Genomic DNA, 228,735 nt, shown 5'->3' on the forward strand with positions numbered 1-228,735 from the left:
GTCGGCGGGGCCAGACCCGCCGCCCGCGCGGCGACCACCACCCGGGAGCGGGACCAGTCGAGGCCCGCGTCGTCCCGTACGCCCAGGTCGGCCCGTAGGTCCGCCTCGCCGATCGAGATGCCGCGCAGGGACGGGTGGGCGGTGGCCACGGCGTGCGCCCGTTCGATGCCGAGGGCCGTCTCCAGCAGCGCGTACAGGGGGAGCGTCCCGCCGCGGGCGGACACGGCCCGCCGCGCGGCCCCTGTGACGTCGGCGGGGGAGGACACCTTGGGCAACCGGAGGCCGGCCAGTCCCGGGGCCGGGGCGACGGCGGCGAGGTCGGCCTCGCCCCAGGGACCGGTCAGGGCGTTGAGGCGGACGTGGACCGGGAGCGGCTGCGGGTCGCGCAGTAACTCGGCGGTGGCGGCACGGGCGTACGCCTTGCGGTCGGGGGCGACCGCGTCCTCCAGGTCGATCACCACCACGTCGGCCCCGCAGCCGAGGGCCTTCGCCACCACCCGCGGCCGGTCACCGGGGGCGTAGAGCCAGGTCAGCGGGGCTTTCGCCGGTGTCTCCGGCACGGCCCCGGGCACCGTCCCCGTCACAGTGCGCCCTCCGCGCGCAGCGCCGTCAGCTCGGCCGGGGTGAGCCCCAGCTCGGTCAGGACCTCGTCGGTGTCCGCGCCGTGCGGGCGGCCCGCCCAGCGGATCGCGCCGGGGGTGTGGGAGAGCCGGAAGAGGACGTTCTGCATGCGCAGCGGGCCCAGCTCCGGATCGTCGACCGTGGTGATGGTGTTCAGGGCCTGGTACTGCGGGTCGGTCATCACGTCCCGTACGTCCTGGACGGGGGCCACCGCGGCCTCGGCCTTCTCGAAGGCCGCGAGCACGTCGGTGCGGGTGCGGCGGGCGATCCATCCGCCCACGGCCTCGTCCAGCGTGTCCGCGTGCCGGGCCCGGCCGGCGCCGGTGGCGAACCACGGTTCGCCGATCAGTTCGGGCCGTCCCACCAGCCGCATCACCCGCTCGGCGACCGACTGGGCCGAGGTGGAGACGGCGACCCAGGTGCCGTCGGCGGTGAGGTAGGTGCCGCGCGGGGCGTTGTTCTGGGAGCGGTTCCCGGTGCGGGGCTGGACATGGCCCAGCTGGTCGTACCAGGTCGGCTGCGGGCCGAGCGCGGTGAGGATCGGTTCGATGAGGGCCATGTCGACGACCTGGCCCTCGCCGGTGCGCTCGCGCCCGGCGAGCGCGGTCAGAACCGCGTACGCCGTGGTCAGGCCCGCGATGGAGTCGGCCAGTCCGAACGGCGGCAGCGTCGGGGGCGCGTCCGGTTCACCGGTGATGGCGGCGAAGCCGCTCATCGCCTCGGCGAGGGTGCCGAAGCCGGGGCGATGGGCGTACGGGCCGAACTGGCCGAATCCGGTGACCCGGGCCAGGACCAGCCGGGGGTTGGCGGCGGACAGTTCGGGCCAGCCCAGGTCCCACTTCTCCAGGGTGCCCGGCCGGAAGTTCTCGATGATCACGTCGGCGGTCCCGGCGAGGCGCAGCAGGGTCGCCCGGCCGCCGGCCGTGGACAGATCGAGGGTGATGGTCCGTTTGTTGCGGCCGAGCAGCTTCCACCACAGCCCCACGCCGTTCTTCGACGGTCCGTGGCCGCGGGAGGGGTCCGGTTTCCTCGGGTGCTCGACCTTGACGACCTCGGCGCCGAAGTCGCCGAGCAGGGTCGCGGCGAGGGGCCCGGCGAAGAGGGTGGCGAGGTCCAGGACGCGCAGGCCGGTCAGCGGAGGGCCGGCGGTGGGGGCGGGGGCGGTGGGCCGGGTCATGGGCGGGAGGCCTCCAGGTGGGTCAGACGGGCCAGGGTGTCGAAGCCGATGCCGTCGAAGGTGCCGACGGAGGTGGCCAGCCGGTTCTTCAGCGGGGCCGTCCAGCGTTCGGGGAGCGCGGCGGGGGAGCCGGCGAGGAGGGCGGCGATGCCGCCGACGGTCGCGCCGGCCGAGTCCGTGTCGAGTCCCCCCGAGACGGTGCGGCAGATCGCGCCGGTGAAGTCGCCGTCCGCGTGGGTGAGGGCGGCGGCGATCAGCGCGGTGTTGGGCACGGCGTGCACCCAGTGGACGTCCGCGTGCCGGGCGTGGATCGCGTCGACGACGTCCGCGAAGTCGTCGTGCTCGTGCGCCAGTCGCACGGCGTGGCGCACGGCGCGGGCGAGCCGGGAGCGGGGCGGTACGACGGCGAGACCGGCCCGCAGACAGGCATGGACGTCCTGGCCGCTGCCGCTGCCGGTGGCGCCCGGTTCCGCGGCGGCGGTGGCGATGGCGGCCGCGGCGAACATCGCGGCGTAGACGCCGTTGGCGGTGTGGGTGAGGATCGCGTCGCGATGGGCCTGTTCCGCCGCGCCCGCCGGGTCCCCCGGGTTGGTCCAGCCGTGCACGTCGGCGCGGATCAGGGCGCCGATCCACTCGCGGAACGGATTGCGGTGCCGGGCGGTGCGCGGGGGCTCCAGGCCGCTCAGGAGGTTGCGGTAGGCGATGCGTTCGGCGGTGAAGGCGCGGCCCGCCGGGAGTTCGTCCAGCCAGAGCCGGGCCACGTCCGCGGTGGTGAAGTTCCTGCCGTACCGCTGGAGCAGCAGCAGGTTGAGGAGCGGGTAGTCGAGGTCGTCGTCCTCGGGCATGCCGTCGATGTTCTCGGCGAGGGACGTGGCCGCGGAACGACGGTTCCAGGGGTACCGGGCGGCCAGTTCCCCGGGGACTCCGCGGGCGGTGAAGTAGCCGTTCAGGGGCCAGTTCCCGGTGGCCCGGGCGAGCAGGCGGATGCCGTCGAGGGGGAGCTTCTCCACGGGCTTGCCGAGCAGGCAGCCGACGGCCCGGCCGAGCCAGGCGGCTTCGAGGCGGCCGGTACGGCGGTGGTCCGCGTCGGTGTGGTCGGCGTCGGCGTGGCCGGGGGCCGGTGGACGGGTGCCGGCGGGGGAGGGCCAGTCGGGGCACAGGGACTTGATCGCGGCGAGGTCCGTCGGCTCGTCGTCCGCCAGGCCGCTGGGCAGGTCGGCCAGTTCGTCCAGGAGGTCCCCGGCCAGCAGCCTGAGGTAGCGGGAGGCCGGGCGCGGGGAGGCGCCGGCGCGGAGCGGGGCCTCGGGGCCGCCCGCCGCGCGCCAGCGGGCCGCGACGGCCGAGGGCGCCCTGCCGTCCTGGGCCGCCTGGCGCAGCTCGTGGCCGATCAGGTCCTCCGGCTGGACCCAGGTCAGTCGGAGCACGCCGGGCCTCCCAACTCGGCGAACGCCTGTTCGTGCGCCCGGCGTCGGGACACGTCGCGTGCGAAGACCTCGCAGGTCACCGCGGTCAGCGCGGCCGCGGGTGCCCAGAGGTCGAGACGGCTGGCGTCCGCCACGGTCTTCGCCCAGTCCTCGGGGACCGGTGAGCCGAGGGCGCCGGTCACCGCCCCGGCCATCGTGGCGATGGAGTCGCAGTCCCGGCCGTAGTTGACCGCGCCCAGCACCGCCTGCCGGAAGTCGCCGCGGGCCACCACCACCATGCCCAGCGCGACGGGGAGTTCCTCGACGGCGTGCAGCCGGGACGGCCGGCGGGCGCCCAGCGAGGGGGAGCGGTAGTCGGGGCCCACGGTGTCGTACGGGGCCACCGCCTCCCGCAACGGGCGCAGCGCGGACTCGAAGTCCGGGTGCCGGGACGCCTCTTCGCAGACCCGTTCGATCGCCTCGCGGGTGCCGTCCTTCGCCAGCGACAGACACGCGTCGACGACCGAGTCCGCACTCGCCCCCGGCGCGCACGCCGCCGCCACGGCCGCGGCGAGCACCCCCGCCGCCTCCCGGCCGTACGACCACTGGTGGGCCCCCGCGACGTCCAGCGCCTCGGCGTACGCGCCCGCCGGGTTGGCCGCGTTGACCAGGCCGACGGGGGCCATGTACATCGCGGCACCGCAGTTGACGATGTTGCCGGAGCCCGCCTCGCGCGGGTCGACGTGGCCGTAGTGGATCCGGGTCACCAGCCACTTCTCCGCGAGGAAGATCCGCTGGAGCGGGAGCGCCTCCGCCTCCAGTTCCGGGATCCAGCGCGGGGTGCCCATCAGGTCCGGCACCAGGTGGTCGGCGACGGCATGGGCGTCCAGATGGTCCCGGACCCGCGCGTACACCCGGACCAGGGCGTGCGTCATGAGGGTGTCGTCGGTGACGTGTCCGTCGCCCTTGTGGTACGGGGCGATGGGCCGGGCGGTGCGCCAGGCGTCGCCGTTCCAGGGGCCGACGACACCGTGGACGCGGCCACCGTGGCGTTCGGTGATCTGCTCGGGGGAGTATCCCTCGACGGGGCCGCCGAGCGCGTCGCCGACGGCGGCTCCCACCAGCGCGCCGGTGATCCGCTCGTCCAGGGGCGCGCTGTGGCCCCGCTTCTCGTCCTCTGTGGGCGTCATGTCCGAATCATCCCTCTGGTGGGGGTGGTTGCGCGGCTTCCAGGAGTCCGGCGAGTTCCACCAGGTCGGTGCCGGTGAGCCGGGGGAGCGCGCAGCCGGAGAGGGTGCGGCAGCTCTCCCGCCACGAGGCGGGGATCGCCGCGCCGCCGCCCAGCGCGCCGGTCAGGGCGCCGACGAGGGCGGGGGCGGAGTCCGCGACCCGGGACAGGCAGGCCGCGGCGGGGACCGCCTCCGCGATCCGGCCGCGGGCGGCGGTGGCGAGGGCGAGAGCGACGGGGACGGTTTCGGCGGCGGCGACACCGTAGCTGTAGACGTGGTCGACGATCTGGTGCTCCAGGAGCGGTACGAGGGCGAAGGCGCCGTCGGTGTCCGCGGCGAGCCGCAGGGCGTGCCGGGCGTTGCGGCCGATCTCCGTCTCCTCGGGCAGCTCGGCGACCGCGGCGGCCACACACGCCGCCACGTCCGCTCCGGCCAGCGCGAGGGCGACGGCGGCGGCCATCGCGCGGGCGCCGTGCACCCCGTCGCCGTCCTGGGTGTAGCGGGCGTCGAACTCGGCGAGTGCCGCGGCGCGTGCGGGGTCGCCGGCGTGGGCGACGGCCAGGACGCAGGCCCGTACGCAGGCCGCGTCGTCGAAGTAGTGCGGGTTGTCGTGGCCGGTGGCGGGCGGCCGCAGACCGGTGGCGAGGTTGCCGAGCCCGGCCCGTACGGAGATACGGGCGCGCAGGGGCAGCACGGCCGACTCGATCTCGGGGGCGCGGGCGGCCGCCGCGGCGACCTCACCGGCCGCGACGTTCCAGGTCAGGTCGATGGCGGCCCGGGTACGGCGTTCCCGGCTCAGATCCCCCAGGGCGCTGTCGTGGCCGGCCAGCAGGACCGCCTCGGCCGCGAACGCCGCCCACTCGGCGTCGTCGGAGGGGCCGAGCCGCAGGGGCTCCGGGGGCTGGTTGAGGGCGATCGGTACGGGGAGGGTGGTGGTCGCGTTCTGCTCGGCGAAGGCGTCCAGCTCCCGGGTGAGCCGCCGGGTCCACTCGGGCATCCGGGCGGCCCGGTGCCGTGCGGCGGGCCAGCCGGCGGCGTCACCGGCGGCGAGGCCGAGCAGCAGGCCCTCGGTGCGCGCCCGCGGCGGCGGGGCGGGGGGCACGGCCCCGGTCCCGCCTTCGGTCCGGTGCTCCCCGCCCGCTTCGCGCGTGCGGGTCCCGTGGCCGGAGGCGGGCGGCTCCTGGGAGGCTCCCTTCCCCTCGACGGCCGAGGACGGCGCTGTGGCTGCGGCTGCGGGTGGGGCCGGGGTGGTGACGGTGGACGGGGCCGGAGCCGGGGCGGGGGGCGGGGTCATGTCGGGGCCTCCGTGTCGTTGTCCGCTGCCAGGACGAAAGTGCCTGGTGTGAGCAGGTCCGCGATGTCCAGGACGTGGTGGCCGGCCATCGCGGGGAGGCAGCTGCCGCGGGCCGGGCCGATGGCTGCGGCCCAGGCCTCCGGGATCGCGTGGACACCCCGGGTCGCCCCCGCGAGGGCGCCCGCCACGGCCGCCGTGGTGTCGGCGTCGCGGCCCATGTTGACGGCCGTCAGCACCGCTTGTTCGAAGTCGCCGTCCGCCGCCGCGTACGCGCCGAAGGCGAGGGCGACGGCTTCGGGGGCCAGGTCGGTCCAGGGGTAGCCGCCGACCACGACGGCGGAGCGGACCGCGCGTTCGCCCAGGTGGGCGGCGGTGACGGCGCGGCGCAGGGAACGGGCGGTCCAGGAGTCCTCCGGCACCAGGGCCAGTGCGGCGGCGACGACCGTGACCACCGGTGCTCCCGCCATCGCCGCCGCCACGCCCGCCGCGACCGCCTGGCCGCCGTAGATGCCCTCGCCGTCGTGGCTGACCGAGCCGTCGACGGCCGCCAGCCGGGCCGCCTCGGCGGGACGGCCGGCCGCGAAGACGCCGTGCGGTGCCGCCCGCATCGCCAGCCCGTCGCTCCAGGGGTGGCGGTGCTGGGCGGAGAGGGGGGCGGCCAGTCCCCGGCGGAGGTTCTCCAGGGTGCCGCGTTCGCTGAAGCCCGCGCCGCGGAAGGGCCCCTCACAGCGGTCCGCGATCCACTCGTGCCAGGCCGCCCCCACCTGCTCCGGGGTGAGCGCGGAGCCGTGCCGGGCCAGCAGCAGGCCGGTGAGGATCGCGTACTCGGTGTCGTCCGTGCCCGCGGGGTGTTCCGCGACGTACCCGGTGATACGGCCCCACCGGGCGCGGATCTCGGAGGGCCGCATGTTCTCGGCCGGGGCGCCCAGCGCGTCGCCGACGGCCAGGCCGAGCAGCGCGCCGCGGGCCCGTTCGCGGCGCCCGGCGGAGTCCTCGGGCGCCGGGGCGGAGGGGATGCAGGCGATCGCTGCCATACGCGGCTCTCCTCTCAGGGGCGCCCCGAGAGGTGCGAAGCCCTTTGCGGAACTGTCCCCGGTGAGGTGTCCGGCGCAGCCTCACAGGCCTCAGCGTCACCCGGTCGGCATCTGCGCGGCCCTCCGCACGGAGCTGCGGAATCCGCGAAACCGCAGGTTAGCCCAGCCTTTCCTTGCTGGTGGAGGGGAATCAAGGAGGGTATCTTGGGCATTGTAAAAAAGTAGAACGTGTCTAAAACTGCGTCTGTTCACAGACGCGTGTGAACTCCCTGGGGGACCGCATGGCGATCATCGATACCGAGGCGACGCTGCACGAGGCGCACCGCGACAACCACACCCACCGTGACGTGAACGGCGGCTGGCTGCGCCCCGCCGTGTTCGGCGCGATGGACGGGCTGGTCTCCAACCTCGCGTTGATCACCGGCGTCGCCGGCGGCTCGGTCGGTCAGCAGACCATCGTCATCACCGGCCTCGCGGGCCTGGCGGCCGGCGCCTTCTCCATGGCCGCCGGCGAGTACACCTCCGTCGCCTCCCAGCGCGACCTCGTCGAGGCCGAACTGGAGGTCGAGCGGCGCGAACTGCGCAAGCACCCCCAGGACGAGGAGGCCGAACTCGCCGGCCTCTACGAGTCCCGCGGTGTCGAGCCGGAACTCGCCCGTGAGGTGGCCCGGCAGCTGTCGAAGGACCCCGAGCAGGCGCTGGAGATCCACGCCCGCGAGGAACTGGGGATCGACCCCGGCGGCCTGCCCTCGCCCACCGTGGCCGCCGTCTCCAGCTTCGGCGCCTTCGCACTGGGCGCGCTGCTGCCCGTACTGCCCTATCTGCTCGGCGCGGGCAGCCTGTGGCCGGCCGTGCTGGTGGCCCTGCTGGGACTCTTCCTGTGCGGCGCGCTGGTGGCCAAGGTGACCGCGCGGACCTGGTGGTTCAGCGGGCTGCGGCAGCTCGCCCTCGGCGGCGCGGCGGCCGGCGTGACCTACGCCCTGGGCGCGCTGTTCGGCACCGCCATCGGCTGACCCGGCTCCACCCGGCCCGGACGGACGATCCGGTTCGGTTCGGACGGCCCGGTCGGACCACGCGGCTCGCGTGGTCCGACCGGGCCGTCCGGCGATCCGGCCCCGCTTTCGCGCGACGGACCGCACAAGTAGCCGTTACTCGTTGGTTTCGACCGTGTGACGACGGGGCATGAGCGGAAAGCGCTACGGGTAACGAAGCCCGTGACACACGTGCGAGGAGGGGCGGAACCGCCCTCTTCCCGCCTTCGGACCGGCGGACACCGATCTGCCCGCCCCGGTCCCCACAGCCTCCGCCGTCAGGTACGGAACCCCGCCGTGACCTGCAAAGCATCCGCACAATGGAGCGAAATATCCCGCTTTCCGGGACCTCATCCATCGTGTAATCTGCACGAAATTTCGCAGCCACGCAGAGGGCCAACGTCGTCCCTCGGCACTCACCACATGCCACATGACGACGACGAGGAGAGCCGATGCGTATGCCGCGTCAGCCGTGCCAGCATTCCGCGCAAGGCCAGAACCGGTCCTCCATGGACGCACGCCCCGCCCCCCAGGGCCTGTACGACCCCCGCGACGAACACGACGCCTGCGGCGTGGGCTTCGTCGCCGCCCTCACCGGCGAGGCCTCCCACACCCTGGTGGAACAGGCACTCACCGTCCTGCGCAACCTGGAGCACCGCGGCGCCACCGGCTCCGAGCCCGACTCCGGCGACGGCGCGGGCATCCTCTCCCAGGTCCCGGACGCCTTCTTCCGCGAGGTGGCCGGATTCGAACTGCCCGAGGCCGGCGCCTACGCCGTCGGCACCGCCTTCCTCCCCCTCGAGACGGCCGACGAGGCCGCCGCCCGCATCGAGGAGATCGCCCGCGACGAGGGCCTGACCGTCCTCGGCTGGCGCGACGTGCCCGTCGCACCCGAGCTGCTCGGCGCCACCGCCCGCTCCACGATGCCCGCCTTCCGCCAGATCTTCGTCACGGACCACACGTCGACCGGCATCGACCTCGACCGCACCGCCTTCGTACTGCGCAAGCGCGCCGAGCGCGAGGCCGACGTCTACTTCCCGTCGCTGTCCGCGCGGACCATCGTCTACAAGGGCATGCTCACCACCGGCCAGCTGGAGCCCTTCTTCCCGGACCTGTCGGACCGCCGCTTCGGCTCCGCGATCGCGCTCGTGCACTCCCGGTTCTCCACGAACACCTTCCCGTCGTGGCCGCTCGCGCACCCCTACCGCTTCGTCGCCCACAACGGCGAGATCAACACCGTCAAGGGCAACCGCAACTGGATGCGCGCCCGCGAGTCCCAGCTGGTCTCCGGTCTGTTCGGTCCCGAGAAGGACCTCGAGCGCATCTTCCCGGTGTGCACCCCCGACGCCTCCGACTCCGCCTCCTTCGACGAGGTCCTCGAACTGCTGCACCTCGGCGGGCGCTCGCTGCCGCACTCCGTGCTGATGATGATCCCGGAGGCGTGGGAGAACCACGCGTCGATGAACTCCAAGGACGCGGCCCGACGCGCCTTCTACCAGTACCACTCCACGATGATGGAGCCCTGGGACGGCCCCGCCTGCGTCACCTTCACCGACGGCACCCAGGTCGGCGCCGTACTCGACCGCAACGGCCTGCGCCCCGGCCGCTACTGGGTCACCGACGACGGCCTGGTCGTCCTCGGCTCCGAGGTCGGCGTCCTCGACATCGACCCGGCGAAGGTCGTCCGCAAGGGCCGCCTGCAGCCCGGCCGCATGTTCCTGGTGGACACCGCCGAGCACCGCGTCATCGAGGACGACGAGATCAAGGCCGCCCTCGCCGCAGAGCACCCCTACGCCCAGTGGCTGGAAGCCGGCGAGATCGAACTGTCCGACCTGCCCGAGCGCGAGCACATCGTGCACACCCACGCCTCGGTCACCCGACGCCAGCAGACCTTCGGCTACACCGAGGAGGAACTGCGCGTCCTGCTCGCCCCGATGGCCAGGACCGGCGCCGAACCGATCGGCTCCATGGGCACCGACTCCCCGATCGCCGCGCTCTCCGAGCGCCCCCGGCTGCTCTTCGACTACTTCACCCAGCTGTTCGCGCAGGTCACCAACCCGCCGCTGGACGCGATCCGCGAAGAACTGGTCACCTCCCTGCGCAGCTCCCTGGGCCCCCAGGGCAACCTGCTCGAGCCGACGGCCGCGTCCTGCCGCTCCGTGGTCCTGCCCTTCCCGGTCATCGACAACGACGAGCTGGCCAAGCTCATCCACGTCAACGCCGACGGCGACCTGCCCGGCTTCAAGGCCGCCACCCTCTCCGGCCTCTACCGGGTCTCCGGCGGCGGCGACACCCTCGCCGCCCGCATCGAGGAGATCTGCGCCGAGGCCGACGCCGCCATCGGCAACGGCGCCCGCCTGATCGTCCTGTCCGACCGGCACTCCGACGCCGAGCACGCGCCCATCCCGTCGCTGCTGCTCACCGCGGCCGTCCACCACCACCTCATCCGCACCAGACAGCGCACCCGGGTGGGCCTCCTCGTCGAGGCCGGCGACGTCCGCGAGGTCCACCACGTGGCCCTCCTCATCGGCTTCGGCGCCGCCGCCGTCAACCCCTACCTGGCGATGGAGTCCGTCGAGGACCTCGTCCGCGCCGGCACCTTCCTGCAAGCCGTCGACGGCGAGCCCGAGAAGGCCATCCGCAACCTCATCCACGCCCTCGGCAAGGGCGTCCTGAAGGTCATGTCCAAGATGGGCATCTCCACCGTCGCCTCCTACCGCGGCGCCCAGGTCTTCGAAGCCGTCGGCCTCGACGAGCAGTTCGTCGAGAAGTACTTCCACGGCACCGCCACCAAGATCGGCGGTATCGGCATCGACGTCGTCGCCCAGGAGGTCGCCGCCCGCCACGCCAAGGCGTACCCCGCCTCCGGCATCGCCCCCGCCCACCGCGCCCTCGACATCGGCGGCGAGTACCAGTGGCGACGCGAGGGCGAACCGCACCTGTTCGACCCGGAGACCGTCTTCCGCCTCCAGCACTCCACCCGCTCCGGCCGCTACGACGTCTTCAAGCAGTACACCCACCGCGTCAACGAGCAGTCCGAACGCCTGATGACACTGCGCGGCCTGTTCGGCCTCACCTCCGGCCGAAAGCCGATCCCCCTCGACGAGGTCGAGCCGGCCTCCGAGATCGTCAAGAGGTTCTCCACCGGCGCCATGTCGTACGGCTCCATCTCCCAGGAGGCGCACGAGACCCTCGCCATCGCCATGAACCAGCTCGGCGGCAAGTCCAACACCGGAGAGGGCGGCGAGGACCCCGAGCGCCTGTACGACCCGGCCCGCCGCTCCGCCATCAAGCAGGTCGCCTCCGGCCGCTTCGGCGTGACCTCCGAATACCTGGTCAACGCCGACGACATCCAGATCAAGATGGCCCAGGGCGCCAAGCCCGGCGAAGGCGGCCAGCTGCCCGGCCACAAGGTCTACCCGTGGATCGCGAAGACCCGGCACTCGACACCCGGCGTGGGCCTCATCTCCCCGCCGCCGCACCACGACATCTACTCCATCGAGGACCTCGCCCAGCTCATCCACGACCTGAAGAACGCCAACCCCCGGGCGCGCATCCACGTCAAACTGGTCTCCGAGGTCGGCGTCGGCACCGTCGCCGCGGGCGTCTCCAAGGCCCACGCCGACGTCGTGCTCATCTCCGGTCACGACGGCGGCACCGGCGCCTCCCCGCTGACCTCCCTCAAGCACGCCGGCGGCCCCTGGGAACTCGGCCTCGCCGAAACCCAGCAGACACTCCTGCTCAACGGCCTGCGCGACCGGATCGTCGTCCAGACCGACGGCCAGCTCAAGACCGGCCGCGACGTCGTCGTCGCCGCCCTCCTCGGCGCCGAGGAGTTCGGCTTCGCCACCGCACCCCTGGTCGTCTCCGGCTGCGTCATGATGCGCGTCTGCCACCTGGACACCTGCCCCGTCGGCATCGCCACCCAGAACCCGGTCCTGCGCGACCGCTTCACCGGCCAGGCCGAGCACGTCGTGAACTTCTTCCGGTTCATCGCCGAAGAGGTCCGCGAACTCCTCGCCGAACTCGGCTTCCGCTCCCTCGAGGAAGCCGTCGGCCACGCCGAGGTCCTCGACGTGACCCGCGCCGTCGACCACTGGAAGGCGCAGGGCCTGGAACTGACCCCGCTGCTCCACGTCCCGGACCTGCCCGACGGCGCCGTCCGCCACCAGGCCGTCCCCCAGGACCACGGACTGGCGAAGGCCCTCGACAACGAGCTGATCAAGCTCGCCGCCGACGCGCTCGCCGCCGACGGCGCCCCCGACGCCCAGCCGGTCCGCGCCCAGGTCGCCATCCGCAACATCAACCGCACCGTCGGCACCATGCTCGGCCACGAGGTGACGAAGAAGTTCGGCGGCGCCGGCCTGCCCGACGACACCATCGACATCACCTTCACCGGCTCCGCCGGCCAGTCCTTCGGCGCCTTCGTCCCCCGCGGCATCACCCTGCGCCTGGAGGGCGACGCCAACGACTACGTCGGCAAGGGCCTCTCCGGCGGCCGCCTCGTCATCCGCCCCGACCGCGGCGCCGACCACCTCGCCGAGTACAGCGTCATCGCCGGCAACACCCTCGCCTACGGCGCCACCGGCGGCGAGATGTTCCTGCGCGGCAAGGTCGGCGAACGGTTCTGCGTGCGCAACTCCGGCGCGCTGGTCGTCTCCGAGGGCGTGGGCGACCACGGCTGCGAGTACATGACCGGCGGTCACGCGGTCGTCCTCGGCGAGACCGGCCGCAACTTCGCGGCCGGCATGTCCGGCGGCGTCGCCTACGTCATCGACCTCGACCGGGACGACGTCAACGCCGGCAACCTGGACGCCGTCCACGAACCCGACGACACCGACCGCGCCTGGCTGCACGACGTGGTGCGCCGCCACCAGGAGGAGACGGGCTCCACCGTCGCCGCCCGGCTGCTCGCCGAGTGGGACACCGCGGCCGGGCGCTTCAGCAAGATCACCCCCCGTACGTACCAGGCAGTGCTCGCCGCCAAGGACGCCGCCGAGCGAGCCGGACTCTCCGAGTCCGACACCCACCGGAAGATGATGGAGGCGGCGACCCATGGCTGACCCGAAGGGCTTCCTGAACCACGGACGCGAGGTCGCCACCTCCCGCCCGGTCACCGAACGCGTCAAGGACTGGAACGAGGTCCACGTCCCCGGCTCCCTGCTGCCGATCATCAGCAAGCAGGCCGGCCGCTGCATGGACTGCGGCATCCCGTTCTGCCACAACGGCTGCCCGCTGGGCAACCTCATCCCCGAGTGGAACGACTACGCCTACCGCGGAGACTGGCAGGCGGCCTCCGAGCGCCTGCACGCCACCAACAACTTCCCGGAGTTCACCGGCCGCCTGTGCCCCGCCCCGTGCGAATCGGCGTGCGTCCTGGGCATCAACCAGCCGCCCGTCACCATCAAGAACGTCGAGGTCTCGATCATCGACAAGGCGTGGGAGGCCGGCGACGTCGCCCCGCGCATCCCCGAACGCCACTCCGGCCACACCGTAGCGGTCGTCGGCTCCGGCCCCGCCGGCCTGGCCGCCGCCCAGCAGCTGACCCGGGCCGGCCACACCGTCGCCGTCTACGAACGGGCCGACCGCATCGGCGGCCTCCTGCGCTACGGCATCCCCGAGTTCAAGATGGAGAAGCGGCACATCAACCGCCGTATCGAGCAGATGCGCGCGGAAGGCACCAAGTTCCGCACCGGCATCGAGATCGGCCGCGACCTGCCGGCCACCGCACTGCGCAAGCGGTACGACGCCGTCGTCCTCGCCGTCGGCGCGACCACCCCGCGCGACCTGCCCGTACCGGGCCGCGAACTGGGCGGCATCCACCAGGCCATGGAATACCTGCCGCTGGCCAACAAGGTGCAGGAAGGCGACTACGTCACCCCGCCGATCTCCGCCGAGGGCAAGCACGTCGTCGTCATCGGCGGCGGCGACACCGGCGCCGACTGCGTGGGCACCGCCCACCGCCAGGGCGCCGCCTCCGTCACCCAGCTGGAGATCATGCCCCGCCCGGGCGAGGAACGGAACCCGCTCTCCCAGCCGTGGCCGACCTTCCCCCTGCTCTACAAGGTCACCTCCGCCCACGAGGAGGGCGGCGAGCGGACCTACTCCGTCGCCACCACCCACTTCGAGGGCGACGCCGACGGCAACGTGCAGTGGCTGCACCTGACCGAGGTCGAGTTCGTCGACGGCAAGCTCACCCACAAGCCCGGCACCGAGCGGGCGATCCCCGCCCAGCTGGTCACCCTCGCCATGGGCTTCACCGGCACCGACCGGGACAACGGCCTCGTCGACCAGTTCGGCCTGGACCTCGACGAACGCGGTAACATCGCCCGCGACGCCGACTTCCGGACCAGCGTGCCGGGTGTCTTCGTCGCCGGCGACGCCGGCCGCGGCCAGTCGCTGATCGTGTGGGCGATCGCCGAGGGCCGCTCCGCCGCGCGCGGTTGCGACCGCCACCTCACCGGCGCGAGCGACCTGCCCGCACCGATCCGCCCCACCGACCGCTCACTGGCGGTGTGACGGTGTGCCCCGCCCACCACCCGGTGGCGGACCGCACCGCACAAGGGACCTGACGGGTCCCCCACAGAGGTCCCGTACAACGGCGTACGGAACACCAGGTGGCGTCTGCCCGCCGTCCCCGACCGGACGAAACCGGGCAGGCGCCGCCGCATCCCGCTCGGGGAATCCCGCTCAGGGAATACGGAAGGTGCTCCCGTTGACCTGCCACGTCAGCGGCGTCGCCAGCTCCAGGTTCCCCTCCCGCAGGAACCGGCGCTGCACGGTGTCCACCCGGGACGTGTCGGCGCCCGGCTTGCGCGCGAGCATGGCCGCGCGGCGCACATCGAGGAACGCCTCCAGGAACGCCTCCTCACCACCGCCCTGCCCCGGCGTCCTCGCCTTGCGCACGGCCTGCTCCCGCAGGCCGTAGAAGCCCTCGGGGCCGGTGTCGGGACCACGCCGGACCATCGCGTCGTAGTACACGAACTGGCCGAGCGTGCCGAGACCGTCCAGCTTGGCCATGCGCACCGCCGGATCGAAGTAGACCCGGTCGCGCTCGGCCTCCTGGGCCGCGCGGAAAGCGGGCTTCTCCGACTCCGCCCGCCATGCCTGTGTGAAACCCGGGTCCAGACCCTCGTGCGAGTCCGTGCCGTCCACCTCACGCAGCGCGGGCAGGAACTCCGCCAGCCCGTTGTCCGGGTGGTCCTTCGTGTAGCCCTCCACGAGGGCGAGCAGGTCGTGGGTGCCGGTGGTGAAGCCGATGATCCCGGCCGTGTAGCCGACACCGTCCCCGGCGTCCTCGACGGCGCCGAAGGTCTCACGCCAGCGCAGCGTCGAGTTCTCGGCGCTCGCCACGAGCTGCTGGGCGAGCTCCTTCTTCGCCGGGTCGGCCAGGCCCGGCGGCCGGCTCGCCACCAGCGCGTCGTCCTCGGCCGACTCCGAACCGGCACGCTCCGCGGCCTGCTCACGCGCGTTCGGCGAGGCGGACACGGCCGGACCGCGGCCGGCGGCCGCACCGTCCGAGCCGCCGGGCATCACCATGTACACGGCCGTCGCCACCACCGGCACGGCCGCGATCAGCAGCGCAGGACGCCTCACCGGAACACACCTCCACCCGTCAGATCCGCCACCTTGACCGCCGCCAGGACGACGAACAGCGCCAACACCACCAGACACGCACCCACCTGCACCCACGCACGATGCCTGCCCCTGGGCGCATGGACGAAGACCGCCGCCACCGCACCGCCCGCCAGCAGCCCGCCCAGGTGCCCCTCCCACGACGTGAACACCGCGGAGACCACCAGCCACAGCAGCAGCCCCGCCATGAACCGGTTGACCGCGCTCATGTCGGCACCGATCCGACGCGCCACCACGTAGTACGCGGCCCCCAGCCCGAAGATCGCCCCGGACGCCCCGACCACCATGTCCAGCGGCGCGAGCAGCAGCACCAGCACCGAACCGCCCAGCGCCGACAGCAGATACAGGGCGAGATGGTGGACACGGCCCAGCATCGGCTCGACGGCCCGGCCCAGGTTCCACAGCACCACCATGTTCATCACGATGTGCAGGATGCCGAACGTCCCCCCGGTCGGCGGCAGATGCAGGAACGCGCCGGTCAGCAGCCGGTACCACTCCCCGCCCACCACACCCTCCGGACGGAAGACCCCGAAGTGCCCGCCCTCGACCCACACGTAGTGTTCGCCGTCCGGCCCGACCAGCCCCGCACCCAGCATCGCGAACCGGTCCACGACCCCCGGCAGCGCCACCTCCGCCAGATAGGCCAGCACATTGACGACGATCAGCGCGTACGTCACCACCGGCACCGCCGAGACGCGGCCACCCGCCACGGTGCGGGCCTGCCGCATCGACCGCACACCCTCCTTCACGCACTCGGGACACTGGTGGCCCACGGCCGCCTCCCGCATGCAGTCCGGACAGATGTACCGCTCACAGCGCACACAGCTGACGTGGCACTCCACCTTGGGATGGCGGTAACAGGTGGTGACGGTGGACTCGGAATCCACGAGCCGGCTCCTTGCGGGGGACGGGACGGACGAGCCGGCGAGGACCGCGGCGCACAGAAAGTATCGAACACCGGTGCAGTCGGGCGGAAGCGGGGTCGAAGCACCCGGGCCGCGTACCACGACCCACCCCGGGGAGCCGTAGACACCCACCCCGGACACCCACCCCTACGTGTCGCACTCCAGCACCGTCCGGCACAACCCGCACCGCACCCGCACCCGCCCCCGCACCGCGACCCTGATCCGCTGATGACAGGTAGGACACGGAAACGACACCCGCAACGCCCCCTCACCGTCACCACCGGACGTGAAGCTGTACGGCACACCCCCCGGAACCGACGGGACCGCCGCAAGAGCCTGCCGCCGGTCCCGCGCGTACCGCCGACGCCCCACCCAGCCGGCCGCCGTCAACGGCGGCTGCTGTCCGTCCCGCCGCGCCAGCTCCATCCCCCTCACATACGCCGCATAAGCCTGCGCACTGGTGAACCACACCGACGGATCCTCACCGAACACCAGCGACCGCTTCGCCAGCACATACCCGAACTCCTCCGGCGTGAGATACCCCAGCTTCTGCGACGACACCCCGTCCTCCCGGAACGCGTCCAGCAGCAGCCACCCCGCCCCCAGATACGTCGCCGCCGTGTCCGTCAGGATCTCGTTGTCCCGCGTACCGGGGAACGACAACCCCAGACGATGCAGATACACATGCATCACCTCATGCGCCAGCGCCGCCCCGATATCCCGCCGATGCGTCCGGAACCGGTCATTCAGCTCCACGAAATACTCCGGACCGGCCGCAAGCTCCACATTCGCCGCATGCCGCATCTCACGAAAACCGACGATCAACCGCGCATCCGGCAACCGATAGTGCCGCACCAGCTCCCGCGCCACCCGCTGCGCCCCCAGATGAAGATCATCCAGATCGCCGAACGCCACATCCACCGGAGCCACACTGGTCGAGAACGACCGCACCGTGTCGTACGACAGACGCCGGTACACCGCCGTGACGGCCGACCGCACCGTCTCCAGATGCGGAAAGCCATGCTCCACCGGCCCGTCGTTCGCCACGCCTCACCCCCAAGACGCCAGAAACCGGTTCCACCCTACGGCCCCGCCCCGACAACCGCCCCCGACCGTCCACACCCCGAACACCACACCCCCCGCCCACCACCGCCCCGTAGGCTGCCACCCCATGACCACCAGCAACACCGGTACCGGAGACATCGACCCCGCAGTCCGCGAGGAACTCACCCGGTTGCGCGACAGCATCGACAACATCGACGCCGCCGTCGTCCACATGCTCGCCGAACGCTTCAAATGCACCCAGCAGGTCGGCCGCCTCAAAGCCCGCCACCACCTGCCACCCGCCGACCCCACCCGCGAAAGCCGGCAGATCACCCGACTGCGCACCCTCGCCGAGAACGCCAAACTCGACCCGGCCTTCGCCGAGAAATTCCTCAACTTCATCATCGCCGAGGTCATCCGCCACCACGAACACATCGCCGACACCACCACCAAAAACACCCCCGGCGACTCCACACCCCCCACCGACTGACACCCCCGAAAACCCGCAGAGGCGCGCATCGGGGAGCCCCGACAACACCGGGCATACGCCGCGTACCGATCCGCCTCTGTGCCACACCACCGACATCGGGCAGCATGGCCTGCATGTCCGTACTGACGCGCGACGAAGCGCACAACCGAGCACAGCTCCTCGACGTCCACCGCTACACGATCGAACTCGATCTCACCACCGGTGACGACACCTTCGACTCCCGCACCCAGATCCGCTTCACCGTCCTCACCGACCAGGACGACACGGACACCTTCGTCGAAGTCAAGCCCGCCGAGCTGCGCTCCGTCACCCTCGACGGACACCCCCTCGACCCCGACACCCTCCACGGCAACCGACTGCCGCTCAAGGGCCTCACCCCCGGCGAACACGAACTCCACGTCGACGCCACCATGCACTACTCCCGCACCGGCGAAGGCATGCACCGCTTCACCGACCCCGCCGACGGCGAGACCTACGTCTACACCCAACTCTTCATGGACGACGTCCAACGCGTCTTCGCCGCCTTCGACCAACCCGACCTCAAAGCCGTCTTCGAGATGACCGTCACCGCCCCCCACCACTGGACCGTCCTCGCCAACGGCATCACCCGACACCTCGGCCAAGGCCGCTGGAAAGCAGCCCCCACCCCCCTCATCTCCACCTACCTCGTCGCCGTCGCCGCAGGCCCCTGGCACACCGTCCGCACCGAACACCGCGGCCTGCCCTTCGCCCTCCACTGCCGCCGCTCCCTCGCCCCCCACCTCGACACCGACGCCGACGAACTCCTCGACATCACCCGCGCCTGCTTCGACCGCTACCACGAAAAATTCCAGGAACCCTACCCCTTCGACTCCTACGACCAGGCATTCGTCCCCGAATTCAACGCCGGCGCCATGGAAAACCCCGGACTCGTCACCTTCCGCGACGAATTCGTCTTCCGCTCCGCCGTCACCGACACCCAACGCCAGACCCGCGCCATGGTCATCGCCCACGAAATGGCCCACATGTGGTTCGGCGACCTCGTCACTCTCACCTGGTGGGACGACATCTGGCTCAACGAGTCCTTCGCCGAATACATGGGCTACCAGACCACCGCCGAAGCCACCCGCTTCGCCGACACCTGGACCGACTTCGGCATCACCCGCAAACCCTGGGGCTACGACGCCGACCAACGCCCCTCCACCCACCCCGTCGCCCCCGAAAACGTCCAGGACACCGCCTCCGCCCTCCTCAACTTCGACGGCATCTCCTACGCCAAGGGCGCCTCCGCACTACGCCAACTCGTCGCCTGGCTCGGCGAGAAGGACTTCCTCGCCGGCATCAACACCCACATCGACCGGCACAAATTCGCCAACGCCACCCTCGCCGACTTCATCGACTCCCTCGCCTCCGCCACCGACCGCGACGTCCACGCCTGGGCCGACGCCTGGCTCCGCACCACCGGCGTCGACACCCTCACCCCCCACCTCCACACCGACAACGGACACCGGCACCTCACCGTCCGCCGCGCGGACGACGACAGCCGCCCCCACCGCATCACCCTCGGCCTCTACGACCACGACCTCGACGACACCCGCGGCCTCACCCTCCGCACCCGCCTGGAAGCCGACCTCCCCTCCCACGGCGACACCACCCTCAGCGCCCCGGGCCCACGCCCCGCCCTCCTCGTCCTCAACGACGGCGACCTCACCTACGCCAAGATCCGCTTCGACGACCACTCCTTCCGGACCATCCGCACCCACCTGTCCGGACTGCCCGACCCCCTCACCCGCGCCGTCGTCTGGAACGCCCTGCGCGACGCCGTCCGCGACGGCGACCTCCCCGCCGCCACCTACCTCGACATCGCCCGCACCCACCTCCCGCACGAAACCGACCCCGCCCTCGTCCAGGGCGCCCTCACCTTCGCCACCACCCACATCGCCGGCCGCTACACCACCCCCGAACAACGACCCGCCGCCCTCACCACCCTCACCGACCTGTGCCGCGACCTCATCCGCCGCACCGAGGACGGCGACCACCCCGACCTGCGCCTCATCGCCGTACGCCACCGCATCGACACCGCCGCCCACCCCGACACCATCGCCGCCTGGCTTGCCGACGGCACCGTCCCCGGCGGCCCCGAACTCGACCCCGAACTCCGCTGGCGCATCCTCACCCGCCTCGCCGTCCTCGACGCCACCGACGAAGCCGCCATCGCCGCCGAACTCGCCCACGACCCCAGCGCCACCGGCCAGGAAGGCGCCGCCCGCTGCCGCGCCGCACTGCCCCACGAAGACACCAAGGCCCGCGCCTGGGACGCCATGTTCCACACCGACGACCTGTCCAACTACCTCTTCACCGCCACTGCCCAGGGCTTCTGGCAACCCGAACAGGCCGACCTCGTACGCCCCTACGTCGCCCGCTACTACAAGGACGCCGTCGCCCTCGCCGCCCGCCGCGGCCCCGCCATCGCCGAAGCCGCCGGCCACTGGGCCTTCCCCGTCCACGCCGTCGACCCCGAAACCCTCCGCCTCGGCGAGAAATGCCTCCGCAAGGCCGACCCGACCCCCGCCCTCCGCCGCAAACTCGTCGACCAGCTCGACGACCTGGCCCGAGCACTGCGCGTACGCCAGGCATAACCCGCGAACGACACGGACGCTTTGCCGTCGGGGGCGCCGCACCGCACGGAACCCCCGACCATGCGAACTCATGACCGGCATACGACCAACATATGACTGACCTACGACCGGCTTATGAGTAGCAGTCATGAATGCTCATACGAGCATCCGGTCGCACAATTCAACCCTTGCCCATAAGCATTCATGAGCAGTCCGCCGAACGGACACATACGACCTCATCGCTACCCATCGGTAAGCCCTAGGCTCACACCATGCGCCGAGCAAAAATCGTCTGCACGCTGGGGCCCGCCACCGACACATACGACCAGATCAAACACCTGGTCGACGCCGGAATGGACGTCGCCCGACTCAACCTCAGCCACGGCACCCACGCCGAGCACGAGGAGCGCTACCACCGCGTACGAAAGGCCGCCGACGAAACCGGCCGCAGCGTCGGCCTCCTCGCCGACCTCCAAGGCCCGAAAATCAGACTCGGCCACTTCACCGAAGGCCCCGTACTCCTCGAACGCGGCGACACCTTCACCATCACCGTCGAAGACGGCGCCCAAGGCGACCGCCACAGCAGCGGCACCACCCACGCCGGCCTCGCAGACGACGTCACCCCCGGCGAACGCATCCTCATCGACGACGGCAGAGTCACCCTCGAAGTCACCGGCGTCGACGGCCCCCGCGTCCGCACCACCGTCATCGAAGGCGGCATGGTCTCCGACCACAAAGGCCTCAACCTCCCCGGCGTCGCCGTCTCCGTCCCCGCCCTCTCCAAAAAAGACGAAGACGACCTCCGCTGGGCCCTGCGCACCGGATTCGACGTCATCGCCCTCTCCTTCGTACGCAGCGGACGCGACATCAAGGACGTCCACCGCATCATGGAGGAAGAAGGCCGCCGGCTCCCCGTCATCGCCAAAATCGAAAAACCCCAGGCCGTCGAGAACATCGACGACATCGTGGCCGCCTTCGACGCCGTGATGATCGCCCGCGGAGACCTCGGCGTCGAAATGCCACTCGAACAAGTCCCCATCGTTCAAAAACGCGCCATCAAACTCGCCAAACGCAATGCCAAACCGGTCATCGTCGCCACCCAAATGCTCGACTCGATGATCGACAACGCCCGCCCCACCCGCGCCGAAGCCTCCGACGTCGCCAACGCCGTCCTCGACGGCGCCGACGCCGTCATGCTCTCCGGCGAGACCAGCGTCGGCAAACACGCCATCCGCACCGTCCGCACCATGGCCCGCATCATCGAAGCAGCAGAGGAGGACCTCCTCGCCAAAGGCCTCCCACCCCTCACCGAACGCAACAAACCCCGCACCCAGGGCGGCGCCGTGGCCCGCGCGGCAGCGGAAATCGGCGACTTCCTCGACGCCAGGTTCCTCGTCGCCTTCACCCAGTCCGGCGACACCGCCCGACGCCTCTCCCGCTACCGCTCACCCATCCCCCTCCTCGCCTTCACCACCGACCCCGCCACCCGCTCCCGGCTCAGCCTCACCTGGGGCGTCGAAACCTTCCTCGGCCCCCACGTCGACACCACCGACGCCATGGTCGACCAGGTCGACGAGCTCCTCCTGCGGTACGCCCGCTGCGAGAAGGGCGACACGGTCGTCATCACGGCCGGCTCCCCTCCGGGAGTCCCCGGCACGACCAACCTCGTCCGCGTCCACCACATCGGCGAGGACGACACCCTCAAGTAGCCTCACCGGGGCCCCGGTTCAGTACTTGGGCCCCACATGACGGTCCATGAGGGCGACGGAGGCCTTCTTGGCGACGGAGATGTTGAAGGGGGCACCGCCCCGGGTGCAGTGCGTCCACTCGACACCGAGCCGGTCCAGGGCATCGGTGTACAGCCTCCGGATGTCGTCCGACTTGTTGGTGAAGAAGTACCGGGGGTACTCGTAGCGCTTCCGCTCACCGCCGACCACCCGGGTGGTCCAGTTGGTGATCCGGCACCCGTCGGAGTGAACGAGACCGCGGACGAACTCCCACGGGTGAGCGTCGACGACGGCCCGCTGCCAGGGCTCGAGGACGATCAGGCGCTCGTGCTTCTTGCCCGGGCCGTGCTGGGGGAAGAGTTGTGGCCAGTAGGGGGAGTAGCTGGTGACTGCCACACAGCCCTGCTTCGGCTGGACGTAGATGCCGATGCCGGGGCGGACTCGGCAAATGGCTTCACGGCACTGTTCGATCAACCCTGGCCACGCGTCCGCGCAGGCGATCCGCAGGTAGTAGCCGGAACGCGGGTGCGCGCTGATGCAGCCATCGCCGAGGTAGAGGCCCAGAAGATAGGTGTAGGCGTACTCATCGGCAGGTGGCCCTGGGGCGGGAGACGTCATTCGAGGCAGGGGCTCCAGGCGGTGCTGCCAGGACCTGATCGCGGCGCGCGAGATGCCTGTCTCGTGGCTCACCGAGTTGAGACTGCGGCCCTGGGCCACCAGGGCGAGTGCTTGCTTGCGAGTGCTGAGGTCGTACATGTGCACACCGTGCGCCAATGACCGCAGTGACACGCAATAAAAGGCGGACGTTCACGCGAACGTGGACACTGACCCGGGAGCGTAATCTTGGAAACGAAGGAAAAGTGCCCCGGGTGGGATTCGAACCCACACTGTCGGTGGTTTGAGCACCGCTTCTCTAACCAGTTGGAATACCGGGGCCTATGAAACGAAGGTTGGCGGTCACCCGCCGTGCCCCCACCTTACCGCAGCTGGGTACGCTCTTGTCAGCAGTACCGGTCTGCCCCGCACCAAGGAGCCCCCACGTGAGCGTCCCCGAGTTGCCCCAGCCAGTAGACGCGTCCGACGACGACAAGTCGCACGTGCCTCCGATGACGACGCGCGTCGTCATCGCCGAGGACGAGGCGCTGATCCGGCTCGATCTCAAGGAGATGCTGGAGGAGGAGGGGTACACCGTCGTCGGTGAGGCCGGTGACGGTGAGCGGGCGGTGGAGCTGGCGCGGGAGCACCGGCCGGATCTGGTGATCCTCGATGTGAAGATGCCGAAGCTGGACGGTATCTCGGCGGCGGAGAAGATCGCCGAGGAGAGTATCGCGCCGGTGTTGATGCTGACGGCGTTCTCGCAGCGTGATCTGGTGGAGCGGGCGCGGGACGCGGGGGCGATGGCGTATCTGGTGAAGCCGTTCTCGAAGAGTGATGTGGTGCCGGCGATCGAGATGGCGGTGTCGCGGTTCACGGAGTTGCGGGAGCTGGAGCGTGAGGTCGCGGATCTGAGTCTGCGGCTGGAGACGCGGAAGCTGGTGGACCGGGCGAAGTCGGTGTTGCAGACGGTGTACGGGCTGTCGGAGCCGGCGGCGTTCCGGTGGATCCAGAAGACGTCGATGGATCGGCGGATGTCGATGCAGCAGGTGGCGCAGGCGGTCATCGACGACGCGGCGGAGAAGAAGGCGGCGAAGGGTTAGAGGTGGGTATGGGTGAGGCCCGCGTTCCCTGGTGGGGGCGCGGGCCTCGGGGTTTTCCGGGGTGGGTGGGGGTCAGTCGACGCCGAGGTAGGCCTTGCGGACGGATTCGTCGTGGAGGAGGTTCTGTCCGGTTCCGGAGAGGACGATGTTGCCGACTTCCATGACGTGGCCGTGGTCGGCGAGGGAGAGGGCGGCCTGGGCGTTCTGTTCGACGAGCAGGATGGTGGTGCCCTGGGCCTTGAGTTCGGCGATGGTGGCCATGATTTTCTGCATCATGATCGGTGAGAGGCCCATGGAGGGTTCGTCGAGCATGAGGAGTTTGGGCTGGGACATGAGTGCCCTGCCCATGGCGAGCATTTGTTGTTCTCCGCCGGAGAGGGTGCCTGCGGCCTGCTTGCGGCGTTCTCCGAGGATGGGGAAGAGGTCGTAGGAGCGTTGGATGTCCTTCTCGATGCCTGCCTTGTCGTTGCGGAGGAAGGCGCCGAGGCGGAGGTTGTCCTCGATGGACATGCGGGGGAAGATGTGCCGGCCTTCGGGGGAGTGGGCGAGGCCGAGGGCGACGATGTCGTGCGCCGGGGTTTTCTTGAGTGATTTGCCGTTGAACTTGATCTGGCCGCCGACCGGCTTGAGGAGGCCGGAGAGGGTGCGCAGGGTGGTGGTTTTGCCGGCGCCGTTGGTGCCGATGAGGGTGACGACTTCGCCGGCTTCGACCTTGAAGGAGATCCCCTTGACGGCTTGGATCTTGCCGTAGGCGACTTTGAGGTCTTCGACTTCGAGGAGTGCGGTCATCGGTCGTTCTCCTTGCCGGGCGCGGCGTCCGTGGTGGCCTCGGCGGCATCGGCGTCTGTCGTGGTTTCGGCCGCTGTCCCGGCCTCTGCCTCGGCCTGGGTCTCGGCCTGCGTCTCGGCCTGTGCTTCGGCTCTCTCGACCTCGGCGATCTCCTCCTCGCCGGGCGCTCCTTCGAAGGGCTCGCCGAGGTAGGCGGCGATGACGCGTTCGTCCTGCTGGACGGTGGCGCTGTCGCCTTCGATGAGCTTTTCGCCCTGGACGAGTACGGCGACGCGGTCGCAGAGGTTCATGATGAACCGCATGTCGTGCTCGATGACGAGGATGGCGATGCCCATGTCCCGGATGGCGAAGATCAGTTCTTCGGTGGCGCGGGTTTCCTGCGGGTTCATGCCGGCGGTGGGCTCGTCGAGGAGCAGCAGGCCGGGTTCGCTGGCCAGGGCGCGGGCGATCTCGAGTTTGCGCTGTTCGCCGTAGGGCAGATTGCGTGAGAGGTGGTCGGCCTTGTGGGCGAGGCCGACGAACTCGAGGAGTTCCATGGCGCGTTCGCGGGAGGCGGCTTCGGCCTTGTGGAAGCCGGGGCCGCGCAGCAGGGCGGACCAGAGTCCTTCCTTGGTGCGGGTGTGCCGGCCGACGAGCACGTTTTCCAGGACCGTCATGTTGGCGAACAGGCGGATGTTCTGGAAGGTGCGGGCGATGCCGGCCGCGGTGACCTTGAAGGACTTGGGCGGCAGGACCTTGTCCTTGTAGCGGACTTCGCCCTCGGTGGGGATGTAGAGGCCGGTCAGGCAGTTGAAGAAGGTGGTCTTGCCGGCACCGTTGGGGCCGATGAGTCCGACGATCTCGCCGCTGTTGACGGTGAGGTCGACTCCGCGTACGGCGGTGAGGCCGCCGAAGCGCATGGTGACGCCCCGTGCGTCGAGGACGGTCTCGCGGGGGGCGGTCGCGTCGGGCGTGGCGCCCTGGGTGGTGGTGTCGGTTGTCATGGGTCAGACCCCTGCCTTGCTGAGGGCTGCGGGCGCTTCCGTGTTCTCGTGGAACTCGAGCTGGCGGCGCCGGTTGGGGATGAGGCCCTCCGGGCGGAAGCGCATGAGCAGGACGAGTGCGAGACCGAAGGCCAGGAGTTGGTAGTCGCCGAGGAACTGGAGCTTGGCCGGGATGAGGTAGAGCAGGGCTGCGCCGACGAGCGGGCCGCTGATGGTGCCCATGCCGCCGAGGACGACCGCGGCGAGCAGGAAGGCAGAGTTGGGCGGGACGACGTGGGCGAACATGTACTGCTCGGGGGTCACGGTGTAGGTGACGTGGGCCTGGACGGCGCCGGCGAGGCCGGCCAGGGTGGCGCCGAGGGCGAAGGCGACGAGCTTGACGCGGAAGCCGTTGATGCCCATGGCGCGTGCGGCGGTCTCGTCCTCGCGGACGGCGATCCAGGCGCGGCCGATGCGGGAGTCGCTGCTGCGCCGGAAGACGATCACGACGACCAGTGTGATGAGCAGCATCAGCAGGAAGTAGTTGGCGAAGCGGCCGATGGTGAATCCGAGGAGGGTGTGTTCCTGGCCGAAGTCGAAGCCGAGGATGTTCAGGTTCGGGATGGAGGAGATGCCGGCGGAGCCGTTGGTGATGTCGGGTCCGGAGGTGCCGTCGGTGTTGAGGACGGCGATGCGGAAGATCTCACCGAAGCCGAGGGTGACGATGGCGAGGTAGTCGCCGCGCAGCCGCAGGGTGGGGGCGCCGATGAGGACGCCGAAGATCATGGAGACCAGGGCGCCGAGCAGTGCCGAGGCCCAGAACGGCATCTGGATGTGCAGGGGTGAGGAGGGTGAGCCGGAGACCAGGGCGGCGGTGTAGGCGCCGACGCCGAGGAAGGCGACGTATCCGAGGTCGAGGAGGCCGGCGAGGCCGACGACGATGTTCAGGCCGAGTGCGACGGTGGCGAAGATCAGGATGTAGACGCCGATGGTGGCGTACTGGTCGTCGGACTGGGTGAAGGGGAAGGCGGCGGCGGCGACGAAGGCGCCGATCATGGTGATGTTGCGGTGCTTGGAGGTGATCGCCGAGATGCGGGCCACCAGTCCGGCCTTGAGGAGTGCGGTGAAGCAGAGGCCGACGGTGATGAGGAAGCCGATGAAGAGTTCGTCGTACGCGGTGCCGATGCCGTAGGTGAAGACGGTGAGGCCGATGGCCATGGCCGCGATGATGATGAGGATCTCGGCGTAGGAGGGGAGTTTGCCGAGGGGGCGGATGGTGCCGGTGGCGAAGGCTGCCTGCAGTTGCCTCTTGCCGTGGGCTGTTGTGTGCTTGAACTGGTTCCAGCCGCTGTCCTCGGGGTCGATGGGGTCGGGGTCGGGGCGCTCGAAGGGGAGGGCCAGGGCGCCGAGGAGGGCGGTGAGGCTGGCGGCGGCGGCGAGGTAGCCGCCGGGTTCCAGGTTGACGACGCCGCCGAGTTTCACGCTGATGGCGAGCACCGTGTACCAGGTGGTGCCGAAGGCGGCGAGGGCCGCGAGTTTGATGGCCGCGTCGGCGCCGGCGGGGGTGGCCCAGCCGAGGCCCTTGACGCTGTAGGAGGAGAGGGCGAAGAGGGCGGTCAGGGCTCCGCCGATGAGGACGAGTACCTGGAGGCCGCCGGGGTAGCCATAGACGGTGAGGTCGCCGGGGAAGGCGGAGGTCCAGGTCCAGGCGAGGAAGGCGGAGGCGACGGTCAGGAGGGCGCCGCCGGTGGCCAGGGCGCGGCCGATGTGTTCCGGGAGGGGGATGAGCCCGGTGGGTGCGCTGCCGGTGGTGGGGGCGTTGGGGGTTTCGGGTGCGGTGATCTGTGTGGTCATCGGTGTCACGCCCTGTCCGCGACGCGCTCGCCGAGCAGGCCCTGTGGCCGGAACAGCAGCACGAGGATGAGGAGTACGAACGCCCAGACGTCGGCCCAGGACTGGCTGCCGAACTGGTGCATGCCGGGGATGTCGGAGATGTAGGCGGTGGCGAGGGTTTCGGCGACGCCGAGGACGAGGCCGCCGATCATGGCGCCGTAGATGTTGCCGATGCCGCCGAGGACTGCCGCGGTGAAGGCCTTGAGGCCGAGGATGAAGCCCATGCGGAATTCGATCTGGCCGTACTTGAGGCCGTAGGCGACACCGCCGACGGCGGCGAAGGTGGCGCCGAGGGCGAAGGCGACCACGATGATGCGGTCGGTGTTGACGCCCATGAGCTTGGCGGTGTCGGGGTCCTGGGCGGTGGCCTGCATGCCGCGTCCCGTACGGGTCTTCATGACGAAGTAGCCGAGGATGGCCATGCTGATCGGGGCGGCGCAGAAGACGAAGATGTCACCGGTCTGGATGGTGACGCTGCCGATCTCGAAGGGGCCTCCGTCGATCTGCGGGAAGGTGCGGGCGGACTTGGCTTCCGGGTACCAGGCCCACACCGCCTGCTGCAGGGCGAGGGAGAGACCGATGGCGGTGATCAGGGGCGCCAGGCGTGGGCCGCCGCGCAGGGGGCGGTAGGCGAACCGTTCCGCCCCCATGGCGACGAGGACGGCGACGATGATGGCGCCGAGGAGCATGAGCGGCAGCGCGATCCACATGGACGTGCCGTTCGGAAGTACCCACAGGTAGACCGAGAGTGCGCCGAAGGCGCCGGTCATGAAGATCTCGCCGTGGGCGAAGTTGATGAGCTGGACGATGCCGTAGACCATTGTGTAGCCGATGGCGACCAGCCCGTACATGGATCCCAGTAGCAGGCCGTTGACCAGCTGCTGCGGCAGTTCGTTCACCGCATGTCCTCCGAGACTTTCGGATGTTCGACGGATGCGAGCACGCGCGGGGCGCCAGTGGAACAGCGCCCCGCGCGGCTGGTTGAGTGGTAGGGCTCGGTCAGCCCGTGAAGGTACCGGACTTGACGGGCACGAAGGCTCCGTCCTCGACCTTGTAGACGGTGAGCTGCTTGTTGGTGGCGTCACCGAACTCGTCGAAGGAGACCTGGCCGGTCACTCCGTCGAAGGAGACGTTCTGCATGGCCTCGGTGACCTTGGCGCGGGCGTCGGAGGGCAGCTTGCCGCCGTTGTCCTCGACGACCTTCTTGACGGCCTCGATGATGGCCCAGGCGGAGTCGTAGGAGTAGCCGCCGTAGGCCGAGTACTCGTCCTTGTAGCCGGCGTCCTTGTAGTCGGCCACGAACTTCTTGGCGGAGTCGAGTTCCTCGACCGGGGCGCCGACGGAGGTGGCGAGGTCGCCGGTGCTGTCGGGGCCGGCCAGTTTGACGAAGTCGGCGTCGTTGATGCCGTCGCCGCCGACGAGCGGGATCTTGGCGCCGGCGGCCTTGATCTGCTTGCTGAGCGGGCCGGCCTGCGGGTACTCGCCGCCGTAGTAGACGACGTCCGCGCCGGACTTCTTCACCTTGGTGGCGACCGCGGAGAAGTCCTTGGTGTCGGGGTTGATGTGCTCGGTGCCGACGACCTTGCCGCCGAGCTTCTTGAACTCCTCGGTGAAGGTGCCGGCGAGGCCCGCGCCGTAGGTCTTCTTGTCGTCGATGACGAAGACCTTCTTCTTCTTGGCGTCGTTGTAGACGTACTGCGCGGCGAACGGGCCCTGGACGGCGTCCGTGGTCGAGGTGCGGAAGTAGGCCTTGTACTGGCGCACCTTCTTGGTCTGCCAGTCGGGGCCCTGGCTGAGGGAGGGGCCGGTGTTGGCGGGGGAGACCTGGACGAGCTTCGCGTCGTCGAAGACCTTCTGCATGGACTCGGAGACGGAGGTGTTGAGGGGGCCGACGGCGCCGAGGACGGTCTTGTCGGCGACGAGTTTGACGGCGTTCTGCTGGCCCGAGGAGGGCTGTGCCTGGTCGTCGAGGGCCACGATCTTGAAGGTGACGCCCTTGACGAAGTTCTGCTTGTTGGCAGTCTTGGCGGCCAGGTCGGCGGAGTTCTTGATGCCGAGCCCCAGTGCGGACAGGTCGCCGGTCAGCGGGGCGTCGACGCCGATGGTGACGGTGGTGGTGCCGCCGTTGCCGGAGTCCGGTCCCTCGTCTCCGCCTCGTGAGCCGCAGGCGGTGAGGGTGAGCGCTCCCGCTGACAGCGCGGCGGTGATGGCGATGAGCGAACGTTGACGCACGATCCAGTCCTTTCCCCTGACGGGCGTTTCCCGGTGGAAACGGCCGAGTCGAGCGCTGGGCCGAAGTGACAATCAGGCGGCGCGGTGACTGGCCGTGACTCTAAGCGGGTGTGGGGAATGCGGAGGAGGGTCTGGCCAAGGCTGTGACTCTCTTGTTATGACACGACGTATTGCAGAGCGGTATTCCGTGGGGGGTACGGCGGAATTACATCCGTTTTGCGCTGTCCGGATCATGAGAAACCGCAGGACCGGACGGGAGGAGTTCAGGTGTGTCAGGGGTTTTGGTGATTACCTGAAATCGTTGCTGCAGGCGACCTGTCGGGCTTGGGGGGAGATCCTGTGCGGGGCGGGGGCCGCAGGTGGGGCCGTGGGTCCGTATCGCACGCGTATTACGTAGAGTTACGCCCGGAAGGGCTGTCCGGCGCCCCGGCGATTCTTCGCATTCCGTGGCGTGCGGGGTGATGGTGATCTTGTGTACGGGGCCTGATTTTGTCCGGAAAGGGGCGCCCGGATCGGGGGTCGGGGCGGGTGTCGCGGGTGGCTGGAAATGTATGGATGACGGCGACGGAATAGCTGTATTCTGCACGGAGTTTGGCGGTGAGTCCGGAATTCCGTTTACCCCCTCCCGGGCTTGTGGCCTGCGGTTTCAGGGGGGTGATAGCGGTCACTTCGGGCGGGAACGGCGGGGGTGCTCCACGGCGTGCGGTGCGGGCCGGAAGGTGCGGGGGGAGAGGTGGAACGGCCGAGTCACTGGTCCCGTCGCGAGGTTCCGCGGGGCGAGGCCGGTCAATGCCGGTGCACTTCGGCCGGTTTGTTCGCGCGGCGCCGCTCGGCGCGGGACTCGCTCGGCTGACGGCGGGTCAGGTCGCGGGTGGCCGGTCGGCCTTGGGGTTCACCGGCGGGACGCGCGACGGCCACGGCGTCGCAGGATGCCGTCACGGGCCGCAGTCGGCGGCCGGGACGGCCGCCCGGAGCGGCACCGCGGTGGGCAGGGGCCGAAGGCCCGCACGGCGGGCCGGGAGGCGCCTTTCGCTTCATGTCCCGAACGGTGGAGCGCCCGCCCGCCACCGGCTGCCCGCCACCCGTGGCGGGCGGCGGTGCGGGCCGTGGCGGTGCCGGGAAACGGGTGCGGGGGCGGCCGCACGGCCGCCCCCGCACCCTCACGCGCCGGTCAGCCGGTGGCGCCGGCCGCCCGCTCGGCGTCGCCCGGGTTCACGTCCCGCAGCAGACAGGTCAGGCGCGCGGTGCACAGCCGCCTGTCGGCCTCGTCGCTGATGACGATCTCGTACGTCGCCGTGGACCGCCCCCGGTGCACCGGGGTGGCGACGCCGGTGACCAGGCCGGAGCGGGCGCCCCGGTGGTGGGTGCAGTTGAGGTCGACGCCCACGGCGATCCTGGTGGCACCGCCGTGCAGCATCGACCCCACCGAGCCCAGGGTCTCGGCCAGTACGGCGGAGGCGCCGCCGTGCAGCAGCCCGTAGGGCTGGGTGTTGCCCTCCACCGGCATCGTCCCGACGACCCGCTCGGCCGAGGCCTCCAGGATCTGCACGCCCATGCGCGTACCGAGATGGCCCGCGGAGAAGAGTGCCTGCAGATCCACGCCGAGCGCGGTGTACTCGTCGATGACCTCTTGCGGGAACTTCACGTGCTGCTGCTCTCCCATGGGGCCCGGCTCCGTTCGTCGTGATCACTGCGGCATACGGCACTGCGGCACCGCCAGGGCCGCGGCGGTGGCCACTGAGCAAACGCTCAGTCGGCCGCCGATTGTTCCAGACGGACCACGACGGACTTGCTGGCCGGGGTGTTGCTGGTGTCCGCGGTCGCGTCCAGCGGCACCAGGACGTTGGTCTCCGGGTAGTACGCGGCGGCGCAGCCGCGGGCCGTCGGGTAGTGCACCACGCGGAAACCGGGCGCCCGGCGTTCCTCGATGATGTCGCGGTCGTCGCGGTCGTCGCGGTCGTCGCCGTTCCCGCTGCCCTTCCACTCGCTGACCAGGTCGACGTACGAGCCGTCCGCGAGCCCCAGTTCCCGCGCGTCCTGCGGGTTGACGAACACCACGCGGCGGCCGTTCTTGATGCCCCGGTAGCGGTCGTCCAGGCCGTAGATCGTGGTGTTGTACTGGTCGTGCGAGCGCAGTGTCTGCAGCAGCAGCCGCCCCTCGGGCAGTTCGGGGTACTCCACCGGCGCGGCGGTGAAGTTGGCCTTGCCGGTGGCGGTGGGGAAGCGCCGTTCGTCGCGCGGGGCGTGGGGGAGGGCGAACCCTCCGGGGTGCGCCACGCGCGCGTTGAAGTCCTCGAAGCCGGGGATCACGCGCGCGATGCGGTCGCGGATCGTCGCGTAGTCCTTCTCGAACTCCTCCCAGGGGACCTTGCTGTCCGCGCCGAGGACCCGGCGGGCCAGCCGGCACACGATGGCCGGTTCGGACAGCAGCTGCCCGCTCGCCGGTTCGAGGCGGCCGCGGGAGGCGTGCACCATGCCCATGGAGTCCTCGACCGTCACGAACTGCTCGCCACCGTCCTGCAGGTCGCGTTCGGTGCGGCCCAGGGTCGGCAGGATCAGGGCGCGCGCACCGGTGACGGCGTGCGAGCGGTTCAGCTTGGTCGACACGTGCACGGTCAGCCGGGCCCGGCGCATCGCGGCCTCGGTGACCTCCGTGTCGGGGGAGGCGGCGACGAAGTTGCCGCCCATGGCGAAGAACACCTTCGCCTTCCCGTCGCGCAGCGCGCGGATGGCCCGTACGACGTCGTAGCCGTGCTCGCGCGGGGGCGTGAAGCCGAACTCCTTCTCCAGGGCGTCCAGGAACTCCGGTGCGGGCCGTTCGAAGATGCCCATGGTGCGGTCGCCCTGGACGTTGGAGTGGCCGCGCACCGGGCAGACGCCCGCGCCGGGGCGGCCGATGTTGCCGCGCAGCAGCAGGAAGTTGACGATCTCGCGGATCATGGGAACGGAGTGCTTGTGCTGGGTGAGGCCCATCGCCCAGCACACGATGACGCGCTTCGACGCGAGGACCATGCGCAGGCACTGCTCGATGTCGTCGCGGGTGAGGCCGGTCGCGGCGAGTGTCGCGTCCCAGTCGGCGGCGCGGGCGGCCTCGGCGAACTCCTCGTAGCCGTGCGTGTGTTCGCGGACGAAGTCCTCGTCGACGGCGCCGGGCGTGTCGACGATCAGCTTGTTGAGGATGCGGAAGAGGGCCTGGTCGCCGCCGAGGCGGATCTGCAGGAACAGGTCGGTCAGGGCGGTGCCGGTGGCGAGGCCCTTGGGGGTCTGCGGGTTCTTGAAGCGCTCCAGGCCCGCCTCGGGCAGCGGGTTGACGGTGATGATCCGCGCGCCGTTCGCCTTGGCCTTCTCCAGGGCGGACAGCATGCGGGGGTGGTTGGTGCCGGGGTTCTGTCCGGCGACGATGATCAGGTCGGACTTGTAGAGGTCCTCCAGCAGGACGCTGCCCTTGCCGACGCCGATCGTCTCGGACAGGGCGGAGCCGGAGGACTCGTGGCACAGGTTCGAGCAGTCGGGCAGGTTGTTGGTGCCGAGTTCGCGCGCGAAGAGCTGGTAGAGGAAGGCGGCCTCGTTGCTGGTGCGTCCGGAGGTGTAGAAGAGGGCCTCGTCGGGGGAGCCGAGGGCGGTGATCTCCTCGGCGACGATGTCGAAGGCGCGCTCCCAGGTGACGGGCTCGTAGCGGTCGCCGCCCTCGGGGAGGTACACGGGGCGGGTCAGGCGGCCCTGCTGGCCCAGCCAGTAGCCGCTGCGGCCGGCCAGGTCGGCGACGGGGTGCGCGGCGAAGAACTCGGGAGTGACCCGGCGCAGGGTGGCCTCCTCGGCCACGGCCTTCGCGCCGTTCTCGCAGAACTCCGCGGTGTGCCGGTGCTCCGGCTCGGGCCAGGCGCAGCCCGGACAGTCGAAGCCGTCCTTCTGGTTGACGTCGAGCAGGGTCAGCGCCGTCCGCTTCAGGCCCATCTGCCGGTGCGCCATGCGCAGGCTGTGGCCGATCGCCGTGAGGCCCGCGGCCGCGCGTTTCGGCTCGGTGACCTGCGGCGCGTCCTGGACCGGATCACCCTTGGGCGGTTTGGTGGCCATCGCGCACTCCTCTTCGCGTACACGTGTGACGTACGCCTCCGATCCTCGCACGCGGCGGTGACGGCGACGGGGGCCGGGCGGAGGCCGGAGGATTCGGGGCCGGTGCGGGTGGTCCCGGTGCCGGGGGGCGTCCCGGGGTACGGGGGCGGGGCCGAGTGTCAGTGGCGCGTGGCAGGATCGGGGGCGTGGCAGAGACAGCAGCGAAGAAGACCGACCAGACCTCCGGCGAGGCCCGTCCGCGACTGATGCTCATGGACGGGCACTCGCTGGCCTACCGCGCGTTCTTCGCGCTGCCCGTGGAGAACTTCACGACCGCGACGGGCCAGCCGACGAACGCGATCTACGGTTTCGCGTCGATGCTGGCGAACACGCTGCGCGACGAGGCGCCCACCCACTTCGCGGTGGCCTTCGACGTCTCCCGCAAGACCTGGCGGTCGGCGGAGTTCCCCGAGTACAAGGCGAACCGCTCCAAGACACCGGACGAGTTCAAGGGACAGGTCGAGCTGATCGGTGAGCTGCTCGACGCGATGAGCGCCCCGCGCTTCGCCGTCGAGGGCTTCGAGGCGGACGACGTCATCGCCACGCTCGCCACCCGGGCCGAGGCCGAGGGCTTCGACGTGCTGATCGTCACCGGCGACCGGGACTCCTTCCAGCTGGTCTCCGAGCACACCACGGTGCTGTACCCGACCAAGGGTGTCTCCGAGCTGACCCGGTTCACCCCGGAGAAGGTGGTCGAGAAGTACGGGCTGACGCCCGCGCAGTACCCGGACTTCGCGGCGCTGCGCGGCGACCCGTCCGACAACCTGCCCGGCATTCCCGGCGTCGGTGAGAAGACGGCGGCGAAGTGGATCAACCAGTTCGGTTCCTTCGCGGACCTCGTCGAGCGGGTCGACGAGGTCAAGGGCAAGGTCGGGCAGAATCTGCGCGACCACCTGGAGTCGGTCAAGCTCAACCGCCGCCTCACCGAGCTGGAGCGGCAGGTCGAGCTGGGCAGGGACGTCACCGACCTGGAGCGGACCGCCTACGACCGCAAGGCCGTCGCGATGGTCCTGGACACCCTGGAGATCAGGAACCCGTCGCTGCGCGAGCGGCTCTTCGCCGTCGACCCCGGTGCGCAGGAGCCCGAGGCGGCCCCGGTCGTCGCGGACGGGGTGGAGCTGGACGGCACCGTCCTGGGCGCGGGCGAGCTGGCCGGCTGGCTCGCCGAGCACGGCACCGCGCCCCTCGGCGTCGCCACGGTCGACACCTGGGCGCTGGGGGCCGGCTCGGTCGCCGAGGTCGCCCTGGCGGCGGCCGCGGGGCCGGCCGCCTGGTTCGACCCGGCCGAGCTGGACGAGGGCGACGAGCGGGCGTTCGCCGCATGGCTCGCCGACGCGGAGCGGTCCAAGGTGTTCCACAACGCCAAGGGCGCGATGCGGGTCTTCGCCGAGCACGGCTGGAGCATCCGGGGCGTCTCCATGGACACCGCGCTCGCCGCCTACCTGGTCAAGCCGGGCCGCCGCTCCTTCGACCTGGACGCGCTGTCCCTGGAGTACCTGCACCGCGAGCTGGAGCCCGCCGCCGCGGCCGACGGCCAGCTGGCCTTCGGCGCGGACGACACCGCCGAGGCCGAGGCGCTGATGGTGCAGGCCCGCGCGGTCCTCGACCTGGGCGAGGCCTTCGAGGACCGTCTGACGGAGGTGGGCGCCGCGGATCTGCTGCGGGACGTGGAGCTGCCGACGTCCGTCCTGCTGGCCCGCATGGAGCGGCACGGCATCGCGGCGGACCGGACCCACTTCGAGGGCATGGAGCAGATGTTCGCGGGCGCCGTGCAGCAGGCCGTGCAGGAAGCGCACGCGGCGGCGGGACACGAGTTCAACCTGGGCTCGCCCAAGCAGCTCCAGGAGGTCCTCTTCGGTGAACTCGGCCTGCCGAAGACGAAGAAGACCAAGACCGGGTACACCACCGACGCCGACGCCCTGGCCTGGCTGGCGGGCCGGACCGACAACGAACTGCCGGTGATCATGCTCCGGCACCGTGAGCAGGCGAAGCTGCGCGTCACCGTCGAGGGGCTGATCAAGACCATCGCCGCGGACGGCCGCATCCACACCACGTTCAACCAGACGGTCGCCGCCACCGGCCGCCTGTCGTCGACCGACCCGAACCTGCAGAACATCCCGGTCCGTACCGACGAGGGCCGCGCGATCCGTCGCGGGTTCGTCGTCGGGGAAGGCTTCGAGTCGCTGATGACGGCGGACTACAGCCAGATCGAACTGCGGGTGATGGCGCACCTCTCCGAGGACGCCGGACTCATCGAGGCGTTCACCTCCGGCGAGGACCTGCACACCACCGCCGCCGCGCAGGTGTTCGCGGTCGAGCAGTCCGCGGTCGACGCGGAGATGCGCCGCAAGATCAAGGCGATGTCGTACGGCCTCGCGTACGGGCTGTCCGCCTTCGGCCTCTCCCAGCAGCTGAACATCGAGGCGGCCGAGGCCCGCGCCCTGATGGACGCGTACTTCGAGCGGTTCGGCGGGGTGCGGGACTACCTGCGCCGCGTGGTCGACGAGGCTCGGGCGACGGGTTACACGGCGACCCTCTTCGGCCGCCGGCGCTACCTGCCCGACCTCAACAGCGACAACCGCCAGCGCCGCGAGGCGGCCGAGCGGATGGCGCTGAACGCGCCGATCCAGGGCACGGCGGCGGACATCGTCAAGATCGCCATGCTGAACGTGGACCGGGCGCTGCGCGAGGCGGACCTCACGTCCCGGATGCTCCTCCAGGTCCACGACGAAATCGTCCTGGAGATCGCCCCCGGCGAGCGCCCGGCCGCGGAAGAGCTGATCCGCCGGGAGATGGCCGCCGCGGTCCGGCTCCGCGTCCCCCTGGGTGTCTCGATCGGCGCGGGCCCGGACTGGGAGTCGGCGGCGCACTAGCCCTGCCGGGCGGAGTCGGCGGGCCGTGCCGGAGGGCGCCCGATGGCGTCCTCCGGCACGACCCCGTCCTCGGCTTCGTCCTCGGCTTCGTCCCCTGAGGGGTCTCACCCGCGTGGACCTCGCGGGCAGGCCGTCGCGGGGGCCGGGCGCCAGGATGCGGGGCATGGGTATACGCATGCTTCACCGCAGAGCGGGGCCCCCGCCGACCGACGCCGACGGACCCACCCTCGAGGCGTTCTCGCCGGTTCCGGTCTTCGCGGCCACCGCAAGTACCGCCCGTACTCCCGCCCCCCTGACGACCGCGTTGCGCCGCGTCGGCCGATGGTGCACCGGCCGCGGGGCCGCCGCACCGTCCGCCCCGTCGCCCGGTGCCGGCGAGCCGCCCCCGTGGCGGCTGTGGGCCGAGCTGACCCGCAGCTATCTGGCGCTCACCCTCACCCTGCTGCCCCGCCCCCGCCCCGTCCGTACCGTCACCGTGTTCGTGGCGGCCGGGGAGCCCCTCAGCGTGCGGCCGTACGGCTCGGCCGCCCCGTACCGGCGTCATCGGGGTCCCCGGTGACCGGGGCCGGACGCAGCGCCCTGACCGCCACGGCGTACAGCGGCAGCGCGGTCACGAGCCCGGCGCCCGCCCCGAAACACACCGTGGGAATCAGCTCCCAGGGCTTCGCGGTCGCACCCCAGTAGTCCCACCACCGCGCGGCCCGATGCACGGCCCCCACCAGCGCACAGCCGCCGAGCAGCGCGGCGGCCCCCCACCGGTCGGCAGCGGACAGCGTCGCCACCCCCGCCGGCGCGGACCGGGGCGCCGCCCGCTTCAGCGCCCGTGCCAGGAACACGACGATCACCACCGCGGCCACCGCCGAACCGCCGTACTGCAGATACCAGTACAGCGGTGAGCCCGCGATCTCCCGTCCCAGGACGGGAAAGACCCGCATCCCCCACCGGTCGAGGTGCGTGAAGGCGTCCCACACCACATGCGTCAGCGCACCGAGCACGGCCGAGACGTACCAGCGCGCCACCAGGGAGGCCCGCACCCGCGCGGGCGGCGTGCCGCAGCGCAGCAGGGCGGACGTCCGCCCCTGCCAGGGCCGCGGCAGCAGCGCCACGAGCGGTTCGCGGATCAGGAGCCACAGACCCACCAGCGCCCAGGCGATGCACACATCCACGGTCAGGACGCCCGGGAACGAGTGGGTGAAGTCCCCGAACTCCATCGCTCCGGACAGGACACTGGCCGCGTAGTAGGTCAGGTCCGGGGCGAGACTGCCCGCCACGAGAACGGCCGGCACCAGGGGGCCCCGGCCGGTCCCGTCGGTTCGTACGGCGGGCAGGACCGCCGCCGCATGGCTCAACGTGAAGGGCAACTCGGCTCCTCGGAGGGCTCGTTGACCGGGCCGGTCGGTCCCGGTGCTCGGCGGACCACAGTATGAGCGACACCGCAGTCCGTACCCGTGCGGGGACGAGTGTGGCCAACCGGCGAATACCGGGCATGAACGGGTGTGCGGGCAAAGGATGTTGCCGTAGGGTCGCGGGAGTCGCCGTGTCAGGTGCAACCGGCGGGCGGGCTGGATCGTCACAACCGGGCGGGCGTGACAGATGACGACGGATGCTCCGGCGTCCGCGGGGAGGGGTTCACTCTATGGCGGCGCATTTCGGCAGGAGGCTGCGCAAGGGAGCGGCAACCACCGCCGTGGCGGCGGCCGCGGTGGCGGCCCTGTCCGCGTCCCAGGCCCCGGGCGCGACGATCGGCGACCCGGGCGGGCGGGCCGCGCCGGACGCCACCTCGGCGCCCGGCGAAAGCACCGACGACCCCGGCGCGACCGGCAACTCGCCCTACTACACGGACCTTCCGCCGCTCAACAGCCCCAACCCCGCCCCGTCCGCGAGCACCGACCCGCTCACGCCGGGCGCTTCCGAGGCGGGCATACCCGCGACCGTCCTCGACGCCTACAAGAAGGCCGAGGCGGCGCTGCGCGAGTCCAAGCCCGGCTGCAACCTGCCCTGGCAACTGCTCGCCGCCATCGGCAAGGTGGAGTCCGGCCAGGCCCGCGGCGGGCGCGTCGACGCCGACGGCACCACCCTCTCCCCGATCATCGGCCCGCAGCTCGACGGCAACGGCTTCGCGCTCATCCGGGACACCGACAACGGCGAGTACGACGGCAACAGTGCCTACGACAACGCCGTCGGCCCCATGCAGTTCATCCCGTCCACCTGGAAATGGGCGGGCCGCGACGGCAACGGCGACGGCCGCAAGGACCCCAACAACATCTACGACGCCGCCCTGGCGGCCGGTCACTACCTGTGCCGCTTCGGCTGGGACCTGTCCGACCGGGCGGACCTCGACAAGGCGATCCTCAGCTACAACCCTTCGAGGGACTACCTGAACACCGTCCTGTCGTGGCTGGAGTACTACCGCAAGGGCACGCACGAGATCCCGGACGGCACCGGCACCCTGCCCGGCGACCGCAGCGACGACCGCACCACGAGTCCCTCCCCGTCATCGCCGTCATCCCCGTCATCGCCCTCTTCGCCGTCGGCGCCGTCTACGGCGCCGGGCACCACCCCGGCGGCCCCGGGCACGTCACCGAAGCCCAGCCCCAGCCCCGACACGCCGGGCGGCGGCAGCAGCAGCCCCGGCCCCAAGCCGCCGGCCTCCTCCCCGGGCACGCCGAGCACACCGCCGGGCACGACACAGCCCCCGACGGCACCGCCGCCCAGCAGGCCCCCCACGCCCACCGACACGGTGGACCACCTGGAGAACGCCGGCACGGGCAGGCTCACCGCGCGGGCGGGCGACGCGTTCACCGAGAGGATCCGCGCCCGCGCGGAGACGGGCGAAGGCAAGGCCGTCGCGAAGGTGCGGATCCGCTTCACCGTCCTCGGCGACACCGACACCACCTTCACCGGCGGCGAGAGCGTGGCCACCGTCGTCACCGACAGTGCCGGCGTCGCCGTGGCGCCCGCGCTCCGGGCGGGCGAGAAGACGGGCGACGTCACCGTCCGCGCCACCGTCGTCGGCCGCATCGTCCCGGGCCTCGACTACCGGGCCACCGTCACCGAGCGCACCGCCGACACCGTCGTGCGCACCGGTGACGAGGCACTGACCTGCACCCCGGGCGGCGAGTTCGCCCACCGGGTCGAGGTACGGGCCACCCACGACGGCGCCCCGGCCGGCAAGGTCGCGGCCACCGCCACGCTGATCACGTCGGCCGACGACCCGGCCGTCAACGACGAGGGCCCCTACTTCAAGGACGACGACGGCAAGGCCGTCCGCACCCTGAACGGCCTGGAGACGGACGAGGACGGTCTCCTGACGCTGCCGCAGCTCTACGCGGACGACACCACCGGCACCTTCCTGCTCCGTGTCACCACCGCGGGCGGCGCGACCCTCACGGTCGAACTGACGGTGGCCGCCGCCGGGACGGCGTCGCCCGGCCCCACCAGCGGCTCATAGGAGCAGGGTCACCGCCTGAGCCGTGCGTTGGTGTGCCGGGTCGGTTCGGCGGCAGCCGGGTCCTCGGGCCACGGATGCCGGGGGTAACGGCCGCGCAGTTCGGCCCGTACGCCCTTGTATCCGTCCTTCCAGAAGGAGGCGAGGTCGGAGGTGACGGCGGCGGGCCGCCCGGCCGGGGAGAGCAGATGCACCAGCAGGGGCACCCCGGCCACCCGCGGCGTCTCCTGGAGCCCGAACATCTCCTGGAGTTTCACCGCGAGCACCGGCTGCCCGGCGTCGGAGTAGTCGATCCGGATCGCGGACCCACTGGGGACGGTGATCCGTTCGGGGGCCAGTTCGTCCAGCCGGGCGGCCTGCCCGGACGCCCACGGCAGCAGCCGGCCGAGGGCCTGGCCGGCGTCGATCCGCGCCAGGTCGGCCCGGCGCCGGGCGCGGCTCAGCTCGGGCTCCAGCCACTCCGCCACGCGCGCGTGGAGCGCGTCGTCGGACACAGCGGGCCAGGGGTCGCCGAGCCGGCCGTGCAGAAAGGCCAGCCGCTGCCGCAGCACGGATGCTCCCGCCGGCCACCGCAGCAGCCCGAACCCCTCCCGCCGCAGCCCGTCCAGCAGTGCGGCCCGCACGAGGGCGGGCTCCGCGTCGGCGCGGGGCCGTACCGCCAGCTCCACCGCCCCCAGCCGCTCGACCCGGCGGGCGACGACATCGCCGTCGGCCCAGTGCACCTCCTCGCGCGTCTCCAGCAGGGGCCCGGCCGCCCACCGCGCGGTCTCCTCGTCGACGACCGCGCCGAGCCGCACGCGCGCGTGCCCCCGCCCCACCGGCCGGTCGGCGGCGGCGACCGCGATCCAGGGAGCCCCCCGCAGCCCGGTGCCCCCGCCGGCCTCGGCCCGCGTCCCGGACACCATCAGATACGAACCGCCCTGCGCGCAGGCGATCCACTCGGGAAAGGCGAGCGCGGCCACCAGCCCGACCCGGGCACCCTCCCCGCCCTCCCGGCTGTCCCCGCCCACCGCGCCCGTCGGCGCGGGTGGCGCGGGAGGCGCGGCGTGGACGGCTTCCGGGGAGACCTCCGAGGAGACCTCCGAGACGAGCGACCGCAGCCGGCGCGCCTCCGTCCGCCACCGCTGCGCATAGGCGTCGTCCCCGCGCCGCACGGCACGCAGGGCATCGGCGAGATCGTCCCCGTAGCCGCGCGGTGCCTCCTCGCCGATCAGCGCGACCACTTCGGCGGCGAGCGCGCGGCCCACGGCCGGTGCCGCGTCCAGCAGCGCCCGCCCCAGCCGGGGATGCAGGCCCAGCCGGGCCAGCCGCGTGCCCCGTTCCGTGGCCCGCCCGTCGGCGCCGACGGCCCCGATCGCCGTCAGGACGGCCCCGGCCGCCGCCATCGCCCCGCGCGGGGGCGGATCGAGCAGCGCGAGCCCGGAGGCGTCCGGATCGCCCCAGCAGGCCGCCTGCAGCGCGAACGCCGTCAGATCGGCCACCTCGATCTCGGGGGCGGGGAACCGGGGCAGCCGCGCGTCCTCGGCCTCCGCCCAGCACCGGTACACCGTGCCCGGTGCCTCACGTCCGGCCCGCCCCGCCCGCTGCCTGCCCGCCGCCTGCGAGGCCCGTACCGTCGTCAGCGCGCTCAGCCCGCGCGCGTGGTCGACGCGGGGCTCACGCGCGAGTCCCGCGTCCACGACCACCCGGACCCCCGGAACCGTCAGCGACGACTCCGCCACCGAGGTCGCCAGCACCACCCGGCGCCGCCGCCCGGGTGCCAGCACCGCGTCCTGCACCGCGGCCGGCGCCCGCCCGTGGACCTGGAGCACCTCGACCTCCCCGAGGCGTCCGGGTTGCCCCAGCTGCGCGGCGACCCGGGCGATCTCGCCCACGCCGGGCAGGAACACCAGGACGTCACCGTCCCGTTCGGCCAGCGCCCGCCGCACCACCGACGCCACATGCGTCAGCAGCGCCGGATCGACCCGCATGCCGTGCGGCGGCCGCACCGGCCGCGCGGGAGGGGCCCACACCACCTCCACCGGATGGGCCGTGCCGTGCGCCTCGACCACGGGCGCGTCGCCCAGCAGCCGCGCCCAGCCCGCCGCGTCGGTCGTCGCCGACGCGGCCACCAGGCGCAGCTCCGGCCGCAGGGTCTCGCGCACGTCCCACAGGAACGCCGCCGCCGTGTCCGCGTCCAGATGCCGCTCGTGGCACTCGTCGAGCACCACCGCGTCCACCCCGGTCAGTTCCTGGTCCCGCTGCAGCCGCTGCAGGAGCACGCCGGTCGTGACGACCTCCACGCGCGTGCGGCGCCCGGCCACCCGCTCCCCGCGCACCGTGAACCCCACGGACCCGCCGGCCTGCTCGCCCAGCAGCCAGGCCATCCGCCGGGCCGCCGCCCGCGCCGCGATCCGCCGGGGCTCGGCGACCACCACCCGCCGCGCGGGACCGCCACCGACCAGCCCGGCCAGCACCAGCGGCACGAGGGTCGTCTTGCCGGTGCCGGGCGGTGCGACGAGAACGGCGGTGCCGTGCGTCTCCAGGGCGTCGGTCAGCGCGGGAAGGGCCTCGCGCACCGGGAGGGCGTCGAGCGCGTCGTGACGGACCACGCACTCAGTCCCGTACGCACACGAAGATCGCCGTGCCCGGGATCAGCCGGCCGCGCAGCGGGGACCAGCCGCCCCACTCGGAGGTGTTCCACTCCGGCCACCGGGGCTCCACCAGGTCCACCAGACGAAAGCCCGAGGCGGTGATGTCGCGGACGCGGTCGCCCAGCGTCCTGTGGTGCTCGACGTACACCGCGCGGCCCTGCTCGTCCTGTTCGACGTAGGGCGTGCGGTCGAAGTAGGAACCGGAGACGCTCAGCCCCTCCGGGCCGGGCTCGTCCGGGAACGCCCAGCGGATCGGATGCGTGACGGAGAAGACGAACCGGCCCCCGGGCCGCAGCACCCGGCGCACCTCGCGCAGCACCAGCCGCGGGTCGGCGACGAAGGGCAGCGCCCCGTACGCCGAGCAGGCCAGGTCGAAGGAGCCGTCCGCGAACGGCAGGGCGCCCGCGTCGGCGCACACCAGCGGGAACGGGCCCCCGATGCGCAGCGCGTGCTGCAACTGCCGGTGCGAGATGTCCAGGGCCACCGGGCGCGCGCCCTGCGCGGCCAGCCAGCGTGAGCACTGGGCCGCGCCGGCGCCGAGCTCCAGGACGTCGCGGTCCTTCAGGTCCTCCGGCGGGCCGAGCAGCTCGGCCTCCACCTCGTCCAGCCCCTCGGGGCACCACACGAAGCGGTCGTCGCCGAGGAACGTGCCGTGCTCGGTCTGGTACTCGTCCGCGTTGCGGTCCCACCAGCCCCGGTTGGCGCGGGAGCTCTCGGTGACGTCGGCGTTCCGTCGGGTCGCCTCGGGTTCGGACGCTTCGGGCTCTTGGATGATCGGCTCCATCGTCGTACTCTTCCGTCAAGTTGCCCCGGCTGTCGCCACAGGGGGCGCGCGAGGGGTCCTGCCTGGCGCGGGTCTTGTGTGGCCTCGAGGCGGCGTCTGACGTGCGGCGCTACCCCCAGAAGGGGGAATTGTGCCGGTTATGCGGCGATCCGCCCCGGGTGGGGGGCTTCGCGCATTGACCCTGCCCGGCTGCCCCCGTATGCTACAAGTTGCGCTGCGAGCCTGCGCACCTCAGACGTAGCAGGCTGCGCTCGCATCTGTTGTATGTCCCCTCGGTTCTCGAGGCGCCACCGGGATGCCCGGTGTTCGGAACGGCGCTTCTTTTGCTGTCCGGCTTCTGCAGAGCGAAACAGGCTCCGGCGTAGCAGTACCTACGACTCACTGTCCGTACCGGAGCCCTTTCCCACATGACGAGCAGCACCGAGACCACCGCCACCACCCCGCAGGTTGCGGTCAACGACATCGGTAACGAGGAAGCCTTCCTCGCCGCGATCGACGAGACGATCAAGTACTTCAACGACGGCGACATCGTCGACGGCGTCATCGTGAAGGTCGACCGGGACGAGGTCCTGCTCGACATCGGTTACAAGACCGAAGGTGTCATCCCGAGCCGCGAACTCTCGATCAAGCACGACGTCGACCCCAACGAGGTCGTCGCCGTCGGTGACGAGATCGAAGCCCTTGTTCTCCAGAAGGAGGACAAGGAAGGCCGCCTGATCCTCTCGAAGAAGCGCGCCCAGTACGAGCGTGCTTGGGGCACCATCGAGAAGATCAAGGAAGAGGACGGCATCGTCACCGGTACCGTCATCGAGGTCGTCAAGGGTGGTCTCATCCTCGACATCGGCCTCCGCGGCTTCCTCCCGGCCTCCCTGGTCGAGATGCGCCGCGTCCGCGACCTCCAGCCCTATGTGGGCAAGGAGCTCGAGGCGAAGATCATCGAGCTGGACAAGAACCGCAACAACGTGGTCCTGTCCCGCCGTGCCTGGCTGGAGCAGACCCAGTCCGAGGTCCGCCAGACGTTCCTCACCACCCTCCAGAAGGGTCAGGTCCGTTCCGGCGTCGTCTCCTCGATCGTCAACTTCGGTGCCTTCGTGGACCTGGGTGGCGTCGACGGCCTGGTGCACGTCTCCGAGCTGTCCTGGAAGCACATCGACCACCCCTCCGAGGTCGTCGAGGTCGGTCAGGAAGTCACCGTCGAGGTGCTCGACGTCGACATGGACCGCGAGCGTGTCTCCCTGTCGCTGAAGGCGACCCAGGAAGACCCGTGGCAGCAGTTCGCCCGCACCCACCAGATCGGCCAGGTCGTGCCCGGCAAGGTCACGAAGCTGGTTCCGTTCGGTGCGTTCGTCCGCGTGGACGAGGGCATCGAGGGTCTGGTCCACATCTCCGAGCTGGCCGAGCGCCACGTGGAGATCCCGGAGCAGGTCGTCCAGGTCAACGACGAGATCTTCGTCAAGGTCATCGACATCGACCTCGAGCGCCGTCGCATCAGCCTCTCGCTGAAGCAGGCCAACGAGGCCTTCGGTGCCGACCCGACGGCGGTCGAGTTCGACCCGACCCTGTACGGCATGGCCGCGTCCTACGACGACCAGGGCAACTACATCTACCCCGAGGGCTTCGACCCCGAGACCAACGACTGGCTCGAGGGCTACGAGACCCAGCGCGAGGCGTGGGAGACCCAGTACGCCGAGGCGCAGTCCCGCTTCGAGCAGCACCAGGCGCAGGTCATCAAGTCCCGCGAGGCGGACGAGAAGGCCGCTGCCGAGGGTGTCGACACCGCGGGTGCGGCTCCGGCCGCGTCCGGTGGTGGCGGCTCGTACTCCTCCGAGGGCCCGGACAACTCCGGTGCGCTGGCCTCGGACGAGGCGCTGGCCGCGCTGCGCGAGAAGCTGGCCGGCGGCCAGAGCTGACCTCCGGTCGCTGAGTTCTAGCCGGTAACTGAGGGGCCGCACCTTTCGAGGTGCGGCCCCTCAGTGCTGCGCTGCGGGGGCGGGCGCCGTCCGCGGGCCGAGGGGGGATCGTCGCGTCCGCGCGGCGGAGCCGCGTGCCGACACGGCCCCGCGCGCCTCGGGGAGTTGTCCTCATCCGGGAATGCCGGTGCCGCGCGTCACGTTGTCCACTAGGAACACGAGGAGGAGCGGTCACGGTGCTTGATCCGCAGGGTTTGTACGCATGGGAGCCGAAGGGGCTGGCCGTCGTCGACATGGCGCTCGCCCAGGAATCGGCCGGACTTGTCATGCTCTACCACTTCGACGGGTACATCGACGCGGGCGAGACCGGCGACCAGATCGCCGAGCGGCTGCTCGACTCGCTGCCCCACCAGGCGGTCGCCCGGTTCGACCACGACCGGCTCATCGACTACCGGGCCCGGCGCCCGCTGCTGACCTTCACCCGCGACCGCTGGACCGACTACGAGGTGCCCGCCCTCGAGGTGCGGCTGGTCCAGGACGCCACCGGGGCGCCGTTCCTGCTGCTGTCCGGGCCCGAACCGGACGTCGAGTGGGAGAGGTTCGCCGCCGCGGTGCAGCAGATCGTGGAGCGGCTCGGCGTCCGCCTCTCGGTGAACTTCCACGGCATCCCGATGGGTGTCCCGCACACGCGGCCGGTGGGTATCACCCCGCACGGCAACCGCACCGACCTCGTCCCCGGCCACACCGGCCCCTTCGAGGAGGCGCAGGTGCCCGGCAGTGCCGAGGGCCTCGTCGAGTACCGGCTCATGCAGGCCGGACACGACGTGCTGGGCGTCGCCGCGCACGTGCCGCACTACATCGCCCGCTCCTCCTACCCGGACGCGGCGCTGACCGCCCTGGAGGCCATCACGGCCGCGACCGGCCTGGTCCTGCCGGGTGTGGCGCACTCCCTGCGCACCGACGCCCACCGTACGCAGACCGAGATCGACCGCCAGGTCCGGGAGGGCGACGAGGAGCTCACGGCCCTCATCCAGGGCCTTGAGCACCAGTACGACGCCGCCGCGGGCGCCGAGACCAGGGGCAACATGCTCGCCGAGCCGGTGGAGATCCCGTCGGCGGACGAGATCGGGCTCGAGTTCGAGCGGTTCCTCGCGGAGCGCGAGGGCGACAACTGAGACAGGGCCGCCACCGTCGCCGTCGGTGGCAGGCCCTAAGCTTCGGGTCATGCTGACGGTGGGCCTGACCGGCGGGATCGGAGCCGGCAAGAGCGAGGTGTCGCGGCTGCTCGTCGAGTGCGGGGCCGTACTGATCGACGCGGACCGCATCGCGCGCGAGGTCGTCGCGCCGGGGACACCCGGACTCGCGGCGGTCGTGGAGTCCTTCGGCGAGGGCGTACTCGCCGAGGACGGCAGCCTGGACCGGCCGGGACTGGGATCGATCGTCTTCGCCGACCCGGAGAAGCTCGCCGTCCTCAACTCGATCGTCCACCCCCTGGTGGGTGCCCGTTCCCGCGAGCTGGAGGAGGCCGCCGCCGAGGACGCCGTCGTCGTCCACGACGTGCCCCTGCTCACGGAGAACGGCCTCGCCTCCCGCTACGACCTCGTGATCGTGGTCGACGCGAGCGCCGAGACCCAGCTCGACCGTCTCACGGGCCGCCGCGGCATGAGCGAGCAGGACGCACGCGCGCGGATGGCGGCCCAGGCGACGCGCGAGCAGCGCCGGGAGATCGCGGACCTCGTCATCGACAACGACGTCCCCCTGGAGGAGCTGGCGCGGCGGGTGAAGGACGTGTGGGCCGAACTCGTCCGCAGGGAGCGGGCGGCCCGCCGGCCCGCGCGGGAATAGGTGCCCCCGCCCGGGGCGTTGAACCGGTTCGACGAGGGAAGGATGCGGCTGTGCCCGAGCTCAGTGGTTCGACCGGACGTACGCCGGAGACCCATGTCATCGACTTCCGTGCCGCCGAGCAGCTGCTCGCCTCGCGGGACCCGCGGGGCGCGGTGAAGCTGCTCGACGGGGTCATCGACGCGTACCCGGAGAACACCGCGGCGCGGTTGCTGCGCGCGCGTGCCTTCTTCGCGGCGGCCCAGCTGAGGCCGGCCGAACTCGAGTTCTCCATCGTCCTGGAGCGCGAGCCGGACAACGCCTTCGCGCACTTCGCGCTCGCCCGCACCTACCAGCGGCAGAGCCGCCCCGCTCCGGCCAGGCGCCACTTCCGGCTGGCCGCCGCGCTGGACCCGAACCCGGAGTACCTGAAGGCCGCGAGCTTCGACACCTGAGCGGGGCCGCCCGCACCGCCCCCGTTCACACGGTCACCACGGGCCCCTGGGCGGCTCGTACGGGGGGACGTCACGGCCCGGCTGGTAGTGCGGCCCCTGACGGAGGCGCCGGACGACCACGACCAGATCGATCGTGACGATCAGCCACAGCACCCCGCACAGGAGTGCCCAGCCCGGGTGGCCGGAGAGCATGAACGCCACCGTCCCGGCGATCGTCCACACCTCGCCCCACACGCTCAGCCAGAGCCGCGCGCGCAGCGCACTGCGTGCAGTCACCGGCTCACTGCCTGTACGCATCTCGTCACCACCACTCCCGACTTCACCGTACGCCAGGACGGCGAGGCACGGCCTCTCCACTCGTTCGAGTGAACCGGGGGAGGATTCGAGTGAACCGGGGGAGGAGGGGAACGGGCTTGCGGATCCGGTCCGTTGGACGGACATGGAGCCGAAAACGTGTGACGGACGTGAGGGGTGCGAGGGGACGGGCCCCGGGGCGATCACCCCGGACGGCTGCGCGGGCGGTCCCGCTCAGGGGCGCGGCGCCGTGCCGCCGGGGGCGCCGGGACCTCCCAGGCCTCGCAGGCGTTCCAGTTCGCGGCGATCGCGCTTGGTCGGGCGGCCCGCGCCGCGGTCCCGGACACCGGCGGGGGCGACGGCGTCGCGGGGCGGAGGCGGCGGGGAGTTGTCGATGTAGCACTGGACGGCCACCGGGGCGCCCACCCGCTTGCGGATCAGCCGCTTGACGACGACGACCCGCTCCCGGCCCTCGTGCCGCAGCCGCACCTCGTCACCGACGCGCAGGGAGTGCGCGGGCTTCACCCGCTCGCCGTTCACCCGCACATGGCCGCCCCGGCAGGCGGTGGAGGCGAGGGAGCGCGTCTTGAGCAGGCGCACGGACCAGATCCAGCTGTCGGTGCGGACGGTCTCGCCGGCCTGCGGTCCGGCAGCCTCGGCAGCGGCCACAGCGGCGGCGGTCTTCGGGTCCTCGGAAGCCATGCTCCCGACCTTAGCCGTCCGGGACGGCCGGGCGGGAAGTGATTTCGCCGGAGCCCGAGATTCCAAAGAAAGTTTTGCAAAAACTCTTTTTGAATGTTGAGGAATCGGCCTACGCTCGCCGCATGGTCAACGACGGGCAGAGGCGAGTACTGGACCCCGAGCGGGACACCGCCGCGCTGAAGGCGCTCACGCACCCGTTGCGGATCCGGCTGCTCGGGCTGCTGCGGCAGGACGGGCCAGCCACCGCCAGCGAACTGGCCGAGCGGACGGGGGAGTCGTCGGCGTCAGCCAGCTACCACCTGAGGGTGCTGGCGAAGTACGAGTTCATCGCCGAGGCCGAACACCGCGACGGACGGGAACGGCGCTGGCGGGCCGTGCACACTCTCACCTCCTGGAGTAACGAGGCGATGGAGTCCTCGGCGGCGGGCCGCGCCTACGTCGGCATGGCGCGGCGGCGGCAGATCGAGCACCTGGAGGTGTCCCTCGTCCGGCACGAGGCCGACCTCGCCGCCGGGCGACTGGGGCAGGAGTGGGTCGAGCCGTCCGGGATCGGCGACCTGATGCCCCGGCTCACCCCCGAGTCGCTCGCCGAACTGTGGGACGTCGTCGACGGCAAGCTGGCCGAACTCACCGCACGCGACGCCGACGACCCCCGCGCCGCACGGGTCGTGCTCGTCACCGCCGGGCTGCCCCTCGCACCCCTTGCCGATGCGCCCGCCGATCCGACTGTCTCAGCGTCCGCCGATGCGCCCGCCGACCCCGAGGGAACGTCGTGAGTGCCGAGTCGCCGGAGATCCGGACGGCCCGGCGCCGCTACGTCACCGTCTGCGCGCTGTTCTGGCTGCCCCCGGGCCTGACGATGGCCCCGCTGGTGCTGCTGTTCACCGAGCGGGGCATGGCCCTCGCCGCGATCGCGGGGTTCTACGCCGCTCACTCCCTCACCGTGGCCGCGTTGGAACTGCCCACCGGGGGACTCTCCGACGTCCTCGGGCGGCGCCCCGTCCTGGCCGTGGCGGGCGGGCTCAACGCGATCGCGCTGCTGATCCATGCCCTCGGCACCACCGTCTGGGCCCTCACCCTCGGCATGGCCCTGATGGGTACCGCCCGCGCACTGGCCAGCGGTCCGGCGGAAGCCTGGTACGTGGACATCGTCCAAGCGTCCGCCGGCCCCGACGCCGACCTGCGCACCGGCCTTGCGCGCGGCAGTTCCGCGACCTCCGCAGCGCTCGCCGCCGGCCTTCTGCTCGGCGGGGCCCTACCCTGGCTGCTGGGCCGGGGCCCCGACCTCGGCGCACGCCTGGCCGAGGCGACGTCCCGGGCGGTACTGCCCCTGTCCGTCCCCGTACTACTGGGTGCGGCGGTCGAGATCGTCTTCGCCTGCTACGTCCTGACCGCCCTGCGCGAGCCACCCCGGCCGCCAGCCACTGCGCGCTCGGTGCTGCGTGGCATCCCGGGCGCCGCCCTGGACGGAGTGCGCCTGGGCGGCAGGGATGCCCTGGTCCGCCGGATCCTGCTCAGCGCCGCCGCGGCGGGCAGCGCCCTGGCCGCGATCGAACTGCTCATGCCGGGGCGGGCCGTGACGCTGACCGGCGCCTCCGAGTCCGGAGCCATGCTGTTCGCCGTGCTCGCCTTCGGGGGGTTCGTCTGCGCGGGTGTCGGCAGCCACCTCGCACCCTTCACTGCCCGGGTCACCGGCAGCGGAGCGCGGGCGGTGCTGGCCGGCCTCGGCACGAGTGCGACGGGGCTAGCGCTGCTCGGTGTGACCGCCACCTTCTCCCATCCCCTCGCCACCGGCTTCGTCGTGGTCGGCTTCGGACTGGTCTACCTCGGGTTCGGCGTGGCGGGCCCGAACGAGAACGACCTGCTGCACCAGCGCGTCTCCAGTACCGGCCGGGCCACCGCGCTGTCCGTCCAGTCCCTCGCCCAGCAGTCGGTCGGCGCGCTCACCGGCGTGGCCGTGGGAGCCATGAGCCCCGGGCCGCTGCCCTGGCTGCTGACGGCGGCCATGCTGCTCGCGGGAACTCTCCTGTGGCTGCGCGAGCCCGACCGGCCCGCCGTGACGACGGCGGCGCGCAGCGCCACCCAGTCGGTGCCGTGAGCCCGCGGGCGGCGGTCCGTCCTACCGTGGAGCCGTGACTCCACCCACCGTTAAAGCGGCGGGCTTCCTGCGTCGGTGGCTATGCCGCCGTGCAGAGGGCCAGCCCGGCCCTGTCGAGTACGTTCGTGGCGCCGACATGGTCCGCGTTCGCGGTGAATCCGCACGCCGTGCACTGGAACAGTGCTTGGGTGACGCGGTTCTCCTTGGCACAGTGCCCACATTCGGGGCAGGTACGGGAGGTGTTGGTGGGGTCCACGGCGATGACGGTCCGACCGGCGCTTTCAGCCTTGCTGGCGAGGATCGCGAGGAACACCCCCCAACCCGCATCAAGGATCGATCGGTTGAGACCCGCCTTCGCGGCCCGCTGGTTCGGGAGGAACACACTGGGCTGTTCGGGGTCGGGCTTGGGTTTGGGGGCCTTGACCATTCCAGCGGTGTTCAGCCGCTCGTGGACGATGACGTCGTTGCCGTGGATGAGATCGTTTGCGATCTTGTGGGCGTGGTCGAGGCGCTGGCGGCGGATTTTCGCGTGGATCTTCGCCACCTTGCGGGCGGCGGCGCGGTGCTTCTTCGTGCGCTGCTTCGTTCGCTTCGGGAATGTCGCGAGGTGCCGCTGCGCTTGGGCCAGTTCGTCGGCCGCTGCTCCGAGGAAGCGAGGGTTGGGGACGTGTCCGCCGTCGCTGGTGGTGAGGAAGTGTGTGACGCCCATGTCGATCCCGACGACCGCGCCGGTGCTGGGAAGCAGTTCGGCGGGGACGTTGTCGCAGGCGAGTACGGCGTACCAGCGTTTGCCCTCACGTTTGACCGTGACGGTCTTGACCCGACCCTGCACCTCGCGGTGCTGGTGGACACGGATGTGCCCGACGCCTTGGATACGGAGACGGGTCTGCGCGTCCTTCGGCGTCGAGTTCCATCGGCAGCCGTCGCCGTCTTTCGGGAAGGTGACGGTGTCGAAGTGCCCGCCACCCTTGAAACGCGGGTATCCGGGCGTCCGGCCAGCCTTCACACGACGGAAGAACGCCTGGAAGGCCTTGTCCAGGCGACGCAGGGTGGCCTGCTGGGAGGAGAACGACCAACGCCCCTGACGCTCGGGGTCGAAGGCGCGGATCTCCTTGAGCTGCGCGGACTGCTGCCCGTACCCGATGTCTGTCTTCGACGAGTGCCGGTAGGCGTCCCGCCGTTCCTGGAGCGCGCCGTTGTACAGGGAGCAGTGGTCCCGCAGCATCTCGCCGAGCGCAGCTTCCTGCTTCTTCGTGGGACGCAGGAGGAATTTGTACGCGCGGATCACGCCTGGCGCCTCCGCTCCAGGCGCAAGGCGTCGGCCAGGAGGACACACGCAGCGGCATTGATCGAGATGCCCGCCCGGTGGGCGTACTCCTCGACCTGCCGCTTCAGCTCCGGGGGGACACGCAGGTTCAGCGACTCCCGGACATCTCCTCTAGCCACAACCAAAATGCTACCACTTTTGACGGAGGATCATGTTAGCGACCCGTCGCTGCGCCACTCCGTGGCCCGGCGAAGGATTCGATTCCCCCACCGGCTAAAGCCGGTGGTTCCCTCGAAAGGACACTGATGGACCCCAGCGGCCTGCCCGGCCCACCCGACACCCAAGACCTCCCGGGCCTTCTCGACCTCGACCGGCGCATCGCCGGCTGTCGCGCCTGCCCGCGGCTGGTGGACTGGCGGGAGGAGGTCGCCCGTACCAAGCGCGCCGCGTTCGCCGACTGCACGTACTGGGGCCGGCCGGTGCCGGGATTCGGGCCGCCGGACGCCCGGCTGCTGATCGTCGGACTGGCACCCGCCGCGCACGGCGGAAACCGCACCGGCCGGATGTTCACCGGGGACCGCTCCGGCGACGTGCTGTACGAGGCGCTGTACGACGTCGGACTCGCCTCGCAGCCGACCTCCACGCACGCCGGGGACGGCCTGGAACTGTACGGCGTACGCATCACCGCACCCGTGCACTGCGCCCCGCCCGCGAACAAGCCGACCCCCGGGGAACGGGACACCTGCCGGCCCTGGCTGGTCCAGGAACTGCATTTGCTGCGGCCGACGCTGCGGGCCGCGCTCGTCCTCGGCGCCTTCGGCTGGCAGGCCGCGTTGCCCGCGTTCACCGAGGCGGGCTGGACCGTGCCCCGCCCCCGCCCGGCCTTCGCCCACGGCACCCACGTCATGCTCCCCGCCCCGGACGGCGACGGCCTGCACCTGTACGGCTGCTTCCACGTGAGCCAGCGCAACACCTTCACCGGCAGACTCACCCCCGACATGCTCCGGGAGGTGCTGCACGCGGCAGCCGGGGCGGCGGGGCTGCCCACGCGGAAACAGAGATGAGTTCGCGCGGCACGGCCCGCTAGGGTGCCGCGATGGGCTTGTATCCGGAGATCGAACCGTACGACCACGGCATGCTCGACGTCGGCGACGGCAACCGCGTGTACTGGGAGACCTGCGGGAACCCGCACGGCAAGCCCGCGCTGGTGCTGCACGGCGGACCGGGAAGCGGTGCGAGCCCCACCCTCCGGCGCTACTTCGACCCGGCCGCGTACCGCATCGTGCTGCTCGACCAGCGCGGCGCCGGACGTTCGACCCCGCACGCCGCCGACCCCGCCACCGACATGAGCGTCAACACGACCGCACACCTCATGGCCGACCTGGAGCGGCTGCGCGCTCACCTGGGCGTCGAGCGGTGGCTGGTGTGGGGCGCGTCCTGGGGATCGGTCCTGGGACTGCGGTACGCACAGACGCACCCCGAGGTGGTGTCCGAGCTGGTGCTGACGGCAGTGGCCACCGGCTCGAACCCCGAAGTGGCCCTGCTGACCCGAGGACTGGGAAAAATCTTCCCGGAGGCCTTCGCCCGCTTCCTCGCCGAACTGCCCGCCGACGAGCGCGACGGCAACCCGGCCGCCGCCTACAGCAGGCTGCTGGAGTCCCCCGACCCGGAAGTGAGGGAACGGGCCGCACGGGCCTGGACCGACTGGGAGACGGCGACGATCCCCGCCCCGCCCGGCTCGGTCGCCCGGTTCGAGGACCCGGAGTTCCGCATGGGCTTCGCCCGCACCGTCACCCACTACTGGGGCCGTGACCACTTCCTGGGCGAGGGCAACGACGAGGGCGTGGTCCTCCGCGACGCGCACCTGCTGAAGGGCATCCCCGGCGCCCTGGTCCAGGGAAGCCTCGACTTCGGCAACCTCCTCGGCACCGTCTGGCGCCTCCACCGCGCCTGGCCGGACAGCGACCTGGTGATCGTGGACGAGGCCGGGCACGACGCCGGACCGACCGGGAACGACGCACTGGTGGCGGCGACCGACCGGTACGCACGCCCCCACGGCTGACGGTCCGCCCTACGGCCGCCACACGTACCGCACATCCGGCTCCCGCTCCTCGTTCCCGCCGCCGTCCGTCCACTCCACGGCCTCGAAGCCGTGCCGCTGGTAGAAGCGGTGCGCGGGCGCGTTGACCTGGAAGGTCCACAGGTAAAGGCCCCGCGGGCTGCGCTCCTTGGCCAGCGCGACGAAACGGTCACCGATTCCGCGCCCGTGCCACTCGAGGGCGAGGTACAACTGCGCCAGTTCCTCGCCCTCCAGCACCATCACCCCGACGACACCGCCACCACCCTCCGCTTCCGTCTCCGCCACCCATGTCTCGTGCAGCGGCACGAGGACGTGACGGAAGTAGCCGTACACCTCGTCGTCGGTCCGCGGCCGGACCACGCTCGGCAGCGCGGCGGCGAAGGACCGCAGCCAGACGCCGGCCGCGGCGTCGGCGTCTTCGGGTGAAACGGCTCGGCGCAGCACCATGGTCCGCTCGTCGGCCATCAGGAGACCGCCGCCGCCGTCGTGTCCGGGACGACGGCCGTCGCGGTGATCTCGACGAGCTGCCCGGGGTAGCCGAGGCAGGCCACACCGATCAGGGTCGACGAGTGGGGCCCGGCGCTCAGCCCGGACGCCTCCACCACGTCCCACACGGCGGAGAGCACCGCGGGCTCGGCACTCACCGCATACACGTCCGTGGCGACGACATGCTCCAAGCCGCTGCCCACCGCTCGCAGCTGCTTCTCGAGGTTGGCGATCACCTGCCGGGCCTGCCGCACCGGATCCCCTTCGCCGACCAGTTTCCCGTCCGCGTCCAGCGGAACGGACCCGGCGAGGAACGCCAGCCTGGTGCCCGCCTCCACGACGGAGACGTGGGAGTAGGCGGGCGGGGGGAACAACGTGGGGACGGTGACGCGCCGGATCACGTGGACTCCGATCTCAGAAGGGCGGACAACTCCTCGATCCTGTGCGCCCCGGCGCACCACCGCATCCAATTTTCGGTCGCCCCTCCTCGGCCACCCCCGTACCCTGCGTGTCGGCCACTCCGCGCACCGATGCCCGTCAGGAGCCCCGCAGTGCCCCCCTCTCTCCCCGAGCAGGCATTCCTCGACCGCACCGCCGACCGGCTCGCCGCCCTTCCCGGCGTCCGGGCAGTCACCCTCGGCGGATCACGTGCCCAGGGCACCGAACGGCCGGACAGTGACTGGGACTTGGCGGTCTACTACCGGGGAGCCTTCGACCCGGACGACCTGCGCGCGATCGGCTGGGAAGGCGAGGTCTCCGAGATCGGCGGCTGGGGTGGCGGCGTCTTCAACGGCGGCGCCTGGCTGACCGTCGACGGGCGCCGCGTCGACGTCCACTACCGCGACCTCGACGTCGTCAAGCACGAGCTGACCGAGGCGGAACACGGCCGTTTCCGCGTCGAGCCGCTGATGTTCCACCTCGCCGGCATCCCGACGTACCTGCTCGTCGCGGAGCTTGCGATCAACAGAACGTTGCGCGGCGACCTCCCCCGCCCCGCCGCCTACCCGCGGGCCCTGCGCGAGAGCGCCCCGCCCCGTTGGTACGGCATGGCCACCGCCATCCTCGCCTACGCCAAGGCCGGCCACGCACCCAAGGGCGCCCTCACCCAGGTCGCCGGGAGCATCGCCGTCGCCGCGACCCAGACCGCGCACGCGGTGATGGCGGCGCGCGGGGAGTGGGTCACCAACGAGAAGGGGCTGATCCACCGGGCGGGGCTGAGCGAAGCCGACGCCCTGCTGGAGTCGCTGACGGCAAGCCCGGACGATCTCGTGCACGCGGTCACGGCCGCCGAAACGCTGTTCTGTCGGGCCGTGGAGACAGCCCGGCGGCGATCCGGCTGAGTGTCAGCGGTGTCAGCCGGCGAGGCGCGCGCCGCGCGGGGGCGAGGTGAACTGCATCGCGAACGTGCGGGTCGGCCAAGCGTGACGCGCTGACCGGCGGTGGCTGTACGTGGCCGATGCGGGGCTTGTACGCGGGGTGAGCCGTGACGGGGCCGCTGCGGGGCGGGTTGGTTGCGTACGCGACGACGGTGCGGGGTGTTCGGCGGTGAGTATGTACGGGAGGTGCCGGGCGTGGAAGAACAGCGACAGCAGGTGGACGGCCAGGAGCAGGAGGCCAGCGCGGGCATCCTGCACGTCTTCGGACGGCAGTTGAAGCTGTGCAGGGAGCGGGCGGGGCTGGATCGGGCGGAGTTGGGGAGCAGGGCGGGGTACTCCGCGTCGACCATCGCCAGCTTCGAGCAGGGGAGGCGGATCCCGCCGCCCAAGTTCATCGACAACGCGGATGAACTGCTCGACGCGGGTGGGTTGTTGAAGGCGGGGAAGGAGGAGGTGGCTCGGGCGCAGTATCCGGCGTTCTTTCGGGATGCGGCGCGGTTGGAGGGCGAGGCGGTTGAGATTCACCTGTACGACACTCACCTGGTCAACGGGCTGCTGCAGACGGAGGAGTACGCGCGGGCGGTCTTCGCCATGTGGCAGCCGCTTCTGGACGAGGCGATCATCGAGCAGCGTGTCGCCGCACGACTGGCACGACAGGAGATCTTCACTCGGCGCCCCGCGCCACACCTCAGCTTCGTGATCGAGGAGACTGTCCTGCTCCGCCCGATTGGCGGCAAGGCTGCCTGGCGGGGCCAGTTGGAGCACCTGATGCTGATCGCGGAGAAGCGCAACGTGGTGATCCAGGTGATGCCGCTCTCTCGTCAGGAACACGCGGGACTGGCTGGACCGTTCACCTTGATGGAGACCAGGGATGAGCGGAGGATCGCCTACACGGAAGTGCAGGGTGACAGCCGTGTCCACACAGAGCGTCGGAAGGTACGAGGTCTTGAGCGCACATACGGGATCCTCCGCGCTCAGGCCCTCACTCCGACAGACTCGCTTGCGTTGATCGAGAAGCTGCTGGGAGAGAGATGAGCGGGGACAAGACCAGGCCTGACGTCGATGACTTGGCGTGGTTCAAGAGCAGTTACAGCGCTGGCGATGGTGGCCAGTGCGTTGAGGTAGCCGCCGGGAGCGGTGTCGTGCGCGTACGCGACTCGAAGGACGAGGCGAGTGCCCTGGTCAGCCTTACACCAGGTGCATGGGCGGAGTTCGTCGGATTCGCCGCCCGGCACACCGCGTAGAGCGAAGAACACCTCGGTGCCCCGTGACCGCTGACCTGAGGCATGGGGCACCGGCGTACCCACGAGGACTGCGACGGCGACCGGCGGCCGGCCGCGATCTCGGCAGCCGTAGCCCACGGGAGGGAGGAACGACCCCGGTCCCGCGGACATCCCGCGGAACAAGCGCGTCGCGGACCGTGTTCCTTCGAGAGCACCCTTTTCGCTCGCATTGGTCACATCCCGGAAACGAGACTGTCCCCTTCCCTCCGACCATCCCGTTTACGGTGGACATCGCGTCCCCAGCCCGGTCACCGTCGCCCGCGAGCCCGCCCCGCCCCCGACGAGACGACTGGAGCACCGTGTCCCGCACCACGCCCGCCGTACCCCTCTGGCTCGCCCACGCCCTGCGGGCCCAGCGCGGACCGGTCCCGTGGAGCGCGGTCACGCGGGGAGTACTGGGCGGCGGGCCCCTGCTGGTCGCCGCCCTCCTCGCCGGGCACCCCACCCTCGGCGTCGTCGCCGCCATCGGCGCCATGTTCGCCGGGATCAACGACCTGCCGGGCAGCCGACGCGCCTCCGTCAGCCGGATCGGAGTGCCCGCGCTCGCCGGGGCGGCCGGGCTCCTCGTCGGGACGTACGCGGGGGACCACCTCCCGGCCGTACCGCTGACCCTGGCCCTGACAGGGTGCGGGCTGGTCGCCGGCGCGGTCAGCGCGCTGAGTCCCACCGGCTCCGCCGCCGGGATCCAGTTGCTCGTCGGGGCCGCCGTCGGCGCCGGAATGCCCCTGCCCGAACCAGGAGGGCAGCGGGCGCTCGCCTTCCTCGCCGGAGCCGCGTGGCTGCTCCTGCTGCGGCTGGCGCTGCCCGCTTGGGGGTCCCTCGCGGGAGACTTCCGGTTCGACGGCGAGCGGCATGCCGTGGCCGGCGTGTACGAGGCCGTCGCCGCGCTGCTCGACGCCGCCGGCTCACCCGCCGCCACCGCGCGGCGTGCCGCACTCACCGCCGCCCTCGACCACGCGCAGGACGCGCTCGCCGGACCCCGGCTGCGGCGGTACGCCGGTTCCGCGGCCGAACGGCGACTGCACGCCCAGTACGCCGCCGCGCTGCCGCTGGCGGAGGCCGCGACCGCGCTGGCCTGGGCGGGGGAGGCCGTACCGGCTCGTGCGTCCGAAGGGCCCCGGCGGCTCGCCGTCGCCGTACGCGACGGTGAGCCCAGCGGGCCGCTGCCCGCACCCTCCCGGTCCGTCCCCGCGCTGCGCGCCCTCGACGACGCCCTCCTGCGCGCCGCCGTGGCCTTCGACCGGGCCGACGGCGGCGACCTGCACACGCGCCGCCGGTCCCGCGCCGCTCTCACCCGTACCCTCCTCGGCCCCCGGGGACAGGAGTACGGCCTGCGGGTCGCCCTCTGCTTCGGCGTGAGCGTCGCCGTCGCCCAGGCCCTGTACCACGCCCGCTGGGACGGGCAGCACACGTACTGGTACTGGCTGCCCGTCACCGCCGTCTTCCTCGTCAAGCCCGACCTCGGACCGCTCGCCTCGCGGGTGCTGAACCGGGCTGCCGGAACCGTGCTCGGGGCGCTCCTGTTCGCCGGGTCCGCCGCCGTGCTGCCCCGGCCGGAAGGACTCATCGCGCTGGTGGCGGTCAGCGGGGCGCTCATCCCGGTCGCCGCCCGGCACTTCGCCGCGCAGACCACCGTCATCACCGTGCTCGTGCTCGCCCTGGTGATGGTGGGCGGTGAACCGCAGGCCTCCGTGGCACGGATCGGCGAGACGCTGCTGGCCTGTGTCATCGTGCTCGTCGTCGGGCACCTGCCGATGCCCGTGCGGCGCGGCGGCGCCATCCGGGTCCGGCTCACGGAAGCGGGGGAGGCCGCGCACGCGTACCTCGCCCATGTGCTGGACGGGTCCGGCGACCGCGCGGCCCGCTGGGTCCTGCGCCGTGAGGCCTACCGCGCCCTCGCCGAGGCCCGCGGCGCCATCGCGCTCGCCTCCGCGGAGCTGCCCGCGCTCGCCCGGCACGCCGACGGCGCGGACGAGTTCGCCGCCCTCCTCGAACGGCTCGTCGACACCACCACCGCCTGCGCCGTCCACCTCGACGACACGGGACGGCTCGACACCCGTCACGCCGAGCAGCTCGCCGAACTCCGGGACGCCCTCGACCGGCGCCGCGAGCGTGTCGGGGTCCGGCTGCCGGAGCTGCCCGCCGCCGGGCGAGCCGATGACGGGGTGCGGTCCGTGCGGCCGTGAGCGGCCGGTGCCCCCGGAGCACCCGGTGCACCCGCGCTCGCACGACCGGTGCGAAAGATCTCGGGACCGGGCGGGCGGGTTCCGATGAGTTCCGGGGGCGTCGTCGGTCATCTCTTGCAACGGGACCGTTGTACAGGAGGAACCATGTCGCTTCCGGAGATCGTCTCGCGTGCCGACTGGCGCGCGGCGCGCGAGGGACTGCTGGTCAAGGAGAAGGTCGTCACCCGCGCGCGGGACGCGCTCAACGCCGAGCGGCGTCGGCTGCCGATGGTCGGGATCGACCGGGAGTACGTTTTCGAGGGTGGTGACGGGAAGGCCTCGCTGCTCGATCTCTTCGAGGGGCGGCGGCAGCTCGTCGTGTACCACTTCATGTTCGCGCCGGAGTGGGACGCCGGGTGCCGCAGCTGCTCCGCTTTCCTGGACCAGATCGGGCACCTCGCCCATCTGAAGGCCCGCGACACCGCCTTCGCGGCCGTCTCCCGGGCGCCGTACCGGAAGATCCTGCCGTTCAAGGCGCGGATGGGCTGGACGCTGCCCTGGTACTCCTCCTTCCCCGGCGACTTCGACGAGGATTTCGAGGTCACGCTCGAGCGTGCGGGAGAGCTGGTCGAACGGCCCGGTCTCAGCTGCTTCCTGCGGGACGGGGACCGGGTCTTCCACACCTACTCGACCTATGGGCGCGGCCTCGACGGGATCGGCTCGACCACCACCCTGCTGGACCTGACGGCACTCGGCCGGCAGGAGGAGTGGGAGGAGCCCAGGGGGCGGGCGTCGGCTTTCGGCGCCCCGGCGGGCAGCGAGCGGATCCGCTATCACGACGAGTACGACGATTAGGTCTCAGTAGTGTCACCGGGCGAGGCGTTCTACCTGCCGCCGGCGTTTGACTCCAGGAGTGCGACGCCGAACGGGAGGCAGCAGGTGAACGGGCGAACGGTGATCGAACGCTTTCCCGCGGGCGGGCCGCGGGGGTCCTGGCCGGCGGAGGAGTTCGCGCGGGAGCGGCGTCTGGAGGGTCTGCCCGCCGAGGTCGTCATGGACCTCGCGACCGACATGTTCCTGGTGGTGGTCCGCAGCGGCGACGGCGGCGCCCAGGCGGCCGGGTGAGGCCCGGTGCCTAGGCGGTGACCGGGCGGGACCAGCTCGGGGTGGTGTCCGTCAGGCGGCACACCGCCAGGTAGAGCGGTATCGGCGGGGTGTAGGGAAGCGTGCAGTCGGGGCGGTGGATCAGGTCGGGCAGGCGCGTGGCGTCCGGTACGAGGGCGCCGGTGTCGTAGCGCGCGGGGGCGGGCCACTCCAGGGCGTAGTCGGAATCGGACGGAACCAGCCACCACCAGTGCGCCTCGTCGGCGTACACGCACCCCACCCGGGGCAGCCGGGGCAGCACCAGTGGTCCGAAGCGGGCCGGTACCGCCACCGCGTCGCAGCCCATCGGCGCCGTCATCCCCTCGGGGACGGGCAGCCGCCGGGGCGGTACGGCCGGTGTGTGCCGTCCGCGCTGGAGGCGGACCAGCGTGTTCAGACTCATGGTGCGGGCACCTGTCACACCCGTCCTCCGTCGCGGCCGTGCCGGCGCGTGGGGACGTACCCGCGCTGATGTGTGTGCGGGGCCGCCGTCGACAGCGCGGCTGTCGCGGACCTCGGGGCCACGGCGGCGTGGTGCCGCTGCTGGGCCTCCTCGCCGTCCGGGCCGTCGTCCGATCCGCCGGCGGGGTCCGGCTTGGGCCGCTCGCCCCAGCCGAGGTCGTTGTGCGGCTCGTCGGGAGGGCGCGCCAGGTCCGTCCTGCGGGGCAGCTCGGCCCAGACCAGCAGCCCGGGACCGTGTTCGTGGGCACCCCAGGCGTGGCACACGGCGTCGACGAGGAGCAGGCCCCTGCCGTGCTCGTCCTCCGGCTGCTGCCGGGTGTTCGCCCGGGGCTGGTCGGGGCCGCAGCCCTCGTCCCGCACGGCTATGCGCACCAGGTCGTCGCCGTCGTGCAGCTCGCAGACTATGTGGCTGCTGGCCGTGTGCACGATGGCGTTGGTGACGAGCTCGGAGACGACCAGGGCCGCCGTGTCGCAGGTGTCCTCGCTGACCGCCCAGCCGGTCAGCCGGGCCCTCGTCAGGCGTCTGGCCTGCGCGGGGGAACCCGGATGAGCGGCCAGTTCGAAACGGAACCGGCGCCGGGCAGCAGCCCCTGCGGCGTCGGCGGCTCCCAGGGCGGGGCCGAGGCCGGAGGGGCTCACAGCGGTGTCTGTTCCTAAGGGCGCGGGCGGAATCACGCTTGCCACTATCGCCCCGCCGTGCACACTTGGCAAGCATCACTCTGAAAAATCCAGAGTGCTGTGTGACGGTCTGGACGGCCGTGGCACACTGCTCGCAACAGCATCCCGTGCGGCGCCAGTTGAGGCTTCCGGAGAAACGTTCGAACGAATGGGCGGATCTTCGAGGAGCTCTCGGATTGGCGCCGCCGGGCTGTCAGGAATCCTTTTCGTGGAGTGCATGGAGTTCGTGGAGGTGGAGCGTGAGTGAACCGCGGTCCGCGCCGACGGTCGGCCAGGTCGTCCTCGGCCGGCGCCTGCTGGATCTGCGGGAAAGCGCCGGCCTCAAGCGCGAGGAGGCCGCCCGCGTCCTTCGCGTCGCCCCCGCCACGATCCGCCGCATGGAGACGGCCGAGGTCGCGCTCAAGATCCCGTACCTCCAGCTGCTGCTGAAGGCATACGGCGTCTCCGACGAGGAGACCGAGGCCTTCGTCCAACTGGCCGAGGACGCCAACCGGCCCGGCTGGTGGCAGCGCTTCCACGAGATCCTGCCCGGCTGGTTCTCGATGTACGTCAGCCTGGAGGGCGCGGCCACCCTCATCCGCAGCTACGAGCCCCACTTCGTCCCCGGACTGCTGCAGACCGAGGACTACGCGCGTGCCGTACTGCGCTCGGGTGCCATCGGGCAGACCAGTCCCGAGGACATCGAGGGGCACGTCGCGCTGCGCATGCAACGGCAGGAACTGCTCACCCGTGACGACGCGCCTCGGCTGTGGGTCGTCATGGACGAGACGGCGTTGCGCCGCCCGGTCGGCGGCCCGGAGGTGATGCGTGCCCAGATCGACAGACTCCTCGACGCCACGAAGAGGCCCAACGTGACACTGCAGGTCGCCCCGTTCGCGGGCGGCCCGCACCCCGGCACGTACGGGCCGTTCGTGCTGTTCCGGTTCGGCATGCCCGAACTGCCGGACATGGTCTACAGCGAGTACCTGACCGGCGCCGTCTACCTGGACGCGCGTACCGAGGTGGCGACCCACCTCGAGGTCATGGACCGCATGGCGGCGCAGGCCGCCTCAGCACATCGCACGAAGGTGATCCTCCGGGATCTCCGCAAGGAGCTGTGAATGAACCACCTCACGTCCCTGTCCCTGTCCATGGCACTGGGCTCCTCCCTCCCGCTGCCCCGGCCGCGGGTCCGCACCGAGCGGATCTACAACGGCATGCCCGCACGGGAGCTGGGCAGCGAGGGCTGGCACAAGCCGTGGAGCGGCGGCAACGGCGGCAACTGCCTGGAGGCGATGAAGCTCGACGACGGCCGGATCGCCGTACGGCAGTCCACCGACCCGGACGGACCGGCGCTCATCTACACCTCGGCCGAGATGACGGCCTTCATCGAGGGAGCCAAAGCGGGAGAGGCGGATTTCCTGCTGTCCTGACGCTTGCCGACCGTTCTACCGTTGCCTCCCGTCCACCGTCGCCTCCCGGCGTACAGCCGATGTTGCTTGTCCCCCCACCGCACACTGGTTCGGCCCTGAAATTGATCACTGACAGTTGCAGACACTTACGGAGTCCGTCATGACCGGGCAGCAGCCCCCCGTCGAGATCGACACGAGCAAGCCGCACACCGCGCGGATGTACGACTGGTACCTCGGCGGGAAGGACAACTACCCGGTCGACGAGGCCATGGGCCGGCAGATGCTCGCCCTCGACCCGAGAGTGCCGGTGATGGCCCGGGTGAACCGCGCCTTCATGCAGCGCGCCACGCGCTGGCTGGCCGGCCAGGGCATACGCCAGTTCCTCGACATCGGCACCGGCATCCCCACCGAGCCCAACCTCCACCAGGTCGCCCAGGAGATCGCACCCGACGCGCGCGTCGTCTACTGCGACAACGACCCGATCGTGCTGGCCCACGCAGGGGCGCTGCTGCGCGGCACCGACGAGGGGGTGACCGAGTACATCCAGGCCGACGTGCGCGAGCCGGAAGCCATCCTGGAGGGCGCGCGGAAGATCCTCGACTTCGACCAGCCGGTCGCGCTCTCCCTCATCGCGCTGCTGCACTTCGTCTCCGACGAGGACGGCGCCCACGAGCTGGTCGGCAGGCTGCTCGCCGAACTGCCCTCCGGCAGCCACCTGGTGATCTCCCACGCGACCTCCGACTTCACCCCCGAGGAATCGAAGGCGGCCACCGAGAAGCTCAAGGCCGCGGGCGTCACCCTGGCCCTGCGCTCCCGCGAGGAGTTCACCCGCTTCTTCGACGGCCTCGAACCGGTCGAACCCGGTGTCCAGGTGCCCCACCTGTGGCACCCCGAGCTGGGCGAGCCCGTACCCGGCCAGGACGACGGGGTGATCCCGGGGTACGGGGCGGTGGGGCGCAAGGCGTAGGCCGTGGCCCGCGGGGCGCAGCTCGTGCGGGCCGACGGGTCACGGGGCGCCGGTCGGCCGGTCGGCCGGCCGGGGCGGTCCCCGTCGGCGTGTCACGCCCTCATCGGGCGGTCGTACGGGCCGATGGGAGCCGGGAGACGGGTGGTGCCGTCGGTCAGACGACGGTCGACGGCCGCCGCCACCGCCCGGCCCTCGGCGATCGCCCACACGATCAGCGACTGCCCCCGGGCGGCGTCCCCCGCCGCGAACACGCCCGGCACATTCGTGGCGAAACCGGCGTCGCGCGCGATGGTGCCGCGCGGCTCCAGCTCCAGACCGAGCCCGCTCACGAGCCCGTCCGCCCGGTCCGGTCCGAGGAAACCGAGCGCGAGGAGGACCAGGCCGGCCGGGAGAACGCGTTCGGTGCCCGGTACGGGGCGGCGCTCCGCGTCCACCTCGACCAGGTGCACCGCCCGGACCCGCCCGGCCGCGTCGCCGGTGAGACGGAGCGCGGACGCCGCGAACAGCCGCGCGTCCGAATCCTCGGCGGCCGCGGGTGCCGTCCGCAGTGCGCGGGCCTCCTCGTGCGCGGGGAACAGCCGGTAGAGCTTCGGGTACGTCGGCCAGGGCTCGGTCTCCTCGTCGCGAACGGTGCCCGGCCGCTCGTAGATGTCCAGCTGGGTCACGGACGCCGCTCCCTCCCGCACGGCCGTGCCCAGGCAGTCGGCGCCCGTGTCGCCGCCCCCGACGATGACGACATCCCTGCCCGCGGCGGACAGCGGGGACGTCACCAGGTCCCCCGCACAGACCCGGTTGGCGAGCGGCAGGTATTCCATGGCCTGGTGAACGCCGGTCAGTTCCCGTCCCGGTACGGCCAGTTCACGCCACACGGTCGCCCCGGTGGCGATCACCACGGCGTCGTGACGCGCCCGCAGCTCGGCGGCGCCGACATCGCGTCCGACCGTCGTGGACGTACGGAACAGCGTCCCCTCGGCCCGCATCTGCTCGATGCGGCGCTCCAGATGACGCTTCTCCATCTTGAACTCGGGGATGCCGTACCGCATCAGCCCGCCGAGCCGGTCGTCCCGCTCGTACACGGTGACCGTGTGACCGGCCCGGGTCAGCTGCTGGGCCGCGGCCAGACCGGCGGGACCCGAGCCGACCACCGCCACCGTCCGGCCGGAGAGCCGGTCCGGCGGGACCGGTACGGCGAAGCCCTCCGCCCAGGCGCGGTCGGCGATGGCGCACTCGACGTCCTTGATGGTGACGGCGGGCTGGTTGATGGCCAGCACACAGCCCGCCTCGCAGGGCGCCGGGCAGAGCCTGCCGGTGAACTCGGGGAAGTTGTTCGTGGCGTGCAGCCGCTCCGCCGCGGCCCGCCAGTCCTCGCGCGAGACCAGGTCGTTCCAGTCGGGGATCAGATTGCCCAGCGGGCACGCCTCGTGGCAGAAGGGGACACCGCAGTCCATGCAGCGGTCGGCCTGCTCGCTGACGAGGGGCAGCAGCGCACCGGGGACGTACACCTCGTCCCAGTCGCGGACCCGCTCCTCGACGGGCCTGCGCGGCCGGTCCCGGCGCGGCGTGGTCAGGAAACCCTTGGGATCGGCCATGGCCGTCTTCCTTGCGTACGCGGTGACGGGCCAGGCGTCGTAGGGCGGCGCTCCTCAGCGGTGGGGCGGCACCTCTCGGGTGCGCTCTCCCCGGCGCTCTGCTCCTTGGCCACGATACGGCTGCTCCAGCGCGCCCGCAGGACCGCGGACAGCGATTTTTCGCCTCCGTCAGGCGAGGGCCAGCACGTAGGACAGCGCGGCCCCCGCCGAGGCGACCGTGCGCACGTGGTTCCACAGCGTCCACTCGCGCACATAGGCGGTCCAGTACGCGGAGGCCTCGGCGGTGTCCGGGGCGAGCCCGGCCAGCACGTCGTTGCGCGGCACGTTCGCGGCCACGGTGACCCCGAACCCGCCGAACAGATACAGCGCGCTGCCGACCAGCAGCCGGACCGCGCCCTCGTCCGGCCACCGCACCGACGTCACCACGGCGATCGCCGCGCACAGCAGCGCCGAGCCGAGGAACACCAGCATGAAGGGTGCCCGCACCGCGGCCACGTTGACCGACTGCATCGCGGCCACGCCCCGCGCGGGCGGCAACGACGCGAGCCCTCTCATCACGAACGTCGAGAAGGCGCAGAAGACCCCCGCCACCAGCCCGGTCCCGAGCACCCCCAGCACCGTCAGCACGGTCAGTACCGTCAGTACGGAGGATGGTTCCTCGATCACGTCGTCGACTCCTGCCCGTCCGCCGGCCGGGACCCTTCCCCGCCGTCCACCGTCACCACCAGTGAAACCGGACACGGGCCCGGCGCCCATGGCCGAGCGTCGCGGCACCATACGCGGACGTCCAGCGCGCCTTTGGCGAAGGACCCGGGGCAGGAGGCGCCGCCGGCGGCGGACGGCGCATCATGGCCGTGTGCGATTCGAAGCGATCACCTGGGACCGGCTCGGCGACCTCCTCGCCGAGCGCCTGACGACGCTGCGGACGACCGACGGCAGCCCCTGGCCACGCGTCGCCCTCGACGGCGCCCCGGCCGGCCGTCCCGGAGATCTCGCCGAGCGCGTCGCCGCGTCCCTGCGGGTCCGCGGACGTCCCTCCCGCGTCGTGAGCGCGGACGGCTTCCTGCGTCCCGCCTCGGTCCGGCTGGAGTACGGCCGTCAGGACCCGGAGTCCTACTACGACGGCTGGTACGACACCGGCGCCCTCCGGCGTGAGGTCTTCGGCCCCCTCGAACCGGGCGGGAGCGGACGGGTCCTGCCCGACCTGTGGGACCCGGCCACCGACCGCGCCACCCGCAGCCCCCGGGTCCCGCTGCCGCCCGGCGGCGTACTGCTGCTGCACGGCCCGCTCCTCCTGCGGCACTGGTTCCCCTTCGACCTGAGCGTCCACGTCTCGCTCTCCCCGGGCGCCCTGCGCCGCCGCACCCCCGCGTCCGGGCACTGGACCCTGCCCGCCTTCGAGCGCTACGAGCGGGAGACCGACCCGGCCGGCACCGCCGACGTCCTGGTGCGCGCCGACGACCCCCGCCACCCGGCCTGGCACGGTTGAGACGTGGCAGCAGCCGAGACGTCGCGGGGCAGGGCGGAAGTGCGGGGCCCGGGTGGTGCGGCGGACAATGGAGAGCGCCGGTACTCGCGGTGCGCCCCGTGCCGCGCCGGCCGTCCGGTATCGGGAGGCACCTCATGACCACCGCCGGAGACATCATGCACCGCGGCGCCCAGTGGATCCCCGCCCACGAGACACTCGACCGCGCAGCGCAGCTGATGCGCGACCTGAACGTCGGCGCGCTGCCCATCAGCGACGAGAACGAGCGGCTCTGCGGCATACTCACCGACCGCGACATCGTCGTCGGCTGCGTCGCCATGGGCCACGACCCGGCCAAGACCACCGCGGGAGAGATGGCCAAGGGGACACCGCGCTGGATCGAGGCGGACGCCGACGTCAGCGAGGTCCTCCAGGAGATGGAGACGCACCGGATCCGCCGGCTCCCCGTCATCGACGACAAGCGACTGGTCGGCATGATCAGCGAAGCCGATCTCGCCCGGCACCTGACGGACGACCAACTCGCCACCTGGGCCGAGAACGTCTACGCCAGGACCGCGACCGGCTGACCCCCGTCCCCACCCCGCCCTCGTCCTCCCGTCCCTTGCCCCGCCGCCCCGTCCACCTGGTCCCCGGCTGGGGACACGAACGGGCCGGAGCGTCACCCGTGCCGGACGAGCCGGACAAGCCGGGTGACCGGGGTGATCGCTGCATGGTGCGAACCGACGGGTACCCGCTCGATCACCGGGAGGACGAGGCGGCGGAGCACCTCGAGGCCTTCGCCGATCTGTTCGATCCCACCAGGTTCCGGCATCTCGAAGCGGTCGGCGTCGGGCCCGGCCGGCGCTGCCGGGAGGTCGGCGCCGACGGTGTCTCCGTGGTGTCCTGGCTCGCCAGGAAGGTCGGACCGACCGGACGGGTGCCGGTGACCGGCACCGACACCGGCCGGCTCGCCCCGGTCGCCCGCCCGCCGGTGGAGGTACGCGTCCACGACATCGGCGCGGAGGAGCCGCCGACGGGCGGTTTCGACCTGGTGCACGTCCGGTTCCCGCTCATCGGCGTGGCGCATCGCGAGCGTGCGGTGTGCTCGGCGGCCGGGGCCCTGCGTCCCGAGGGCGTCTGCTGGCCGAGGACGCCGACCCGCCCTGCAGCCCCTGGCCCGCCCGGACGAGTACGGTCCCGAACAGCGGCTCGCGAACCGGCTCCGGCAGGGCCTGCGCAAGCTCCTCGGCGACCGGGGGACCGACCTCGCCCGTGGCCGCGGACTCCCGCGCCTGCTGCGGGAGTCCGGACTGACCGAGGTGCGGGCCGATGCGTACTTCCCGGTCGCGGCACCGGCCTGTGAGGCGTTGGAGTCCGCCACCGTCCGCCTCGTCCGCGACCGGCTCGTCACCGCGGGCATCGCCACGGCCCGGGACATCGACCGCCACCTCGCCCACGTCGCCTCCGGCACCCTGGACCTGGCGACGGCCCCGATGATCCCGGCCCGGGGACGCGAGGCGTAGGACCGGGGCCGCCGGGCTCCGGACGATCACCCGGCCGCGTGCCGGCCGGACGGCCGGGGGCGTCCCACGGGTGAGGGTGGGCGGCCGCCCACCTGCCGCACCGCCAGCGCACCCGCCCTGCATCCCTCCGCCACCGCGCGTTCCGGACCGGCGCCCGCCATGAGGGCGGTGAGGAACGCGCCGGTGAAGGCGTCACCGGCGCCCGTGCTGTCCCGGGGCGTCGTGGCCACGGCGGATACACGGGCACACACCCGGCCGGACCGGGCCAGCAGCGCACCCTCGGCGCCCTGCTTGGCCACGACCAGGGGAAACCGCCGGCTCAACCGGGCCGCCGCGTCCGCCGTCTCGGACGCCCCGGCGAGCAGACACGCCTCGTCACGGCTCGGCAGCAGGACGTCCACCCCCTCGACCAGGGCCAGGAAACGCTCCCTGCCCAGCTCCGTGAGGAAACCGGCCGAGGCCGGATCCAGGCTCACCGGCACTCCCCGGGCGCGTGCCGCCTTCACGGCCACCGCCACGAACGCCCTGCTCGGTTCGGCGAACAGCAGATACCCCGACAGATGCAGCCGGGCCACCCCGTCCAGCAACCCGTCCGACCAGTCACCGGGTTCGAGCCGCAGCGAGGCGCCGCTGTCGGTCAGGAAGGTCCGCTCGGCCGCGGCGCCTTCGTCGACCAGGCAGATCACCGTCCCGGTCGGCGCCCGGGGGTCGACCACCAGCGAGGGGCGTACCCCGCGGGCGATCAGCTCCCGGGTGTGCCACGTCGCCGAGTCCTCGCCCACCCGTCCGAGCAGCCGCACCTCCGTGTCGCCCCAACACGCCGCCCAGCAGGCCACATTGGCCCCCGCGCCGCCGGGAACCGTCCGTATCGCCGCCGCCGTGTCCGTACCGGGGGCGAGCGGCCCCCGGTGCCGGGCCACCACGTCGGTGATGACGTCACCGACGACCAGCAGCGCGCCGGAACGCCCGTCGGCCGGTCCCGCCGTGCGGCCCGCGGCACCGGTGCCGACGTCCGGCCGGGGCTCCGTCACGCCCCGGTCCAGGCCGCCGCGACGCGTGCCGCCAGTCGTACGTTGCCCCGGACCGCCGCGAGGTTGGCGGCGAGGGAGGCGCCGTCGGTGCGGCGCACCACGTGGTCGAGCAGGAAGGGGGTGACGGCCTGACCGGTGACGCCCTCCGCCTCGCACGCGCGCAGCGCCTCGTCCAGCACACGCGCGTGCAGCCCGGGATCCAACTGCTCCTCCTCGGGCACCGGGTTGGCCACGATCAGGGCCGACCCGGGCCCGCCGAGCGCGTCCTGCGCCCGCATGACCCCGGCCACCTGCTCCGGGGTGTCCAGCCGCCAGTCCACGGGGTGTCCCGAGTCCGACAGGTAGAAGCCGGGGAAGCGGTCCGTGCCGTACCCGGCGACCGCGACCCCCAGGGTCTCCAGCCGCTGCAGCGTCGCCGGTACGTCCAGGATCGACTTCACCCCCGCGCACACCACGGTGATCCGGGTCCGCGCGAGGAGCCCCAGGTCGGCCGACTCGTCCTGCGTCACGGTCCACTCGCGGTGCACCCCGCCGAGCCCACCGGTCGCGAAGACCCGTACGCCCGCCAGCGCCGCGAGCAGGGCGGTGGCCGACACCGTGGTGGCGCCGCTCGCCCCGGAGGCCACCGCGAGCGGCAGATCACGATGGCCGAGCTTGCGGAAGCCGTCCTCCTGGGCGACCCGCTCCAGCTGTTCCCTGTCCAGGCCGATCCGGGGCCGCCCGTCCAGCACCGCGATCGTGGCGGGTACGGCACCCTCCTGCCGCACCGCCGCCTCCAGCTCCGCCGCCACCCGGAGGTTGCGCGGCCGGGGCAGCCCGTGCGCGATGATCGTGGACTCCAGGGCCACCACCGGCCGACGCGCGGCGATGGCCTCCCGTACCTCTTCGGACACCGTCAGGGTCACGCGCCGTCTCCCGTCTGTCGCTCCTCCCTCATCCCTGGCGGGACGGACGCCGGGACAAACCTCTTGCGCCCCGTCATGGACATCACGGAGCCTGGGAACCATGACGGACAGCACGGCACGTCTCGACCACGTCGTCCTCTGGGTGCGCGACCCGATCGCCGCCGCCGGCTTCTACGAGGAGGCGGTCGGCCTGGCACCGGTCAGGGTCACCGACTTCGCCGCGGGCGAGGCGCCCTTCCCCTCGGTACGGGTCAACGAGGAGACCCTCCTCGACCTCATGCCCCTCACCATGGCGGAACGGATGACGATGCTCCCCGGCGCGGCCGACAGCTCCGGCCACCCCGTCAACCACGTCTGTCTGTCCCTGCCCGCCGACGGCTTCGAGGCACTGCGCGGCCGCCTCGAGGAACGCTCCGTACCGGTGACGGACTTCTCGCACGACTCCTTCGGGGCGCGCGGCCCGGCCAGGCGCAGCTTCTACTTCCGCGACCCCGACGGCAACGTGCTCGAAGCGCGACACTATGACTGACGCGAACTGACGCGGACTGACACGACTGACGCGGACCGCCCCGACCGGCGCGCCCGCCAGAGGTCAGAAGAGCGGCTCGGGCAGCACACCCTCCAACGCGAGCAGTCGGCGCTTGGTCTCCACCCCGCCGCCGAACCCGCCGATGCCGCCGTCGCTCTCCACCACCCGGTGGCAGGGCACGACCACCGGCAGCGGATTGGCGCCCATCGCCATGCCGACGGCCTGGGCGCCGCCGGGCCGGCCGGCCCGCCCTGCCAGATCGCCGTACCCGACGACCGTGCCGTACGGAACCCCGGAGGCCAGTTCCCGCAGCACCTCGCGGTTGAAGCCCGAGTCCCCCGAGACCAGCGACCAGTCCAGCGGCAGGTCGAAGTCATGGATCTCGCCCGAGAAGTACGCCTCGACCTGGCGTATCGCCTCGGCCAGCAGCGGGGAGTCGGCGTCCTCGGCGGGCTCGGTGCCGAGCCGGGACGCCAGCCGCTCCAGCGCGGCGTCGCGCACCTCGTCGGTGGCGTGGAACACGACGTTGACCAGGCCCTCACGGGTCGCGGCCAGCAGCAGCGGGCCGATGACGGTGCCGACGACCGCCCACACGACCCGCTGCTCGTACTGCCCATGGCTGTCCATGCGCCCCACCGTACGACCCGCCACTGACAACGCCGGGCGCGAAGAACCGCGAAGACCCGCGAAGAGCGGCCCCGTGCGGTGGGCCGTCAGCCGTCAGCCGGCGGCCGTCAGATGCCAGCCGTCCACCGCGTCCCGCACCACGTCGGGTTTGTTGCTGATGATCCCGTCGACCCCGAATCCCGCGACCCGCCGGGCCGCCGCCGCGTCGTCCACGGTCCAGGTGAGGACCTCCAGCGGTTTGTCGTGCGGCCCGCGGAAGGCCTGGACCGCCGCGACGTAAGCGCCGGACAGCGACGTGTGCCGGGGGTTGATCTGGTCGGCGAACTCCGCGTACGCGGGCAGGTCGCTCACCGGGGGCGCACCGATGACACCGGTCTTCACCCCGGGCTTCAGCTCGTGGACGGTCCGCACGCTGTCCGCACTGAAGCTCTGCACGACCAGCCGGTCGCTCAGGTGTGCGCGGTCGAGCCAGCCCTCGTTGCTCAGGACCTTCAGGGTCTCCTGCTCGATGCCGGGATACAGCTCCGGGCTCTTGAGCTCCAGCAGCAGCTTCTGGTCGTGCCGCTCCACATGCCGCACGAACTGCTCCAGCGTCGGCACGCGCACGCCCGCGTACGCGGGGCCGAACCAGCTGCCCGCGTCGAGGCGGGCGACCTCCGCGGCGGTGAAGTCCTTCACCTTCCACGGCGACCGGCCGGGGAAGACCGTCTCGACGTTCGTGGTGCGCGCCAGGCTGTCGTCGTGCAGGACGACGAGCTCACCGTCCTTGGTGCGCTGGACGTCGTTCTCCACCCAGTCGATGCCGAGCGCGGCGGCCTCGTCGACGGCTGCCAGGGTGTTCTCGGGCGCGTATCCGGAGGCGCCCCGGTGGGCGACCACCACGGGCGGCGTGCCACCGTCGGCGGCGCGCGCGGGCGCGGGGGAGAGGGGAAGCAGGAGAGCGGTGGCTCCCAGGAGCGCGGTGGTCGAGGCGACAACGGCGCGCATGTGCATGCGGACTCCTCGCGTCGAGCGGTAAGGACTTTTCGAACATGCGGAAGATGCGGGGCATGTCGGTCACACAGGGCATCCCAAGCAACACGGACAGTGCAACTCTGGCAGCAGAAGGTCAACGCGGGGCGGGTGCGGGATGGCCGCGGATTGAACGGTCTTGCCCCAACTCCGCGCACTGGAGCCGCACAAGTGGGAAAAGAGTGTGTTTCTTTGCCCGGATAATCGTTCGACCATTCCGGTGGCAGTCATACTCTCTGCGTCAACCCTGGCCGCCGAGCGGTCCTGGGAGGGGGTTCACGACACACGATTCCGGGACGCAAACGGTGGGAAAGGGCAGCCGCGCATGCAGAGCACGGTCGACGGATTCAGCTACGGCGTGGTCACACCGGTGGTGGCCTTCCTCATGGCCTGCCTCGGCGGCGCCCTGGGTCTGCGGTGCGCCATCAGGCCCCTCGTCGTGGCCCGGTCCTGGCGCCCCGGCTGGCTCGCCCTGGGCGCGGCGGCCATCGCCTCCGGTATATGGACGATGCACTTCATCGCGATGACGGGCTTCACGATCGAGGGAACGCCCATCCACTACGACCGTGTGACGACGCTCGCCAGCCTGGGCGTCGCCCTCGTCATGGTGGGCATCGGGATCTTCATCGTCGGCTACCGGGGCGCGACCGGGACGCCGCTGTTCACTGGGGGCACCATCACCGGCCTCGGTATCGCCTCCATGCACTACCTGGGCATGGCCGGCATGAGCCTCGACGGAACACTGGAGTACGACACGCTCACCGTCGCCGGGTCCGTCGCCATCGCCATGGTCGCCGCCACCGCCGCCCTGTGGGCGGCCGGACAGGCCAGAGGCCTCCTGTGGAGCGTGGGCGCGAGTCTCGTCATGGGTCTCGCGGTCACCGGCATGCACTACACCGGCATGGCCGCCCTGGAGGTCCACGTCCACGGAACGGCCGCCCCCGCCGAGGGGGAGTCCGCGGCCGCGCTGCTCGCGCCCATGATGCTCGGCCCGCTCGTCCTCCTCGTCCTGGCCGGTGTCGTGGTGATCTTCGACCCGCTGATGATCAGAGGGAGGCCCGGCCCGGCCCCCGCCGAGCACAGGCCCGGCGTCCCCGCCCACCACCGGGACCACCGGCATCACCACCACTCCTCCTCCCTCCCGACCCGCCTTCGGCCGCGGGCCCGCGGCCCCGTCGAGCACCGCTCCCGCACCCCGCAGAAGCGCTGACCGCAGTCCTCCACCGGGCCCGGCCGGGACCTGTTGTCAGTGCCGGGTCGTACGGTGGGTGACATGCGGCCCGTTTCCCAGATCGAACGCACGGTGGCGCCCTTCGAGGTCGTCAGCCCCTACCAGCCCAGCGGCGACCAGCCGGCGGCCATCGCCGACCTCGCCCGGCGCATCGAAGCCGGTGAGAAGGACGTCGTCCTCCTGGGCGCGACCGGCACCGGCAAGTCCGCCACCACCGCGTGGATGATCGAGAAGCTCCAGCGCCCCACCCTGGTGATGGCACCGAACAAGACGCTGGCCGCCCAGCTGGCCAACGAGTTCCGCGAACTGCTGCCGAACAACGCGGTCGAGTACTTCGTCTCGTACTACGACTACTACCAGCCCGAGGCGTACGTCCCGCAGTCGGACACCTACATCGAGAAGGACTCCTCGATCAACGAGGAGGTCGAGCGGCTGCGCCACTCCGCGACCAACTCCCTGCTCACCCGCCGCGACGTCGTCGTGGTCGCCTCCGTCTCCTGCATCTACGGCCTCGGCACCCCGCAGGAGTACGTCGACCGCATGGTGCCGCTCCGCGTCGGCGAGGAGTTCGACCGGGACGAGCTGCTGCGCCGCTTCGTGGACATCCAGTACACACGCAACGACCTGGCCTTCACCCGCGGCACCTTCCGCGTCCGCGGCGACACCGTCGAGATCTTCCCGGTCTACGAGGAGCTCGCCGTCCGCATCGAGATGTTCGGCGACGAGATCGAGGCGCTCTCCACGCTCCACCCGGTCACCGGCGAGATCATCAGCGACGACCAGCAGCTGTACGTCTTCCCCGCCTCCCACTACGTCGCCGGCCCCGAACGCATGGAGCGGGCCGTGAACGACATCGAGAAGGAGCTCACCGGGCGCCTGGCCGAGCTGGAGAAGCAGGGCAAGCTCCTGGAGGCCCAGCGTCTGCGGATGCGCACCACCTACGACCTCGAGATGCTCCGCCAGATCGGCAGCTGCTCCGGCGTCGAGAACTACTCGATGCATTTCGACGGACGCCTGCCCGGCTCCCCGCCGAACACCCTGATGGACTACTTCCCGGAGGACTTCCTCCTGGTCATCGACGAGTCGCATGTCACCGTGCCGCAGATCGGCGCCATGTACGAGGGGGACGCCTCACGCAAGCGCACCCTCGTCGACCACGGCTTCCGGCTCCCCTCCGCCCTGGACAACCGCCCGCTGAAGTGGGAGGAGTTCCAGGAGCGCATCGACCAGGCGGTGTACCTGTCGGCCACCCCCGGCCCGTACGAGCTCTCCCGCTCGGACGGATTCGTCGAGCAGATCATCCGCCCCACCGGCCTGGTCGACCCGGAGGTCGTCGTCAAGCCCACCGAGGGCCAGATCGACGACCTGGTGCACGAGATCCGCGCGCGCGTGGAGAAGGACGAACGCGTCCTGGTCACCACGCTCACCAAGAAGATGGCCGAGGACCTCACCGACTACTTCCTCGAACTCGGCATCCAGGTGCGCTATCTCCACAGCGACGTCGACACCCTGCGCCGGGTCGAGCTGCTGCGGGAGCTGCGCAGCGGCGAGTACGACGTCCTCGTCGGCATCAACCTGCTGCGGGAGGGCCTCGACCTGCCCGAGGTGTCCCTGGTGGCGATCCTCGACGCCGACAAGGAGGGCTTCCTGCGCTCCGGCACCTCCCTGATCCAGACCATCGGCCGGGCCGCGCGCAACGTCTCCGGCCAGGTCCACATGTACGCCGACAAGATCACCCCAGCGATGGAGAGGGCCATCGACGAGACCAACCGCCGCCGGGAGAAGCAGGTCGCCTACAACCAGGCCAACGGCATCGACCCCCAGCCGCTCCGCAAGAAGATCAACGACATCGTCGCGCAGATCGCCCGCGAGGACATCGACACCGAGCAGCTGCTCGACTCCGGCTACCGCAAGACCAAGAAGGACGGTGGCGCGGCCAAGGCGCCCGTGCCCGCGCTCGGCAAGGCCGCCAAGGGCACGAAGAGCACGAAGGGCGGGGTCAAGGGCGCCGAGCCGGTGCCCACCGACCGCCCCGCGGCCGAACTCGCCGAACAGATCGAGGAGCTGACCTCGCGGATGCGGGCAGCCGCCGCCGACCTCCAGTTCGAGATCGCGGCCCGGCTGCGCGACGAGGTCTCCGAGATGAAGAAGGAACTGCGCCAGATGCGGGAGGCCGGCCTGTCCTGACGGCGCCGCACGCCGGCGCCGGGCCCGTGCGGTTCTCCGCCCCGTACGGACTGTGTTGCAAGACCGACACAAAGTGCGGACCGGGGTACATCACCGTCAGTGCCCCTGCGTAGGGTTCTGGGCAACCGCGGTTCCGCGGCAACAGGGGAAGTCCGAGAGGGGAATCAGCGCGTGACCGTCAACATGACCAAGGGTCAGGCCATCAGCCTGCAGAAGAACGACGGCGGCAGCCTGACCGCGGTCCGCATGGGTCTCGGCTGGCAGGCGGCCCCCCGCCGCGGCCTGTTCGGCTCGCGTACCCGGGAGATCGACCTGGACGCCTCCGCCGTTCTGTTCGCCGACAAGCAGCCGGTCGACGTCGTCTTCTTCCGCCACCTGGTGAGCGACGACGGCTCCGTGCGCCACACCGGCGACAACCTCGTCGGCGGCGTCGGCCAGGGCGGCGACGACGAGGCCATCCTCGTCGACCTGTCCCGTGTCCCGGTCCACATCGACCAGATCGTCTTCACCGTGAACTCCTTCACGGGCCAGACCTTCCAGGAGGTGCAGAACGCGTTCTGCCGGCTCGTCGACGAGACCAACGGCCAGGAACTGGCCCGCTACACGCTGGCCGGCGGCGGCGCCTACACGGCCCAGCTCATGGCGAAGGTGCACCGCTCGGGCACGGGCTGGACGATGACGGCCCTCGGCAACCCGGCCAACGGCCGCACCTTCCAGGACCTGATGCCGTCGATCCTGCCGGTGCTCTGACCGGCACCGCACGCGACACCGCACCACGGGACACAGGGGGACGAGGGCAATGACGGCTGAGCTGGTGCGGGGGCAGAACCACCCGCTCTCCCAGTCCCGTCTCGAGATCCGGGTCTCGGCCGGTACGCCGATCGTGACCGCGGCCGCGCTCGGCGACGAGACCGGCCGGATCCACGGAGTGGAATGGGTGGCCCACCCGGGCGCGCCCACCCGGCCCGGCCTGGAGGTGTCGCGGCAGGCCGCGGCCGACCACCGGCTCGCGGTGGACCTGGACGCGCTGGCGGACACGGTGCACCGCGTCAGCGTGCTGCTCGCCCTGCCCGCCGCGGCCGACAGCCGGGGCCCCGCCCGCTTCGGCGCCGTCGCCGCCCCCTTCGTCGCGGTCACCGGGCTGGACGGCACCGAAGCGGCCAGCTACACCGTCACCGGCCTGGACGCCGAGTCGGCCGTCGTCGCCCTGGAGCTCTACCGGCGCCAGGGCGCCTGGAAGGTCCGTGCGGTCGGACAGGGCTACGCCGGGGGCCTGGCCGAACTCTTCACCGACCAGGGCCTGCCCCAGGCGCGGCAGCTCGCGGGCGACATCGACGAAGCGGTCGCGCGGGGCCTCGCCCGCTCCGTGCAGGCACCCCCGTCCCGTCCGTCCGACGGCGACCGTCCCCGGCAGACGGCCGCCCCGGCCCACCGCCCCGACCAGGGCGCCGGCACCGCACCACAGGACACCCCCGACCCCGCGCCGCCCGCGTACGGCGGCCGGCCGGCCGGTCCGCCGGGACAGGACGGACCGCAGCCGGCGTACCCCGGGGGAGCCGCCGACCCGTCCACCGCGACCACCGGCGGCCCGATCGACTACAGCCACCCCCGCCGGCGGAACACCGCTCCGCCGCCGCCCCCGCCGGCCGCGCCCCCGGCCCGGCCGGGACAGCCCGCCCGGCCCGTCGCCGGTGACGCGACCGGCTGGTCCATGGACGAGCGCCTCTACAACCAGGTCTGGGGCATGTTCGAGGACCTGGCCCGCACCACCGCCGCCTACCGCAGCGCCGTCGACTTCGCCGAGTCACGCATGGACAAGGAACTGGAACAGGTCCTGGCCGACCCGCGCAGCCGGATCGGGAGCCAGGGCGACGCAGCGCGCGAGGCGGCCAGGGCACGGCAGGACCAGCTCGTCGACCAGGCGAGGGAGGCCTTCGACCGGGACCTCGCCCAGCTCGTCGCCGAGGCCGACGTGGTCGAACCCGCGCTCCCGCCGGCCTACGCGCGCTGGGACAACCCCGTCTGGCACGCCTACCGGGTGCCGATGGAGATCCCCATGGCGCTGCGCCTGGGCGACCTCCGGCTGCCCGAGGCCGACCGCCTCCGCATCCCGATGCTGCTCCGGCTGCCGCTGGAACGCGGTCTGTGGATCGACAGCGGACGGGCCGACGCGCCGGACGGGTCGTTCACCGACCCCCATGACATGCGACGCCTCGCCGTGGAGACGGCCGTGTCCCACGCGGCCAGGCTGCTCGCCGTCCATCCGGCGGGCGAGTTCACCGTGCACGTCATCGATGCGGCCGGATCGGGAGCGCAGCCGCTGGCACCGCTGACGCGGGCGGGTGTACTGGCGGCCCCGCCCGCCCAGGGCGCCGCGGGCGTCGCGGAGGTCCTGAGCCGGCTCACCCAGCGGGTCGACCTGGTGCAGATGGCACTGCGCGGGGGAGCGGCCGACTCGCTGCCGCCCGGCTTCGACACCTCCCAGCAACTGCTGATCGTCAACGACTTCCCGCACGGCTTCGACGACCGTGCCGTGAACCAGCTGCGGTACCTCGCCGACGAGGGCCCGTCCGTCGGCGTCCACCTGATGATGGTGGCCGACCGCGAGGAGTCCGCCGGCTACGGCCCGCTGCTCGACCCGCTGTGGCGTGCGCTGCTGCGGCTGACCCCGGTCGCCGACAGCCACCTGGCCGACCCCTGGGTCGGGCACGCCTGGACGTACGAGCCCCCACTGGTGCCGCCCGGCAGCCAGATCCTCCAGCAGGTGCTCACCCTGGTCGCCGAGGCCCGCCGCGCCTGGGGGCCGTGACCGCGCCCCGGTCCGGTCGGCCGGGCGTGTCCCGCCCTTTGGGACGAGTTTTCATGGCACCACGTCCTATCTGGCGCTTTGGTCTTTCTTTTACCCACCTCTTTACCAATCCTTGGTCATGAGGGTAAGGTTTTCCGCACGGAGGGGAGTACTCCCTGCCTGTGCGGCGACCTCGTCAATACGGATCAGGCCTGATCCCGGGGCGTCGGCCCGAGGTGTTGTCCGGTGCTGCTTTCGAGTGCCGGAGCCCGGGTGGAAGAGACCTCCGGCAGCGACGACGCTGACTTTTGCCGTGAGACGTATCTGCCGGAGGCGTAGTGGATGTTTCCCTGACCCTGTGGGTCCTGACCATCGTGGGCCTTGCCGCCCTCATCTCGGTCGATTTCTTCATCGGCCGCAAGCCGCACGACGTATCGATCAAGGAAGCCGGGATCTGGACCATCGTCTGGATCGTCCTGGCCGTGATCTTCGGGCTCGGCCTGCTGGTCTTCGGCGGCGGCCAGCCCGCCGGTGAGTTCTTCGCCGGCTTCATCACCGAGAAGTCGCTGAGCGTCGACAACCTCTTCGTCTTCGTCCTGATCATGACGAAATTCGCGGTGCCCTCGCAGTACCAGCAACGGGTGCTCCTCGTCGGTGTGCTCATAGCCCTGGTACTGCGGGCCGGCTTCATCGCCGCGGGCGCCGCGATCATCGCCAACTTCTCGTGGATCTTCTACATCTTCGGCGCCTTCCTCATCTGGACCGCGTGGAAGCTCATCAAGGAGGCCCGCGCTCCCGAAGAGGAGGAGGAGTTCGAGGAGAACAAGCTCCTCAAGGCCGCCGAGCGCCGGTTCGGCGTGGCCGACCGGTACCACGGCACCAAGCTGTGGATCGAGCAGAACGGCAAGCGGGTCATGACCCCGATGCTGGTCGTGATGCTCGCCATCGGTACCACCGACGTGCTCTTCGCGCTCGACTCGATCCCTGCGATCTTCGGCCTGACCCAGGACCCGTACATCGTCTTCACCGCGAACGCGTTCGCCCTGATGGGCCTCAGGCAGCTGTACTTCCTCCTCGGCGGCCTGCTGAGCAAGCTGGTCCACCTGGCCTACGGCCTGTCGATCATCCTCGGCTTCATCGGTGTGAAGCTGGTGCTGCACGCGCTGCACGAGTCCGGGGTACACGTCCCCGTGATCAGCATCCCGGTGTCGCTGGGCGTGATCGTCTCCGTCCTGGTCGTCACCACGATCACCAGCCTGCGGGCCTCCAGGAAGCAGGCCCAGGCCGAGGGCTCCGCCGACAAGAGCAGCATCGACGTCTGACCCAGTCCGTGACCGGACAGGAAATTTCCGGGAGCGGGGCACGGCCCACAGCCGAGCACCGCTCCCGGTGTCTGCCTGTCTCCCGCCGGATCACGACAGGAAACCTCAGCGGAAGGGAACGCGGCCCCACTCGCTGCCGCCCGTCACCGACCATTCCTCCAGCTGTAGAGGAGATCATGCGCGACAACGACCACCCCAGTACGACAAGGAACGTCAAAGCGGCCGATGCGAGGAGCGGGTCGTCAGAGCTCGGAGAGACCGGAGTGCGGCGCTCATCCCTTTCCGAGAGCCTCGCTTCATGAACAGGTGGGTCAAAGGGCTGACGAGCCGGTGGACGACCGTCATGCCGGTGCTCGCCGTGGTGCTCCTGCTGTTCACCTGGGGACGCGAACTGCCCGGAGCGGTCGTCGCCGTGGCGGTCGTCGTGCTGGCGGCAGCGGTGCTGGCCGCCGTGCACCACGCGGAGGTGGTGGCCCACCGGGTCGGTGAACCCTTCGGTTCACTGGTCCTCGCGGTCGCCGTCACGATCATCGAGGTCGCGCTGATCGTCACCTTGATGATCGACGGGGGGCCCGAGACCGCGTCCCTGGCCAGGGACACCGTCTTCGCAGCCGTGATGATCACCTGTAACGGCATCCTCGGCCTGAGTCTTCTGGTCGGCTCACTGCGCCACGGCACGGCCGTCTTCAACCCGGAAGGCGCCGGCGCGGCGCTCGCCACCGTGGCGACGCTGGCGGGACTCACCCTCGTGCTGCCGACGTTCACCACCAGCAAGCCCGGGCCGGAGTTCTCCGCGGTGCAACTCACCTTCGCCGCGGTCACCTCACTGATCCTCTACGGCTTGTTCGTCGCCACCCAGACCGTTCGACATCGTGACTACTTCCTGCCCGTACAGAAGCTGGGCAGGCAGGGCATGCCGGTCACGAAGGTCGAGGACGAGGACGAGCACGCCGACGCGCCCTCCAACCGCACCGCGCTGATCAGCCTCGGACTGCTCGGCCTGGCCCTGGTCGGGGTGGTCGGCCTGGCCAAAGGAGTCTCGCCCGCCATCGAGTCCGGTGTATCGGCTGCCGGGCTGCCCCACGCCGTCGTCGGTGTGATCATCGCGCTGTTGGTCCTGCTTCCCGAGACCATCGCGGCCGTGCGGGCCGCGCAGCGCAACCGCGTGCAGACCAGCGTCAACCTCGCACTCGGTTCGGCGATGGCCAGTATCGGACTGAGCATCCCCGCGGTCGCGATCGCGTCCTTCTGGCTCTCCGGTCCGCTCGTTCTGGGCCTCGGCAACACGCATATGGTGCTGCTCGCCCTGACCGTGATGGTCGGCGCCCTGACCGTACGCCCCGGCCGGGCCACACCGCTCCAGGGCGGGGTGCACCTGGTGATCCTCGCCGCCTATCTCGAACTGGCGCTCAACCCGTGACACCGATCGCAGAACCGCCTCCGGGCGGGCGTGCGCCCCGCGGCACCCGCGCGGGCGCACCCCGCCCGGAAGCGGTTCCGTCCGCCCCCGGGGCCCGGCACACGCTCGGAGCACCGTGATAGACCGGTCCGAGCAACGTTCCGGTGGCAACCGGCCGTTGCGACCGGCTCCATGCCCCCGCATGGTGAACCTTTCGAACGGACCGGAGGAACTGTGCCCCGCAACCTGGCCGACGCCCCGATCATGATTCTCAACGGCCCCAATCTGAACCTGCTCGGGCAGCGTCAGCCGGAGATCTACGGCTCCGAGACGCTCACCGACGTCGAGGCGCTGTGCGCCGAGGCGGCGGGCAGGCACGGGGGCACGGTGGATCTGCGGCAGTCCAACCACGAGGGCCAGCTGGTGGACTGGATCCACGAGGCGCGGCTGAACCACTGCGGCATCGTGATCAACCCCGGTGCCTACTCGCACACCTCCGTCGCGATCCTCGACGCCCTCAACACCTGTGACGGCCTGCCCGTGGTGGAGGTCCACATCTCCAACATCCACCGGCGCGAGTCCTTCCGGCACCACTCCTACGTCTCGCTGCGGGCCGACGGGGTCATCGCGGGGTGCGGGGTGCAGGGCTATGCGTTCGCCGTGGAGCGCATCGCGGCGCTGGCCGGCCCGGGCAGGGCGCAGGCGTAAGAGCCCCGATCGCCCGGAGGGCGTGCCTCACCCGCGCCGGCCCCGCGCAACCCGTACCGGCGTCCGCCGCGCGCCCGGGGGCGCTCACCAGCCCCGGGCGCGCCACTCCGGCAGCTGCGGACGTTCCGCGCCCAGCGTGGTGTCGTCGCCGTGTCCGGGGTAGACCCAGGTCTCGTCCGGGAGCACGTCGAAGATCTTGGTCTCCACGTCGTGGATCAGGCTGGCGAACGCCTTCGGATCCTGGTGGGTGTTGCCCACACCGCCCGGGAACAGGCAGTCCCCCGTGAACACATGGGGATGCCCGTGCGGATCGTCGTAGACGAGGGCGATCGAGCCGGGCGTGTGACCGACGAGATGGCGCGCGGTGAGCTCCACCCGCCCCACCCGGATCGTGTCGCCGTCGTCGACCAGGACGTCCGTCGGCACCGGGATGCCCTCGGCGTCGTCCCGGCCCGCGTGGGTGCGCGCGCCGGTGGCCGCCACGACCCGGGCGAGCGCCTGCCAGTGGTCGCCGTGCCGGTGGGTGGTGACGACGGACGCGATGCCGTCGTCACCGATCGAGCCCAGCAGGGTGTCCGCGTCGTTGGCCGCGTCGATCAGCAGCTGCTCGTCGGTGGCCCGGCAACGCAGGAGATAGGCGTTGTTGTCCATGGGCCCGACCGCGACCTTGGTGATCATCAGGTCCTTGAGTTCGTGCACATCGGCCGGCCCGCCGACCGTCACCTGCCCGCTGTAGGTCATGACGGTCAGCCTATAGCGGAGGAAGGGCGGGCAGCGTGCCGTTCTTCACCGTCAGTCCGGAACCGTCGCGGCGTCCGGCGAGCCAGCCGAGCAGGTCGGCGGCCGGGCCCTCCACCTCGACCTCGACCGGGCCGTCCGGCGCCCCGCCGCCGGTGGTCCAGGTCCGGCCGTCATCGGTGGTCAGCCGCGTCGTGGGCACGTCCCGGTGGCCCTTGAACCGTGCCACCAGGAAGCGGATCTCCCGTTCGGTGAACTCCGCCGAAAGATCCTCCAGCTCGTAGCCGATGCCGAGGTCCACGTGGTGGAGCTCCACCTCGATCAGGCGCCGGAACGGTACCCGGGCCGCCCGGTCCGTGACCCCGTTGCGCAGTGCCACGGTGCGTGACCAGTCCGCAGGCGCCGCGCCCACCTCCTGGAAGCGGGCCCCGGTCTCCCGCACGTCCGCGAGCTGGACGTCGAGGGGGCGCGGGGCGTCCCGCTCGATGTCGGCCTCCCGGGCCTCGGCGGAGGCGTACATCGGACGCCCCTCCAGGACGTTCACGAGGGCGTCCGCGTTGCGGGCCAGGTGGGCCAGCACATGGCCACGTGTCCAGCCGGGAAGCCGTGACGACTGGGTCACAGCGGCGTTGTCCAGGGTGCCGACCGCGTCGAGCAGCCGCTCGGTCGCGTCATGGACGGATGCCAGGTCATGAGCGTGATCGGTCATGGGATCGACCCTAGTCCCGTCACACCTTCGGGTGAAGGCGGCGCAGAAAGGCCGGAAATCGAATACACGTGCTATAAACTCGTATCCGGCGTCGGGCATGCTGGAGAGCCGGGGATTGTTGTCAACCCGTGAATCCGACCGGCGTTGTCAGTGGCTCGCCCTAGTGTGAGAAAGCACGGGGGTCCCGCCCCTGTCACTTCTCTCAAGAAAGGTGCGGACCGGCGTGGCCGACCGTCTCATCGTCCGTGGAGCGCGCGAGCACAACCTGAAGAACGTCTCGCTCGACCTCCCCCGCGACTCGCTCATCGTCTTCACGGGCCTGTCGGGGTCGGGCAAGTCCTCGCTGGCCTTCGACACGATCTTCGCCGAGGGCCAGCGGCGCTACGTGGAGTCGCTCTCCTCGTACGCCCGGCAGTTCCTCGGCCAGATGGACAAGCCGGACGTCGACTTCATCGAGGGCCTGTCCCCGGCGGTCTCCATCGACCAGAAGTCGACCTCGCGCAACCCGCGCTCCACGGTCGGCACCATCACCGAGGTCTACGACTACCTGCGGCTGCTCTTCGCGCGCATCGGCAAGCCGCACTGCCCCGAGTGCGCCCGGCCCATCTCGCGCCAGTCGCCGCAGGCCATCGTCGACCGGGTGCTGGAGCTGCCGGAGGGCAGCCGGTTCCAGGTGCTCTCCCCGCTGGTGCGCGAGCGCAAGGGCGAGTTCGTCGACCTCTTCGCCGACCTCCAGACCAAGGGCTACTCCCGCGCGCGGGTGGACGGCGAGACCGTCCAGCTCTCCCGGCCGCCCACGCTGAAGAAGCAGGAGAAGCACACCATCGAGGTGGTCGTCGACCGCCTCACGGTGAAGGACAGCGCCAAGCGCCGGCTCACCGACTCCGTCGAGACCGCGCTCGGCCTGTCCGGCGGCATGGTCGTGCTCGACTTCGTCGACCTCCCGGAGGACGACCCCGAGCGCGAGCGCATGTTCTCCGAGCACCTGTACTGCCCGTACGACGACCTGTCCTTCGAGGAGCTGGAGCCCCGCTCCTTCTCCTTCAACTCGCCCTTCGGCGCCTGCCCCGAGTGCACCGGCATCGGCACGCGCATGGAGGTCGACCCGGAGCTGATCGTCCCCGACGAGGAGAAGAGCCTCGACGAGGGCGCCATCCACCCCTGGTCGCACGGCCACACCAAGGACTACTTCGCCCGTCTGATCGGCGCCCTCGCCGAGGCGCTGGGCTTCCGCACGGACATCCCCTTCGCCGGTCTGCCGCAGCGCGCGAAGAAGGCCCTGCTCAACGGCCACAAGACCCAGGTCGAGGTCCGCTACCGCAACCGGTACGGGAGGGAGCGCCGGTACACGACGGCCTTCGAGGGCGCCGTCCCCTTCGTCAAGCGCCGGCACAGCGAGGCCGAGAGCGACGCCAGCCGCGAGCGCTTCGAGGGCTACATGCGCGAGGTGGCCTGCCCCTCCTGCGCGGGCACCCGCCTCAAGCCCATCGTTCTCGCCGTCACCGTCATGGAGAAGTCGATCGCCGAGGTCTCGGCCATGTCGATCAGCGAGTGCGCGGACTTCCTCGGCGCCCTCAAGCTCACCGCCCGCGACAAGAAGATCGCCGAGCGCGTGCTGAAGGAGGTCAACGAGCGGCTGCGCTTCCTGGTCGACGTCGGCCTCGACTACCTCTCGCTGAACCGCGCCGCGGGCACGCTCTCCGGCGGCGAGGCCCAACGCATCCGCCTGGCCACCCAGATCGGCTCCGGCCTGGTGGGCGTCCTGTACGTCCTCGACGAGCCGTCCATCGGCCTGCACCAGCGCGACAACCACCGGCTGATCGAGACCCTGGTCAGGCTGCGCGACATGGGCAACACGCTCATCGTCGTCGAGCACGACGAGGACACCATCAAGGTCGCCGACTGGATCGTCGACATCGGTCCGGGAGCCGGCGAGCACGGCGGCAGGGTCGTGCACAGCGGCGCACTGAAGGAACTGCTGGACAACGCGGAGTCGCAGACCGGCCAGTACCTGTCCGGCAAGAAGGCCATCCCGCTGCCGGAGGTCCGCCGCCCGCAGGACCCGGCACGCCGGCTCACGGTGCACGGCGCCCGCGAGAACAACCTGCGGGACATCGACGTGTCCTTCCCCCTGGGGGTCTTCACCGCGGTCACCGGAGTCTCCGGCTCCGGCAAGTCCACCCTGGTCAACGACATCCTGTACACCCACCTGGCCCGCGAGCTGAACGGCGCCCGCAGCGTCCCCGGCCGGCACACGCGGGTGGACGGCGACGACCTCGTCGACAAGGTCGTGCACGTCGACCAGTCGCCCATCGGCCGCACCCCGCGCTCCAACCCGGCCACGTACACCGGTGTCTTCGACCACGTCCGCAAGCTGTTCGCCGAGACGGCCGAGGCCAAGGTCCGCGGCTACCTGCCCGGCCGCTTCTCCTTCAACGTCAAGGGCGGGCGCTGCGAGAACTGCGCGGGCGACGGCACCATCAAGATCGAGATGAACTTCCTCCCGGACGTGTACGTCCCGTGCGAGGTCTGCCACGGCGCCCGCTACAACCGGGAGACCCTGGAGGTCCACTACAAGGGCAAGTCCGTCGCCGACGTCCTGAACATGCCGATCGAAGAGGCCATGCACTTCTTCGAGGCCGTCCCGGCGATCTCCCGCCACATGAAGACGCTCCACGACGTCGGTCTCGGGTACGTCCGGCTCGGCCAGGCCGCCACCACCCTGTCCGGCGGTGAGGCACAGCGGGTCAAGCTCGCGAGCGAGCTGCAGAAGCGCTCCACCGGCCGCACGGTCTACGTCCTGGACGAGCCGACCACGGGCCTGCACTTCGAGGACATCAGCAAGCTGCTGGCGGTCCTCTCCGGTCTGGTCGACAAGGGCAACACGGTCATCGTCATCGAGCACAACCTCGACGTGATCAAGACCGCCGACTGGGTCGTCGACATGGGCCCCGAGGGCGGCGCCGGTGGCGGCCTGGTCGTCGCGGAGGGCACCCCCGAGCAGGTCGCGGCCGTCTCGACCAGCCACACCGGCAAGTTCCTCCGCGACGTCCTGGGAGCGAACCGGATCAGCGACGCCGCCTCGGTGCCCGCCCCCCGCAAGACGGCGGCGAAGACCGCGGCGAAGAAGACGGCCGCCGCCCAGGCCACCACCCGCAAGACCGCGGCGACCGCCAAGACCGGCGCCAAGGCGACGCCCCGGGCGGCCAAGGCCTGATCCCGCGGGACGCTCCCGCGCGGTGCCCCGCGGGAGCGTCCCGCGGGGCACCGCGCGAAGGCTCGGCCCGACGGCTCGGGCAGTGCGCTCAGCCCGCCAGCTCGTGGGCGTACGGGGGTTCCGCGCCCGCGCGTGAGCAGGTGATCGCCGCCGCGCGGGCCGCGAAACCGAGCACGCCCCCCCATCCGTCCGCGCCCAGAGCGGACATCTCCCGCTCACCGAGCGCGTCCCGGGTCGCCAGGCCGTGCAGCAGCGCCGCGTTGACCGTGTCGCCCGCGCCGATCGTGTCCACCACCTCGACCGGCTCACCCGGCACGGAGTGCTCACCGCCGTCCCGGGTGAAGGCGGTCAGCCCGTCACCGCCCCGGGTGACCACGACCGCCGCCGGACCGGCCGCCAGCCACTCCTCGGGGGTGCCGCCGAGCCACCGGGCGTCCTCCTCCGACAGCTTCAGCAGCGACACCGACGGCAGCCACCTCTCGAACCGGGCCCGGTAGGCGTCGGCGTCCGGAATCAGCCCCGGCCGGATGTTGGGATCCAGCGTCGTGAACACGCCGCGCGCGTGAGCGGCGCGCATCAGCTCCTCGTACGCGCTCGCCCCCGGCTCCAGCACGAGCGAGCAGGTGCCGAAGGACACCGCGCGGGTGCCGGGCGGCAACACCCGGGGTGCCGTGAACAGCCGGTCCGCGGTCCCCTCCACGTAGAACGAGTAGACCGCGGAGCCGTCCGCGCCGACCGTGGCGACGGCGAGCGTCGTCGGTTCGTCGCCCCGCTGCACCGCCGAGACCGCCACACCGGTCTCGCGCAGCCGGCCCAGCAGAGCCTCGCCGAAGGCGTCGCGGGACACCCGGGAGCAGAACGCGGCGGGGGAGCCGAGGCGGCCCAGCGCCACCGCCGTGTTGAAGGGGCCGCCGCCGAGTGCCGGCGTCAGTGCCGCGAGCGCGCCCGCGCCCCGCGGTACCAGGTCGATCAGTGCCTCACCGGCTACGACGATCACGAGGGGTTCCCTTTCTCGGGCTGCTGGTTCTCGGGCTGCCGGGTCTTCTGCCCGGGCCGCTGTGTTTGCGGCGGCTGCGGGGGCCGGGCGTGCTGCTCCGGCCGGTCCGGGCAGCCGCAGGAGGTGCGGTGCACGAAGGTGCAGGCGAGCCGTACCGTCCGCGCGGGTCGGTCCGGCGCGGCGAGACGGTCCAGGAGCACCTGGACGGCCCGGGCGCCGATCTCCTTGCCGGGCTGGGCGATCGCGGTCAGCCGGGGCGAGAACAGGTCCGCCCAGGCGAAGTCGTCGAAGCAGCACAGCGCGATGTCCTCGGGCACCGAGAGGCCGTGGGCGCGCAGGGCGCGCAGCGTGCCGATGGTCATGGCGTTGTTGGCGGTGACCAGCGCGGTCGGGGGAGCGCCGAGGGACAGCAGGGCACCGGCGGCCCGTTCGGCGCCGGCCGACTCGGAGTCGCCGTGCACCAGGAGCCGCTCGTCGAACGGCAGCCCCGCGTCCGCGAGACCGTGCCGGTACCCGGTGATCCGCTCGGACGTGGTGCTGAGCCCCGGCAGCCCCGCCACCAGGGCGATCCGGCGGTGGCCGAGCCCGGCGAGGTGCGTGACCAGGCGGGCCACGGGCTGCGCGCTCTCGGCGCAGACCTGGTCGAAGCGCGGACCGCCGCCCTCCGGGTCCTCGACCACCCGGTCGAGGAACACGGCCGGCACCCGGTGGCGCCCGAGGTAGGCGAGGAGTTCGCGCGGATGCGCGGAAGGCGCGACGATCAGGCCTTCCACCCGGCGCTCGTGCAGCAGCTGGACGACCTTGCGCTCGTGCTCCGGGTCGTCGTGCGGGTCGGCGATGAGCAGGCTGTAGCCGCGCTCCAGGGCAGCCGCCTCGATCCCCTGGAGGATCTCGGTGAAGTACGGGTTGCTGATCGCCGACACCGCGAGCCCGATCGAGCGGGTGCGGGAGGTGACCAGCGAGCGGGCCAGGGTGTTCGGGGTGTAGCCGAGCTCCTCCACGGCGTCCAGGACCGCCTGGCGCGTGTGCGGGAGCACCGGCCGGGTGCCGTTCAGGACGTGCGAGACGGTCGCGACCGAGACACCGGCGCTCCGCGCCACGTCCGTCATGGTCGCCATCGCCCGCTTCCTTTCGTGTGCCGACTGCCGACTGCCGTCCCCGCGGCGCCGTGACGAGGAAGGTATCCCATCCGGCGGTGGACGTAAACGCTTGCGCAAGCGTTTACGTCCAGCGATAGGAGCCCGCCCGCCTGGTGGCCCACCCGCTCCCCACCCGGAAACCGGAACGACCGCCCCCGGTATGGTCGGCCTCGTACAACCGTCCGACCAGTGGAGTTCCCATGTCCGGCCGACCCGCCGCGAGCCGTCGTACCGTTCTCAGAGGCGTGGCCCTCACGTCCGTCGCCGGACTCGGCCTCACCGCCTGCGGGGCCCCCGAGGAGAGGCTCGCGCCGCCGACCGAGCCCGTCGAGCTCGGCGCGGAGAGCGAGATCGCCCCGGGGAGCACCAAGCTGTTCCGGGACCACAACGTCGTCGTCAGCCGGGGCGCGGACGACTCCTTCACGGCCTACAGCACCGTCTGCACGCACGCGAGCTGCGCCGTCGGCAAGCTGGAGGGGACGAAGCTGATCTGCCCCTGTCACGGCAGCGAGTTCGACGCCACCACTGGCAAGGTGCTGCGCGAGCCCGCGGTGGCGCCGCTGACACCGCTCTCCGTGGAAGTGCGGAACGGCACGATCATCGCCGGCCCGCAGGCCTGACCGAGCCGGCCGCTCCGGCCCCCGTCCGGCCTCAGTCCCAGTCCCAGCCGATCCCCACGTACCCCGACCGTAGTCGCGGTTCGACCAGGTGCACCGAACGGTGCAGGCCGCTCACCGCCAGCTCCTGGTGACCGCCGCGCGGTGCCGCCGCGGAGTGCTGGGCGAACCGGTGGCAGCGCGCGGGCAGCGCCCGGGCGTCGAAGCACACCTGGAGCGCGTACTGGCCGCCGGGGGAGTCCGCCCCGTGCACGTACTCACGGGAGACGCCGGCCGTGCCGTCCTCGACGGCGTAGCGGAAGAGGAACGTGTCACCGGAGCGCAGCCGGGTGTCGAAGAGCAGTTCGGCCGCGAGCACGCCGGTGTCCTGCTGCAGGCGGATCCGGCCGGTGCGGCAGTTCTCCAGGGCGTGCACGGTCATCCGGGCCGGCGCGGAACCGGGATCGCCGTGGTGGACGGCCACGAAGCGGTCGACGCCGTCCCGGTGGGCGCGCACGATGTGGTGCGACTCGCGCTCCGCGAGCTCGCGGTGTGCCCCGATCAGGACCCGCTCGTGGTGGGCCAGAGTGTGCAGCCCGCTGTCCCGGGTGACGCCGAGTTCGGCCAGCAGTCCCGCCAGGACGCCCGAGGCCTCCACCAGCGAGCGGTAGGAGCGGCCCGCCGGGCCGCGGTCCGGCGCCTGATCGCCGGAATCCGCGAGCAGGCGGATCAGCGACTCCTCCGGCAACTGCAGGATCTCCTCCAGGGCCCGTACGGCGCGCAGCGATTCGGGGCGCTGCGGGCGGCGGGCGCCCTGCTGCCAGTAACTGAGGCTGGTGACGCCCACCTTCACGCCGTGGCGCGACAGATGGTGCTGCACACGCTGCAGCGGCAGTCCGCGGGCGGCTATCGCGGCCCGCAGGGCGACATGGAAGGGCCCGCCGCGCAGGACCGAGTCCAGTTCCGCGGTGACGGTGTCCGTGTGCGGTGTGGCGTGCGGCATGCAGGGGCCTTTCTCTGAATGTCCACAACGGCTGGTCAGACCGTTCGCTCGGGGCACCCCGGGTCCGCCCCCGTGATCGGGTAAAGTGCCTGCCATGCGTTGCGAGAACCAAGCGCGCATACCGTGCCGATCGGGAACCAGGACGGCACACCTGAGCTTTGCTCAACAAACCGGGCAGGTTCCGTCCCGGCTGGCGCTGAGGGAGTAGGACCTCGCAGGTCGCTGACCTGTGGGGCTTCCTGAGCCAGGAATCCCCCTGCTTCAGCTGGGGGGAGGGTTCAAATCCGTACGCCGTCGTTCAGGGCCCCGAGTTCCCCGTATTAAAGCGTGTTGACCAAGTCCCGACAACACCTGACGCCCGACGGAGGCGCACCCGCACGGTGTGTACATGAGTGGCACACAGCTCAGGGGCCGTACCGGACCCGAAGGTCGGTACGGCCCCTGAACTGCGTCTCTACCGCGGCTGAGCTCCCTAGGAGCGGCCGGTTCGCCCGTGGTCGTCCGCACGGCGCGCGCGCAGGCGCTTGGCGCGCACGATGGCGGGATCGCGCGGGTCGAAGGGGCCGAACGCGTCGAAGGGGCTGAACCGGTCGAAGGAGTCGAGAAGGGCGGCCGTCTCGTCCGCGTCCCGGCGCGCGCGGGCCGGCAGCCGTCGTTTTTCGACCTGTGTCCGTCGTGTCTGCCGCATTTGACCAGCCTCCGACTCGTGACCGGGTCCGCTTCCCGTCCTGCGGCCTGCCATCAGGCCGGACCTCCCACCTTCCCGCTTCCCGGCGGCCGTAACCTTCCGGAGCGGGGCCCGGCCGGTGGTTCCGCCGCCCCGCCGCGGTGTCGGTCCCCGCCAGTAGGGTGTGAGACATGGCCGACCCCTCCAGCTACCGCCCCAAACCGGGTGAGATCCCCGACTCGCCGGGGGTCTACCGGTTCCGCGACGAGCACCGCCGGGTGATCTACGTCGGAAAGGCGAAGAGCCTGCGCCAGCGCCTGGCGAACTACTTCCAGGACCTCGCCGGACTCCACCCGCGCACCCGCACCATGGTCACCACGGCCGCCTCCGTGGAGTGGACGGTGGTGTCCACGGAGGTCGAGGCGCTCCAGCTGGAGTACTCCTGGATCAAGGAGTACGACCCCCGGTTCAACGTCAAGTACCGCGACGACAAGAGCTACCCGTACCTCGCGGTGACGATGAACGAGGAGTTCCCGCGCGTGCAGGTGATGCGGGGTCACAAGAAGAAGGGCGTCAGGTACTTCGGGCCGTACGGGCACGCGTGGGCGATCCGCGACACCGTCGACCTGCTGCTGCGGGTCTTCCCGGTGCGCACCTGCTCGGCCGGTGTGTTCAAGAACGCCGCCCGCACCGGACGCCCCTGTCTGCTCGGCTACATCGGCAAGTGCTCGGCGCCCTGTGTGGACCGGGTCTCCGCCGAGGAGCACCGCGAGCTCGCCGAGGAGTTCTGCGACTTCATGGCCGGCCGCACCGGCACCCATCTGCGCCGCCTGGAGCAGCGGATGACCGAGGCGGCCGAGGACATGGAGTACGAGCGGGCCGCCCGGCTGCGTGACGACATCGGCGCCCTGAGGAAGGCCATGGAGAAGAGCGCCGTCGTGCTCGCCGACGCGACCGACGCCGACCTGATCGCGGTCGCCGAGGACGAGCTGGAGGCGGCCGTCCAGATCTTCCACGTCCGCGGCGGACGCGTGCGCGGCCAGCGCGGCTGGGTCACCGACAAGGTGGAGGAGATCACCACCGGCGCCCTCGTGGAGCACGCCCTGCAGCAGCTGTACGGCGAGGAGACCGGCGACGCCGTGCCGAGGGAGGTCCTGGTCCCCGCGCTGCCCGACCCGGTGGAGCCGGTCCAGGAGTGGCTCACCGGGCGGCGCGGGTCGGGCGTCTCCCTGCGGATCCCGCAGCGCGGGGACAAGCGGGCCCTGATGGAGACCGTGCAGCGCAACGCCCAGCAGGCTCTCGCCCTGCACAAGACCAGGCGCGCCTCCGACCTCACCACGCGCTCGCGCGCGCTGGAGGAGATCGCCGACGCCCTCGGCCTGGACAGCGCCCCGCTGCGGATCGAGTGCTACGACGTCTCGCACCTCCAGGGCGACGACGTCGTGGCCTCCATGGTCGTCTTCGAGGACGGGCTGGCCCGCAAGAGCGAGTACCGCCGCTTCCAGATCAAGAGCTTCGCCGGACAGGACGACGTCCGCTCCCTGCACGAGGTGATCACCCGCCGCTTCCGGCGCTACCTCGCCGACAAGGAGAGGACCGGCGAGTGGACCGCCGGCACCGGGGCGAGCGACGGCACCGGGGTGAGCGACGGCGTGACCGACGGAGTGGACGGTGCCCCCGTCGGCGGCCCCGGTGAACCGTCCGCGAACACGCTCACCGAGGACGACGGCCGCCCCAAGCGCTTCGCCTACCCGCCCCAGCTCGTGGTCGTCGACGGCGGCGCCCCCCAGGTGGCGGCGGCCCGCAGGGCCCTGGACGAGCTCGGCATCGACGACATCGCCGTGTGCGGCCTCGCCAAGCGGCTGGAGGAGGTGTGGCTGCCGGACGACGACGACCCGGTGGTGCTGCCCCGCACCAGTGAGGGCCTCTACCTGCTCCAGCGGGTCCGCGACGAGGCCCACCGCTTCGCCATCGGCTATCAGCGCGTCAAGCGGGCCAAACGCTTCCGCTCCGGTCCGCTGGACGATGTGCCGGGCCTCGGGGACACCCGCAAGCAGGCACTGATCAAGCACTTCGGGTCGGTGAAGAAGCTTCGCTCGGCGACGATCGAGCAGATTCGTGAAGTTCCTGGTATAGGTCGCAAAACGGCCGAGGTGATCGCCGAGGCCCTCGCCGGGGCGGCCCCGGCCGCCCCCGCCGTGAACACGGCGACGGGCGAGATCATGGATGACGTGGAAGAACCCGGGAAGACACCGGGTTCCCCCGGGGAGCCCGTGTCCGCGGGCGCCCCGGACGACCGACGGGGGCTGGAGAGATGACCGAGCACGAGACACGCCGGAACACAGGCCACGAGACAACCCACGGCACACCCCAGGACGCGGCACAGGACGCGGGCCGGGGCACACACGACGAGACGCACCAGGACGACGGAGCACAGGTGAATACGGGCAAGGAAAAGGCCGGGGCCGCCGAGACGGCGATCCCCGAGCTGGTGATCATCTCCGGCATGTCCGGGGCCGGCCGTTCCACGGCCGCGAAGTGTCTGGAGGACCTGGGCTGGTTCGTCGTCGACAACCTCCCGCCCGCGCTGATCCCCACCATGGTGGAGCTCGGAGCCCGCTCCCAGGGCAATGTGGCCCGGATCGCGGTCGTCGTCGACGTCCGCGGCCGGCGCTTCTTCGACAACCTCCGCGAGTCGCTCGCCGACCTCGACACCCGGGGCGTCACCCGGCGGATCGTTTTCCTGGAGTCCTCCGAGGAAGCCCTGGTGCGCCGCTTCGAGTCGGTGCGCCGCCCGCACCCCCTCCAGGGCGACGGCCGCATCGTCGACGGCATCGCCGCCGAGCGGGAACTGCTGCGCGAACTGCGCGGCGACGCCGACCTGGTGATCGACACCTCCAGTCTCAACGTGCACGAGCTGCGCGCCAAGATGGACGCCCAGTTCGCCGGTGACGAGGAGCCCGAGCTGCGGGCCACCGTGATGTCCTTCGGCTTCAAGTACGGCCTCCCGGTCGACGCCGACCTGGTGGTGGACATGCGGTTCCTGCCCAACCCGCACTGGGTCCCCGAGCTGCGCCCCTTCACCGGCCGGCACGAGGAGGTGGCCGCGTACGTCTTCAACCAGCCCGGCGCCAAGGAGTTCCTCGACCGGTACACCGAACTGCTGCGGCTGATCGCCGCGGGCTACCGCCGTGAGGGCAAGCGCTATGTGACCATCGCCGTCGGCTGCACCGGCGGCAAGCACCGCTCGGTCGCCATGTCGGAGAAGCTCGCCGCCCGCCTCGCCGCGGAGGGCGTGGAGACGGTGGTCGTCCACCGGGACATGGGCCGGGAATGACCGCACGTACTCCGCGGCTGCACCGACTGCGCCGGGCGCAGCCCGAAGGGCGCGCCGGCCGGCCGGTCGAGGCCCGCGGGGCCAAGCCGCGACGCCGGGGCGCCCAGCCCAAGGTGGTGGCCCTCGGCGGCGGCATGGGGCTGTCCGCCTCGCTCGCCGCGCTGCGCCGGATCACCGGCGACCTCACCGCCGTCGTCACCGTGGCCGACGACGGCGGATCCAGCGGACGGCTGCGCGACGAACTGGGTGTGCTGCCGCCCGGCGATCTGCGCAAGGCGCTGGCCGCGCTGTGCGGCGACGACGACTGGGGCCAGACCTGGGCCCGGGTCATCCAGCACCGCTTCCAGTCCAAGGGCGACCTGCACGAGCACGCGGTCGGCAACCTGCTGATCGTCGCCCTGTGGGAGCAGCTCGGCGACCACGTCCAGGCCCTGGACCTGGTCGGCCGGCTGCTCGGCGCGCACGGGCGGGTGCTGCCCATGTCCGCCGTGCCACTGGAGCTCCAGGCGCTGGTCAAGGGGCACGACCCCGAGCGTCCGGACGCCGTGGAGACCGTCCGGGGCCAGGCGACCGTCGCCCTCACCCCCGGCGAGGTGCAGTCCGTGCACCTCGTGCCGAACGACCCGCCCGCCGTCCCCGAGGCGGTCGCGGCGGTCCTCGACGCCGACTGGGTGGTGCTCGGTCCCGGTTCCTGGTTCTCCTCGGTCATCCCGCACCTCCTGGTGCCCGAACTGCTGGAGGCGCTCGTCGAGACGCGGGCACGCCGGGTACTCTCCCTGAACCTCGCCCCGCAGCCCGGAGAAACCGAGGGCTTCTCCCCGCAGCGTCATTTGGAGGTTTTGGGACGACACGCCCCTAAACTCGCCCTGGACGTGGTGCTGGCCGACGAGGCCGCCGTACCCGACCGCGATGTGCTGACCGAGGCCGCGAAGGGGTTCGGCGGTGCCGCGGTCGAGTTGGCGCCGGTGGCCCGGCCCGACGGAAGCCCCAGGCACGACCCGGAGCTGTTGGCCGCCGCGTACGACCGTATTTTTCGGATGCATGGAAGGATCGGCCCATGGCGATGACGGCAGCGGTGAAGGACGAGGTTTCCCGGCTCCCCGTCACCCGGACCTGCTGCAGGAAGGCGGAGGTCTCCGCCATGCTGCGGTTCGCCGGCGGCCTTCACCTGGTGAGCGGGCGCATCGTGATCGAGGCGGAGCTGGACACGGCGATGGCCGCCCGCCGCCTCAAGCGGGACGTCCTGGAGATCTTCGGCCACAGCTCCGAACTGATCGTGATGGCACCGGGCGGGCTGCGCCGCGGCTCGCGCTATGTCGTCCGGGTGGTCGCGGGCGGCGACCAACTGGCCCGCCAGACCGGCCTGGTGGACGGCCGGGGCCGCCCGATCCGAGGCCTGCCCCCGCAGGTGGTCTCGGGGGCCACCTGCGACGCCGAGGCGGCCTGGCGCGGGGCCTTCCTGGCGCACGGCTCCCTCACCGAGCCGGGCCGCTCCTCCTCCCTGGAGGTGACCTGCCCCGGCCCCGAGGCGGCGCTCGCCCTGGTCGGCGCCGCCCGCCGGCTGTCGATCGGCGCCAAGGCCCGCGAGGTGCGCGGTGTGGACCGGGTCGTCGTCCGTGACGGCGACGCGATCGGTGCCCTGCTCACCCGGCTCGGCGCCCACGACTCGGTGCTGGCCTGGGAGGAGCGCCGGATGCGCCGCGAGGTGCGCGCCACGGCGAACCGGCTGGCGAACTTCGACGACGCCAACCTGCGCCGCTCGGCCCGTGCGGCCGTCGCCGCCGGTGCCCGGGTGCAGCGCGCCCTGGAGATCCTCGCCGACGACGTCCCGGAGCACCTCGCCGCGGCCGGCCGGCTGCGCATGGAGCACAAGCAGGCCTCCCTGGAGGAGCTGGGCGCGCTCGCCGACCCGCCGCTGACCAAGGACGCCGTCGCCGGGCGGATCCGCCGGCTGCTCGCCATGGCCGACAAGCGCGCCGCCGACCTCGGCATCCCGGGCACGGAGGCCAACATCGGCGAGGAGCTCGCCGACAACCTCGTCGGCTGACCCCTGACCCACCTGTGGCCGGACGGCGACGGCAGTGTGCACGGCCGTCGCCGTCCGTCAAGGGGGACCGGAGGTTTCCGGTCGAGCCGGAAGGGGCCGCGGGGCCCGATGGGAGGCCCGACAAGGCGCATCGGACTGGGCGGTCCATGCCTTACTGGTGGGTAATGGGCGTCGTGCCGGGTATGCATCGACTCAATGTCACGACCGGGGTCCCGGAGAGGTAGGGTCGGGGGTGGTCGGGGACATCCCATACAGCTCGCCGGCGACTTGAGCCGGCGCACCAACGAGGAGATCGGTTCGTGACGATCCGCGTAGGCATCAACGGGTTTGGCCGCATCGGTCGGAACTACTTCCGCGCATTGCTCGAGCAGGGCGCAGACATCGAGATCGTGGCGGTCAATGACCTGGGTGACACCGCGACCACTGCCCACCTGCTGAAGTACGACACCATCCTGGGGCGCCTCAAGCAGGAGGTCTCCCACACCGCCGACACGATCACCGTGGACGGCAAGACGATCAAGGTGCTCTCGGAGCGCAACCCCGCGGACATCCCGTGGGGCGAGCTGGGCGTCGACGTCGTCATCGAGTCGACCGGCATCTTCACCAAGAAGGCGGATGCCGAGAAGCACATCGCCGGCGGCGCCAAGAAGGTCATCATCTCGGCTCCGGCCAAGGATGAGGACGTCACCATCGTGATGGGCGTCAACCAGGACAAGTACGACCCGGCGAACCACCACGTCATCTCCAACGCCTCCTGCACCACCAACTGTGTGGCGCCGATGGCGAAGGTGCTCGACGAGAGCTTCGGCATCGTCAAGGGCCTGATGACGACGGTGCACGCGTACACGAACGACCAGCGCATCCTGGACTTCCCGCACAAGGACCTGCGCCGCGCCCGTGCCGCCGCCGAGAACATCATCCCGACGACCACCGGTGCCGCCAAGGCCACCGCCCTGGTGCTGCCGCAGCTCGAGGGCAAGCTGGACGGCATCGCGATGCGCGTCCCGGTCCCGACCGGCTCGGTCACCGACCTGGTCGTCGAGCTCGGCCGCGAGGTCACCAAGGAAGAGGTCAACGCCGCCTTCCAGAAGGCCGCGGAGGGCGAGCTCAAGGGCCTCCTCGAGTACACCGAGGACCCGATCGTCTCCTCCGACATCGTCAACGCCCCGGCGTCCTGCACGTTCGACTCGTCCCTGACCATGGTCCAGGACGGCAAGAGCGTGAAGATCATCGGCTGGTACGACAACGAGTGGGGCTACTCCAACCGCCTCGTCGACCTCACGGTCTTCGTCGGCGACCAGCTCTGATCGTGGAGCAGACCGCCTGATATGAGTGCAGGGCTCGGCCGGCGCGCCACAGCGCTGTCCGAGCCCTGACGCGCGTATCGGAGCGGTCGACCTCTTCCGATCACGAGCGATCACGAGCGAACACGAGCTCTCTTCAGCTCTTCTCCAGGAGTCCCCTCATGAAGACGATCGACGTACTCCTCTCCGAAGGGGTCGCGGGCAAGCGGGTCTTCGTCCGCGCCGACCTCAACGTGCCGCTGGACGGCACCGCCATCACCGACGACGGCCGCATCCGCGCCGTGCTGCCCACCGTCAAGGCCCTCGCCGACGCGGGCGCCCGCGTGGTCGTCGCCTCGCACCTGGGCCGCCCCAAGGGCGCCCCGGACCCCGCCTTCTCGCTCGCCCCGGCCGCCGCGCGCCTGGGTGAACTCCTCGGCGCCGACGTGGCGTTCGCGACGGACACGGTCGGCGACTCCGCCACCGCCACCGTCGCGGGCCTCGCCGACGGACAGGTCGCGGTCCTCGAGAACCTGCGCTTCAACGCCGGCGAGACCGCCAAGGACGACGCCGAGCGCGGGGCCTTCGCCGACCGGCTCGCCGCGCTCGCCGACCTCTACGTGGGCGACGGCTTCGGCGCGGTGCACCGCAAGCACGCGTCCGTGTACGACCTCCCGGCGCGTCTGCCGCACGCCGCGGGCTTCCTCATCGCCACCGAGGTCGGCGTCCTGAAGAAGCTCACCGACGACGTCAAGAGGCCCTATGTGGTGGCCCTCGGCGGCGCCAAGGTCTCCGACAAGCTCGCCGTCATCGACGAACTGCTCGGCAAGGCCGACCGCATCCTCATCGGCGGCGGCATGGCGTACACCTTCCTCAAGGCCAAGGGCTACGAGATCGGCACGTCGCTGCTCCAGGAGGACCAGCTGCCCGCCGTCACCGAGTACCTGGAACGCGCCGAGAGGAACGGCGTGGAGCTGGTGCTGCCGGTCGACACACTGGTCGCCGAGGGGTTCCCGGACCTGAAGACCAAGGCTCCGGCCCATCCCGCCACCGTCGCCGCGGACGCCATCCCGGCCGACCGGCAGGGTCTGGACATCGGTCCCGAGACCCGCACCCTGTACGCCTCGAAGCTCGCCGACGCGGCCACCGTCTTCTGGAACGGCCCCATGGGCGTCTTCGAGCACCCCGACTACGCCGAGGGCACCAAGGCGGTCGCCCAGGCCCTTCTCGACTCCCCGGGCTACACCGTGGTCGGCGGCGGCGACTCCGCCGCGGCCGTCCGCATCCTGGGCTTCGACGAAAAGGCATTCGGCCACATCTCGACCGGAGGCGGCGCCTCCCTCGAATACCTCGAGGGCAAGACGCTCCCCGGCCTCGCCGCACTGGAGGACTGACCCTCAATGACCGCTGCTGAAAAAGGCCGCACGCCGCTGATGGCGGGCAACTGGAAGATGAACCTCAACCACCTCGAGGCCATCGCCCACGTCCAGAAGCTCGCCTTCGCCCTGGCCGACACGGACTACGAGGCCGTCGAGGTCGCCGTCCTGCCGCCCTTCACCGACCTGCGCTCCGTCCAGACCCTCGTCGACGGTGACAAGCTGAAGATCAAGTACGGCGCCCAGGACATCTCGGCGCACGACGGCGGCGCCTACACCGGCGAGATCTCCGGCCCGATGCTGTCCAAGCTGAAGTGCACGTACGTGGCCGTCGGCCACTCCGAGCGCAGGCAGTACCACGACGAGACCGACGACGTCGTGAACGCCAAGGTCAAGGCCGCGTACAAGCACGGCATCACCCCGATCCTGTGCGTCGGCGAGGAACTGTCCGTCCGCGAGGCCGGCAACCACGTCGCCCACACCCTCGCCCAGGTCGAGGGCGGTCTGAAGGACCTCCCCGCCGAGCAGGCCGAGTCCGTCGTGATCGCCTACGAGCCCGTCTGGGCCATCGGCACCGGCAAGGTCTGCGGCGCCGGGGACGCCCAGGAGGTCTGCGCCGCCATCCGCGGCAAGCTCGCCGAGCTGTACTCGCAGGACGTCGCCGACCAGGTCCGCATCCAGTACGGCGGCTCGGTCAAGTCCGGCAACGTCGCCGAGATCATGGCGCAGGCCGACATCGACGGCGCCCTCGTCGGCGGTGCCTCGCTGGACGCGGACGAGTTCGTCAAGATCATCCGGTTCCGCGACCAGTGAGCCGGGCAGTGAGTATGCGCTAGCGGCGATCCGTCGTACCCTTGCGGGGTCCAGTCCTGTACTGGACCCCGCGTCGTTCATCCGAATCCGAGGAAGTTGGTCCAGCCGTGGTTCTGGGGTTCTCGATCGCCCTGATCGTCTTCAGCCTGTTGCTGATGCTGCTGGTGCTGATGCACAAGGGAAAGGGCGGAGGCCTCTCCGACATGTTCGGTGGCGGCATGCAGTCCTCCGTCGGCGGCTCCTCGGTCGCCGAGCGCAACCTCGACCGGATCACCCTCGTGGTGGGCCTGCTCTGGGTCGCGTGCATCATCGTGCTGGGCATCATGATGAAGACGACCAGCTGACCCGGGAGAACAATCCGTACGCATCGGGTACGCATTCCCCGCGTAAGGCCCCATGTCCGGTACGCGCAGCACAGCGCGGCCTATCATGGGGCTTGCGTCTGGATGGGGAAGCGGTAACTCCAATGACTGGACGCGCGTTGGGCCTTACGTAGACTGAGGCGCTCGCAGCGAAGCGGAACGCCGACTCGCTTCGCCGCACCATCACGCAGGGAGTTACGACCGTGGCAAGTGGCAACGCGATCCGGGGAAGCCGGGTCGGGGCGGGGCCGATGGGCGAGGCCGAGCGCGGCGAGTCCGCGCCGCGGCTGCGCATCTCCTTCTGGTGCTCCAACGGGCACGAGACCCAGCCGAGCTTCGCGAGCGACGCGCAGGTGCCCGATACCTGGGACTGCCCCCGCTGCGGCTTTCCGGCCGGTCAGGACCGTGAGAACCCCCCGGACCCGCCCCGTACCGAGCCGTACAAGACGCACCTCGCCTATGTGCGCGAGCGGCGCAGCGACGCGGACGGTGAGGCGATCCTCGCCGAGGCGCTCGCCAAACTGCGGGGCGAGATCTAGCAGTTGCGGTAGCCGCCCGATTGCAGTAGTCGCCCGGTTGCAGTAGTCGCCGCAGTCGCACCGACGGTCGGCCGGGCCGTTCGCGGTCGGCTTCTTCCCCCTGCCCGCAGCCCTGTTCGCCGTCCCGCCCGTCGCCGTGTTGATACCCGGAGGCCGGACGGCCGTATCTGTTGTCGTGCCCCACGGCGGAGGCACGACAGGCCATGCCCACCGCTGATCCATTAGGTTGGATCCGGCAGCGGGGCGGATACGCAGCACAGGCAGCAAGGAAGAAGGCTGAGTCCGAGATGAACGCAGACGGCCGTACCAGGCTCGACCAGATCCCCGAGTGGACCGCACTGGCCAAGCACCGGGAGGAGCTCGGGGACGTGCGGTTGCGCGAGGTGTTCGCTGCCGATCCCGACCGCGGCACCGCGTACACCCTCCGAGTCGGTGATCTGTACATCGACTACTCCAAGCACCTCGTCACCGACGAGACCCTCCGGCTGTTGCGTGAACTGGCCTCGGCCACCGATGTGTTCGGACTGCGCGACGCCATGGTCCGCGGTGAGCGGATCAACACCACCGAGGACCGGGCCGTGCTGCACACCGCGCTCCGGGCGCCGCGGGACGCGGTGATCGAGGTCGACGGGGAGAACGTCGTACCGGGGGTGCACGAGGTCCTCGACAAGATGGCCGCCTTCGCCGACCGGGTCCGCTCCGGGGAGTGGACCGGCCACACCGGCAAGCGCATCCGCACCGTGGTCAACGTCGGCATCGGCGGCTCGGACCTCGGCCCCGCGATGGCGTACGAGGCGCTGCGCGCCTACACCGACCGGGACCTCACGGTCCGCTTCGTGTCCAACGTGGACGGCGCCGACCTGCACGAGGCCCTCCGCGACCTGGACCCGGCCGAGACGCTGTTCATCATCGCGTCCAAGACCTTCACCACCATCGAGACGGTCACCAACGCCACCTCCGCGCGGACCTGGCTGCTGAACGCGCTGGGCGGTGAAGAGGCCGCCGTCGCCCAGCACTTCGTCGCCCTGTCGACGAACGCGGAGAAGGTCGCCGACTTCGGCATCGACACGGCCAACATGTTCGAGTTCTGGGACTGGGTCGGCGGGCGCTACTCGTACGACTCGGCGATCGGCCTGTCCCTGATGATCGCCATCGGCCCGGACCGCTTCCGGGAGATGCTCGACGGGTTCCGTCTCGTCGACGAGCACTTCCGGACGGCTCCCGCGGAGTCCAACGTGCCGCTCCTGCTGGGCCTGTTGGGCGTCTGGTACGGCAACTTCCTGGGCGCCCAGTCGCACGCGGTGCTGCCGTACTCGCACTACCTGTCGAAGTTCACCGCCTATCTCCAGCAGCTCGACATGGAGTCCAACGGCAAGTACGTCGGCCGGGACGGGCGCGAGGTCCGCTGGCAGACCGGGCCCGTCGTCTGGGGCACGCCCGGCACCAACGGGCAGCACGCCTACTACCAGCTGATCCACCAGGGGACGAAGCTGATCCCGGCGGACTTCATCGGCTTCGCCGAGCCGGTCGCCGAGCTGAGTGAGGACCTCAAGGCGCAGCACGACCTGCTGATGGCCAACTTCTTCGCCCAGACGCAGGCCCTGGCCTTCGGCAAGACGCCGGACGAGGTGCGCGCCGAGGGCGTGCCCGAGGAGCTGGTGCCGCACAAGACCTTCAAGGGCGACCACCCCACGACCACGATCCTCGCGCGTGAGCTGACGCCGTCCGTCCTCGGCCAGCTCGTCGCCCTGTACGAGCACAAGGTGTTCGTACAGGGCGCGATCTGGGACATCGACTCCTTCGACCAGTGGGGTGTCGAGCTGGGCAAGGTGCTCGCCCGGCGCGTCGAGCCCGCGCTCACCGAGGGCGCCGGCGTGCCGGGCCTGGACGCCTCCACCCAGGCCCTGGTCGCCACCTACCGGGAGCTGCGCGGCCGGCGGTGAGCACGGTTGCGGGAGGCGGAGGGCGGAGCGCCGTCCGCCTCCCGTGGAACCCGCCGGGGCGTCACCCCCGCGGAGGCTGACGGCCGGGGCGTCCCGGCGCGGGCCGGTCAGGCCACCGCGCTCAGCGTGTCCGCGAGGCGGCGCCGGGCCGCGCGGGCGGCAGGGAGGGCGGCGAGGACGGCGGCGCCCAGCACCGCGGCGGCGCCGAGCAGCAGCAGGAGCGCGGGGGAGGGCCCCCGGGCGATACCGGCGCCGATGCCGCTCGACCTTCCCTGTTCGTCGATCAGCCAGTGCGCCAGCGGCAGCCCCAGGGCCAGGGCGACGAGCACGGCGGCCAGTGCCGTACCGGCGGTGGCCGTGACCGTGATCGCGGTGATCTGCCGCGGGGAGAGCCCGATGGCCTTGAGCGCGAGCAGGTCCCGTTCGCCCTCGCGGACCGTGCCGCCGATCGCGGTGAGCAGTTCGACCAGCCCGATCAGGGCGAGTACGGCGATCAGACCGAGGACGACCGCGCGCAACGGGGAGAGCCCGTCGGCCGGGTTGGCCACGGTGTGCACGTCGAGCAGGCCGCCCCCGGCCCCGGTCAGCCGGTCGGCGACGGTCCGCGGGTCCGCGCCGGGGTCCAGCTGGAGCTGGTAGAGGGTCGGCCGCAGATCGGGGTCGTTGCCGCGGAGGGTGTCGAGCGAGGTGGAGATGGTCCGGCCGGCGTTCTCGGTCTCGATGCTGCGGCCGACGATGTGCAGGATCTGCGGCCGGTCGCCGACGGTCATGCGTACCCAGTCGCCGACCTGGACGTGCAGCAGGTCGAGCAGCCCCTGCCCGGCCACCGCCTCGTCGGGTCCGTGCGCCGCCCGGCCCTCGGCCAGGGCGAACGGGTACGGCTCCCGGTGGGTGCCGTAGCCGCGCAGGGCGATCGTGGCGGTCTGGCCGGGCACCAGGGCGGCCACCTCGACGCCCGGGTGGGCGGCGGCGACCTGCGGATCGCGCTCCAGCAGGGCGCGGGCCTCCCCGTCACCGAGCGAGGGGTCCGCACGGACGCTGAGCGCGGTGGGCAGCCCCATCCGCTCCGGGCTGCTCTGGAAGCGGTCGATGGTGGTCCACGCGCTCAGCGCCACCACGATCAGCAGCAGCGGCAGGGTCAGCCTGGCCACCGTGCCCAGCGCACGCGGGCGGCGGGTGAACGCCTTGTGCCAGCCGAGGACCAGTGCGGGCGGCACCCGCGCCCCGAGCGCCCGCCGCGCCACGCCCGTCAGCCCGCCCGCCTCGGGCGCCGCCGGCCTCGGCACCGGCACCGGCGGCACCCGGCCCGCCCGCCACGCCGCGAGCCCGGTGGTGGCACCGATGAACAGCACCGCCCCCACGGGCACCACGAACAGCGCCAGGGTGTGCCCGGGCAGCCCCTGCCACACGCCGACCGCCTCCCCGAGCCGCCCCGGTATGCCGCTGCCCAGCGCCTCGGTCAGCGCGGCGGCGGCCACGGCACCCAGCAGGGCGTAGCCGAGATGCTGGAGCAGGAAGACGCGGACGACCTGCCCCGGAGTGAAACCGATCGCCTTGAGGACGGAGATGTCCCGCAGATGACCCCGGATCCGGGTGCTGATCGCCCCGTGCACGGCGAACCCGGCGGCGGCCAGCGCGCCCAGACCGAACAGCCCCAGCACCTGGCCGAGCAGCCGGTTGTCGCCCTGCGCCTCGGCCCGTGCCTGCTGCCAGGTGGAGACCTCGCCGATGGCGCCCGCGCCCAGGACCGTCACCGCCCGCTGCACCGCGTACCCGGTGTCGGCGGGGTCGGTCAGCCGCAGCCCGGTCACCTGCCCGTCGGGGTCGGCCACGGCCGACGGCAGCGCCCACACCAGGCCGGGCTGTTCCCCCGGCCGGTAGCGCGGCTCGGCGCTGTCGGCCACGCCCACCACGGTCAGGGTCCGCGCGGTGCCGGGCACGGTGAGGGTGTCGCCCGGCGTGGTCAGCAGGGCACGGGCGAGGCTGCTCTCCAGGACCACGCCGTCGGGGGCGCCGGGGTCCAGCCAGCGCCCCGAGGTGATCAGCGGGCGGCCGGTGCCGGGCTGTTCGGCGGTGCCGCGCAGTTCGGCGGAGGCACGGCTGCCGCGGGCGGCGAGGGTGACGGCGGCGGTGGGGTAGGGGCCGGCGACGGACTCCACACCGTCCAGGCCGGCCAGCTTCGCGGCGTCGGCCGGGGCGGTGGTGTGCAGCGTGACGTGGGCGCCGCGCGCCTGGGTGAAGATCCGCTGCCAGGGGTTGGTCGCGTACCCGAACAGGGCCGTGGCCAGCAGCAGGGAGGCGACGACACCCGCGGTGGCGAGGACCAGGAACAGTGCCTCACCGCGGTGCGTGCGCAGATCGGAGTGCGCCCAGCGCAGGGTCGCTCGCACCGGCGTCAGCCCCTTCGCTCGTGCCGGACGCCCGGACCGCCGTACATCCGCATGTCAGTCCCTGAGCTCCAGCACCCCGGAGATGCCCCGGCCGGGCGAGGGTGCTCCGTCGAGTTCCGCGTCGTCGGCGATCCGCCCGTCGAAGAAACTGATCACCCGGTCGGCTGCGCTCGCCAGCCGGGCGTCATGGGTGACCAGCAGGATCGTCTGGCCGCGCCGGTGGAAGCGGGACAGCAGCCGCATCACCTCGCGGGTGCCCTTGCTGTCCAGGCTGCCCGCGGGTTCGTCGGCGAGCAGCAGCGGCGGATGGTTGACCAGGGCACGGGCCAGCGCGACCCGCTGCTGCTCACCGCCGGACAGCTCGCCCGGCATGCTCCGCTCCTTGCCCGTCAGGCCCAGCTCGGCCAGCAGCCCCTCCCGCTCGGCGCGGGCCTTTCGCGGCGGCGTCCCGGCGAGCAGGGCGGGCAGTTCCACGTTGTCGGCGACCGACAGGTCGGAGACGAGGTTGAAGAACTGGAAGACGATCCCGATGCGCTTCCGGCGCTTCACCGCCCAGCGTGCCTCGCTGTAGCCGTCGGTGCGCTCGCCGTCCAGCCAGATGCTGCCGGAGTCGGGCCGCTGGAGCCCGCCGAGCAGATGCAGCAGGGTCGACTTGCCGGCGCCGGACGGCCCGGTCACCGCCACGAACTCGCCGCGCGTCACCCGCAGGTCGACCCCGCGCACCGCGTGCGCCGGGGCTCCCTCACCGTGGTGCGTCTTGACGAGGCCTTCGGCGCGCAGCACGGGAGCGGTCCTCTCGCTCACTCCAGCTCCTCCAGCTCTTCCTGGCACCGCTCCAGCCAGTCGAGGTCGGCCTGCAGGTGCAGCATCGCGCCCTCGATCAGCAGCTGGGCGACCCGGTTGTCCCGGTCTTCGGCGGCGGCCAGCTTCGACAACTGCCGCATGGTGTTCAGGTACTGGCGCCGCTGCCGGTTGATCAGGACGATCTGGTCGGCGAGTCCGCTCTGCGGTGCGAGGGCCAGCTTCATGAAGAACTCGTCCCGCACCCGCGGCTCGTCCGCGGTCTCCTCGAACCAGGCGCGCAGCGCCTCCCGCCCGGCGTCGGTGAGGTGGTAGACCTTCTTGTTGGGGCGGCCGGACTGCTCGACGTCCTCGCCCTCGATCAGCCCCGACTTCTCGAGGCGGCCCAGGGTGACGTAGATCTGGCCGACGTTCGGCTGAGGGTACGCGGAGCCCAGCAGTTGCTCAAGGTCCTGCTTGAGCTCGTAGCCGTGGGCCGGGCCGCGGGCGAGCAGGGCCAGGAGGGACTGCCGCACTCGTGCTCTCCTCCCCGCGTCCTTCGTGCCGTGTGCCACGCGTCCGATGCCGGGCGCCCCGCCCGACGCGATGTCTCACCCGACGCAATGTGTCGCGGGCCCTAGTATCGCCCATACCTAACAGGTATACATGGCCTCTGACCCCGGCAAGGGTGCCCGGGTGCCGGTGCACAGGGAGGAACCTATGCGGTGGATCCATGCCGCGGGTAGGGGCCTCCTCGTCCTCGTCGTGCTCCTGACCGTGGGGGTGGCCTCCGGTGCGCGGGCCGAACAGGCGGCTCCCGCCGACGGACGCGGCCCGCTCACCCTGGCCACCGCCGGGGACCTCACCGGCTATCTCGGCCCGCTGCTCGAGGGCTGGAACCGCACCCACCCCGGCGAGGAGGTCACCCTCGTCGAGCTGCCCGACTCGGCCGACGAGACCCGCGCGCAGATGATCACCGAGCTGCGCGACGCCGGCCGCGGCCGCTTCGACGTGCTCAACATCGACGTCAGCTGGACCTCGGAGTTCGCCGCGGCCGGCTGGATCCGCCCGCTGCCGCGCGACCGCTTCCCGCTGGAGACGTTCCTGCCGCCCGTGGTGGACACCGCGACCTACGACGACCGGCTGTACGCCGTCCCGTACGTGACCAACGCCGGCCTGCTGCTGTACCGCAAGGACGTCCTCGACGCGGAGGGCGTGGCGCCTCCGCGCACCTGGGCCGAACTGGAACAGGCCGCGAAGACCCTCGCCCCGCGGCACGGCCTCGACGGCTACGCGGGCCAGTTCCTGCCCTACGAGGGCCTGACCGTCAACGCGGCCGAGGCCGTCTACTCGGCGGGCGGCACCATCCTCGGCGACGAGGGCGAGCGCGTCACCGTGAACTCCCGGGCGGCCCGCGAGGGCATCGGGTTCCTCGCCCGCGGGGTCCGCGAGGGCTGGATCCCCGAGGAGGCGCTGACGTACAAGGAGGAGGAGTCCAAGCAGGCCTTCCAGGACGGCCGGCTGCTCTTCCTGCGCAACTGGCCCTACGCCTACGTCGCCGCGTCCGCCGAGGACTCCGCGGTCGCCGGGAAGGTCGGCGCGCTGCCGCTGCCGGGACCGGACGGGCCGGGGACGAGCGTGCTGGGCGGCTCCAACCTCGCCGTCGCCACCCATGCGCGCCACCCCGACTCCGCCGCGCGGCTGATCGCGTACCTCACCGGCGAGAGCGGCCAGCGCCAGGTCCTCACCCGGGGCGCGCTGCCGCCCGTCCGGGCCGCGCTGTACGACGACCCGGAACTGATCCGGCGGTTCCCCTACCTGCCGACGCTGCGCGAGAGCGTGCTCGCCGCCGCCCCGCGCCCCAAGAGCCCGCACTACGACCAGGTGAGCCTGGTCGTGCAGGCGGTGGTGCACGACGCGATGGCCGGGCGGCAGACGCCCGGCGCGGCGGTGCGGCGGCTGGCGCGCGAACTCGCCGCCGTCTCCGCGCGCTAGCCGGCGGCCGGGGTCCCGCGCACCCGGGCCCCCTGGACCGGGGCCCGGACCGTCCTCGGGGCTGTGCCCCGAAGAGCGGCTGCGGGGCCTCCCTCCGGTCGAGGTCTTTCTCCGAACCGCGTACCCCAGCAGGACGCCGCTAGTTACATGTTAAGTAACGCGGATGTCTCAACTGTGCCCGATATGGCCCGTTAAGCATGAGTTCATCCGTGGTGACTGCCCGACAAAGTGCGTCAGTTCATTGACACCTCCGCGACACCCCTACCTAACATGCATGCACAACGGCGAGGATGCCGTCGGCCCGGGACTCCCGGGTCTCCGCACGCACAGACAGGTCGACGTGGTGAGCTCCGAGCACATCGACACCCACCGCTGGTGGCGCGACGCAGTGATCTACCAGGTGTACGTCCGCAGCTTCCTGGACAGCACCGGTGACGGCATCGGCGATCTCGCCGGGGTCAGGGCGGGCCTGCCCTACCTGAAGAAGCTCGGCGTGGACGGGATCTGGCTGAGCCCCTTCTACCCCTCGCCGCAGCACGACCACGGCTACGACGTGGCCGACTACCGGGACGTCGACCCGGTCTTCGGCGACCTCGCCGAGTTCGACCTGCTGGTCGGGGCCGCCCGGCGCCTCGGCGTCAAGGTGCTGCTGGACATCGTCCCCAACCACTGCTCCAGCGAGCACCCCTGGTTCCGTGAGGCACTCGCCGCGGACCCGGGCAGCCCGGAACGCGCCCGTTTCCACTTCGCCGAAGGCCGCGGCCCCGACGGCGCCGAGCCGCCCAACAACTGGCACGCCATGTTCGGCGGGCCCGCCTGGAGCCGCGTCACCGAGCCGGACGGCCGGCCCGGCCAGTGGTACCTGCACATGTTCACGCCCGAACAGCCGGACTGGAACTGGCGCAACCCCGAGATCGCCGCCGACTTCGACCGGACCCTGCGGTTCTGGCTGGACCGGGGCGTCGACGGCTTCCGCATCGACGTCGCCGCCGGCCTGTTCAAGCACCCGGAACTGCCCGACTCCCCGGACCCGGAGGCCGACGCCCGCACCCGGGACTCGGTCAACCCGCTGGCCTGGAACCAGCCCGAGGTGCACGACGTGTGGCGGCACTGGCGCGCGGTGTGCGAGGAGTACACCGCCCGCGACGGCCGCGAACGGCTCCTGGTCGGCGAGGTCTCCGTGCCGACCGCCCGCGAACACGCCCGCTACGTCCGCTCCGACGAGCTCCACCAGGCCTTCTTCTTCGACCTGCTCGGCGCCCCCTGGGACGCCGACGCCTTCCGCAAGGTCATCTCCGAGGCCATGCAGGACATCGCCGGCACCGGATCGACCGTCACCTGGGTCCTCAACAACCACGACCAGGTCCGCACCGTCACCCGCTACGGCGAACCCACCCCCCAGGGCAGCGGCCTCGGCGCCGCCCGCGCCCGCGCCGCCGCGCTGCTGATGCTGGCGCTGCCCGGCGCCGCCTACGTCTACCAGGGCGAGGAGCTGGGCCTGCCCGAGGTCGTCGACCTCCCCGACGACGTGCTCACCGACCCGATCTTCCGCCGCACCGGCAGCCGGGCCCGGATCCGCGACGGCTGCCGGGTGCCGCTGCCCTGGTCGGGGCAGGCCTCCCCGTTCGGCTTCACCTCCGGCACCGAGGGCGCCGCCCCCTGGCTGCCGCAGCCCGAGTGGTTCGCCGAACACGCCACCGACCGCGCCCTCGCCGACACCCGCTCCTTCTGGCACCTGTACCGCGACGGTCTGCAACTGCGCTCCACGCTGCCCCAGTTGGGCGAGGGCACCCTGCGCTGGCTGGAGACCGAGCCGGACGTCCTGGCCTTCGTCCGCGGCGACGGCCTGGTGTGCGCCGTCAACTTCGGCACCGCCCCCGCACCCGCACCGGTCCCCGGCACCCCGCTGCTGGCCAGCGGCCCGTGCCCGGACGGAGTCCTCCCGGGTGCCACGGCCGCCTGGTGGATCGACGACTCCTGAGACCCGCTCACTGCACACACCCGAAAGTCCTCCGAACGCACTTCTGAATATTTCCGAACGCTTCTGAAGGGACATCAACGATGATGCGACGACGTACCACCCTGCTCACCGGCTGCACCGCCCTCGTGCTCGCCCTCGGCGCCACAGCCTGCGGCGCGGGCGAGCCCGTCTCGGCCGGCGGCGGTGACGGTGACAAGGCGCTCGGCGGCCGGACCGTCTCCGTCGCCGGAGTCTGGTCCGGCAGCGAGCAGAAGAACTTCCAGAAGGTGCTCGACGCCTTCACCGAGAAGACCGGCGCCAAGACGGAGTTCGTCTCCACCGGCGACAACGTCTCCACCGTCGTCGGCAGCAAGATCGAGGGCGGCAACGCCCCCGACGTCGTGATGGTCCCCCAGGTCGGCGTGCTGAAGCAGTTCGCCGAGGCGGGCTGGCTCAAGCCGCTGGACAAGAAGGTCCAGGGCACCGTGGAGAAGAACTTCGCCGAGGTCTGGCAGAACTACGGCAGCGTCGACGGCACGCTGTACGGCCTCTACTTCAAGGCCGCCCACAAGTCGACCGTCTGGTACAGCCCCGAGGCCCTGGAGCAGGCGGGCATCACCCCGCCGAAGACCTACGACGCCATGCTGAAGGACGGACGCACGATCTCCGACTCCGGCCTCGCCGCCTTCTCGGTCGCCGGACAGGACGGCTGGACGCTGACCGACTGGTTCGAGAACGTCTACCTCTCCCAGGCCGGGCCCGAGAAGTACGACGCCCTCGCCGCGCACGAGATCAAGTGGACCGACCCGACGGTCGTCGAGGCGCTCACCACGCTCGGCGAACTCTTCAAGGACAAGCAGCTCGTCTCGGGCGGCCAGAAGGAAGCCCTGAACACCGACTTCCCCGGTTCGGTGGAGAAGGTCTTCGGACCCGAGCCGGACGCCGCCATGGTCTACGAGGGCGACTTCGTGGCCGGCGTGGCCAAGGACCAGTTCGGCAAGGACATCGGCACCGACGCGAACTTCTTCCCGTTCCCGCCGGTCGGCGACGGCGTGGCCCCGGTGGTCAGCGGCGGCGACGCGGCCGTGGTGCTCAAGGACGGCAAGAACGCCGAGGCCGGCATGGCGTTCCTCGAGTACCTCGCCACGCCGGAGGCCGCCGCCGTGTGGGCCGAGGCCGGCGGCTTCCTCTCCCCGAACAAGGAGCTGGACCTCTCCTCCTACGGCGACGACGTCACCCGCGCCACCGCACAGTCCCTGATCGAGGCCGGCGACTCGGTCCGCTTCGACATGTCGGACCAGGCCCCGGCGGCCTTCGGCGGCACCCAGGGCAAGGGCGAGTGGAAGATCCTCCAGGACTTCCTGCGTGACCCGTCCGACCCGAAGAAGACCGCGGCCGAGCTGGAGAACGCGGCGGCCAAGGCGTACGGGAACTGACGGTCATGACCGCCACCCTGGTGAAAGAGGCGAGCCCTCCGGCTCCTTCGCACCCCGATCGTGCCCACCGCCGGCGCCTGCGCCGGCGGGGGCGGATCGTCGCCGTGCTGTTCGTGCTGCCCGCCCTGCTCCTGCTGGGCGCGCTGGTCGTCTACCCGGTGCTGTTCTCCGTCGGACGCAGCCTCTTCGACGCCTCCGGCACCCGGTTCGTGGGCGGCGAGAACTACCTCGAGGTGTTCCGCGACCCGGTCACCCTCAAGGCCGTCCGGAACACCGCGATCTGGGTCGTCATCGCCCCCACCCTGCTCACCGGCCTGGGCCTGATCCTGGCCGTGCTGGTGGAGAAGATCCGCTGGGCCACCGCCTTCAAACTGCTGCTGTTCATGCCGATGGCGGTGTCCTTCCTGGCGGCCGGCATCGTCTTCCGGCTCGCCTACGACGAGGACCCGGACAAGGGCGTCCTGAACGCGGCCGTCGTCTCGGTCCACGACGCCTTCAAGGACAGCTCCTCCTACCCGACGGCCCGCGCCCGCGAGGGCGACGGTGGGATCCTGACCAAGGAGGCGGACGGCTCGTACGTGACCGGGGCGGACGTGTCGCCGGGCGGCACGGCGGCACTGGGCCTGGTCGGCGTGGCACCCAAGGACCTGCCCGGGGAGGCGGCACCCGCCTCCCCGGCGGCCTCCCGCGAGCCGGCCTCCGACGAGGTCGGGGGAGTGGTGTACCTGGACTTCACCCCCGGCGGGGGAGGAGAGCCGGGCCGGGTCGACGAGGGGGAGAGCGGACTGCCCGGGATGAAGGTCGAGGCGCTCCGCGACGGACGCACGGTCGCCGGCACGACGACCGGGAGCGACGGCTCGTTCCGCTTCACCGGCCTGGCCGACGGCCCCTACACGCTGAAACTGCCCGCCGAGAACTTCGCGCCCCCCTACCAGGGCGTCTCCTGGCTCGGACCGGCGCTCGTCACCCCGGCCATCATCGGGGCCTACCTGTGGATCTGGACCGGCTTCGCGATGGTGCTGATCGGCGCCGGCCTCGCCGCGCTGCCGCGGGACGCGCTGGAGGCGGCGCGGATGGACGGCGCCAACGAGTGGCAGATCTTCCGCCGGATCACCGTCCCGCTGCTCGCACCGGTGCTCACCGTCGTCTTCGTGACCCTGGTGATCAACGTGATGAAGGTCTTCGACCTCGTCTACATCATCGCGCCCGGACCCGTGCAGGAGGACGCGACCGTGCTCGCGACCCAGATGTGGCTGGTGTCGTTCGGCGGCGGCAACGACCAGGGGATGGGCAGTGCGCTCGGCGTGCTGCTCCTGCTGCTGGTGCTCCCCGCCATGGCCTTCAACGTCCGCCGCTTCCGAAGGAGCCAGCGATGAACGCGATCCGGCGCGGCCTGGGCAACGCGGTCGTGCAGGCCTTCCTGGTCGTGATCGGGCTGGTGTGGATGACCCCGCTGGCCGGCCTGTTCCTGTCCTCGATGCGCTCCGCCGAGGACACGGCCAAGGGCGGCTGGTGGACGGTGTTCACCAGCCCCGGGCAGCTGTCCTTCGACAACTACGCGGCCCTGCTGAAGAACTCGGGGATGACCCAGGCGTTCTGGAACACCGTGCTGATCTCGGTGCCGACCACGGTGCTGGTGGTGATCGTCGCGGCGCTCGCCGGATACGCCTTCGCCTGGCTGGACTTCCCCGGCCGGGACACGATCTTCCTCGTGGTGGTCGCCCTGCTGGTGGTGCCCGTGCAGATCGGGCTGCTGCCGGTGGCCAAACTCTTCGGCCAGCTGGGCCTGTTCGGCACCATCCCCGGGGTCGTGCTGTTCCACGTGGCGTACGGACTGCCGTTCGCGGTGTTCCTGCTGCGGAACTACTTCGCCGAGATGCCCAAGGAGATGCTGGAGGCCGCCCGTATGGACGGCGGCAGCGAGTGGCGCATCTTCACCCGGCTGATCCTGCCCGTCGGGCGGCCGGCCATCGCCAGCCTGGCCATCTTCCAGTTCCTGTGGGTCTGGAACGACATGCTGGTGGCGCTGCTGTTCGCGGACAGCTCCTCGCAGCCGCTGACGGTGGAACTCCAGTCGCAGATCCGCCAGTTCGGCAGCAACATCGACGTGCTCGCACCGGGCGCGTTCCTGTCCCTGGTGGTGCCGGTGGCCGTGTTCTTCGCCTTCCAGCGGCACTTCGTCCAGGGGGTGATGGCGGGGTCGGTGAAGTAACGGCCACCACCTCACCCGGAAACACACGGACCCCCGCCTCCTGGGGAGGCGGGGGTCCGTGCGTGTTCACGCGGTCACGCGTTCACGGGGAAGCCGGCGGATACAGCGTCCGCGGCAGCTGCGAGGCCGCCGCCGCGTCCAGCAGCCACAGGGTGCGGGCACGGCCGTACGCGCCGGCCGCCGGGGCCTGGATCTCGCCCGCGCCCGACAGGGCGATCGCCGCGGCCTCCGCCTTGTCCTCGCCGGCCGCCAGCAGCCACACCTCGCGGGCCGCGCGGATCGCCGGGAGGGTGAGCGTCACCCGGGTCGGCGGCGGCTTGGGCGCCCCGTGGACGCCGACCACCGTGCGCTCCGTCTCCCGCACCGCGGGCAACTCCGGGAAGAGGGACGCCACATGCGTGTCCGGGCCGACACCCAGCATCAGCACGTCGAACGTCGGCACCGCGCCGTGGTCCGTCGGACCCGCGGCACGGGCCAGCTCCTCGGCGTACGCGGCCGCCGCCGCGTCCACGTCGGCGCCGTGCGGTCCGTCGGACGCGGGCATGGCGTGCACGCGCTTCGGGTCCAGCGGCACCGCGTCGAGCAGTGCCTCACGGGCCTGGGTGACATTGCGCTCCGGGTCGCCGTCCGGCAGGAACCGCTCGTCGCCCCACCACAGGTCGATCCGGCTCCAGTCGACCGCGTCCCGGGCGGGCGCGGCCGCGAGCGCGGCCAGCAGACCGTTGCCGTTGCGGCCGCCGGTCAGCACCACGGACGCCGAACCCCGCGAGGCCTGCGCGTCCACCACCTTGGTGATCAGCCGGGCCGCCGCGGCCTGCGCCATCAGCTCCTTGTCGCGGTGCACGACCAACTGCGGTGCCGTACTCACTTCGCCTCCACCTTCTTCAGCGGTGCCTGCGCCGGCGCTTCGCCCGCGGAGGAACCTTCCGCAGCCGGTCCGCCGACAGCGGCGCCCGCGGCTCCTTTGGCCGACGGACCGGCTGACGGCTCACCGGCTGACGACGGGCCGGCCGCCGGCTTCCCGGGGCCGCCCGACGCCTCGTCCAGCGCGCGCGACACCTCGTCGAGCGCGGTCGACGCCTCGGTCAGCCCGCGCGACACCTCTTCCAGCGCACCGGAGGACGCCTTCGTGGCGCCCGCCCCCGTCGCCGGACTCCGCAGCCGCTCGATGCCGTACCGCAGGGCCGACGCGTACGTGTCGTCCGGGTCCAGCCGGCGCAGCTCCTCCGCGATCAGCTCCGCGGTGTCCCGGCGCTTGAGCGCCACCGCCCGCTTCGGCTGGCCCTGGATGGACAGCGTCGCGAGCGAACCGTCGGCCCGGTCCAGCACGATCGGGCCGCAGTCGGTCGACAGCCGGACCGCGGTGAGCCCCGGGCCGCCCGAGAGCGAACGCTTCACGGGCACGCCCAGCCGGTCCGCGAGCCACATGGCCAGCAGCTCGCAGCTCGGGTTGAACTCCTCGCCCTCGACCTCCACGCCCTGCACCTCGCAGGTCACCTGGTCCAGAGCCGCGGCCAGCATCGAACGCCAGGGCGTGATCCGGGTCCAGGACAGGTCCGTGTCGCCCGGGGTGTAGGCCTCGGCGCGGGCCGCGAGCTCCCGCACCGGCTGCTCGCAGGCGTAGGTGTCGGTCACCCGGCGCTGGGCCAGCGCGCCCAGCGGGTCGCCGGCCGGGTTCAGCGGGGCGGTGACCGGCCACCAGACCACCACCGGGGCGTCCGGCAGCAGCAGCGGCAGCACCACCGACTGGGCGTGGTCGGCGACCTCGCCGTACAGCCGGAGCACCACCGTCTCGCCGGTGCCCGCGTCCGCGCCGACCCGCACCTCGGCGTCCAGCCGGGACTGCGTGCGGTCGCGGGGGGAGCGGGACACCCGCTTGATGACGACCAGGGTGCGCGAGGGGTGCTCGCGCGAGGCGTCGCCCGCGGACTTCAGGGCGTCGTAGGCGTTCTCCTCGTCGGTCACGATGACCAGGGTGAGCACCATGCCGACCGCTGGAGTGCCGATAGCCCGGCGGGCCCGCACCAGCGACTTGTTGATCTCGCCGGCCGTGGTGTCCGTGAGGTCTGTCTTCATGGCCGGCGCCAGCTCCGTCCGTCTCGCTCGAGCATGTGGTCCGCCTCCACGGGCCCCCAGGTGCCGGCCGGGTACTGGGCCGGCCGGCCGTGGTTGTCCCAGTGATCCTCGATCGGGTCGAGGATCTTCCAGGACAGCTCGACCTCCTCGGTGCGCGGGAAGAGATTGGAGTCACCGAGCAGGACGTCCAGGATGAGCCGCTCGTACGCCTCCGGGCTGGACTCGGTGAACGACTCGCCGTAGGCGAAGTCCATCGACACGTCCCGGATCTCCATCGACGTGCCCGGCACCTTGGAGCCGAACCGCACCGTGACGCCCTCGTCCGGCTGGACGCGGATCACGATCGCGTTGGAGCCCAGTTCCTCGGTGGCCGTCGTGTCGAACGGCGAGTGCGGCGCCCGCTGGAACACCACCGCGATCTCGGTGACCCGGCGGCCCAGCCGCTTTCCGGTGCGCAGGTAGAAGGGGACACCCGCCCAGCGGCGGTTGTCGATCCCCAGCTTGATCGCGGCGTACGTGTCGGTCCTGGAGGAGGCGTCGATGCCCTCCTCCTCCAGGTACCCGACCGCCTTCGCGCCACCCTGCCAGCCCGCCGCGTACTGCCCGCGCACGGTGTCCCGGCCCAGGTCCTTCGGCAGCCGCACGGCGCCGAGCACCTTGGTCTTCTCCGCGGCCAGCGCGTCCGCGCCGAAGGAGGCCGGCTCCTCCATGGCGGTGAGCGCCAGCAGCTGGAGCAGGTGGTTCTGGATGACGTCCCGGGCGGCGCCGATGCCGTCGTAGTAGCCCGCCCGGCCGCCGATGCCGATGTCCTCGGCCATGGTGATCTGCACATGGTCCACGAAGGACCGGTTCCAGATCGGCTCGAACATCGTGTTGGCGAAGCGGAGCGCCAGGATGTTCTGGACGGTCTCCTTGCCCAGGTAGTGGTCGATCCGGAAGACCTGGTCCGGGGCGAACACCTCGTGGACGAGCGCGTTGAGCTCCTCGGCCGACTTCAGGTCGTGGCCGAAGGGCTTCTCGATCACCGCGCGCCGCCAGGAACCGCTGGACTGGTCGGCCAGCCCGTGCTTCTTCAGCTGCTGGATGACCACCGGGAAGGACCGCGGCGGCACCGACAGGTAGAACGCGAAGTTGCCGCCCGTGCCCTGTGCCTTGTCCAGCTCCTCGATGGTGCCGCGCAGCCGCTCGAAGGACTCGTCGTCGTCGAAGGTGCCCTGGACGAAGCGCATGCCCTGGATGAGCTGCTGCCAGACCTCCTCGCGGAACGGAGTGCGGGCGTGCTCCTTGACCGCGTCGTGCACCACCTGCGCGAAGTCCTCGTGCGCCCACTCGCGGCGGGCGAACCCGACCAGCGAGAAGCCCGGCGGCAGCAGACCCCGGTTGGCGAGGTCGTACACGGCGGGCATCAGCTTCTTGCGCGAGAGGTCGCCCGTGACGCCGAAGATGACCAGGCCCGACGGCCCCGCGATACGCGGGAGCCGTCGGTCCGCGGGGTCACGCAGCGGGTTGCTGCTCGACAAGGTCTCAGCCCTCCGAAGGGGCGAGGCGCGCGAGCTCCGCCTCGGTCGACTTCAGCAGGTCGTTCCAGGACGCCTCGAACTTCTCGACGCCCTCCTCCTCCAGCAGCCGCACCACGTCGTCGTACGAGATCCCCAGCCGCTCCACGGCGTCCAGGTCGGCGCGGGCCTGCTCGTAGGTGCCGGCGACGGCGTCGCCCTTGATCTCGCCCTGCTCCTCGGTGGCGAACAGCGTCGCCTCCGGCATGGTGTTCACCGTGTTCGGCGCCACCAGGTCGTCGACGTACATCGTGGACTTGTACGCCTTGTCCTTCACCCCGGTGGAGGCCCACAGCGGACGCTGCCTGTTGGCGCCCTCCCGCTCCAGCGCGCTCCAGCGGTCGGTGGCGAAGACCTCCTCGTACGCCTGGTATGCCAGGCGCGCGTTGGCGACGGCGGCCTTGCCGCGCACCGCCTTCGCCTCGTCGGTGCCGAGCGCGTCGATCCGCTTGTCGATCTCGGTGTCCACGCGGGACACGAAGAACGACGCCACCGAGTGGATCTTCGACAGGTCCAGGCCGCGCTCCCTGGCCTTCTCCAGGCCGGTCAGGAACGCGTCCATGACCTTGCGGTACCGCTCCAGGGAGAAGATCAGCGTGACGTTGACGCTGATGCCCAGGCCGATGACCTCGGCGATCGCCGGGATGCCCGCCTCGGTCGCCGGGATCTTGATCAGGGTGTTGGGCCGGTCCACCAGCCAGGCCAGCTGCTTGGCCTCGGCGACGGTGGCGCGCGTCTCGTGCGCCAGGCGCGGGTCGACCTCGATGGAGACCCGGCCGTCCTTGCCGTCGGTGGCGTCGAAGACCGGGCGCAGGATGTCGGCGGCGTCCCGGACGTCCGCCGTGGTGATCATCCGGATGGCTTCTTCGACCGTGACCCGGCGGGCGGCGAGGTCGGCGAGCTGCTGCTCGTAACCGTCACCCTCGGAGATCGCCTTCTGGAAGATCGACGGGTTGGTGGTGACGCCCACGACGTGCTGCTGGTCGATCAGCTCGGCGAGGTTGCCGGACGTGATCCGCTTGCGCGACAGGTCGTCCAGCCAGATCGCGACGCCTTCGTCGGAAAGGCGCTTCAGTGCGTCTGTCATGGAAATTCCATCTCCTACTACGTGTCGTATGTGAGCGTCAGCGCTGGGTCGCGGCGAGTGAATCCCGGGCCGCGGCCGTCACGTTCTCTGCGGTGAAGCCGAACTCCTCGAACAGCACCTTGCCGTCGGCGGACGCGCCGAAGTGCTCCAGGGACACGATGCGCCCGGCGTCCCCGACGTACTTGTGCCACGTCAGACCGATACCGGCCTCCACCGCGACGCGCGCCTTCACGGAGGGCGGCAGGACGCTGTCCCGGTACCCCTGGTCCTGCTCCTCGAACCACTCCACCGACGGCATGGACACCACGCGGGTCGGCACCCCGTCGGCCTGGAGCCGCTCGCGGGCCTCGACGGCGACGTGCACCTCGGAACCGGTGGCGATCAGCACGACCTGCGGCGTGCCGCCGTCCGCCTCGAACAGCACGTACCCGCCGCGCGCGGCGTTCTCGTTCGACTCGTAGGTCGGCACGCCCTGGCGGGTGAGGGCCAGACCGTGCGGGGCGCCCTTGCCGAACTCCTTCGTCCAGCGCTTGAGGATCTCCCGCCAGGCGATCGCGGTCTCGTTGGCGTCCGCGGGGCGGACGACGTTCAGACCCGGGATGGCGCGCAGCGAGGCCAGGTGCTCGACCGGCTGGTGGGTCGGGCCGTCCTCGCCCAGACCGATGGAGTCGTGCGTCCACACGTACGTCACCGGCAGGTGCATCAGGGCCGACAGCCGCACCGCGTTGCGCATGTAGTCGGAGAACACCAGGAAGGTGCCGCCGTAGATCCGGGTGTTGCCGTGCAGCGCGATGCCGTTCATCTCCGCGGCCATGGCGTGCTCGCGGATACCGAAGTGGATGGTGCGGCCGTACGGGTCCGCCTCGGGCAGCGGGTTGCCGACCGGGAGGAACGACGACGTCTTGTCGATCGTCGTGTTGTTGGAGCCCGCCAGGTCGGCCGAGCCGCCCCACAGCTCCGGGACGACCGCGCCGAGCGCCTGGAGCACCTTGCCGGAGGCGGCACGGGTGGCGACCGCCTTGCCCGGCTCGAAGACGGGAAGCGTGTCCTCCCAGCCCTTGGGCAGTTCACCGGCCGCGATGCGGTCGAACTCGGCCGCGCGCTCCGCGTTGTTGCTCCGCCACTCCTGGAACGACTTCTCCCACTCGGCGCGCGCCTGCTTGCCGCGCTCCAGCGCGCCACGGGTGTGACCGAGGACCTCGTCGGTCACCTCGAAGGTCTGCTCCGGGTCGAAGCCCAGCACCCGCTTGGTGGCCGCCACCTCCTCGTCGCCGAGCGCCGAACCGTGGGAGGCCTCGGTGTTCTGCGCGTTCGGGGCCGGCCAGGCGATGATCGAGCGCATCGCGATGAACGACGGCCGGTCGGTGACCTTCCTGGCCTCCTGGACGGCGTCGTAGATCGCGTGCGGGTCCAGGTCGCCGTCCGGCTTCGGGGCCACCCGCTGCACGTGCCAGCCGTAGGCCTCGTACCGCTTGACGACGTCCTCGGAGACGGCCGTCTCGGTGTCGCCCTCGATCGAGATGTGGTTGTCGTCCCACAGCAGGACCAGGTTGCCGAGCTTCTGGTGGCCGGCCATCGAGGACGCCTCCGCGGAGATGCCCTCCTGCAGGCAGCCGTCACCGGCGATGCAGTAGACGAAGTGGTCGAACGGAGACTCGCCCGGGGCGGCCTCCGGGTCGAACAGCCCGCGCTCGTAGCGGGCGGCCATGGCCATGCCGACCGCGTTGGCGACGCCCTGGCCCAGCGGCCCGGTCGTCGTCTCCACACCCGTGGTGTGCCCGTACTCCGGGTGGCCCGGCGTCTTCGAGCCCCAGGTGCGGAACGCCTTCAGGTCGTCCAGTTCCAGACCGAAACCGGCCAGGTACAGCTGGGTGTAGAGAGTCAGGGACGAATGGCCGGCGGACAGGACGAAACGGTCCCGCCCGACCCAGTCGGCGTCCGAGGGGTCGTGCCGCATCACCTTCTGGAAGAGGGTGTACGCGGCGGGCGCCAGGCTCATCGCCGTACCGGGATGGCCGTTGCCGACCTTCTGTACGGCATCGGCGGCCAGGACGCGGGCGGTGTCCACGGCCCGCTGGTCCAGTTCGGTCCACTCGAGGTCTGTGGTGGTCGGCTTGGTGCTCACCCTGAGTCAGGGCTCCTCTCCACATGTCTTCGGATGCCGGATGAGTACTCACCGGCGAGGTCGAGCCTACCCCCGTAGGAGGCGCATTCCCCGAGTCGTTCCAGACTGCCGGGAGTCCCGGCGATCCGCCTCCTGACCGGTCAGTCTTCCGGTTCGGCAGATGAATACGGAGCCGCTCATCCGGTTGCTCAATCGAGCTCGGAACCCGGTGGTGAGCGGCCGCCGACAACACGACCGGACCCCCGCGATTGTCCGGGTCTGGGCAACGTCTAAGGTGGCGTGGTACGCGCGAGTCTTTACCGGCACCTCACCCGGGAGGGCTTGCTGGGAACTCTGTCAGGGGTGCGAGTGACGGCCGTTGAATCCCGTCCTGCGGGGATTGCCGGGACCATCCAGAGCCCGAGCCACCGGCCGTTCGGGGCCCGTGTCGGGGCGTTCGTGGCGCTGACCAAGCCGCGGATCATCGAACTGCTGCTCATCACCACGGTCCCGGTGATGTTCCTGGCGCAGCAGGGCGTGCCCGACCTGGGGCTGGTGCTGCTGACCTGCGTCGGCGGCTACCTGTCGGCGGGCGGCGCCAACGCGCTCAACATGTACCTCGACCGCGACATCGACGCGCTGATGGACCGCACCTCGCAGCGCCCCCTGGTCACCGGCATGGTCAGCCCGCGCGAATGCCTGGCCTTCGGCATCACCCTGGCCGTCGTCTCGACGCTGATGTTCGGCCTGACCGTCAACTGGCTGTCCGCCTGGCTCTCCCTCGGGGCGCTCCTCTTCTACGTCGTCGTCTACACGATGATCCTCAAACGGCGTACGGCGCAGAACATCGTGTGGGGCGGCATCGCCGGCTGCATGCCGGTGCTGATCGGCTGGTCCGCGGTCACCAACTCGATGTCCTGGGCGCCGGTCATCCTCTTCCTCGTCATCTTCTTCTGGACGCCGCCGCACTACTGGCCGCTGTCCATGAAGGTGAAGGAGGACTACGCGCGGGTGGGCGTGCCGATGCTCCCGGTGGTGGCCGGCAACAAGGCCGTCGCCCGGCAGATCGTGATCTACAGCTGGGTCATGGTCGCGGTGTCGCTGCTGCTCACCCCGCTCGGCTACACCGGCTGGTTCTACACCGCGGTCGCGCTGGCCGCGGGCGGCTGGTGGCTGTGGGAGGCGCACGCGCTCCTCAACCGCGCCAAGGCCGAGGTGACCGGTGGCAAGCTCAAGGAGATGCGCCTGTTCCACTGGTCCATCACCTATGTGTCGCTGCTCTTCGTGGCCGTCGCGGTGGACCCCTTCCTGCGGTAGGCCCGCGGTGGACGTCTTCCGGAACGCTCCGACGGGCGGGGTCCGTGGCCAAGACCACGGACCCCGCCCGTCGCCGTTCGATCTACCCGTCGGTAGCATCCTGGTCATGGCAGACAAGCAGCAGACGGACCCGGCGGCCGAGCAGAACAGCGGGCAGCGGGCCGGACAGAAGACCGAACGCAAGGCCGAGCGCAAGGTGGCCCGCCTCACCAAGCGGATCAACGGCTTCGCCACGGCCCACGGCGGCGCCGAGGGGCAGATCGCCTACCTGGGACAGCGCGGCGCCCGGATCGTGCTGGTCGGTGAGGACGGAAACTGGGGCGACCTGGTCGCCCACTCCTGCGCGATCGCCGAGAAGGCGGCCGAGAGGGCGGGCATCACCCTCCACGAGAACTTCGACGGCGAGTTCGCGGCCAAGGTCAGGACCGGCCCGTACGAGTGGACCCGGATGGCGGGCAGCCAGATCGGCGGCCCGGCCAACGGCTGACCCCGGGCCCGCCGGCCCACCGATCGGCCCACCGGCCGTCCGCGGCGGACACCCTGCCGGACGCGCCGCAACACCTCGACCCCGGTTCACCCGTTAGAGACCTGTGGAAGCAGAGACAGCGTCTTTCGTGGGGGGAGCCCGGATGATCGACATGCCGTCCCTCGTGGACCAGTACTGCCACGGCGTGCTGCGCACCGAGCTGGGCCTCGGCACCTTCGAGGCCCAGCTGGTCCGCACCGAGGGCCCGCCCGCCCCGGGGACCACCCTGTTCGACACCCAGACCGGTTTCGCCGTACGCCGCTGGTGCCCGCCCCTGCTCGGCCTGGAGCCGCACTGCCCGCCGGCCCGCTACCTCGCCCGGCGCCGCGAACTGGGCGTGGCCGAGACGGCCCGCCGGCTGCTGCGGGCCAGCGGCATCACCACCTACCTGATCGACACCGGACTGCCCGGCGACCTCACCGGCACGGCCGAACTGGCCACGGCCGGCGCCGCCGAGGCCCACGAGATCGTGCGCCTGGAACAACTGGCCCAGCAGGTCGCCGACACCTCCGGCACGGTGGAGTGCTTCCTCGCCAACCTCGCCGAGTCCGTGCACGGGGCCGCCGCGCACACCGTCGCCTTCACCTCCGTCGCCGGCGTACGCGACGGGACGGCGCTCGCGCCCGAGCCACCGGGGCCCGGAGAGGTGCGCGGCGCGGCCGCGCGGTGGCTGGCCGCCCGCCGGGTCGGGGACGGGCCGAGCGACCCGGTGCTCCTGGGCCACCTGCTGTGGATCGCCGTCGCCTCGGGCCGGCCCCTGCAACTGCACGCGGGGCTCGGCACGCCCGGCGGCTCCCGGGCACAGGGCACCGACCCGGGGTTCCTCGACGGGTTCGTCCGGGCCACCGCCGGGCTCGGCACCGACCTCGTCCTGCTGCACGGCTACCCGGACCACCGCCACGCCGCCCACCTGGCCGGCGTCCACCCGCACGTCTACGTCGACTCCGGCGCCGCCCTGGCCCGCACCGGCGCCCGCGCGGCGACCGTCCTCGAGGAGGTCCTGGAACTCGCCCCCTTCGGCAAGATCCTCTTCTCCAGCGGCGCCCAGGGGCTGCCCGAACTGCACGTCGTGGGCGCCCGGCTGTTCCGTGAGGCGCTCGGCCGGGTGCTCGGCGCCTGGGTGACCGAGGGGGCCTGGTCCCCAAAGGACGCGCAGCGGGTGGCCGGGATGATCGCTTCGGGGAACGCGGGCCGGGTGTACGGGCTGGACTGACGACCGCGGGCGACCGGACCGGGGGCCACGGCCCCGCGACCACGGCCCCGCGGGCTCAGGCGGTCGTCAGCCTCGTCCCGGCCGCCGTGTCCGCCGGACCCGCCGTGTCCGGCAGGTCGGCCGCGGCCTCGGGCCGCTCCCGCAGGGACAGCAGCACCCGCACCACCCAGATCCACATGACGCAGGAGCCGAACATGTGGGCGCCGACCAGGATCTCGGGCAGGTCCGTGAAGTACTGCACATAACCGATCACACCCTGCGCGAGAATGATCAGGAACAGTTCGCGGGTGCGGTGCAGCGGACCCGCGGGGGCGTCGACCGCCTTGAGCACGAACCACAGGGCGAACGTCAGCGTCGCCACGATCCACGCCAGCACGGCGTGCACCTTGCTGACCATCGCCGGGTCCAGCGGCATCCGCGGGACCTCGCTGGAGTCACCCGCGTGCGGTCCCGAACCGGTCACCACCGTGCCGACCGCGATGACCAGGACGGACGCCACCACCAGGAACCACACCAGCTGCCGCACGGCTGCGCCGACCAGCGGCCGGGGCTCCCCGTCGCCCTCGCGGGTGCGCTGCCACATCACCGTGGCCACCGCGATCAGCGCCGAGGAGAGCAGGAAGTGCGCCGCGACCGTGTACGGGTTGAGGCCGACGAGGACCACGATGCCGCCGAGGATCGCGTTGCCCATCACGACCCAGAACTGCGCCCAGCCCAGCCGGGTCAGGCTGCGCCGGTACGGCTTCTGGGAGCGCGCGGCGACGATCGCCCAGCCGACGGCGGCGCACAGCACGTAGGTCAGCAGGCGGTTGCCGAACTCGATGACCCCGTGCAGGCCCATCTCCCGGGTGGAGACGAGCGAGTCGTCGGTGCACTTGGGCCAGGTGGGGCAGCCCAGGCCGGAGCCGGTCAGCCGTACGGCTCCACCGGTGACCACGATGACCACCGCCATGACGAGCGCGGCGAGGGCCGCCCGCCGGACCGTCCGGGGGTCCGGGGTCCAGCGTGCGGCGATGAAGGCGAGCGGGTTGCGCAGGACCGCCTGGGCGTCGGCGCGGGTCACGTTTGGCACGCGTCCATCGTAGGGCGCCCGCTTGTGCACGCTTTCACGAGGGTCCCGGTCGGCGGGCCGGAGATGCCGGGGAGCCTGCTCACTCCCAGCGGAAGAAGCGGCCCGCCGCGGCGAGCCCCGCCGCCGCCCACACGGCGAGGATCCCGAGGTCGCCCCAGGGCAGTCCCGCCCCGTGCTGGAGCACGTCCCGCAGGCCCTCCGACAGCGCCGCGATGGGCAGCAGGCCGAGGAGGTTCTGCGCGCCCTGGGGGAAGGTGTCCAGCGGCACGACGACCCCGCCGCCGACGAGTAGCAGCAGGAACACCAGGTTGGCGGCGGCCAGCGTCGCCTCGGCCTTCAGGGTGCCCGCCATCAGCAGACCGAGCCCCGAGAAGGCGGCCGTGCCCAGCACCAGCAGCAGCAGCACGGTGAGCGGGTTGCCCTGCGGCGACCAGCCCAGCGCGAACGCGATCACCGTGAGCAGGACGATCTGGAGCACCTCGGTGACCAGCACCGACAGCGTCTTCGCGGTCATCAGCGCCCAGCGCGGCAGCGGTGAGGCCGCCAGCCGCTTCAGCACCCCGTACCGGCGCTCGAAGCCGGTGGCGATGGCCTGTCCGGTGAACGCCGTCGACATCACCGCCAGGGCGAGGACCCCGGGGGCGAGGAAGTCCACGGCCGCGCCCTCGCCGGTGTCCACGATGTCCACGGTGCTGAACAGCACCAGCAGCAGGGTGGGGATCACCACGGTGAGCAGCAGCTGCTCGCCGTTGCGCAGCAGCATCTTCGTCTCGAGCAGGGCCTGCGCCGCGATCATGCGGGGGAGCGGAGCCGCGCCCGGCTGCGGCGCGTACGCGCCGGTCCCCGTGGCCGCCGGAGTCACCTGATGCACCGGATGCGCTGGATTTACCTGATTCACTGGAAACCTCCGAGGACGCTTCCGGCTTCAGCCGGGGGATGAATCGGAATCCTGCGGAGCAGGACAGGGAACGGGATTTCGCCCAAAAGGTGAAAGACCGCCCGGATGGCCGGGTAGGCTGAGCGCCGTGCGTCGCGAGAGCCAAGCACGCGCAACTCCTTTGTCTTGAATGGGCAACCGGGCAGGTTCCGTCCCGGCTGGTGCTGAGAGCGTCAGACTCGTTCGCTTGCTGAGTGAATGAGCTGCTTGAGCCAGGAATCCCCCTGCTTCAGCTGGGGGAGGGTTCAAGAACGCAGCTCCTTGCCGGTCAGCTCCAGGAAGACGTCCTCGAGGGTGTGTCGTTCGACCGAGATCCGGTCCGGCAGCACGCCGTGCTGCGCACACCAGGACGTCACCGTGGCGAGCAGTTGCGGGTCCACCTCGCCGACGACCCGGTACGAGCCGGGGGTCAGCTCGGCGGCCTGGGAGTCGGGCGGCAGGGCCTTGAGCAGGGAGGCCACGTCCAGCCCCGGCCGGCCCGAGAAGCGCAGGGTGTTCTCGGCGCCGCCCCGGCACAGCTCCTCGGGACTGCCCTGGACCACCACCCGGCCGGCGTCGATGATCGCGACGTCGTCGGCGAGCTGCTCGGCCTCGTCCATGTGGTGCGTGGTGAGGATGACGGAGACCCCGTCGGCGCGCAGATCCCGTACGAGGTCCCAGGTGGCGCGGCGGGCCTGCGGGTCGAGTCCGGCGGTCGGCTCGTCCAGGAACACCAGTTCCGGGCGCCCGACCACGGCCATCGCCAGCGCGAGCCGCTGCTGCTGCCCGCCGGAGAGCCGCCGGTACGTCGTACGGCCGCAGGAGCCGAGCCCGAGGCGTTCGATCAGCGCGTCCACGTCCAGGGGGTGGGCGTGCAGTTTCGCCGTGTGGCGGAGCATCTCGTCGGCCCGCGCGCCCGAGTAGACGCCGCCGGACTGGAGCATCACACCGATCCGGGGCCGGAGTGCGGCCGACTGCCGGACCGGGTCCAGGCCCAGGACGCGCACCGTGCCGGAGTCCGGCCGCCGGTATCCCTCGCAGGTCTCGACCGTGGTCGTCTTGCCCGCCCCGTTGGGTCCGAGCACGGCCGTCACGCCCTGTCGTGCCACCAGGTCGAGGCCGTCCACCGCGGTCTTCGTGCCGTACCGCTTCACCAGGGCCTGCACCTGGACCACGGGCTCACTTCGCATGGGTCACGAGTCTAGGGACGCGCCGGGGCCCCCGGACGCCGGGGGCGGGTGCGGGCCTGCCCGGGAGGGTTCCCCGAGCGGCACCGGGAGCGGCCGGTCCGATCGATCAAAGATCGTTTCCGCAGGTCGGATTAGGTTCACCTAAGTGACGCAGCGCACCCGGGGGAGAACGGACGCGGCTTGCCCGTCCCCGATGAATTACGCAACAATGGCGTTGTGAAAAAGGTTGGCGAGGCTCCCCAGGAGGAACTTGCGACCGGTGAGCGGTCCACCCGCAACCGGGTCGCTCGGTCCGTGCTGGACCACGGCCCGTCGACCGTCTCCGAGCTCGCCGAGCGGCTCGGGCTGACCCAGGCGGCCGTCCGCCGCCACCTCGACGCCCTGGTCACCGACGGCATCGTGGAGGCGCGCGAACGGCGGGTCTACGGCGCACGCACCCGCGGGCGCCCGGCCAAGGTCTTCGCCCTCACGGACTGCGGGCGGGACGCCTTCGACCAGTCGTACGACGAGCTGGCCGTGGACGCCCTGCACTGGATCGGCGAGCAGGGGGGCGGTGACGAGGCGATCGCGGCGTTCGCCCGCGCCCGGATCGCCGCCCAGGCCGGCGCGTACCGCGAGGCGGTCGAGGCCGCGGCCCCCGAGGAGCGGACCCGGGCGCTGGCCAAGGCGCTCAGCGCGGACGGGTACGCTGCCACGGCGCGCAGCGCCCCCGACCCGCAGCAGGGCGAGCAGCTGTGCCAGCACCACTGCCCGGTCGCCCACGCGGCCGAGCGGTTCCCGCAGCTGTGCGAGGCGGAGACGGAGTTCTTCGCCGAGCTGCTCGGTACTCATGTGCAGCGGCTGGCCACCATCGCGCACGGCGACGGTGTCTGCACCACCTTCATCCCGAAGGGTGCGCAGACGGCGGCGTCCGCGCCGCGGTCCGTCAAGGCCGCACGCACCTCGCAGACGTCGAAACAGGCGTCGACACAGACTTCGAAGACTTCTGCGAAGAAGACTTCGCCGCACATCCACAACGCATCTGCAAGCACGGCCGGGAGGAACCCCGCATGACTCTCCCCACGGAGACTGCCCACCCCGAACTCGAGGGCCTGGGTACGTACGAATTCGGCTGGGCCGACTCCGACGAGGCAGGCGCCGCGGCCAAGCGCGGTCTGAACGAGGACGTCGTCCGCGACATCTCCGCCAAGAAGAACGAGCCGGAGTGGATGCTGAAGCTGCGGCTGAAGGGTCTGCGGCTGTTCGACAAGAAGCCCATGCCGAACTGGGGCTCGGACCTGTCGGGCATCGACTTCGACAACATCAAGTACTTCGTGCGTTCCACCGAGAAGCAGGCCGCTTCCTGGGAGGACCTGCCCGAGGACATCAAGAACACCTACGACCGGCTCGGCATCCCCGAGGCGGAGAAGCAGCGCCTGGTCGCCGGTGTCGCCGCGCAGTACGAGTCCGAGGTCGTCTACCACCAGATCCGCGAGGACCTGGAGGAGCAGGGCGTCATCTTCCTCGACACCGACACCGCGCTGAAGGAGCACCCGGAGCTCTTCCAGGAGTACTTCGGCACCGTCATCCCGGTCGGCGACAACAAGTTCGCGTCGCTGAACTCGGCCGTGTGGTCCGGCGGGTCGTTCATCTACGTCCCCAAGGGCGTCCACGTGGACATCCCGCTGCAGGCCTACTTCCGGATCAACACGGAGAACATGGGCCAGTTCGAGCGGACGCTGATCATCGTCGACGAGGACGCCTACGTCCACTACGTCGAGGGCTGCACCGCCCCGATCTACACCTCGGACTCGCTGCACAGCGCCGTCGTCGAGATCATCGTCAAGAAGGGCGGCCGCTGCCGCTACACGACGATCCAGAACTGGTCGAACAACGTCTACAACCTGGTCACCAAGCGCGCCGTGGCCTATGAGGGCGCGACCATGGAGTGGGTCGACGGCAACATCGGCTCCAAGGTGACGATGAAGTACCCGGCCGTCTACCTCATGGGCGAGCACGCCAAGGGCGAGACCCTGTCCATCGCCTTCGCCGGCGAGGGCCAGCACCAGGACGCCGGCGCCAAGATGGTCCACATGGCCCCGAACACCTCGTCGAACATCGTCTCCAAGTCGGTGGCGCGCGGCGGTGGCCGTACCTCCTACCGCGGCCTGATCGAGATCGGTGAGGGCGCTCCCGGCGCCAAGTCCAACGTGCTGTGCGACGCGCTGCTCGTGGACACCATCTCCCGCTCCGACACCTACCCCTACGTCGACGTCCGCGAGGACGACGTCTCCATGGGCCACGAGGCGACCGTCTCCAAGGTCTCCGAGGACCAGCTCTTCTACCTGATGAGCCGCGGTCTGTCCGAGTTCGAGGCGATGGCGATGATCGTGCGCGGCTTCGTCGAGCCGATCGCCAAGGAACTCCCCATGGAGTACGCGCTCGAACTCAACCGGCTGATCGAGCTGCAGATGGAAGGCGCGGTCGGCTAACCCACCACGCCGTTCCGTCAAGCCCCTTACGCAAAGGAAAGCGAGCACTACGACAGCCATGGCTGAGGCTCAGAACATCCCCGTGGGTTCCACCACCGCGGGCTCGATCGCGGTCGCCGCGGAGTCGACCGTCGCCACCCGCATGAGCGCGCCCCCGTCCTTCGACGTGGCGGACTTCCCCGTCCCCCACGGCCGTGAGGAGGAGTGGCGGTTCACTCCGCTGGAGCGGCTGCGCGGTCTGCACGACGGCACCGCCGCCGCCACCGGCGAAGGCGTCAAGGTGGCGATCGACGCGCCCGAGGGCGTCCGCGTCGAGACCGTCGGCCGCGACGACGCGCGGCTCGGCCGGGCGGGCAAGCCGGTCGACCGCGTCGCCGCCCAGGCGTACAGCTCCTTCGAACAGGCCTCGGTCGTGACCGTGCCGAAGGAGACCGTCCTCACCGAGCCGATCCGCATCGCGGTGCACGGCGAGGGCGGCGCCGCCTACGGGCACCAGGTGATCGAGCTCGGCGCCTTCGCCGAGGCGGTCGTCGTCATCGACCACACCGGTGACGCGGTGCTCGCCGCGAACGTCGAGTACGTCCTCGGCGACGGCGCCAAGCTCACCGTCGTCTCCATCCAGGACTGGGACGACAAGGCCGTGCACGTCGCCCAGCACAACGCCCTCGTCGGCCGCGACGCCTCCTTCAAGTCGGTCGTCGTCACCTTCGGCGGCGACGTGGTCCGGCTGCACCCCCGGGTGGTCTACGCGGGCACCGGCGGTGAGGCCGAGCTGCTCGGCCTGTACTTCACCGACGCCGGCCAGCACCAGGAGCACCGCCTCCTGGTCGACCACAACGTTCCGCACTGCACGTCGAACGTCGCCTACAAGGGCGCGCTCCAGGGCGACGACGCGCACGCCGTGTGGATCGGTGACGTGCTCATCGAGGCCAAGGCCGAGGGCACCGACACCTACGAGATGAACCGCAACCTGGTGCTGACCGACGGCGCCCGCGTCGACTCCGTGCCCAACCTGGAGATCGAGACCGGTGAGATCGTCGGAGCCGGCCACGCCTCCGCGACCGGCCGCTTCGACGACGAGCAGCTCTTCTACCTGATGGCCCGCGGCATCCACGAGAAGGACGCCCGTCGTCTGGTGGTCCGCGGCTTCTTCGCCGAACTCGTCCAGCAGATCGGCGTCCCGGACATCGAGGAGCGCCTGATCGCCAAGATCGAGGAGGAGCTGGAGGCCGCGGTCGCATGACCTTTCAACGCGCCTGCGGACTGAGCGAGCTGGAGGAGGACACTCCGAAAAGAGTGGAACTCGACGGCACGCCGGTCTCCCTCGTGCACACCGAGGGCGAGGTGTTCGCGATCAACGACATCTGCTCGCACGCCAACGTCTCCCTCTCGGAGGGCGAGGTCGACGACTGCCACATCGAGTGCTGGCTGCACGGCTCGCGCTTCGACCTCCGCTCGGGCAAGCCCGACAGTCTTCCGGCCACCCGCCCCGTCCCCGTATACCCCGTAAAGATCGAAGGGGGCAGCGTCTTTGTCGACGTACGCGCCTCCCTCACCCAGGAGTCCTGAGGCACCCATGGCAACGCTTGAAATCCGAGACCTGCACGTCACCGTCGAGGCCGACAACGCCACGAAGGAGATCCTCAAGGGCGTCGACCTCACCGTGAAGCAGGGCGAGACGCACGCCATCATGGGCCCCAACGGCTCCGGCAAGTCGACCCTCGCCTACGCCCTGGCCGGTCACCCCAAGTACACCGTGTCCGGCGGCACCGTCACCCTCGACGGCGAGGACGTCCTGGAGATGTCCGTCGACGAGCGCGCCCGCGCCGGCCTCTTCCTCGCCATGCAGTACCCGGTCGAGGTCCCCGGCGTCTCCGTCTCCAACTTCCTGCGCACCTCCGCCACCGCCATCCGCGGCGAGGCGCCCAAGCTGCGCCACTGGGTGAAGGAGGTCAAGGAGACCATGGAGCGCCTCCACATGGACCCCGCCTTCGCCGAGCGCAACGTCAACGAGGGCTTCTCCGGCGGTGAGAAGAAGCGCCACGAGATCCTCCAGCTGGAGCTGCTCAAGCCCAAGGTCGCGATCCTCGACGAGACCGACTCCGGTCTGGACGTCGACGCGCTGCGCGTCGTCTCCGAGGGCGTCAACCGGGTCCGCGAGTCCGGCGAGGTCGGCACCCTGCTGATCACGCACTACACGCGCATCCTGCGCTACATCAAGCCCGACTACGTCCACGTGTTCGCCGACGGCCGGATCGCCGAGTCCGGCGGCGCCGAGCTCGCGGACAAGCTGGAGAACGAGGGCTACGAGGCATACGTGAAGGGTGGCGCATCCGCGTGACACAGCTGCCGGGCCTCCTCGACACCGAGGCGATCCGCAAGGACTTCCCGATCCTGGACCGCCAGCTCCACGACGGGCGGAAACTGGTCTACCTGGACAACGCGGCGACCAGCCAGAAGCCCCGTCAGGTACTGGACGCGCTCAGCGAGTACTACGAGCGCCACAACGCCAACGTCCACCGTGGAGTGCACGTCCTCGCCGAGGAGGCCACGGCACTGTACGAGGGCGCACGCGACAAGGTCGCCGCGTTCATCAACGCGCCCAGCCGCGACGAGGTGATCTTCACCAAGAACGCCTCCGAGTCGCTCAACCTCGTGGCCAACATGCTCGGCTGGGCCGACGAGCCCTACCGGGTGGACCACGAGACCGAGATCGTCATCACGGAGATGGAGCACCACTCCAACATCGTGCCGTGGCAGCTGCTCGCGCAGCGCACGGGCGCGAAGCTGAAGTGGTTCGGCCTCACCGACGACGGCCGCCTCGACCTGTCGAACATCGACGAGATCATCACCGAGAAGACGAAGATCGTCTCCTTCGTGCTGGTGTCCAACATCCTGGGCACGGTCAACCCGGTCGAGGCGATCGTGCGCCGCGCCCAGGAGGTCGGCGCCCTGGTGTGCATCGACGCCTCCCAGGCGGCGCCGCACATGCCGATGGACGTCCAGGCCCTCCAGGCCGACTTCGTGGCCTTCACCGGCCACAAGATGTGCGCTCCGACCGGCATCGGCGTCCTGTGGGGCCGCCAGGAACTGCTCGAGGACCTGCCGCCGTTCCTCGGCGGCGGTGAGATGATCGAGACCGTGTCGATGAGCTCGTCGACGTACGCCCCGGCCCCGCACAAGTTCGAGGCGGGCACCCCGCCGGTCGCGCAGGCGGTCGGCATGGGCGCGGCGATCGACTACCTGAGCGCCATCGGCATGGACAGGATCCTCGCCCACGAGCACGCCATCACCGAATACGCCGTCAAGCGCCTGACCGAGATCCCGGACCTGCGCATCATCGGCCCCGCCACGGCCGAGGACCGCGGCGCCGCGATCTCCTTCACGCTGGGGGACATCCACCCGCACGACGTGGGCCAGGTCCTCGACGAGCAGGGCATCGCGGTCCGGGTCGGCCACCACTGCGCGCGGCCGGTCTGCCTCCGGTACGGAATTCCCGCGACCACGCGAGCGTCGTTCTATCTGTACTCCACGCCGGCCGAGATCGACGCTCTGGTCGACGGACTGGAGCACGTACGGAACTTCTTCGGCTGAGGGGCTGGCGAGCGATCGCATGAAGCTGGATTCGATGTACCAGGAAGTCATCCTGGACCACTACAAGAACCCGCACGGGCGGGGCTTGCGGGATGGCGACGCCGAGGTGCACCACGTCAACCCGACGTGCGGCGACGAGATCACGCTGCGCGTGAAGTACGACGGCACGACGATCAGCGACGTCTCCTACGAGGGGCAGGGCTGCTCCATCAGCCAGGCCTCCGCCTCCGTGCTGAACGAGCTGCTGGTCGGTGAAGAACTCGCCAGGGCGCAGAAGATCCAGGAGACCTTCCTGGAACTGATGCAGTCCAAGGGGAAGATCGAGCCCGACGACGCGATGGAGGAGATCCTGGAGGACGCGGTCGCGTTCGCCGGGGTCTCCAAGTACCCGGCCCGGGTCAAGTGCGCCCTCCTCAGCTGGATGGCGTGGAAGGACGCGACGGCCCAGGCACTGGGCTCCGACGCCGAAAGGACAACGGCATGAGTGAGACCGTGGAGATGAAACCGGCCTCCGAGGAGGAGGTCCGCGAGGCCCTGATGGACGTCGTCGACCCCGAACTGGGCATCGACGTCGTCAACCTCGGCCTGATCTACGGCGTCCACGTCGACGACGGCAACGTGGCGACCATCGACATGACCCTCACGTCCGCGGCCTGCCCGCTGACGGACGTCATCGAGGACCAGGCCAAGTCCGTGACGGACGGCCTGGTCAACGAGCTGCGCATCAACTGGGTCTGGATGCCCCCGTGGGGCCCCGACAAGATCACGGACGACGGCCGTGAGCAGCTGAGGGCGCTCGGCTTCAACGTCTGAGCCGAGGCACGACCGGCCGACCGGCCGCACGCACGTCGGAGGAACGGCGGGTGACCCCCTGCGGGGACCACCCGCCGTTCCTCTTTTCCTTTTTACGCGCTGGTGCGGCCGTTCGTTGTGTACGCTCGTACACATGGGATACCTGCTGCTCGCCGGAGCGATCGTCGCGGAGGTGGGCGCCACCACCGCCATGAAGTACAGCGACGGCTTCAGCAGACTCTGGCCCTCACTGCTGACCCTGCTCGGCTACGTGGTCTCCTTCAGCCTGCTCGCCCAGACACTGCGCACCCTCTCCATCGGCACCGCGTACGCCATCTGGGCCGGGGTGGGCACCGCCGCCATCGCCGCGATCGGCGTCCTGTTCATGGGGGAGGGACTCACCGCCCTGAAGGCCCTCGGCATCGCGCTGATCATCGTGGGCGTGGTCGTGCTCAACCTCGGCGGCGCGCACTGATGGCCCGGCGGTACGACCCCGAGCGGCGCCGGCGGATCATCGACGCGGCGATCCGGGTGGTCGGCAGGAGCGGCATCGCGGGGCTCAGCCACCGCAGCGTCGCCGCCGAGGCCGATGTGCCGCTCGGCTCCACGACGTACCACTTCAAGACCCTCGACGAGCTGATGGTCGCCGCGCTGCGCCAGGCGAACGAGGGCTTCGCCAAGGCCATCGCCTCCCGCGGCGGCCTGGAGGACACACGCACCGACCTGGCGACCGAGCTCGCCGGGCTGCTCGGCGAATGGCTCGACGGCGAGCGCACCGGCGTCGAGCTGGAGTACGAGCTGTATCTGGCCGCCCTGCGCCGGCCCGCGCTGCGCCCCGTGGCGGCCGAGTGGTGCGAGGACGTCACCGTGCTGCTGTCCCGCCGCACGGACCCGGTCACGGCCCGCGCCCTGGTCGCCCTGATGGACGGCATCTGCCTCCAGGTACTGCTGACCGGCACACCGTACGACGAGGCGTACGCGCGGGAGATGCTGGACCGGGTCGTCTCCGGTACCTGAGACGGCGCGACACCGGTTCGCATCCCCGGGCCCCGGCTGGTTAGGTTGCCCTCATGACCGACACGACTGCTCAGAGCACCACCGGCGCGGTGGCCGCCGGCCTCGCCACCCTCGCCGCCGACGGCACCGTCCTCGACACCTGGTTCCCCGCCCCCGAACTCTCCGGCGCGCCCGGCCCGTCCGGCACCGAGCGGCTGTCCGCCGAGCGCGCCGCCGAACTGCTCGGTGGCGGCGCGACCGCGGCGATCGGGCCGGACGCCCGCCGGGGCGTCGAGGTGGTCGCGGTCCGCACGGTCATCTCCTCGCTCGACGCGAAGCCGGTCGACGCCCACGACGCCTACCTGCGCCTCCACCTGCTCTCGCACCGTCTGGTCAAGCCGCACGGCCAGAACCTGGAGGGCATCTTCGGCTGCCTCGCCAACGTCGCCTGGACCTCGCTCGGCCCGGTCGCCGTCGACGACGTCGAGAAGGTGCGGCTGAACGCCCGTGCCGAGGGCCTGTACCTGGCCGTGACGTCCGTCGACAAGTTCCCCCGGATGACGGACTACGTCACCCCCAAGGGCGTCCGCATCGCCGACGCCGACCGGGTCCGCCTGGGCGCCCACCTCGCCGAGGGCACCACGGTCATGCACGAGGGCTTCGTCAACTTCAACGCGGGCACCCTCGGCACCTCGATGATCGAAGGCCGCATCTCCGCGGGCGTCGTCATCGGCGACGGCTCGGACGTCGGCGGCGGCGCCTCCACCATGGGCACGCTGTCCGGCGGCGGCAACGTGATCATCTCCATCGGAGAGCGCTGCCTGATCGGCGCCGAGGCGGGCGTCGGTATCGCGCTCGGCGACGAGTGCGTGGTCGAGGCCGGCCTGTACGTCACCGCGGGCACCCGCGTGACCATGCCCGACGGCGAGGTCGTCAAGGCCCGCGCGCTGTCCGGCGCCTCCCACATCCTCTTCCGCCGCAACTCGCTCACCGGCACGGTCGAGGCCCGCCCGAACAACGCGGTCTGGGGCGGCCTCAACGACGTCCTGCACAACCACAACTGACCACCGGCAGCCCAGCCCCGGTCAGCGCCGAGCGCCCTCCCACGGCTCCAGAACGGCCCGGGAGGGCGCTCGTGCGTGCACAGGCTTCTCCCGGCATCGCACTGCCCGCGCCGACACTCGTCGTCCCACCGGTGCGGGAGCCGGAGGTCAGTCCGCGTACACGAGGATCAGGCCCAGAGCCGCGAACGACACGACGGACAGGCCGAGCAGCGTCAGCGCTGCCGACACCGCCGCCGTCAGCCGCTCGTAGCCCTTGCGCAGGCCCGAACGGAACACCACTCGGGCCAGGACGAGCGGCAGCGCCACGAAGGTGAGGAAGACCAGCGGCGCCGAGAGCCGACTGAACACGGTGGTGCCGGTGTCGGTGACCAGGTGCCGGACGGCTGCGCCGAAAAAGGCCGCCGGATAGGCCAGCAGACCGAACGAGAGGACCGACGCCACGGCGACGGTCAGTCCCTCGGTCAGCCGCTCGGTACGCGAGCGCTCCCAACGCACTTCCATTGCACCGCTGTTCCCCATGCCCACCCCTGAATGCCTCAGTGCGGTCGCCGTCGGCTCAGCCGGTTCCGCTCGACAGCGCCCCGCTCCGCAGGAGTGTGTCACAGGGGGCGCCCGGCTCCCGCCTGTGAGCAGTTCGGAGACGACCCTCACGGTCCGTCACGAGTCAGAGACGTCACGATGAGGTGAGGACCTTCGTGCGGCCGGGCCACAGGGATGGCATACGATGCGTGCGACATTTATGAAGATCATGTAAGAGGATGTACACGCCATGGCAATCCGCGCCCCGTATCGCTCCCTTCGCGGCATGTCCGCCGTTGTCGCCCTGCTCGCGGTCGGTGCGGTGGGATGCTCGGACGTCTCCGACGCCGTCGACAGCGCCAAGGACGGCGCGAAGAAGGTGGCTCGCCAGCGCTCGGTGTTCTCGCTGGACCTCGGCGACTGCTACAACCCGAACGGCAAGGCCGAGGGGGAGGCGTACGCCGTCGAGATCGTGCCCTGCGACGAGGCGCACGAGGGCCAGGTCGTCGGCGAGTTCGCGATCGACGAGGGCAAGGAGTACCCCGGCGACGACGAGATCGCGGCGATCGCGGACGAACGCTGCCCGGTCGAGGCACAGAAGTACGCCCCGGACACCTGGGCGCTCCCCAAGGGCGTCGACCTCTACTACTACACCCCGACCAAGGAGAGCTGGGCGACGGGTGACCGCGCGGTGAGCTGCACCTACACCGCAGAGAAGAGCACGTTCAAGGGCTCGCTGGACACCGTGAAGTCCCTCAAGCCCGAGCAGACCACATACCTCAACGGCTCGAACGCGGTCTACGAGGCCCTGTGGGCGAACCAGCCCGAGAAGGACACCGTCGAGGACGACCTGGCCGGCTACAAGGCGCAGGCCAAGGCCGTCGCGGCCGCCCTCGACACGCACGTCAAGGGCCTGGACGGCATCGACGGCACCGAGGTCGGCAAGCTCCGCGCGACGCTGACGAAGGCGGCCGGCAACTGGAAGAAGGCCGCGAACGCCGCCGACGCCGACGCGTTCTACACCGCCTACGAACCGGCGTTCACCGACATCGACCCGAACGAGTCGGTCGCCGCCCGCAAGGAACTGGGCCTGGCCACCACGGTCCCGGCCGACGAGGCCGACGTCTGGGCAGGCTGACGCCCCGTCGGGTCAGCGGGGCCGGGTCCGCCAAGGGCCGGCCCCGCTTCCCATGGCCTGCTCGGCGGGTCAGATCGCAGGAAAACGGCGGCGCCTCATCCGCGCGGGCGAGCAGGGCGATGGGGGTCGCCTGCTCGAAGAGCGTGGGGAGGGCGCGCCGGCCCCCTCGTGCGCGGCATGGTGTGCCGGACACGCCCCGGTTGGGCGCGGAGTGCTCTGGAAGCCGCCCGGCGGAGCTGAGAGAGGCGCGAACGTGCGTGCCCCTGTTCGCTGGTAGGGGTGGTAGGGGTGGAAGAGGTGTGCGGGTGTGCGGGACCCGTACGTACGGTCAGTTGGCCGGGTACCGGCTGTCCGGAACAGAGGTGAGGGGGGGTGAGTGATGGGGGAGACCGCTGGGCGTGCCCGGTATACGTATCGGTTGCGGGTGTCGGCCACTGCCCAGGAGGGGCTGGAGGCGGAGTGGGGACGGTGCCGGTGGCTGTGGAACGAATGCGTCGCCAAGTCGCGTCAGGTGCACGTGCACCATCAGGCGCACCCCGGAGACAGGCTGACCTGCGGTCCGGCGCGGCTCGATCGGATGCTCACCGATGTCCGCGCCAAGGCGTTGTGGCTCCGTGAGGGTGCGAGTGTTCCCCAGCAGCAGACGATCCGTGACTTCGCCGCCTCCCGTAGCAAAGCGTTGAAGGACATCAAGAACCGGCTGCCGCAGAAGCGGCGGGCCGGGATGCCCCGGCACAAGAAGCGGCGCGGGAGTGATCCGTCGCTGAACTACACGCGGCGCGGCTTCCGCCTCAAAAAGGGGCGACTGCATCTGGCGGGCGGGATCGTCCTGACCGTGGTCTGGTCGCGTCCTCTGCCGGCCGAACCGTCGAGCGTGCGGGTCTACCGCGACCATGCCGGGCACTGGTATGCCTCGTTCGTCGCCCCCGCCCGGGTCGAGGCGCTGCCGCAGACCGGCGCGGTGATCGGCATCGACTGGGGAGTGAGGGAGACCGCCACCACCACCTCCGACGCCCACGACCTCCCCCACCCCCGCCACGGCTTCAAGGCGCAGCAGAAGCTGTCCCGCTACGACCGGATGATGGCCCGCCGCAAACCGGCGAAGGGGCAGCCTGCGTCGAAGGGGTACCGGGAGGCGAAGAAGTGGCGGGCGAAGACCTACGCCAAGATCGCCCGACAGCGGCAGGACACCGCCCGCAAGTGGGCCAAGAAGGTCGTGCGCGACCACGATGTGATCGCGGTGGAGGACTTCCGGCCGAAGTTCCTCACCAGGACCACGATGGCGCGCAAGGCGGCCGATGCCGCGATCGGCGCCACCAAACAGGCCCTGATCGACATGGGCCGCAAACACGCCCGGGATGTACGGCTCGTACATCCTGCGCACACCACCATGGACTGCGCCAGGTGCGGAGCGAGAGCCAAGCACGCCCTGCCGCTGTCGGAACGTACCTACACCTGCACCGCGTGCGGAGCCGTGTCTCCCAGAGACAAGAACTCCGCCCGCGTGATGCTCCTCCGGGCAGGTCTGGACCCGACTGGTGTCGAGGGCACAAGACCTCCCGGAGCGCCGCTCCGGGAGGCCGCCTGAGCCAGGAATCCCCTCCCCCTTCAGGGAGGGGAGCAGTCAATCCTGCCGCAGAGAGGCGAGCCAGCGGCCGTCCTGGAATTCAGCAGGGACCTCGTCCTCCCAAGGATCGATCCCGCGGCGCTCCAGCTCGCCGAACCACCGATCCCGCTGCGACGCGGGGAGGCGTCGTCCGCACCAGGGGCAGAAGCTGATCGTGATGCTCGACGTGCCGCCGTCATGGATGATCAGCCCGTACTCCTGGAACTTGGCGCTGAAGTCGACCAGTGCGTCCGGGCAGGCGAAGGGGTCATCGTGCTGGTCGCAGCACACGTTCACACGGTTGGTCATCGCCTCGCAGCAGTGATCGGCCATAACCTCGGCTTCTCGTCGTTCGGCATCGTGACCAGAAGTAGATCACGGCCTGTGGTGATCACCGGGTGGCCCGTGGAGAACTGACGGGCCGACGGCTTCTGGTCAAGGGTGAGCAGGGGCATCACCGTTGAGCGGAGTAGGCGGCAATGATCAGCGTATGAACGAGATCGTGCTCATGTCGGATCCGAAGATCGCGGCGATCCCGGTGGTCGACTGCGGCGAACCGCTTGTCGATGTCCGGCTCCAGGGATCCCTCGCCGTCGACTCCCGTAAGGCCGACCAATCAGGGGCGTTCGCGCATCTGCGGGAAGGGGTCCTGACCCGACTTCTCACGGCACAGCAATTGCTCCCGGGCGGCGTGCTTCTGCTGTTCGTCGAGGGATACAGGCCGCCCGCGTTGCAGCGCTTTTACTTCGAGCGGTACGCCGACCATCTGCGAGCCGACCGTCCGGACTGGTCACCGAAGCAGATTCGAGAGGCCGCGAGCCGGTACGTTTCGCCACCGGAGATCGCGCCGCACAGTGCCGGCGCCGCAGTAGACCTCACTTTGATCTCCGCCGACGGGAGCGAACTCGACATGGGAACCCGGGTGAACGCCAGCCCGGAGGAGAGTGACGGTGCCTGTTACACGGACGCCGGCGGAGTCGGCTCCGAGGCGCGGGCCAACCGGCGGGTGCTCGGTGACGCACTGACCGCTGTGGGTCTGGCGAATTATCCCACCGAGTGGTGGCACTGGTCCTACGGCGACCGCTATTGGGCCCTTCAAGTCGACGCCGACCGTGCGATGTACGGGCCGCGGGAGCTCTGATGAGCGGCGGGTGACGCTCCCACCCACCGGGCCCGGGCAGGGCTTGTGCCAGGCGGTGGCGTCAGCCTGTCATGACGAGAGCCTGGCCGAGGCCGCCTGATCGACGGCCTCACCACCGACTGACCCCGGCCGCCTGCCTCGACCGAGAGGTCCGGGAGGAGAACGGCTGGGCCGGCTCCGGCGTCTGTACGTCCGTACGTCTGTTCGCTCGATCGATGGAAGGTGCCCGGAACGTGTTCGTCCTGCTGGCCTTCGCGGCCCTGTTCACCGTCCCCGTCTGGGGCATCGCGGTGATCGTCAAACTGGTGTCCGTCGTCCTGCCGGGCCGACCGCCCGACTGGGGCGTGCGGCTGCTGCGTTGGGGCGCCGGCATGGCGGCGGCAGCGGCGGTCGTCCTCCTGGTCCTGGCACTCGGCTCTGTGCAGGCCTCCGACCACGAGTCCCGGTCCGGTACCGATTCCTCCCCCGCGCCCGCCTGTCGCAACGCCGCTCCCCACCTTGTGGAGGGCCTCGTCGGCCACCGTGCCTCGTATCTGCCACCGGCTTTCGACTGCGTCCGGGACGACGGGACGACGTACCCGAGTTCCGGAAGCTATGCGTGGCTCAACGGCCTCGTCGTCACCTGGGCGACGGCCTCCGTACTGCTGGCGGCGGGCGCCAGGTACGCGACCGGCCGGCAGACGGCGCGGCAGGTGGAGGTGCCAGAACCCGATGGGTCGTCGCGATGACCCCCTCGCGGGGAACGGTGTGAGGATGGCCGAATCCGGTTTCCGGTCCGGGGGCCGGGCGGAAATCAGGTGCGTATGAATCACCGGGCATGCCAGGCTCCGCCTGTGGACCGGGAACAGATCTCCAGGCGTGCTCATGCGGACCATCCGATCGCAGCCCCGCTCGACGACGACTCGGTGCGCCGACTGCTGGAACGTGGTCTCTCACGCGGTGCCGGGCGTGTACTCGACCTCGGCTGCGGCGGCGGAGAGTGGCTCCTGCGGGCCCTGGCCGTGCAGCCGCGGCTGCGGGCCGAGGGCGTCGACATCTCCAAGAGCTCGCTGGCGCACGCGCGTCAGGCCGCGCGGCGGCTCGGAGTGGACGACCGCCTGACCCTCCACCATCAGGACGCTGCGCGTTTCGTCGCCTCCCACGCCTTCGACCTGGTGCTCTGTGTGGGAGCCACGCACGCTTTCGGTGGCCTGCTCCCCACTCTCGCGGCGGCGCGTGAGCACCTGGCTCCCGGGGGATGCGTTCTGGTCGGTGACGGTTTCTGGGACCGCGAGCCCTCTCCCGAGGCCGTCGAGCTGTTCGGGGACCTCGCCGACCTGCCGACCACGCTGGACCGGATCGCCGCGGACGGGTGGACGCCTGTCCAGGGACATATCAGCTCCCGTCAGGAACTCGACGACTACGAGTGGGCCTGGACAGGGTCGCTGGCCTCATGGGCCCTGGACCATCCCGATGATCCGGACAGCGCCCAGGCGCTCGAGGCGGCTACCACTCATCGCGACCAATGGTTGTGTGTCTACCGGGACGTGCTGGGCTTCGTGTGCCTCGTCCTGCGTCCGGCGCGGGACTGAACTTCGGGCGGAGCTGCGCTGGTGGCGGGGGGGCAGGCTGTGGTCAGGGCCTCGTGGAGGGACCTGAGGGTGGCGGACGTCTCGGGGGACGCGGGGCGTAGAGGTGGGCGGGGTGGGCCTGCGGGGAGGGAGAGGGCGGTGAGGAGGGCCTTGGTGGTGACTGTGCCGGGGAGGCCGTTCGCCATCATCGCCTCGATGAGGGGGGTGGCCCGCTGCTGGAGGTCGGCCGCGCGAGTGGTCTCGTCGGCGTCGAACGCGTCCAGGACGGAGCGCAGGTGGTCCGGGACCACGTTCGCGACCGTACTGACGTAGCCGGAGCCGCCGACCGCGTACAGGGCGAGGATGTGCTCGTCGCAGCCCGCGTAGTAGGCGAGATCCGTGCGGGAGAGGATCTTCTGGGCGGCCAGGAAGTCGTACGAGCAGTCCTTCACCGCCACGATCCGGGGATGCTCGGCGAGCCGTAGCATCGTGTCCGGCTCGATGCGGGTGCCCGTGCGGGCCGGGATGTCGTACAGGATCAGGGGGAGGCCAGTGGCGTCCGCGACCTCGTGGAAGTGCGCCTCGATCGCGTCCTGCGGCGGGCGGCTGTAGTACGGGGTGGCGACCAGGAGACCGTCGGCGCCCGCCCGCTCGGCCTCACGGGCGAGGTCGGCGGTGTGCGCGGTGTCGGCGGTGCCGACACCGGCGACGATCGAGGCGCGATCGCCCACCGCCTCCCGTACGGCCGTGACGAGGGCGGACTTCTCGGCGTCCGTCGTGGTCGGGGACTCGCCCGTAGTACCGGACAGCACCAGGCCGTCGCAGCCGTGGCTCACCAGGTGGTCGGCCAGACGCGCGGCACCGTCCAGGTCCAGGGCACCGGCAGGGGTGAACGGCGTGACCATGGCGCACAGGGCGCGGCCGAAGGGAGGCGTCGATGGGGTCATGGGAGTAGTCTCCGCTCGACCACCGTGTACCTCCACTTAAATCTTCTGTCCTTTATTGGTAAGCATCAGTAAGGGATGGCGCTCAGGATAGGCACCTCGCGCTCCGGGTACTCGGAAGACACCCGACCGAGAGGAGGCGGAACACCGTGACCGCAACCATCGAACAACCGCGGGTTCGCGACACGCGCAGCCGCGGCAGCGGCAGCCGCGCCGAATACAGCCATGACGGGCACAGCGTGGGCGAACTCGTCGGACAGGCCACCGAGCAGGTCTCCCGGCTGGTGCGGCAGGAAGTGGCCCTGGCCAAGGTGGAGCTGGCCGAGAAGGGCCGCCGGGCCGGACGCGGCGGCGGCATGCTGGGCGCCGCGGGCGCCTTCGCCTACGCCGGCCTGCTGGCGACGGCTTTCACCGGTGGTGCCGCACTCTCTCTCGTCCTGCCGGTGTGGGCGGCGGCGCTGATCATCACGGCCGTGCTGTTCGTGATCGCCGCCGTGCTGGCAGCGCTCGGCCGGGCCGAGCTCAAGAAGGCCACGCCGGCCGCCCCGGAACAGACGCTGGGCAGCGTGAAGGCCGACGTGGAGGAGATCAAGGGGAGGGCGCACCGATGACGCGGGATGTGAACGGGGCGAACCCGCCTGCGCGGGCGGTGGATTCCGGTTCCGGTTCCCACATCGAGCCCGGGGTCGAGCAGGACGCCGCCGCCCGCGGAGCCAAGGGGCCGGACGAACTGCGGCAGGAGATCGAGCGGACCCGGCACGAACTCGGCGACACCGTCGAGGAGCTGGCCGGAAAGATGGATGTCAAGGGGCATGCGCTGGCCCGCGTGGACGACCTGCGCGACAAGGCCGGTGCGATGACCGTGCAGCTGCGGAGCAGCGCCACCCAGGTCCGGCGGGCCGGAACACGGAAGCCGTGGCCGGTGATGGTCGCCGGGGGAGCGGCGGCCGGGCTGGCCGCGACGGCCGGGATGGCGGTGCTGCGGCGGCGCGGGGCGCACTGACTGCGGACCGGAAGCGCCGCGGATTCGGGCGGGCACGGCCGGGGCCGGCCGGACGGGAGCGTCCGGCCGACCCTCGACGCGGGTGCACGCCCTACGGGCGGAAGCGCAGGATCTGTGGGTCGTGGTCGCTGATCTGGTCGTGGAACTCGGCGTTGATGTGCACGCTGTCGTACGAGAACGTGCCGCCGCGGCGGATCGACGGGCTGATCAGGATCTGGTCCAGGACCTGGCTGTTGCCCTGGTAGACGTAGGAGTAACGCTCGCTCCTGGGGAGGGACTTGACGGCTGACCAGAGAGTGTCCCGGCCCTCGAGGATCTTGGTCGTGGTGGAGAACTCGAAGTCGTTGATGTCGCCCAGGACGACGACGTCCGCGTTCTTCTGGGTCTTGAGGACCTTCGCGGTGAAGTCGTGGACCGCCTTCGCCTGGAGGTGGCGCTGGGTCTCGGAGCCGCGCGACGGCGGCTGGTACTGCGAGGTCAGGCTCTGGTCGCCGCCCTTGGAGGCGAAGTGGTTGGCGATCACGATGACCGTGCGGCCGCGGAAGACGAACTCGCCGGCCAGCGGCTTGCGGCTGTTCTCGAAGGCATGGGACGTCGGATCGATCCGGCCGGGGGAGTGCGTCAGGGCCGCCTTGCCGCGCACCTTGGCGACGCCGACGGCCGTGGTGGCGTCGCCGCCCGCGCGGTCGGTGAAGGAGACCCGCTCCGGGTCGAAGAGGAACACCTGGCGGATGTTGCCGCCCGGTTCGCCGCCGTCGGCCTTGTCCGCCGGGTCGACGGAGCGCCAGTCGTAGCGCGGGCCGCCGGCCGCCTCGATCGCGTCGATCAGCCCGGCCACCGTCTCGTCGGCGGCGACCGTGCCGTCGTCGGTGGAACCGTTGTTGTCCTGGATCTCCTCCAGGGAGACGATGTCAGGCGACCTCAGGTGGCGCACGATCGCGTCGGCGTGCGCGGCGAAGGTGCCGTCGGACGGGTCGAGGTTCTCCACGTTGTAGGTGGCGATCGCCAGTTCACCGGTGTGCTGCCGGCGGGTGGACTCGCGCCGCTGGTCCTTGCTCTTCAGCGTGCCGAGTTCGCCCGCCACGAGCGTGTAGCCGCCGAACTGGTTGAAGTCCAGCGGGCCCGCGGTGGTGCCGGCGAGGGTGTCGCCGACGTTCGCGTCGGGGAAGTCCGCGGCCCGGCCCAGGGACTGGATCTGCAGGCGGCCGGTGTTCCGGTCGTCGTAGGAGCCGTAGACCGTGCCGCCGCGCAGGGTGCGGTTCTCCCACGGCTTCACGGTGACCCAGAGTTCGGTGTACGGGTCGGTGGCGCCGACCACCCGGGCGTCGGAGACCTGGACGTTCATGCCCTCCAGGGACTCGTAGAGGTCCAGGGCGTACCGGTCGGGGCGCAGCGGGAGTGCGTTGACCGAGCCGTTCGCGGCGGGGTCGCCGGCCGGGGTGTAGGCGGCGGGTACGGACCGCGCGTCGATCCTGGTGGCGGCCGGGACCGGGTTGCCGCGGGAGACGACGGTGACCGTGGGCCGGGTGATCTCCGTCAGCGACTGGTTGCCGGAGGCCGTACCGCCGGGGACGAACTCCGTGACCGTGCCGGAGACCGTGACGGCGTCGCCGACGGCGACCCCCTGGGGGGTCGAACCGGTGAAGACGAAGACGCCCTCGCTGGTGGCCGGGTCGGCGTCCGGGTTCGGGTCCTGGATCCAGAAGCCGCGGGACGAGCCGTAGGTGCGGATGCCGGTGACGATTCCGGTCACGTCGGTGACCTGCTGTCCGGCGTACGGCGATATCCGGGTGTCGCCCTGGATGTCGTGGATGCGCACGGACTCCGCGTGCGCGGGCGAGGCGAGGGTGACGGCGGACGCCGCGCACACGGCGGCGACGGTGAGCGCGGCGAGGCGCGCGGACGACTTGCTCGGCAACGGATTCCCTCCGGGAAACGTGATGAGTGCCGGGGCGAGGGTGGCAGATGTGACGTGCGGGGCGTGCGGGGTGTACGGGGTGTACGGGGCGTGCAGGCCCGGTGCGCGACCGTCCGCCGTTTTCTACGCGCGTCAATCTCCAGCCTGGCCAGGCCACTTGTCAAGGTTCCAGCCATGTACGGCGGCTGAAGGAGAGGTGAAGCGGGCGGCTTGGGGGGAAATCCGTCTAGGCTGAGCGGTTGAGCCACATGAGGCGCCGAGGACAGCACCTAGGAGAAACAGCCGATGTCAGACAGCTCCACCCTGCCGCCGGCGCGACTGCACCCCGACGCGGAGCTGGCGCGTGAAGCACTGTCCACGCCGTTGCTGTCCCGGGCGGTCCGACTCGCCCGCTGGGCCGGACCCGAGACCCGGGTCGACGCCGGTGGCGGGCTCGTCGACGCGCAGCTGCCCGCGGCGGCCGAGGTGCTCGGGCTGAGCGGGGAGGAGGCCGCCGCCGACGCCGGTGAGGCGTGGCGGGTCGCCGTGGACGCCGGGCTCGTCGACGTGGTCGACGAGGAGGAGGGCACCGTCACCGCGGGTGCCGACCTCGCGCTGCTCGCCGGGGGCGCGCCGCAGGACGTCCTCACGGTCTGGCTCGCCGCCCTGGAGACGGTGCTCGCCGACGCGAGCGTGCCCGACCTGGAGGGGCTCGTCGACGCCATCGCCGCCGGGGACGGATCCGGCGAACTCGACCTCGCCTCACTCGACTGGAACCCCGAGGCCGAGGCGGAGTTCCTGGACGGGGTGCTCCGCAACCTCTACCTGCTGACCGCCGGTGAGGAAGGCCCCGCCGGGGTACCGGTGCCGCTGCCCGCGCTGGCCGCGTCCGCGCTCGTCCCCGACGACATGCCGGAGCCCACCGACGACGTGCTGCGGCAGGTGTCCGACGCGATGATGCGGCTGGACGACCAGTTCCGCATGCTGGCGCCGGTCGGACTCGTGGAGTACCAGCCGGTCGACGAGACGCTGTTGGTCGAGACCGATGAAGAGTCTGTGGATCCTGCAGAGTCCGTGGAGTCCGCGGAGCCGCAGGACGACACCGACGTCTCCCGCTACGGCGTGGTGCGGCTGACCCCGCTCGGGCTGTACGGGCTGCGGGCCCGGCTGCTGGAGGCCGGGTTCGAGGCACCGGCGGTCGGGGACCTCGCGGACAAGGGTGCCGACGCGCTGCTCGACGGTACGGCCGTGTTCCCGCCGTCGGCGGCTCACGCGGAGACCGAACAGTGGCTCGCCCGGCGTGAACCGCTGGCCGCGGCACGGGAGTTGCTGGCCGCGGCGCGCGGGAGCGACAAGAGCGCCCCGCTGCGGCGGCTGCAGTGCCAGCAGGCGCTGTCGCTGGTCGGCCTCTCGGCCGAGCCCGCCCTGCGGGAGGTGCTCGACGACGCGGAACTCGGCGGGCTGGCCCGGGTGTGGCTGACCGAGCACGGGGCCGCCGACGTCCCGCCGCCCTCCGAGGCGATGATCTTCTGGCTGACCGTCGACACGGTCGCCGCGCAGCTCGCCGCCGAGGGCAACTCCGAGGAACTGCGGGCCCTGGTGGAGGGACTGGCCCGCCAGCACAGCGGCTTCTTCGCCACGGCCTGGCGGGTGGAGCACCCGGCCACGGCGGAGGTGCTGGAGGCGATGGGCCGGCTGCACCCGGACAAGAAGATCGCCAAGGAGGCCCGCAAGGCAGCCTTCAAGGCCCGCTCGCAGCACGGGGGTTGAGGGTTCCCACTCGGGGGCCTTGGAGCACGTGCGGGGCCGGACGGCCCCGTGCGGTTCACCGAAGCGGTGGCCGGGATGCCCCGCGGAGTTCAATCGGCGTTCAGGCGTGGGCGGAAGCGTGACGGTGTACGAGGCCGGTCCTCACGGCAACTCACCGCCACAGGAGACTCCATGTCGCTCACCCGCAGGGACTTCACCAGAACATCCGCGGTCGCCGGTGCCGGTGTCGCACTGGTGGGCAGCGTCGGCGCCCTCGCCTCCGCACCCCACGCCCTCGCGTCCCACGACGCCGAGAGCGTGGGAGAGGACCGGGAGCAGGCCCGGCGGCACCACCCCACGGTCGGCTACGGCCCCCTGGTCCCCGACCCCGACGGCATCCTCGCCCTGCCCGCCGGCTTCTCGTACCGCATCCTCACGTACACGGGCAGGACCAGGCTCGAGACCGGCGAGTTCACCCCGGCCGAGCACGACGGCACGGCCGCCTTCCCCGGCCCGCGCGGCACCACCCTCCTGGTCAACAACCACGAGATCGACGGCCCGCGCGACGAGGCGGAGTTCCCCGTCCCGCTCGCCGAGGGCCTCGTCTACGACCCGGGCGCCCCCGGCGGCTGCACGGTCGTCGAGGTGCGCCCCGACGGCAGCGTCGCCGAGTGGGTCGGCATCGCCGGCACCGCCGACAACTGCGCGGGCGGCAGCACCCCCTGGGACACCTGGCTCACCTGCGAGGAGAACTCCGACCGGGCCGGCGAGAACGGCATGACCAAGGACCACGGCTACGTCTTCGAGGTCGACCCGGCCGACCGGCGCGCCAACCGCGACCCCAAGCCGCTGAAGTTCTTCGGCCGTTACGACCACGAGGCCGTCGTCATCGACCCCAGGCGCGGCCACGCCTACCTCACCGAGGACGCCGACGAGCCCAACGGCCTGTTCTTCCGCTGGAGTCCGCCCGAGGACTTCCGCCACGGCCCCGGCAGGTTCCGCACCCTCGCCGACGACGCGGGCGTCCTCCAGGCGCCCAAGTGCTACGACTCCGGCGGCCGGTTCGTCGACGACCTCTCCCGCGCCACCAGGACCGGCACGGTGTACGGCGTCGACTGGGTCGACGTACCGGACCGCGACGCGCGGACCGTCTCCGTGCGCGAGCAGTTCGGGCCCGGTGAGATCACCCGGGGCCGCAAGCTGGAGGGCATGTGGTGGGGCGACGGCGGGGCGTACTTCGTCTCCTCGTACGCCCGTGAGGAGAGCCCCGTCCAGCACGACGGCCAGGTCTGGTTCTACGACCCCCGGCGCCGCACCCTGACCCTCAAGGTCCTGCTCGGCGTGAACCCCGACCCCGGCAAGGAAGGCGCCTTCGACGGCCCCGACAACATCACCGTCTCCCCGTACGGCGGGCTGGTCATCGCCGAGGACGGCGACGGCGTGCAGCACCTGTTCGGCGCCACCGACAGCGGACGCACCTACCCCATCGCCCGCAACGAACTGAACATCGGCACCGAACAGGAGCCGGAGTTCAGCGAGTTCACCGGCGTCACCTTCTCGCCCGACGGAAGGACCCTGTACACCAACATCCAGGAACCGGGCATCCTGCTCGCCGTCACCGGCCCCTGGAAGCGGCAGAAGCGCCGGTAGTTAATTCGCTCGCCCGACCGAGGGTCGCCCTTTTAGAGTGATGCACGTCCAGGTGCGAAGGCAGGACCTACTTCCACTCATAATGGGGCGGTCACGGGTTCGAGTCCCGTCACCGGCACAACACGCCGGTGTAGCTCAGGGGTCAGAGCACCATCGTCGGTTCCGCCGGCCTTGATCTCTGGACACCACAACTTCATGCACCTCCCGGTGCGCGGGCGAAGGTTCCTTCGTTGTGATCGAATCCAGGCCGCCGCCGACTTGATCTCGGGAGGCGCGGCATCTGGTGGGTGCCCGGTGCGCAGGCAGCGGGTACTTCTCGGATCGGGTTCATTGCGGGTTCGAATCCCGTCATCGGCTTCGGGCCGGTGTGGCGGAAGTGGAAGACGCGCCTGACTTGTTCCGCGGCCGCCTCGTTTCTCGGGCACCCTCCTTTGTCGTGCCTCCCTCCGGAACGGAAATGAATTCGGGGGAATTCACCATGGCGCGATTCAACACCCGGGCCGCCAAGGCACAGTCGGCGTCGCGCGTGACGTCGACCGGCCGCGTGCTGCGTACGTACGAGGGCGGCCGTGGGCGCGAGCGGGAGCCGCGCTCCGAACTCTTCCTGCTCGCCGTCTCCCACCTCGTGACGCAGCGGACCTTCTACGAGACCGGCGACGACCGTGACGACCGGTTCGCGAAGCTCGTGCGCGAGCTCGCCGTGAGCGACCCGTCCTGGACGGCCGGGCTGCTCGGCTGGCTGCGCGGCGAGGGAAACCTGCGGACCGCCTCGATCGTGGGCGCCGCCGAGTACGTCAAGGCCCGCCTCGACGCCGGCGCGACCGGCGGCCCGTCGAACCGGCAGGTCGTGGACTCCGTGCTGCGGCGGCCCGACGAGCCCGGCGAACTGCTCGCCTACTGGACCGCGATGTACGGCCGGAACGTCCCGAAGCCGGTCAAGCGAGGTGTCGCCGACGCCGTACGGCGGCTCTACGGCGGCAAGGCCCTGCTGAAGTACGACACCGCCTCCAAGGGCTACCGCTTCGGCGACATCCTCAACCTGGTGCACGCGGCCCCCGACCCGGACAAGCCGTGGCAGGGCGAACTGTTCCGGTACGCCCTCGACCGCCGGCACAACCCGGACACCGCGGTTCCGCCCGCCCCGAACCGTGTCCTCACCGCGCACCACGAGCTGATGGCGCTGCCCGTCGAGGAGCGGCGCGCGGTCGTCACCGCACCCGACGGAGCCGAGCGGCTCGCCGCCGCGGGCATCACCTGGGAGGCGCTGGCGGGCTGGCTGCAGGGGCCGATGGACAAGGCGGCCTGGGAGGCCATGATCCCGTCCATGGGCACGATGGCCCTGGTGCGGAACCTGCGGAACTTCGACGAGGCGGGGGTGTCCGACGAGGTCGCCGCGCGGGTCGCCGACCGCCTCGCCGACCCGGCGGAGGTCGCGAAGTCGCGGCAGTTCCCCTTCCGGTACCTCGCCGCGTACCGGCACGCGCCGTCGCCGCGCTGGTCGTACCCGCTGGAGCGGGCGCTCGGTCACTCGCTGGCCAACGTGCCCGCGATGCCCGGCCGCACCCTGGTGCTCGTCGACCGCTCGGGCTCGATGTTCTCCTCACGGATGTCGGACCGCTCCGAGCTGACCCGCGCGGACGCGGCGGCGGTCTTCGGCACGGCGCTCGCGCTGCGGGCCGCGAAGGCGGACCTCGTCGAGTTCGGCTCGACGAGCAAGCCGGTGCCGTTCCGCCGGGGCGAGGCGGTGCTGAAGATCCTCGGCCGGTTCGGCGACCTCGGCGGCACCGACACCACCGGGGCGGTGCGCCGGCACTACGAGCGGCACGACCGGGTGCTGATCGTCACCGACGAGCAGTACACCCACAGCCGGCACGGCGACCCGACCGAGCAGGTCCCGGCCGATGTGCCGGTCTACACCTGGAACCTCGCCGGATACCGTGCGGGCCACGGCCCGTCGGGCACGGCGAACCGGCACACCTTCGGCGGCCTGTCGGACGCCGCTTTCCGCATGGTCCCGCTGCTCGAGGCCGGGCGGGACGCCGACTGGCCGTGGGCCGTCTGAGCCGGTCCCCGGGGAGGCCGGCCCACGGTCTTGTCGGCGCGCTTACTGACATCTAACATTTCAGTCATGGAGGCCATGCGACCCGTACGGCGCACCCTGCTCAGGGAGCGTGCCCACGAAGCGATCCGGGACGCCATCGTGGCCGGGGAGATCGAACCCGGGGCGGTGGTGCGGGACGCCGAGCTCGCCGAGCGGCTCGGGCTGTCCCGCGCACCGGTGCGCGAGGCGTTCTCGCGGCTGGTCGACGAGGGGCTGCTGGAGAGCAAGCCGCAGAGCTACACCCGCGTGACCCCCCTGGTGGCCGGTGACGTCCAGGACGCGGCGGCCGTCGTCGGCGCCATGCACGAACTGGTCACCCGCGTCGCCGTACCGCGGCTGCGCGAGGCCGACGTGGACCTCATGCGTGCCGCCAACGAGCGGTTCGCCGCCGCCGTACGGGCCGGTGACGTGGACGGCGCGCTGCGCGCCGACGACGAACTGCACGACGTACTCGTACGGGTGAGCGGCAACCGCGCCGCCGCCGCGACCGCCGCCCGCTACACGCCCCTCATCCGCCGGCTGGAACGGCAGCGCTTCGGCGAGGGCGGCACCTGCCGTTCCGCCGGGCTGCACGAACGGCTGATCGAGGCCTGCGCGGCCGGAGACCCGGACGAAGCGGTCCGGGTCACGGCGGAGATCTGGCGGGGTCTGGTAGAGCTCGCCGACGTTCCCGAGGCTCTCTGACGGAAGGATCGCCCATGTCCCTGTCTGCCTACGAGCGTTACCCCCTGCTCTTCGGACCCTCGCCCGTGCATCCGTTGGAGCGGCTGACCGCGCATCTCGGTGGCGCCACCCTGTGGGCCAAGCGTGAGGACTGCAACTCCGGTGTGGCCTACGGCGGGAACAAGACCCGCAAGCTCGAGTACCTGGTCGCCGACGCGCTCGCCCAGGGCTGCGACACCCTGGTCTCCATCGGCGGGGTGCAGTCCAACCACACCCGCCAGGTCGCCGCCGTCGCCGCCCGCGCCGGACTGGGGTGCGTACTGGTGCAGGAGAGCTGGGTGGAGTGGCCGGACGCCGTGTACGACAAGGTCGGCAACATCCTGATCAGCCGGCTCGCCGGCGCCGATGTGCGCCTGGTGCGGGCCGGTTTCGGGATCGGCTTCAAGGAGAGCTGGGAGCAGGCGCTCAGGGAGGTCGAGGAGGCCGGCGGCAAGCCCTATGCCATCCCGGCCGGCGCCTCCGACCATCCGCTCGGCGGGCTCGGCTTCGCCAACTGGGCGCAGGAGGTCGCCGAGCAGGAGCGAGAGCGGGGCGTCTTCTTCGACACCGTGATCGTGTGCTCGGTCACCGGGTCCACCCAGGCCGGCATGGTCGCCGGTTTCCGCGCCCTGGAGGAGGCGGGCGGGCGCCCCCGGCGGGTGATCGGGATCGACGCGTCGGCGGCACCCGTCCGCACCCGCGAACAGATCGCGCGGATCGCGCAGAACACCGGCCGGCTCATCGGGGTCAAGGCCGAGTTGACCGAGGGCGACGTCGAACTGGACGAGCGGTACCACGCGGGCACCTACGGCATCCCCGACGACACCACGCTGGACGCGATGCGGCTCGCGGCCCGCACGGAGGGGATGGTCACCGACCCCGTGTACGAGGGCAAGTCGATGGCCGGGCTGATCGACCTGGTGTCCCGCGGCGAGATCGGCCGCGAGTCCACCGTGCTCTACGCCCACCTGGGCGGGCAGCCCGCGCTGAACGCGTACAGCGCGCTGTTCTGAGCGGCCGGTGGGCAACTGGTTCTGAGCGGGCGCCCCATGGTCGGGGCGCCCGCGGGACCGTAGGCGTGGCTACAGCGACTGGGCGGCCGGTTTGACCATGCCGCGGACCGTGCGGGACTTCACGAACTCGCCCATCGCGGTCATCTCCCACTCGCCGGTGAACTGGCGGATCAGCTTCGCCATCATCACGCCCGTCTGCGGCTCGGCGGAGGTGAGGTCGAAGCGGACCAGCTCCTCGCCGGTGCCGGCGTCCAGGAGACGGCAGTACGCCTTGGCCACCTGGGTGAACTTCTGGCCGGAGAACGAGTTGACCGTGAAGACCAGGCCGGTGACGTCCTGCGGGAGGCGGCCGAGGTCCACCGTGATCGTCTCGTCGTCCCCGGCGCCCTCGCCCGTGAGGTTGTCGCCGGAGTGCTGGATCGCGCCGCCCACGATCTGGAGCTTGCCGAAGTAGCAGCTGTCGATGTGGTTGCGCTGCGGGCCGTAGGCGATGACCGAGGCGTCGAGGTCGATGTCCTTGCCCCGGTACGCGGGCTCCCAGCCGAGGCCCATCCGGACCCGCGAGAGCAGCGGGCGGCCGCCCTTCATCAGGGAGACGGTCTGGTGCTTCTGGAGGCTGACCCGGCCCTTGTCGAGGTTGATCTTCCCGGTGCCGGGCGCGGCGGCGGGCGGCGCCTGGGGAGCGGCGGGCGCCGGCGGGGCCTGCGGGGCGGACGTCGGCGGGGCCGGCGGGCTCACCGGCGGCTGCACGGCGGGCGGGGGCGGGGTGAGCGGCTGGGCGGGGGCGGCCGGTTCCTCGACCGTGACTCCGAAGTCGGTGGCGATGCCGGCCAGGCCGTTGGCGTAGCCCTGGCCGACCGCGCGGGCCTTCCAGGCGCCGTTGCGCAGGTAGATCTCGACGACCACGAGTGCCGTCTCGGAGCCGAGGCTCGGGGGAGTGAACGTCGCCAGGACGGCGCTGCTGTCCGCGTCGCGGATGGTGGCCGTCGGCTCGATGCCCTGGAAGGTCTGTCCTGCGGCGTCGGGGCTCGCGGTGACGACGATCTTCTCGATGCCGGGCGGGACGGCCGCGGTGTCGATGATGATGGCGTCGGGGGCCGTGCCGCCGCCGGAACGGTAGGTCACACCGGGGCCGGCGGGCTGGTTGTAGAAGATGAAATCGTCGTCGGAGCGCACCTTGCCGTCGGCGGTGAGCAGCAGGCCCGAAACGTCGAGACGCACGGGCGCGGCGACGTCCACCGCCACACGGGCGGTGGAGAGGGGGATGTTCGAGCCGGGGGTCATAGCTGTCATGCCGGGTGAACGAGCGGGGGCGTTTTACTGTTCCCTTACCTGGGATCGGATCGGGGAGCATTGGTTTCCCGGGAGGATTTCGCCCTCGCCGCCCCTTCCCATTCCCATCCCGACCTGGGGCTCCGCCCCAGACCCCGGTCCTCAGACGCCGGACGGGCTGAAATCAGCCCGTCCGGCGTCTGAGGACCGGGGCCCGCAGGGCCGAAGGGAACCTACGGCACCACCACGGTCTTCATTTCACGGCTCCCAGCGACAGGCCCTGGACGAGTCTGTCCTGAGCGGCGAACCCCGCGGCGAGCACCGGCAGGGAGATGACCAGCGACGCGGCGCACACCTTGGCCAGGAAGAGGCCCTGGCTGGTGATGAAGCCGGTCAGGAAGACGGGGGCGGTCCCGGCGACCACGCCCGTCAGCACCCGGGCGAACAGCAGTTCGTTCCAGCTGAAGATGAAGCAGATCAGGGCCGTCGCCGCGATGCCGGGCAGCGCCATCGGGGCGATCACGCGCGCCAGCACCGTCGGCAGCCGGGCGCCGTCGATCCGGGCGGCCTCGATCACCGCGACCGGGATCTCCGAGAGGAAGGAGTGCATCATCCACACGGCGATCGGCAGGTTCATGGACGTGTAGAGCAGGACCAGCAGCCAGATGTTGTCGAGCATCCCGGTGTTCTTGGCGAACAGGTAGATCGGCAGCAGGCCGGCCACGACCGGCAGCATCTTGGTGGAGAGGAAGAAGAACAGGACGTCCGTCCACCGCTTCACCGGACGGACGGACAGGGCGTACGCCGCCGGGAGCGCGAGCAGCAGGACCAGGAGCACCGAGGCCACGGACGCCACCGTCGAGTTGATCAGGGACGGCCAGGGGCTCGCGCCGCCGCCCGCGCCGAAGAACTCGCGGTAGCCGTCCAGGGTGAGGGCGGCGGTGAAGGACGGCGGGTTGGTGGCCGCGTCCTCCTCGGAGTGGAAGGACGTCAGCGCCATCCAGGCGACGGGCAGGAAGAAGACGATCCCGGCCAGCCAGGCCACCAGACCGAGACCCGCTCCCCTGCGGATCCGGCCGCGGGTGCGTACGGCGGTGGTGCTCATGCGCGGGACACCTCCTCGCGGAACAGGGACGACACGACGCGCAGGGCGAAGGTCGCGATGATGATCGAACCGATGACGACCAGGACGCCGGCGGCCGAGGCCAGGCCGTTCTCATGGGCCTGGTAGAAGGTCTGGTAGACGGTGTAGGGGAGGTTGGCGGTGCCCAGGCCGCCGGACGTGATCGTGAAGACGGCGTCGAAGTTCTGCACGATGTAGATCGAGCCGAGCAGGGCGCCCAGTTCGAGGTAGCGGCGCAGGTGGGGCAGGGTGAGGTGGCGGAAGATCTGCCAGTCGCTCGCGCCGTCGACACGGGCCGCCTCGAGCTGCTCCTGGTCCCGGCTCTGCAGCCCGGCGAGCAGGATCAGCATCATGAACGGCGTCCACTGCCACACCAGCGCGGCCTGAACGGCCGGCAGCGGGGTGCCCGAGATCCAGTCCGGCTGCGGCCCGCCGACGTAGTGCAGCAGGCCGTTGAGCAGGCCGTACTCGGGGTTGTAGAGCACGTGCTTCCACAGCAGGGCCGCCGCCACCGGCACCACCAGGAACGGGGCGATGAGCAGGGTGCGGACGATGCCCCGGCCGCGGAACCTCCGGTCGAGCAGCAGGGCGAGCAGCAGTCCGAGGACCAGGGTGGTGAGGACGACCGCCACCGTCAGCAGGATCGTCGTCCAGACCGACCGGCGGAGGGCGGGGTCGCCGAGGACCTCTCCGTAGTTCTCGAAGCCGGCGAACCGCCGGGCGTCGGGGTAGAGGGAGTTCCAGTCGAAGAAGGAGATCACCAGCGTGGCCACGAAGGGCAGCTGGGTGACCGCGATCATGAAGATCAGGGCGGGCAGCAGCGGGGCCCTGGTGACCCAGCCGCGCAGCCGGCCGGAGCGCCGGCCACCGCTCGGGCGGCTGTCCGGGACGGCTGAGGGGGCCGGTGCGGTGGCGGTCATCGTCCCTCGTACTCCTCGGAGATCTCTTCGGCGAGCTGCTGGGACTTCCTCAGGGCCGACTCGACGGACTGGCGTCCGGCGATGGCCGCGCTGATCTCCTGGGAGACCCGGGTGCCGAGGTCCGTGAACTCGGGGATGCCGACGAACTGGATGCCGGGCGCGGGCCGCGGCTGCACACCCGGGTCGTCCGGGCGGGCTCGCCCGATGGCCAGCCGGGTCATCTCCTGGAAGGCCGCGGCCTCCGCGCGGTAGTCGGGGTTCTCGTAGGTGGAGGCGCGCTTGCCGGCCGGGACGTTCGACCAGCCGATCTCGTCGCCGACCAGCTGCTCGTACTCCTTGCCGGAGGCCCAGGAAACGAACTTCCAGGCGTTGTCCGGGTTCCGGGAGGCGTTCTGGATGCCCCAGGCCCAGGTGTAGAGCCAGCCGGCCGACTCCGTCTTCTCGACGGGGGCGGGGGCGTAGCCCATCCTGCCCTTGACGGGGGAGCCGGCGGACTCCAGGGAGCCGGCTGCGGAGGTGGCGTCGTACCACATGGCGGTCTTTCCCTGGGTGGTGTTGTTCAGGCACTCGGCGAAGCCGGACTGGGCGGCGCCGGCCTGGCCGTGCTCGCGGACCAGGTCGACGTAGAACTTCGTCGCCCGGTGCCACTCGGGGGAGTCGAGGCGGGCGTTCCAGTCCTCGTCGAACCAGGTGCCGCCGAAGGTGTTCACCACGGTCGTCAGCGGCGCCATGACCTCGCCCCAGCCGGGCAGACCGCGCAGGCAGATGCCCTTCATGCCGGGCTCGGCCCCGTCGAGTTTCGCGGCGATGTCGGCCACCTGCTCCCAGGTGGGGTCGGCCGGCATCGTCAGGCCCTCCCGCTCGAGGATGTCCTTGCGGTACATCAGGAACGAGGACTCGCCGTAGAAGGGCTGGCCGTAGAGCCTGCCGTCGTCGCCGCTGAGGGACCGGCGCATCGGCTCCAGGACGTCCTGTTCGTCGTAGGCGGTGTCCTCGTCGACGTAGGAGTCCATCTCCCGGAGCCAGCCGTTGCGGGCGTAGATCGGGATCTCGTAGTTGGAGAGGGTGGCGACGTCGTACTGGCCGGCCTGGTTGGCGAAGTCCTGGCTGATCTTGTCGCGGACGTCGTTCTCCGGCAGCACGGTGAAGTTCACCTTGATGCCGGTCTCCTCGGTGAAGTGCGCGGCGGTCAGCTTCTGCAACTCCACCATCTGCGGGTTGTTGACCATCAGGACGTTGACGGCGTCACCGCCGGATCCGGCCCCGCCCGCTCCGACCCAGCAGCCGGAGAGCAGCGGGGCGAGCAGCGTCCCTGCGGCGGCCGCGGCGAGTGCGGCTCGCGGCGGCCGCCGCCGGCTCGGGGTTCGCATGGATCACTCCTCGGCATGAGCGGTCGTACGGGGAGGTACCGGGCATCGCCTGGACGGTTCGGCCCGCGGGGAGGTGGAACGGTGTGCGGTGGAAACGGCGCGCGGTGCGTCGTGCCTCCATGGCGTGGGGGCGTGGGGCGCGCCGGGGTGCGCCGTGGTGCGGTTCCGCCGGCTCAGACCCGGATGACCTGGGGTCCCAGCAGGGAGTAGCGATGGGCCTCGGACGCCGGGAGCAGCGTGCTCGTGACGATCGCCTCCAACGCGCCGACCTCGGCGAACCGGCAGAAGCTGACCGCCCCGAACTTGGTGTGGACGCCCGCGAACACCACCCGGCGCGCGGCTCGGACCGCCTGCGTCTTGACCTGGCTGACCGCCGGGTCGGGCGTGGTCAGCCCGTGTTCGCGGGAGATGCCGTTGGCGCCGATGAACGCCAGGTCGACGACGAAGCCGGAGAGCATCTTCGTCGTCCAGTGGTCGACGGTGGCGAGGGTGCCGGAGCGGACCCGGCCGCCGAGCAGCAGCACGGACATGGTGCCGGTCTCGGCGAGCGCGCCCGCGACCGGCAGGGAGGCGGTGACCACGGTGAGCGGCCGGTCCCGGGGCAGTGCCTCGGCGATGAGCTGCGGGGTGAAGCCCTCGTCGACGAAGACCGTCTCCGCGTCGCCGAGCAACTCGGCCGCGGCGTTCGCGACCCTGCGCTTCTCGGCCACATGGCTGGTGGCGCGGAAGGCGAGCGTGGTCTCGAAGGCGGCGCTCTCCACGGGATAGGCGCCGCCATGGGTGCGGCGCACCAGGCCGTGGTCCTCCAGCGCGCGCAGGTCCCGTCGCACGGTCTCCTTGGCCACGCCCAGATCGGTGGCGAGCGCCGTGACGTCGACCGAGCCGGTGGCGCGCGCCACCCGCACGATCTCCCGCTGGCGCTCTTCGGCCGTTCTGTCACGCATGGCCGAACACCTGCTTCCTGATCTCGCTGCCCGTTCGGGCCCTATGAGGTCCTTGCAGGCAGTTGTACAGGTGGTCCGCGCGGCTGACCAGGTCTGTTGTAGAACCGGTATCGCCCGTTCCCGCCCGTTCGCCTCCAGCAGTGCCCGGCTCGGACCTGCACGGGGGTGGGGCGGGGGGTGGAAACGGGCATCACGCGTGCCCGAATGCGGCGGCGGGCGGGCCCGTTCGGTGCCCGCCCGCCGGTGGGGGCGTCGGATGTCCGCCGCGGCCGCGTACGCGCGTGCCGTCGGTGTGTTGGTGCCGGTGCCGGTGCCGGTGCCGGTGTCTGCGTCTGCGTCTGTGTCGGTGCCGCGCCGGGCCCGTGGCTTCGGTGGTGCGTCGGGCCCGTGGTCTCAGTACGGCCAGATCGGCGGGTCGGTCACGAAGTGGCCGCCGATGCGCGCGTGCGCCTCGTTGTCCGGATCCAGCTCGCCCTGCTCGGCGACGAGCTTCGCGGCGAACGGTTCGGAGTCGTCCTGCGGGTCGTAACCGAGCGCACGCGCGGAGGCGAGGTCCCACCACAGGCGTGTGTTGGCGGAGGAGCCGTGGACGACCGTGTGTCCGACGTGCTCGGCGGTCAGGGCGGCGTGCAGGAGGCGGGCGCCGTCGGCGGGGCTCATCCAGATCGAGAGCATCCGCACACTGGTCGGCTCGGGGAAACAGGACCCGATGCGTACGGAGACGGTCTCCAGGCCGTGCTTGTCCCAGTAGAGCTGGGCGAGGTCCTCGCCGAAGCACTTGGACAGACCGTAGAAGGTGTCCGGGCGGTGCGGGGTGTCGACGGGGATGAGCGGGCCGTCGGCCGCAGGGCGGGGGGTGTAGCCGACGGCGTGGTTGGAGGAGGCGAAGACGATGCGCCCGACGCCCTCCTCTCGTGCGGCCTCGTACAGGTGGTAGGTGCCCTCGATGTTCGCCGCGAGGATCTTCTCGAAGGAGGCCTCGAGGGAGATGCCCGCGAGGTGGATGATCGCGTCGACACCGCGGACCGCCTCGCGCACGGCCTCCTGGTCGGCCAGGTCCGCGACGATCGCGTCCGGCTCGCCCTCGACCGGGTGCAGGTCGAGCAGGCGCAGCCGGTAGCCGTAGTCCGGGAGCAGGCCCCGCATCAGGGTGCCGAGGCCGCCGGCGGCGCCGGTGAGCAGAACGGTGCGGGGAGCGGGCATCCAGGGGTCTCCTTGCATCACCGGCCGTGCATGTGTGCGCACGGCATTCATATTCGTGGACACGCTAGGGAGGGGGGCCGTGGCCCGTCAAGTATCCCGTGCCTTCGCGCGGATGGGGGGAATCGGCTGCTGCCTGCCCGGTCGGCCTGCTTGACCGGCGTCCCCCGGGCGCCCTAGCGTGGCATCGTTCAGGGATGTAGACGTCAATCATGAATATGGACCAGGGAGAGCTTGTGACGCCAGCCCCTCTCGCCGCCCGACTCGGCAACCCCAGCGGACCGCTGTTCTTCCCGGTCACCGCCTACGGAACCGACGGCGCCATCGACCTCGACACCTACCGGCTCCATGTACGGCGCGGGGTCGAGGCCGGGGCCGCCGCCGTCTTCGCCTGCTGTGGGACCGGGGAGTTCCACGCCCTGACGCCCGAGGAGTTCGAGGTCTGTGTGCGGGCCGCCGTCGAAGCGGCCGAGGGACGCGTCCCGGTCGTCGCGGGCGCCGACTACGGCACCGGGCTCGCGGTGCACTGGGCCGGACTCGCCGAACGCGCCGGGGCGGACGGGCTGCTCGCCATGCCGCCCTACCTGGTACGGGCCGGCCAGGAGGGGCTGCTGCGGCACTACCGGGAGCTCGCCGCGGCGACCACCCTGCCGGTGATCGTCTACCAGCGCGACAACGCCGTGTTCACCCCCGCGAGCGTCGTCGGACTGTCCCGCACCGACGGGATCATCGGCCTCAAGGACGGCCACGGCGACCTCGACCTCCTGCAGCGGACCCTCAGCGCCGTACGCACCGAGGCTCCCGGCGACTTCCTCTACTTCAACGGGCTGCCCACCGCCGAACTGACCCAGCCCGCCTACCGGGGCATCGGCGTCACCCTCTACTCGTCCGCGGTGTTCTGTTTCCTGCCCGAGGTCGCCCTCGCCTGCCATCAGGCCCTGAGCACCGGCGACCGGGCCACCGTGGACCGCCTGCTGGACGGCTTCTACCGGCCCTTCGTCGAACTGCGCGACCAGGGCCCCGGGTACGCCGTCTCCCTGGTCAAGGCCGGGGTGCGGCTGCGCGGGCTCGACGTGGGCGAGGTGCGGCCGCCGCTGGACGAACCGTCCGGGGATCATGTCGAACAACTCGCCCGGCTGATCGAGCGAGGGCTCGCGCTGCTCGAGGAGGCCAAGTGAAGGCATCGGCGTTCGTCTACCCCTGGGACGTCAACGGGGACCCGGAGGCTCCCGCGCGGATCGCCGCGCTCGGCGTGGCGCAGGTGACGCTCGCCTCCGCCTACCACTCCACCCGTGCGCTGACCCCCCGCCACCCGCGCCACCGCGTGGTCACCGCCGAGTACGCGGCCGTGCTCTACCCGCCCGGCGCCCACTGGACGGGCCGCACCCCGCGCCCCCACCCGGCGGGGGACTGGGCCCTGGGCGACGCCTTCGGCGAGGCCGCGACGGCGCTCGCACAGGCGGGCCTGGAGGTGCACACCTGGGTCGTGCTCGCGCACAACTCCCGGCTCGGCGCCGAACACCCCGCCACCTCGGTCGTCAACGCCTACGGCGACCGCTACCCCTGGGCGCCGTGCATCGCGCAGCCCGCCACGCGCGCGTACCTGACCGACCTGGCCGCCGAGGCGGCGGTGCGGCCCGGAGCGCGCGGCACCGAACTGGAGTCCCTCGGCTGGTACGGGCTGGCCCACCTGCACGCCCACGACAAGACCGCCGGGGTCGGCCTCGGGGACGCGGGGCAGTACCTGATGTCCCTGTGCTTCTGCCCGTCCTGCCACGAGGGCTACGGGGCCCAGGGCCTGGACGCCGGTGAACTGGCCGCCTCCGTGCGGACCGCGCTGGAGCCGGTGTGGCGGGGGGCGCCCTCCGGCGGAGGCTGGACGGGCGTCGAGAAGCTCCTCGGCGCGAAGCCGGCGGCCGCCGCGCGCGCGTGGCGCGAGGAAACGGCCCGCACGCTCCAGGAGACGGCGGTCCGGGCGGTACGCGACGCGGCGCCCGAGGGCTTCCAGGTCCTGCTGCACGCGGACCCGGTGCCGTACCACTGCGGCGCCAACGCCGGCGTCGACCCCGGGCACATCCTCTCCGTCGCCGACGGTGTGGTCGTCCCCTGCACCGGGGACCCCGGCCCGCTGACGCCGTTCGCCCGGGAGAACCACCCGGGCAGCGTCCTCGCCGCCAACTTCACCGTGGTCTCCGGCATGGGCGGCAGCCCCGGCACCCTCACCGCGGACGCCACCGAGGCCCGCCGCCTCGGCGCCACGGAACTACGCCTCTACCACGCCGGCTTGGCATCGGACGACGACCTGGAGTCGGTACGCTCGGCGCTCGCCGCGCTCTGAAACAGCCCCGCCGCCGGCACCAGCAGGGCGAGTCCGAGGGCGGCCAGCACGGGCCGGTGGTCGATCAGCTCCACCAGCGCCGCGCCGGCCGCCAGCCCGATCACGTTCGGGGTGAACACCAGGGTGTTGGCGGTGGCGGTGACCCGGCCCAGCAGCGGGCCCGGGGTCTCGCGCTGCACGGCGGTCAGCGCGGCGATCAGCAGGGCGGGCAGCCCCGCACCGATCGCCGCGCTGCACGCCCACGCCACCGGATCGGACGGCACCGCCCGCAGCGCCACCCCGCCGGCCAGCAGGACGATCCCGTACGCCGCGAACCGCCGCTCGCCCAGGCGGCGCAGGGCGGGCCCCGCGCACAGGCCGAGAACCACCGACCCGGCGCCCTGGACGGCGTACAGCACACCGGAGTACGCGGGGGAGTGGCCGAGGCCGTCGACGACGGCGTAGACCAGCGCACCGTTCAGTCCCGCGCACAGCATCGTGGCGCCACCCGCCAGGACCAGGGGCCGCAGGGCCGGGTGGGAGCGGAGGAAGCGGATGCCCTCGGCGGTTTGTCCACGTCGGCCGGGGGCCGGCGGTGCGGGACGCTCCTCGCGGACCTGCAGGAACAGGTACAGCACCGCCGCGCCCGCGAACGTGACCGCGTCCAGAAAGGCGACTGCCGCTCCGCCGTGGGCCGTGTAGAGGCCCGCGCCCGCCAGTGGGGCCAGCAGTTTCATGCCCTCGGTGGCGGTCATGCGCAGCCCGCCCAGGTCACCGAGGAGCGACCGGTCCACGGCGGTGGCGGCCAGCGCCGACTCGGCCGCGTCGTTCACGACGCCTGCCGCGCCGTACACGAACAGGACGGTGAAGAGGAGCCACAGGGTCTGCGGCGAGTCGACGGTGACGAGGGTGAGCAGAAGCGCGGCCATCAGCAGACTCGTGCCGATCAGCAGGGGCTTGCGGCGGACCCTGTCGGAGAGTGTGCCCAGCAGTGGGCCGGCCAGGGTGGGCGCCCACATGGCCAGCAGGCACAGGGCGGCCAGACCGTCCGAGCCGGTGAGGTCCTTGACCCAGATCCCGGAGGCGAGCCACAGCGCGGAGGTGCCGAAGCCGGAGACCACGACCCCGGCAAGGAGGAGCCCGGCATTCGGGTCACGGAGCACGCGCACCAGCGCCCACGTCGGGCCGTCCGGCGTCCCGCCTGTCGTCCTGTTCGTCGTCATACCCGGTCATCGTGGGGCTAAGGACCGGACGTGGGGATCGGGCAGACGCCGTAGAGGACACAGGAAGGAGCGATGAGTTCCGGGTGCGGCATAGGTCCACCTCCCAGGAAGCACATCCCTGCACGGCCACGGAGGAGCAGCCCATGACCGACTCGATTCTCGACCTCGGGCCGCAGGTGCGGGTCGTGGCGCGGCTTGCCGAGGGGGTCGCCGACGTGCAGCTCGTGGACGGGACGCCCTGCCCGCGGTACGCGGTGCGCGACATCCTGGGCCACCTCGTAGGGCTGTCCGCCGCCTTTCGCGACGCCGGGCGCAAGGACCTCGGCGCCACCACCGACACCAGCCCGGACACCGCCCTGCCGGACCTCGGGCCCGGCTGGCGCGAGGAGCTGCCCCGGGTGCTCGGCGAACTCGCCGACGCCTGGCGGGACCCCGGGGCCTGGACCGGCATGACCAGGGCCGGGGGAGTGGACCTGCCGGGCGAGGTGGCCGGAGCCGTGGCCGCCGACGAACTGGTGATCCACGGCTGGGACCTGGCCCGCGCCACCGGCCAGGACTACGCGCCCGACCCCGCCGCCCTCGAGGCCGCGCACGCCTTCCTCCGCGCCGCCGCGGCGGAACCCGGCCGGGACGGCGGCGAGGGCATCTTCGGCCCCGTGGTGCCGGTGCCGTCCGACGCCCCGCTGCTGGACCGGACCGTGGGGCTGAGCGGCCGCGATCCGGGGTGGACGCGAAAGGCCTGACCAGGAGTTCTCCCGGACGGCCGGGCACCCGGACGAGACGGGTGCCCGGCCGTCGCGTGCGCGGCCCCGGAACTTCCTTTGTCAGAAGCATTGACGAAACCCCGGGCCGCTTCTAGTTTCATCGCGTCGTACTTCGTACGTCATATATGAGACGCGATATGTGAGATCCGAGAGGCGCGCATGACCTCTGTGCCCCTGCCGATCCCCTCCCGCACGCAGTACGTGCTGGAGGAGATCAAACGACGCATCCTCACCGGCCGGCTGACACCGGGCCAGGCCCTGGTCGAGGCCGACCTCGCCGCGCAGTTCGGGGTGTCCAAGACCCCGGTGCGCGAGGCCCTCAAGACCCTGGCCGGTACCGGGCTGGTCGTGATGAGCCAGTACAAGGGCGTCACGGTGCGCATGGTCGACGCGGACATGGCGCGCGAGGTCCAGGACGTGCGGCTCCTCCTCGAACCCGAGGCGCTCCGGCGCACCGTCCGGCGCGGTGCCTCCCTGGACGCCGCGCGCGACGCGCTGACCCGGGCCGACGAGGCCACCGACACCGCCGAACGCTCCCTGAGCAACCGCGAGTTCCACCGCGCGCTGTACATGCCGTGCGGCAACCCGCTGCTCGGCCGGATGCTCGACGAGGTCCGCGACCAGGCGGCACTCGTCTCCGCCGTGGCCTGGGCCGCCGACCCCTCCTGGGAGCGGGAGGCGAGCGAGCACCGCGAGATCCTGCGGCTCGCCCTCGACAAGGACGCGGACGGCGCGGCACGCGCCCTGCACGCGCACATCGCCTCCTTCGTGCGCCGGGCCTTTCCCGACGCGGACCTCGAGACCCGGGCACCCCGGGCGGCCCAGGCACCCCAGGAAGCACCGGAAGCCCCGAACCAGAAGAGCGAGGACGGTCAGGCATGACGACGACGTTCGAGACCCAGCGGGCGGCCCTGGCCGGCGTGGTGGCGATCCCGGTGACCCCGTTCGCCGAGGACGGCTCCGTCGACCAGGCCGGCTACCGGGCCCTGCTGCGCCGCCTCCTCGACGCCGGCGTCACCACCCTGACCCCCAACGGCAACACCGGCGAGTTCTACGCCCTGACGCCCGAGGAGCGGCGCACCGTCGCCGAGCTGACCATGAAGGAGACCGGTGACGGCTCGTCCGTTCTGGTCGGCGTGGGCCACGACATACCGACCGCGGTCGCCTCCGCCCGGCACGCCCGTGACCTCGGCGCACGGATGGTGATGGTGCACCAGCCCGTCCACCCCTACGTCTCCCAGAGCGGCTGGGTCGACTACCACCGCGCCGTCGCCGAGGCCGTGCCGGAACTGGGTGTCGTCCCCTACATCCGCAACGCCCGGCTCACCGGCTCCCGCCTCGCCGAACTCGCCGACACCTGCCCCAACGTCATCGGTGTGAAGTACTCCGTACCGGACGCGGCGAAGTTCGCCGCCTTCGCGCGGGACGCCGGCATCGAGCGGTTCGTGTGGGTCGCCGGGCTGGCCGAGCCGTACGCCCCCTCCTACTTCTCGGCGGGTGCCACCGGCTTCACCTCCGGCCTGGTCAACGTCGCCCCGTCGGTGTCGCTGAACATGATCGGGGCGCTCCGGTCGGGCGACTACGCGACCGCCATGAAGGTCTGGGAGCAGATCCGCCGTTTCGAGGAACTGCGCGGTGCCGACGGTTCCGCCGACAACGTCACCGTCGTCAAGGAGGCCCTCGCCTCCCTCGGCCTGTGCCGCCGCGAGGTCCGCCCGCCGAGCAGGCAACTGGCCGAGCACGAGCGGGCCGAGGTCGCCGCGATAGCCGCGGGGTGGTCCGTATGAGCACCCCGATGTACACCCCGATGAACGCCTCGACGAATGCCTCGACGGACGCCCCGAGGAAGCGGCCCGAGGAGCTGCGCAGCCACCAGTGGTACGGCACGGACGGGCTGCGCTCCTTCAGCCACCGCGCCCGCACCCGCCAGCTCGGCTACCTGCCCGAGGAGCACCTGGGCAAGCCCGTCATCGCCGTGCTCAACACCTGGTCCGACATCAACCCCTGCCACAGTCACCTGCGCGACCGCGCGCAGGCGGTCAAGCGGGGCGTCTGGCAGGCAGGCGGCTTCCCGCTCGAGTTCCCGGTCTCCACGCTCAGCGAGACCTTCCAGAAGCCGACCCCGATGCTCTACCGCAACCTCCTCGCCCTGGAGACCGAGGAACTGCTGCGCTCCTACCCGGTCGACGGCGCCGTGCTGATGGGCGGCTGCGACAAGTCCACGCCCGCCCTGCTCATGGGCGCGGCCAGCGCGGACCTGCCGGCGGTCTTCGTCCCGGCCGGGCCCATGCTGCCGGGCCACTGGCGGGGCGAGGTGCTCGGTTCCGGCACCGACATGTGGAAGTACTGGGACGACAAGCGGGCCGGCGTCATCGGCGACTGCGAGATGCAGGAGATCGAGAGCGGCCTGGCCCGCTCGCCCGGCCACTGCATGACCATGGGGACGGCCTCCACGCTGACCGCCGCCGCCGAGGCCCTCGGCGTCACGGTCCCGGGCGCCTCCAGCATCCCCGCCGTCGACTCCGGGCACGACAGGATGGCCGCCGCGGCCGGCCTGCGCATCGTCGAACTGGTCCACCGGGACCGGAAACTGAGCGACATCCTCACCGCGGAGGCCTTCGAGGACGCGGTGACCACCGTCCTGGGCCTGGGCGGCTCCACCAACGCCGTGATCCATCTGATCGCGATGGCCGGCCGCGCGGGCGTCGGACTCACCCTCGACGACTTCGACCGCATTGCCCGCACCGTCCCGGTGCTGGCCAACGTACGGCCCGGCGGACAGACGTACCTGATGGAGGACTTCCACTTCGCGGGCGGTCTGCCCGGCTTCCTCTCCCGGATACCGGACCTGCTCCACCTGGACCGGCCCACCGTCTGCCACGACACCCTGCGCGAACAGATCGCCGGCGCGCGGGTGCACCACGACGACGTCATCCGGCCCCGGGACAAGCCGGTCGCCGACGAGGGCGGGCTCGCCGTACTGCGCGGCAACCTCTGTCCGGACGGCGCCGTCATCAAGCACATCGCCGCCGAACCGCACCTGCTGCGGCACACCGGACCCGCGGTCGTCTTCGACGACTACCGGACCATGCAGCGCACCATCAACGACCCGGCGCTGAACATCACCGCCGACCATGTGCTGGTGCTGCGCAACTCCGGCCCCAGGGGCGGGCCCGGGATGCCCGAGTACGGGATGCTGCCCCTGCCCGACCACCTGCTCAAGCAGGGGGTGCGGGACATGGTGCGGATCTCCGACGCCCGGATGAGCGGCACGAGTTACGGCACCTGCGTGCTGCACGTCGCCCCCGAGTCGTACGTCGGCGGGCCGCTGGCGCTGGTACGCACCGGCGACTCGATCACCCTCGACGTCGAGCAGCGGAAACTGCAACTCAACGTGGACGACGAGGAGCTGGCGCGCCGCAGGGCCGAGTGGACGCCGCCGCCCGTGCGCTACGAGCGCGGCTACGGCGCGCTCTACAACGAGCAGATCACCCAGGCCGACACCGGCTGCGACTTCGAGTTCCTCGCCCGGCCGGGCGCGGTGCAGGACCCCTACGCGGGCTGACCCACCGGGCTGCCGGCCTGTCCGCACACCCATGTAGAAAGCGCTTCACCCCGTACCGGGAACGCCCTGTACCGGGAACGTCCCGTACCGGGAACGCACCGCACAGCACGACGTACCGAGAAACGGAGAACAGTCATGGCCCAAGCCGCAGCCGTGGCGAAACCGCCCACGCCACCGAGGCGGCGCCGTGCCTCCGCCACGCCGCGCAGACTGCCGTACCTGCTGATCGCCCCGGCGGGACTGCTCATGCTGGGCTTCATCGCCTACCCCGTCATCAGCGTCTTCTACTACAGCCTGCAGCACTACAACCCCACCAAGCCGTGGCGGAACGGATTCGCGGGCTTCGACAACTTCGTCCACCTCTTCACCGAGGACCCGCTGTTCTGGGACACCCTGGTCTTCAGCGCCAAGTGGGTCTTCGTCGAGGTCGGCCTGCAGCTGATGTTCGGGCTCGCGCTGGCGCTCATCGTCAACCAGACCTTCGTCGGCCGGGGCATCGGCCGCGCCCTGGTCTTCTCCCCGTGGGCCGTCTCCGGCGTACTGACCTCGGCGATCTGGGTGCTCCTCTACAACTCCCAGACCGGCATCACGCGTTACCTCGCCGACATGGGCATCGGCGACTACGGCACCAGCTGGCTGTCGGACACCTCCACCGTCTTCTCGGCGGTGGTCGTCGCCGACCTGTGGCGCGGCGTCCCCTTCTTCGCCATCCTCATCCTGGCCGACCTCCAGTCCGTCTCCAAGGACCTGTACGAGGCCGCCGAGGTCGACGGGGCCAGCCGCTTCCAGCAGTTCACGCACATCACCCTGCCCCACCTCAAGGACGCCATCATCCTGTCCACACTGCTGCGCGCGGTGTGGGAGTTCAACAACGTCGACCTGCTCTACACCCTGACCGGCGGCGGACCGGCCGGCGTGACCACGACGCTCCCCCTCTACATCGCCAACACCAGCGTCGACGCCCACAACTTCGGTTACGCCTCGGCGCTCACCACGGTCGCGTTCGTGATTCTGCTCTTCTGCTCGATCGTCTACCTGCGGCTGAGCAAGTTCGGAGGCGAAAGCAAGTGATCACCAAAGAGGCGGCTCCGGCCGCCCCCGCCCCCGCGCGCTCCGCCGCCGAGCCGCCGAGCCGCCCCGCGAGGAAGAGGCACCGCGCCTGGGACGAGGTGCCCCGCTGGCACATCTACCTCCCGCTGGGCATCTACCTGCTGTTCACGCTCATCCCCTTCTACTGGATCCTGCTCTTCGCGCTGCGCCCGGCCGGCTCGACCTCGCTGGTGCCCTGGCCGATGACCACGGTCCACTTCGAGAAGGTCTGGACGGACCGCGCCTTCGGCACCTTCTTCCAGAACAGCGTGCTCGTGGGCGTCGCCACCCTGCTCGCGACGACGCTCGTCGCGCTGGCCGGCGGCTACGCGCTCGCCCGGTTCGACTTCCGCGTCAAGCGGGTCTTCATGCTCGCCCTGCTGTGCTCCCAGTTCGTGCCCGGCGCGCTGCTCCTGGTCCCGCTGTTCGAGATCTTCGCCGGGCTGCAGATGATCAACTCGCTGGGCAGCGTCATCATCGCCGAGACGGTCTTCCAGCTGCCGCTGTCGATCATCCTCATCAGCAACTTCATCAAGAACGTGCCGTACTCCCTGGAGGAGGCCGCCTGGGTCGACGGATGCAGCAGGATGCGGGCGTTCCGGGTGATCGTCCTGCCGCTGCTGCGGCCCGGTCTGATCGCCGTCGGCTCGTTCGCCTTCGTCCACTCCTGGAACCACTTCCTGTTCGCCCTGATGTTCCTCAACAACCAGGAGAAGCAGACCATCCCGGTCGGCCTCAACACCCTGATGAGCGCGGACAGCGTCGACCTCGGCGCCCTCGCCGCGGGCGGCATCATCGCGGCCGTGCCCGTCGTGATCGTGTTCGCCTTCATCCAGAAGTGGCTGATCACCGGTTTCAGCGCGGGGGCGGTGAAGGGATGACCGTGCCTCAGTCCACGTTCCGGTCCGCGCCCCGGCCCGTGTCCCGCCCGATCCCCGTCGTGCTCGCCGGTGCCCGCGGCCACGGCCGCTGGCACCTGGAGAACATCCGCCGGCTCCAGGAGGCGGGACTCGTCCGGCTGGCCGGCGTCTGCGAGCTCACCCCGCTCACCGAGGACGAGTTGGAGGGCGGGCCCGGCGGCGAACTTCCCGAGCAGTCCGCCGACTTCGGCGCCCTGCTGGAGTCCACCGGAGCCGGGATCGCCGTCGTCTGCACCCCGATCCCCACCCACACCGACCTCGCCCTCGCCGCCGCCGAACGGGGCGTGCACATCCTGCTGGAGAAGCCGCCCGCGCCGTCCTACGCCGAGTTCCGCCGGATGGCCGACGGGGTCGCCGCGGCCGGTGCCGCCTGCCAGATCGGTTTTCAGTCGCTGGGCTCGCACGCCGTGCCCGCGATCCGCGAACTGGTCGCCGAGGGCGCGATCGGCCGGGTCACCGGGATCGGCGGCGCCGGGGCCTGGGTGCGCGCCGAGGACTACTTCCGGCGGGCTCCCTGGGCGGGCCGGCGCCGGATGGACGGCGTCGACGTGGTCGACGGGGCGCTGACCAACCCGCTCGCCCACGCCGTCGCCACCGCGCTGGCGCTGGGCGGCAGCACCCGCGCCGAGGACGTCACCGGCATCGAGACCGAACTGCTGCGCGCCAACGACATCGAGTCCGACGACACCTCCTGCGTCCGGATCACCACCGCACAGGGCCGGCCGGTCACCGTCGCCGCGACCCTGTGCGCGGAGCGGTCCGGCGAACCGTACGTCCTGGTGCACGGCACCAGCGGCCGCATCACCTTCTGGTACAAGCAGGACCGCGTCCTGGTCCAGCGCGCGGGCCACGGTCCCGAGGAACTCCACTTCGACCGCACCGATCTGCTGGAGAACCTCGTCGCGCACCTCACCACCGGCGCCCCCCTGCTGGTCCCCCCGGACGCGACCGGCGCCTTCATGAAGGTCGTCGAGGCGATCCGGCGGGCCCCCGACCCCGCCCCGCTGCCCGACGGCGCCTGGCACCGCGTCCCCGGCGAGAACCGCCGGGTCGTGCCCGGCGTCGACCGGCTCGTCGAGGCCGCCGCCGACACCCTGTCCCTCTACTCCGAACTCGGCGCCCCCTGGGCGCCGCCCGCCCAGCGTTCCGCACAGCACCCGCCGAAAGAGGTGAACACCCGATGACCAGCAACGACTCCACGGTCCTGCGCGTCGCCGGGCGGCCGGTCGGCCGGTACGTCTCCCGGCCCGAGCTGCCCCGCAGGCTCTCCCCGCGCCCCTATCTGCACCCCGTCACCACCCTGGCCGGCACGGCGGTCACCGAACTGTCCCCCGCGGACCACACCCACCACCTCGGCGTCGGTGTCGCCGTTCCCGACGTCGAGGGGCACAACTTCTGGGGCGGACGCACCTACGTCCGCGACCGGGGTCCGACCGAACTGGACAACCACGGCGCCCAGCGGCACACCTCCTTCCAGCTGCGGGACCCCGACGGCTTCGTCGAGGAACTGCGCTGGATCGCCGCACCGGGCGAACTGCTGCGGGAGCGCCGTACGGTCACCGCCACCGAACTCACCGACACCGCCTGGGCGCTGGACTTCACCTTCTCCCTCACCAACGCCACCGGGCTCCCGCTCTCCATCGGCAGCCCGGCCACCAACGGCCGCCCCGGCGCGGCCTACGGCGGCTTCTTCTGGCGGGCCCGCAAGGAGGCGACGGCACCGGACGTCTTCACCGCCTCCACCGAGGGCGAGGCCGCGGTGCACGGCCACCGGGCCGACTGGCTCGCCCTGGCCGGCACCCGCTGGACGCTGGTCTTCGCCGGGGCCACCGCACCGACCCGCCGCGACCCCTGGTTCGTGCGCACCGCGGAGTACCCCGGCGTCGGCTCCTCCCTCGCCCACGACGAACGGCTGCCGATCCCGCCCGGGGAGACGGTGGTCCGCCGCGTCGTCACCGTCGTCGCCGACGGACGGCTCGGCCGGGACGACGCCGCCGCCCTGGTCCGCAAGGCGGTGAGCCCATGAGTGCCGCGCCGACGGACGCCACCTACCGGAACCCGGTCCTGAACGCCGACTGGTCCGACCCCGACGTGATCCGCGTCGGCGACGACTTCTACCTCACCGCCTCCAGCTTCGGCCGTGTCCCCGGACTGCCGCTGCTGCACTCCCGCGACCTGGTCAACTGGACGCTCGTCGGCCATGCCCTCGAACGGCTGGAACCCGAGAGCGAGTTCACGGCTCCCCGGCACGACTGCGGGGTCTGGGCGCCGGCCCTGCGCCACCACGACGACCGGTTCTGGATCTTCTGGGGCGACCCCGACCAGGGCATCTTCCAGGTCAACGCCCCCGAGATCCGGGGCCCCTGGACCCGCCCCCACCTGGTGAAGGCCGGCAAGGGCCTGATCGACCCGTGCCCGCTGTGGGACGAGGAGAGCGGCGAGGCGTATCTCGTGCACGCCTGGGCGAAGTCCCGCTCCGGTGTCAAGAACCGGCTCACCGGCCACCGCATGCATCCCCACGGCACCGAACTCCTCGACGAGGGCAAGGTGATCGTCGACGGCGACCGCATCCCCGGCTGGTTCACCCTGGAGGGCCCCAAGCTCTACCGGCACGACGGCTGGTTCTGGATCCTGGCGCCCGCCGGGGGAGTGGAGACCGGCTGGCAGGGCGCCTTCCGGTCACGCGGGTTCTTCGGGCCGTACGAGGAGAAGGTCGTCCTGGAGCAGCGGGACACCGACGTCAACGGCCCCCACCAGGGCGGCTGGGTGCGCACCCCGTCAGGCGAGGACTGGTTCCTGCACTTCCAGCAGCGCGGGGCGTACGGCAGGGTCGTGCACCTCCAGCCGATGCACTGGGAGTCCGCGGGAGGCTGGCCGGTGCTGGGGGACGCCGGCGCGCCGGTCGCCGGGCACCACAGGCCGGACCTGCCCGCGCAGCCGGCCGCGGCACCCGCCACCGACGACGACTTCCCCGGAGGCCGTCACGGCCGCCAGTGGCAGTGGACCGCGAACCCCCAGGAAGGCTGGGCCACCCAGCACTCCGCCGACGGGCTGCGGCTGACCTGCGTGCGCACCGCCGACGCGCACGACCTGCGCAGACTGGCGAACGTGCTCACCCAGCGACTGCCCGGCACCCCGTGCACCGTCGAGGTGGAACTGCGGCTCGACAGCCGGGAGCCCGGGGCACGGGCCGGCCTCGCGGTCCTCGGCGACGCCTACCGCTGGATCGGGCTCCAGCGGGGACCGGACGGCACCGCGCACCTGGTGCACCGGTTCGCCGAGACGGTGGCGGAGAGGGAACGCGACGCCGACCATCCACGGCTCGTCCCCGAGGGCCGGGCGAGGCTGCGGATCGAGGCCGGGGCCGGTGCCCGCTGCCGCTTCTCGTACGACACCGGGGACGGCTTCCGCCCCTCCGGGCAGACCTTCGCCGCCACCCCGTGGCGCTGGGTCGGCGCCCTGCTCGGCCTGGTCGCCCTCGCCCCGACGGGCCAGGGGCACGCCGGGACGGCGACCTTCACGCAGTTCAGGATCAGCGCCGCATAACCACCCTTCATAACTACCCCTCCCCGTGAGCCTGCCGGGAGCCGCAACGACGCACCTCCACGGCAAGCGCTTACCGACGCCGCCCCACGTGGCTGAGCACCACCGGACGACCGCGAGACGCCCCCCACCCGCACACCCCGTCGGAACCAGAAGCGAACCAGAAGAAGAGAGCCGACCAATGAAGATCAGCAATCGCAGAAGCAGCACGGGCCGGCGCCGGACGTCGGCCGCCGTCGCCCTGGGCGCCGTGCTCGCGCTGACCGTCACCGCCTGCGGCGACGACGGCAGTGGAGCCGGCGGCGACAAGGGTGCCGAGGGCAGCGGCACGGGCAAGATCACCTTCTGGGACAACAACGGCGGTGTCCGCACCGCGATCTGGAAGGAGATCATCGCCGACTTCGAGAAGGCCAACCCGGAGATCGACGTCGAGTACGTCGGGATCGCCGCCACCGAGTACCAGTCCAAGGTCGACACCGCCCTCCAGGGCGGCGGCCTGCCGGACGTCGGCGGGATCGGCGCGTCGATGCTCGCGGGCTTCTCCGCCCAGAAGGCGCTCGCCCCGCTGGACGACCGGCTGGGCAAGTCGCCCCTCGACGGCAAGCTCAACAAGGACATGATCGAGTCGCTGCGCGCCGCCGGCGGCGGTGACGACAAGCTGTACTCGGTCCCGACCTCCGCGAACAACGGCGTCCTCTACTACCGCACCGACCTGTTCGAGAAGGCGGGCCTGGAGGAACCGACCAGCTGGGAGCGCTTCTTCAAGGCCGCGGAGAAGCTCAGCAACAAGGGCAAGAACGAGTTCGGCTACACCATCCGCGGCGGCGCCGGCTCCATCGCCCAGGCCCTGGACGCGATGTACGGCCAGTCCGGCATCACCACGTTCTGGGACTCCACCGGAGAGAAGAGCACGGTCAACGACCCGAAGAACGTCGAGGCCCTGGAGAAGTACGCGGCCCTGTTCAAGAAGGTCACTCCCGCCGCCGACCTGAACAACGACTTCACCAAGATGGTCGCGCAGTGGGACTCCGGCACGATCGGGATGCTCCACCACAACCTCGGTTCGTACCAGGACCACGTGAAGGCGCTCGGCGACGACGCGTTCCGGGGCATCCCGCAGCCCACCGGCCCCGACGGCGCCCGGGTCCAGGTCTCCAACCCGGTCGACGGTCTCGGCGTGTTCCAGAGCTCCAAGAACAAGGACGCCGCCTGGAAGTTCATCGAGTACGCCGTCTCGGCCGAGGCGAACTCGAAGTTCAACGAGTCCGCCGGACAGGTGCCGGCCAACCTCGACGCCGCCAAGGACGACTGGATCCAGAAGGCGGAGCCGACCAAGCTGGCCGCGGACGCGCTGAGCGACGGGTCGACGACCATCGTCCAGCTGCCGTACTACCTGCCGGACTGGAACACCATCTCCAAGGCCGACAACGAGCCGAACTTCCAGAAGGTGCTGCTCGGGGACATGAGCGCGAAGGACTTCCTCGACAACCTGGCCGAGCAGCTGAACGAGGCCCAGGCCGAGTGGCAGGAGCAGATGGCCTGAGCGGTTCCGGGTGTCACCGCGGGGCGGCCGCCGGCCCGTTCGCCGAGGGCCGCGGCCGTCCCCGCACCCGGCCGCGCCCCCGCGGCGCGGCCGGCCCGCACACAGGTACAGTCCCGCGCCCCGAGAGGCGCTCTTTTGGACCCTTGCTGAAAGGCACAGGCTTGTGTCGCTCACCCGCCGACAGGTTTCCGCCGCCGGACTCGGCCTCCCCCTCGCCCTCACCGTGACCGGCACCGCCCAGGCCGCGCCCCGACGGCCCCGGCCCCGCACCCTCCACATCGCCGGGGACTCCACCGCGGCCCAGAAGTACGCCGACGCGGCACCGGAGACCGGATGGGGCACGGCGCTCCCCTTCCTGCTCCGCCATGACCTCGTGGTCGCCAACCACGCGGTGAACGGACGGAGTTCGAAGAGCTTCGTCGACGAGGGGCGGCTCGACGCCGTCCTCGACGCCATCCGGCCCGATGACCTCCTGCTGATCCAGTTCGCGCACAACGACGAGAAGGCCACCGACCCGAGCCGCTACCGAACACTTGCCCAGTGCTCCACCCTTCAGGGTGGAGGTGTAGGGCATCCTGCCCGTAGTGGCCCGAAGGGGCGCGGCGGCATGGCTAAGATCGCCTTGTCCGACGACGGAGTTGTCGGACCTACCGCCGGACGGGCGGGAAGTCAGGCCTGCGGAGGCCGTGTAAGACCGACCCTCACCGGTCGGCAGTGGCCTGTGAAACAGGAACCCGAGGTGGTACCGCGAAGCGGTACCGACCGGAATCTCCTGCCCTCGGGCAGGAGAGGGCGTCAAACCGAGCCCTGGACGACGTACCGGGAGCACCTGCGGCTGTACGTCGCCGGGGCAAGGGCCCGCGGGGCGCGGCCCGTACTGGCCACCCCCGTGGAGCGCCGGAGGTTCGGCCCGGCCGGCGACGCCGTGCCGAGCCACGGCGCGTACCCGGCGGCGATGCGGGCGCTGGCCGACGAGGAGCGGGTCGCGCTGCTCGACGTCCAGGCCCTGTCGCTGGCGCTGTGGCAGGAGCTGGGCGTCGAGGAGACCAAGAAGTACTTCAACTGGACGGCGACCGAGCAGGACAACACGCACTTCAACCCGCCCGGCGCGATCGCCGTGGCCCGGCTGGTCGCCCGGGAGCTGCTGCGCACCCGGGTGCTCGCTCCGCGGGACGTGCGCCGGCTGGACGAGGCGATCCCCGAGTCCTGGATCACCTGGCCTGACGCCGCCGCCTGACGCCTTCACCACAGACACACCGGCACCAGACACACCGGCGCCACAGACACACGAGGAACGAGAAAAGGGAGAGCCGCACCATGAACAGACCGACGTGGCATGGGCACGCCATAGCGAGAGCCGCCTCGCTGGCCGGCTGCACCGCCCTCGTGCTGGCCCTGGCCGGCACCGGCGCCCAGGCCCATTCCGGCCACCACCCCGGCCACACCCGCGACGCCGCCCGGCAGACGCTCGGCGCGAACGACGGCTGGGCGTCCCACGGAACCGGCACCACCGGAGGTGCCGCGGCCACCGCCGAGAACGTTCACACCGTCAGCGACTGGGCCGGATTCAAGGCCGCCCTGGCGGCCGGCGGCAGCGCCCCGAAGATCATCAAGGTGCGGGGGACGATCGACGCGGTCTCCGACGGCTGCGACGCACTCGCCGCCCCCGGCTACGACTTCGACGACTACCTCGGGGCGTACGCGCCCGAGACCTGGGGCCTGGAACAGGACCTGGCCGACGAGCCCGACGACAGCCCCGAGGGCCTGCGCAGGGCCTCGGCCGCCCGCCAGGACACCGCCATCAAGGCGAACATCCCGGCCAACACCACGATCATCGGCGTCGGCCGGAACGCCGGGTTCAAGGGCGCCAGCCTGCAGATCAAGGGCGTGGACAACGTCATCGTCCGCAACCTCACCCTCGAGAGCCCGGTGGACTGCTTCCCGCAGTGGGACCCGACCGACGGCGACCGGGGCAACTGGAACTCCGAGTACGACACCGCCGTCGTGTACGGCTCCACCCACGTCTGGCTGGACCACAACACCTTCACCGACGGCGACCACCCCGACAGCGAGGCCCCCACCCACTTCGGGATGCTGTACCAGCAGCACGACGGAGAGCTGGACATCGTCCGGGGCGCCGACTACGTCACCGCCTCCTGGAACGTCTTCACCGAGCACGACAAGACGATCCTGATCGGCAACAGCGACGGCGAGTCCACGGCCGTCGGCGACCGGGGCAGGCTGAAGGTGACCTTCCACCACAACCTGTTCTCGAAGCTGGTCGAGCGCGCGCCGCGGGTCCGCTTCGGACAGGTCGACGTCTACAACAACCACTTCGTGGCCGGCCAGGGCTACGGCTACAGCTTCGGCGTCGGCAAGGAGTCCCAGCTCGTCGCCGAGCACAACGCGTTCACGCTGGCCGAGGGCGTCAGCCCGGCGAAGATCCTCAAGCGGTGGAACGACTCGCCGCTCACCGACCGGAACAACCGCGTCAACGGCAAGCGGGCCGACCTGATCGGCCTGCACAACGCGGAGAACCCCGGGACGCCCCTGCGCTCCGGCGCCGGCTGGACCCCCACCCTGCGCACCGCCGTCCACCCGGCGCAGGCGGTCCCGGCGCTGGTCAAGCTCGGCGCGGGAGCGGGCCGCATCGGCTGACACCCCCTGACACCCCCGCACCCCCGTTCGCCGGGGCGGGCGCGCTCCACCCCCACTGTGGCGCGCGCCCGCCCCGGTCCTCCCCGTACCGAAGGAGCCCCGCATGCCCTCCTCGCTGCCCGTGTCCCGGAGGGGTCTGCTGCTGGCCGGCGCGGTGGCCGCCACCGCGCCGGCCCTGGCGGCCGAGGCGCCCGCCCGGGCGGCCTCCCACCCGCGCCGCCCGTTCGGCCGGTACGGTTCGCCGGCCGACCGCCTGACCCCCCGAACCCTGTACGTTCACCCCGGCGGCGCCGGTGACTTCACCTCCGTCCAGGCGGCCGTGACCGCCGCGACCGGCACCGGCCGCGTCCTCGTCCTGGCCCCGGGCACCTACCGGGAGACGGTGTCCGTGGCCGCCGACCGCACCGACATGACCTGGATCGGCGCCTCGCAAAGCCCCCGTGACGTCGTGATCGTGTACGACAACGCGGCGGGCACCCCGAAACCGGACGGCTCCGGAAACCACGGAACCTCCGGCTCCGCCACCACCACCGTGCGCCCCGACGGCTTCACCGCCCGCTGGATCACCTTCGCCAACGACTGGCTGCGCGCCGACCATCCCGGCACAAGCGGCACCCAGGCCGTCGCCCTGAAGGTGCAGGGCGACCGCAGCGCCTTCGCGCACTGCCGGTTCCTCGGCCACCAGGACACCCTGTACGCGGACTCCGCGGCGCTCGGCACCTTCGCCCGCCAGTACTTCTCCCACTGCTACGCCGAGGGCGACGTCGACTTCGTGTTCGGCCGGGCGACCGCCGTCTTCGCGCACTGCCACTTCCGCGCCCTGATCCGCCCGGACCTGGCCGGGGCCCCGCACGGCTTCGTCTTCGCGCCCTCCACGGCCGGCGCCAACCCGCGCGGCTACCTCGTCACACGGAGCAGGATCAGCAGCGATGCACCCGACGGCCACTACAAACTGGCCCGCCCCTGGGTGCCCAGCTCCGACCCCACCGCCCGCCCGATGCTCACCGTCCGCGACACCCACCTCGGCCCCGGCATCGACGCCGTCGCGCCGTACACCGACATGGCGAGCGGTCACCCCTGGCAGGACCAGCGCTTCGCCGAGTACCGCAACTCCGGTCCCGGCGCCGTGGTCACCGTCCCCGAGAACCGGCCCCAGCTCACCCGCGCCCAGGCCGCCGCCCACACCCGCGAGAGCCACCTCGGCGACTGGCACCCCCGGACCGGCACATGACCCCCGCCCCGCCCGGCCCGCCCGGCCTCCATCCGGCGCTCAAGGACGACCTGACGTTCCCGCTGGCCTGGGGCACCTCACCCGTCCGGGACTTCCCGGCGTGGCGGCGGGCGGCCCGGGACAAGGTCGGGGAACTGCTCGTCGTGGCGGACCAGGACGGCACACCGTACGCGCCCGAGTTCACCGCGGGCCCGGACGGGGACGGCTGCACCCGCCAGTGCGTGGAGCTCTCGCTCACCCGGTACGGCAGGGTCCGCGGCGCCCTGCTCACCCCGCGGGGCGCCGGGCCCTTCCCGGCCGTGCTGCTCCTGCACGACCACGGTTCCCGCTTCGACATCGGCAAGGAGAAGGGCGTGAGGCCCTGGTACGACGACACCCGGCTCGCCTCCGCCGAACAGTGGGCCGAGCGGTACTTCGCCGGGCGCTTCGTCGGCGACGAACTCGCCCGGCGCGGCCATGTGGTGCTCTGCCTGGACGCCCTCGGCTGGGGGGAGCGGGGGCCGCTGGTCTACGAGCGGCAGCAGGAACTGGCGAGCAACCTCTTCCACCTCGGCTCCTCGCTCGCCGGACTCCACGCCCGCGAGGACCAGCGGGCCGCCGCCTTCCTGGCCGGCCTCGACCGGGTGGACGCGCGCCGGGTAGCCGCCCTCGGCTTCTCCATGGGCGGCTACCGGGCCTGGCAGGTGGCCGCGCTCAGCGACCACGTCGCGGCGGCGGCGAGCGTGTGCTGGATGACCGGGCTGAAGGAGATGATGGTGCCCGGGAACAACACGCTGCGCGGGCAGTCGGCGTTCCACATGCTCCACCCCGGGCTCGCCCGGCACCTGGACATCCCCGACGTGGCGAGCATCGCCGCACCCCGGCCGATGCTCTTCTTCCACGGCGGGCTCGACGCCCTGTTCCCCGCCGACGGGGTGCGCACCGCCTACGACAGGCTGCGTGCCGTCTGGCGCTCCCAGGGCGCCGAGGACCGGCTGCGGCTGAAGACGTGGCCGGACAGGGGCCACGTCTTCGACGACGCGATGCAGGACGAGGTGTACGCCTGGCTCGACTCCGTCCTGTGAGGACCGCCGCCCGGACCGGTCAGGTGCCCGGCCGGGTCACTTGTAGGTGATGTCCGAGTCCGAGAACTTGCAGTACTTCCCGTCGGCGCCGGAGCCGAGGTCCTTCGGCTCCTTGCCCGTGTTGTTGCCCTGGTAGCGGGTGCAGGTCTTCATCTTCTTCTTGCTGTCCCCGTGGATGCGGATCTGCGACAGCGTGGCGGTGTCCCCGTAGTTGGTGTTGATGCCGACGATCGACTTGCCGGGGGCCGTCAGGTCGATGTCCTTCAGCACGATCGTGCGCTTGTACTGCGTCTTGCAGTTGCCGCAGGAGCGCACCAGCTTGCCGAAGTCCTCGACCTGGAAGCCACTCACCGTCAGCGTCCCGGCGCCGTTGAACTGCAGCACCTTGTCCTCGGCCTTCCTCGCGCCGCCGCCGATCACCTTGTACTGCGCCGACGACGACTTGCCCTTGAAGCTGGCGGCGTCCTCGCCGACATCCAGCCACCACACGTTCTGCAGTGTGCAACTGCCCTTGCAGTGCACGCCGTCGGCGGCCGGGGTGCCGATGACGACGTTCTTGAGCGTGGCACCGTCGGCCAGCTCGAAGATCGGGTCCTGGCCCTCGTCCTGGCTGTCGCCGCCCAGATCACCGGTGCCGTAGTACTTCTTCATGCCGCCGTCGAGGACCCCGGAGACCGGGACGGTCTTCGACACCGGCTTGCCGCCGGTGTCCTTGGGCCACGAGGAGGCGGCGCTCGCGGTGGACAGCATCGTCGAGGTGACGACCGCCGCCCCCGTGATGCCGAGCGCGGAGACTCCGGCGATCACCGCCCGCCTTCTGCCGGTCCGGCGGCGGTGGGAGACGCGCTGTTCGGCTCGTGCAGTCATGCTCGTTCCTTGCAAGAGGGGAATCGTTTCGCCTCTTGGTTGCCGCAGGACGGGAAAGGGTTGCCGCGACCGGGAGGTTTTTTTCCGGCTTCCCGTCGGCCACCCGCGGCCCGTCGTCCGCCCCGCGGGCGAACGGCGGGAACCGCACCGCGCGTCAGTCGTCCCGGGCCGCGAAGTCGCCGCCCACCAGAAGCCGTTCGGAGCCGGTGGCGGCCGTCGCGGTGTACGTGTCGCCCCCGGCGTCCCGGCCGCCGCGCGCGTGGTCGTACTGCCCCGCGAAGACCCACTCGCCCGGCGTGACGGTGCGCCCCTCTTTGAGGGTCCAGGTGTGGACGAGGAAGCCGTCCCGCTCGTCGGTGGTCAGCAGGAAGTCCTCCTCGGGCAGGGAACGCCAGGCGCCCGTGGAGGAGACCCCGCCGGTCTGCGCGATCCGCAGCTCCACGGTGAGCGCGGTCAGCGGCTCGGTGGTCTTCAGGGTGATGTTGCTCTGCGCCCAGAACTCGTTGCTGTGCCGGTCCACCGAGCCGTCCGACCACAGCGGCCCGTCCTCGACGCCTCGGGGCTGAGGCGTGGTCCCCGGTGCCTTCGTCGTGGGCGTCTCCGTCCCCGGGGTCCGGGCCGGTGCCGAGCCCGGCTCGCCGGTCTCCTTCGGGGGGCCCGTCGACGGCTGCGCCGGCGGCAGGAGCGCCCGGCTCGTCGCGTCCGGCGACGGTGTGGGCTCCGGTGCCGGCGAGACCGCCACCTTTCGCTGTGCGGGAGGCTCCTCGCCCGTCACCACGGACGCGACCGCGAAGCCGCCCGCCGCGAGCACTCCGGCGACCGCGGCCGTCGTGCCCGCCACCCGGATCCACCCGAGCACCGGAGGGCGGGTGGCCCGGCGGCCGGGCCGGGCCGGCCGGGCCATGCCGCGTTCGACCCGGGCCAGGATGCGCTCCCGGTCGGGCTCGTGCTCCCCGGCCGTCTCGTGCAGCCGGGCGCGCAGCTCCTCGTGCACGTCCCGCCGCATCGTCATCGGTCCCTTCCCGTGTCCTCGCCGGCGGGCTTCCCCGGGTGCCCCGCCGCGGCGTGCACCCTTCGGGGCACCTCCGCCGTGCCCAGCAGCCGCTGCAGTTCGGCCATCCCCTTCGAGGTCTGGCTCTTCACCGTACCCACCGAGACGCCCAGGGCCAGCGCGGTGTCCTTCTCCGACAGGTCGAAGGCGTGCCGCAGCACCACACACGCCCGCTTGCGGAACGGCAGTCTGCGCAACGCCTCCCGCACATCCAGCACGCCCGCGACGTCCGGATTCTCGACCCGCTCCTCACGCTGCGGCCAGAACAGGGCGATCCGGCGCCGCTCGCGCACCGCGCCGCGGATGCGGGTACGCGCCATGTTGGCGACCACGCCCCGCGCGTACGCCACCGGATGCTCGGCGGCGCGCACCCGGTCCCAGCGGTGCCACAGGGCCAGCAGCGCGTCCGCGGCCAGGTCGTCGGCGGCGTCCGCCTCGCCCGTCAGCAGCCAGGCCAGACGGGACAGTTCGGCGTAGTGACGCTCGAAGAAGGCGTGGAACTCCACGGAGGCGGCGTCGTCGACGAGCGCACCCACGGGCCACCTCCCCTCGCAGCGGTGTCGAATGCCGGGCGAGCCCAGGGATGTGACGGTGCGTGCCCTGTGGACGACACGCGCATGTCAGGGGTCGGCCGTGCGGGTTCCGGAGCGTAGCAGTGATCGTCCAGGGGACTGTGTGACGGGTCGAACGGTGGACGGCCCGTCGTCACCGGAATCCGTACCCCGCGGCGGCCCCGCGCGCGGGGCCGCCCGTGCGGTCAGAGCCTCCGGGTGGCCAGGGTCAGCCGGTCGCGCGCGTCGAACAGGGCGTCCTTGACCATCTGTTCGTGTGCGGGGGTGAGCCGGGCGACCGGCACCGAGCAGCTGATCGCGTCCCGCGCGGGCGTGCGGTAGGGGATCGCCACCCCGAAGCAGCGCAGCCCGAGCGTGTTCTCCTCGCGGTCCACGGCGAAGCCCTGCTCGCGCACCTGGTGCAGCTCCTCGATGAGCTTCTCCCGGTCCGTGATGGTGTTCTCGGTGAGGGCGGGCAGCGTCTGCGGGAGCATCTTGCGCACCTGCTCGTCCGGGTACGTGCTCAGCAGCGCCTTGCCGAGCGACGTCGAGTGCGCGGGCAGCCGGCGGCCGACCCGGGTGAAGGGGCGCAGGTAGTGCTGCGACTGCCGGGTGGCCAGATAGACGACGTTGGTGCCGTCGAGCCGGGCCAGGTGGATGGTCTCCGTGGTGTCGTCCGAGAGCCGGTCCAGGGTGGGACGGGCCGCCGCCACCACCTCGTCGCCGTCGATGTAGGACGTGCCCACGAGCAGCGCCCGCACGCCGATGCCGTACCGGGTGCCCGTCGCGTCCGTCTCCACCCAGCCGAGGTCGACGAGGGTGCGCAGCAGCATGTAGAGGCTGGACTTGGGGTAGCCGACGGCCTCCTGGACCGCCGCCAGGGAGTGCATACCGGGGCGTCCGGCGAAGTACTCGAGCAGTTCAACGGTCCGCACCGCGGACTTGACCTGTGCGCCGCCGCCCGTCTCGCCAGCCGACATGCCCTTGACCCTTCGTTCGACGAGAAGCTGAAGTTATAGTCTCCAGCAGCACATTCATCATCAGAGACAGTGTTCAGTATATCGAACGCCGCCGATGGGTGACGTACATACTCCGGCATTGTGGGCGGCAGTCAAGTGGAGGGACTCGCGGTGGCAGCAGCACCAGTCTGGAGCGTCGACCCCCGTACCGGGAAGCAGCGGGAACAGGTCGCGGTGGAGGCCACGGTTCAGGAGGTGGACGCCGCCGTCCGGGCCGCGCACGACGCGCGGGGCGCCCTGGCCGACCGCATCGTCCGCGCGGCCTTCCTGCGCAGTGCCGCCGACGAACTCGAGGCGGCCAGGGACCGGCTCGTCGAGGCCGCCGACGCCGAGACCGCCCTCGGCCCGGTCCGGCTGACCGGCGAACTCGCCCGCACCTGCTACCAGTTGCGGGCCTTCGCCGGCATCGTCGAGGAGGGCGCCTTCCTCGACGTCGTCATCGACCACCCCGACGACACCGCGACCCCGCCCGTCCCGGACCTGCGCCGCTACAAGGTCCCGCTGGGGGTCGTCGCCGTCTACTCGGCCTCCAACTTCCCCTTCGCCTTCTCCGTCCCCGGCGGCGACACCGCGAGCGCGCTCGCGGCCGGCTGCCCGGTGGTCGTCAAGGCCCACCCCGACCACCCGGGCCTGTCCGAGCTGGTCGCCAGGGTGCTGCGCCGCGCGGCGGCCCGGCATGACATCCCCGAGGGCGTGCTCGGCCTGGTGCACGGTTTCGAGGCCGGCGTCGAACTGGTCCGGCACCCGCTGGTCGCGGCGGCCGGCTTCACCGGCTCGGTGCGCGGCGGACGCGCCCTCTTCGACGCGGCGGCCGCCCGCCCGGTCCCGATCCCGTTCCACGGCGAGCTGGGCTCCCTGAACCCGGTCCTGGTCACCGAGGCCGCCGCCGCCGAGCGCGCCGAGGCGATCGGGGCCGGTCTCGCCGGTTCGATGACGCTGGGCGTCGGCCAGTTCTGCGTCAAGCCGGGCCTCGTCCTGGCCCCGGCGGGCGCGGCCGGCGACCGCCTCGTCACGTCCCTGACCGACGCCGTCAGCGCCGCCGACGCCGGCGTCCTGCTCGACCACCGGATGCGCGACAACTTCGTCGCCGGGGTCGCCGAGCGCGCCCAACTGCCCGACGTGGAGTCCCCGGTGACCCCGGGCGCGGGCGGCGAGCACACGGTCAGCGCCGGGTTCCTCACCGTCCCGGCGAGCAGGCTCGCCACGGAGGGCGAGCACGACCTGCTGCTGGAGGAGTGCTTCGGACCGGTCACCGTCGTGGTCCGCTACGAGGACGACACCGAGGTCCGCTCCGTCCTGACCCGCCTCCCCGGCAACCTCACCGCCACCGTCCACCTGTCCGAGGAGGAGGGCGCCGGACAGGGCCGGGGCGCGGAGATCCTCGCCGAACTGACCCCGCTCGCTGGCCGGGTGCTCGTCAACGCCTGGCCGACCGGTGTCGCGGTCGCCCCGGCCCAGCACCACGGCGGCCCGTACCCGGCGACCACCTCCACCTCCACCTCGGTCGGCGGCACCGCCATCGAGCGCTGGCTGCGTCCCGTCGCCTACCAGAACAGCCCGGCCGCCCTCCTGCCGCCGGAACTGCGCGACGACAACCCGCAGAAACTGCCCCGCCGCTTCAACGGCGGCCTGGAGCGCTGAGCGCGCACCCGGCACGGCACGGTACGCAGGGCCCGTCCGGCAGGATCCGCCGGACGGGCCCCCGCGACGGAACGCGGCGGAGGCCGGCCCACCGGGAACCACCGCCCGCCGGGGAACGTCCTGCAGTGCATGATCGAATCGCACCGGACCGTGGACTCCTTGGTGATCAGGACGGCCCTGGCGGCCGAGGCCGCGGACATCGCCGCGCTGCACCTGCGCGCCCGGTCCACGTACTACCCGGACGGCCTCCCCGAGGACGGCACCGACTGGCCGGCGCGCTGGCGGGAGGCCGTCGAGCACCCCGACGGGCAGGTGCTGTGCGCGGTGCGGGACGGCCACCTGGCCGGCATCGCCTCGTTCCGCACCCCGCCGGGCGCTCCCGCCGACACGGTCAAGCTGTTCCAGTTCCACGTCGACCCGGGCCAGTGGCGCGCCGGCATCGGCACGGCCCTGCACACCGCCTGCGTCGAGGAGTGGCGGGCGAACGGACGGCGGACCGCCGTGCTCGAGGTGCACGCCGACAACCGGCGGGCCCAGGCCTTCTACACCCGCCGGGGCTGGATCCCGGACCCGGGGCGTCCGCCCGCCGAGGACGACCACCACCTCCACCTGTGCTTCGCCGTGCCGGGGGAATGAACCCCACTGGTTGAACGTTCACGCAGGCAGCGGAGGGAGTCTCCGTGTCCCCACGACCGGGAGAGTGCCTGAACGATGCGTGTCGAAATCTGGTCGGACATCGCGTGCCCCTGGTGTTATGTCGGCAAGGCGCGGTTCGAGAAGGCGCTCGGCGAGTTCCCGCACCGTGACGACGTCGAGGTGGTGCACCGCTCCTTCGAGCTGGACCCCGGCCGGGCCAAGGACGACATCCAGCCCGTGCTCACGATGCTGACCAAGAAGTACGGCATGAGCCAGGCACAGGCCGAGGCCGGTGAGGACAACCTCGGCGCGCAGGCCGAGGCCGAGGGACTGCCGTACCGCACCCGGGGCCGCGACCACGGAGCCACCTTCGACATGCACCGCCTGCTGCACTTCGCCCGCACCCAGGGCCGCCAGGTGGAACTGCTCGACCTCCTCTACCGGGCGAACTTCGCCGAGGAGCGGTCCGTCTTCGGCGACGACGCACGCCTCCTCGAACTCGCCACCACCGCCGGCCTCGACACCGACGCCGCCCGCGCGGTCCTCGCCGACCCGGACGCGTACGCCGCCGAGGTGCGCGAGGACCAGCGGGAAGCCGCGGAACTCGGTGCGCGGGGCGTGCCCTTCTTCGTCCTCGACCGCACGTACGGCGTCTCCGGCGCCCAGCCCGCCGAGGTGTTCACCCAGGCGCTGACCCAGGCGTGGGGCGAGCGGTCGCCGCTGAAGATCGTCGACGGCGACGCGGAGGCCTGCGGCCCCGACGGCTGCGCGGTCCCGCAGAGCTGACCGCGCCGGACGGGCCCGAAAGCCGGTGGACGGGGAGGATCCGGGACCGCAGAGTGGGCCCATGGAGACCTTCGCGAACCTCGTCCGTGCCGAGTTCACCCCGAAGAACACCTTCCTGAACACCGCGAGCAGCGGCCTGCTGCCCGCGCGTACGGTGACCGCCCTCGAGGAGGCCGTGCGGCTGAGGGCCGAGGGCGGCCCGCTGGATCCGCTGTTCGACGACGTCGAGGCGTGCCGGGCCGCCTACGCCCGGCTGGCCGGCGTCCCCGTCGAGCGCGTGGCGGCCGGCGCCACCGCCGCTCTCTGCACCGGGCTGATCGCGGCCGCACTGCCGCCGGGCGCCGAAGTCCTCACCGTCGAAGGCGACTTCGCCTCGGTGCTCAATCCGTTCCACGTACGCGGGGACCTCAAGGTGCGGGCCGTCCCCCTGGAGCGGCTCGCCGGGTCCGTCCGTCCGGACACCGCCCTGGTCGCGGTGAGCGCCGTGCAGTCCGCCGACGGCCGGATCGCCGATCTGCCGGCGCTGCGGGAGGCGGCCGGGGAGCACGGCGCGCGCACCTACGTCGACTTCTCCCAGGCGGCCGGCTGGCTGCCGGTCGAGGCCGGCGCCCACGACTACTCCGTCTCCATCGTCCACAAGTGGCTGCTCGGCCCGCACGGGGCGGCCTTCCTCGTCGTGCCGGAGGACTTCGGTGGGCTGACCCCGGTGCAGGCGGGGTGGGTCGCGGCGGAGAGGCCCTGGGACAGCTGCTACGGGCCCGTCACCGAACTCGCCTGCTCGGCCCGCCGGTTCGACGTGAGCCCGGCCCTGTTCACCTACGCGGGACTGCGCGCCTCCCTCGAACTCGTCGAGGAGATCGGTGTGGAGACGATCCACGCCCATGACCTCGCCCTCGCCGACCGCTTCCGGGCGGGGCTCGCCGCGCTGGGCCACGAGCCCGTGCCTGCACCCGGCTCGGCCATCGTCTCCGTGCCGGAACTGGGCCGTCTCGAGGCCGAGTTGGACCGGGCCGGCCTCACTCTGTCCGACCGGGCCGGCCATCTGCGGGCGTCCTTCCACCTCTACAACACCCCGTCCGACGTGGACCGGCTGCTGGACGTCCTGTCCGGCTGACTGTCCGGCTGAGCAGGCCGGGGCCCCGCACCGGCCCGGTCCCGCACACGGCAGCAGGCCGGTGCCTCCCCTACCGCACGAGGAGGACCGGCCCGCAGTCGCGGCGCGCACGTCACGCGTTCGCGGCACCTGTTCCAGGTCCCGCTGCTCCAGGTTCCGCGCTCACCTCACCGGTGTGAAGTCCCGTGCCCCGATGTACTCGGGACGCCGGATCGGCGCCGCGAACGGCTCGACGGCCGTGTTGTCGACGCTGTTGAACACGATGAACACATTGCTGCGCGGGAACGGCGTGATGTTGTCCCCGGAGCCGTGCATGGCGTTGCAGTCGAACCACGTCGCCGAGCCGGCCGCGCCGGTGAACAGCCTGATGCCGTACTCGGACGCCAGCGCGGTCAGTCCCTCGTCGGAGGGGGTGCCCGCGTCCTGCATCTGCAGCGACTTCTTGTAGTTGTCCTTCGGTGTGGCCCCCGCACACCCGAGGAACGTCTTGTGCGACCCCGGCATGATCATGAGCCCGCCGTTGGTGTCGAAGTTCTCGGTCAGCGCGATCGACACGGACACCGTCCGCATCCGCGGCAGACCGTCCTCGGCGTGCCAGGTCTCGAAGTCCGAGTGCCAGTAGAAGCCACTGGCCCCGAAGCCCGGCTTGACGTTGATCCGGGACTGGTGGACGTACACGTCCGAGCCGAGGATCTGCCGGGCCCGGCCGACCACCCGCTCGTCGCGGACCAGCCGTGCGAACACCTCGCTGATCCGGTGGACCTCGAAGACCGAGCGGATCTCCTTGGACTGCGGTTCGACGATCGACCGCTCGTCGGCCCGGATCGCCGGGTCGGCGACCAGCCGGTTCAGCTCGTCCCGGTAGACGGCGACCTCGTCCTCGGCGATCAGCCGATCGACGGCGAGGAAGCCGTCACGCTCGAACGACCCGAGGTCGGCCGGCGTGATCGGGCCGGGCGCGTCCGGGGCGCCCCAGACGACCGGGTCCTGCCGCGGGGTGATGACCTCGGCCGAGCCGCGGGTGGGATAGAGGTCGGGGACGTGCGTCTCGGTGCTGGGGGTCACGGTGGTCATGGAACCTCACACCTCCTCGGTGAGCAGCGGGTATACGCCGTTCTCGTCGTGGTCCTCCCGTCCGGTCACGGGCGGATTGAAGACGCAGATGCAGCGGAAGTCCTTCTTCACCCGCAGCGTGTGCTTCTCGTGCCCGTCGAGGAGGTACATGGTCCCGGGCGTGATCGTGTGCGTCAGCCCGGAGTCGTGGTCGGTGAGCTCTGCCTCTCCCTCCACACAGACGACGGCCTCGATGTGGTTGGCGTACCACATCGACGTCTCCGTACCGGCGTACAGGACGGTCTCGTGCAAGGAGAACCCGACGTTCTCCTTGGCGAGGACGATGCGCTTGCTCTCCCAGGTGCCCGACGCGGACTTCACGTGTCGGTCGGTGCCCTCGAGCTCCTTGAAGGAACGGACAATCACGGTGCTGCGATGCCTCCTTGGTCATGGTGACGGTGGTGACGGTGCCTGCGGGCCGTCCGGACCCCGGGCCGAAGCCGGGGCCCGGACGGTTCGACAGGCGGTTCGGGCGGTTCAGGCGGCCCAGGCGGTTCGGGCCGGTTCAGGCGGTCTCGCGGACGGCGCGGGCCAGCGTCCTCAGCCCTTCGTCCAGCTCGTCCGGGGTGATGGTCAGGGCCGGGAGGAGTTTGACGACCTCGCTCTCCGGGCCGGAGGTCTCGATCAGCAGCCCGAGCTGGAAGGCCCGCGCGGCGATCCGCCCCGCGCGCTCCTTGTCGTGGAACTCCATGCCCCACACCAGCCCGCGACCGCGGTACTCCTTCACGTCGGCGCGGTTCTCCTCGGCGATGGCGACCAGTGACTGCTCGACCTGCTCGCCGCGCGAACGGGTCTGCTTCTCCATCGCCGACCCGTCGGCCCAGTAGGCCTCCAGGGCGGCGGTCGCCGTGACGAAGGCCGGGTTGTTGCCGCGGAAGGTGCCGTTGTGCTCGCCCGGCTCCCAGACGTCCAGCTCGGGCTTGAACAGGGTCAGCGCCATGGGCAGGCCGTAGCCGCTGATCGACTTGGACACGGTGACGATGTCCGGGGTGATGCCCGCCTCCTCGAAGGAGAAGAAGGCGCCGGTGCGGCCGCAGCCCATCTGAATGTCGTCGACGATGAGCAGCATGTCCTGGCGTGCGCACAGCTCGGACAGGGCGCGCAGCCACTGGGGCCGGGCGACGTTGATGCCGCCCTCGCCCTGCACGGTCTCGACGATCACGGCGGCCGGCTTGTTGAGGCCGGAGCCCTGGTCCTCCAGCAGCCGCTCGAACCACAGGAAGTCCTCGACCGTGCCGTCGAAGTAGTTGTCGAACGGCATGGGCGTGCCGTGCACCAGCGGGATACCGGCCCCGGCCCGCTTGAAGGCGTTGCCGGTCACGGCGAGGGAGCCCAGCGACATGCCGTGGAAGGCGTTGGTGAACGACACGATCGACTCGCGCCCCTTCACCTTCCGGGCCAGCTTCAGTGCCGACTCGACGGCGTTGGTGCCCGTCGGGCCCGGGAACATGACCTTGTACGGCAGGTCGCGCGGGCGCAGGATCCAGTTCTGGAAGGACTCCAGGAACGCGCGTTTGGCCGTCGTCGACATGTCGAGCCCGTGGGTGACGCCGTCCCGCTCCAGATAGTCGATCAGCGCCCGTTTCAGTACGGGGTTGTTGTGGCCGTAGTTGAGTGAACCGGCTCCGGCGAAGAAGTCGAGGTACTCGTGGCCGTCCTCGTCGTACATGTGGCTGCCGTGTGCGCGGTCGAAGACGGTGGGCCAGCCACGGCAGTAGCTGCGCACCTCGGACTCAAGGGTCTCGAAGACGCTCAGATCGGGCTGGGTGATGGTCACGACGAATCGCTCCTCGATGGCGTGGGAGGTCGTAGGGAGTCGGGATCGGCGGAGTGACGCACTTCTTCGTGCGCGGGGCCGGAGGTCAGGGGGTGAGGGGACCGATGCGGTACAGCACCTCGGGGTCGTGCGGTCCGTCGGGGAACCGGTCGGCCTCGAACAGCACCTCGCGCTCCAGCCGGGCGCCGTGGCGTTCGGCGAACGCGGTGAACAGACGCTCGGAGGCGGTGTTCCCCGGGGTGATGGTGGTCTCCACGGTGTTCACTCCGTGTTCCGTGGTGGTCCGTGCGACCAGACCGTCGAGCAGAGCGGCGGCCAGACCACGGCCCCGGTGCGCCTCGTCCACCGCGACCTGCCAGACGAGCAGGGTGTGCGGGCTGTCCGGCCGCAGGTAGCCGGTGACGAAGCCGATCGGCTCCCCGCCGGCGTCGCGTGCGACGGCCGATGTGGCGGCGAAGTCCCGGCACCACAGGAGATAGCTGTACGACGAGTTCAGGTCGAGGGTTTTCGAGTCCCTCGCTATCCGCCACAATGCGGCTCCGTCCGCCAGGGCGGGGCGGTCGATCTGCGGGTCTGCTTGAGCGGCAGTCATGTGAATTCAACTTACCCAGGTAAATTCGAAAATGCATCGGCTGCCGGGGTTACCTGGTGGCTTGAACTATGTTATCGCGCGGGCGTGAAGCCGCAAGCGGGACCTCGGCGAGATGCCCCGTTTTGCAGTGAATACAAGGCGCAAATCGGTCGCGCTGTGGAGCTGGTCACAAGTACGTAACTCCCGTGAGGGGGCCCCGGATGTGCCGCTTCACGCCCCGCTGAATCGGTGCGTTTAGGTTCGAGAAAAGCGGGCAGAAGAACGTGGGAAGCTGCTCTGGAAGATTGTATTGAAATAAGCGGGAGAATGCCGGGCAATAGTGCCCCTGATTACTTCCGGTAATCCTGTGGAATTCGCGATTCGGTCACCCGTGGCCGGTCGGCCGCTCATGTCCCCGTCGCGCCGCCGGCACACTCCCGCTCCGCTCCGGAGCCGTCCCGCGCGGGGCTCACCGCCAGGCGTCGTCGGCCGCGCTCAGGGCGCCCTGCACGTCCACCGTCAGGCCCTGCCCCGCCAGCGCGGTGCCCAGCGCCGCCAGGCTCGCGCGTACCGCGCCCCGGGTCGCGTCGGAGCCGTAGTGGTTGACGCGGATCATCTCCTTGGCCAGTGCCCCGCCCCCCGCGGCCAGCGGGAGCGCCGGGTCCACGGCCAGGGCGCGGGCCACCAGCTCCGCGGCCACCGTGCCCGACGGGGCCCGCAGGGTCGTGGCGACCGGAGCCGCCTCGGACGCCTCGTGGACGTACGGCACCAGGCCGCCGCCCAGCGCGAGCGCCCCCGCCCGCGTCGCCGCGGCGGCCGCCGCATGCCGCCCCGTCACCGTGTCCAGGCCCACCGCCTCGATGCGCTCCACGCACGCCTGAAGCGCCAGCATCTCCAACTGGGCCGGCGCGTGCGGCAGCGCCGTACGGCCCCCGTCGATCCAGCGCTCCTTCCAGTCCAGCAGCGACAGGTACGAGCGGCGCGGCGCCCGCGGGTTCGCCGCCATCCGGGCCCACGCCCGCTCGCTCACCGACACCGCCGACACGCCCGCCGGACCGCCCATCGCCTTCTGCGCCCCGATCACGCACAGGTCCACGCCCCACGCGTCCGGCAGCACCGGCTCCGCCCCGACCGACGCCACCGCGTCCAGGTAGAACAGCGCCCCGTGCTCCCGCACCGCCTCGCCGATCTCCGCGACCGGGTTGGTGTTCCCGGTGGCCGCCTCCGCGTGCACCAGGGAGACGAAGTCGATCTCCGGATGTCCGGCGAACGCCTCGCGGATCTGCCCGGCCGTCACCGCGGTGTGGAACGGCACCGCCAGGTCGATCACCGTGGCGCCGCAGTCCCGCAGCCAGTTTCCGAAGGTCTGCCCGTAGGGGCCCGTGACGACGTTCAGGGCGGTCGTGCCGGGGCCCGCGGCCGCGCGGATCGCGCCCTCCAGCGGCAGCAGCGCCTCACCCTGCATGATCACGACGTCCTGCGTGGTGCGCAGCAGCCGTGCCACGCGGTCCTCGATCGAGGCGAAGTGCGGGGCGCTCAGCGGGGCCAGACCGAGGAAGGGGTGGGTGCTCACGGCGGTGCTCTCTCCAGATCGCGGCTTCACGCCCTCGTGCCGCCACGAGGGCGTGCCTGCACGAGGTCGTGGGGGTACACGTGCGAGCGTACGGGAGCCCGTCCGACGCCGGATTCCCCGGCCGGACGGGGAGGCGGAGACCCCGGACCGGGTGGGCCCGTCCGGGTGGCGGCTCACTGGAAACCTCCGAGGACGCTTCCGGCTTCAGTCGGGGGATGAATCGGAGTCCTGCGGAGCAGGACAGGGAACGGGATTTCGCCCAAAAGGTGAAAGACCGCCCGGATGGCCGGGTAGGCTGAGCGCCGTGCGTCGCGAGAGCCAAGCACGCTCAACTCCTTTGTCTTGAATGGGCAACCGGGCAGGTTCCGTCCCGGCTGGTGCTGAGAGCGTCAGACTCGTTCGCTTGCTGAGTGAATGAGCTGCTTGAGCCAGGAATCCCCCTGCTTCAGCTGGGGGAGGGTTCAATAGGGTGCGGTGTATGAGCGAACGCGCGGTGCTGCACGTGAAGGGCCGGATCCTCGTCGGGCCGGACGAGAACCAGGTCCGCGACGAGCTGTGGGTGGTCGACGGGCGGATCTCCTACGACCGCCCCGGCACCGCCCGGGACGTCCGGACCGTCGAGGGCTGGGTGCTGCCCGGCCTGGTCGACGCCCACTGCCATGTGGGCCTCGACCGGCACGGCGCGGTCCCCGCCGAGGCCGCGGAGAAGCAGGCGCTCACCGACCGCGACGCCGGCGCCCTGCTGCTGCGGGACGCGGGCTCACCCTCCGACACCCGCTGGATCGACGACCGCGACGACCTCCCGAAGATCATCCGGGCCGGCCGGCACATCGCCCGCACCCGCCGCTACATCCGCGACTACGCCTGGGAGGTCGAACCCGACGACCTCGTCGCCTACGTCGCCCAGGAGGCCCGGCAGGGCGACGGCTGGGTCAAACTCGTCGGCGACTGGATCGACCGCGACCTGGGCGACCTGTCGGCCTGCTGGCCGCGCGGCGCCGTCGAGGCGGCGATCGCCGAGGCGCACCGGCTGGGCGCCCGCGTCACCGCGCACTGCTTCGCCGAGGACTCCCTGCGGGACCTGGTCGAGGCCGGCATCGACTGCGTCGAGCACGCGACGGGCCTGACCGACGACACCATCCCGCTGTTCGCCGAACGGGGCGTGGCGATCGTCCCGACCCTCGTCAACATCGCCACCTTCCCCGGCCTGGCCGACGGCGGCGAGTCCAAGTTCCCGCGCTGGTCGGCCCACCTCCGCCGGCTCCACGAACGCCGCTACGACACCGTGCGCTCCGCCTACGACGCCGGCATCCCGGTCTTCGTCGGCACGGACGCGGGCGGCACCCTCCCGCACGGCCTGGCGGCGGCCGAGGTCGCCGAACTGGTCACCGCCGGCATCCCGCCCGTCGACGCCCTCGCGGCCGGCACCTGGGCCGCCCGGGCCTGGCTCGGCCGCCCCGGCCTGGAGGAGGGCGCCCCGGCCGACCTCGTGGTCTACGCGTCCGACCCGCGCGCGGACGTGCGGGTGCTCGCCGACCCGCGCCGGGTGGTACTGAACGGGCGCGTGGTCGGCTAGGAACCGCTGCCCGGCGGGCGAAACCCGCCCACCGGGTGACGTGTGGGCGGTGGTGGGGAACAGTCGTGCCCCAGGATTCGAATGTGTCGGCGGACCCGCCACGAAGGAGTGAAGTGTCCTCGGATCGCTGACGGTCGTCTCCCGGGACGGTCATTCTTTCCGGGTCCCACTTACGTCTCATGGGGGTCCCACCACCTTGAACAGCACCAACTTCCGCATGCCCGCACGCCGTTGGTCCGCCGTCGCCGCGGCCACCGTCCTCGCCGCAGGTCCTGCGGCGCTGGCCGGAGCGGGTCCCGCGCAGGCCACCGGGGAACACGGCAGCGCGAGTGCGGCCGTCCTGCGCGCCGGGTTCGACGTGGCCCTGCTCGACAAGAGCGTGAACGCCCCGCTCACCGTCTCCCTCAACGAGGTCCGTGCGCCGCAGAGCGCCCAGAAGACCCTCCTCACCGCGGACCTGGAGGGCGTCGACAAGGGCCGCCCCTTCAGCGTGCTGCGCGCGGAGGTGGCCGACGCGAAGGCGACGGTGGAGGGGAACCGGGCCGAGTCCTCCACCACCCTCGCCAAGGCCCGGGTCCATGTGCCCGGACTGCCGCTGCTGTCGCTGATCGAGCTCGAGAAGGTCACCTCCAGGGCCGTCTGCGAGACCGGCCGGACCCCGCTCGCCTCGGTCACCCTGCCCGGCTCGGTGACCGTGCTCGGCAAACGCGTCAGGTTGACCTCCGAGGGCACCACCGAGGTCACGGTGCCGGGCGTCGGCAAGGTCCGCCTGGACCTGTCCAGGACGGAGACCACGTCCCGCACCGCCGCCGCCACCGCGCTCCGGCTCGAGGTTGCCGTCGACCCGCTGAAGCTGAACGTCGCCGAGGTCGACGGCACCGTCACCCTGGCCGAAGCGAAGTGCGAGGCCCCCGGCGCCCCGGCCGAGCAGCCCGCAGCCCAGGCTGAGAAGCCCGGCGCCCCGGCCGGGCAGTCCGACGCCCCGGCCGGGCAGCAGGCGGCTCCGGCCGAGGTCCCCGCCGCTCCGGACGCTTCGGCCGATGAGCCCGCCGCCCAGGCCGGGAAGCAGGCGGCGTCGGCGGAGTCCGAGGAGTCCAGGACCGCCGACGTGCAGCCCCAGGGCGCGCGGGCCGGACAGGCGGCCTCCGCCGAGAAGGCGGCCGGGGCGGACCTGGCCGAGACGGGCAGCGACTCGACGACCCCGTACGTCGCGGGCGCCGCCGTCGTGCTCCTCGCGGCGGGCGGCGCGGGAGTCGCCCTCTCCCGCCGGGGCCGCCGCACCTGACGCCGGACACCGGCATACCAGCACACCGGTACACCGGTACATCGGTACACCGGTATGTCGACGGGGACCGGCGCTCCCACCGCCGGTCCCCGCCGTACCCACCGGGACACACCGACGGCCGCTCCCTCCCCGCGGGCCGCGCGGGGAGGGCAGGTCAGCCCGCGTCCAGCGCCCGCTCCAGGGCCCCCAGGAACGCGTCCGTGGTCCGCCGGTCGCGTACCGCGAGGCGCAGCCACCGCTCGTCCAGCCCCGGGAAGGTGTCTCCGCGGCGCACCGCGAAGCCGAGGTCGCGGAGCCGGTGGCGTACGGCACTCGCGTGCTCCAGCCGGAGCAGCACGAACGGGGCCTCGGCGGGACGCACGACACTCAGGCCGTGCGCGGCGAACTTTTCCAGCCCCGCGAGCAGATGGGACCGGTCCGCGGCGATGCGGTGGGCCGCCCCGGCCGCCTCCGCCAGCGCCCCGGCCCCCACGCACGCCTCGGCCGCCGCCAGTGCGGGGGTGGACACCGGCCACAGGGGCTGCGCCCGCTCCAGTGCCGTGACGGTCTTTGGCGCGGCCAGGACGTAACCGATGCGCAGCCCCGCCAGCCCCCACGTCTTGGTGAGGCTGCGCAGGACCACCAGGCCCGGTACGTCCGTCCGGCCGGCCAGCGCCTCCCGCTCGTCCGGCACCGCGTCCAGGAACGCCTCGTCCACGACCAACAACCGCCCGGGGCGGGCCAGTCGGGCGATCGCCGCGGCCGGGTGCAGCACCGACGTCGGGTTCGTCGGGTTGCCGATCACCACCAGGTCCGCGTCCTCGGGGACCATCGCCGGATCCAGCCGGAAACCGTCCTGCGCGCGGAGCAGCACCCGCTCGACGGTGTGCCCCGCGTCCCGCAGGGCCGCCTCCGGCTCCGTGAACTGCGGATGCACCACCACCGGCCGGCGCACCGGCACCGCCCGCGCCAGCAGCACGAACGCCTCCGCCGCCCCCGCCGTCAGCAGCACCCGCTCCACCGGCAGCCCGTGCCGCGCCGCCACCGCCGCCCGCGCCGCCCGCCCGTCCGGGTAGGCGGCGAGACCGGTGAGCGAGGCGGCGATGCGCTCCCGCAGCCACGCCGGGGGCGTGTCCGCGCGGACGTTCACGGCGAGGTCGACCAGCGCGGCGCCGTCGTCACGGACCTCGGCGTCCCCGTGGTGCCGCAGGTCGTGCACCGCCGTCGGTGCGGCGGCCTCCGGTTCAGTGCGCATGGGAGTGCGCGTGACCGTGCCCGTGGTGCCCGTGATGGTGGTGGCCGTCGTCGTCCGGGTGGAAGTGCGGCTGCTGCGGCGCCCCGACCTTGTCCTCGAAGCCCGGCAGCGCGATCCGGTACACGCAGCTGTCGCAGTTCATCCGCAGATCGCCCTGCACGGCCTCCGTGTACCGCTCCATCACCAGGTCCAGCAGCTCCGGCTCCGGCCCGATGACGTCCGCCGACCGCACCTCCGTCTTCGGGTGCGCCGCCGCCCACTGCTCGGTCTGGTGCCGCACCCGGTCCGGCAGGATGCCGGTGAACAGGAAGTACGGCAGGACGACGATCCGCCGGGCGCCGAGCCGCGCGCACCGGTCGAGCCCGCTCGGCACGTCCGGCGCCGCCAGCGACACGAACGCCGTCTCCACGGCCCCGTAGCCGCGCCCCTCCCACAGCAGCCGCGCTGCCTTGAACACCTCGGCGTTGGCGTCCGGGTCCGTCGAACCGCGCCCCACCAGCAGCACCGTCACCTCGGCGGGGTCCCAGGAGGGATCCACCGCCTGCCGAAGCCGCCGCTCCAGCACGTTCAGCAGGGCGGGGTGCGGGCCCAGCGGACGGCCGTAGCTGTACGAGATCCCGGGGTGACGCTCCTTCTCACGGGCCAGCGCCGCCGGGATGTCGCCCTTGGCGTGCCCGGCGGACACCAGCATCAGCGGCACGGCGGCGAATCGCCGCACCCCCTGGCCGACCAGCTCGGCGACGGCCTCGCCCAGCGGCGGCGGGGACAGCTCGATGAAGCCGCCCGCGACCGGCAGTTCGGGGTGACGGCGCCCCAACTCCTTCACGAAGTCGCGGAACGCCTGAGCTCCGGCGTCGTCCCGGGTGCCGTGTCCGGCGACGATCAGGGCGGGCGGGGTGGTCACAAGGTCTCCTCAAGTGAAGTGGGGTGGTACAGCAGGGCGTTGAGCGCGGCTGCGGCGACCGCCGAACCGCCCTTCTCGGACACGTTGCTCACCGCGGGCAGTCCGCTCTCGCGCAACGCGGCCTTGGACTCGGCCGCTCCGACGAAACCGACGGGCAGCCCGATGACGAGCGCGGGGGAGGCGTCCAGGGTCAGCAGCTCCTCCAGGGCGGTCGGCGCGCAGCCGATCACCCACAGCGCCCCGGGGCCGACCTCCTCGTACGCCAGGCGCATCGCGTGCGCCGAACGCGTGAGTTCGGGCCCGGCCTCGGCGTCCTTGAGACGGCAGACGGTCCCGCGCCGGGTGATCCCGGCCGCGACCATCTCCACGTCCACCACGACGGGCGCCCCGGCGTGCAGCACCGCGTGCGCCTTCGCCAGTTCGCCCTCGTCCATGACGAGATCGTCCGCGTACGCCAGATCGGCCGAGGAGTGGATGACCCGCTCCACGACCGCCCGGGTCAGCGGCGGGAAGTGCCCGGTGTCCAGCCGGGCGCGCAACCGGCGGAAGGACTCCTGCTCGATGGGATGGACCACACGCCTCACCGGGACTCCTCCTGCCAGCGGTAGCCGCGCGGGGTGACCATGCGCCCCGCGATCTCACGGGTCGCCGTGTTGCCCACGGTCACGACCGTCATCATGTCGACCGTCGCCGGGTCGAGCGCGGCGAGCGTGGTCAGGCGACTGGACTCGTCGACGCGGGACGCGTTCCGGACGACACCCACCGGCGTCGTCGGCTCCCGGTGCCCGGCGAGGATCGCCAGCGCCTTCGGCAGCTGCCAGTCACGGCCCCGGCTGCGCGGGTTGTAGAACGTCACCACGAGGTCCGCCTCGGCCGCCGCCCGCACCCGCCGCTCGATGACCTCCCACGGCGTGTGCAGATCGGACAGACTGATCGACACGTGGTCGTGGCCCAGCGGCGCGCCCAGGATCGCCCCGGCCGCCAGCGCCGCCGTCACCCCCGGCACCCCGACCACGTCGATGTCGTCGGACGCCTCGGCGAGCGCCGGGGAGGCCATGGCGTACACGCCCGCGTCCCCACTGCCGATCAGCGCGACCGCCTGCCCCCGGCGGGCCTCCTCGACCGCCGTGCGGGCCCGCTCCTCCTCCGCACCGAGCCCGGACTCCAGGACCCGGGTGCCGGGCCGCAGCAGATCGCGGATCTGGTCGACGTACTGGTCGAGACCCACCAGCACGGACGCGCCCCGCAGTTCCGCCCTCGCCCGCGGGGTCAGCAGGTCCCGGGCCCCCGGCCCGAGCCCGACCACCGCGAGCCGCCCGCGCCCCGGCCGCCGTACGACGGCACAGGTCGCCATGGCCGGCTGCCCGTCCGCACGCTCCGACTTCCGCTTGGGCACCAGGAGTTCACCCCCGCGCACCAGCGCCGCGGCCTCCGCCACCGACGGGGTGCCCACGGCGGCGAGCGGCGCGTCGGAGGGGTTCGGCACCTCGACGCGCGCCAGCTCCCCGGCGGGGTACGCCACCAGCGGCACACCCAGCCGCCGGGCCGCCTCCACGATGCCGGGCTCCTCGGACTTCGCGTCCACGGTGGCCAGTTCGGCGAGCGACGCGGCCGACAGACCGGCCTCCCGCAGGGCGCCCTCGACCAGCGCGAGGACCTCCTCGACGGGGGCGCCCTTCGAGGCACCCACCCCGACCACCAGGGTGGGCGGCCGGAGGACCGCCTCCCGCGGCCCCGCCCCGACCAGCCGGTCCGTGAGACGGATCGTGTACGCACCCTCGTCCGCGACCGGCAGCGGGGGCAGCGGCCAGACCACGTCGGCGCGCAGCGCCACCGGCTCACCGTCCAGCAGGGCGCGCGACACGGCGGCCACGTCCCCCTCCACCGGGAAGCCCAGCGTGTCCAGGCCGGGCAGCCCCGCCGCGTCGGTCGCCGTGGTCACCACCGGCTCGGCGCCCAGCACCTCGGCGACCCCACGCGCGAGATCGTTCGCCCCGCCGCCGTGCCCGCCCACCAGGGAGACCGCGAACCGGCCGCCCTCGTCGACACAGACCACGCCCGGGTCGCTCGCCTTGTCGTCCAGCAGCGGTGCCACCAGCCGCACCACGGCACCCGTGGCGAGAAAGCACACGAGCTGCTCGCACTGCGCGAACGCGGCCCGTACGGCGTCCCCGACGGGACCCTCGTACACCCGCGTACGGTCCGGCCACGCGGCGGCCAGTCGGTCCCGCGCGGCGGCTCCCGCCGCGGTGGCGGAGATGAGGCCGATCACTGAGGGGCTCCTTCGATGTCGGTACGTGCCGGGGGTCTGGAACCCCACAGCAGGAAAACGGGATTGGCCGCCGCCAGCCGGGTCACGTCCCCGGGCAGCGGCGCCAGCCGCGACGACTGCAACAGCACCCCGTCGCAGGTGAAGCCGGCACCGGCCAGCGCCTCGCGCACGGCCGGCACCCGGTCCAGGGCGGCCAGGGCGACGACGACCGTGCGCCGCGCCCGCCGCGCACACGCGGTGACGATGGCGGGCAGCTCCCGCCCGCCCCCGCCGACGAACACGGCGTCGGGGTCCTCGAGATCGGACAGCACGGTCGGCGCCTCCCCGTGCACCACGTGTACGTCCACCCCGTGCGCGAGGGCGTTGGCACGGATCCGCCCCACCCCGTCCGCGGTCTTCTCCACCGCGGTCACGGCGGCGCCCAGCCGGGCGCACTCCACGGCCACGGACCCCGAACCCGCGCCCACGTCCCACACCAGTTCGCCGGGGCGCGGCCCGAGCCGGGCCAGCGCCAGCGCCCGCACCTCGAACTTGGTGATCATCGAGTCCCGGTGGGCGAACCCCGCCTCGTCCAGCGCCCAGCCGGCGGGCGGCGTACCGGCGCCCGCGACGGTCCGTACGGGACCGAGACCCCGCGACTCGTCCAGGCACAGCACGACGCTGACCGCCGGACCCCAGTCCCGTGCCGCCGCGGCGGCGGGCGTGACCCGCTCCACCCGCTCCCGCCCGGGATCGCCCAGCGCGGAGGCGACGACCAGCACCCGGCCCAGGGAGTGCCGGGCCAGCGCCGCCCCCAGCTCCGCCGGACCGGCCCCCGGCCCCGTCAGCACGGCGACCTTCGGGTGGGCCCGGCACAGGTTGACGGCCGTCCGCGGATCCCGGCCGTGCGCGCTGACCACCACGGCGTCGTCCCAGGGCAACCCGACCCGCGCGAAGGCGGTGGCGACGGAGGAGACACCCGGCCGCACGTCCAGCAGCTCGGACCCGAACCGCTCGGCCAGCGCCCGCACGATCCCGAAGAACCCCGGGTCACCGGAGGCCAGCACGACCACCGGACGCTCCTCGGCGACGTACTTCCCCACGGTGTCCAGCGCGGGAGCCAGCGCCCCGAGGACGACCCGCTCGGCCCCCTCGGGCAGCCGCACGGCGTCCAGGTGCCGCCGCCCGCCCACCACGAGCTCCGCCCCGGCGAGCACGGCCTCCTCGACCGGCGCCCCGGTCCCCGTGCCGACGACCGTGATCACGTGCTCGCACCCCGGGTGCGCAGCGCCCTGCGGGCCTCGGGGTCGGCCTTGCGGTAGCCGTGGAAGTGACCCGGGTGGTACAGGTGCGAGCGGGTGCCGCGCGCGTCGAGGGCGGGACCGACCAGGAACAGCGTGTGCTTCCAGAGCTTGTGCTCCTTGACCGTCTCCTCCAGCGTGCCGATCGTGCACTTCACGACCAGCTCCTCCGGCCAGGTCGCCTGGTACGCGACCACCACCGGCGTGCTCGTCGGATAGCCGCCCTCCAGCAGCTCCCGCACCAGCTGCCCGCTGCGCGCGGCCGACAGGAAGATCGCCATGGTGGTGCCGTGCCGCGCGAACTCGCGGACCTCCTCCCCGGGCGGCATCGGCGTCTTGCCGCCGCCGAGCCGGGTCAGCACCACGGACTGCGCCACCTCGGGAATGGTCAACTCCCGCTGCGCCAGCGCCGCGACGGCGGAGAAGGACGACACACCCGGCACGATCTCGGTCGTGATGCCGAGCTCCACGCACCGGTCGAGCTGCTCCTGCGTGCCGCCCCAGAGCGCAGGGTCCCCGGAGTGGATCCTGGCCACCCGCAGCCCCTGAGCGCGGGCCCGCTCGTACACGGCCACGACGTCCTCCAGCGACATCGTCGCCGAGTCGAGGACCTCGGCGTCCTCCCGCGCATGCTCGAGGACCTCCGCCTGGACCAGGCTGGCGGCCCAGATCACGATGTCGGCCTCGGCGATCGCGCGCGCGGCGCGCAACGTCAGCAGATCGGCGGCGCCGGGGCCGGCACCGACGAAGGTCACCTTGCCGGTGGGGGCATCGGCCATGGGGAAACGATCCTCTCCTGCGGGTTCTGCGAGTCCTGCGGGTTCTGCGGTTCGTGCGGTTCGTGTGATGTCTGCGAAGGGACCGGCAGGACCGGCCGGCCGGCCGCCCTCGCCCGGCTGCCCGCTCACAGCTTGCCGCCCCGCCCGCCGTCACGCCGGGGCGGTGCGATGAGCGTCGACAGATAGGGCAGGGGCGACCCGTCCAGCTCGGCGGCCGGCCGGACGAACTCCTCCGGCAGCCCGAGCGCCGACCCCCACACGGCGTCACCGAGCCGCCCGCTCTCCCGCAACGCCTCGGCCACCTCGCCGGCCCGCCGCCCGAACTTGTAGGCGACGACGGTGCCGGGCCCGGCCAGCGCCTCCTTGAGTACGGCGGCCCCGGCGGTCACCGGCACCAGGGTGAGCGGTTCGGTCCCCTCGGTGAGCACGGCCCCGGAACGCGCCGCCAGATCCTGCATCGCGGTGATCCCCGGCACGGTCTCGACCACCGTCCCCGGCACCGACTCCGCGACGGTCTGGGCGAGATACGTGAACGTCGAGTACACGTTGGGGTCGCCGATGGTCGCGAACGCGACATGGCCCCGCTCCCGCAGCAACCCGGCCACCCGCTCACCGGCCGCGTCCCAGGCCGTCTCGCGCCGCGCCCGGTCGGTGCGCTCGTTCAGCGCGAACACCACCCGGACGACCTTCTCCCCGGACACGTAGTGCAGCACGGTCGCCTCGGCCCGCCCCGGCTCCCCGCCGTCCCTTCCGTCGGGTGCGGCCATCACCGGCACGACGACGACGTCCGCGGCGCGCAGGGCGTTGACGCCCTTGACGGTCACCAGCTCGGGGTCCCCGGGGCCCACCCCGACTCCGATCAGCCTGCTGCTCATGACGTCCGGCACCTCTCCACGAACCGACGGGCGACACCGGGTTCGGACGCCCAGTGCGTGTGCAGATAACTCGCGTGCACACCTCGCTGTACAAAACCCTCGACGCGCGGTTCAGGGGACCGCACACCCCACGCGGGCGCGTCCCCCGCCCCCGGCTCCACGACCGTGCGGTGGAACTCGTGACCCCGCATCCGCGTCCCGGCCCCGGCCAGCGCACTGTCGGACACGGCCACGGCGTCCCGGTAGCCCAGGGCCAGCCGCTCGCTCATCCGCGCGGAGGCGTCCAGCACCCCGCACATGGGCAGCCCGTCCAGCTCCCGGCACAGATACAGCAGCCCCGCACACTCGGCGGCGACCGGCGCACCGCTCAGCGCCAGCTCGGCAACGGCCTTGCGCAACGCCTCGTTGGCCGACAGCTCGGAGGCGTACACCTCGGGGAACCCGCCGCCGATCACCAACCCACGGGTCCCGTCGGGCAGTCCCTCGTCCCGCAGGGGATCGAAGACGACGACCTCGGCCCCGGCGGCGGCGAGCAACTCGGAGTGCTCGGCATAGGAGAACGTGAACGCGGCCCCACCGGCCACGGCGACCCGAATCAGCGGGTCCCCGGGTGCAGCCACCTGGGTCGAGGAACCCAAGACCTCGGCCGCGTCCCACGCGGCACACGGCAACGCACCCGCACCCCGCGCCAGCCCGACCAATGCCTCGAGATCGCACCCCGCCTCCACCTGCGCGGCCATCGCCGCGACCGCCCCGACCGCCGCGGCCCCCCGCTCGGCGACCGGCACCAGCCCCAGATGCCGCGACGGCGTCTCGACCTGCGCGGCCCGCCGCAGCACACCCAGCACGGGCACGCCGACGGAGTCCAGCGCCTCCCGCAGCAACGCCTCGTGCCGGTCCGACGCGACCTTGTTCAGGATCACGCCCCCGACCCGTACCTCCGGATCCCACGTCACGAAGCCGTGCACCAGCGCCGCCACCGACCGCGACTGCGACGACGCGTCCACGACCAGCACCACCGGCGCCCGCAGCAGCTTCGCCACCTGCGCCGTGGACGCCAGCTCCCCTTCCCCCGCGGCCCCGTCGTACAGCCCCATCACGCCCTCGACGACCGCGATGTCGCACCCGCGCGACCCGTGCGCGAGCAGGGGACCGACCAGCTCCGGACCGCACAGGTACGCGTCGAGGTTGCGCCCCGCCCGTCCCGTGGCCAGCGCGTGGTACCCGGGGTCGATGTAGTCCGGCCCGACCTTGTGCGGGGACACCGCGAGCCCCCGCGCGGTGAGCGCGGCCATCAACCCCGTGGCGACGGTGGTCTTGCCGCTGCCCGAAGAGGGCGCGGCAATCACCAACCGGGGCACGGAGGTCACCACTCGATGCCCCTCTGCCCCTTCTGCCCGGCGTCCATCGGGTGCTTGACCTTGGACATGTCGGTCACCAGGTCGGCGAACTCCACGAGCTCGTCGGGCGCGTTCCGCCCGGTGATCACCACATGCTGCGTCCCCGGCCGGTCCCGCAGCACCGACACGACCTCGTCGGTGTCGATCCACCCCCAGTGCATCGGGTACGCGAACTCGTCCAGCACGTACAGCTTGTACGTCTCGGCGGCCAGGTCGCGCCTGACCTGTTCCCAGCCCTCGCGGGCCTTCTCCTCGTTGTCCATCTGCGCGTCCCGCTGGACCCAGGACCAGCCCTCACCCATCTTGTGCCAGTCGACGGTCCCGCCCTCGCCGGAAGCACCGAGCACCCGCAGCGCGTTCTCCTCGCCGACCTTCCACTTCGCCGACTTGACGAACTGGAACACCCCGATCGGCCACCCCTGGTTCCAGGCCCGCAGCGCCAGCCCGAACGCGGCGGTCGACTTGCCCTTGCCGATCCCCGTATGCACCACGACCAGCGGCCGGTTGCGCCGCTGACGCGTCGTCAGCCCGTCGTCCGGCACCACACTCGGCTGCCCCTTCGGCATTACGCGGCCCTCCTCGAAGTCCCCTGTTGTACGTCCCTGACCAGACCGGCGATCGAGTCCGCCCGCAACTCGTCCAGCGTCACCGCCGTACCGCCCAGCTCACCCGCGAGCTGCCCGGCGAGCCCCAGCCGCACCGGCCCCGACTCGCAGTCCACGACCACCGACGCGGTCCCGTCGGCGGCGAACAGCCGCGCCGCCCGCCCCGCGAGGGCGACCGGTTCCGGACCGCCGGTGGCCCGGCCATCCGTCACCACGACCACCAGCGGCCGTCGCGCCGGGTCCCGCAACCGCTCCACCCGCAGCACGTCGTGCGCCTTGAGCAGCCCCGCCGCCAGCGGCGTACGCCCACCCGTCGGCAGCGACTCCAGCCGGGCCGCCGCCGCGTCCACCGACGAGGTCGGCGGCAGCGCCACCTCGGCGGCCGATCCCCGGAAGGTGACCAGCCCCACCTTGTCCCGCCGCTGATAGGCGTCCAGGAGCAGCGACAGCACGGCACCCTTCACGGCGCTCATCCGCTGCCGCGCGGCCATCGACCCCGAGGCGTCCACGACGAACAACACGAGGTTCGACTCGCGTCCCTCACGCGTGGCCTGCCGCAGATCGTCCCGCCGGACCACCAGCCCGGGCCCCGACCGGCCCCGGGCCCGCTGATGCGGGGCCGCCGCCTGCACGGTCGCCGAGAGGTGCAACTTGGTCAGCGTCCCCTGCGGCCGCCGGGCCCCGGTGGTCCTCCCCTGCTCGGTCCGGGCGCGGGAACGCCGCCCGGCGGCTCCCTGGCCGATGCCCGGCACGTTCAGCACCTTCGTCCGGAACGGTTCCGCGGCCCGTACGGCGGACTGCTCCCCGGCGCCGGGTCCCGCCTGCGGCTCCCCGCCCTCACCGGTTTCGGGCCGGGCAGCGGTGTCGCCATCGCCCTGAGGGCCCTCATCGGGCGCCGGCTGCCCACCCGGACCACCGTCCGGTCCCGGGTCGGGATCGTCCTCGCCCCCGTCCTCACCGGGTCCGCCGAACTCCTCCAGCGTCTCGTCGAGCTTGTCCTCGTCGAGTCCGGGCGCGTCGAACGGCGAACGACGCCTGCGGTGCGGCAGCGCCAGCAGCGCGGCCTGCCGCACGTCCTCGGCGAGCACGTCGGTCCGTCCGGCCCAGGCCGCCAGCGCGGTCGCGGTCCGCGCCATCACGATGTCGGCCCGCATACCGTCCACCTCGAAAGCCGCGCAGGTCGCGGCGATCTGCCGCAGCGCCCCGTCACCGAGGCGCACCGAGGGCAGCAGCTTCCGCGCCGCCGCGATCCGCGCCCGCACGGCGGCCTCCTCGTCGGCCCAGCGTGCGGCGAAGCCGGCCGGGTCGTCGTCGTACGCCAGCCGCCGCCGGACGACCTCCACCCGCTGATCGGGCTCCCGCGAGGCGGACACCTCCACGGTGAGCCCGAAACGGTCCAACAGCTGGGGTCGCAACTCGCCTTCTTCGGGGTTCATGGTCCCGACGAGCAGGAAACGCGCCGCGTGCCGCACGGAGACACCCTCGCGCTCGACGTACGAGGCACCCATGGCGGCGGCGTCGAGCAGGAGGTCGACGAGGTGGTCATGCAGGAGGTTGACCTCGTCGACGTACAGGATCCCGCGGTGCGCGTCGGCCAGCAGACCCGGCTCGAACGCCTTCACACCCTCCGCGAGCGCCCGCTCGATGTCGAGCGCACCCACCAGCCGGTCCTCGGAGGCACCGACGGGCAGCTCGACCATCCGCGCCGACCGCGACTCGAACGCCCCCGGCTCGTGCGGCCCGTCCGGGCACGCGGGGTCGGGGGAGCCGGGGTCGCAGGAGAAACGGCACCCGGAGACGACGTCCAGCTCCGGCAGCAGTGCCGAAAGGGCGCGCACGGCGGTGGACTTGGCGGTCCCTTTCTCCCCACGGACCAGTACGCCACCGACCTGCGGTGACACCGCGTTGAGCAGCAGCGCGAGCCGTAGGTCGTCCTGCCCGACAACGGCCGTGAACGGGAACGGGGTGGTCACTTGTCGTCGCCCTCCAAGTCGCCTTCGAGCTCCAGATAGGTGGCACGCAGCCGCTCGAGTGTGTCTGCGTCCGGCTCCGCCCAGAGGCCTCGGTCCGCGGCCTCCAGCAAGCGTTCGGTGATGCCTCTCAGGGCCCAGGGATTCGACTTCCGCATGAAGTCCCGGTTCTCGGCGTCGAAGACGTACTCGGCGCTGAGCTTCTCGTACATCCAGTCGTCCACGACCCCGGCCGTGGCGTCGTAGCCGAAGAGGTAGTCGACGGTCGCCGCCATCTCGAAAGCACCCTTGTAGCCGTGCCTGCGCATCGCGGCCATCCAGCGGGGGTTGACCACCCGCGCCCGGAAGACACGGTGCGTCTCCTCGCCCAGCGTGCGTGTCTTCACCTGGTCCGGTGTCGCCGAGTCCCCGACGTACGCCTCCGGGCTCTCGCCCGTCAGGTGTCGCACCATGGCGACCATGCCGCCGTGGTACTGGAAGTAGTCGTCAGCGTCGTGGATATCGTGCTCGCGCGTGTCGACGTTCTTCGCCGCCACCGCGATCCGCCGGAACGCCGTCTCCATGTCGCCGCGCGCCGCCCGGCCGTCGAGCCCGCGCCCGTAGGCGTAGCCGCCCCAGACCGCGTACACCTCGGCCAGGTCCGCGTCGCTGCGCCAGTTCCGCGCGTCGATCAGCGGCAGCAGACCGGCGCCGTACGCGCCCGGCTTGGAGCCGAAGATGCGGGCCGTGGCCCGGCGCCGGTCGCCGTGCTCGGCGGTGTCCTCGTCGGCGTGGGCGCGGACGTAGTTCTGCGAGGCGGGCTCGTCCAGCTCCGCCACCGCCCGCACCGCGTCGTCGATCAGCCCCACGACGTGCGGGAACGCGTCCCGGAAGAAGCCGGAGATGCGGACCGTGACGTCGATGCGCGGCCGGCCCAGCTCCTCCGGCCTCACCACCTCGAAGCCGGTCACCCGGCGCGAGGCGTCGTCCCACACCGGACGGCAGCCCAGCAGCGCCAGGATCTCGGCGATGTCGTCGCCCTGGGTGCGCATCGCGGACGTACCCCACACCGTCAGGCCGACGGACTTCGGATACTCACCCGTGTCCTGCAGGTACCGCTGTACCAGCGAGTCCGCCAGCGACTGCCCGACCTCCCAACTCAGCCGGGACGGGATCGCCTTGGGGTCGACGGAGTAGAAGTTCCGGCCGGTCGGCAGGACGTTGACCAGCCCGCGCGTCGGCGAACCCGACGGGCCCGCCGGGACGTAACCGCCGTTCAGCGCCCGCAGGATGTGCCCGATCTCGTCCGTGGTCCGGGCGAGCCGGGGGACGACCTCGCGGCAGGCGAACTCCACCACCGCCACCGCGTCCGGGAGTTCGGCGCCCAGCACCTCGCGCACCAGCGGCGCGCTCCGCTCGACCGCCCAGCCGCGCTCCTCCATGCCCTCCGCGATCCGCCGGCACAGCTGCTCCAGCAGGTCGATCGCGTCGGAGGCCGACCGCGCCGGACCGTCCACCAGGTCCGTCAGCTCGGCCGGCACCTTCAGCGGGGCACCGGGCTCGGCCAGCAACTCCTTCTCCACCAGCCCGAAGTGCTCGGCCAGCGAGGCCCGCAGGCCCGGCAGCGCGTTCGCCTGTCCGCCCCACACCTGCGAGGCGCGCAGCACCGCCAGTACGAGGTTCACGCGCGGCTCGCCGACCGGGCCGCCGCCGAGGATGTGCAGTCCGTCGCGGATCTGCACGTCCTTGATCTCGCACAGATAGCCGTCGACGTGCATGACGAACGAGTCGAAGTCGTCGTCGTCCGGCTGGTCGTCCACGTGCAGGTCGTGGTGGAGTTCGGCGGCCTTGATCAGGGTCCAGATCTGCGCCCGCACCGCCGGGGCCTTGTCCGGGTCCAGGTCGGAGACCAGGGCGTACTCGTCGAGGAGCTGCTCCAGCTTCGCCAGGTCGCCGTAGGTGTCGGCGCGGGCCATCGGCGGGACGAGGTGGTCGACCACCGTCGCGTGCCCGCGCCGCTTGGCCTGGGTGCCCTCGCCGGGGTCGTTGACGATGAACGGGTAGATCAGCGGGAGGTCGCCGAGGACGGCGTCCGGAGCGCAGCCCGCGCTCAGCCCCAGCCCCTTGCCCGGCAGCCACTCCATGGTGCCGTGCTTGCCCATGTGCACGAGCGCGTCGGCGCCGAAGCCCCCCTCCGATGTCGCGGCTTCCAGCCACCGGTAGGCGGCCATGTAGTGGTGCGACGGCGGCATGTCGGGGTCGTGGTAGATGGCGATGGGGTTCTCGCCGAAGCCGCGCGGCGGCTGGATCATCACCACGACGTTCCCGAACTGGAGGGAGGCCAGCACGATGTCCTCGCCGTCGACGTACAGCGAACCCGGAGGTTCGCCCCACGCCTCGGTCATCGCGTCCCGCAGCTTTGGGTCCAGCTTCTCGAACCAGGCCCGGTAGTCCGCGAGCGGCACCCGCGCGGGCGCGGCGGCCAGCTGGTCCTCCGTCAGCCACTCCACGTCGTGGCCGCCCGCCTCGATGAGCCGGTGGATCAACTCGTCGCCGTTGTCGGGGTACCCGTGCACCCCGTACCCGGCGTCCCGCAGGGCGTCCAGCACCCGTACCGCCGAGGCGGGGGTGTCGAGCCCCACCGCGTTGCCGACGCGGGAGTGCTTGGTCGGGTAGGCGGTGAAGATCAGCGCGAGCTTCTTCTCCGCGTTGTCCAGGTGCTTCAGCCGGGCGTGCCGTACGGCGATCCCGGCGACGCGTGCGGCCCGCTCGGGGTCGGCCACGTAGACCGGGACGTCCCCGGGGCCCTGCTCCTTGAAGGAGAAGGGGACCGTGATCAGCCGTCCGTCGAACTCCGGGATGGCGACCTGCATCGCCGCGTCCATGGGGGAGAGGGCGGCGTCCGACTCCTCCCAGGCGGCGCGCGACGAGGTCAGGCACAGCCCTTGCAGCACCGGCACGTCCAGGTCGGCCAGGGCCCCGATGTCCCAGGCCTCCTCGTCGCCGCCGGCGGACGCCTGCGAGGCGTGCGTCCCGCCGGACGCCAGCACCGTGGCGACCAGGGTGTCCGCCCGTCCGAGGATCTCGTACAGCCCGGGATCGGCGCCGCGCAGCGAACCGCAGTACACCGGAAGGGCGTTGGCGCCGTGTGCCTCGATCGCGTCGCAGAGCGTGTCCACGAAGGCGGTGTTGCCGCTCAGCTCGTGGGCGCGGTAGAAGAGCACGCCGACGGTCGGACGGTCCGGCGAGACGGTACGGGAGCCGTGCACCCCGTACTCCGGCATCTTCCGCGGCTCCTCGAAGCCCTCGCCGGTGAGCAGCACGGTGTCCGACAGGAACCGGGCCAGCTCGGCCAGGTTGTCGGGGCCGCCCTCCACCAGGTACTTCAGCGCCTCCGCCACGACGCCCGCGGGCACCGACGACTCGGCCATGAGCTCCGCGTCCGGCACGCTCTCCCCGCCGAGCAGCACCGTCGGGACGCCGGACGCCCTGAGCGCCGCGAGCCCGTCCTCCCAGGCGCGTCTGCCGCCCAGCAGCCGTACGACGGCGAGGTCCGCGCCGTCGAGCAGCGCGGGCAGTCCGGCCGCCACGTCCACGCGGGTCGGGTTGCCGATCCGGTAGGAGACGCCGGTGGCGGCGCGGGCCGCCAGCAGGTCCGTGTCGGCGGTCGACAACAACAACACTGTGCTCATGCGGGTGCTCCCGGTGGAATGAAAGGCAGTCCTTGCGGCGCGCCCGACTCGATGAGCCGCCAGAGCGCGTCCGTGTCCGCGTGCTGTTCGATCAGGTCGCCGAGCCGGTCGAGCTGCTCCTCGCGCAGCGCGGCGAAGGAGGTGTCGGGGGCCGGCACGAAACGGCGCCCCGCGGCGGCGGCCACCTCGCGCAGGAAGGCCCGGCGGAAGCCGTCGGACTCCAGTGAGCCGTGCCAGTGCGTGCCCCAGGTCTGGCCGACCCGGCAGCCGTCCAGGCCGTGTCCACTGTCATCGGAGAGGAACGCCGTGCCTCCCCGTACGTCGGCGACCCCGTGGTGGATCTCGTACCCCTCGACCCGCTCGCCGAGGGCTTCCCCGGTGGGCCGGGTCAGCGTCTTCTCCCGCGCGAACCGCACCCGTACGGGCAGCAGTCCGAGCCCGTCGACGTGCCCCGCGCGGCTTTCGACCTCGTCCTCGATGTGTTCGCCGAGGATCTGGTAACCCCCGCAGATCCCCAGCACGGGCCGCCCTTCGGCGGCCCGCCGCCGCAGGGCGGCCGCCAGCCCCCGCTCGTGCAGCCACTGAAGGGCCCGCACGGTTCCGCGGGTTCCGGGCAGGACGACGAGGTCGGCGTCGGCCAGTTCCTCGGGCCGGTCCACGAACCGCACGACGACGCCCGGTTCGGCGGCCAGCGCGTCCACGTCCGTGAAGTTGGACATCAGCGGCACCGCGCACACGGCGACCCGCAGCACGTCCTCGCCGACCGGCGGGGCGACGGCCGACTCCCGCACGGCGCCGCGCAGGGACACCGCCAACCCGTCCTCCTCGTCGATACCGAGCCCGTGCCGGAAGGGCAGCACGCCGTACGTGTGCCGCCCGGTCAGGCCGTGCAGCATGTCGAGGCCCGGCTCCAGCAACGACACGTCGCCCCGGAACTTGTTCACCAGGAACCCGGCGACCAGCGCCTGGTCCTCGGGGGAGAGCAGGGCGACGGTGCCGAAGAAGGAGGCGAAGACGCCGCCGCGATCGATGTCGCCGACGACGAGGACGGGGAGCCCGGCGTTCCTGGCGATCCCCATGTTCACGATGTCGGTGCGCCGCAGGTTGATCTCGGCCGGGCTGCCGGCCCCCTCACAGATCACCGCGTCATACGTGCCCCGCAACTGCGCGAGGCAGTCCAGCACCGTGCCCAGCAGTTGCTGTTGCCGCCCGCCGTGGTAGCCGCGCGCGCTCATCTCGCCGACCGCCTTGCCCAGCAGCACCACCTGGCTGCTCCGCTCCCCGCCCGGCTTGAGCAGCACGGGGTTCATCAGCGCGGTCGGCTCGACCCGGCAGGCCTGGGCCTGCATGGCCTGCGCCCGCCCGATCTCGGCGCCCTCGCGGGTCACGAACGAGTTCAGCGACATGTTCTGTGCCTTGAACGGCGCGACCTTGACGCCCTGCCGTACCAGCCACCGGCAGATCCCGGCGGTCACCACGCTCTTGCCGGCGTCCGAGGTGGTACCGGCGACCAGCAGACCCCCACCGCTCATGACCTGTGTCCCTTCCCTGCGATCCGTGCGGCGGCGATCCGCGTACCGGCGATCCGCGCGGCGGCACCGACGCCGAGCGTCAGCCAGCCGACGCGCCGTGAGAGCCGTACCGCCCGGTCGATGTCCGCCACGGCCACGGGACGGCCGGTGCCGTTGAGGACGGGCCGGTGTTCGACCCGTCCGGCGTAGGACAGTGTTCCGCCGAGCCGCACGCCGAGCGCGCCCGCGAAGGAGGCCTCCACGGGGCCGGCGTTGGGGCTGGGGTGCTTCGCGGCATCCGCGCGCCACGCCCGCAGGGCGCCCTGCGGGTCCGGTCCGGCGACCGCGGCGAGTACGGCGGTCAGCCGCGCCCCGGGCCACCCGGCGACGTCGTCGAGGCGGGCGGAGGCCCAGCCGTAGCGCCGGTGACGGGGCGACTTGTGGCCGACCATGGCGTCCAGGGTGTTGACGGCCCGGAACCCGAGCAGTCCCGGCACCCCGGCGACGGCGCCCCACACCAGGGCGCCCACCACGGCGTCGGAGGTGTTCTCGGCGACGGACTCCACCACCGCGCGGGCGATCCCGTCGGCGTCCAGCGCCTGCGGGTCCCGCCCGCACAGGTGCGGCAGCCGGGCCCGCGCCGCCTCGAGGCCCTCGGTGGTCCCGGTCTCCAGGGACCGTCCGATGGCACGGGCTTCCCGGGCCAGCGACGTCCCGCCGACGACGGCCCAGGTGGCGGCGCCGGTCAGGGCGACCGAGGCGGCGGGGGAGGACCGTACGCACCGGGCGGCAAGGCTCCCCAGCGCGACGGCACCGCCGACGCAGACGGCGGTGTGCAACGCGCCCCGGCCGCGGTCGTCCCGCCACAGCATCCGTTCCACGGCAGCCGCGGCCCGCCCGAAAGCGGCGACCGGATGTCCCCGGCGGGGATCGCCGAGGAGCAGGTCGCCGAGGAGGCCGGCGGCGGCGCCGTACGCGAACTCGCGATCGGCACCCATGGGTTCAGCCGGTGGGGGATCCGGTGGACAGGTCCGCCCCGAGTCGGGGGGGAACGTCGCTGGTCGACCTCGACGGGCAGCCGGGCATGGCGATATGTCCTCACTCAGGGTGTCCACGCCCTGGTTCGACGAGACCGGCGGTGAGAGTTCCTGGCTCCCGGGGTGTTCACCCCGGTGACAGTGGCGGGACCGCGCCGGACTTCCACCGGCTTCCTCTCCTGCCGCCGCATTGGCATCCGGCAGTCCACCACGGTCCGGAAGAACCGTCAACCTGCCTTTGACCTGCGAGGCTGAAGTGTGCTGAGACCCACAGAGGGGTTCGGGTGGGGGGAACGCGAACGGGCGGTGCGGGGCGTGAAGCCCCGCACCGCCCGTCGGACGGAGACGACCTTGATCAGGCCATGATCAGATAGATCCCGTACGCCACCGCCGCCGTGCAGGCCGCGAAGCAGGCGTAGGCGCCGGCGACCGCCAGGGCCGCGGACTGGCCCTGGGCCACGGCCTGCTCATGGCGGGACAGGCCGACGATGCCGAGGGTGAACAGGGCCACCAGAGCCACGGTGACCACGAGGCTGACGCCGAAGACGGAACCGAGGGCCGCCCAGTCGATCTGCATGGTGCTCTTCTTCCTTCGTGCCGGGGCGCGGTCAGACGGTGGTCTTGGCGGGCGGGTCGGCGGCGGCCGGGGCCGGGATGGTGGCCGAGAGCTCGCCGGCCGGGGGCGGGGTCACCGCGGCCATGGCGGCGGTCACCACGCCGGCCGACTCCTCGGCGGCGGCTGAACCGTCGGCCTCATCGTGGCCGTTGACGTTGGTGTGGTCGATGACCTCCCGCCGGGAGATCTTCCAGATCGCCGCGCTGGAGGCGACCAGGAAGACGGCGACGACGGCGGTGCCCCAGCTGCCGGCTCGGCAGACCAGTTCGGCGATGGCCCCGACCAGGGCCGCCGCCGGCAGCGTCAGACCCCAGGCGACGAACATCCGGGTGGCCGTCGACCAGCGGACGACACCGCCCTTGCGGCCCAGGCCCGCACCCATCACGGCACCGGAGACCGAGTGCGTGGTGGAGAGGGAGAAGCCGAGGTGGGAGGAGGCCAGGATGACCGTCGCGGCGCTGGTCTGGGCGGCGAAGCCCTGCTGCGGCTGGAGGTCCGTCAGGCCCTTGCCCATCGTGCGGATGATGCGCCAGCCGCCGAGGTAGGTGCCGAGCGCGATGGCGACGCCCGCGGAGACGATGACCCACAGGGGCGGGTCGGAGGCCGGGGCGAGGGCGCCGCCGGCGACCAGGGCCAGGGTGATGATGCCCATCGTCTTCTGCGCGTCGTTGGTGCCGTGGGCCACGGAGACGAGGCCGGCGGAGGCGATCTGACCCGCCCGGTAGCCCTTCTCGGACGCCTTGCCGTCGGCCTTCTTGCCCAGACGGTAGGTCAGCCGCGTGGCGAACATCGCGGCGAGGCCGGCGACCAGCGGCGCGGCGATCGCGGGGATCAGCACCTTGGTGACCAGGACGTCGCCGTGCACCGCGCCGAAGCCCGCCGAGGCGACGGTGGCACCGATCAGGCCGCCCATCAGGGCGTGCGAGGAGCTGGACGGCAGACCGACCAGCCAGGTCAGGAGGTTCCAGAGGATCGCGCCGACCAGTGCGGCGAAGATGACCTCGGGACGGATGCCGGCCTCGTCGACGAGGCCTTTGGAGATCGTGTTGGCGACCTCCACGGAGAGGAAGGCGCCCACCAGGTTCAGCACGGCGGACATGGCCACCGCGACCTTGGGCTTGAGAGCACCGGTCGAAATGGTTGTCGCCATCGCGTTCGCGGTGTCGTGGAAACCGTTCGTGAAATCGAACGCGAGTGCGGTTACCACCACAATCGCGAGGATCAGCGAGAAGCTTTCCATTTACCCAGGCAATCGTTCGAAGTCATTGGCGCGTTGAACGTAGGTAACCTGGGTGAACAGAAGATGAACTGGGATGGGCGCGTGGATGACCGTGGTGGGTGTTCTCGTTCCATCGGGTGGCCGTACGTCCACCATGACCCATCCGCGCCGGTGCGGCTGAAGGGCTGTGACTCCGTCAGCGGGCGTTCGCGGCCGACCGCGGAGCCGTTGAAGAGACCTTCGTCACCCGGCAGGATCACGGCATGACCGAGCAGCGACGTCAGGTGAGTGACGAGGAGGCGCGCGCCTGGACCGGCCTCGTCGAGGCCGCCCGGCGGACCGTCTCCGACGGACTCGTCGTCGGTACTTCCGGAAACGTCTCGGTGCGGGTCGGTCCGACCGTGCTGGTGACACCGTCGGGAGTGCCCTACGACCGGCTGACCCCGCACGACGTGACCGGTGTCGACCTCGCCGGCCGCCAGGTCCTCGGCACCCTGGTCCCGACCAGCGAGCTGCCCATGCACCTCGCGGTGTACCGCACGACCGGCGCCCGCGCCGTGGTGCACACACACGCCGTGCACGCGACGGCGGTCTCCACGCTCGTCGACGAACTCCCGCTCGTCCACTACATGGCCGCCGCGCTCGGCGGGCCCGTCCGGGTCGCCCCGTACGCGACGTACGGCACCGACGAGCTGGCCGAGCACATGCTGCGTGCCCTCGACGGCCGCACCGGCTGCCTCCTGAGGAACCACGGCACCCTCACCCACGGCACCACCCTCGACCAGGCCTACGACCGCACCGCCCAGCTGGAGTGGATGTGCAGGCTCTGGCTGACCGCCTCGTCCGTCCCGGGCCGCTCCCCGGCCCTCCTGTCGGCCGACCAGCTGGCAGAGGTCACGGACCGCCTGCGGGGCTACGGGCAGCGCGGCTGAGGCGCCGCCCGGGAGGGACGTCCACTGGCCGGGTGGCCGGTCCGCCGGGACACTGGGTTCCGTGCGCACTGCCAGAGCGACGGCCGCTGCCGTCACCGCCGTGATAGGTGCCGGCGCCGCCGCGGTGGCGGCCGGCCGGCTCGCCAGCGACGCGGCCCTCAAGGCGCCGCCGGGCAGGCCGCTGCCCACCGAGCCCCGGCTCACCGTGCACGCCACCGCGGCCGGCCAGGTCAGCCTCACCCGGGACCTCGCCGCGTTGCGCCCCGGCCGCTACGGCCTCACCGGTGACGACTCCCACGCGGTCGTCGGACCCGTGCTGGAAGGCGTGTCGGATTCCGCCGACACCGTCGTACGCCGTCTCGAACGCGTCGTGCGGGGCACCCTGAAGCCCGGCGACCGGGCGTGGCTCACCCCGAACCTGTACGTAGGGGACCCGGGCACCGCACTGGGCCTGGACCACACCGACATCGAGGTCCCCGGCGAACTCGGCCCCCTTCCCGCCTGGTTCCTGCCGGGCGTCCGGGACACCTGGGTGCTCGCGGTGCACGGCCTCGGCGCCACCCGGGAACACCCCATGAACGTCATGGAGTTCCTGCACCGCCACCACTTCCCGATACTGGTCCCCTCATACCGGGGCGATCCGGGCGCACCGCGCTCACCCGACGGCCTCAACCACTTCGGCGAGACCGAGTGGCGCGACCTCGACGCGGCGATCCGCCACGCGCTGGACGCCGGCGCGCGGCAGGTCGTCCTGCTCGGCTGGTCCACCGGCGCGACCATGGCGCTGCGCGCCGCGGCCCGCTCCACCCTGCGCGACCGCATCGCCGGGCTCGTCCTCGACTCCCCGGTGCTCAGCTGGGAATCGACCCTGCGCGCCCTCGCCGCCGCCCGCCGCACCCCGGGCGCGCTGCTGCCGCTGGCGGTCCGCGCCGCCCAGGGCCGCACCGGCCGCTACGGCGACCACCACCCCGGCACGGCGGAGGCGGAACACATCGGCGTCCCCACCCTGATCGTCCACGGCCCCGGCGACGTGGTGGCCCCCTGGCGGCTCTCCCGCCGCCTGGCCGCCGCCCAGCCCAACACGGTCACCCTGCTCACGGTCGAGGACGCTCCGCACGGCGCCATGTGGAACGCCGACCAGGACGCCTACGAAGAGGCCCTGCGCCGCTTCCTCACCCCGCTCATGTGACCTCCGCGCCTTCGGCATGTGACCGCCGTGCCCTCCGCGCCCGCCTCGTCCGCTCCGGCGGGCGGCCGGTCGGGCGGTCAGGCGGCCGGGTCGCGCGGGCGGCCGGGTGGCCGGTGGTGCGGGTCCTCGTCGGGATTCCGCTCCGGGCCGTGGCGCCGGCCTGCCACCGCCCCTCGACCGCCCGCGCGACCCGGTGCGTTGGCCCTCTCCGTCGCCGCCGGTGACATTCCGTTTGGGTTTTCGGACCGTCAACCGCAAGACTGCACCCGTGACGTCCCGTATCCCGCGCGACTCCAGGCTTCGACTTGTCCGCCCGCGACCCCTGGCCGCCGCCCCCAGGGCGATGAACCAGCAGCGCTCGCGCCGTCCTGCGCCGCGCCCTCCGGAAGGCACACCGGCCCCCGCGGAGCTGGCCAGGACGGCACGCTCCGGTCTGGCCGGCGCGGCCCGCGTCGCCCGCTGGGCCGACGCCGCCCTCGGACCCGGCCGGAGCAGCGCCACCACCGCCGGCAAGGCCATCCTCTCCGACGCGACCGTCGCATGGGCGGCCGACGATCTGGGCCTGACCCCGGCTCAGGTCCGGGCCGACTGGGACACGGCCCGGCTCGCCGGTCTGGTCGAGGTGCACGGCGACACGGCCCGCCCCGGCTGGCGGCTGCGCGCCTGGGACCGCGACGACAGCGCCGTGCTGCGGGGCTGGGTCGCCCTCTTCGACGCCTGGTCGCTGGCCCACCCGGAACCCGAGGGCCACGAACCCGCCACCGTCGGCGAGGTCGTCTCGGCCATGCCGCAGGTGCTCTCCTTCCTCCAGCTCTCGGCCGGGCCCGTCCCCGTGCCCCAGCTCCTCGACCTCCTGCAGCAACGGGTCACCGAACTGCGCACGGAGCGCTGCGAGGTCGACTACGCGCCCCACTCCGCCGACGCCGCCCACCCCGGGCCCGGCCCCGCCCTCGCGCTCCGGTCCGCCCGGCCCGCGCCCGTCGAGCCGGGCGCCGCCGACGCCCCGCTCGCCCCGCTTCTCGAATGGGCCCTGCGCGCCCTCGCCGCGGTGGGCGCCCTCACCTACGGCGAGGGACAGGCCACGCTCACCCCGCTCGGCAGCTGGGCGGTCTGGGTCAAGCTGGAGCAGATCTGCGTCGCCGCGCAGAGCCCCGCCGGGAACATCGAGCAGAGCGCCGAGGACATGCTCCGCGGCTGCGCCCAGCTGCGCCCCAACGCGGCCCGCGCCGAGTACCGCGCCTGGCTCGCCGCCCGCCCGGTCGCCGGCGCCGTCACCGAACTGCTCGACGCCGCCCGGGGTGAGGACGCCCTCCTGCGCGGCCTCGCCTTCGAGGCGCTGCGCGTGGTCGGCGCCCCCGCCGAACCCGAGGTCCGCGCCGTGCACGACGAGCCGACGCTGCGGCCCTACGCCCTGCTGTGGCTGGCCGAGCACGAGGGCGCCGACCCCGAGGACGCCCACCAGGTCCTCACCCGGGACGAGGCCACCTGGCTGTGGGTGGACACCGCCGCCGCGGTCGCCGACCACGGTGAGGCCCCGCTGCTGGTACGGCACCTGGAGTCCGCGGTCCAGCCGACCGTCCCCGCGCTGCTGAACGAGGTGCGCGCGGTCGGACACCCGCGCACCGTGCAGGTACTGGTCGCGCTCGCCGCCGCGCACCCCGACCCGGCTCTGGCCAAAGCGGTCCGGCGGGCGGCCTTCCAGGTGCACACCGGAGGCTGACACCACCACCGCCGTCCCGCGGAGTCCCGGCGAGATCCCGCAGGCCCGCGCGGGCGACATCCCGGCTCCACCGCCCGGGACCGGGCTCAGGCCCCGGTCCCGGGCGCGTACGTACCGAAGCTCCAGACGTTGCCCTCGAGGTCCCGGGCCGTGTAGTCCCGCGAGCCGTAGTCCTGGTCCGTCGGGGGCGTCAGGATCTCCGCGCCCTGTGCCGCCGCCCGCCGGTGGTGTGCGTCGACGTCGTCCACGACGACGTACACCCCCGCGGGCCCCGCACCCTTCATCGCCGTGTCGAACACACCGCCGCGGCCCTGGGAACCCAGCATCACCGCGCCGTTGCCCTGCACCAGTTCGGCGTGCAGCACCGAGCCGTCCTCGCCCTCGTACACCGACAGCTCCGTGAAGCCGAAGGCCTCCGTGAGCTGCCGGATCGCCGCCTTCGCGTCCGCGTACACCAGCGTCGGGAAGACGCTCGGACGTCCGCCACCCGTACCTGCCATGGCCCCCGCTCCTCACCTCCCGCAGCCGGAAGCACCGCGACGGGAAAATCACCAGAAACCCGACCCGCCGACAGTCTGGCACCGGTCACTGACAACGCCCCGTGACCCGGCCGGGCGCGAGGCATCGCACACCCGCACACCGGAAAAGTGGTTGCGCGGCCCCGTTAGAATGGCCCGCATGGCCATTCTCCTTGTGCATTAGACGGCGGGAACGCCCTCAGCCGCCCACCGCCGACTTCCCCCGGGCTCCGTTCGAGCAGGGGACCCCACCGCCTGGAGTCTGACCCGTGATCTCCGCCTCCGGCATCGAGCTGCGCGCCGGTGCCCGTGTCCTCATCGAAAGCGCCACCTTCCGCGTCACCAAGGGCGACCGCATCGGCCTGGTCGGCCGCAACGGCGCCGGCAAGACCACGCTCACCAAAGTCCTCGCCGGCCTGGGCATCCCCGCCGCGGGCAGCGTCACCCGCTCCGGCGAGGTCGGCTACCTCCCCCAGGACCCCCGCACCGGCGACCTCGACGTACTCGCCCGCGACCGCATCCTCTCCGCCCGCGGACTGGACGTCCTGATCCGCAAGATGCGCGAGAACGAGCAGCGCATCGCGAACGGCCAGGGCGCCACCCGGGAGAAGGCCCTCAAGCAGTACGAGCGCCAGGAGACGGAGTTCCTCACCAAGGGCGGATACGCCGCCGAGGCCGAGGCCGCCACCATCGCCGCCGCGCTGAACCTGCCCGACCGGGTCCTGGGCCAGCCGCTGCACACGCTCTCCGGCGGTCAGCGCCGCCGTGTCGAACTGGCCCGCATCCTGTTCTCCGACGCGGACACCCTGCTGCTCGACGAGCCGACCAACCACCTCGACGCCGACTCGATCGTCTGGCTGCGCGACTACCTCAAGTCCTACCGCGGCGGCTTCATCGTCATCTCCCACGACGTCGACCTGGTCGAGACGGTCGTCAACAAGGTGTTCTACCTGGACGCCAACCGCTCCACCATCGACGTCTACAACATGGGCTGGAAGCTCTACCAGCAGCAGCGCGAGGCCGACGAGAAGCGCCGCAGGCGCGAGCGGCAGAACGCGGAGAAGAAGGCCGCGGCCCTCAACTCCCAGGCCGACAAGATGCGTGCCAAGGCCACCAAGACGGTCGCCGCGCAGAACATGGCCCGCCGCGCGGAGCGCCTGCTGGCCGGCCTCGAGGACGTCCGCCAGTCGGACAAGGTCGCCAAGCTGCGCTTCCCCGACCCGGCGCCCTGCGGCAAGACCCCGCTGACCGCCGAGGGCCTGTCGAAGTGGTACGGCTCCCTCGAGATCTTCACCGACGTCGGCCTGGCCATCGACAAGGGCTCCCGGGTCGTCATCCTCGGTCTCAACGGTGCGGGCAAGACCACCCTGCTGCGTCTCCTCGCCGGAGTGGAACAGCCCGACACCGGCATGGTCGTGCCCGGCCACGGGCTCAAGGTCGGCTACTACGCCCAGGAGCACGAGACCCTCGACCAGGACCGCACGGTGCTGGAGAACATGCGCTCCGCCGCGCCCGACATGGACCTCGTCGAGGTCCGCAAGGTGCTCGGCTCGTTCCTGTTCTCCGGCGACGACGTCGACAAGCCCGCCGGTGTCCTCTCCGGCGGCGAGAAGACCCGTCTCGCGCTCGCGACCCTCGTGGTCTCCTCGGCGAACGTGCTCCTCCTCGACGAGCCCACCAACAACCTCGACCCGGCCAGTCGCGAGGAGATCCTCGGCGCGCTGCGCACCTACAAGGGCGCGGTCGTCCTGGTCACCCACGACGAGGGCGCCGTCGAGGCGCTCCAGCCGGAGCGGATCATCCTGCTGCCGGACGGAGTCGAGGACCTGTGGGGCGCCGACTACGCGGACCTCGTCGCCCTCGCCTGAGCTGCCCCGGGACCCTCGCCCGAGCGGCCCCGGCCCGCCGCGCGCGTGACGGCAGGCGCGACCGCGGGAGTGACTGCTGACATGACCGAGGGCGTGATCCACCGGGTATGGATCATTCGGCCCATCGGTGATCCATCATTCGTGTGAGATCTCCTCGTACCGAGGTGTGTTCTCACCGTGTTTCGCGGCCGAGCCCCTGATCCACCGGGGCTCGGCCGCGACACCTTTCTGACCTGGGACTTCGCGGAGCAACCCGTTCGGTGGTGTCCGCGGCATCCGGCGGAATCCCTTACTCCGTTTGTGGGGATGCGCTCCTGTCGTCACGACCTTGTCGCACGGACCTTGCCGAATGGGTGGCCATCGGGCCCGAGAGGGGTGATCATGAGGAGACCAGAGCGCACTTCCCATGAGGAGGCACGGGTGGCCGAGACTCTGAAGAAGGGCAGCCGGGTGACCGGCGCCGCGCGCGACAAGCTCGCGGCAGACCTGAAGAAGAAGTACGACGCCGGTGCGAGCATCCGGGCGTTGGCCGAGGAAACCGGCCGCTCGTATGGCTTTGTGCACCGCATGCTCAGCGAGTCGGGCGTCACGCTCCGAGGGCGTGGCGGGGCGACGCGAGGCAAGAAGGCCCCTTCGGCCTGATTCCGGGCGCCGCCCCTCGATCCCGATGGTGGCCACCCGGTCGGCCGACTGACCGGCCGGGTGGTTACTGTGCAGTCACTCAGCTGTGCCGCAGGACGGCTCCACGCCGTCGTGCGGCGCGGAAGACGACCGCACCCATCGGAGGCGCCCCATGGCTTCGCCCGCCCAGGACCTCGGTCCGGTACTCGACAAGGACGGCGTACGGCTCACCGTCGACGGCGCGATCGCCACGGTGACGCTGACCAACCCGGCCAAGCGCAACGCGCAGAGCCCCGCTCTGTGGCGCGCGCTGACCGAGGCGGGTCGGCTGCTGCCGGGCTCCGTCCGGGTCGTGGTGCTCCGGGGTGAGGGCAAGTCCTTCTCCGCCGGGCTCGACCGGCAGATGCTCACGCCCGAGGGAATCGAGGGCGAGACCTCGTTCGTCGAGCTCGCGCGCAGCGGGGAGGCCGGGCTCGACGCGTCCATCGCCGAGTACCAGGAGGCGTTCACCTGGTGGCGGCGCAGCGACCTCGTGTCCGTCGCGGCCGTGCAGGGGCACGCCATCGGGGCCGGTTTCCAACTGGCCCTCGCCTGTGACCTGCGGATCGTCGCGGACGACGTCCAGTTCGCCATGCGCGAGACCAGCCTGGGGCTGGTACCGGACCTGACCGGCACGCATCCGCTGGTCGGGCTCGTCGGGTACGCCCGCGCGCTGGAGATCTGCGTGACCGGGCGGTTCGTCACGGCCGAGGAGGCCGTGAGCACCGGGCTGGCCAACCTCGCCGTGCCGGGCGACGAACTGGACTCGGCGGTGCGCGACCTCGCGGCGGCGCTGCTGGCCGCGCCCCGCGACGCCGTGATCGAGACGAAGGCGCTGCTGCGGGGCGCCCAGGAGCGTACGTACGAGGAGCAGCGGATCGCCGAGCGCGCGGCCCAGGGCCGCAGGCTGCGGGACCTGGCCGGTCTCGGCGAGTGAGGGACCGGCGCCTCACCGATGAGGAACCAACGAGGAACCGGTGAGGCGCGGCCGAGGCACGGGGGAGCCGGGGGAGAGCGTCAGTCGAGCGCCGTGACCAGTACCGCCACCGTCGGGCGGTCCGGCAGGGCGGCCGACACCGCCGAGCGGACCGCTTGGGCCACGTCCACCGCCCGGTGGTCCGCCAGGGCGGCGAGGTCCACTCGCGCGTGACGGCGGGCCAGAGAGGCCCCACCGGGCTGCGGGTGAGCCGTCAGGTGCACCGGGTGGCCCAGGGTGCCCGTCAGCCGGGACACCCCCGGGACGGCGAGCGCCGCGGCGGCCACCCGGCTCCCGTCGGAGTCACCGGGCTCCGGCGCGCCGGCCGGCGAGGCGTCGGCCGACCCGTCCGCGGGCCCGCCCGCCGCGTCCGGCGCCGGACCCGGAGGCGGCCCGCCCCGCGGGTCCAGCAGTTCGGTCACCCGCAGGTCCACCTCCGCCACCACCAGCCCGATCCGCTCCGCCGCGGCCCGCGACAGCACCGCCCGCAGCCGGTCCGCCGTCACCGGCAGCGGCTCTGCCGCCGTGGCCGCGAACCGGACCGTCACCCGCAGCGCCCCCGGCGGCAGAGCGCTCGGCGGGGGCGGCACCACCGGCTCACCGGCGTCCTGCGGATCGGCGAGCGCGATCCGCACTCCGTCCACGCGCACGTCCGGCGCGTCCCGCACCACCGCACGCCGCAGGGCCTGCGCGGCGGCCGCTTCGGAGATCCACGCGCCGTCCCGCGCTCCGCCCAGGGGCAGAAGTCTGCCCAACCCCAACTGCTGTCGCACTGTCCGCGTCCACCGGTCCGCCGTCATTCCTCCAGCCTGCCGCATCCACGGCGCGCCACCACGCAACCGCGCATACGGTGGGCACGTGGACGACGACCGGAAGGGACGTGCACCGATGAGCGACATGACGGAGGGCGGCTCGACGAGGGCCACCGACCTCGAGAAGAGCGCGCCGGACACCTCCGGGCGCAAGGGGCCGGGCACCCGGCGCGGCGGCGGCGACCCCGCCACCCGCGGCCGCACCACGATCGCCGACGGCGTCGTGGAGAAGATCGCCGGTCTCGCCGCGCGGGACGTGCTCGGCGTGCACACCATGGGCAGCGGCCTGTCCCGGACCTTCGGGGCCGTGCGCGACCGGGTGCCGGGCGGGGCGAAATCGGTGACGCGTGGAGTGAAGGCCGAGGTCGGCGAGGTGCAGACCGCGCTGGATCTGGAGATCGTCGTCGACTACGGCGTCTCCATCAGCGATGTCGCCAAGGCCGTGCGGGAGAACGTCGTCGCGGCGGTCGAGCGGATGACCGGTCTCGAGGTGGTCGAGGTCAACATCGCGGTGAGCGACGTGAAGCTGCCGGACGAGGAGGACGAGGAGTCGGAGAGCCGCCTCCAGTGAGGCGACCCGTGATGAGCCGAGGAGCTGAGGAACTGAGGAGAGCACCATGAACATGGCCGTGGTCGGCATGATCGCCGGCATGGCGCTGGGCTTCGCCGGATACTTCGGCGGATTCGGGGCTTTCGTCCTGGTGGCCGCGTTGGGGGCCGTAGGTTTCGTCGCCGGGCGGTTCCTCCAGGGAGACCTGGAGCTCGGTGACTTCTTCCGTCCCCGTGACGATCGTCGGAGGTGACACCGGTGAGCACGGGGGAAGACGGGGCCGACGGCGCCCGCGTCGTCGTGCCGCCGGGTGAGCGCGGTGCGACCAGGATCGCCGACCGGGTGGTCGCGAAGATCGCCTCCCAGGCGGCCCGTGAGGCGCTCGGACCGCTGCCCCCGGACGCCGAGCCGCCGCACGCCACGGTCGTCGTCCACAGCGACGACACCGCGCGGGTCCGCGTCCACGTCGAACTCGGCTATCCCGGCGACATCGGCGGCCGGTGCGGGCGGGTACGCCGCCAGGTGGTCGAGCGGGTGTCCGTGCTGGCGGGCATGCAGGTGCCGGAGGTCGTCGTCCAGGTGGAACGGCTGCACCTGGCGGCGGCACCGGGCGCGGCACGGGGGAGGAGGACCCGATGAGCGAACCCGGAGCCGCCGGGCAGCCCGCGGGCACCGTCCTGGAGAAGACACCGCCGCCCGGGCCGGTCGGCGCCGCGGCCCCGGGCCCCCGGCGCTTCTGGTCGGCGCGCAAGGTCCCCGCGGGCCTGCTCGCACTGCTGCTCCTGGTGATCGCGGTGGCGTTCCTGTACGACATCGTCGCGGTGCGCGCCGGCCGGCCCGCGATGGGCTGGCGCCGGGAACTGGCCCGCCAACTGGCCGAACGGCCCCTGGACGACGTCTGGGTGCTGCTGGGCGCCGGGATCGCCGCCGCCCTCGGGCTCTGGCTGCTCCTGCTGGCCCTCACCCCCGGGCTGCGGGCCCTGCTCCCGATGCGCCGCACCCACCCCGACGTCCGCGCCGCACTCGACCGGGACGCGGCGGCGATGGCGCTGCGGGACCGGGCCATGGAGATCGCCGGGGTGCAGACGGCGCGGGTACGGGTGACCCGCAGGCGGGCCGACGTCCGCGCGGTGTCGCACTTCCGTGAACTGGACGACGTACGGGCCGACCTGGACGCGGTACTCGCCGACGCCGTCGGGGGCCTGGGGCTGTCCCGGCCGCCCGCCCTGTCGGTGCGGGTACGACGTCCCGGCCGGAAGGGGTGAGGCCGGTGAACAGGATCGTCAACCGTGTGCTGCTCGGGATCACGGGCCTGCTCCTGGTGGCCCTCGGCGGGGCCGTGCTGGCCGTCGGGCTGGGAGCGCCGGCGCCCTCCTGGTGGCTGCACCACGGACGGCACGACGTCCTGCTGAGCGACGCCGAGCGGACCCGGTGGCGGGACACGGGCTGGTGGTGGCCCGTCGTGATCGCCGCACTCGCGGTCCTCGTCCTGCTCCTGCTCTGGTGGCTGGTCGCGGTCCTGCGCCGGCGCCGGCCGGCCGAGGTGTTCGTCGACACCGGCGACGGCGACGGAGCGGTCCTGCGCGGCCGGGCCCTGGAGGCGGTCCTCGCCGAGGAGGCGGGCGGGCTGGACGGCGTCGACCAGGCCCACGTCCGGCTGACCGGCCGCCGCGGTGCCCCGCGGACCCACGTCCGCCTCCGCCTGGAGCCCCACGTCGACCCCGGCACCGCGCTGAAGACCCTCACCACCGGAGCCCTCACCCATGCCCGTGAGGCGGCGGGCCTGGCCACCCTCCCGGCCGAGGTCCGCCTGCGAGCGGTCAAACACCGCGCGGAACGCGTCAGCTGACCCCGGCCCCCGCCCCGGAACCGGACGGACCCCGGCGCCGGACGCGCCCCTAGAACCCGTGCCGCACCCCGCCGTCCACCGGGACCATGACGCCGGTGACGTAGGAGGCGGCCGGGGAGAGGAGGAAGGCCGCGGTGCGGCCGAACTCGGCCGGGGTGCCGTAGCGGCGCAGGGGGATGCGGGACTGGGCCGCCTGACGGGTGGCCTCCGGGTCGGCGGAGAGGGCGTCGAGTTCCCGGACCCGGTCCGTGTCGATCCGCCCGGGAAGCACCCCCACGACGCGGATGCCGCGCGGGCCCAGCTCGTCCGCGAGGGACTTGGCGAAGCCGGCGAGCCCGGGGCGCAGGCCGTTGGAGATGGTCAGGCCGGGGAGCGGTTCGTACACCGAGCCGGACAGCACGAAGCCGATGACCCCGCCCTCGCCCAGCTCCGCGGCGGCGGCACGGGCCAGTCGTACCGCGCCCAGGAACACCGACTCGAACGCCGACCGCCACTGCTCGTCGGTGGTGTCGGCGACGAACCCGGGCGGCGGTCCGCCCACGCTGACGAGGAGGCCGTCGAAACGGTGGAACCGCTCACGCGCGGTCGCGATCAGCCGCGCCGGTGTCCGGGGGTCGGCGTTGTCGACCGCCACGCCGACCGCGTTCGGCCCGAGACCGGCGACCGCCTCGGCGACGCTCTGCTCCTCCCGCCCCGTGACGACCACCTTCGCACCGTCCGCGACCAGCTCGCGCGCGGCGGCGTTGCCCAGCCCGCGGGTCGCCCCGGTGACGACGTACACCCGGTCCTTCAGTCCAAGATCCATGGCCCTATTCTGCCTCTTCTGCCTTTTCGCCCCCGAACAGGGCGAGGGCGGTGTTCACCAGGCCGATGTGGCTGAACGCCTGCGGGAAGTTGCCCAGCAGCCGCCCGCCCACCGCGTCGTACTCCTCCGCCAGCAGACCCACGTCGTTGGCCAGCCCCAGCAGCCGCTCGAACAGCTCGCGTGCCTGATCCGTCCGGCCCGCCATGTGCAGGGCGTCCGCGAGCCAGAACGAGCACACCAGGAACGTGCCCTCCTCACCGGGCAGGCCGTCGACGGGCGCGGCGTCCGGGGTGTAGCGGCGTACGAACCCGTCCTGGCCCAGCTCCGCGCGGATCGCGTCGATCGTGCCGAGCACCCGGGGATCGTCGGGCGGCAGAAAACCCACCCGGGGGATCAGCAGCAGCGCGGCGTCCAGTTCGCGCGAGCCGTAGGACTGCGTGAACGTGTTGCGCTCCTTGTCGTACCCCTTCTCGCACACGTCACGGTGCACCTCGTCGCGCAACGCGCGCCAGCCGTCGAGGTCGCCCCCGAGGTCCGGGCTCTCCTCCAGGAGGCCTACCGCACGGTCCGCGGCCACCCACACCATCACCTTGGAGTGCACGAAGTGGCGGCGGCCGCCGCGCACCTCCCACAGCCCCTCGTCCGGCTGCCGCCAGGCCGTGCGCAGGAAGTCCAGCAGCACGGTCTGCAGGGCCCACACGTCCGGGCGCGGGGGAAGGCCCGAACGCCGGGCCAGCGCCAGCGAGTCCACGACCTCGCCGTACACGTCCAGCTGGAGCTGGTTGACGGCGTCGTTGCCGACCCGTACCGGGGTGGCGCCGCCGAAGCCGGACAGCCACGGCAGCTCGGACTCGGGCAGCCGCCGCTCGCCCGCCAGCCCGTACATGATCTGCAGATCCGCCGGATCGCCCGCGACCGCGCGCAGCAGCCAGTCGCGCCAGGCCTCCGCCTCCTCCTGGTACCCGGCCGCCAGCAGCGCGCTCAGGGTCAGCGTGGAGTCGCGCAGCCAGCAGAAGCGGTAGTCCCAGTTGCGTACCCCGCCCGGCTCCTCCGGCAGTGAGGTGGTGGGCGCGGCGACGATCCCCCCGGTGGGGGAGTAGGTGAGCGCCTTGAGCGTGATCAGGGACCGCACCACCGCGTCCCGGTGCGGGCCGGTGTAACGGCACCGGGACGCCCACGCGCGCCAGTCGGCGATGCTGTGCCGCAGCGAGGAGTACGGGTCGACCAGCGGCGGGCGCGGCTCGTGGGAGGGGTGCCAGGTGAGGACGAACGCGACCCGTTCGCCCGGCCCGACCGTGAACTCGGAGTGCGTGCCGAGGTCCTCGCCCCAGGTGGGCACCTCCGGCACACTGCGCAGCCACGCCGAGTCCGGCCCCGCGACCGCCACCCGGTGGCCGTCGGCCCTGCGCATCCAGGGCACCACCGAGCCGTAGTCGAAACGCAGCCGCAGCGTGCTGCGGACGGTCACCTCGCCGCGCACGCCCTCGACGATGCGCACCAGGTCGGGGGCGCGGTCGCGCTGCGGCATCAGGTCGGTGACGCGCACCGCGCCCTCGTCGGTCTCCCACTCGGTGTCCAGGACGAGGGTGTCCCGGCGGTAGGCGCGGCGCGTGTACCGCTCGGCGCCCAGCGGCGCGATGCGCCAGTGACCGTTGTCCTCGTCGCCGAGCAGCCGGGCGAAGCAGGCGCCGGAGTCGAAGCGGGGCAGGCAGAGCCAGTCGACGGACCCGTCCGCGCCCACCAGGGCAGCGGTCTGTTCGTCGCCGATGAGCGCGTAGTCCTCGATACGGTGCACGAGGTGCGGATGCCCGGCCGCCGGGGGCGGCAATCAGGGGCGGCGCCGAGCGTGCTCTAGACAGCCGCGGGCTGGCCGGTCTCCGCCGCGTCCGCCGTCCCGGCAGCCGCCTGCTCCGCCCGCTCCCGTACCTCGCGGCGGACCAGGACCACCCAGCCGACGGGGACGCCCGCGGCGAACAGCCACCACTGGACGGCGTACGCCATGTGCGGGCCGATCTCGTCGTGCACGGGTTCGGCGATCAGCTGCGGGGTGTCACCGCCCGGTCCGGGCTCCGTCAGGTCGACGTAGCCGCCGAGGACCTCCCTGCCGAGCCGCTCGGCCTCCAGCTCGCTGTTGATCAGCATGATCT

General features: G+C 71.9%; 204 protein-coding genes, 2 tRNA genes, 1 pseudogene and 1 riboswitch (2 of these 208 running past the window's edge). Of the genes and pseudogenes, 115 read left to right on the forward strand and 92 right to left on the reverse strand.

The features are described 5' to 3' along the window. The 6 genes in view from ACTWJ9_RS25425 to ACTWJ9_RS25450 are tightly spaced (at most 20 nt apart) and all read right to left on the reverse strand, a layout consistent with a single transcriptional unit that may run on beyond the window. Nucleotides 1-560, reverse strand: partial view of an HpcH/HpaI aldolase/citrate lyase family protein gene (locus tag ACTWJ9_RS25425; RefSeq protein WP_279336587.1) — the 5' portion only. The gene continues 283 nt to the left of window position 1, outside the view; only the first 560 of its 843 coding nucleotides appear in the window; its start codon is at nt 558-560; its stop codon lies off the left edge, out of view. A gap of 20 nt (nt 561-580) precedes the next feature. Next, a complete protein-coding gene (locus ACTWJ9_RS25430; RefSeq protein WP_387041961.1) occupies nt 581-1,798 on the reverse strand; it encodes a CaiB/BaiF CoA transferase family protein in 1,218 nt (405 codons plus the stop codon). Beyond that, nucleotides 1,795-3,222: an ADP-ribosylglycohydrolase family protein gene (locus ACTWJ9_RS25435; protein ID WP_279336589.1), complete on the reverse strand. Its 1,428-nt coding sequence runs from the start codon at nt 3,220-3,222 to the stop codon at nt 1,795-1,797. Before ACTWJ9_RS25435 ends, ACTWJ9_RS25430 begins: the two co-directional genes overlap by 4 nt. Continuing rightward, on the reverse strand, nt 3,210-4,391 hold the full coding sequence (locus ACTWJ9_RS25440; protein WP_279336590.1) for an ADP-ribosylglycohydrolase family protein: 1,182 nt from the start codon (nt 4,389-4,391) through the stop codon (nt 3,210-3,212). Before ACTWJ9_RS25440 ends, ACTWJ9_RS25435 begins: the two co-directional genes overlap by 13 nt. A 7-nt stretch (nt 4,392-4,398) precedes the next feature. After that, the gene (locus ACTWJ9_RS25445) at nt 4,399-5,724 is read right to left on the reverse strand and encodes an ADP-ribosylglycohydrolase family protein (protein ID WP_388701771.1); all 1,326 of its coding nucleotides are present in this window, start codon (nt 5,722-5,724) and stop codon (nt 4,399-4,401) included. Continuing rightward, a complete protein-coding gene (locus ACTWJ9_RS25450) occupies nt 5,721-6,758 on the reverse strand; it encodes an ADP-ribosylglycohydrolase family protein (RefSeq protein ID WP_279336592.1) in 1,038 nt (345 codons plus the stop codon). Before ACTWJ9_RS25450 ends, ACTWJ9_RS25445 begins: the two co-directional genes overlap by 4 nt. A gap of 281 nt (nt 6,759-7,039) precedes the next feature. Between ACTWJ9_RS25450 and ACTWJ9_RS25455 the strand changes: the two genes are divergently transcribed. The 3 genes from ACTWJ9_RS25455 to ACTWJ9_RS25465 all read left to right on the forward strand — a co-directional run bounded on the left by ACTWJ9_RS25455 (nt 7,040) and on the right by ACTWJ9_RS25465 (nt 14,308). Further along, nucleotides 7,040-7,771 (forward strand): VIT1/CCC1 transporter family protein, encoded by a 732-nt coding sequence (locus ACTWJ9_RS25455; RefSeq protein WP_279336593.1) that lies wholly within the window; start codon nt 7,040-7,042, stop codon nt 7,769-7,771. Nucleotides 7,772-8,298: 527 nt separating this feature from the next. Next, nucleotides 8,299-12,852 (forward strand): glutamate synthase large subunit, encoded by a 4,554-nt coding sequence (gltB, locus tag ACTWJ9_RS25460; RefSeq protein ID WP_387039646.1) that lies wholly within the window; start codon nt 8,299-8,301, stop codon nt 12,850-12,852. Then, a complete protein-coding gene (locus ACTWJ9_RS25465) occupies nt 12,845-14,308 on the forward strand; it encodes a glutamate synthase subunit beta (RefSeq protein WP_279336595.1) in 1,464 nt (487 codons plus the stop codon). Before gltB ends, ACTWJ9_RS25465 begins: the two co-directional genes overlap by 8 nt. Nucleotides 14,309-14,479: 171 nt before the next feature. Here the strand turns inward: ACTWJ9_RS25465 and ACTWJ9_RS25470 are convergent, their stop codons facing one another. The 3 genes from ACTWJ9_RS25470 to ACTWJ9_RS25480 all read right to left on the reverse strand — a co-directional run bounded on the left by ACTWJ9_RS25470 (nt 14,480) and on the right by ACTWJ9_RS25480 (nt 17,376). Then, entirely contained in the window at nt 14,480-15,328 is an 849-nt protein-coding gene (locus ACTWJ9_RS25470; RefSeq protein ID WP_279338097.1) for a chitosanase, read from the reverse strand. 53 nt (nt 15,329-15,381) lie between these two features. Then, nucleotides 15,382-16,311 carry a rhomboid family intramembrane serine protease gene (locus ACTWJ9_RS25475; RefSeq protein ID WP_279336596.1) on the reverse strand — a complete coding sequence of 310 codons (930 nt, stop codon included), beginning with the start codon at nt 16,309-16,311 and terminating at the stop codon, nt 15,382-15,384. 165 nt (nt 16,312-16,476) lie between these two features. Then, nucleotides 16,477-17,376, reverse strand: coding sequence for a hypothetical protein (locus ACTWJ9_RS25480; protein WP_387039649.1), 900 nt, complete (start codon nt 17,374-17,376; stop codon nt 16,477-16,479). Between the two features lie 124 nt (nt 17,377-17,500). Here ACTWJ9_RS25480 and ACTWJ9_RS25485 point away from each other — a divergent pair, with 124 nt between their 5' ends. From ACTWJ9_RS25485 to pyk, 3 genes are all read left to right on the forward strand, one after another. Beyond that, nucleotides 17,501-17,863: a chorismate mutase gene (locus ACTWJ9_RS25485; RefSeq protein WP_387039651.1), complete on the forward strand. Its 363-nt coding sequence runs from the start codon at nt 17,501-17,503 to the stop codon at nt 17,861-17,863. A gap of 104 nt (nt 17,864-17,967) precedes the next feature. Further along, on the forward strand, nt 17,968-20,481 hold the full coding sequence (gene pepN / locus ACTWJ9_RS25490; RefSeq protein ID WP_387039653.1) for an aminopeptidase N: 2,514 nt from the start codon (nt 17,968-17,970) through the stop codon (nt 20,479-20,481). 251 nt (nt 20,482-20,732) lie between these two features. Beyond that, entirely contained in the window at nt 20,733-22,169 is a 1,437-nt protein-coding gene (gene pyk, locus ACTWJ9_RS25495; RefSeq protein WP_279336600.1) for a pyruvate kinase, read from the forward strand. A gap of 18 nt (nt 22,170-22,187) precedes the next feature. On the opposite strand, the gene ACTWJ9_RS25500 is transcribed toward pyk, so the two are convergent. Together ACTWJ9_RS25500 and ACTWJ9_RS25505 are read right to left on the reverse strand one after the other, a co-directional pair. After that, entirely contained in the window at nt 22,188-22,943 is a 756-nt protein-coding gene (locus ACTWJ9_RS25500) for a helix-turn-helix domain-containing protein (RefSeq protein WP_279336601.1), read from the reverse strand. A 105-nt stretch (nt 22,944-23,048) separates the two neighbouring features. Beyond that, nucleotides 23,049-23,123 (reverse strand) — tRNA-Leu (locus ACTWJ9_RS25505). 104 nt (nt 23,124-23,227) lie between these two features. On the opposite strand from ACTWJ9_RS25505, the gene ACTWJ9_RS25510 reads away from it, so the two are divergent. After that, nucleotides 23,228-23,884 (forward strand): ANTAR domain-containing response regulator, encoded by a 657-nt coding sequence (locus ACTWJ9_RS25510; protein WP_279336602.1) that lies wholly within the window; start codon nt 23,228-23,230, stop codon nt 23,882-23,884. A gap of 72 nt (nt 23,885-23,956) precedes the next feature. Here the strand turns inward: ACTWJ9_RS25510 and ACTWJ9_RS25515 are convergent, their stop codons facing one another. From ACTWJ9_RS25515 to ACTWJ9_RS25545, 7 genes are all read right to left on the reverse strand, one after another. Then, nucleotides 23,957-24,673, reverse strand: coding sequence for an ABC transporter ATP-binding protein (locus ACTWJ9_RS25515; protein ID WP_279336603.1), 717 nt, complete (start codon nt 24,671-24,673; stop codon nt 23,957-23,959). After that, nucleotides 24,670-25,656, reverse strand: a complete 987-nt coding sequence (locus ACTWJ9_RS25520; RefSeq protein ID WP_387039659.1) for an ABC transporter ATP-binding protein — start codon at nt 25,654-25,656, stop codon at nt 24,670-24,672. Before ACTWJ9_RS25520 ends, ACTWJ9_RS25515 begins: the two co-directional genes overlap by 4 nt. A gap of 3 nt (nt 25,657-25,659) precedes the next feature. Further along, nucleotides 25,660-27,489, reverse strand: coding sequence for a branched-chain amino acid ABC transporter permease (locus ACTWJ9_RS25525; RefSeq protein ID WP_443294814.1), 1,830 nt, complete (start codon nt 27,487-27,489; stop codon nt 25,660-25,662). 5 nt (nt 27,490-27,494) lie between these two features. Continuing rightward, nucleotides 27,495-28,427, reverse strand: a complete 933-nt coding sequence (locus ACTWJ9_RS25530; protein ID WP_279336606.1) for a branched-chain amino acid ABC transporter permease — start codon at nt 28,425-28,427, stop codon at nt 27,495-27,497. Between the two features lie 100 nt (nt 28,428-28,527). Further along, nucleotides 28,528-29,760 carry a branched-chain amino acid ABC transporter substrate-binding protein gene (locus ACTWJ9_RS25535; protein WP_279336607.1) on the reverse strand — a complete coding sequence of 411 codons (1,233 nt, stop codon included), beginning with the start codon at nt 29,758-29,760 and terminating at the stop codon, nt 28,528-28,530. 1,171 nt (nt 29,761-30,931) lie between these two features. Further along, entirely contained in the window at nt 30,932-31,423 is a 492-nt protein-coding gene (locus ACTWJ9_RS25540) for a PaaI family thioesterase (protein ID WP_279336608.1), read from the reverse strand. A gap of 86 nt (nt 31,424-31,509) precedes the next feature. After that, complete coding sequence (locus ACTWJ9_RS25545) at nt 31,510-33,834, reverse strand: FdhF/YdeP family oxidoreductase (protein WP_443294815.1); 2,325 nt, start codon at nt 33,832-33,834, stop codon at nt 31,510-31,512. A gap of 185 nt (nt 33,835-34,019) precedes the next feature. On the opposite strand from ACTWJ9_RS25545, the gene polA reads away from it, so the two are divergent. Further along, a complete protein-coding gene (polA, locus tag ACTWJ9_RS25550) occupies nt 34,020-36,746 on the forward strand; it encodes a DNA polymerase I (RefSeq protein ID WP_443294816.1) in 2,727 nt (908 codons plus the stop codon). A 163-nt stretch (nt 36,747-36,909) separates the two neighbouring features. Continuing rightward, a complete protein-coding gene (locus tag ACTWJ9_RS25555; RefSeq protein WP_279336611.1) occupies nt 36,910-37,305 on the forward strand; it encodes a hypothetical protein in 396 nt (131 codons plus the stop codon). Here ACTWJ9_RS25555 and ACTWJ9_RS25560 read toward each other — a convergent pair. Then, a complete protein-coding gene (locus tag ACTWJ9_RS25560; RefSeq protein WP_279336612.1) occupies nt 37,247-38,107 on the reverse strand; it encodes a DUF4184 family protein in 861 nt (286 codons plus the stop codon). The genes ACTWJ9_RS25555 and ACTWJ9_RS25560 overlap by 59 nt on opposite strands. A 275-nt stretch (nt 38,108-38,382) precedes the next feature. On the opposite strand from ACTWJ9_RS25560, the gene ACTWJ9_RS25565 reads away from it, so the two are divergent. Beyond that, nucleotides 38,383-40,197 carry a lytic transglycosylase domain-containing protein gene (locus ACTWJ9_RS25565; protein WP_279336613.1) on the forward strand — a complete coding sequence of 605 codons (1,815 nt, stop codon included), beginning with the start codon at nt 38,383-38,385 and terminating at the stop codon, nt 40,195-40,197. An 8-nt stretch (nt 40,198-40,205) separates the two neighbouring features. Here the strand turns inward: ACTWJ9_RS25565 and hrpB are convergent, their stop codons facing one another. Continuing rightward, nucleotides 40,206-42,785: an ATP-dependent helicase HrpB gene (gene hrpB, locus ACTWJ9_RS25570; protein ID WP_279336614.1), complete on the reverse strand. Its 2,580-nt coding sequence runs from the start codon at nt 42,783-42,785 to the stop codon at nt 40,206-40,208. Between the two features lie 4 nt (nt 42,786-42,789). Then, a complete protein-coding gene (locus ACTWJ9_RS25575) occupies nt 42,790-43,611 on the reverse strand; it encodes a class I SAM-dependent methyltransferase (RefSeq protein WP_279336615.1) in 822 nt (273 codons plus the stop codon). A gap of 407 nt (nt 43,612-44,018) precedes the next feature. On the opposite strand from ACTWJ9_RS25575, the gene rpsA reads away from it, so the two are divergent. From rpsA to ACTWJ9_RS25595, 4 genes are all read left to right on the forward strand, one after another. After that, entirely contained in the window at nt 44,019-45,521 is a 1,503-nt protein-coding gene (rpsA, locus tag ACTWJ9_RS25580) for a 30S ribosomal protein S1 (protein WP_279336616.1), read from the forward strand. A gap of 236 nt (nt 45,522-45,757) precedes the next feature. Continuing rightward, nucleotides 45,758-46,696: a PAC2 family protein gene (locus ACTWJ9_RS25585; RefSeq protein WP_384200131.1), complete on the forward strand. Its 939-nt coding sequence runs from the start codon at nt 45,758-45,760 to the stop codon at nt 46,694-46,696. Between the two features lie 49 nt (nt 46,697-46,745). After that, nucleotides 46,746-47,366 carry a dephospho-CoA kinase gene (coaE, locus tag ACTWJ9_RS25590; RefSeq protein ID WP_279336618.1) on the forward strand — a complete coding sequence of 207 codons (621 nt, stop codon included), beginning with the start codon at nt 46,746-46,748 and terminating at the stop codon, nt 47,364-47,366. 50 nt (nt 47,367-47,416) lie between these two features. After that, nucleotides 47,417-47,797: a tetratricopeptide repeat protein gene (locus ACTWJ9_RS25595; RefSeq protein WP_279336619.1), complete on the forward strand. Its 381-nt coding sequence runs from the start codon at nt 47,417-47,419 to the stop codon at nt 47,795-47,797. Between the two features lie 33 nt (nt 47,798-47,830). Here ACTWJ9_RS25595 and ACTWJ9_RS25600 read toward each other — a convergent pair whose 3' ends face one another. After that, on the reverse strand, nt 47,831-48,094 hold the full coding sequence (locus ACTWJ9_RS25600; protein WP_279336620.1) for a DUF6343 family protein: 264 nt from the start codon (nt 48,092-48,094) through the stop codon (nt 47,831-47,833). Between the two features lie 231 nt (nt 48,095-48,325). Beyond that, entirely contained in the window at nt 48,326-48,793 is a 468-nt protein-coding gene (locus tag ACTWJ9_RS25605) for an RNA-binding S4 domain-containing protein (protein WP_279336621.1), read from the reverse strand. Between the two features lie 122 nt (nt 48,794-48,915). On the opposite strand from ACTWJ9_RS25605, the gene ACTWJ9_RS25610 reads away from it, so the two are divergent. Next, nucleotides 48,916-49,569: a winged helix-turn-helix domain-containing protein gene (locus ACTWJ9_RS25610; protein WP_279336622.1), complete on the forward strand. Its 654-nt coding sequence runs from the start codon at nt 48,916-48,918 to the stop codon at nt 49,567-49,569. Then, a complete protein-coding gene (locus ACTWJ9_RS25615; protein ID WP_279336623.1) occupies nt 49,566-50,891 on the forward strand; it encodes an MFS transporter in 1,326 nt (441 codons plus the stop codon). The genes ACTWJ9_RS25610 and ACTWJ9_RS25615 overlap by 4 nt, the downstream gene beginning before the upstream one ends. Nucleotides 50,892-50,970: 79 nt before the next feature. Here the strand turns inward: ACTWJ9_RS25615 and ACTWJ9_RS25620 are convergent, their stop codons facing one another. Both ACTWJ9_RS25620 and ACTWJ9_RS25625 read right to left on the reverse strand, forming a co-directional pair. Then, a complete protein-coding gene (locus ACTWJ9_RS25620; RefSeq protein WP_279336624.1) occupies nt 50,971-52,179 on the reverse strand; it encodes an RNA-guided endonuclease InsQ/TnpB family protein in 1,209 nt (402 codons plus the stop codon). Then, complete coding sequence (locus ACTWJ9_RS25625) at nt 52,176-52,337, reverse strand: toxin-antitoxin system HicB family antitoxin (RefSeq protein ID WP_279336625.1); 162 nt, start codon at nt 52,335-52,337, stop codon at nt 52,176-52,178. The genes ACTWJ9_RS25620 and ACTWJ9_RS25625 overlap by 4 nt, the downstream gene beginning before the upstream one ends. A 126-nt stretch (nt 52,338-52,463) precedes the next feature. Between ACTWJ9_RS25625 and ACTWJ9_RS25630 the strand changes: the two genes are divergently transcribed. Together ACTWJ9_RS25630 and pip are read left to right on the forward strand one after the other, a co-directional pair. Beyond that, nucleotides 52,464-53,222 (forward strand): uracil-DNA glycosylase, encoded by a 759-nt coding sequence (locus ACTWJ9_RS25630; RefSeq protein ID WP_279336626.1) that lies wholly within the window; start codon nt 52,464-52,466, stop codon nt 53,220-53,222. Nucleotides 53,223-53,254: 32 nt separating this feature from the next. Beyond that, nucleotides 53,255-54,220, forward strand: a complete 966-nt coding sequence (gene pip / locus ACTWJ9_RS25635; RefSeq protein WP_443294817.1) for a prolyl aminopeptidase — start codon at nt 53,255-53,257, stop codon at nt 54,218-54,220. Between the two features lie 9 nt (nt 54,221-54,229). Here pip and ACTWJ9_RS25640 read toward each other — a convergent pair whose 3' ends face one another. Both ACTWJ9_RS25640 and ACTWJ9_RS25645 read right to left on the reverse strand, forming a co-directional pair. Next, nucleotides 54,230-54,703 carry a GNAT family N-acetyltransferase gene (locus tag ACTWJ9_RS25640; RefSeq protein ID WP_279336627.1) on the reverse strand — a complete coding sequence of 158 codons (474 nt, stop codon included), beginning with the start codon at nt 54,701-54,703 and terminating at the stop codon, nt 54,230-54,232. Continuing rightward, nucleotides 54,703-55,125 (reverse strand): RidA family protein, encoded by a 423-nt coding sequence (locus ACTWJ9_RS25645; protein WP_387036269.1) that lies wholly within the window; start codon nt 55,123-55,125, stop codon nt 54,703-54,705. Before ACTWJ9_RS25645 ends, ACTWJ9_RS25640 begins: the two co-directional genes overlap by 1 nt. Before the next feature lie 150 nt (nt 55,126-55,275). On the opposite strand from ACTWJ9_RS25645, the gene ACTWJ9_RS25650 reads away from it, so the two are divergent. From ACTWJ9_RS25650 to ACTWJ9_RS25675, 6 genes are all read left to right on the forward strand, one after another. Then, complete coding sequence (locus ACTWJ9_RS25650; RefSeq protein ID WP_279336629.1) at nt 55,276-56,064, forward strand: nucleotidyltransferase family protein; 789 nt, start codon at nt 55,276-55,278, stop codon at nt 56,062-56,064. A gap of 231 nt (nt 56,065-56,295) precedes the next feature. Continuing rightward, on the forward strand, nt 56,296-57,135 hold the full coding sequence (locus ACTWJ9_RS25655; RefSeq protein WP_279336630.1) for a helix-turn-helix domain-containing protein: 840 nt from the start codon (nt 56,296-56,298) through the stop codon (nt 57,133-57,135). Next, nucleotides 57,132-57,344: a DUF397 domain-containing protein gene (locus ACTWJ9_RS25660; protein WP_279336631.1), complete on the forward strand. Its 213-nt coding sequence runs from the start codon at nt 57,132-57,134 to the stop codon at nt 57,342-57,344. Before ACTWJ9_RS25655 ends, ACTWJ9_RS25660 begins: the two co-directional genes overlap by 4 nt. Nucleotides 57,345-57,682: 338 nt before the next feature. Further along, a complete protein-coding gene (locus ACTWJ9_RS25665) occupies nt 57,683-59,569 on the forward strand; it encodes an FUSC family protein (RefSeq protein ID WP_443294818.1) in 1,887 nt (628 codons plus the stop codon). Between the two features lie 144 nt (nt 59,570-59,713). After that, on the forward strand, nt 59,714-60,403 hold the full coding sequence (locus ACTWJ9_RS25670) for a DUF899 domain-containing protein (protein WP_279336633.1): 690 nt from the start codon (nt 59,714-59,716) through the stop codon (nt 60,401-60,403). An 84-nt stretch (nt 60,404-60,487) separates the two neighbouring features. Beyond that, nucleotides 60,488-60,673 carry a hypothetical protein gene (locus ACTWJ9_RS25675; protein WP_279336634.1) on the forward strand — a complete coding sequence of 62 codons (186 nt, stop codon included), beginning with the start codon at nt 60,488-60,490 and terminating at the stop codon, nt 60,671-60,673. Between the two features lie 10 nt (nt 60,674-60,683). Here ACTWJ9_RS25675 and ACTWJ9_RS25680 read toward each other — a convergent pair whose 3' ends face one another. Together ACTWJ9_RS25680 and ACTWJ9_RS25685 are read right to left on the reverse strand one after the other, a co-directional pair. Beyond that, nucleotides 60,684-61,094 (reverse strand): hypothetical protein, encoded by a 411-nt coding sequence (locus tag ACTWJ9_RS25680; protein WP_279336635.1) that lies wholly within the window; start codon nt 61,092-61,094, stop codon nt 60,684-60,686. A gap of 14 nt (nt 61,095-61,108) precedes the next feature. Next, nucleotides 61,109-61,864, reverse strand: a complete 756-nt coding sequence (locus ACTWJ9_RS25685; protein WP_443294819.1) for an ATP-binding protein — start codon at nt 61,862-61,864, stop codon at nt 61,109-61,111. A 206-nt stretch (nt 61,865-62,070) separates the two neighbouring features. On the opposite strand from ACTWJ9_RS25685, the gene ACTWJ9_RS25690 reads away from it, so the two are divergent. The 3 genes from ACTWJ9_RS25690 (at nt 62,071) to ACTWJ9_RS25700 (ending at nt 64,189) form a co-directional block, all read left to right on the forward strand. After that, nucleotides 62,071-62,931, forward strand: coding sequence for a helix-turn-helix domain-containing protein (locus tag ACTWJ9_RS25690; protein ID WP_279336637.1), 861 nt, complete (start codon nt 62,071-62,073; stop codon nt 62,929-62,931). A gap of 30 nt (nt 62,932-62,961) precedes the next feature. Further along, nucleotides 62,962-63,243 (forward strand): DUF397 domain-containing protein, encoded by a 282-nt coding sequence (locus ACTWJ9_RS25695; protein ID WP_202278730.1) that lies wholly within the window; start codon nt 62,962-62,964, stop codon nt 63,241-63,243. A gap of 139 nt (nt 63,244-63,382) precedes the next feature. Then, complete coding sequence (locus ACTWJ9_RS25700; protein ID WP_279336638.1) at nt 63,383-64,189, forward strand: SAM-dependent methyltransferase; 807 nt, start codon at nt 63,383-63,385, stop codon at nt 64,187-64,189. Between the two features lie 92 nt (nt 64,190-64,281). Here the strand turns inward: ACTWJ9_RS25700 and ACTWJ9_RS25705 are convergent, their stop codons facing one another. Together ACTWJ9_RS25705 and ACTWJ9_RS25710 are read right to left on the reverse strand one after the other, a co-directional pair. Beyond that, nucleotides 64,282-65,778 (reverse strand): glutamate synthase subunit beta, encoded by a 1,497-nt coding sequence (locus ACTWJ9_RS25705; RefSeq protein ID WP_279336639.1) that lies wholly within the window; start codon nt 65,776-65,778, stop codon nt 64,282-64,284. Nucleotides 65,779-65,946: 168 nt separating this feature from the next. Further along, on the reverse strand, nt 65,947-66,444 hold the full coding sequence (locus tag ACTWJ9_RS25710) for an anthrone oxygenase family protein (RefSeq protein WP_279336640.1): 498 nt from the start codon (nt 66,442-66,444) through the stop codon (nt 65,947-65,949). Nucleotides 66,445-66,634: 190 nt separating this feature from the next. Between ACTWJ9_RS25710 and ACTWJ9_RS25715 the strand changes: the two genes are divergently transcribed. The 3 genes and pseudogenes from ACTWJ9_RS25715 to ACTWJ9_RS25725 all read left to right on the forward strand — a co-directional run bounded on the left by ACTWJ9_RS25715 (nt 66,635) and on the right by ACTWJ9_RS25725 (nt 68,766). Then, nucleotides 66,635-67,267, forward strand: coding sequence for a uridine kinase (locus ACTWJ9_RS25715; protein WP_279336641.1), 633 nt, complete (start codon nt 66,635-66,637; stop codon nt 67,265-67,267). Nucleotides 67,268-67,401: 134 nt separating this feature from the next. Further along, complete coding sequence (locus tag ACTWJ9_RS25720) at nt 67,402-67,830, forward strand: CBS domain-containing protein (protein ID WP_279336642.1); 429 nt, start codon at nt 67,402-67,404, stop codon at nt 67,828-67,830. Between the two features lie 143 nt (nt 67,831-67,973). Continuing rightward, a pseudogene (locus ACTWJ9_RS25725) lies at nt 67,974-68,766 on the forward strand (SAM-dependent methyltransferase). Between the two features lie 26 nt (nt 68,767-68,792). Here the strand turns inward: ACTWJ9_RS25725 and ACTWJ9_RS25730 are convergent. Both ACTWJ9_RS25730 and ACTWJ9_RS25735 read right to left on the reverse strand, forming a co-directional pair. Further along, nucleotides 68,793-69,797, reverse strand: a complete 1,005-nt coding sequence (locus ACTWJ9_RS25730) for a carbohydrate kinase family protein (RefSeq protein WP_388701739.1) — start codon at nt 69,795-69,797, stop codon at nt 68,793-68,795. Continuing rightward, nucleotides 69,794-70,702: a pseudouridine-5'-phosphate glycosidase gene (locus ACTWJ9_RS25735; protein WP_279336643.1), complete on the reverse strand. Its 909-nt coding sequence runs from the start codon at nt 70,700-70,702 to the stop codon at nt 69,794-69,796. The genes ACTWJ9_RS25730 and ACTWJ9_RS25735 overlap by 4 nt, the downstream gene beginning before the upstream one ends. 100 nt (nt 70,703-70,802) lie before the next feature. Here ACTWJ9_RS25735 and ACTWJ9_RS25740 point away from each other — a divergent pair, with 100 nt between their 5' ends. Beyond that, nucleotides 70,803-71,231 (forward strand): VOC family protein, encoded by a 429-nt coding sequence (locus ACTWJ9_RS25740; protein ID WP_279336644.1) that lies wholly within the window; start codon nt 70,803-70,805, stop codon nt 71,229-71,231. 63 nt (nt 71,232-71,294) lie between these two features. Here the strand turns inward: ACTWJ9_RS25740 and ACTWJ9_RS25745 are convergent, their stop codons facing one another. Both ACTWJ9_RS25745 and ACTWJ9_RS25750 read right to left on the reverse strand, forming a co-directional pair. Beyond that, on the reverse strand, nt 71,295-71,858 hold the full coding sequence (locus tag ACTWJ9_RS25745) for a methylated-DNA--[protein]-cysteine S-methyltransferase (RefSeq protein WP_279336645.1): 564 nt from the start codon (nt 71,856-71,858) through the stop codon (nt 71,295-71,297). A 93-nt stretch (nt 71,859-71,951) separates the two neighbouring features. Next, nucleotides 71,952-72,851: a glycerophosphodiester phosphodiesterase gene (locus tag ACTWJ9_RS25750; protein ID WP_279336646.1), complete on the reverse strand. Its 900-nt coding sequence runs from the start codon at nt 72,849-72,851 to the stop codon at nt 71,952-71,954. A gap of 343 nt (nt 72,852-73,194) precedes the next feature. On the opposite strand from ACTWJ9_RS25750, the gene ACTWJ9_RS25755 reads away from it, so the two are divergent. From ACTWJ9_RS25755 to aroQ, 7 genes are all read left to right on the forward strand, one after another. Continuing rightward, complete coding sequence (locus ACTWJ9_RS25755; RefSeq protein ID WP_279336647.1) at nt 73,195-74,079, forward strand: MHYT domain-containing protein; 885 nt, start codon at nt 73,195-73,197, stop codon at nt 74,077-74,079. 63 nt (nt 74,080-74,142) lie between these two features. Continuing rightward, the gene (gene uvrB, locus ACTWJ9_RS25760; protein ID WP_279336648.1) at nt 74,143-76,287 is read left to right on the forward strand and encodes an excinuclease ABC subunit UvrB; all 2,145 of its coding nucleotides are present in this window, start codon (nt 74,143-74,145) and stop codon (nt 76,285-76,287) included. A gap of 171 nt (nt 76,288-76,458) precedes the next feature. Then, nucleotides 76,459-77,037: a TerD family protein gene (locus ACTWJ9_RS25765; RefSeq protein ID WP_055597847.1), complete on the forward strand. Its 579-nt coding sequence runs from the start codon at nt 76,459-76,461 to the stop codon at nt 77,035-77,037. Nucleotides 77,038-77,086: 49 nt separating this feature from the next. Continuing rightward, nucleotides 77,087-79,096: a TerD family protein gene (locus ACTWJ9_RS25770; RefSeq protein WP_387036288.1), complete on the forward strand. Its 2,010-nt coding sequence runs from the start codon at nt 77,087-77,089 to the stop codon at nt 79,094-79,096. A gap of 317 nt (nt 79,097-79,413) precedes the next feature. Next, nucleotides 79,414-80,397 (forward strand): TerC/Alx family metal homeostasis membrane protein, encoded by a 984-nt coding sequence (locus ACTWJ9_RS25775; RefSeq protein ID WP_384200186.1) that lies wholly within the window; start codon nt 79,414-79,416, stop codon nt 80,395-80,397. A 298-nt stretch (nt 80,398-80,695) separates the two neighbouring features. After that, complete coding sequence (locus tag ACTWJ9_RS25780) at nt 80,696-81,817, forward strand: calcium:proton antiporter (RefSeq protein WP_279336651.1); 1,122 nt, start codon at nt 80,696-80,698, stop codon at nt 81,815-81,817. Nucleotides 81,818-82,030: 213 nt separating this feature from the next. Further along, complete coding sequence (aroQ, locus tag ACTWJ9_RS25785; protein WP_202278708.1) at nt 82,031-82,504, forward strand: type II 3-dehydroquinate dehydratase; 474 nt, start codon at nt 82,031-82,033, stop codon at nt 82,502-82,504. Nucleotides 82,505-82,588: 84 nt separating this feature from the next. Here aroQ and ACTWJ9_RS25790 read toward each other — a convergent pair whose 3' ends face one another. Beyond that, a complete protein-coding gene (locus tag ACTWJ9_RS25790; protein ID WP_387036291.1) occupies nt 82,589-83,245 on the reverse strand; it encodes an MBL fold metallo-hydrolase in 657 nt (218 codons plus the stop codon). Between the two features lie 10 nt (nt 83,246-83,255). Continuing rightward, nucleotides 83,256-83,951: a maleylpyruvate isomerase family mycothiol-dependent enzyme gene (locus ACTWJ9_RS25795; protein WP_279336653.1), complete on the reverse strand. Its 696-nt coding sequence runs from the start codon at nt 83,949-83,951 to the stop codon at nt 83,256-83,258. 223 nt (nt 83,952-84,174) lie between these two features. Between ACTWJ9_RS25795 and uvrA the strand changes: the two genes are divergently transcribed. Continuing rightward, nucleotides 84,175-87,168 carry an excinuclease ABC subunit UvrA gene (gene uvrA / locus ACTWJ9_RS25800; RefSeq protein WP_388701674.1) on the forward strand — a complete coding sequence of 998 codons (2,994 nt, stop codon included), beginning with the start codon at nt 84,175-84,177 and terminating at the stop codon, nt 87,166-87,168. A gap of 88 nt (nt 87,169-87,256) precedes the next feature. On the opposite strand, the gene ACTWJ9_RS25805 is transcribed toward uvrA, so the two are convergent. After that, the gene (locus ACTWJ9_RS25805) at nt 87,257-88,165 is read right to left on the reverse strand and encodes a carbohydrate kinase family protein (RefSeq protein WP_279336655.1); all 909 of its coding nucleotides are present in this window, start codon (nt 88,163-88,165) and stop codon (nt 87,257-87,259) included. Then, nucleotides 88,162-89,283, reverse strand: coding sequence for a LacI family DNA-binding transcriptional regulator (locus ACTWJ9_RS25810; RefSeq protein ID WP_279336656.1), 1,122 nt, complete (start codon nt 89,281-89,283; stop codon nt 88,162-88,164). The genes ACTWJ9_RS25805 and ACTWJ9_RS25810 overlap by 4 nt, the downstream gene beginning before the upstream one ends. A 221-nt stretch (nt 89,284-89,504) precedes the next feature. Here ACTWJ9_RS25810 and ACTWJ9_RS25815 point away from each other — a divergent pair, with 221 nt between their 5' ends. Then, nucleotides 89,505-89,924: a Rieske (2Fe-2S) protein gene (locus tag ACTWJ9_RS25815; protein WP_279336657.1), complete on the forward strand. Its 420-nt coding sequence runs from the start codon at nt 89,505-89,507 to the stop codon at nt 89,922-89,924. Between the two features lie 31 nt (nt 89,925-89,955). On the opposite strand, the gene ACTWJ9_RS25820 is transcribed toward ACTWJ9_RS25815, so the two are convergent. Both ACTWJ9_RS25820 and ACTWJ9_RS25825 read right to left on the reverse strand, forming a co-directional pair. After that, nucleotides 89,956-90,903 (reverse strand): hypothetical protein, encoded by a 948-nt coding sequence (locus tag ACTWJ9_RS25820; protein WP_279336658.1) that lies wholly within the window; start codon nt 90,901-90,903, stop codon nt 89,956-89,958. Between the two features lie 472 nt (nt 90,904-91,375). Beyond that, entirely contained in the window at nt 91,376-91,591 is a 216-nt protein-coding gene (locus ACTWJ9_RS25825) for a hypothetical protein (RefSeq protein WP_387042199.1), read from the reverse strand. Nucleotides 91,592-91,761: 170 nt separating this feature from the next. Between ACTWJ9_RS25825 and uvrC the strand changes: the two genes are divergently transcribed. The 10 genes from uvrC to pgi all read left to right on the forward strand — a co-directional run bounded on the left by uvrC (nt 91,762) and on the right by pgi (nt 103,270). Then, on the forward strand, nt 91,762-93,888 hold the full coding sequence (uvrC, locus tag ACTWJ9_RS25830) for an excinuclease ABC subunit UvrC (RefSeq protein WP_443294821.1): 2,127 nt from the start codon (nt 91,762-91,764) through the stop codon (nt 93,886-93,888). Further along, nucleotides 93,885-94,907, forward strand: coding sequence for an RNase adapter RapZ (rapZ, locus tag ACTWJ9_RS25835; protein ID WP_279336661.1), 1,023 nt, complete (start codon nt 93,885-93,887; stop codon nt 94,905-94,907). Before uvrC ends, rapZ begins: the two co-directional genes overlap by 4 nt. Then, on the forward strand, nt 94,904-95,974 hold the full coding sequence (locus tag ACTWJ9_RS25840) for a gluconeogenesis factor YvcK family protein (protein WP_279336662.1): 1,071 nt from the start codon (nt 94,904-94,906) through the stop codon (nt 95,972-95,974). Before rapZ ends, ACTWJ9_RS25840 begins: the two co-directional genes overlap by 4 nt. Next, nucleotides 95,965-96,954, forward strand: a complete 990-nt coding sequence (gene whiA, locus ACTWJ9_RS25845) for a DNA-binding protein WhiA (protein ID WP_279336663.1) — start codon at nt 95,965-95,967, stop codon at nt 96,952-96,954. Before ACTWJ9_RS25840 ends, whiA begins: the two co-directional genes overlap by 10 nt. Before the next feature lie 299 nt (nt 96,955-97,253). After that, nucleotides 97,254-98,261, forward strand: a complete 1,008-nt coding sequence (gene gap / locus ACTWJ9_RS25850) for a type I glyceraldehyde-3-phosphate dehydrogenase (RefSeq protein WP_279336664.1) — start codon at nt 97,254-97,256, stop codon at nt 98,259-98,261. Nucleotides 98,262-98,419: 158 nt separating this feature from the next. After that, nucleotides 98,420-99,631 (forward strand): phosphoglycerate kinase, encoded by a 1,212-nt coding sequence (locus ACTWJ9_RS25855; protein ID WP_443294822.1) that lies wholly within the window; start codon nt 98,420-98,422, stop codon nt 99,629-99,631. 6 nt (nt 99,632-99,637) lie between these two features. Further along, nucleotides 99,638-100,426 (forward strand): triose-phosphate isomerase, encoded by a 789-nt coding sequence (gene tpiA / locus ACTWJ9_RS25860; RefSeq protein ID WP_279336666.1) that lies wholly within the window; start codon nt 99,638-99,640, stop codon nt 100,424-100,426. A gap of 107 nt (nt 100,427-100,533) precedes the next feature. Further along, nucleotides 100,534-100,770, forward strand: a complete 237-nt coding sequence (gene secG, locus ACTWJ9_RS25865) for a preprotein translocase subunit SecG (RefSeq protein ID WP_279336667.1) — start codon at nt 100,534-100,536, stop codon at nt 100,768-100,770. Between the two features lie 221 nt (nt 100,771-100,991). Beyond that, complete coding sequence (locus ACTWJ9_RS25870; protein ID WP_078649359.1) at nt 100,992-101,327, forward strand: RNA polymerase-binding protein RbpA; 336 nt, start codon at nt 100,992-100,994, stop codon at nt 101,325-101,327. A gap of 287 nt (nt 101,328-101,614) precedes the next feature. After that, nucleotides 101,615-103,270, forward strand: coding sequence for a glucose-6-phosphate isomerase (pgi, locus tag ACTWJ9_RS25875; protein ID WP_388701665.1), 1,656 nt, complete (start codon nt 101,615-101,617; stop codon nt 103,268-103,270). 107 nt (nt 103,271-103,377) lie between these two features. On the opposite strand, the gene ACTWJ9_RS25880 is transcribed toward pgi, so the two are convergent. The 3 genes from ACTWJ9_RS25880 to ACTWJ9_RS25890 are packed head-to-tail and all read right to left on the reverse strand — an operon-like array spanning nt 103,378 to nt 106,976. Beyond that, nucleotides 103,378-105,660, reverse strand: a complete 2,283-nt coding sequence (locus ACTWJ9_RS25880) for an ABC transporter permease (RefSeq protein ID WP_388701663.1) — start codon at nt 105,658-105,660, stop codon at nt 103,378-103,380. A gap of 54 nt (nt 105,661-105,714) precedes the next feature. Continuing rightward, the gene (locus tag ACTWJ9_RS25885; RefSeq protein WP_279336670.1) at nt 105,715-106,464 is read right to left on the reverse strand and encodes an ABC transporter ATP-binding protein; all 750 of its coding nucleotides are present in this window, start codon (nt 106,462-106,464) and stop codon (nt 105,715-105,717) included. After that, nucleotides 106,461-106,976 carry a PadR family transcriptional regulator gene (locus tag ACTWJ9_RS25890; RefSeq protein ID WP_443294823.1) on the reverse strand — a complete coding sequence of 172 codons (516 nt, stop codon included), beginning with the start codon at nt 106,974-106,976 and terminating at the stop codon, nt 106,461-106,463. The genes ACTWJ9_RS25885 and ACTWJ9_RS25890 overlap by 4 nt, the downstream gene beginning before the upstream one ends. Nucleotides 106,977-107,160: 184 nt before the next feature. Here ACTWJ9_RS25890 and ACTWJ9_RS25895 point away from each other — a divergent pair, with 184 nt between their 5' ends. From ACTWJ9_RS25895 to ACTWJ9_RS25915, 5 genes are all read left to right on the forward strand, one after another. Further along, nucleotides 107,161-108,435: an ABC transporter substrate-binding protein gene (locus tag ACTWJ9_RS25895; protein ID WP_387040150.1), complete on the forward strand. Its 1,275-nt coding sequence runs from the start codon at nt 107,161-107,163 to the stop codon at nt 108,433-108,435. 358 nt (nt 108,436-108,793) lie between these two features. Then, entirely contained in the window at nt 108,794-110,416 is a 1,623-nt protein-coding gene (locus tag ACTWJ9_RS25900) for a glycoside hydrolase family 13 protein (protein WP_279338099.1), read from the forward strand. An 80-nt stretch (nt 110,417-110,496) separates the two neighbouring features. Continuing rightward, the gene (locus ACTWJ9_RS25905; RefSeq protein ID WP_279336673.1) at nt 110,497-111,831 is read left to right on the forward strand and encodes an ABC transporter substrate-binding protein; all 1,335 of its coding nucleotides are present in this window, start codon (nt 110,497-110,499) and stop codon (nt 111,829-111,831) included. 5 nt (nt 111,832-111,836) lie between these two features. Further along, nucleotides 111,837-113,207, forward strand: coding sequence for an ABC transporter permease (locus ACTWJ9_RS25910; RefSeq protein WP_279336674.1), 1,371 nt, complete (start codon nt 111,837-111,839; stop codon nt 113,205-113,207). Next, on the forward strand, nt 113,204-114,043 hold the full coding sequence (locus ACTWJ9_RS25915; protein ID WP_065003010.1) for a carbohydrate ABC transporter permease: 840 nt from the start codon (nt 113,204-113,206) through the stop codon (nt 114,041-114,043). Before ACTWJ9_RS25910 ends, ACTWJ9_RS25915 begins: the two co-directional genes overlap by 4 nt. 82 nt (nt 114,044-114,125) lie before the next feature. Here ACTWJ9_RS25915 and pgl read toward each other — a convergent pair whose 3' ends face one another. The 5 genes from pgl to tkt are packed head-to-tail and all read right to left on the reverse strand — an operon-like array spanning nt 114,126 to nt 120,887. Next, nucleotides 114,126-114,911, reverse strand: a complete 786-nt coding sequence (gene pgl, locus ACTWJ9_RS25920) for a 6-phosphogluconolactonase (RefSeq protein ID WP_279336675.1) — start codon at nt 114,909-114,911, stop codon at nt 114,126-114,128. Further along, a complete protein-coding gene (gene opcA / locus ACTWJ9_RS25925; protein ID WP_443294824.1) occupies nt 114,908-116,119 on the reverse strand; it encodes a glucose-6-phosphate dehydrogenase assembly protein OpcA in 1,212 nt (403 codons plus the stop codon). The genes pgl and opcA overlap by 4 nt, the downstream gene beginning before the upstream one ends. Further along, the gene (zwf, locus tag ACTWJ9_RS25930; protein WP_279336677.1) at nt 116,116-117,639 is read right to left on the reverse strand and encodes a glucose-6-phosphate dehydrogenase; all 1,524 of its coding nucleotides are present in this window, start codon (nt 117,637-117,639) and stop codon (nt 116,116-116,118) included. The genes opcA and zwf overlap by 4 nt, the downstream gene beginning before the upstream one ends. Nucleotides 117,640-117,643: 4 nt before the next feature. After that, nucleotides 117,644-118,762, reverse strand: coding sequence for a transaldolase (tal, locus tag ACTWJ9_RS25935; protein ID WP_279336678.1), 1,119 nt, complete (start codon nt 118,760-118,762; stop codon nt 117,644-117,646). 37 nt (nt 118,763-118,799) lie between these two features. After that, nucleotides 118,800-120,887, reverse strand: coding sequence for a transketolase (gene tkt, locus ACTWJ9_RS25940; protein WP_279336679.1), 2,088 nt, complete (start codon nt 120,885-120,887; stop codon nt 118,800-118,802). 342 nt (nt 120,888-121,229) lie between these two features. On the opposite strand from tkt, the gene ACTWJ9_RS25945 reads away from it, so the two are divergent. The 3 genes from ACTWJ9_RS25945 to ACTWJ9_RS25955 all read left to right on the forward strand — a co-directional run bounded on the left by ACTWJ9_RS25945 (nt 121,230) and on the right by ACTWJ9_RS25955 (nt 123,922). Then, complete coding sequence (locus ACTWJ9_RS25945; protein ID WP_279336680.1) at nt 121,230-122,183, forward strand: heme o synthase; 954 nt, start codon at nt 121,230-121,232, stop codon at nt 122,181-122,183. Nucleotides 122,184-122,289: 106 nt separating this feature from the next. After that, the gene (locus ACTWJ9_RS25950) at nt 122,290-122,670 is read left to right on the forward strand and encodes a hypothetical protein (protein WP_279336681.1); all 381 of its coding nucleotides are present in this window, start codon (nt 122,290-122,292) and stop codon (nt 122,668-122,670) included. 142 nt (nt 122,671-122,812) lie between these two features. After that, the gene (locus ACTWJ9_RS25955) at nt 122,813-123,922 is read left to right on the forward strand and encodes an amidohydrolase family protein (RefSeq protein WP_384200244.1); all 1,110 of its coding nucleotides are present in this window, start codon (nt 122,813-122,815) and stop codon (nt 123,920-123,922) included. A 55-nt stretch (nt 123,923-123,977) separates the two neighbouring features. Here the strand turns inward: ACTWJ9_RS25955 and ACTWJ9_RS25960 are convergent, their stop codons facing one another. The 3 genes from ACTWJ9_RS25960 to ACTWJ9_RS25970 all read right to left on the reverse strand — a co-directional run bounded on the left by ACTWJ9_RS25960 (nt 123,978) and on the right by ACTWJ9_RS25970 (nt 127,100). Continuing rightward, nucleotides 123,978-124,985 carry a COX15/CtaA family protein gene (locus tag ACTWJ9_RS25960; protein WP_279338100.1) on the reverse strand — a complete coding sequence of 336 codons (1,008 nt, stop codon included), beginning with the start codon at nt 124,983-124,985 and terminating at the stop codon, nt 123,978-123,980. Between the two features lie 88 nt (nt 124,986-125,073). Next, nucleotides 125,074-125,790 (reverse strand): ABC transporter permease, encoded by a 717-nt coding sequence (locus ACTWJ9_RS25965; RefSeq protein WP_279336683.1) that lies wholly within the window; start codon nt 125,788-125,790, stop codon nt 125,074-125,076. Nucleotides 125,791-126,176: 386 nt separating this feature from the next. Beyond that, nucleotides 126,177-127,100, reverse strand: coding sequence for an ABC transporter ATP-binding protein (locus ACTWJ9_RS25970; RefSeq protein WP_279336684.1), 924 nt, complete (start codon nt 127,098-127,100; stop codon nt 126,177-126,179). A gap of 216 nt (nt 127,101-127,316) precedes the next feature. On the opposite strand from ACTWJ9_RS25970, the gene ACTWJ9_RS25975 reads away from it, so the two are divergent. From ACTWJ9_RS25975 to dapD, 11 genes are all read left to right on the forward strand, one after another. Beyond that, entirely contained in the window at nt 127,317-128,153 is an 837-nt protein-coding gene (locus tag ACTWJ9_RS25975) for a helix-turn-helix transcriptional regulator (RefSeq protein WP_279336685.1), read from the forward strand. Further along, nucleotides 128,150-129,571 (forward strand): Fe-S cluster assembly protein SufB, encoded by a 1,422-nt coding sequence (gene sufB / locus ACTWJ9_RS25980; RefSeq protein ID WP_279336686.1) that lies wholly within the window; start codon nt 128,150-128,152, stop codon nt 129,569-129,571. Before ACTWJ9_RS25975 ends, sufB begins: the two co-directional genes overlap by 4 nt. A 58-nt stretch (nt 129,572-129,629) precedes the next feature. Further along, a complete protein-coding gene (gene sufD / locus ACTWJ9_RS25985) occupies nt 129,630-130,814 on the forward strand; it encodes a Fe-S cluster assembly protein SufD (protein WP_279336687.1) in 1,185 nt (394 codons plus the stop codon). Next, nucleotides 130,811-131,140: a non-heme iron oxygenase ferredoxin subunit gene (locus ACTWJ9_RS25990; RefSeq protein ID WP_279336688.1), complete on the forward strand. Its 330-nt coding sequence runs from the start codon at nt 130,811-130,813 to the stop codon at nt 131,138-131,140. The genes sufD and ACTWJ9_RS25990 overlap by 4 nt, the downstream gene beginning before the upstream one ends. A 7-nt stretch (nt 131,141-131,147) precedes the next feature. Further along, complete coding sequence (gene sufC, locus ACTWJ9_RS25995; protein ID WP_279336689.1) at nt 131,148-131,912, forward strand: Fe-S cluster assembly ATPase SufC; 765 nt, start codon at nt 131,148-131,150, stop codon at nt 131,910-131,912. Beyond that, nucleotides 131,909-133,165, forward strand: coding sequence for a cysteine desulfurase (locus ACTWJ9_RS26000; protein ID WP_279336690.1), 1,257 nt, complete (start codon nt 131,909-131,911; stop codon nt 133,163-133,165). Before sufC ends, ACTWJ9_RS26000 begins: the two co-directional genes overlap by 4 nt. A 19-nt stretch (nt 133,166-133,184) precedes the next feature. Next, nucleotides 133,185-133,649, forward strand: coding sequence for a Fe-S cluster assembly sulfur transfer protein SufU (gene sufU / locus ACTWJ9_RS26005; RefSeq protein ID WP_279336691.1), 465 nt, complete (start codon nt 133,185-133,187; stop codon nt 133,647-133,649). After that, nucleotides 133,646-133,978, forward strand: coding sequence for a metal-sulfur cluster assembly factor (locus ACTWJ9_RS26010; protein ID WP_279336692.1), 333 nt, complete (start codon nt 133,646-133,648; stop codon nt 133,976-133,978). The genes sufU and ACTWJ9_RS26010 overlap by 4 nt, the downstream gene beginning before the upstream one ends. A 133-nt stretch (nt 133,979-134,111) precedes the next feature. Further along, nucleotides 134,112-134,432 carry a DMT family transporter gene (locus ACTWJ9_RS26015; protein WP_279336693.1) on the forward strand — a complete coding sequence of 107 codons (321 nt, stop codon included), beginning with the start codon at nt 134,112-134,114 and terminating at the stop codon, nt 134,430-134,432. After that, a complete protein-coding gene (locus tag ACTWJ9_RS26020; RefSeq protein ID WP_279336694.1) occupies nt 134,432-134,974 on the forward strand; it encodes a TetR/AcrR family transcriptional regulator in 543 nt (180 codons plus the stop codon). Before ACTWJ9_RS26015 ends, ACTWJ9_RS26020 begins: the two co-directional genes overlap by 1 nt. Nucleotides 134,975-135,027: 53 nt before the next feature. Continuing rightward, nucleotides 135,028-136,017, forward strand: coding sequence for a 2,3,4,5-tetrahydropyridine-2,6-dicarboxylate N-succinyltransferase (gene dapD, locus ACTWJ9_RS26025; RefSeq protein ID WP_443294825.1), 990 nt, complete (start codon nt 135,028-135,030; stop codon nt 136,015-136,017). A gap of 147 nt (nt 136,018-136,164) precedes the next feature. Here the strand turns inward: dapD and ACTWJ9_RS26030 are convergent, their stop codons facing one another. Beyond that, nucleotides 136,165-136,518 carry a hypothetical protein gene (locus tag ACTWJ9_RS26030; protein WP_443294826.1) on the reverse strand — a complete coding sequence of 118 codons (354 nt, stop codon included), beginning with the start codon at nt 136,516-136,518 and terminating at the stop codon, nt 136,165-136,167. 268 nt (nt 136,519-136,786) lie between these two features. Here ACTWJ9_RS26030 and ACTWJ9_RS26035 point away from each other — a divergent pair, with 268 nt between their 5' ends. Both ACTWJ9_RS26035 and ACTWJ9_RS26040 read left to right on the forward strand, forming a co-directional pair. Continuing rightward, on the forward strand, nt 136,787-137,674 hold the full coding sequence (locus ACTWJ9_RS26035) for a septum formation family protein (protein ID WP_279336697.1): 888 nt from the start codon (nt 136,787-136,789) through the stop codon (nt 137,672-137,674). A gap of 379 nt (nt 137,675-138,053) precedes the next feature. Beyond that, complete coding sequence (locus ACTWJ9_RS26040) at nt 138,054-139,262, forward strand: RNA-guided endonuclease InsQ/TnpB family protein (protein ID WP_279336698.1); 1,209 nt, start codon at nt 138,054-138,056, stop codon at nt 139,260-139,262. Nucleotides 139,263-139,298: 36 nt separating this feature from the next. On the opposite strand, the gene ACTWJ9_RS26045 is transcribed toward ACTWJ9_RS26040, so the two are convergent. Continuing rightward, nucleotides 139,299-139,613 (reverse strand): DUF6980 family protein, encoded by a 315-nt coding sequence (locus ACTWJ9_RS26045; RefSeq protein ID WP_279336699.1) that lies wholly within the window; start codon nt 139,611-139,613, stop codon nt 139,299-139,301. 157 nt (nt 139,614-139,770) lie between these two features. Here ACTWJ9_RS26045 and ACTWJ9_RS26050 point away from each other — a divergent pair, with 157 nt between their 5' ends. From ACTWJ9_RS26050 to ACTWJ9_RS26060, 3 genes are all read left to right on the forward strand, one after another. Beyond that, nucleotides 139,771-140,421 (forward strand): M15 family metallopeptidase, encoded by a 651-nt coding sequence (locus tag ACTWJ9_RS26050; protein ID WP_279336700.1) that lies wholly within the window; start codon nt 139,771-139,773, stop codon nt 140,419-140,421. Between the two features lie 215 nt (nt 140,422-140,636). Next, on the forward strand, nt 140,637-141,149 hold the full coding sequence (locus tag ACTWJ9_RS26055; protein ID WP_443294829.1) for a hypothetical protein: 513 nt from the start codon (nt 140,637-140,639) through the stop codon (nt 141,147-141,149). Nucleotides 141,150-141,254: 105 nt separating this feature from the next. Further along, nucleotides 141,255-141,992 (forward strand): SAM-dependent methyltransferase, encoded by a 738-nt coding sequence (locus ACTWJ9_RS26060; RefSeq protein ID WP_387038365.1) that lies wholly within the window; start codon nt 141,255-141,257, stop codon nt 141,990-141,992. Here ACTWJ9_RS26060 and dapA read toward each other — a convergent pair. Next, nucleotides 141,938-142,918: a 4-hydroxy-tetrahydrodipicolinate synthase gene (gene dapA / locus ACTWJ9_RS26065; RefSeq protein WP_443294830.1), complete on the reverse strand. Its 981-nt coding sequence runs from the start codon at nt 142,916-142,918 to the stop codon at nt 141,938-141,940. The two genes, ACTWJ9_RS26060 and dapA, sit on opposite strands and share 55 nt — an antisense overlap. A 146-nt stretch (nt 142,919-143,064) precedes the next feature. Here dapA and ACTWJ9_RS26070 point away from each other — a divergent pair, with 146 nt between their 5' ends. Further along, nucleotides 143,065-143,526, forward strand: coding sequence for a phage holin family protein (locus ACTWJ9_RS26070; RefSeq protein ID WP_387038363.1), 462 nt, complete (start codon nt 143,065-143,067; stop codon nt 143,524-143,526). Further along, on the forward strand, nt 143,523-143,918 hold the full coding sequence (locus ACTWJ9_RS26075; RefSeq protein WP_279336704.1) for a DUF3618 domain-containing protein: 396 nt from the start codon (nt 143,523-143,525) through the stop codon (nt 143,916-143,918). Before ACTWJ9_RS26070 ends, ACTWJ9_RS26075 begins: the two co-directional genes overlap by 4 nt. Before the next feature lie 91 nt (nt 143,919-144,009). Here ACTWJ9_RS26075 and ACTWJ9_RS26080 read toward each other — a convergent pair whose 3' ends face one another. Beyond that, nucleotides 144,010-145,836, reverse strand: a complete 1,827-nt coding sequence (locus ACTWJ9_RS26080) for an endonuclease/exonuclease/phosphatase family protein (protein WP_279336705.1) — start codon at nt 145,834-145,836, stop codon at nt 144,010-144,012. 285 nt (nt 145,837-146,121) lie between these two features. Here ACTWJ9_RS26080 and ACTWJ9_RS26085 point away from each other — a divergent pair, with 285 nt between their 5' ends. The 6 genes from ACTWJ9_RS26085 to ACTWJ9_RS26110 all read left to right on the forward strand — a co-directional run bounded on the left by ACTWJ9_RS26085 (nt 146,122) and on the right by ACTWJ9_RS26110 (nt 153,030). Beyond that, a complete protein-coding gene (locus ACTWJ9_RS26085; RefSeq protein WP_279336706.1) occupies nt 146,122-147,585 on the forward strand; it encodes a hypothetical protein in 1,464 nt (487 codons plus the stop codon). Between the two features lie 171 nt (nt 147,586-147,756). Beyond that, nucleotides 147,757-149,214: an alkaline phosphatase PhoX gene (locus tag ACTWJ9_RS26090; RefSeq protein WP_279336707.1), complete on the forward strand. Its 1,458-nt coding sequence runs from the start codon at nt 147,757-147,759 to the stop codon at nt 149,212-149,214. Continuing rightward, a tRNA-OTHER gene (locus ACTWJ9_RS26095) sits at nt 149,207-149,332 on the forward strand. The genes ACTWJ9_RS26090 and ACTWJ9_RS26095 overlap by 8 nt, the downstream gene beginning before the upstream one ends. A gap of 360 nt (nt 149,333-149,692) precedes the next feature. Beyond that, nucleotides 149,693-151,276: a TROVE domain-containing protein gene (locus ACTWJ9_RS26100; protein WP_388701619.1), complete on the forward strand. Its 1,584-nt coding sequence runs from the start codon at nt 149,693-149,695 to the stop codon at nt 151,274-151,276. 66 nt (nt 151,277-151,342) lie between these two features. Continuing rightward, nucleotides 151,343-151,999: a GntR family transcriptional regulator gene (locus tag ACTWJ9_RS26105; RefSeq protein ID WP_279336709.1), complete on the forward strand. Its 657-nt coding sequence runs from the start codon at nt 151,343-151,345 to the stop codon at nt 151,997-151,999. A gap of 14 nt (nt 152,000-152,013) precedes the next feature. Further along, complete coding sequence (locus ACTWJ9_RS26110) at nt 152,014-153,030, forward strand: 1-aminocyclopropane-1-carboxylate deaminase (RefSeq protein ID WP_279336710.1); 1,017 nt, start codon at nt 152,014-152,016, stop codon at nt 153,028-153,030. A gap of 69 nt (nt 153,031-153,099) precedes the next feature. Here ACTWJ9_RS26110 and ACTWJ9_RS26115 read toward each other — a convergent pair whose 3' ends face one another. From ACTWJ9_RS26115 to ACTWJ9_RS26140, 6 genes are all read right to left on the reverse strand, one after another. After that, nucleotides 153,100-154,314 carry a TerD family protein gene (locus ACTWJ9_RS26115; protein WP_443295925.1) on the reverse strand — a complete coding sequence of 405 codons (1,215 nt, stop codon included), beginning with the start codon at nt 154,312-154,314 and terminating at the stop codon, nt 153,100-153,102. 241 nt (nt 154,315-154,555) lie between these two features. Next, nucleotides 154,556-155,407, reverse strand: a complete 852-nt coding sequence (locus tag ACTWJ9_RS26120) for a carbohydrate ABC transporter permease (RefSeq protein ID WP_387042721.1) — start codon at nt 155,405-155,407, stop codon at nt 154,556-154,558. After that, a complete protein-coding gene (locus tag ACTWJ9_RS26125) occupies nt 155,404-156,345 on the reverse strand; it encodes a carbohydrate ABC transporter permease (protein WP_443294831.1) in 942 nt (313 codons plus the stop codon). Before ACTWJ9_RS26125 ends, ACTWJ9_RS26120 begins: the two co-directional genes overlap by 4 nt. Further along, a complete protein-coding gene (locus ACTWJ9_RS26130) occupies nt 156,342-157,715 on the reverse strand; it encodes an ABC transporter substrate-binding protein (protein WP_279336713.1) in 1,374 nt (457 codons plus the stop codon). The genes ACTWJ9_RS26125 and ACTWJ9_RS26130 overlap by 4 nt, the downstream gene beginning before the upstream one ends. 173 nt (nt 157,716-157,888) lie before the next feature. After that, nucleotides 157,889-158,659 carry a DeoR/GlpR family DNA-binding transcription regulator gene (locus ACTWJ9_RS26135; protein ID WP_279336714.1) on the reverse strand — a complete coding sequence of 257 codons (771 nt, stop codon included), beginning with the start codon at nt 158,657-158,659 and terminating at the stop codon, nt 157,889-157,891. A 393-nt stretch (nt 158,660-159,052) separates the two neighbouring features. Beyond that, entirely contained in the window at nt 159,053-159,862 is an 810-nt protein-coding gene (locus tag ACTWJ9_RS26140) for an NAD-dependent epimerase/dehydratase family protein (protein WP_279336715.1), read from the reverse strand. Between the two features lie 233 nt (nt 159,863-160,095). Here ACTWJ9_RS26140 and ACTWJ9_RS26145 point away from each other — a divergent pair, with 233 nt between their 5' ends. Next, entirely contained in the window at nt 160,096-161,037 is a 942-nt protein-coding gene (locus tag ACTWJ9_RS26145) for a 5-dehydro-4-deoxyglucarate dehydratase (RefSeq protein ID WP_443294832.1), read from the forward strand. Next, nucleotides 161,034-162,197: a hypothetical protein gene (locus ACTWJ9_RS26150; protein WP_443294833.1), complete on the forward strand. Its 1,164-nt coding sequence runs from the start codon at nt 161,034-161,036 to the stop codon at nt 162,195-162,197. The genes ACTWJ9_RS26145 and ACTWJ9_RS26150 overlap by 4 nt, the downstream gene beginning before the upstream one ends. Here the strand turns inward: ACTWJ9_RS26150 and ACTWJ9_RS26155 are convergent. Then, entirely contained in the window at nt 162,131-163,399 is a 1,269-nt protein-coding gene (locus tag ACTWJ9_RS26155; RefSeq protein ID WP_387040029.1) for an MFS transporter, read from the reverse strand. The two genes, ACTWJ9_RS26150 and ACTWJ9_RS26155, sit on opposite strands and share 67 nt — an antisense overlap. Nucleotides 163,400-163,542: 143 nt before the next feature. Between ACTWJ9_RS26155 and ACTWJ9_RS26160 the strand changes: the two genes are divergently transcribed. The 14 genes from ACTWJ9_RS26160 to ACTWJ9_RS26225 all read left to right on the forward strand — a co-directional run bounded on the left by ACTWJ9_RS26160 (nt 163,543) and on the right by ACTWJ9_RS26225 (nt 179,776). Further along, nucleotides 163,543-164,142: a TIGR03086 family metal-binding protein gene (locus ACTWJ9_RS26160; RefSeq protein ID WP_387040028.1), complete on the forward strand. Its 600-nt coding sequence runs from the start codon at nt 163,543-163,545 to the stop codon at nt 164,140-164,142. 180 nt (nt 164,143-164,322) lie between these two features. Further along, nucleotides 164,323-165,045 (forward strand): GntR family transcriptional regulator, encoded by a 723-nt coding sequence (locus tag ACTWJ9_RS26165; RefSeq protein WP_387040027.1) that lies wholly within the window; start codon nt 164,323-164,325, stop codon nt 165,043-165,045. Continuing rightward, nucleotides 165,042-165,950 carry a dihydrodipicolinate synthase family protein gene (locus ACTWJ9_RS26170; protein ID WP_387040026.1) on the forward strand — a complete coding sequence of 303 codons (909 nt, stop codon included), beginning with the start codon at nt 165,042-165,044 and terminating at the stop codon, nt 165,948-165,950. Before ACTWJ9_RS26165 ends, ACTWJ9_RS26170 begins: the two co-directional genes overlap by 4 nt. 20 nt (nt 165,951-165,970) lie before the next feature. Beyond that, complete coding sequence (gene araD / locus ACTWJ9_RS26175; RefSeq protein ID WP_443295926.1) at nt 165,971-167,728, forward strand: L-arabinonate dehydratase; 1,758 nt, start codon at nt 165,971-165,973, stop codon at nt 167,726-167,728. 135 nt (nt 167,729-167,863) lie between these two features. Continuing rightward, entirely contained in the window at nt 167,864-168,799 is a 936-nt protein-coding gene (locus tag ACTWJ9_RS26180; protein ID WP_279336723.1) for a carbohydrate ABC transporter permease, read from the forward strand. Then, nucleotides 168,796-169,698 carry a carbohydrate ABC transporter permease gene (locus ACTWJ9_RS26185; RefSeq protein WP_279336724.1) on the forward strand — a complete coding sequence of 301 codons (903 nt, stop codon included), beginning with the start codon at nt 168,796-168,798 and terminating at the stop codon, nt 169,696-169,698. The genes ACTWJ9_RS26180 and ACTWJ9_RS26185 overlap by 4 nt, the downstream gene beginning before the upstream one ends. Beyond that, nucleotides 169,695-170,921 (forward strand): Gfo/Idh/MocA family protein, encoded by a 1,227-nt coding sequence (locus tag ACTWJ9_RS26190; protein WP_443294834.1) that lies wholly within the window; start codon nt 169,695-169,697, stop codon nt 170,919-170,921. Before ACTWJ9_RS26185 ends, ACTWJ9_RS26190 begins: the two co-directional genes overlap by 4 nt. Then, on the forward strand, nt 170,918-171,763 hold the full coding sequence (locus ACTWJ9_RS26195; protein WP_279336726.1) for a PmoA family protein: 846 nt from the start codon (nt 170,918-170,920) through the stop codon (nt 171,761-171,763). The genes ACTWJ9_RS26190 and ACTWJ9_RS26195 overlap by 4 nt, the downstream gene beginning before the upstream one ends. Continuing rightward, complete coding sequence (locus ACTWJ9_RS26200) at nt 171,760-173,283, forward strand: glycoside hydrolase family 43 protein (protein ID WP_387040023.1); 1,524 nt, start codon at nt 171,760-171,762, stop codon at nt 173,281-173,283. The genes ACTWJ9_RS26195 and ACTWJ9_RS26200 overlap by 4 nt, the downstream gene beginning before the upstream one ends. Before the next feature lie 178 nt (nt 173,284-173,461). Beyond that, on the forward strand, nt 173,462-174,823 hold the full coding sequence (locus tag ACTWJ9_RS26205; RefSeq protein ID WP_279336728.1) for an ABC transporter substrate-binding protein: 1,362 nt from the start codon (nt 173,462-173,464) through the stop codon (nt 174,821-174,823). Nucleotides 174,824-174,986: 163 nt separating this feature from the next. After that, a complete protein-coding gene (locus ACTWJ9_RS26210) occupies nt 174,987-176,060 on the forward strand; it encodes a rhamnogalacturonan acetylesterase (protein WP_443294835.1) in 1,074 nt (357 codons plus the stop codon). Between the two features lie 80 nt (nt 176,061-176,140). After that, entirely contained in the window at nt 176,141-177,481 is a 1,341-nt protein-coding gene (locus ACTWJ9_RS26215; protein WP_387042786.1) for a pectate lyase family protein, read from the forward strand. 103 nt (nt 177,482-177,584) lie between these two features. Next, on the forward strand, nt 177,585-178,712 hold the full coding sequence (locus ACTWJ9_RS26220; RefSeq protein ID WP_279336731.1) for a pectinesterase family protein: 1,128 nt from the start codon (nt 177,585-177,587) through the stop codon (nt 178,710-178,712). Beyond that, nucleotides 178,709-179,776, forward strand: coding sequence for a dienelactone hydrolase family protein (locus ACTWJ9_RS26225; RefSeq protein WP_279336732.1), 1,068 nt, complete (start codon nt 178,709-178,711; stop codon nt 179,774-179,776). The genes ACTWJ9_RS26220 and ACTWJ9_RS26225 overlap by 4 nt, the downstream gene beginning before the upstream one ends. Before the next feature lie 36 nt (nt 179,777-179,812). On the opposite strand, the gene ACTWJ9_RS26230 is transcribed toward ACTWJ9_RS26225, so the two are convergent. The 4 genes from ACTWJ9_RS26230 to ACTWJ9_RS26245 form a co-directional block, all read right to left on the reverse strand. Next, a complete protein-coding gene (locus tag ACTWJ9_RS26230) occupies nt 179,813-180,643 on the reverse strand; it encodes a pectate lyase (RefSeq protein ID WP_387037229.1) in 831 nt (276 codons plus the stop codon). A 154-nt stretch (nt 180,644-180,797) separates the two neighbouring features. Beyond that, nucleotides 180,798-181,655: a hypothetical protein gene (locus ACTWJ9_RS26235; protein ID WP_387037227.1), complete on the reverse strand. Its 858-nt coding sequence runs from the start codon at nt 181,653-181,655 to the stop codon at nt 180,798-180,800. After that, the gene (locus ACTWJ9_RS26240; RefSeq protein WP_279336735.1) at nt 181,652-182,230 is read right to left on the reverse strand and encodes a SigE family RNA polymerase sigma factor; all 579 of its coding nucleotides are present in this window, start codon (nt 182,228-182,230) and stop codon (nt 181,652-181,654) included. The genes ACTWJ9_RS26235 and ACTWJ9_RS26240 overlap by 4 nt, the downstream gene beginning before the upstream one ends. A 221-nt stretch (nt 182,231-182,451) precedes the next feature. Then, nucleotides 182,452-183,225 carry an IclR family transcriptional regulator gene (locus ACTWJ9_RS26245; protein WP_279336736.1) on the reverse strand — a complete coding sequence of 258 codons (774 nt, stop codon included), beginning with the start codon at nt 183,223-183,225 and terminating at the stop codon, nt 182,452-182,454. Between the two features lie 150 nt (nt 183,226-183,375). On the opposite strand from ACTWJ9_RS26245, the gene ACTWJ9_RS26250 reads away from it, so the two are divergent. The 4 genes from ACTWJ9_RS26250 (at nt 183,376) to ACTWJ9_RS26265 (ending at nt 187,441) form a co-directional block, all read left to right on the forward strand. Next, nucleotides 183,376-184,905 carry an aldehyde dehydrogenase (NADP(+)) gene (locus ACTWJ9_RS26250; protein ID WP_443294837.1) on the forward strand — a complete coding sequence of 510 codons (1,530 nt, stop codon included), beginning with the start codon at nt 183,376-183,378 and terminating at the stop codon, nt 184,903-184,905. 129 nt (nt 184,906-185,034) lie between these two features. Then, a complete protein-coding gene (locus tag ACTWJ9_RS26255; protein ID WP_279336738.1) occupies nt 185,035-185,541 on the forward strand; it encodes a GNAT family N-acetyltransferase in 507 nt (168 codons plus the stop codon). Between the two features lie 75 nt (nt 185,542-185,616). After that, nucleotides 185,617-186,327, forward strand: coding sequence for a DsbA family oxidoreductase (locus tag ACTWJ9_RS26260; RefSeq protein ID WP_279336739.1), 711 nt, complete (start codon nt 185,617-185,619; stop codon nt 186,325-186,327). 61 nt (nt 186,328-186,388) lie between these two features. Continuing rightward, nucleotides 186,389-187,441 carry an aminotransferase class V-fold PLP-dependent enzyme gene (locus ACTWJ9_RS26265; RefSeq protein ID WP_443294838.1) on the forward strand — a complete coding sequence of 351 codons (1,053 nt, stop codon included), beginning with the start codon at nt 186,389-186,391 and terminating at the stop codon, nt 187,439-187,441. A 162-nt stretch (nt 187,442-187,603) separates the two neighbouring features. Here the strand turns inward: ACTWJ9_RS26265 and thpD are convergent, their stop codons facing one another. From thpD to ACTWJ9_RS26290, 5 genes are all read right to left on the reverse strand, one after another. Beyond that, nucleotides 187,604-188,515 (reverse strand): ectoine hydroxylase, encoded by a 912-nt coding sequence (gene thpD, locus ACTWJ9_RS26270; RefSeq protein WP_279336741.1) that lies wholly within the window; start codon nt 188,513-188,515, stop codon nt 187,604-187,606. Between the two features lie 6 nt (nt 188,516-188,521). Beyond that, nucleotides 188,522-188,920, reverse strand: coding sequence for an ectoine synthase (locus ACTWJ9_RS26275; RefSeq protein WP_055627584.1), 399 nt, complete (start codon nt 188,918-188,920; stop codon nt 188,522-188,524). Nucleotides 188,921-189,059: 139 nt separating this feature from the next. Next, on the reverse strand, nt 189,060-190,331 hold the full coding sequence (gene ectB / locus ACTWJ9_RS26280) for a diaminobutyrate--2-oxoglutarate transaminase (protein WP_279336743.1): 1,272 nt from the start codon (nt 190,329-190,331) through the stop codon (nt 189,060-189,062). An 85-nt stretch (nt 190,332-190,416) separates the two neighbouring features. Continuing rightward, nucleotides 190,417-190,923, reverse strand: coding sequence for a diaminobutyrate acetyltransferase (ectA, locus tag ACTWJ9_RS26285; RefSeq protein WP_443294839.1), 507 nt, complete (start codon nt 190,921-190,923; stop codon nt 190,417-190,419). 448 nt (nt 190,924-191,371) lie between these two features. Then, a complete protein-coding gene (locus ACTWJ9_RS26290) occupies nt 191,372-192,475 on the reverse strand; it encodes a pyridoxal-phosphate-dependent aminotransferase family protein (RefSeq protein WP_279336745.1) in 1,104 nt (367 codons plus the stop codon). A 478-nt stretch (nt 192,476-192,953) separates the two neighbouring features. Here ACTWJ9_RS26290 and ACTWJ9_RS26295 point away from each other — a divergent pair, with 478 nt between their 5' ends. Beyond that, on the forward strand, nt 192,954-194,051 hold the full coding sequence (locus tag ACTWJ9_RS26295; protein WP_443294840.1) for an amidohydrolase family protein: 1,098 nt from the start codon (nt 192,954-192,956) through the stop codon (nt 194,049-194,051). 196 nt (nt 194,052-194,247) lie between these two features. Then, entirely contained in the window at nt 194,248-195,336 is a 1,089-nt protein-coding gene (locus ACTWJ9_RS26300) for an SCO1860 family LAETG-anchored protein (protein WP_443294842.1), read from the forward strand. Nucleotides 195,337-195,490: 154 nt separating this feature from the next. Here ACTWJ9_RS26300 and cobC read toward each other — a convergent pair whose 3' ends face one another. The 15 genes from cobC to ACTWJ9_RS26375 form a co-directional block, all read right to left on the reverse strand. Beyond that, entirely contained in the window at nt 195,491-196,570 is a 1,080-nt protein-coding gene (gene cobC / locus ACTWJ9_RS26305) for an Rv2231c family pyridoxal phosphate-dependent protein CobC (RefSeq protein WP_443294843.1), read from the reverse strand. Next, nucleotides 196,560-197,474, reverse strand: coding sequence for a sirohydrochlorin chelatase (locus tag ACTWJ9_RS26310; protein WP_279336749.1), 915 nt, complete (start codon nt 197,472-197,474; stop codon nt 196,560-196,562). Before ACTWJ9_RS26310 ends, cobC begins: the two co-directional genes overlap by 11 nt. Beyond that, a complete protein-coding gene (locus ACTWJ9_RS26315; protein WP_279336750.1) occupies nt 197,471-198,058 on the reverse strand; it encodes a precorrin-8X methylmutase in 588 nt (195 codons plus the stop codon). The genes ACTWJ9_RS26310 and ACTWJ9_RS26315 overlap by 4 nt, the downstream gene beginning before the upstream one ends. Further along, nucleotides 198,055-199,746, reverse strand: coding sequence for a precorrin-3B C(17)-methyltransferase (gene cobJ / locus ACTWJ9_RS26320; protein WP_443294844.1), 1,692 nt, complete (start codon nt 199,744-199,746; stop codon nt 198,055-198,057). Before cobJ ends, ACTWJ9_RS26315 begins: the two co-directional genes overlap by 4 nt. Continuing rightward, complete coding sequence (gene cbiE, locus ACTWJ9_RS26325) at nt 199,743-200,990, reverse strand: precorrin-6y C5,15-methyltransferase (decarboxylating) subunit CbiE (RefSeq protein WP_387037206.1); 1,248 nt, start codon at nt 200,988-200,990, stop codon at nt 199,743-199,745. Before cbiE ends, cobJ begins: the two co-directional genes overlap by 4 nt. After that, complete coding sequence (gene cobM, locus ACTWJ9_RS26330; RefSeq protein WP_279336753.1) at nt 200,987-201,805, reverse strand: precorrin-4 C(11)-methyltransferase; 819 nt, start codon at nt 201,803-201,805, stop codon at nt 200,987-200,989. The genes cbiE and cobM overlap by 4 nt, the downstream gene beginning before the upstream one ends. Before the next feature lie 125 nt (nt 201,806-201,930). Further along, a complete protein-coding gene (gene cobI, locus ACTWJ9_RS26335) occupies nt 201,931-202,680 on the reverse strand; it encodes a precorrin-2 C(20)-methyltransferase (protein WP_279336754.1) in 750 nt (249 codons plus the stop codon). Next, complete coding sequence (locus ACTWJ9_RS26340) at nt 202,677-204,050, reverse strand: cobyrinate a,c-diamide synthase (RefSeq protein ID WP_387037202.1); 1,374 nt, start codon at nt 204,048-204,050, stop codon at nt 202,677-202,679. The genes cobI and ACTWJ9_RS26340 overlap by 4 nt, the downstream gene beginning before the upstream one ends. Then, nucleotides 204,047-204,646: a cob(I)yrinic acid a,c-diamide adenosyltransferase gene (gene cobO, locus ACTWJ9_RS26345; RefSeq protein ID WP_279336756.1), complete on the reverse strand. Its 600-nt coding sequence runs from the start codon at nt 204,644-204,646 to the stop codon at nt 204,047-204,049. Before cobO ends, ACTWJ9_RS26340 begins: the two co-directional genes overlap by 4 nt. Continuing rightward, complete coding sequence (locus tag ACTWJ9_RS26350) at nt 204,646-206,658, reverse strand: putative cobaltochelatase (protein WP_443294845.1); 2,013 nt, start codon at nt 206,656-206,658, stop codon at nt 204,646-204,648. The genes cobO and ACTWJ9_RS26350 overlap by 1 nt, the downstream gene beginning before the upstream one ends. Next, complete coding sequence (gene cobN, locus ACTWJ9_RS26355) at nt 206,655-210,326, reverse strand: cobaltochelatase subunit CobN (protein ID WP_279336758.1); 3,672 nt, start codon at nt 210,324-210,326, stop codon at nt 206,655-206,657. The genes ACTWJ9_RS26350 and cobN overlap by 4 nt, the downstream gene beginning before the upstream one ends. After that, nucleotides 210,323-211,858 (reverse strand): cobyric acid synthase, encoded by a 1,536-nt coding sequence (locus ACTWJ9_RS26360; RefSeq protein ID WP_279336759.1) that lies wholly within the window; start codon nt 211,856-211,858, stop codon nt 210,323-210,325. Before ACTWJ9_RS26360 ends, cobN begins: the two co-directional genes overlap by 4 nt. After that, complete coding sequence (locus ACTWJ9_RS26365) at nt 211,855-212,835, reverse strand: cobalamin biosynthesis protein (protein WP_279336760.1); 981 nt, start codon at nt 212,833-212,835, stop codon at nt 211,855-211,857. The genes ACTWJ9_RS26360 and ACTWJ9_RS26365 overlap by 4 nt, the downstream gene beginning before the upstream one ends. Nucleotides 212,836-212,960: 125 nt before the next feature. Continuing rightward, nucleotides 212,961-213,099: riboswitch (cobalamin riboswitch) on the reverse strand. A 130-nt stretch (nt 213,100-213,229) separates the two neighbouring features. Then, complete coding sequence (locus tag ACTWJ9_RS26370) at nt 213,230-213,451, reverse strand: hypothetical protein (RefSeq protein ID WP_279336761.1); 222 nt, start codon at nt 213,449-213,451, stop codon at nt 213,230-213,232. 31 nt (nt 213,452-213,482) lie between these two features. Further along, entirely contained in the window at nt 213,483-214,730 is a 1,248-nt protein-coding gene (locus tag ACTWJ9_RS26375; RefSeq protein WP_279336762.1) for an inorganic phosphate transporter, read from the reverse strand. A 242-nt stretch (nt 214,731-214,972) separates the two neighbouring features. Between ACTWJ9_RS26375 and ACTWJ9_RS26380 the strand changes: the two genes are divergently transcribed. The 3 genes from ACTWJ9_RS26380 to ACTWJ9_RS26390 all read left to right on the forward strand — a co-directional run bounded on the left by ACTWJ9_RS26380 (nt 214,973) and on the right by ACTWJ9_RS26390 (nt 218,550). Continuing rightward, on the forward strand, nt 214,973-215,641 hold the full coding sequence (locus tag ACTWJ9_RS26380; protein ID WP_279336763.1) for a class II aldolase/adducin family protein: 669 nt from the start codon (nt 214,973-214,975) through the stop codon (nt 215,639-215,641). Between the two features lie 61 nt (nt 215,642-215,702). Beyond that, the gene (locus ACTWJ9_RS26385; RefSeq protein WP_279336764.1) at nt 215,703-216,830 is read left to right on the forward strand and encodes an alpha/beta hydrolase; all 1,128 of its coding nucleotides are present in this window, start codon (nt 215,703-215,705) and stop codon (nt 216,828-216,830) included. A gap of 268 nt (nt 216,831-217,098) precedes the next feature. Continuing rightward, on the forward strand, nt 217,099-218,550 hold the full coding sequence (locus ACTWJ9_RS26390) for a hypothetical protein (RefSeq protein WP_279336765.1): 1,452 nt from the start codon (nt 217,099-217,101) through the stop codon (nt 218,548-218,550). Between the two features lie 86 nt (nt 218,551-218,636). Here the strand turns inward: ACTWJ9_RS26390 and ACTWJ9_RS26395 are convergent, their stop codons facing one another. Next, nucleotides 218,637-219,050 carry a VOC family protein gene (locus tag ACTWJ9_RS26395; protein WP_279336766.1) on the reverse strand — a complete coding sequence of 138 codons (414 nt, stop codon included), beginning with the start codon at nt 219,048-219,050 and terminating at the stop codon, nt 218,637-218,639. A gap of 287 nt (nt 219,051-219,337) precedes the next feature. Between ACTWJ9_RS26395 and ACTWJ9_RS26400 the strand changes: the two genes are divergently transcribed. The 3 genes from ACTWJ9_RS26400 to ACTWJ9_RS26410 all read left to right on the forward strand — a co-directional run bounded on the left by ACTWJ9_RS26400 (nt 219,338) and on the right by ACTWJ9_RS26410 (nt 222,533). Continuing rightward, on the forward strand, nt 219,338-220,936 hold the full coding sequence (locus ACTWJ9_RS26400) for an ABC-F family ATP-binding cassette domain-containing protein (protein WP_279336767.1): 1,599 nt from the start codon (nt 219,338-219,340) through the stop codon (nt 220,934-220,936). 420 nt (nt 220,937-221,356) lie between these two features. Then, nucleotides 221,357-221,578: a helix-turn-helix domain-containing protein gene (locus ACTWJ9_RS26405; RefSeq protein WP_029385158.1), complete on the forward strand. Its 222-nt coding sequence runs from the start codon at nt 221,357-221,359 to the stop codon at nt 221,576-221,578. 151 nt (nt 221,579-221,729) lie between these two features. Further along, nucleotides 221,730-222,533: an enoyl-CoA hydratase/isomerase family protein gene (locus tag ACTWJ9_RS26410; protein WP_443294846.1), complete on the forward strand. Its 804-nt coding sequence runs from the start codon at nt 221,730-221,732 to the stop codon at nt 222,531-222,533. Nucleotides 222,534-222,613: 80 nt separating this feature from the next. Here the strand turns inward: ACTWJ9_RS26410 and ACTWJ9_RS26415 are convergent, their stop codons facing one another. After that, nucleotides 222,614-223,372: a nucleopolyhedrovirus P10 family protein gene (locus ACTWJ9_RS26415; protein WP_443294847.1), complete on the reverse strand. Its 759-nt coding sequence runs from the start codon at nt 223,370-223,372 to the stop codon at nt 222,614-222,616. An 88-nt stretch (nt 223,373-223,460) separates the two neighbouring features. Between ACTWJ9_RS26415 and ACTWJ9_RS26420 the strand changes: the two genes are divergently transcribed. Genes ACTWJ9_RS26420 through amaP form a run of 5 tightly spaced genes read left to right on the forward strand, consistent with a single transcriptional unit; the run spans nt 223,461 to nt 225,783 of the window. After that, a complete protein-coding gene (locus tag ACTWJ9_RS26420; protein ID WP_387040394.1) occupies nt 223,461-223,955 on the forward strand; it encodes an Asp23/Gls24 family envelope stress response protein in 495 nt (164 codons plus the stop codon). Between the two features lie 46 nt (nt 223,956-224,001). Further along, a complete protein-coding gene (locus tag ACTWJ9_RS26425) occupies nt 224,002-224,187 on the forward strand; it encodes a hypothetical protein (RefSeq protein ID WP_279336771.1) in 186 nt (61 codons plus the stop codon). Continuing rightward, on the forward strand, nt 224,184-224,573 hold the full coding sequence (locus tag ACTWJ9_RS26430) for a hypothetical protein (RefSeq protein WP_387040392.1): 390 nt from the start codon (nt 224,184-224,186) through the stop codon (nt 224,571-224,573). The genes ACTWJ9_RS26425 and ACTWJ9_RS26430 overlap by 4 nt, the downstream gene beginning before the upstream one ends. Next, nucleotides 224,570-225,199 (forward strand): DUF6286 domain-containing protein, encoded by a 630-nt coding sequence (locus ACTWJ9_RS26435; RefSeq protein WP_443294848.1) that lies wholly within the window; start codon nt 224,570-224,572, stop codon nt 225,197-225,199. The genes ACTWJ9_RS26430 and ACTWJ9_RS26435 overlap by 4 nt, the downstream gene beginning before the upstream one ends. A 5-nt stretch (nt 225,200-225,204) precedes the next feature. Further along, on the forward strand, nt 225,205-225,783 hold the full coding sequence (gene amaP / locus ACTWJ9_RS26440; protein WP_387040388.1) for an alkaline shock response membrane anchor protein AmaP: 579 nt from the start codon (nt 225,205-225,207) through the stop codon (nt 225,781-225,783). Between the two features lie 49 nt (nt 225,784-225,832). On the opposite strand, the gene ACTWJ9_RS26445 is transcribed toward amaP, so the two are convergent. The 3 genes in view from ACTWJ9_RS26445 to ACTWJ9_RS26455 are tightly spaced (at most 56 nt apart) and all read right to left on the reverse strand, a layout consistent with a single transcriptional unit that may run on beyond the window. Beyond that, on the reverse strand, nt 225,833-226,588 hold the full coding sequence (locus ACTWJ9_RS26445; protein ID WP_279336774.1) for an SDR family oxidoreductase: 756 nt from the start codon (nt 226,586-226,588) through the stop codon (nt 225,833-225,835). A gap of 4 nt (nt 226,589-226,592) precedes the next feature. Then, the gene (locus ACTWJ9_RS26450) at nt 226,593-228,383 is read right to left on the reverse strand and encodes a glycoside hydrolase family 15 protein (RefSeq protein WP_279336775.1); all 1,791 of its coding nucleotides are present in this window, start codon (nt 228,381-228,383) and stop codon (nt 226,593-226,595) included. Nucleotides 228,384-228,439: 56 nt separating this feature from the next. Then, nucleotides 228,440-228,735, reverse strand: partial view of an SURF1 family cytochrome oxidase biogenesis protein gene (locus tag ACTWJ9_RS26455; RefSeq protein WP_279336776.1) — the 3' portion only. The gene runs 508 nt beyond the window's last position; the window shows 296 of its 804 coding nt (coding positions 509-804); its start codon lies beyond the right edge, outside the window; the stop codon is at nt 228,440-228,442.

The sequence above is a fragment of the Streptomyces sp. GDS52 genome (genome assembly GCF_052246875.1).
GTDB classification, from domain to species: Bacteria; Actinomycetota; Actinomycetes; order Streptomycetales; family Streptomycetaceae; genus Streptomyces; species Streptomyces cathayae.

Coding starts and splice junctions, on each gene's coding strand:
- ACTWJ9_RS25430 (WP_387041961.1), bottom strand. CDS start 1,798: ATGACCCGGCCCACCGCCCCCGCCCCCACCGCCGGCCCTCCGCTGACC.
- ACTWJ9_RS25440 (WP_279336590.1), bottom strand. CDS start 4,391: ATGACGCCCACAGAGGACGAGAAGCGGGGCCACAGCGCGCCCCTGGAC.
- ACTWJ9_RS25445 (WP_388701771.1), bottom strand. CDS start 5,724: ATGACCCCGCCCCCCGCCCCGGCTCCGGCCCCGTCCACCGTCACCACC.
- ACTWJ9_RS25450 (WP_279336592.1), bottom strand. CDS start 6,758: ATGGCAGCGATCGCCTGCATCCCCTCCGCCCCGGCGCCCGAGGACTCC.
- ACTWJ9_RS25455 (WP_279336593.1), top strand. CDS start 7,040: ATGGCGATCATCGATACCGAGGCGACGCTGCACGAGGCGCACCGCGAC.
- gltB (WP_387039646.1), top strand. CDS start 8,299: ATGGACGCACGCCCCGCCCCCCAGGGCCTGTACGACCCCCGCGACGAA.
- ACTWJ9_RS25465 (WP_279336595.1), top strand. CDS start 12,845: ATGGCTGACCCGAAGGGCTTCCTGAACCACGGACGCGAGGTCGCCACC.
- ACTWJ9_RS25470 (WP_279338097.1), bottom strand. CDS start 15,328: ATGGTGATGCCCGGCGGCTCGGACGGTGCGGCCGCCGGCCGCGGTCCG.
- ACTWJ9_RS25485 (WP_387039651.1), top strand. CDS start 17,501: ATGACCACCAGCAACACCGGTACCGGAGACATCGACCCCGCAGTCCGC.
- pepN (WP_387039653.1), top strand. CDS start 17,968: ATGGCCTGCATGTCCGTACTGACGCGCGACGAAGCGCACAACCGAGCA.
- pyk (WP_279336600.1), top strand. CDS start 20,733: ATGCGCCGAGCAAAAATCGTCTGCACGCTGGGGCCCGCCACCGACACA.
- ACTWJ9_RS25500 (WP_279336601.1), bottom strand. CDS start 22,943: ATGTACGACCTCAGCACTCGCAAGCAAGCACTCGCCCTGGTGGCCCAG.
- ACTWJ9_RS25515 (WP_279336603.1), bottom strand. CDS start 24,673: ATGACCGCACTCCTCGAAGTCGAAGACCTCAAAGTCGCCTACGGCAAG.
- ACTWJ9_RS25520 (WP_387039659.1), bottom strand. CDS start 25,656: ATGACAACCGACACCACCACCCAGGGCGCCACGCCCGACGCGACCGCC.
- ACTWJ9_RS25525 (WP_443294814.1), bottom strand. CDS start 27,489: ATGACCACACAGATCACCGCACCCGAAACCCCCAACGCCCCCACCACC.
- ACTWJ9_RS25540 (WP_279336608.1), bottom strand. CDS start 31,423: ATGGGAGAGCAGCAGCACGTGAAGTTCCCGCAAGAGGTCATCGACGAG.
- ACTWJ9_RS25545 (WP_443294815.1), bottom strand. CDS start 33,834: ATGGCCACCAAACCGCCCAAGGGTGATCCGGTCCAGGACGCGCCGCAG.
- ACTWJ9_RS25555 (WP_279336611.1), top strand. CDS start 36,910: ATGGGTATACGCATGCTTCACCGCAGAGCGGGGCCCCCGCCGACCGAC.
- ACTWJ9_RS25565 (WP_279336613.1), top strand. CDS start 38,383: ATGGCGGCGCATTTCGGCAGGAGGCTGCGCAAGGGAGCGGCAACCACC.
- ACTWJ9_RS25575 (WP_279336615.1), bottom strand. CDS start 43,611: ATGGAGCCGATCATCCAAGAGCCCGAAGCGTCCGAACCCGAGGCGACC.
- rpsA (WP_279336616.1), top strand. CDS start 44,019: ATGACGAGCAGCACCGAGACCACCGCCACCACCCCGCAGGTTGCGGTC.
- coaE (WP_279336618.1), top strand. CDS start 46,746: ATGCTGACGGTGGGCCTGACCGGCGGGATCGGAGCCGGCAAGAGCGAG.
- ACTWJ9_RS25600 (WP_279336620.1), bottom strand. CDS start 48,094: ATGCGTACAGGCAGTGAGCCGGTGACTGCACGCAGTGCGCTGCGCGCG.
- ACTWJ9_RS25605 (WP_279336621.1), bottom strand. CDS start 48,793: ATGGCTTCCGAGGACCCGAAGACCGCCGCCGCTGTGGCCGCTGCCGAG.
- ACTWJ9_RS25610 (WP_279336622.1), top strand. CDS start 48,916: ATGGTCAACGACGGGCAGAGGCGAGTACTGGACCCCGAGCGGGACACC.
- ACTWJ9_RS25630 (WP_279336626.1), top strand. CDS start 52,464: ATGGACCCCAGCGGCCTGCCCGGCCCACCCGACACCCAAGACCTCCCG.
- pip (WP_443294817.1), top strand. CDS start 53,255: ATGGGCTTGTATCCGGAGATCGAACCGTACGACCACGGCATGCTCGAC.
- ACTWJ9_RS25640 (WP_279336627.1), bottom strand. CDS start 54,703: ATGGCCGACGAGCGGACCATGGTGCTGCGCCGAGCCGTTTCACCCGAA.
- ACTWJ9_RS25660 (WP_279336631.1), top strand. CDS start 57,132: ATGAGCGGGGACAAGACCAGGCCTGACGTCGATGACTTGGCGTGGTTC.
- ACTWJ9_RS25670 (WP_279336633.1), top strand. CDS start 59,714: ATGTCGCTTCCGGAGATCGTCTCGCGTGCCGACTGGCGCGCGGCGCGC.
- ACTWJ9_RS25680 (WP_279336635.1), bottom strand. CDS start 61,094: ATGAGTCTGAACACGCTGGTCCGCCTCCAGCGCGGACGGCACACACCG.
- ACTWJ9_RS25695 (WP_202278730.1), top strand. CDS start 62,962: ATGGCACTGGGCTCCTCCCTCCCGCTGCCCCGGCCGCGGGTCCGCACC.
- ACTWJ9_RS25700 (WP_279336638.1), top strand. CDS start 63,383: ATGACCGGGCAGCAGCCCCCCGTCGAGATCGACACGAGCAAGCCGCAC.
- ACTWJ9_RS25705 (WP_279336639.1), bottom strand. CDS start 65,778: ATGGCCGATCCCAAGGGTTTCCTGACCACGCCGCGCCGGGACCGGCCG.
- ACTWJ9_RS25720 (WP_279336642.1), top strand. CDS start 67,402: ATGACCACCGCCGGAGACATCATGCACCGCGGCGCCCAGTGGATCCCC.
- ACTWJ9_RS25740 (WP_279336644.1), top strand. CDS start 70,803: ATGACGGACAGCACGGCACGTCTCGACCACGTCGTCCTCTGGGTGCGC.
- ACTWJ9_RS25745 (WP_279336645.1), bottom strand. CDS start 71,858: ATGGACAGCCATGGGCAGTACGAGCAGCGGGTCGTGTGGGCGGTCGTC.
- ACTWJ9_RS25750 (WP_279336646.1), bottom strand. CDS start 72,851: ATGCACATGCGCGCCGTTGTCGCCTCGACCACCGCGCTCCTGGGAGCC.
- ACTWJ9_RS25755 (WP_279336647.1), top strand. CDS start 73,195: ATGCAGAGCACGGTCGACGGATTCAGCTACGGCGTGGTCACACCGGTG.
- uvrB (WP_279336648.1), top strand. CDS start 74,143: ATGCGGCCCGTTTCCCAGATCGAACGCACGGTGGCGCCCTTCGAGGTC.
- ACTWJ9_RS25770 (WP_387036288.1), top strand. CDS start 77,087: ATGACGGCTGAGCTGGTGCGGGGGCAGAACCACCCGCTCTCCCAGTCC.
- ACTWJ9_RS25780 (WP_279336651.1), top strand. CDS start 80,696: ATGAACAGGTGGGTCAAAGGGCTGACGAGCCGGTGGACGACCGTCATG.
- ACTWJ9_RS25790 (WP_387036291.1), bottom strand. CDS start 83,245: ATGACCTACAGCGGGCAGGTGACGGTCGGCGGGCCGGCCGATGTGCAC.
- ACTWJ9_RS25795 (WP_279336653.1), bottom strand. CDS start 83,951: ATGACCGATCACGCTCATGACCTGGCATCCGTCCATGACGCGACCGAG.
- ACTWJ9_RS25810 (WP_279336656.1), bottom strand. CDS start 89,283: ATGGCGACCATGACGGACGTGGCGCGGAGCGCCGGTGTCTCGGTCGCG.
- ACTWJ9_RS25815 (WP_279336657.1), top strand. CDS start 89,505: ATGTCCGGCCGACCCGCCGCGAGCCGTCGTACCGTTCTCAGAGGCGTG.
- ACTWJ9_RS25820 (WP_279336658.1), bottom strand. CDS start 90,903: ATGCCGCACGCCACACCGCACACGGACACCGTCACCGCGGAACTGGAC.
- ACTWJ9_RS25825 (WP_387042199.1), bottom strand. CDS start 91,591: ATGCGGCAGACACGACGGACACAGGTCGAAAAACGACGGCTGCCGGCC.
- uvrC (WP_443294821.1), top strand. CDS start 91,762: ATGGCCGACCCCTCCAGCTACCGCCCCAAACCGGGTGAGATCCCCGAC.
- rapZ (WP_279336661.1), top strand. CDS start 93,885: ATGACCGAGCACGAGACACGCCGGAACACAGGCCACGAGACAACCCAC.
- ACTWJ9_RS25840 (WP_279336662.1), top strand. CDS start 94,904: ATGACCGCACGTACTCCGCGGCTGCACCGACTGCGCCGGGCGCAGCCC.
- whiA (WP_279336663.1), top strand. CDS start 95,965: ATGGCGATGACGGCAGCGGTGAAGGACGAGGTTTCCCGGCTCCCCGTC.
- ACTWJ9_RS25855 (WP_443294822.1), top strand. CDS start 98,420: ATGAAGACGATCGACGTACTCCTCTCCGAAGGGGTCGCGGGCAAGCGG.
- tpiA (WP_279336666.1), top strand. CDS start 99,638: ATGACCGCTGCTGAAAAAGGCCGCACGCCGCTGATGGCGGGCAACTGG.
- pgi (WP_388701665.1), top strand. CDS start 101,615: ATGAACGCAGACGGCCGTACCAGGCTCGACCAGATCCCCGAGTGGACC.
- ACTWJ9_RS25895 (WP_387040150.1), top strand. CDS start 107,161: ATGCGGTGGATCCATGCCGCGGGTAGGGGCCTCCTCGTCCTCGTCGTG.
- ACTWJ9_RS25905 (WP_279336673.1), top strand. CDS start 110,497: ATGATGCGACGACGTACCACCCTGCTCACCGGCTGCACCGCCCTCGTG.
- ACTWJ9_RS25910 (WP_279336674.1), top strand. CDS start 111,837: ATGACCGCCACCCTGGTGAAAGAGGCGAGCCCTCCGGCTCCTTCGCAC.
- ACTWJ9_RS25915 (WP_065003010.1), top strand. CDS start 113,204: ATGAACGCGATCCGGCGCGGCCTGGGCAACGCGGTCGTGCAGGCCTTC.
- opcA (WP_443294824.1), bottom strand. CDS start 116,119: ATGAAGACAGACCTCACGGACACCACGGCCGGCGAGATCAACAAGTCG.
- tal (WP_279336678.1), bottom strand. CDS start 118,762: ATGACAGACGCACTGAAGCGCCTTTCCGACGAAGGCGTCGCGATCTGG.
- ACTWJ9_RS25950 (WP_279336681.1), top strand. CDS start 122,290: ATGGCAGACAAGCAGCAGACGGACCCGGCGGCCGAGCAGAACAGCGGG.
- ACTWJ9_RS25955 (WP_384200244.1), top strand. CDS start 122,813: ATGATCGACATGCCGTCCCTCGTGGACCAGTACTGCCACGGCGTGCTG.
- ACTWJ9_RS25965 (WP_279336683.1), bottom strand. CDS start 125,790: ATGATCGCGGCGCAGGCCCTGCTCGAGACGAAGATGCTGCTGCGCAAC.
- ACTWJ9_RS25970 (WP_279336684.1), bottom strand. CDS start 127,100: ATGCGAAGTGAGCCCGTGGTCCAGGTGCAGGCCCTGGTGAAGCGGTAC.
- sufB (WP_279336686.1), top strand. CDS start 128,150: ATGACTCTCCCCACGGAGACTGCCCACCCCGAACTCGAGGGCCTGGGT.
- sufD (WP_279336687.1), top strand. CDS start 129,630: ATGGCTGAGGCTCAGAACATCCCCGTGGGTTCCACCACCGCGGGCTCG.
- ACTWJ9_RS25990 (WP_279336688.1), top strand. CDS start 130,811: ATGACCTTTCAACGCGCCTGCGGACTGAGCGAGCTGGAGGAGGACACT.
- sufC (WP_279336689.1), top strand. CDS start 131,148: ATGGCAACGCTTGAAATCCGAGACCTGCACGTCACCGTCGAGGCCGAC.
- sufU (WP_279336691.1), top strand. CDS start 133,185: ATGAAGCTGGATTCGATGTACCAGGAAGTCATCCTGGACCACTACAAG.
- ACTWJ9_RS26010 (WP_279336692.1), top strand. CDS start 133,646: ATGAGTGAGACCGTGGAGATGAAACCGGCCTCCGAGGAGGAGGTCCGC.
- ACTWJ9_RS26015 (WP_279336693.1), top strand. CDS start 134,112: ATGGGATACCTGCTGCTCGCCGGAGCGATCGTCGCGGAGGTGGGCGCC.
- ACTWJ9_RS26020 (WP_279336694.1), top strand. CDS start 134,432: ATGGCCCGGCGGTACGACCCCGAGCGGCGCCGGCGGATCATCGACGCG.
- dapD (WP_443294825.1), top strand. CDS start 135,028: ATGACCGACACGACTGCTCAGAGCACCACCGGCGCGGTGGCCGCCGGC.
- ACTWJ9_RS26030 (WP_443294826.1), bottom strand. CDS start 136,518: ATGGAAGTGCGTTGGGAGCGCTCGCGTACCGAGCGGCTGACCGAGGGA.
- ACTWJ9_RS26035 (WP_279336697.1), top strand. CDS start 136,787: ATGGCAATCCGCGCCCCGTATCGCTCCCTTCGCGGCATGTCCGCCGTT.
- ACTWJ9_RS26040 (WP_279336698.1), top strand. CDS start 138,054: ATGGGGGAGACCGCTGGGCGTGCCCGGTATACGTATCGGTTGCGGGTG.
- ACTWJ9_RS26045 (WP_279336699.1), bottom strand. CDS start 139,613: ATGGCCGATCACTGCTGCGAGGCGATGACCAACCGTGTGAACGTGTGC.
- ACTWJ9_RS26050 (WP_279336700.1), top strand. CDS start 139,771: ATGAACGAGATCGTGCTCATGTCGGATCCGAAGATCGCGGCGATCCCG.
- ACTWJ9_RS26055 (WP_443294829.1), top strand. CDS start 140,637: ATGGAAGGTGCCCGGAACGTGTTCGTCCTGCTGGCCTTCGCGGCCCTG.
- dapA (WP_443294830.1), bottom strand. CDS start 142,918: ATGACCCCATCGACGCCTCCCTTCGGCCGCGCCCTGTGCGCCATGGTC.
- ACTWJ9_RS26075 (WP_279336704.1), top strand. CDS start 143,523: ATGACGCGGGATGTGAACGGGGCGAACCCGCCTGCGCGGGCGGTGGAT.
- ACTWJ9_RS26085 (WP_279336706.1), top strand. CDS start 146,122: ATGTCAGACAGCTCCACCCTGCCGCCGGCGCGACTGCACCCCGACGCG.
- ACTWJ9_RS26090 (WP_279336707.1), top strand. CDS start 147,757: ATGTCGCTCACCCGCAGGGACTTCACCAGAACATCCGCGGTCGCCGGT.
- ACTWJ9_RS26100 (WP_388701619.1), top strand. CDS start 149,693: ATGGCGCGATTCAACACCCGGGCCGCCAAGGCACAGTCGGCGTCGCGC.
- ACTWJ9_RS26105 (WP_279336709.1), top strand. CDS start 151,343: ATGGAGGCCATGCGACCCGTACGGCGCACCCTGCTCAGGGAGCGTGCC.
- ACTWJ9_RS26110 (WP_279336710.1), top strand. CDS start 152,014: ATGTCCCTGTCTGCCTACGAGCGTTACCCCCTGCTCTTCGGACCCTCG.
- ACTWJ9_RS26115 (WP_443295925.1), bottom strand. CDS start 154,314: ATGACCCCCGGCTCGAACATCCCCCTCTCCACCGCCCGTGTGGCGGTG.
- ACTWJ9_RS26120 (WP_387042721.1), bottom strand. CDS start 155,407: ATGAGCACCACCGCCGTACGCACCCGCGGCCGGATCCGCAGGGGAGCG.
- ACTWJ9_RS26125 (WP_443294831.1), bottom strand. CDS start 156,345: ATGACCGCCACCGCACCGGCCCCCTCAGCCGTCCCGGACAGCCGCCCG.
- ACTWJ9_RS26130 (WP_279336713.1), bottom strand. CDS start 157,715: ATGCGAACCCCGAGCCGGCGGCGGCCGCCGCGAGCCGCACTCGCCGCG.
- ACTWJ9_RS26135 (WP_279336714.1), bottom strand. CDS start 158,659: ATGCGTGACAGAACGGCCGAAGAGCGCCAGCGGGAGATCGTGCGGGTG.
- ACTWJ9_RS26140 (WP_279336715.1), bottom strand. CDS start 159,862: ATGCCCGCTCCCCGCACCGTTCTGCTCACCGGCGCCGCCGGCGGCCTC.
- ACTWJ9_RS26155 (WP_387040029.1), bottom strand. CDS start 163,399: ATGACGACGAACAGGACGACAGGCGGGACGCCGGACGGCCCGACGTGG.
- ACTWJ9_RS26160 (WP_387040028.1), top strand. CDS start 163,543: ATGACCGACTCGATTCTCGACCTCGGGCCGCAGGTGCGGGTCGTGGCG.
- ACTWJ9_RS26165 (WP_387040027.1), top strand. CDS start 164,323: ATGACCTCTGTGCCCCTGCCGATCCCCTCCCGCACGCAGTACGTGCTG.
- ACTWJ9_RS26170 (WP_387040026.1), top strand. CDS start 165,042: ATGACGACGACGTTCGAGACCCAGCGGGCGGCCCTGGCCGGCGTGGTG.
- araD (WP_443295926.1), top strand. CDS start 165,971: ATGAACGCCTCGACGAATGCCTCGACGGACGCCCCGAGGAAGCGGCCC.
- ACTWJ9_RS26180 (WP_279336723.1), top strand. CDS start 167,864: ATGGCCCAAGCCGCAGCCGTGGCGAAACCGCCCACGCCACCGAGGCGG.
- ACTWJ9_RS26190 (WP_443294834.1), top strand. CDS start 169,695: ATGACCGTGCCTCAGTCCACGTTCCGGTCCGCGCCCCGGCCCGTGTCC.
- ACTWJ9_RS26195 (WP_279336726.1), top strand. CDS start 170,918: ATGACCAGCAACGACTCCACGGTCCTGCGCGTCGCCGGGCGGCCGGTC.
- ACTWJ9_RS26200 (WP_387040023.1), top strand. CDS start 171,760: ATGAGTGCCGCGCCGACGGACGCCACCTACCGGAACCCGGTCCTGAAC.
- ACTWJ9_RS26205 (WP_279336728.1), top strand. CDS start 173,462: ATGAAGATCAGCAATCGCAGAAGCAGCACGGGCCGGCGCCGGACGTCG.
- ACTWJ9_RS26215 (WP_387042786.1), top strand. CDS start 176,141: ATGAACAGACCGACGTGGCATGGGCACGCCATAGCGAGAGCCGCCTCG.
- ACTWJ9_RS26220 (WP_279336731.1), top strand. CDS start 177,585: ATGCCCTCCTCGCTGCCCGTGTCCCGGAGGGGTCTGCTGCTGGCCGGC.
- ACTWJ9_RS26225 (WP_279336732.1), top strand. CDS start 178,709: ATGACCCCCGCCCCGCCCGGCCCGCCCGGCCTCCATCCGGCGCTCAAG.
- ACTWJ9_RS26230 (WP_387037229.1), bottom strand. CDS start 180,643: ATGACTGCACGAGCCGAACAGCGCGTCTCCCACCGCCGCCGGACCGGC.
- ACTWJ9_RS26235 (WP_387037227.1), bottom strand. CDS start 181,655: ATGACGATGCGGCGGGACGTGCACGAGGAGCTGCGCGCCCGGCTGCAC.
- ACTWJ9_RS26245 (WP_279336736.1), bottom strand. CDS start 183,225: ATGTCGGCTGGCGAGACGGGCGGCGGCGCACAGGTCAAGTCCGCGGTG.
- ACTWJ9_RS26255 (WP_279336738.1), top strand. CDS start 185,035: ATGATCGAATCGCACCGGACCGTGGACTCCTTGGTGATCAGGACGGCC.
- ACTWJ9_RS26260 (WP_279336739.1), top strand. CDS start 185,617: ATGCGTGTCGAAATCTGGTCGGACATCGCGTGCCCCTGGTGTTATGTC.
- ACTWJ9_RS26265 (WP_443294838.1), top strand. CDS start 186,389: ATGGAGACCTTCGCGAACCTCGTCCGTGCCGAGTTCACCCCGAAGAAC.
- thpD (WP_279336741.1), bottom strand. CDS start 188,515: ATGACCACCGTGACCCCCAGCACCGAGACGCACGTCCCCGACCTCTAT.
- ectA (WP_443294839.1), bottom strand. CDS start 190,923: ATGACTGCCGCTCAAGCAGACCCGCAGATCGACCGCCCCGCCCTGGCG.
- ACTWJ9_RS26295 (WP_443294840.1), top strand. CDS start 192,954: ATGAGCGAACGCGCGGTGCTGCACGTGAAGGGCCGGATCCTCGTCGGG.
- cobC (WP_443294843.1), bottom strand. CDS start 196,570: ATGCGCACTGAACCGGAGGCCGCCGCACCGACGGCGGTGCACGACCTG.
- cobM (WP_279336753.1), bottom strand. CDS start 201,805: ATGGCCGATGCCCCCACCGGCAAGGTGACCTTCGTCGGTGCCGGCCCC.
- cobI (WP_279336754.1), bottom strand. CDS start 202,680: ATGAGCAGCAGGCTGATCGGAGTCGGGGTGGGCCCCGGGGACCCCGAG.
- cobO (WP_279336756.1), bottom strand. CDS start 204,646: ATGCCGAAGGGGCAGCCGAGTGTGGTGCCGGACGACGGGCTGACGACG.
- cobN (WP_279336758.1), bottom strand. CDS start 210,326: ATGAGCACAGTGTTGTTGTTGTCGACCGCCGACACGGACCTGCTGGCG.
- ACTWJ9_RS26360 (WP_279336759.1), bottom strand. CDS start 211,858: ATGAGCGGTGGGGGTCTGCTGGTCGCCGGTACCACCTCGGACGCCGGC.
- ACTWJ9_RS26365 (WP_279336760.1), bottom strand. CDS start 212,835: ATGGGTGCCGATCGCGAGTTCGCGTACGGCGCCGCCGCCGGCCTCCTC.
- ACTWJ9_RS26370 (WP_279336761.1), bottom strand. CDS start 213,451: ATGCAGATCGACTGGGCGGCCCTCGGTTCCGTCTTCGGCGTCAGCCTC.
- ACTWJ9_RS26375 (WP_279336762.1), bottom strand. CDS start 214,730: ATGGAAAGCTTCTCGCTGATCCTCGCGATTGTGGTGGTAACCGCACTC.
- ACTWJ9_RS26380 (WP_279336763.1), top strand. CDS start 214,973: ATGACCGAGCAGCGACGTCAGGTGAGTGACGAGGAGGCGCGCGCCTGG.
- ACTWJ9_RS26395 (WP_279336766.1), bottom strand. CDS start 219,050: ATGGCAGGTACGGGTGGCGGACGTCCGAGCGTCTTCCCGACGCTGGTG.
- ACTWJ9_RS26410 (WP_443294846.1), top strand. CDS start 221,730: ATGGCTTCGCCCGCCCAGGACCTCGGTCCGGTACTCGACAAGGACGGC.
- ACTWJ9_RS26415 (WP_443294847.1), bottom strand. CDS start 223,372: ATGACGGCGGACCGGTGGACGCGGACAGTGCGACAGCAGTTGGGGTTG.
- ACTWJ9_RS26420 (WP_387040394.1), top strand. CDS start 223,461: ATGAGCGACATGACGGAGGGCGGCTCGACGAGGGCCACCGACCTCGAG.
- ACTWJ9_RS26425 (WP_279336771.1), top strand. CDS start 224,002: ATGAACATGGCCGTGGTCGGCATGATCGCCGGCATGGCGCTGGGCTTC.
- ACTWJ9_RS26435 (WP_443294848.1), top strand. CDS start 224,570: ATGAGCGAACCCGGAGCCGCCGGGCAGCCCGCGGGCACCGTCCTGGAG.
- ACTWJ9_RS26445 (WP_279336774.1), bottom strand. CDS start 226,588: ATGGATCTTGGACTGAAGGACCGGGTGTACGTCGTCACCGGGGCGACC.